Here is a 223,930-nt window from a genome sequence, read left to right as displayed (position 1 = left end):
CGAAAACAGTCGGCTGGACGAGAGCGTCAATACTGCCGATGACGATGCTCCCATCGTCAAGTACATCAACAAAATCCTGATGGATGCCATCAAGCGCGGTGCCTCCGACCTGCACTTCGAGCCCTATGAGTTCAAGTATCGGGTGCGCTTTCGCATCGATGGCATTTTGCATGAAATTGCTACGCCGCCGGTCAACCTCTCCAACCGCTTCTCCGCCCGCCTCAAGGTTATGGCACGACTCGATATTGCCGAACGGCGGCTGCCGCAGGATGGCCGCATCAAGCTGAAGCTGTCGCGCAACAAGTCGATGGATATGCGGGTCAACACCCTGCCCACCATGTGGGGGGAGAAGATCGTTATCCGTCTGCTCGACTCCTCGGCGGCACGCCTCAATATCGAACAACTCGGCTTTGATGACCGGCAGAAGGCGCAGTACCTGCGCGCCCTCTCCAAACCACAGGGGATGATCCTGGTGACCGGCCCCACCGGCTCGGGCAAAACGGTCTCGCTCTATACCGGCCTCAATATTCTCAACACCACCGAGGTAAACATCTCCACCGCCGAAGACCCGGTGGAGATCAACCTGCCCGGCGTCAACCAGGTGCAGGTCAACCCCAAGGCGGGGCTAACCTTCGCCAGCGCCCTGCGCTCCTTCCTGCGGCAAGACCCGGATGTGGTGATGGTGGGGGAAATTCGCGATCTCGAAACCGCCGAGATCGCTATCAAGGCGGCGCAGACCGGTCACCTGGTGCTCTCCACCCTGCATACCAACTCCGCCGCCGAGACCCTGACCCGGATGATGAACATGGGGGTTCCGGCCTTCAACATCGCCTCCTCGGTGACCCTGATCATGGCCCAGCGGTTGGCCCGTAAACTGTGCGACCACTGCAAAGCGCCGGAAGTGGTGCCGGAAGCCGAACTGCTGGAGCTGGGCTTTACGCCGCAGCAGCTGGCAGCCGGGCTGCGACTGTTCAAACCGGTCGGTTGCAAGGAGTGTTCCGGCGGCTACAAGGGACGGGTCGGCATCTACGAAATCATGCTGATGTCAGAGAACATCGCCAAATTGATCATGCAGGGGGCCAACTCCCTGCAAATCGCAGCTATCGCGCAGAAGGAGGGGATGCGCACCCTGCGCACCTCGGGACTGGAGAAGGCCCGGCTCGGGGTCACCAGTCTGGCCGAAGTCAACCGGGTCACCACCAACTGATCCGTGTGCGGGACGACCCGCCGGTTTGGTTGGCAGAGCAAATTCGTCGTTCACGAACACGGAACGGATGATAGTCCGAACGACAGAGTAATCAGATATTCAAGTGACCGGGCAGGCGCCAAGAAGGTACCACCCACCCTATCAGTACCCCGCAGGCATAAAGCCAGTCGGGCACCTTGACCAGGTTGGTGACGTGCAGAGCCAGGCTCTGACAACCAACCCCATTGCAGGATGCAAAGATGGCAACCCTAACGAAAAAGAACAATGCCCCCAAGAAAGTCTTCGCCTTCCGCTGGCACGGGGTTAATCGCAAGGGGCAGAAGGTCTCCGGCGAGCTGCAGGCCGACAGCATCAACACCGTCAAGGCCGAACTGCGCAAGCAAGGGGTCAACGTCACCAAGGTGGCCAAGAAGTCCCAGGGGCTCTTCTCCAAGGGCGGCGCCAAGATCAAACCGATGGATATCGCCATCGTCTCACGCCAGATCACCACAATGCTTTCCGCCGGTGTACCACTGGTGCAGAGCCTGCAGATCATCGCCCGCAGTCACGAGAAAGCCTCGATGCGCGAGCTGATGGGGCAGATTGCCGCCGATGTTGAGACCGGTACCCCCATGTCGGAGGCACTGCGCCGCCATCCCCTCTACTTTGACGATCTCTACTGCGATCTGGTGGAAGCCGGTGAGCAATCCGGTGCGCTGGAAACCATCTACGACCGTATCGCCACCTATCGGGAAAAGTCGGAAGCGCTCAAGTCGAAGATCAAGAAGGCGATGTTCTACCCCACCATGGTCATTCTGGTCGCCATCGTGGTCACCTCCATCCTGCTGCTGTTCGTCATTCCGCAGTTCGAGGATATCTTCAAGAGCTTCGGCGCCGAGCTGCCGGTGTTCACCCAGTTTGTCATCGGTATCTCCCGCTTTATGCAGAACTGGTGGTATGTCTTCTTTGGTGGCACTGCCCTTGGCATCTTCCTCTATGTGCGGGCTTGGCGGGCCTCCCAGAAGGTGAAAGACAATACCGACAAGTTCGTCCTCACCATTCCGGTGGTCGGGATGATCCTGCACAAGGCGGCCATGGCTCGCTTTGCCCGCACCCTGTCGACCACCTTCTCCGCCGGTATCCCGCTGGTGGATGCGCTGATTTCGGCGGCTGGGGCCTCGGGTAACTATGTCTATCGCACCGCGGTCATGGCGATCCGCAACGAGGTGGTGGCCGGTATGCAGATCAACGTGGCAATGCGCACCGTCGATCTCTTCCCCGACATGGTGATCCAGATGGTGATGATCGGTGAGGAGTCCGGCGCCATCGATGATATGCTCTCCAAGGTCGCCACCATCTTCGAACAGGAGGTGGATGATCTGGTCGATGGCCTCACCAGCCTGCTGGAACCCCTCATCATGGTGGTGCTCGGGGTGCTGGTCGGCGGCATGGTTATCGCCATGTACCTGCCCATCTTCAAGCTTGGCGACGTGGTAGGCTGATTCATCAGGGCATGGCACCACAACCATGCCCTCCCCCTCATTCAATAACTGACGGTTGGTTATGACACTTCTTCTCGAGCTGGCTCACAGCTTGCCCTGGCTCTACTTCTCGCTGGTTTTTCTCTTCTCCCTGATGATCGGCAGCTTCCTTAACGTGGTCATCCACCGCTTGCCCATCATGCTGGAACGGGAGTGGCAGGCCGAATATCGCAGCTACTTCGCCACTGATGAGGAGGCCACTGCGCCAGAGTGCTACAACCTGATGGTGCCGCGCTCCGCATGCCCTCACTGTGGCCACGCCATCACTGCGCTGGAGAACATCCCGCTGTTGAGCTGGCTCTGGCTCAAAGGGCGTTGCCGCGACTGTCAGACCCCCATCTCGGCCCGCTATCCGCTGGTAGAGCTGCTGACCGCCCTGCTCTCGGTGGCCGTTGCCATGGTCATAACGCCAGGCTGGGGGACGCTGGCCGCCCTGCTGCTGACCTGGGTACTGGTCGCCCTCACCTTTATCGATCTCGACAAGATGTTGCTGCCCGACCAGCTCACCTTGCCACTGCTGTGGGGCGGGCTGCTGTTCAACCTGGCAGGCGGCTTCGTGCCGCTGGCGGATGCCGTGATCGGTGCCATGGCGGGCTATCTGGTGCTCTGGAGCCTCTACTGGGCCTTCAAGCTGCTCACTGGCAAGGAGGGGATGGGCTATGGCGACTTCAAGCTGCTGGCAGCGCTGGGTGCCTGGCTCGGCTGGCAGGCGCTGCCCATAATTCTGCTGCTCTCATCTCTGGTCGGTGCCGTGATCGGCATCAGTCTGATCGCCTTGCACAAACACCATCAGGGCAAGCCCATTCCCTTCGGCCCCTACCTCGCCATCGCGGGCTGGATCGCCCTGCTATGGGGCGATACCATCACCCGCTGGTATCTCTCTACCCTGCTTTGAGCAAGAGGCCCCCATGTATGTAGTTGCTATCACAGGTGGTATCGGCAGCGGCAAGACCACAATCGCCAATCAGTTTGCCGCGCTGGGTATCGAGGTGGTGGATGCCGATGTGATCGCCCGCGAGGTCGTAGAGCCGGGCACCCCGGCTCTTGCCGCCATCACCGACCATTTTGGCCCGGATGTGATTGATCCTAGCGGTCAACTCGACCGTCGCGCCCTGCGCGAGCGGGTCTTCAGTAACCCACAGGCCAAGGAGTGGCTCAATGCTTTGCTCCACCCGCAGATTCGCAGCGAAATGCAGCGCCAGTGTGCCGCAGCCAGTTCACCTTACTGTCTGCTGGTGGTACCACTGCTGGTGGAGAACAAACTCACCGGCCTCGCCAATCGGGTACTGGTGATCGATGTGGACGAAGCAACCCAGATTGAGCGCACCTGCCGTCGGGATGGGGTATCGGCCGAGCAGGCCCGGGCCATCATCGCCGCTCAGGCGAGTCGGTCGGAGCGTCTCGCTGCGGCGGATGATGTCATCGAAAACCACAATGGCAGCGAAATGGCGATTAAAACGCGGATTTTGGCGCTGCACGAGACATATCTGGCAATTGCCTCTCAACAAGCCCGCCAAGTGTGAGTACACTAGGCCGGTTTATGGCTGGCCAGGATTAGGCATGATTTACGATTTCCCCCTCAATGAAAAAAGCCGGACCTATCTTCGTCTGGAGTCCCTGTTTTCCCAGATCCGTGACAATCTGGAGAGTGAACAATCCTGGGCACATATCGCCTTCTTCAAGGGGCTGTTCGATCTGCAGGAGTTGCTGGAGCGTGGTGACCTGCGCGCCGACCTCATCAAGGATCTGGAGCGTCTCGGCCAGCGTCTGAGCCACTGGGCCAGCCTGCCCGACGTCGATCTGGAGCAGATCAAACTGATGCAGCAAGAGAGCAGCCAGCTCTCCCGCAACCTGCTCAATTCGCCACGCCCGGGTGCCCGCCTGAAAGAGGATCGTCTGCTCGGCTCCATCCGCCAGCGCTTCTCCATCCCGGGTGGTCTGTGTGCCTTCGATGTGCCGCAGCTACACCACTGGCTCGGTACCCCGGCCATCACCCGTCACCAGCAGATGCAAGGCTGGCTGAGCGATATCAACCTGCTGATGAATGCCATCACCCTGCTGCTGCGCCTGTGGCGTGAATCAGGCAGTTTCAGTGAGCAGGTTGCCAACAACGGTTTCTTCCAGGACACCGCCGAGAGCGCCGAGCTGATCCGCATCAAGCTGCCGGGCAATCTGTTCTGCTACCCGACCCTGAGCGGCCACAAGAACCGCTTCGCCTTGCGTTTTCTGCCCACCGCAGAACAGCCGATTGGCGACGTGCCGTTCCAGCTCGCCTGCTGCTAAGGAGGGCTTATGGTCACCAAGGTAAAGTGTCCGACCTGTCAGAGCGAAGTGGAGTGGGGCCCGCAGAGTCCGTTCCGCCCCTTCTGCAGCAAGCGCTGCCAGCTGATCGATCTCGGCGAATGGGCCGATGAAGAGAAGCGGATCCCGGGGGAGATCAACCCGGATCTGCTGCCGGAGCAGGAAGAGGGCGATCAGTGGCTGTAAGCCCCTGGTCACGCACCTCTGCAATATGAAAAAAGGGCCGATTGGCCCTTTTTTCATGCTTGTTGATTGCTACCGGCTCACGCCAGCAGACCCTGTAGCCGCGCTACAATCGGGCCATTGGCATCGGGGAAGTGGTAGTTGTGCAGCTCGGCCACCGGCACCCACAGGCACTCCTGCCCCTCCTTGCCGAACGGCTCGCCGCTGAAACGGGTCACCTTCCAGATATCCAGCAATACCTGCTTCTCGGGGTAGTCGTGCTGCAGCTCCATGAAGGGGGCACAATCCAATACCCGAATGCCGATCTCTTCCCACAGCTCCCGATCCAGTGCGGTTAGCAGATCCTCGCCCGACTCCACCTTGCCACCGGGAAACTCCCAGCGATCCCCCTGATGGCGATCGGAGGAGCGTCGGGCGATGAAGATATCGCCCCGTTCATTCTCGATGACGCCAACCGCCACCCAGATCCGTTTCTTCTGTTCCATCAATTACCTCTGTTCGCTTGTTGCCACCAATAACAAGGCGGGCACTTGGCCCGCCTGTTATGGCATAGCGTCGATCAGGTCAACTGACCGTGGCAGTGCTTGTACTTCTTGCCGGAACCGCACGGGCAGGGATCGTTGCGACCGACCTTCTGCTCGTCACGTACGAAGGTGGTGTGACCCTCTTCACCTGCGGCCTGTTCATCGGCCAGCTGGCTCTCAGCTGCGGCGTGGGTATAGGTGCGGGGAGCGGCTTCCGCCTGCTGGCGCTGCTGCTCTTCCATCGCTTCCACATCGCGCTCCTGCACCTGAACACGGCTCAGGATGCTGACCACGTCGCGCTTGAGGGTTTCCAGCATCTGGGTGAACAGATCGAAGGATTCGCGCTTGTACTCCTGCTTGGGGTTCTTCTGGGCGTAACCGCGCAGATGGATGCCCTGACGCAGGTGATCCATGGCCGCCAGATGCTCTTTCCACAGACCATCCAGAGTTTGCAGCATCACCGCCTTCTCGAAGTTGCGCAGCACCTCTTTGCCGACCAGCTCTTCCTTGTGGGCATAGAGTTTGGTGGCTTCGTCCAGAATGCGCTCGCGCAGCTTCTCTTCATACAGCTTGTCGTCTTCCGCCAGCCACTGCTGCAGCGGCAGATCCAGCGCGAAGTCCGCCTTCAGGCGTGCTTCCAGACCCGGCACATCCCACATCTCTTCCAGAGACTGGGGCGGGATGTACTCGTCGATCACCGCGCCGTAGACGTCGTCACGGATAACGTGGATGGTCTCGGAGATGTCGTTGGTATCCAGCAGCTCATTGCGCTGCTCGTAGACCACCTTGCGCTGATCGTTGGCAACGTCATCAAACTCCAGCAAGCTCTTGCGGATGTCGAAGTTGCGACCTTCCACCTTGCGCTGGGCGTTTTCGATCGCCTTGGTGACCCACGGGTGCTCGATGGCTTCGCCCTCTTCCATGCCCAGTTTCTTCATCATGCCGGTCACGCGATCGGAGGCGAAGATCCGCATCAGGGTATCTTCCATGGAGAGGTAGAAACGGGATGAGCCCGGGTCACCCTGACGACCGGAACGGCCGCGCAGCTGGTTATCGATACGACGGGATTCGTGACGCTCGGTACCGATAATGTGCAGACCACCGGCGGCCAGCACCGCATCGTGACGCACCTGCCAGGCGGCTTTCAGCTCGGCAATCTGCTCGCTGGTCGGGTTCTCCAGCTTGGCAATTTCTGCCTGCCAGTTGCCACCCAACACGATGTCGGTACCACGACCGGCCATGTTGGTGGCGATGGTGACCGCACCTGTCTGACCGGCCTGGGCAACGATCTCCGCCTCCATGGCGTGGAACTTGGCGTTCAGCACCTTGTGCGGGATCTTCTCCTTGGTCAGGATGCCGGAGAGCAGCTCGGAGTTCTCGATAGAGACGGTACCAACCAGTACAGGCTGGCCCTTGGCCACGCACTGACGGATATCTTCGATGATGGCGGCATACTTCTCATTAGCGGTCAGGTAGACCAGATCGCCCATGTCCTTGCGCACCATCGGCTTGTTGGTCGGGATAACCACGGTATCCAGGCCATAAATCTGCTGGAATTCAAAGGCTTCGGTATCCGCAGTACCGGTCATCCCCGCCAGCTTGTTGTAGAGACGGAAGTAGTTCTGGAAGGTGATGGATGCCAGCGTCTGGTTCTCGTTCTGGATCTTCACCCCTTCCTTCGCTTCAACGGCCTGATGCAGACCATCGGACCAGCGACGACCCGGCATGGTACGGCCGGTGTGCTCGTCGACGATGACGATCTCGTCTTTCTGGACGATGTAGTCCACGTTGCGCTCGAACAGGGTGTGAGCGCGCAGACCGGCGTTGACGTGGTGCAGCAGGCTGATGTTGGAGGCGGAGAACAGGGAGTCGTTCTCGTCCAGCAGCCCCTCTTTCTTGAGCAGCTCTTCCACGAAGATCTGACCGTTTTCGGTCAGCAGGGCCTGACGGTTCTTCTCGTCTACTGTGTAGTGACCGTCGCCGGTGTACTCTTCGGTGTCTTCCTTGTCCTGCTTGACCAGCAGCGGGATCAGTTTGTTGACGCGGATATAGAGCTCGGAGCTATCTTCGGCCGGACCGGAGATGATAAGCGGAGTACGGGCCTCATCGATAAGCACCGAGTCCACCTCATCCACCAGCGCGTAGTTGAGCGGACGCTGCACGCGCTGCTCCGGCGAGAACGCCATGTTGTCGCGCAGGTAGTCGAAACCGAATTCATTGTTGGTACCGTAGGTGATGTCGGCGGCGTAGGCGTCACGCTTCTGGGACGCATCCATACCGGGCACGTTGCAATCAACGGTCATGCCGAGGAAGGCAAACAGCGGACGGTTCGCTTCCGCATCACGCTTGGCCAGGTAGTCGTTCACCGTCACCACGTGCACACCACGGCCACTCAGGGCGTTCAGGTAAGCTGGCAAAGTCGCAGTAAGAGTCTTACCTTCACCGGTTTTCATTTCCGCGATGCGGTTGGAGTTCAGCACCATGCCGCCGATCAGCTGCACGTCGAAGTGGCGCATGCCAAACACCCGCTTGGAGGCTTCACGCACGGTCGCGAACGCTTCCGGCAGCAACTGCTCCAGGGTCTCACCCTGCTCGATACGCTGACGATATTCAGCCGTTTTGGCCTGCAACTCGGCATCGGAGAGAGCCTCGAACTGCGGCTCCATGGCATTGATCTGTTTTACAATTTTGCGCAAAGCCTTGAGCGTTCTGTCGTTCCGGCTGCCGATAATCTTGGTAAGCAGTGTGCTAATCATGGGTACCAACTATTTCTGGTTATAAAAGCGTTCCGTCACTGGAACCTGAAGAAAAAAACCTAACCCCGTCTGGCACTGAGAAAGCGTGCGGGGTTGACCTGACGACCATCTTTCAACACTTCGTAATGCAGATGGACCCCGGTCGCGCGACCGGTGCGTCCCATCAAGGCAATCTTCTGACCCTGATCAACCAGGGTGCCCACCTCGACCAGCAACTTGGAGTTGTGGGCATAGCGGGTGACCAGGCCATTGCCGTGATTAATCTCCACCATATTGCCAAATTCCGGATGACGGCCCGCCCAGCTGACAATGCCGGGCCCGGTGGCCAGAATCGGGGTTCCGGGTTTGCCACGGAAATCGACCCCTTTGTGCATCTTGGCACGCCCGTTGAACGGATCGACCCGTCCACCAAACCCGGACGAGACCCAAACTCGCTCCTGTTTGACTGGCGTGCCGGAAATAAAACCGGCATCGGTGATATGGTGATTCATGATGAAAGATTCAAGTACCGACAGCTGCTCTTCACGGCTGCTGAGCTGCTGGCTGAGGTGCTTCATCGAGGCTTGCAGCTCGTTGAGGCTCACTTCCAGCTCTTCATCATAAGAAGGGCCGCCCATGGGGGGCAGCTCTTTGAAATTGAACTCGTCGGGATCGAGATCGGCCTGCTCGGTCAATCGTTCACCGAGGGCATTGAGACGGCCAAGCTGACCCTGCATGGTGCCCACCTGAGCAGCCAGCATCGCCAACTGTTCACGGGCTTCGTCACCACTCTGGTCAACGGACTGTTGCTCGGCAACGGCAAGCGCCACTTCCAGCGCCTCCATTTTCTGGTGCCAGCTCTGCCAGAGCCAACCACCACCAAGGGCCAACAGGGAGAAGAGAATACCGCCGACCCAGGCCAGACGTTGTTTGGGCAGGTGCAACTTGCGTCGCTGCTTGCCGTGGAGGATCAGGGTAATGCTCATAGAAATCAGTCTGCTCGGTCAGGTGCGGCCAGGAGCCTGCACGGGAAATAAAACCGGGAGATAATCGGTATTAAAGGATGGAGTAAACAAATGACGGAACGTCGGTGCGGAGAGAGGACCGACGTTCCGTTGCACAGCTATCAGGCCAGAACCAGACCGTTATCGTAGTAAGCGATAGGCGCTTTGTCGCCCTCACCCTCGAAGGTCACCAGTTCCCAAGCCTCCTGCTCGGCCAGCAAGGCACGCAGCAGCTTGTTGTTCAGGGCATGTCCGGTCTTGTAGGCACGGAACTCACCGATGATGCTGCGGTTACACATATAGAGGTCACCGATCGCGTCCAACATCTTGTGCTTGACGAACTCGTCCTCATAACGCAAACCGTCTTCGTTCAGCACCCGATAGTCGTCCAGTACCACGGCGTTTTCCAAGCTTCCGCCCAGCGCCAGGTTCTGGGAACGCAGGTACTCGATATCACGCATAAACCCGAAGGTACGGGCACGGCTAATCTCTTTCACGAAGGAGGCACCGGAGAAGTCCAGTACGCAACGCTGATTGCGCCCTTCAAAGACCGGATGCTGGAAATCGATCTCGAGATCCATCTTGAAGCCGTTGCGATAGGGGTGGAATTCCGCCCACTTGTCACCGTCTTCAACCCGGATGCTCTTCTTGATCCGCACAAACTGCTTGGCCGCATTCTGCTCACGGATCCCGACTTCCTGCAGCAGGTAGATAAAGGGATGCGCACTGCCGTCCATCACCGGGATCTCGGGCGCGTCAACCTCGACATAGAGGTTATCGATCCCCATCCCAGCCAGCGCGGCAGAGAGGTGCTCAATGGTAGAGACACGGACACCGGCTTCGTTGACCAGAGCAGTACAGAGCACGGTATCGCGCACCTGATCGGCATTGGCTGGCAGCTCCACCACAGGATTCAGGTCGGTACGCAAGTAAACGATCCCTGTGTTCACAGGCGCCGGACGGAACGTCATAGTGACTTTCCGGCCCGAATGCAGGCCGACACCAGTCGCCTGTACACTCGTTTTCAAGGTTCTTTGTCTAATCATGGGTGTACCCTAAACAGCTTAAAATCCGGACCAGATGGTCGTTGGCAGGCCATCTTAGCACATTCCTTGAACAACAAACAAACGAGAGCCATAAGAGGCTTAGTCAGCTTGCTTGCGCAGGAACGCCGGAATATCCAGGTAATCCGGTTCACGACGAGCTTGCGGCTCGGCGTTGACCACCTTGGCCGGGGCTTCGTCCATCACGCGGCCTTGCATCATGTCGCTAACCAGCGGCTGACGCACCGGGCGCTCTTGCACCTGGCTGCTCTTGACCAGCGTGATGTCCGGCTTGCGCTCGGCACCGATACCGGTAGCAACCACAGTCACACGCAGCTCGTCGTGCATTTCCGGATCGATTACGGTACCCACAACTACAGTGGCGTTCTCGGAAGCGAAGGCCTTGACCGCGTTACCCACGGTTTCGAACTCTTCGATGGTCATGTCCATGCCGGCGGTGATGTTGACCAGGATGCCACGGGCACCAGCCAGATCCACATCTTCCAGCAGCGGGCTGGAGATGGCTTTCTCGGCCGCTTCTTCGGCACGGTCATCACCAGAGGCGGAACCGGTACCCATCATGGCGGTACCCATTTCGCGCATAACGGTACGCACGTCCGCGAAGTCGACGTTGATCAAGCCAGGACGGGTGATCAGCTCGGCAATGCCCTGTACCGCGCCAAGCAGTACATCGTTGGCCGCCTTGAAGGCATCCAGCAAGGAGATACCGCGACCCAGCACCTTCAGCAACTTGTCGTTGGGGATGGTGATCAGGGAGTCGACGTTCTTGGAGAGCTCTTCGATACCGTGCGCGGCGAAGCCCATCCGCTTCTTCCCTTCGAAGGAGAACGGCTTGGTCACCACAGCAACGGTCAGGATGCCCATCTCGCGCGCCACTTCGGCCACGATCGGCGCAGCACCGGTACCGGTACCACCACCCATTCCGGCGGCGATGAACACCATGTCGGAACCGGTCAGCAGCTCACGCAGCGCTTCGCGATCTTCCATGGCCGCATCACGACCCACTTCCGGATTGGCTCCGGCACCCAGACCCTTGGTGATGCCACCGCCGATCTGCAGGGTAGTGTTGGCGCTGGAGTTACGCAGTGCCTGGGCGTCGGTGTTGACGGTAATAAACTCAACACCCTCAATATTTTGACGAACCATGTGCTCGACAGCGTTACCGCCGCCGCCACCTACACCGATCACTTTAATGACGGCTTCGTCAGTGTGGCTATCCATAAATTCAAACATGTTGTCTCTCCGCTTTATTTGCCTGACTCAGCAAAATTCTTAGAACTCGCCACGCAGCCAGTTGCTAACCCGTTTGACCAGGCCACCGACGCTTGCCTTGGCGGCATATTCTTTGTTGCTACCTGTGGCTTGATGGGTGCGGCCATATTGCAGCAACCCGACCGCAGTCGAGTACACCGGTGCCTGCACGTAATCACTCAAACCACGTATGTTCATGGGCTCTCCCACCCGGACCTGGCTCTGGAAGATCTGCTCTGCACACTCCACAATGCCTTCAATCTGGGCAGCGCCGCCGGTCAAGACCACACCGGCTGCCAGCTGATGCTTGACCCCCTGCGCTTTCAACTCGCTTTGTACCCGCACCAGCTCATCATTCACCATGGAGAGCAACTCGGTGTAACGGGGCTCAATCACTTCAGCCAGTGTCTGCCGTTGCAGGCTGCGCGCCGGGCGACCGCCGACACTGGGTACTTCAATATTGTCTTCCTTGCTGACCAGACGACCGAGGGCGCAACCGTAGCGCACCTTGATCGCTTCCGCGTCGAGCGGCGGCGTGCCGAAGGCGTAGGCGATGTCGCTGGTCACAGTGCTGCCAGCGTAGGGGATCACCTTGGTGTGGCGCAGGGCACCGCCGGTAAACAGCGACATGTCCATGGTACCGCCACCGATGTCCACCACGCAGACACCCAGCTCTTTCTCGTCTTCGGTCAACACGGCATAGCTGGAGGCCAGCGCGGAGAAGATCAGTTGATCCACGCGCAAGCCGACCTTCTCCACACATTTCTCGATGTTGCGGGCCATGTCGTTGTGGCAGGTGATCAGGTGAACCTTGGCTGCCATCCGCACACCGGAGAGGCCAACCGGATTCTTGATCCCTTCCTGATAATCGATGGCAAACTCCTGAGGCAGCACATGCAGCACGCGCAGCTCGTCGGAGAGGCGAACCGACTTGGCGGTGTGGATCACGTTGTCCACATCCTCCTGGGTCACCTCTTCATCGGAGATGGGCACCATGCCGGTCTCGTTGCGGCAATCAATATGCTTGCCGGACAACCCCAGATAGACCGAGCTGATCTGGCAATCTGCCATCATCTCGGCCTCTTCCACCGCGCGGCGCAGTGACTTGACCACGGAGTCGAGGTCATTGACCCCGCCCTTCTCCATTCCGCGAGAAGCGTGACTGCCCATACCGATGACGTTCAGTTCACCGTCAGGCAATACTTCCCCGACCAGAACCGCCACCTTGGTTGTGCCGATATCCAGTCCGACAATCAAATTCCTATCTGCGGTGTTGGTCATGCACTTTCTCTTCGCTCTTCTTCCAGCCAACTGCCATTCCGGTGTCGTATCGAAGATCCACGTAGGCGACTTGCGCACGGGGTTCGATAACCGGGAAGGCATCGATAAACCGCTGCAACCGGAGCGCAATGTCATTGCGTCCCAGGAACAGCTTGATATTGCCATCCAGGGTCAGTTCCCAGGCATGGCGGGGGGTCAGATTCACCCCCAGCAACTTGTATCCCTTGGCAGCCAGTTGCGACTCGTACTGCCGACTCTCTTTCAGCACCCGGGCAGCCTGGTCATCCGGCCCTGACAGCTGCAACAGCGGCGTCTTGACCCGATCCGGGGCACTGAATACCTTGCCCTTGGTGTTGACGAAGCGGTTGCCATTCCAGCGCGCCGCCACATCTTGTTCCGTGAGGTAGATCTTGATCTTGTTCGGCCACTTCTTTCGTACCGAGACCGAGGCCACCCATGGCAAGGCATTGAGCCTTGCCTGCAATTCGTTGACGTCCAATTCGAAGAAGTTGCGCAGCTCGGCGCCATCCAGCACGGCCATCCGCAGCTCTTCGGTTTGCAAATACTGGTGTTGCCCCTGCAGCAACAGCTCGCTCATGGGCAACCGGTTGGCATCTGTCAGCCAACCTTTAACATCCAGCGCCGTCCGGTAGCAGCCCCATATCACCAGCAGGAAAAACGCTACCCCTGCGATGAAGCCACCCTTGGTGCGCCCCTGTGCCCTTGCCTCCACCCGATCGATCCCCGTGTAACGCGCTAAACCGGCCTTTGACAGACCGGTTCGCCATTATATAGGCCCCGGCTTGGCGGTCAAAATACTCATTGGGCCCTCAGGCGCCAGATTTCATGCTATCTATGCTCAATTTCATCTCTCCGAGACGACGGGCCAGCGCCCCGACGTTCCCGGCGCCTTGAGTCAGCACCAAATCCCCCTCGCCGATCAGGTCGGCCAGCACGGCTGGCACGTCATCCGGTGTAGCGACGAAGATGGGTTCCAGGTTGCCGCGCGAGCGAATGGAGCGGCACAGTGCCCGCCCATCAGCGCCCGGGATCGGCTCCTCACCGGCAGCATAAACCTCCAGCATCACCAGCACGTCTACCTTGGAGAGCACATCGGCGAAGTCCTCGTAGAGGTCGCGGGTGCGGGTATAACGGTGCGGCTGGAACACCATCACCAGACGCTTCTCGGGCCAACCGGCGCGGGCGGCGTTGATGGTGACCTTCACTTCGCTCGGGTGGTGACCGTAATCGTCCACCAGCATCGCCTTGCCGCGACCGGTTTCAAACTCGCCATACTGCTGGAAGCGACGACCGACCCCTTCAAATTTGGCCAGAGCAGAGATGATGGCCTCGTCGCTAACACCGTCCTCTGTCGCGACAGCTATCGCCGCTGCAGCGTTCAATGCGTTGTGAATACCCGGCAAATTGAGGGTCACCTGCAGCTCACCGGCCTCTTTGCGGCGAACACGGAAGCAGCTGTGGTTGGTGGTCTGGACAAAATCCAGCACCTGCACATCGGCATCGTCAGAGAGACCGTAGGTCAGCGTCGGACGGGCAATCTCGGGCAACATGCCACGGATCACCGGATCATCGATGCAGACCACCGCCAGTCCGTAGAAGGGGAGGTTGTGCAGAAACTCGATGAAGGTGGCCTTCAGCTTGGAGAAATCACCGCCGTAGGTATCCATGTGATCCGCTTCGATGTTGGTCACGATAGAGACCATCGGCTGCAGATGCAGGAAAGATGCGTCGCTCTCATCCGCCTCGGCAATCAGGTAGCGGCTGCTGCCCAGTCGGGCATTGGTGCCGGCACTGTTGAGCAGGCCACCGATGACGAAGGTCGGGTCGCGGTCGGCTTCGGCATAGATGCTCGCCACCAGACTGGTGGTGGTGGTCTTGCCGTGGGTACCGGCAATGGCGATACCGTGACGGAAACGCATCAGCTCGGCCAGCATCTCGGCGCGGCGCACCACCGGGATCCGCAGTTCACGGGCAGCCAGCAGCTCCGGGTTGTCCTGCTTGATGGCGGTAGAGACCACCACCACGCTGGCACCCTCAACGTGTTCGGCACTGTGGCCGACAAAGATGTGGGCGCCCAGTCCGGCCAACCGCTCGGTCACGGCGTTGCGAGCCAGATCAGAACCCGTTACCTGATACCCTTCGTTGGCAAGCACTTCGGCGATCCCGCCCATACCGGCACCACCGATGCCGATAAAGTGAATGCGACGCACGCGGCGCATTTCGGGAATCACAGTTCGCAGTTTTGCCAGTTCAACCTTGGTCATAATCGTCTCTTTAGTCTGCCGCAGGCCATGTGCCGTTAAAGCGCAGCTGCACGGCGGCATCAATACATACAGGTACAAGGCTGCACGGTGTCACCGCTGCAACCTTGCTCATCAATCTTTACCACGCTGCCCGGTTGCGAGCTGTTTGCACTCATCTGCAACCCGCTCGGCCGCATCGGTGATGGCGACGCGGCGAGCCGCTTTCGCCATGTTAAACAGGGTCTCCCTGCGACCAGCCAGCCAGGTCAGACGCGCCGCCAGCGATGCGGTATTCAGCTCGGACTGGGGCAGGAACTCGGCCGCTCCGCCGTCGACCAGTGTCAGGGCGTTACGGGTCTGGTGATCATCCACCGCATGGGGCAGTGGCACAAAAATGGCGGCCACACCGGCGGCAGCCACTTCAGAAACAGTCAGCGCACCGGCACGGCAGACTACCAGGTCGGCCCAAGCGTAGGCGCTGGCCATATCCTTGATAAATTCGCTCACCTCGGCATTGATGCCGTGCTGGGCATAGGCAGCAGAGACAGCCTCAGCATTGCCCTTGCCACACTGGTGACGCACTTCAATGGGCACGCCGGATGCTGCCACCGCAGCAGGTACCTGCTCGTTGAGCACCCGCGCTCCTAGACTGCCGCCGACGATCAGCAGATGCAGTGGCTCATCCCCGCTGCGCAGTTGCGGATCCGGCAGGGCGACCACTTCGGGACGCACTGGATTACCGACCACGGCGGTGCGACGGCTCGGCGCGAAGGCGCCCGGAAATGCCATCAAAACCCGCCTGGCGATACGGGCCAGCAACTTGTTGGTCATGCCAGCAGCAGCATTCTGCTCATGGAGCAACAGCGGAATGCCGGAGAACCAGGCCGCCACGCCACCCGGGCCGGAAGCAAAACCGCCCATGCCGAGCACCACATCAGGGCGAACGGTCTTGAGCACCTGACGCGCCTGCAGGATCGATTTGACGATGCGATAGGGTGCCACCAGCAGTCGCTTGATGCCGTTGCCACGCACCCCCTGAATATCGATGAAGGAGATGGGATAACCGTGGGCGGGCACCAGCTCCGCCTCCATCCGGTCGGCAGTGCCGAGCCAGTGGACAGTCCAGCCCTGGGCCTTAAGGCGATCGGCCACGGCCAGACCGGGGAACACATGCCCACCGGTACCACCTGCCATCACCAACAGAGTCTTGCTCACTAAACCTCCCGCACGCGCGCCTGGGCTGTCGCCTGACGCAACTCAAAATCGATTCGAATCAACATGCTCACCGCCACCGACATGATGATGAGACTGGAACCACCGTAACTGACCAGCGGCAGGGTCAAGCCCTTGGTTGGCATCATGCCACTAGCCGCGCCGACGTTAACGAAGGTCTGGAAGCTGAACCAGATGCCAATGCCGATCGCCAGATAACCGTCATAGAGCCGCTCGGCCACCAGCGCGCGATGCCCCAGCTTGAGCGCCTTGACCGCCAGCGCAAAAATCAGGAACAGGGCGCCCAACACCCCGACGTAACCCAGCTCTTCACCGAGGATCGCAAACACGAAGTCGGTGTGCGCTTCCGGCAGGTACTCCATTTTCTGGATAGAGTTGCCAAGCCCTTCGCCAAACCAGCTGCCACGACCAAATGCCATCAGCGACTGGGTCAACTGGTAGCCGCTGCCGAACGGATCGGCCCAAGGGTCCATAAAGGAGGTCACACGCCGCATCCGGTAGGGCTCGACGATGATCAGCATCACCACCGAGCCGAGGCCCGCGCCGATCAGGGTCAAAAACTGTCCCAATCGGGCTCCAGCCAGAAACAGCATGCCGAACGAGGTAACGAACATCACCACGGTGGAACCCAGGTCCGGCTGCAACAGCAGCAAGACCGCCAGCACCCCGAACACCGCCAGCGGTTTCAGGAAGCCGATCCAGGCTTCACGCACTTCGCTCTGGCGCCGCACCAGATAGCCGGCCAGATAGACAAACAGCGCCAGCTTGCCAAACTCGGCAGGCTGCAGGTTGAAGGGGCCGAGCGGCAACCAGCGCACCGCACCGTTGACGTTCCGCCCCACCAGCAGCACCAGCACCAGCATCAAGATCGCCAGCAGCAACATGGGGCCGTTGTGCTGTTGCCAGCGCGCCATCGGCACCTGCAACACAAACCAGGAGATACCGAGCGCCATCACCAGAAACAGGGCGTGACGTTTCACAAACATGAAGGGGTCATCCCCCAGCGCAATCCCTTCGGGGATCGACGCCGAGGCCACGATGACCACCCCGACCGCCATCAGGGAGAGCGCCAGCAGTACCAGCTGCCGATCGTAGAGACCGGCAGGACGCGCCGGTAACAGCCAGCGTTGGAACAGACCTGCTGCTGCGCGAAGGGCGTTCATAGCGCCAGCACCATCTCGGTGAAGCGATCGCCGCGCACCTCGAACGACTTGAACTGATCGAGGCTGGCACAGGCCGGCGCCAGCAGCACCCAGTCACCGGGCTTGGCATCGGCCGCCGCTTTGGCAACCGCAGCGGCCAGGTCGGCCACCCGTTCGGTCTGCTCGCCCAGTGCCAGCAGCACCTCGGCATCCTGACCGAAGCAGTACATGTGATCGATCTGGTTGCCCAGCAGCGCCTGGATCGGGCCAAAATCCTGCCCCTTGCCCTGACCACCGGCCAGCAGCAACAGGCGCCCCTTGACCGACTCGCGCACACCGGCAACGGCAGCCAGCGTGGCCCCCACGTTGGTGGCTTTGGAGTCGTTGATCCAGCGCACCCCGTTCACCTCCCGCACGAAGCGGGCACGATGGGGCAAGCCCTCGAAACGACGCAGCACGGTAAGCTGAGCCGCACGGGGAATACCGACCGCATCGCACAGCGCCATGGCCGCAAGGGCGTTGGCCTGATTGTGGGCACCGACGATCTTCATCTCGTCCACCGCCAGCAGCGGTTCGCCGTGCAGGGTCAACCAGTAGCGACCATCCAGCAGGCAACGGCCATAGCCATTGCAATCGAGACCAAAGCTCTGCCACACCTGACCCACATCGGGCAGGGTCTGGGCATCGTCACGATTGACCAGAATGTGTTTGGAGTGCTGATGGATCTCCATCTTGGCGGCGCGATAGTCGGCCATGCCCTGATAACGATCCATGTGATCTTCTGAGAGGTTCAGCACTACGGAGGCGGCAGCACGCAAACTGTGAGTAGTTTCCAGCTGGAAGCTGGAGAGCTCCAGCACGCAGAGATCCATCGGCTGCTTGAGCAGCTCCAGCGCAGGCGTGCCGATATTGCCGCCCACGCCGACATTGAGACCGGCTTCGGCAATCATCTCGCCCACCAAGGTGGTAACGGTGCTCTTGCCGTTCGAGCCGGTAATGGCGATGACCGGAGTCTGGGTCTCGCGAACAAACAGTTCGATGTCACCGACGATCTGCACACCACACTCGGCAGCTGCTTTCAGTTCGGGGGTCGCCAGCGCGATACCCGGGCTCGCGACGATCATGTGCGCCTGCTTGAGCAGCCCCTCGTCGAGCCCGTGGATCAGCTCCACCTCCGGCGGCAGTTGATCCTTGCCGGGCGGGTTGGCGCGGGTATCCATCACCAGTGGCGTCACGCCACGGCCGAGGAAGTAATCGACACAGGAAAGTCCGGTTTTGCCCAATCCGATGATGATGACCATGGCCTTACCTCACCTTCAGGGTGGCAAGACCCAGCAGCACCAGCACGAGGGTGATAATCCAGAAGCGCACGATGACGCGCGGCTCCGGCCAGCCCTTCTTCTCGTAGTGGTGATGGATCGGCGCCATGCGGAAGATCCGCACGCCGCGCAGCTTGTATGACCCCACCTGCAGGATCACCGAGACAGTCTCCATCACGAAGACGCCGCCCATGATCACCAGCAGGAACTCCTGACGGACCAGCACGGCGATGGTGCCGAGCGCGCCGCCCAGTGCTAGGGAACCAACGTCGCCCATGAAGACCTGGGCCGGATAGGTGTTGAACCAGAGGAAACCCAGACCTGCGCCGACGATGGCAGTACAGACGATCACCAGCTCGGAGGTATAGGGCACGTAGGGAATGTGCAGGTAGTTGGCAAAGTTGACGTTACCGGTAGCCCAGGCGATCAGGGCAAAGCCCCCCGCCACCATCACGGTCGGCATGATGGCCAGGCCGTCGAGACCGTCGGTCAGGTTGACCGCGTTGGAGGTGCCGACGATGACAAAGTAGGTCAGCACGATAAACATCAAGCCAAGCTGCGGCATCACATCCTTGAGGAAAGGCACCACCAGCTGGGTTTGGCCCTCATGGGTTGCGGTCGCATAGAGGAACACAGCCACCGCCAGCGCTACCGCGGATTGCCAGAAATACTTCCAGCGGGCGATCAGACCGTCAGTGTTCTTGCGCACCACCTTGAGGTAGTCGTCGGCAAAGCCGATGGCACCGTAGGCCCCCAGCACAAACAGCACCAGCCAGACATAGGGGTTGTCGAGGCGGCACCAGAGCAACACGGAAGTGAAGATGGCGGCAATGATCATCAGCCCCCCCATGGTCGGGGTACCCCGCTTGCTGAGGTGAGACTCGGGACCATCGTTGCGGATCACCTGACCGAACTTCAGGATCTGCAGGCGACGAATGAGGCGCGGCCCCATCCAGAGCGCGACACCCAGACCGGTAATGATCGACAGGATGGCGCGAAACGTCAGGTAGGAGAAGACGTTGAAAAAGGTGAAGTGCGGGGTGAGCAGTTCCGCCAGCCAGACTAGCATGCGGCTGACTCCTGATGGTCGACGACCATCTTGACGATATCTTCCATGCGGGAGCCACGGGCCCCTTTGACCAGAATCGAAATTTCCTGATGTGTATTAATCATTTGCGCAAGCACTTCAAACAACGACGCCTTGTTATCGAAATGTCGGCCAGCCGCGGCATCTGCGGTGTGGCGACTCTCTTCCCCCACTGTCAGCACGGCATCCAGACCGCACTCGCGGGCATGATGGCCAACCCGGGCATGTTGCTCGGCAGACTCCTCACCCAGTTCCCGCATGTCACCGAACACCAGCACCTTGAAGCCGCTCATGGCGGTCAGGGCATCGATGCCAGCCAACACGGACTCCACGCTGGCGTTGTAGGTATCGTCCACCAGGGTCAGACCGCCCCAGTGCTGAACACAGAAGCGTCCCTTGACCGGAGCCATCAGCTCCAGACCGACTTTGACCGAGGCCAGAGAAGCACCGAGTGCCAAGGTACCGGCAGCAGCAGCCAGCGCATTGGCTACGTTATGGCGGCCGGGGATCGCCAGAGTCAGGCTCACCTCGCCCTGCGGGGTCACCATAACGAACTCGGCACAACCCTGAGTGTTGAGAACTACATCGCGAGCATGGAACGGCTGGCTCTGATCTTCAATGGAGAAGGCGCAGCGAATGCCACGCTCGCGCCATTTCGGCCAGAATTCGTTGTCGGCGTTGACGATGGCGGTGCCGCCTTCGCTCAAGCCCTCAAAAATTTCGCTCTTGGCGTGGTAGATCCCTTCAAGAGAGCCAAAGCCCTCAAGATGAGCAGCAGCAACGTTGTTGATGATGGCGGCATCCGGTTTGGCCAGCGAGGTAGTCCAGGCGATCTCGCCCTTGTGGTTTGCTCCCAGCTCCATCACCGCAAACTTGTGTTGCGGCTCGAGGCGCAGCAGGGTAAGCGGCACGCCCACCTCATTGTTGAAGTTGCCAGCGGTGGCCAGCACCTCTCCTTCATGACGCAGGATGGCGGTTGCCATCTCCTTCACCGTGGTCTTGCCGCAGCTGCCGGTGATAGCCAGCACTTTCGGGTTGATGCGCTCACGCACCAGTTTGCCGAGACGGCCCAGTCCCTTGAGGGTATCGGCTACCACCAGTTGGGGAATTGCCAGCGGCAGCTCACGCTCGACCAGCAGGGCAGAGGCCCCTGCCTGAACGGCCTGCTCGCAAAAATCGTGGGCATCGAAGCGCTCGCCGCGCAGGGCAACGAACAGGGCACCCGCGCCCAGAGTGCGGGTGTCGGTACTGACGACGCTGATCTCGCCGTCGTCACCAATCAGACGGGCATCGAGTACCTGAGCCAGCTCGGCAAGCCTGAGGGTCATCATTTGAATGACTCCAATAATGTGTGCAAGGCGGCCGCAACGGTTTCCCGGTCGCTATAGTGCCGCTTGTCGGTTCCAATGATCTGATAATCCTCGTGACCCTTACCGGCCACCAGGATGATGTCCTGTTTGCTCGCCTGACCGATGGCCAGCGCAATCGCCTTGACCCGGTCGTGCTCCACCTGCACCGCAGCAGGATCGCGAAGACCCGCCACCATGTCGGCCATGATCCGGGCCGGCTCCTCGGTACGGGGATTGTCGTCGGTCAGGATCACGCGATCCGCATACTGCTCGGCCATGGCGGCCATCATGGGGCGCTTGCCGCGATCGCGGTCGCCACCACAGCCGACCAGACACCAGAGCTGGCCTGTGCAGTGCACCCGCAGGGCCTGCAATGCCTTCTCCAGCGCATCCGGGGTGTGGGCGTAATCGACCACCGCCAGCGGCGTATCGCCACCGCCAAAGCACTCCATGCGACCGGTCACCGGCTGCAACTGAGGCGCTGTCGCCAGCAGTTCGTTGAAGTCGTAACCGAGCACCAGCATCACGCCCATCGCGGCCAGCACATTGCTGACGTTGAAGCGCCCGAGCAAGGGGGCGGATAATACACCATTCCCCCAGCTGGAGTTAATCTGCGCGCGAAAACCTTGCTGGTGAAAATCGAGCTGCTGCGCCGTTAATTGACGGCCAGAATGGTGTTCAATCGGGCCATTAACGCTGAACGCCACCGCTGCTGGGTACTTTTCGAGCCACTTGGCACCCAGCTCGTCATCGCGGTTGATCACTGCATTCGACTCATCGACCAGCTGCAACAGCTGCTCTTTGGCCGCGCCATAGGCTTCCATGGTGCCGTGGTAGTCGAGGTGATCCCGGCTCAGGTTGGTGAAAACGGCAGCGGCAAAGGGCAAAGCTGCCACACGGTGCTGTACCAGACCGTGGCTGGAGACCTCCATCGCCACCAGATCCGCCCCCTGCGCTTGCAGCGCAGCCAGATTGGCTTGCACCTGTACGGCGCTGCCGGTGGTATTTTCCGCTTCGATCAGATGGCCAAACAGGCCATTGCCGATGGTGCCCATCACGCCCGCTTTACCGCCCAGCAGGGTGCGCCAGTTAGCGACCAGCAGTGCCGTAGTGCTCTTGCCGTTGGTGCCGGTGATCCCGACCAGATCCAATTTTTGGGCTGGCTGATCGTGGAAATAGCCCGCAAGAGCAGAGAGGTGAGCGGGCAGCTCCCGCATCCCGATACAGGGAACCGGAGTCGATGGTGGGATAAATTCACCATCCTCCTCAAACACAACAGCGGTCGCTCCCTGAGCCACCGCCTGTTCGATAAACCGTCTGCCATCCACCTGATGACCGCGAATGGCCACGAAGAGCGAGCCGGGGCCAACCCGCCGACTATCCAGTTGGATATCGGTCAGGGTGAGCGCCGGCGCCTGGATACCGAAGGGGCGCAGTAATGCATCAAGTGCGCGGGACAAGAGAAGCCTCCGTACGGGCAAGTTTGGTGGGCACCGCTGGCGGCACCGCATCGGGACGAATATTGAAGAGCTGCAGCACCCCGCCCATGGCCTCTGCAAACGGTGGGGTCGCCACGGCGCCGCCATAATAGGCGCTGCCTTTTGGCTCGTTGATCACCACCACCATGACGAAACGGGGATCACTGGCGGGTGCGAAACCGGCAAACCAGGCCATGTAATCCTTGCCATAGCCACCGGCAACGGCGACCTTGGCGGTACCACTCTTGCCGCCAACCCGATAGCCCGGGATCTTGGCTTTTGGAATGGCGTTGTCGACCACGTACTCCAGAGCCTGCAACATGGCAGCGGCGTTGTTGTGATCAATAACTTGCTCACCCTTGGGCGGCGTAGTCACCTTGACGATGGAGAGCGGCACCCGTTTGCCCTTGTTGGCCAGGGTGGCATAGGCGGAAGCCAGTTGCAGCGGGGTGACTCGCAGACCATAACCGAACGAGAGGGTTGCCCGCTCGATATCGGACCAGCGACGACGCTGGGGCAGCATGCCGCTGCTCTCACCCATCAGCCCGCTGCCGGTATCCATGCCGAAACCGAACATGCTGAGGGTATTGATCATCTCCTGCGCCGGCATCCGCAGCGCGATGCGCGACATACCGATGTTGGAGGAGTAACGCAGGATATCGTAGAGGTTAGTCGCCTTGTGGATACTGACGTCCTTGATCTGCTTGGCACCGATAAAGAGCGGACCACCGGGAATGAAATCCTTCCAGCTGGTGACACCTGCCTGCAAGGCACTGAGCAAAATCAATGGCTTGACGGTCGAACCCGGCTCGTAGGTATCGGTCACCACCCGGTTGCGTACCCGGAAGCTTTGATACTGGCCGCGGTTGTTCGGGTTATAGGAGGGGGTGTTGACCATGGCGAGCACTTCACCGGTCTTGATATCCAGCATCACCATGGAGCCGGAGGTCGCCTTGTTCTCGTCGGTTGCCCGCTTGAGGGCACGGTAGGCCAGAGCCTGCACCCGCTGATCGATACTTAGCTGCAGATCGTTGGCGTTCTTGCCCTCTTTGACGATGCCAAGCCGTTCGATGACGCGGCCCTGACGATCCTTGCGCACCCGCATTTCGCCGGGTGTCGCCGTCAGCCACTCGTTGTAGCTGCGCTCGATCCCTTCAATACCGCTGCCATCGATGTTGGTCACCCCCACCAGATGGGCGCTGATCTCACCGGTCGGGTAGAAGCGGCGCGCTTCTGGGCGCAGGTAGACGCCACCCAGCTTGAGCCCCTTGATATATTCCGCCACCGCAGGAGTAACCTGACGCTGCAGATAGACGAAGCGCTTGCTGGGGTTGGCGATGCGGTGTTTGAGGGTATTGATGTCGAGCTTGAGCACGGCAGAAAGTGCCAGCCAGGCTCGCTCATTATTGATGGCACCGGATTCATGTACTGTCTTGGGATCGGCCCAGACCGCCTCGACCGGTACCGAAACCGCCAGCTGCTCGCCGTTGCGATCGGTGATCATGCCGCGCACCGCTTGGGTAGAGGTGGTACGCAGGGAGCGCATGTCCCCTTCCTGACGCAGGCGATCCGGATTGATCACCTGGATCCAGGCCAGACGCAGGATCAGACCCACAAACGCGATGCCGATAAACACCGCAAGCGTGCGAAAGCGCCACGGATAGATCGATGGCGCTTTGACATTCGCTTTGGCAGCTTTGGCTGTAGCCTTGCGTTTCATGGTTGGGTAATTACCTTCTCGGTGGTCACCAGCGGACGACCCATCTGCAACTTGTCCATCGCCAGACTCGCCACCCGGGAGTGTTCAGCCAGGGTGCCCTGCTCCAGCAGCAGGTGGCGCCATTCGATATTGAGGCGATCCTCTTCTGCCATCAGATCGTTCTGCTTGGCCGTCAGACCGCGGGTCATGTTGGTCACCAGGATCACGGCAAACGCGGTCACCAGCACGGCGACCGACAGAAAAATCTGCAGCTTGTGCCGCCAGAGATCGGCAACGATCTCCTTGGCAAGATGAACACGCACTTCGCTCATCGCTTACTCCGCCAGCCGTTCGGCAACCCGCAGCACCGAGCTGCGTGACCGGCTGTTTTCAGATACTTCATGATCAGAAGGCTTGAGCGCCTTGCCGACCGACTTCAATTTGCGACCGCCAGCCAGCTGGGCCTCGGTCAACGGAATGCCGTAAGGCACTTCCGGCCCCTTCTCGTGCTTGCGGATGAAATGCTTTACCAATCGGTCTTCCAGCGAATGGAAGCTAATCACTGACAGACGGCCATGTGGTGCCAGCACTTCCAGCGCACCGTTGAGCGCGGTTTCGATCTCGTCCAGCTCGCTGTTGATATAGATGCGAATGGCCTGGAAACTGCGGGTTGCCGCATGCTTGCCCTTCTCCTTGCTCGGATTGACCCGGGCAATCATCTCCGCCAGTTGGCGGGTACGCACATAAGGCTCGGTCACACGGTCATGCACGATGGCGCGGGCGATCTTCTTGGCAAAACGCTCCTCACCGAAGGTCTTCAGCACCCAGGCGATGTCATCCACATCGGCCTTGGCCAACCACTCGGCGGCGCTCTGGCCGGAAGTGGGGTCCATCCGCATATCGAGCGGACCATCTTTCATAAAGCTGAACCCGCGCTCGGCATCATCCAGCTGGGGGGAAGAGACCCCCAGATCCAACAGGAAGCCATCCACCTTGCCCAGCAAACCGCGCTCATCCAGATAGGAGGCGATGCCGGAGAAGGGGCCGTGCACGATTTCGAAACGGGGATCCTGGATCTTGGCCGCTTCGGCGATAGCCTGGGGATCGCGGTCGATGGCGATCAGGCGGCCATTAGGGCCAAGGTGCTGCAGGATCAGACGAGAATGACCACCACGGCCAAAAGTACCGTCGACGTAGACACCGTCCGGCTTGATGGCCAGACCTTCAACGGCTTCGTGCAGCAGCACTGTGATGTGTTCAGCGGCTTGGGTCATTTATAAAGAGAAATCCTGTAGTCGTGGTGAGTTTGCCCAATCGTCCCCGGGCAGACCCAAGATGTCGTCATTGACCTGTTGTTGCCAGCGGGCTTCATCCCACAACTCAAACTTGTTGAGCTGGCCCACCAGCATGATTTTCTTGTCCAGCCCCGCATGGTTGCGCAGTGGCTGGCTGAGCAGCAGACGGCCATTGCCATCCAGCTCGCATTCGGTTGCATGTCCCAGCAGCAGACGCTGCAAACGGCGCTCTTGCGGATTCATGCTGGAGAGGGTCTTGAGCTTGCGCTCGACCTCTTCCCATTCATTCAGGGGATAGAGCAGCAGACAGGGATGGGCAATATCGATGGTGCAGACCAGCTGGCCGTCGCTTTCATCGCGCAGCCAATCACGGAATTTGGTCGGAATTGCCAGCCGCCCTTTACTGTCCAGGCTGATGGCATGAGCGCCACGCAACAAATTGCAGTCCCTGAAGGTGAGTGAGCAGGCAGATTGCCCCTCTAAAAACCACTTTGATCCACTTTTCCCCACCTTGAAGTTTAAGGACGTGCAGGGGGCTTTTCAAGCAAGGAGATGGGACAGAGGGAACATATTGACGCAGCAATTGCATGCTGCGGATTGAGTAGGTTGATTTTCCAAGAGTTATTGCTGAAAAAACAGAAAGTGATTAATAAGCAGCAAGTCGGTGAGCGGTCACTATCTGGGCGATATGATGAAACGGAACAATACCACTGCACAGAGCAAAATACTGACACATATCACTGGATAGATGATGTAACCATCTTTCGAACGGCGAGCACGCAGAGACACCAACTGACAAAGCAACAGATTGTAAATAATCAGCAGGGATGTCAGCAGAATATTGGTGGCAAATGTCAGCTCTTGAGCGTAACCAATGTACAAGCCCATCAGAATGAAATTGGCGAGTATCAGATACAGCAAAAACTTCTGAATCGCTTTACCCGAATTTGGGCTCTTTTTTACTCGTGTTATCATGCTTGCTACGTCCTGGATTACACATGATCAGACGACCTTAAATTCAAAAAACTGTTGAGATATATCATGTTTTTATTATTGCGCGATCCTTGCTCAACAATTGCCCCATGACCCGGCTCGTTTTTTTGCTAATGAGCGGGATGTTAATGATATCAACATCTTGCCATGCTTATCACAATTATCACTGGCAAGCTGGTTTCCCTGTCCCGATTCAGGGTAAAGGAGTTGACTTGGTCAGCCAGCAGCAGCAATTCTTGCTGAAGCAGCGCCCTTATCTCCAACAACGTCTTGCGGAGACACAGCCCGTTATTCGCTGGGTCGCGGAACAGGTTCACGAACGCAAACTGCCGCCCTTGCTTGCCTTTGTTCCTTTACTGGAAAGCAGTTACCGATTGGATGTGGTCTCTTCTGCTGGCGCCGCAGGCCCTTGGCAGCTGATGCCAGATACCGCCACCCGATTTGCCATTCCCATCACCAGCGAATTTGATGGCCGCTATTCACTGCCATTGTCGACAGAGGCTGCCCTTTCCTATCTGGCATGGCTGTATCGCTTCTTTGGCAATGACTGGCTGCTTGCTTTGGCCGCCTACAACGCAGGAGAAGGGCGGGTACTCAATGCGGTTTTAAAAGCAGGGACACGTAATATATGGGAACTGGAGCTTCCGACTGAAACACGCTTTTATGTCGCGCGCTTTGTTGCGCTGGCAAGACTGCTTGATATGGCTGACAGCTATCAGTTTCAACTTCCGCCATGGCACAGCGGCAATGATTTGCAAATATTCCGTCATCCGAACGGCTGCTCACTGCCCGCGTGGGCTCAGGCAAAGGGCGTGTCAATGAATGACGCCAGCCGCTGGAATCCGGCCTGGCAACTCCCTGTCGCGCAAGGGATAACCAATTGTCCGATCGTCTATAGCAAGGGCAAGGCCCCCACCGCCAACCGGAAGAAAGGGGCGACCGCCATTGTCAAAGCGGTCTCACTGGACAGTCTGCATGACCCCCTGTTGCTGAAAGCTGCCAGGGGGCTTGATATGAGTCGAGGCGAGATCAGGCTGGAACGCTTGCCTGATCCTCTTGGGATTCAGCAGAAGCGGCCGCTGATTGCGGCACCATGAAACAGTGGCGCCAATGGCTCAGTACCGGAGCCAAATCGACCTCTTCCGGATATGACCAGCGAGCACCATAAAAGCAGAGCTGCCGACCAATAGCGCGACGATGAGTGATGTTGCAATCCAGCGCAATTCGCGGCAACAGGGAGAGTGTCACCGTTTCGGGTAATTCAAATCGAGCAGGAGCAAGGAAACCGACCCCGCCCGGACCTATGTCTTTGATCACAGCGCGGCCAATGCTCTTGTCAAACAGCAATCCGGAAATCAGCAATCTGGCCGCAATACCACAACTCTGTGACTCGAAAGGCGTTGTTCCATCATGCAGATACCAGCGCGGTACTTTTCTGCGTGGATCATTGTGCGAGGTATGCAGCGGAAACTCGATCTCAGGGTCGTCCATAGGAAATCATCTCCTTGGCATGGCTGGTTGCCGCTTGCGTTTGGGAGCTGAAAAGTTGCTCCAGATTAGTTTCTGCCTGGGTTGTCATGACCAGCAATTCAATGCGCCGATTACGGCTGCTTTGTGGATTGCGGGTATCTTCCAGCATGGTATCGGCCATCGCGACAACCTGCCCGACCCGTTCAGGTGGCATGCCTCCCGCCAGCAACACCCGTCTTGCCATCATGGCGCGGTCTGACGATAGCTCCCAGTTGCTGTAGTTGTCACCGGCAAACGGTGTGCTGTCGGTATGGCCAGAAATCATGACCCGATTCTCGATACGCTGGAATATGGGGGCCAGCGCCATCAACATATGGCGAAAGAAAGGGCTAATACGGGCACTGCCGCGGCTATACATTTCCCGATCCGCGTCATCACGGATCAGGATCCGCAATCCTTGGGGAACAATTTGAATCTCGAGGTTATTCTTCGCCTGCATCTGCTCAGCAAGATGGTCGATAAAGCTGGCCAGCTGCTTCATCTGGGCTTCCCCCTCAAGCTTGCCTATCAACAGCTTTTCATATCCACCGCCCGGACCGTCAAAAAAAATTCTCTGATTACGGTCCATATGCTTTGGCATCAGCTGACCCTGCTGATCGAACTTGGGGTTCAACTCATCAATCACGGAGGGATTGCCACCGAGATCGACAGGATAGGGGCTGTTGCGAATATCAAACGGGTTGGCCTCACTGTCCATGATGCTGTAGTCCCGCAGGCGGCTGGCAACGACTTCCCGCTCCTCCTGATTGGACACAGCCAGGATCCAGAGCACCATGAAGAAAGCCATCATGGCCAACGTGAAGTCGGCAAATGCCACCTTCCAGGCGCCGCCCCCTTTGGGACCGCTGTTACGACGCTGCTGGCGCTTGACGATAATCTGTTCGTGATTGCGCATTACATCGCCCTGTTGGTCACCCAATCTTCCAGCTCAAGGAAGCTTGGTTTGACTTCAGGTTCCAGGATCTTGCGACCCGAATCGACGGCAAGCAGCGGTGTCTTGCCACGCAACTGGGCAATCAGGATCGACTTGATGCACATCAACAGGCCGATACGGCGCTTGACCATCTCTTCCATGGCATTGCTGATTGGCTCCAGCAAGCAGTAGCAGAGGAAAATACCGATAAAGGTGCCTACCAGCGCCGCCGCCACATGGACACCGATATTGCTCAGGGGGCCGTCCAGTTGCTGCATGGTGATGATGATCCCCATCACCGCAGCAAGAATGCCGAAGCCCGGGCAGGCCTCGCCGGTTTTGTGCAAGGCATGAGCAGGCTTGAGCATGTCCTCTTCAATGGCCATGATCTCCTGCTCCAGCACGGTATCCAGTTCATGGGGTGTGATCTTGCCCATTCCGAGCAGACGCAGGTTATCGATAATGAAACCAAGCAGTTGGGGATCTTCCGAAATCTGGGGATACATCAAGAAAACCGAGCTCTGCTGGGGATTTTCAATATGCTCGTCGAGCGCCTTCATACCCTTGTTGCGTGTCTCTTCAAGCAGTTGATGCATCAGAGTCAACAGCTCACGATAGACCTCTTTCTCTTCTTTATTCGCTTTGAAGCACATCTTTATCTGCCGCCACATTTCATGCATCACCTCTTTCGAGTTGCCCAGAAACATGGAGCCTACCGCTGCGCCGATGATGATGATGAGCTCGGCTGGCTGCCACAAGGCTGCGAGGTTTCCCCCGGCCATCATGAAGCCACCCAGCACGCACACTAATATGACGCCGATGCCAATCTGTTTTTGCATGAATGTTCCCGCACGATACAAGAAGGGTCACCAGTAAAGGTGAAGCACTACTATATGGAGTCGACCAATCGCTGCTTTAGCTGAAGTACACATTGTTTGTGCAGCTGACAAACCCGGGATTCGGTTAATCCAAGCACCAGCGCGATCTCTTTCATATTGAGCTCTTGCTGGTAATAGAGGGAAAGCAATAACTGCTCGCGTTTATCCAGAGTGGCCAACACCTTGCTGATGGTCATCGCCATATCGACATCATCAGACTCTGTGGTCGGAGCTTTGCCGCCATTCTCCAGCCACTCTTCCAGACTCTGCAGCGCTTCAGCCTGGCTGGCGTAGGACAACTGACGCACCTCATCCACCGAACAGTCGAGCGCAGCAGCAAGTTCTTGCTCTGAGGGGGGGCGCCCCAAACGATTGTGCAGTTCACGCTGCGCCTGATTATGGCCGTGTACCTGCTGTCGCAGTTGGCGGGGTCGCCAGTCCAGACGGCGCAACTCATCGAGCATGGCGCCACGAATCCGTTTGAAGGCATAACTTTCAAACTGGGCATCGGGCTCGCTGCCATAACGGCGCCACGCCTCCAGCAATCCCATCATTCCCACCTGCTCCATGTCCTCCTGATCAAAACAGGCACTGACCTGGCTGCGCAGATGGCTGGCGGCTCGCTTCACCAAGGGTAGATAGCGAGCAAGAATAGCAGGCTCTCCCGTGCGAGGAAGTTGCGGAGTATCGGCAAACTCTTGTTGAGCATCCCAAACGGAATCAGTCATATCGTGGCTACTGTACCAGTACCTTGGTGATCAGCACTTCATCAAGATAGGGCTTATAGCCATATCCCTGTACCGTAGTGACCAGCTTGTCGCGCAGAGAGACTTGCAACTTGGAAATATTCTGCAGCTCGACTTTTACGTCATCATGGGTGCGGTGGCTGAAATACTGCACCATGGCATTGCGGATCAGTGGCGTCAGTTCATCCAGCTTGGCAACCTGCGCCGGGTTGTAGGTCACCAGTGCCAGCTCCAGCACCAGATAATGAGACTGTTCACCCCCTTCCAGACTGATAACAAAGCGCTCCATCGGCTTGAACAGCGGAGTGCTGCTCAGCTCGGGCCTTGGCTCTGCCAATCCGAGCCAGACTTCGACCACATCGCGCTTAAGCCATGCGCCATAGGCCAGTATGGCCAACAGACACAGAGCCATGACGAATATCATCAACCACTTCATGACACGACGCATAATGTAAAACCACTCTCGCTGTTACGGGTTAAAAATCAGACCAGTGTATTGAGCCAGTCGTGCACCGTATCCCATTGGGAATCCGGATCATCCTGCCACTGGCGGCGGCCAGCCAGGATCTTCTCCTGTTGCCACCGCTCCTGCTGTCCCTGTTCGCCACCCTGCCCCACATTGACCTCGACCCCGCCGGCATGATGGGGGGCCAGACTCATGCGCAAGCGCTCCATCGACTGGATCATCGCATCGCGCACCGCCGGATTGGTCACGTTCAACTGGACATTGAGCCGGTCACCATCGAGCTTGACGGTCAACTCCAGTCGCCCGAGCTCTGGCGGATCCAGCCGGATGTGGGCCTGTTTCACCTGTTGATTGACCTGCAGTTCAACCTTGTCCTGAAGCAGGCTAACCAGCTGCTGTCCCCACTGGCTCTGGTTGTCTGACAACCGGACAGGTGCCCATTGATAGTCGACCGGACGCAGCGGTGCAGCGGCGAGTTGTCCAACTGCCAGCTGGCGAGCATCTGGCAACCTGTTTTCTACCGCAGCGGTATCAGGCACATTTCCAGCATCGAGACCGGCGGCCATAATCGGCAAGGTGAAGCGGCCGGGCAATACACCGGTTTGCCCATTTGATTTGGCAAGCAACGTAGAAAGCGCCTGTTCTGCAGCAGCAGAGACCGTTTCACGACGCGGCATCACCTCTTGCTCGGGCAGCGTGGTCGCACTCCCCATCAATGCACGAAGAGAGGGCGGCAATTTGTTATCCACCACCACCTGCTGGCCACCGGTGCTACCTTCAGCTCGGGAAAAAGTACGGCTCACACGAAAACCATCAAGATCGGCATCACTCACTCTGACAAAGAGAGGAGGCATATTGGTAAACGCTTGCAGCTGTTCAGCCGGGTCGCCTTCCATCCTTGGCTGTTCGTTCTCTTTTTCCTCTACCGCAACATCGCTGGCAGCCAGCTCGGGCAAGGGCAATGCAACCAGAGGGTCAACCGCCTCATCCAGCGGTTGATATAACTCCCCTTCACTGCCGGCTTGGCCGGACAAACGGTTCAAGGCCGTGACATCCGGCAAATACGCAGCGTCAAAACCGCTAAATTGAATCAATCCCATTGCTCTGTCTCACCGTAGGCGGTCAAGCCTTCACGAATCGAAGAAAGCTGCTGCCACTCCTGTTTACGAACCTGGGTCTCCTGCTCGCAGAGTTGCAATGCCTGTCGATACAAAATTCGGGCTTTATCTCTTGCTGGTTGCAACGCAGCCCAGAGTTGGGGATTCCGGCTAACTTGAGAGACAAATTGTGCAAAACGTCCATCGGTTAGCCTGACTGCATCCCACTGGCCAGCTTGCGCTTGTTGCAGCAAGAGCGTACCCAACCCCAATAACTGACGCTGGCGAGTCTGCAGTTCGGTCTCACGCAACACGGGAGCAATACCTGACATGACGAGCCCCAAAAAGAAGATGAACCAGCCCACAAGCAAGGAGTGGGCCAGACCGAGAACCAAGAAATTTCAATATGTTGGGCGTGAGAAAGAACAGAGAGGAAGGAAGTACTACTTCCGTATTAACGAGGATGACGCGCCATTGCTTCCCAACCCTCTTTCAGCTCTTGCAGGATTTTGCGCACTTCGGCGAACCCCTCAACATTGTTGGAAACGCTGATTTCGAACAATTTTTGACCACAGTAGTCATAAAGACGATGCAGATTAACCGCCAGTTCGCCCCCCTTATTCATATCAAGCGCACTGTCCAGCCCCCCCAGGATCTGCAGACACTTGTTGATGGCCAACCCTTTGCGCTCAAACTGTTTGGCCAAGATATGCCCTTCGGCTCTGGCTATCTCGTCAAGCAAGCCATCCATCAACATCAATACCAACTGATATGGATCGGCACTGGCCGCCTTGGCTTCTGTGGCAGCAAATCGATAGGCGTCGTAGCCATCTTCGGATTCAAACATGGGTCACTCGCTATTGCAGGTTCAAAACCAGTTCATCCAGGGGAAAAGCTTAAAGTGCTCCCATGGTCTGCATCATCTGGTTCATGGTGGTGAATTGATTGAGGTAACGCTTGTAAACAGACTCCATCCGTTTATTCAGCGACTCCATTTTATCATCAAGTCGCTTTTGATTGGCTTCCAATGTGCTCTTGCGAGTGGCCATCACACCATTAGTCTTGGAGAAAGGATCGAGCACCTTGCTCATCCGCTTGAGCAAACCGTCATCCCCCATCAGCGCCTTGCCCAGCAGTTCAGGGTCCTTCTCGAGCGACTTTTTGAAATCCGAGTCACTAAACGCCAACTTGCCCGATTTCTCGGTTTTGATACCAAGCTGAGTCAGGGTCATGCCAGCAGGAAGATTGCGAACCGCGTTGGCCAGCGCACCTTTCAAACCTCGCACCGTGGCATCAGAAGCCAGTACGCCTTTCGCCTTGATATCGGTGGATGTCTCTTTGTTCAACAGATCCAGCAACTCATTGTAACTATCAACAAATTTCTTCAATGAGCCGGTGACGGCTTCATTGTCATAAGCCACTGTCACCTGCATCGGGCCATCGGTTGGCTTTTGCACCTTGGTGAGATCCAGCGTCAGCCCTTCAACTACGTTTTCAATTTTGTTGGTCGGCGATTTGATCTCCAGCGCACCGTCGCCAACCCCCATCTTGATGATGGAGTCCTGACCCGGGGTGATCACCTTGCCATCGATAAAAGCCTTGCCGAAGGCTGAAGCCGGGTCGCCATCATAGGTGGGGGTAAACACCTTGGCTACTCCGCTCTCTTTGCTGGTCAGCACCAGGTTAACCTTGCCATCCGTGCGGATCAGGCTTGCCTTAACCCCTGGGTTATCCGCCGAATCATTTATCGCAGAAACCAGACTCTGGGCTGTCGCCCCCGCAGGCAAGGTCGCCAAGTCGATAGCAAACGCCTTGCCATCAAGGGTGAACGACACTTTGCCGGAGGTTGGCAATGGCGCCTTGTCATCTGCCAGTTGCACCCCGAACTGATGGGCCTGTGCCAGTTGCTTGACCTCAAAGTTATATTGCCCCGGGGTCGCCTTGCCATTGCTGGTGACCGTCATGATCCCCTCTTGCGAGAGGCTGGCTTTCTGGGCCTGCAACGTCGCTGGCTTGTTCATATCTTTCAGCAGAGTCTGAAAGCTGGAGAGCTTGGAGTTAATGGATGACAGCGAACTCTGCTGCGCCTTGACATTGGCCAGCTGCCCCTTGAGCAGCTTGTCCATGTTCTTGCGCTCATTGGTCACCATGTTCATCGCGGCTGAAGCGGGATCGACCTGCATATATCAACTCCTTCGGTATCAGGGCAAGACTTGCTTGTTGAAAAAGGCTGTTACACCAGCACTTTTCAACCGGCAAGGGGAAGAAAAGAGGCCGCCACACAGGTGGCGGCCCTTATAGCGATTAACGCAGCAGACCGGTGACCATACCAGTCATCTGGTTTGCCTGACCCAGCACAGACATGCCAGCTTGCATCAGCATCTGGTTCTTGGTCATGTTGGTGCTTTCGGTGGCGAAATCGGCATCCATGATGCGCCCCTTGGCGATATCGGTGTTCTCTTTCATGTTGGAGAGGTTGTTAACGGTGTGCTCCAGACGGTTGATATTGGCACCGAAAGCGGAACGTACGCTGGTGATATCCTGCATAAAGGATTCCAGCTCACCGATGGCTTTCTGGGCATGCTCTTGGCTTTGCAGACCAAGAGTCAAAGTGCCTGAGTCCAGACCAGAACCTGCGGTCATAGCAGCAGCACTTACATTATTTAGTGCTTTTTGCTTATCTTCGACATCAATTTGTTTAGTAACAACAACTCCGTTTTGAGCATCAGCTGCTTTTTTTGCTGTCTCCCAATCACCTTTTTTGGCTGGGTCAGCATCATAAAGGCGTTTAGCGTCATCTTCTGTTTTCTTGAGAGGAGCATATTTATCTTTTTCTGCCTGTAGCGCCAACTTTGCATCTTCTACAGCTTTTGTAGGAGCGGCAATTGCAGCTAAAGCATCTTGATCAACTTTACTCATTGGGGCTCCACCGACAACTTTCTTCAGTGTTTCACCAATATCTACGGTAAGTGTTTCTTTATCAGTGCCGCCAATCTGGAAAGTCACTTTACCCTTGGCAAATTTGCCATTGGTACTATCCAACAGGTTTTCACCACCAAAGGTGGTATTGCCAGCGATATTTTTCAGCTCTTTGGTCAGCTCACCAAATTCGGCATTCATGGCGGCAATATCTTTATCGCTGCTGGTGCCGTTGGCGGCCTGAGTGGCCAGATCCTTCATGCGCTGAACGATATTGGTCATCTCGTCCATGGCACCTTCGGCAGTCTGCATCATGGAGATGGCATCCTGGGCGTTGCGCATACCGGTCTTCTGGCTGTTGGACTGGGATTGCAGACGGGTGGCGATTTGCAGACCAGCAGCATCGTCAGCAGCAGAGTTGATGCGCATACCGGTACCCAGACGCTGCATGGCAGTGCTGGCCAGCTTGTTGGTTGAAGCCAGCTGATTCTGGGTGACCATGGCGGCAAAGTTGGTGTGGATTGACAGACTCATTTTCGTTTCCTCGAAATAGATGCTGCCACAGGCAGCGTTTGGGTTGACCCCAATGAAGAACGACCACGGCGTCGTGAAAATTAAATCTTATTTTGCTGAACAGCAGTTTCTCTTGGCCCCCCACGTTCGGATGCGAAACAGTGGGCCCGCGAGCAGACAGCGCCGTCACTGGCACAAGAGGGCATCACAGAGATAAAAAAACCGCACAAGTCAGCTTGTGCGGTTTTTTACAAGGAGACAGCTCAGCGCTATCAAGTGAGTAACGCAACCACCCCTTGACGAGTGACATTGGCCTGCGCCAGCAGACCGGACATGGTGCCCATATAACCGCCTTGTGAGAGGCGAGCTGCCAGAGAGGATTGCAACTGTGCCAGCTCCTCCTGTTTCAGGTTCTGACTGCGAGCCTTGACCTTGTCCAGTTGCAGCACCATCTTCTGGCGAAACTGTTTCAACTCCCGAACCGATTGCTCAATCTCGCCAAGTACTTTTTGCAGCCGCTGCCGCTCCTGACGGATCTCCCCTTTGGCAATCCCTTCGGCCATGTGAGTCAGCGCTCCGGCCCTGGGCTTGAACTGCACCGGGATCGGGTTGCCAGCCGGGATACGAATCCCCTCGCCCCGGATCAGTACCGGCTCATCCAGTTTGCGACGATGGGGTTCAGCGACAGAGAGCTCCAGCTTGCCCAACTCATTCAGCCGAGCCCGGATATGCTCTTTACGCAGCGCCCGATCGAGTATGGTTGCGACCTCCCCCTCTCGCGCTCCGGCCGGGATGGTCACCTCCACCGCACTACTGCTTTGGGGGAAAGAAAACACCAGTCGCTCAGTGCTATTTTTGGCGCTTAATAAATCCAGATGCTCGGCACTGAACCGGGTGCGTAGCTCCTGAGGTGACGCAAGAAGTCTGGGCTTGAGATCGTCAGTCAAAGGGCCTCTTGGTTGGGTGACTTTCTCTTCCAGCATTTTTAAGCGGTTGGCAACGTCACTGCTAGCCAGCTCACGCTGACCCAACTGGCGTTCCAGCCGCTTCAATTCACCCCAAACCTGATTGAGTGCCTGTTCCCCACCCTGAGCATGAGCAATGCGTTGTTGCGCTGCGCCGATCAGGGCCCATCTATCCATCCGGATAATATTGGGGTGGCGCTCGTTCTGCTTTCGATTTTCCGGAGTGTGAGCCTGTGCAGTTGCGCGGCCCTGCAACTTGGGCTTTGCCTGCGCCTCGGCAACGCCCCCAAGACGGGTTTGCTGGATCTGCATCATGACTCCTTCACTCGTTACGGCATGTAGTTGAACAGGCTAAGGCCATTAACCTTGGCAAAAGCTTGCTGTTGCACCTGTAATGCCATCAGGACATGGGCCTGTCGGGTCGCGGCCTCGGCATAATCCAGCGACTCTATCTGGTTGCTCACTTCCTTGCTATAGACACCTTTCTCGGCATGGCTCTCGTCAATCTGATCCAGCAGATTGATCCGGGCACCAATCGTGCTCACCGCCTGGCTGATACTATCTTGCAGCGTCTGGCTGCGGCCGAGCATGGCTCGGGCTTGATCGACGGCGTCAGGTGCTGCGTCATTAATTGCCTTCACCATGCTATCGAGTCGTTTGAAAAAATCGTCAGGCTGCAGAAACAGCTGGTCAGCCGTCTGGTTCAAGCCCACAGTGACGCCGTTGGCAATACTGACCTCACGCACCAGATTGTCCCCCTGGTAGCTGTAGTCACCACTAGCCTGCTTTACCAATGCAGTCTGATCAACCTTGCTACCGGTAAAGAGGCTGGAGCCACTCTCGTTACGTGCATTGGCCAGATCCAGCAGACCATCCTTGATAATGGCGACCTCACTGGCCACCGCTTTGCGATCCGCATCCGACAAAGAGCCTGTTGCAGCAGTCTGGGTCAACTCCCGCAACCGCATCAGCATGTTGGTCATGGTTTCAAACTGCAGTTCCCCCTGAGAGAGCTGGCTCTTGGCATTGGCAATATTTTTCTGGTACTGCGCCATCGCCACCTGCTCTTTCTGCAAGCCCAGCAGTTGCACACTGCCAACAGGATCATCAGAGGGCTGAAGGATGCGTTTTTGCGTGGAGATTTGGCGATCGAGCCGGGCATATTCACCGAAGCCATGCTGCAAGTTGTCTAGCATGCTGAGCTGGATCTGGTTGGTACTGATGCGCATGGTCACCCTCCTCAGAACATATTCAGAATGGAATTGAAGAGTTGTTCCGAGGTGCTGATCACCTTGGCATTGGCCTGATAAGCCTTGGTGTAAGCCATGACTTTCACCCCCTCCTCATCGGTATTCACACCGCTGACACTGCTCAGCTTGGCCGCCATCTGTTTTTCCATATTGGCATCGGCCTGCATGCTCGCTTTCGCCTGCCCGCTCTGCACCGCCATCTTGCCAAGCAGGGCACTATAGGCATCGTATTGGCCATTTTTTATCGTCAGCAGGTCCTGCAAGTTGCGGTTATCGCCCTTGCCGCCACCTGCCTTGGCAAAAGCAAGATTGTCTCCGGTAAAACCATCAGCCACCCGCAATGTTCCCAACGCATTGATGTAGTTACCATGGATATCTTTTGTTTCGTCAAAAGCGAATAGCGGTTTCCCGGTTACTCCATGAAGGTCAAAGCCACCGGCCTGTTTGGCATTGAAATCCTCTGCCAGCTTGCCCGCTATCTGATTCAACGCCTCTCTGGTCGGCCGCAATACTGTGGTGCGATAATCCATCACACCCGCCAGCGAACCACCATGCAATTTAGGAACTTCAAACGTCTGACCACCGAAAGCGAGGCTGAGTTTATCGCCAGCAAGCGCGAGAGTACTGCTGCTTCCTCCCAACACCAGCGGCTGTCCTTGCGGCAGGCTGATCGCGAAAGCGCCGTCACTCTGACGATTAACCCGCACTTCCATATAGGTCGACAACTCACGAACAACCTGTTCGCGACTATCTTCCAGCGCTGAGGTATTGACTCCCTTGGCGGCTTGATCGCCAATCTGGACATTCAATTCGGCCAGTTGTGAAAGGTAGCTGTTCACTTGGGAAACAGTGCTGCTCAACTGATCGTCGATCTGTTTTTCCTGGGTGACCAGGCTCTCGCCCAGCTGGGTAAAGCGGTTGGCGAGGGCCCCAGCCGAGCTGACGATCTGGCTGCGCTGTGCCGGGGTTTCTGGACTGTCGAGCGCAGCACTGAGCGAGGCAAAAAAGCTGTCGAGCCCTTTTGCGATATTCATCGACTCACTGCCCAGCAACTGCTCTGTCGTATTGATGTATTGATGAAAGGCATAAGAAGAACCGGTGGCCGAACGGCTACGCCAGTGTTGAGCAACCAGATAGTCATCCGTTACCCTGCGTACCCCTGTCACCTCGACTCCGGCACCATTATCCAACCGCCCGAAACCGGACAGACTGCCCATCATGGCTTCCTGACGGCTATACCCGATGGTATTGACGTTCGCGATATTCTGGGCGGTCAGGTTCAATGCAATCTGGGCTGCATTTAGTCCGCTGGCGCCGATATTGAGCAGTGACATCAGTCAACCTTCTTCATTTTTACCGAGTTGAGAGGCTGGCTGAACGCAGCCAGGGTCTGCTGCTCTGAAGCGACCACCCCGTCCGGATTCTTTAATGACGGAGCCAGCTGGTTGACCATCTGCTCCCGCAGACCTATGCCACCTCGCTTGACCATGCTCATCGCCAACTGGCTGTCATACATATCGCGATAGAGGGATTGCCCCTTGATGATCTTGTCGTCCTCATCCTGCAGGGCATCCGTCGCCGAGCGCATATGTTTGAGCACGGTTTGCAGAAAACTGACTTCAAACTGACCGGCTGCAGCATCCAGCGCGGCACGCTGATCCGGGTTGCTTTTGATTTGCTGCAATTCATTGAGATCCTGATAAAAACCGGGATCAGAGCTAATTCTGGTCATGATAATCCTTAGATAACCACCAGCTCACCCTCAAGGGCGCCAGCCTCATTGAGCGCTTGCAAGATGGCCATGACATCATCGGGGGTTGCCCCGAGTGAATTGACAGCCTTGACGATCACTTCCAAGGAAGTGCCATCCGGCCAGACAAACATGTTGTTACGTTCCCGATCGACCTGGATCTTGGAGTTGGGGGTCGTCGTGGTCTGCCCGTTGGAGAAGGCGTTGGGCTGACTGACCGTCTGACTCTCACCAATCGTCACCGTCAGACTGCCATGACTGACGGCAGCCTTGTGAACCTTGACCCCTTGCCCCATCACCACAGTGCCGGTTCGACTGTTGAAGACCACCTTCGGCCGCTCCTGACCCGGATCCACCTTGATATCCTCCAGCAGGGCCATAAACGCGATGCGCTGGCTCTCGTCCCTGGGGGCTGCAACCTGAACCCGCCCGGCACTCACCGCTCGGGCAACCGGCCCCAGCTGATGGTTGATGGCTCGCTCCACATTGCGCGCGGTCTTGAAGTTGGGTTGATGCAGATTGAGGGTCACTTCCGGCTTTTCGGCAAAATTGCTGACCACCTCTCGTTCGATGGTGGCACCGTTGGGAATAATCCCGGCTGTCGGCACGTTAATCGTGACCGATGAACCTGATTGCCCTTCCGCTTTCACACCTGCGACAACCAGATTGCCCTGCGCCACGGCATAGACTTCACCGTCGATACCACGCAGGGGGGTCAGCAGCAGAGAACCACCGCGCAGACTCTTGGCATCACCAATGGAAGTCACGGTCACATCGAGCAACTGCCCCTTGCCAGCCAGGGCGGGTAGCGTGGCCTGAACCGAAACGGCTGCCACGTTCTTGAGCTTGGGATCGATATCGTCCGGTAACTGCACGCCAAACTGCTTGAGCATGTTGGCCATGGATTGGCCGGTAAATTTGACCTGGCTTTTGTCACCGGTCCCGGAGAGACCGACCACCAGACCATAACCCACCAGCTGGTTGGTTCTCAGCCCCTGCACATCGGCAATATCCAGCAAGGCTCGTTTGGCCGGTGCGGCAGCCTGACTAAACAAGGGCAAGCAGAGGCACAGCAGGGCGATAAACCATCTGTTCATGTGATTCCTCAAAATGGCGCAAACGCCGAGCTAAAGAAGCGGCCCAGCCACCCCATCTGGTTACTGTCGGCGAGGGCACCACGACCGGCATAGGTGATGCGGGCATCGGCAATGCGCTGGGAGGAGATACGGTTACTCTGGTCAATATCTTCAACCCGAACCATGCCGCCCAAGCGGATATATTCATCCCCCTGATTGAGGCGGATCCACTTTTCACCGCGGATCCCCAGCACACCGTTGGGCATCACCTCCGCGACCGTCACAGTGATGGAACCTGCCAGGGTATTTTGCTGACTGGAGGTCGCTCCGCCATCAAAATCCCGATCCGCACTGAGGGCGGCCCCCCAGTCGGGGCGCAGTTTACCGCCAATAGAGGGGGCCGGCACATTCATGCTGCTGTTTTTGCTCATGCTGGTATTGGCTTTCTTGCTCGACTGGGTACGCTCTTCCAGCACCACGGTGAGAATGTCACCAACCCGGTAAGCACGCCGATCCTGAAACAGGGTCATCATGTAGTTGCCCCGATAGAGGCCACCATCTTCGCCCTGCGCAGTCGCGGTCACCTTGGGACGGGATGGTGCCCATTTCTCGTCACCCGGCTCGGGTGCCTGCAGCTCATAGGTGGCACAGCCGCCCAGCAACAATACCAACCAGATATAACGCAGCATCGACTTCATCATTACAGTGCCTGAGTGACAAACTTGAGCATCTGGTCGGCGGAAGAGACCACCTTGGCATTCATCTCGTAAGCCCGCTGGGTCGTGATCATATCGACCATCTCCTCGACCACGTTTACGTTGGAGCTCTCCAGCGTGAATTGCTTGACGGCCCCCATCGCCTCTTCACCCGGTACACCTTCAATGGGCTCACCGGACGCGCCGGTTGCACGGTAGAGGTTGCCACCGAGCGCTTCCAGACCGGCCGGGTTGGCGAAATTGGTCAGGGTTATGCGGCCCAGCTCGACGTTCTCTTGCTGACCGGGCAACGAGGCGCTGACAGTGCCGTCGGTACCAATGGAGATCTTGGTAGCGTTATCGGGGATCTGGATCTGCGGTACCATGGGCAAACCATCGGCGTTAACCAGTTGCCCCTCGGCATTGCGATGCCATTGGCCATTGCGGGTATAGGCCGTCTCGCCATCCGGGCGCTCGACCCCGAAGAAACCGGCACCGACCACCGCCATATCCAGCTCCTGATTGGTGTTCTGGAACTGGCCGGAGGTGAAGACCTTCTGGGTACCCACCACCCGCACACCATTACCCATTTGAATACCGATAGGCGCTAGATTCTGCTGATCTTGCTGAGCACCCGGCTGGCGCTGCACCTGATAAAAGAGATCTTCAAACGCTACTCGATCGCGCTTGAAGCCGACCGTGTTCACGTTAGCCAGGTTGTTGGAGATACTGGACATCTTGGCATCTTGTGCCGACAGACCTGTTTTACTGACCCATAATGCTGCGTGCATTGTTATTCCACCTTGTTCATCAAGCCTCATCCACTGGGATGTGGCAAGGCATCGGGTATCTGCCCGATGCCGTCAAAATCAACCCTGACCGGAAATCAATTTGGCCCCTTGACGAGCCTGATCATCCGCCGCTTTCATCAACTTGACCTGCAGTTCGAAATTGCGGGTCAATGACATACTGCTGACCAGCTCATCCACGGCATTGACGTTGGCCCCTTCCAGAAAACCGGATGCCATCACCACCTGGTCACTGACCTCTGCATCCTCTCCCTGACGCCTCCGGAACAGACCGTCATGACCTTTGACCAATTCGGCTGGCTCTGGATTGACCAGTTTCAGACGCCCCACATCGAGCCGGGCGCCACCACCCGGCGGAGTGATACTCAGGGTGCCATCCTTGCCGAAACTGATGTCACGATAAGCGGGCAGCACCAGCTCGCCCCCCTCCCCCAGCACCGGCCGACCATTGAGGGTCAACAGCCCGTCGGCATCGGCCTCCAGATTACCAGCGCGGGTATAAGCCTCTTTGCCATCAGGCGTCTGCACCGCCAGAAAACCCTCGCCACGAATCGCCACATCCAGCTTGCGACCGGTCTGCATCAGAGGGCCAGCTTTGAAGTTGGTCCCGGCCATCTCTTCTCTGGCCATCACTCGGCTCTGGTAACCATCGCCCGTCAGGGCATAAGCCGAAACCCGCTCAAAGTCAGCCCGAAAACCGGCGGTATTGACGTTGGCCAGGTTATTGGCCCGGATTTGCTGGGCCATCAGGGTATGTTGCGCCCCGGACATGGCGGTGTAGATAAGCTTTTCCACGGGTTACCCTTAGAAGGAGTTGAACAGAACCTGGGTCATCTTGTCAGCGGAACTGATGGTCTTGGCGTTGGCCTGATAGTTACGCTGGGAAGTCATCAGGCTTACCAGTTCACCGGTCAGATCCACGTTGGAGCTCTCATAGGCCCCGGCGGTCAGCTTGCCCATGGTGCCGGTTCCCGGCGCCCCCAGTACCGGCTGGCCGGAACTGAACGACTGTTGCCAGGTGGTGTTGTTGGTCTGCAGCAGACCATTGGGATTGGTGAAGTTCGCCATCACGACCTGCCCCTGCAACAGGCTCTGACCGTTGGTAAAGGTGGCATAGACACCACCATCGGCATCAACCCGCACACCGGTCAGGTCACCTGCGGTATAACCATTGGACTGGTTGCGGGTAGCGTTGAAGTCAGAGGCATACTGGCTCACCTTGCTGATATCCACTGCCAGCGTGATATCTACAGCCCCTGGCGCATTAAGGGTCAACTTGGGCATTTTTTCAGCAGCAGGCGCATTCAATGTGCCGTTTTTGGTGAATTCCAGATCCGTTTTTGCAGCCAGATCACTACCATCGAGGGTGTAATGTACTGTCCACTTGTTCTCATCGGTCTTGACAAAATACTGGGTCAGGCTGTGCTCACTGCCGAGGGAGTCGTACACCTTGCTGGTCTGGGAGTAGTTATAGGTTTCCGAATTATCTTTGTTGAACACCTGGGTAATCTTGCTGGCATCCGCTTTTAGGTTCGCCACAAACTCCAGCTTGTCGGATGCCTTGGCTGGCAGGCTGCCCGCCTTGACCTGAATATCCCCGACCACACCAGATTGCAGTTTGCCCGCGTCATCCGTGGTATAACCCTGCAGACGGGTACCACTCGCCGTGGTCAGGTAGTTACCGCTATCACGCTGGAACATGCCAGCTCTGGTGTAGGAGGTTTGTCCGCTGCCATCTTTCAGCACGAAGAAACCACTGCCAGAAATCGCCAGATCCAACCCGCGCCCGGTGCGCATCACATCACCGTTGCGATCAAAGTTCTGGGAGACGTTGTTCATCTCGACACCGCCAGCCTGACCACCACCATAGATGGCAGCAAACTCGGCACGGCTGGATTTGAAGCCCGCGGTGCTGGCGTTAGCAACGTTGTTACTGATAACGCTCAATTCCTGGTTTACGGCGCGCAGGCCGCTCAATCCGATACTGAAAGACACTGTGTCGCTCCTATCTAATTACGCTGATTTGCCGAACTGGATTGCACTGAACAGCGGGACATCGCCCACACCGGCAACCTGCAGCATGATTTCTCCCGTACCGGGCAAAGCAACACGTTCTACCTTGCTCGCTACATAATTTTTGGTCGCCACCAAGGTCTTGCCCGCCGAGGCCTTGACCTCAAAGTGGTACTCTCCGGCAGGAAGGGGGGGCAGTTCATAATCCAGCCCGCCCGCCTTGCTCTCACCCCAACTCTTGCTGGCCACCAGCACGCCGTGCTGGTCATACACTTTGAGATCCACTTGCTCCGCCGCACCTTGCAGCTCGATTTGACCGCGGACCTTGTGCTCTTGCTGTTGTTTAAGGGTTTTGCTCGGCACCATGACCTCTTTGTCGACCAAAGCGGTACTCTGCAACACCTGCTGGGTATCCATCTTGGTGTTGCTCTGTAGCTGAAGCTTCTTCAGTCCTTCGACGCCCTCTACCATGCTGAACTGGGCCAGCTGGGCAACATACTGGGCTCCATCAAGTGGGTTGGTGGGATCCTGGTTCTGGATCTGCGCCACCATCATCTGCAGGAATTCGTTACGCAGTTGCATCCCGCTATTCTGATTGGCTTGCGTTTCCTGAGCAGCACCGGCGCCATTGCTGACGATCTTGGGGTCAGCAACAGCCTGACCCGTACCACGCGCCGTATCCAGACTGCTTATCTGTGGCAGACTCATGGGCTTAGGCTCCCTGACCAAGACGCAGCAAACCTTGCTGCATACTGTTGATCCGGTTGATCACCTCCACCGAGGTTTCAAAACCGCGAGAGGCGCTCATCATGTCAGCCATCTCTTCCACCACGTTGACGTTGGAGTAGTAGACAAAGCCATCCTGATCGGCCATCGGGTTGGTCGGCTCCAGCCGTTTCTCTACCTGACGGTCGGACTGCACGATACCCGCCACTTGCACCGATGCAGCGCCGAGGCCATCGGCATCCTGAATCTTCTGATAGAGAGTGGAAAAAACCGGCTTGATGGCTCGAAACGCGGCGTCTTCACTGGCGGCCGCGCTATCCACGTTGGCCAGGTTGGAGGCAACGGTATCCAGCCGCACGGTCTGGGCGCGCATGGCACTGCCGGCGATGTCATAAATCTTGTTGAACGACATGGTTAACGGCCCTCGATCGCCTTGGCGATCCCGGTAATCTTCATATTGAGGAAAGTGAGACTGGTCTGAAAATCGGTGGCGTTGTTGGCAAATTTGCCCTGCTCAACCCCCAATTCGGCGGTATTGCCATCCATGGAGACCTGATAAGGAATGCGATAGAGGGGGTGACGCATATCGTCACGCATGGCGCCCTGGCTGATGGCCTGACTCTCCTCGCCCGCAGCAACTTGCTGCGCGACACGGCCCAGAATCGTCTTATAATCGACATCCCGAGCCAGATAGCCCGGTGTATCCACGTTGGCCAGATTTCCCGCCAGAATACGTGCCCGCTCCGCCCTGACATCGAGGGCATAAGGGTGTACGCCGAGGGCGCTGTCAAATGAGATACTCATGCTTCATCCTTTATCGTTCACTCAGACCGGGGTTACCCTTATCAAGACTCATGCCAACCATGAAGATACCTAGTTTCAAGCGGTTACCATGCACCATCCGCCGCAAGCAGATGAGAAATGAGGAAGTGCGACTTCCCGTGTGGAAATGGAGTGGCATCCTCTGGCTACTGCTGAGCGCATTCGCGGACGGTGCCCCGCAGGTGCAAAGCACCATGCTTGAACAGTTGCTTGAACAAGATGCCCGCCAGAGTCTTGATGACTACATCACCCAGCAGGGATGGCCTGTAACCACAGGAGAATTTCGAGTCTGGCTTGCCCCTTCCGCCGAGCACCTTCCTCCCTGTCCCTCACAGTCACTCTCGTTACAAGCAGGTGGCCAGTATCGGCAACCCTGGGGACGACGCCCCTATCTCATCGAATGCACAGATCCCGCCTGGCAAGTGCGCGGGCGGGTAGAGGTCTCGCTACTGTTGCCGGTCTGGGTTGCTGCACGGGATATCGCAAAAGGTCAGGGCATCAGCGCCAGCGATCTGGTGGAGAAAGAGTTGGATGTCAGCCGCATACAGCGCGGGTTCACCCCGAGTAATCACTCCCTGCTGGGCCATAAAAGCAACCGGCATCTGAGAAGCGGGCAACTCATCGGTGAGCTGGACTTACAAAAAAGTTGGGCGGTCAAACAGGGGGAAGGGGTACTAATTCGTGCAGGGAAAGGTGAGTTCTCCGCCACAACCAGAGGGGAGGCCCTCGATAATGGCGGAATAGGCGAGGGGATCAGAGTGAAAAATCTTAGCTCTGGCAAGCAGATACAGGCATGGGTGACTGATATAGGGGAAGTTGAAACCCGTTTTTGAACCAAGATCGCAATTTGATTCAAGTTCGACAAGCCTTGGGTCGCTTGTCATAAACAGACCATCAGGAATTTATGTTATGAAAATTACCCGTACTGACTCGCTCTATATTCAAAACCAGTCTGGCCGCAAACCGGATGTGACGGCCAAACCGGAAACCAAATCTTCACAGTCATCCGAAGCCCGGATCAGCAGCACAGCGCAGTCAGTAGCCAACGCCCGCAGCCAGCTGGCCACCACATCCGACGTCGACATGGACAAGGTCAACGAGATCCGCAAAGCCATCAGTGAAGGCAAACTGGAGATCGATCTGGATGCGCTGGGTCAGGCCATTCTGGATATGCATCGCCGATGAGCGTGGATACCAAGGCCACCGTCAAGGCATTGATCCTCGGGATCCAGCAGGATAACGGCCACTACACCGAGCTTACAGCCTTGTTGCTGCGCCAACATGCACTGCTGGCAAGCCATGATGTCGATGGCCTGCAAGTCCATAACGAGCAGCAGACAGCGCTGATGGCCAAGGTGACACAACAGGCAAAGTTACGCTGCCAGCAGCTGCAGACATTGGGCCTCAAACCCGATGAGAAGGGGATGGCCACCCTGATAGCCAAGCTGCCACTTCCCCTGCGCACCACGGTAACCAATCAATGGCAACAGCTTGAACAGCTGCTGCACCAGTGTCTGCGCCAGAATGATCTCAATGGCCGCCTGCTGGCAGGCCAGATGGAGACGATTCATTCGCTGTTGGGACAAGAGTCAGGTTATCGCGACCCGGACAGCATCACAGATTAACCTTCCGTCTTACTCTTTGCGGGTCAGGTGACGCAAACTCGCCAGCTCATCCAGCTGCAGTTGATCCCGCCTCTCCTGCTGCTGGCGAGCAACATCATCACGTCTTGCCAGCAATAGCTCCAGCCCCTTGACCCGCCCGAACTGCCGGACAAGTTCCCCTTCGTGGCGCTCCAGATCCAGTCTGGCCAGCGCAGATTGCTGCACCTGATGGGAGAGCAAGCGGCGCAACTGGCCATCCATCTGTTGCTTGTTTTGCCATAGCAAAGGGTGAAACTTGTCGGAACCGGGCCGCAGCGAGGAGATCACTTCCTGCAATTTGTGTGCTCGCTGCTCTTCCCGCAACGCCAGCTCCCGCAAACGCTGACGCTCAGCACCAAGATTTTCCAGCTCTTCCTGTTGCAACCCCAGATAAGACTTCAGCATAACGAATCCTTATCCCTGCCCCAGCACCTGCTTGAGACCAACCATCACCTGTTCAAAGGCCATCTCTTCATGCAAGCCTTGCTGCAGGAATGCGGCAATCCCCGGATAACGCTGAACAGCCTCATCCATCTGCGGATCGGCCCCGGGTTGATAACCGCCCAGTGGCAGCAGTTCACGCACCTGCTGATAGCGTCCCCACAGCTGGCGCAAGGTGACCGCCAGCTTTTGCCATTCGGCAGGCACGACTTGTGGCATAACCCGACTGACCGAGGCACCGATATCGATGGCTGGATAGTGGCCCTCTTCCGCAAGACGGCGGGTCAGCACGATATGACCATCGAGAATGGCGCGCGCCGCATCGACCACCGGATCCTGTTGGTCATCCCCTTCCGCCAGCACGGTGTAGAACGCACTCAAACTGCCATCCGGATGCGTGCCGTTACCGGCTCGCTCCACCAGCTGGGTCAGCATGCTGAATACCGAGGGTGGATAACCCCTGGTGGCAGGAGGTTCACCGATGGCCAGCGCGATTTCCCGCTGCGCCTGGGCATAGCGAGTCAGTGAATCCATCAGCAGCAGCACATCCTGCCCCTGCTCACGGAAATACTCGGCAATCCGGTGGCATAGCTGGGCCGCTCGCAGCCGCATCAGGGGAGATTGATCCGCTGGCGCCGCAATGACCACGGCGCGAGCCAGACCATCGGCCCCCAGACTGTGTTCGATGAATTCGCGCACTTCACGGCCCCGCTCACCAATCAGCCCCACCACCACAATCTGGGCTGCAGTATTGCGGGTCATCATGCCCAGCAACATACTCTTGCCGACCCCCGAGCCGGCGAACAGCCCCAAGCGCTGGCCCTTGCCAACCGTCAGCAGGCCATTGATGGCGCGGATACCGACATCCAGCGGTTCACGTACCGGAGTTCGCAATAGCGGATTGGGGGGAAGAGCAAACAGGGGGACACTGTCACCAACATCGGGTAACGGCTGCCCGTCGAGGGGCTGCAGCAGGCCATCGAGTACCCGCCCCAGCAGATGACAACCAAGCCGAACGGTTTCCTCCCCATCGATCGGTTCGACCTGAGCTCCCGCGAAGAGGCCACTCATCGGCTGCAGCGGCATCAGGTAAGAGATATCCCGGTTAAAACCGACCACCTCGGCCAGCAAGGGGGCGCCACTTGCCGTGCTGACACGACAACGCTGCCCCATCACCAGTTGGCAGCCGACTACCTCGAGAGTCAAGCCGGTCACTCGCACCAACCGGCCAAAACGACGAAACACGGGCAGTTCATCAAGATTATCCAGCGCACTGGTCAGTGCCTGCTGCAAGGCTTCATGCATCTTGCGGCACGTCCAGCGAGCTGTTGAGCTGTTCGATGCAGGTTGCCAGACGGGAGCTGGTGCTTACCTCGACGACGGCAGCGCGCGTTTCGATACGGGCATCGCCTACCCCAAGTGCTGCATCAACTTGTAATGGCCACCCTTCGCAGCGAGTCACCCCCTGCTCGGCGAGTCGCTGTCGATCTCCCTCGTTGAGGTAGATCACCAGCTCTTCCGACCCACTCGGCAAGGTAGCCAGCGCCTGCTCGACCTGATTCATCACCTGCTGCGGATTGAGGGTGAACTCGGCCATGATGACCCGCTTGGCCACCTGCGCCACCAGCTGGGCAATCAGCTCTTTCTGCTCGGCCATTCGGGCCCGGCTCAGTGACTCCCACTGCTCTTGCAGCTTGGCAAATGGCACCATTGCCTGTTCGAAGGCAGCGCGTCCCTCCGAAAGGCCCTGAGCAAACCCGCGAGTTTGCCCTTGTTGCAAACCGGTGCTCTCGCCTTCCTGCAGGCCGCTAGTCAGCCCTTGCTGATAGCCGGCCTGATAACCTTCGTCATGACCTTGCTCCAGCCCCTGCTGATAGCCGAATTCAAACTGTTCTTGCTGACTCCGGGCCTCTTCCCCACTCTGACCGAGCGCAGGGAAACGATACAGACGGGTCGCCCCAGGCATCAATTTGCGCACATTGTGACTCATGAATGCCTCCTGTTAACTGACGGTGGGCTCTTCGAACAGCTGGAACTCGATCTCGCCCTGCTCCACCAACTCGCGGACCAGTTGCATGACCTCTTCCCTTGCCTGCTCGACCTTGCGCAAAGAGACACTGCCCTGGTTCTGGATCTGATCGTCCAGCGCCTGAGCCATCCGCTTCGGCATGGCACCCAACACCACCTTGCGGAAGCTGGTTTCTGTGTTCTTGAGAGCCAATGCCAGCAATTCGCTGGGCAGCTCCTGCACCAACCGTTGCAAGGTGTCGTCGCTCTGACGGCGCAACGCCATGAAATCGAACATGTTCTTCTCAATTTCAAGCGCCATGTCACCATCGTGTTCCCGCAACAGGGAGAGCATCTGCTCCTTGTCACCCTGATAACGGTTGAGAATATCGGCTACCTGCCGCACCCCGTTTACCTTGGCACCAGATTGATCCGCCACGTAGGTGAGACAGCGATCCAGTGTCAGCCTGAGTTCGCCCAGCACATGTTCACTGACACTGCTGAGACTGGCGACGCGCACCAGCAAATCGTCATGCACCGAGCCGGGCAAGGCATCAAGCACGGCGGACGCAGTCTGGGGCGGCAGGAAGGCCAGCAGCACAGCCTGCATCTGGGGATGCTCGTTGCGGAAGAAACGTGCAAGCACATCGGCAGGTACCCACTGCAGACGCTGGATATCCTGGCTCATCACATCGCCGTACAGACTGTCGAGCAGACTACGGGAGAGTCGTTGCCCCAAAGCAAGATCGAGCGTCTGTTCCAGATACTCCCGTGAAGCGCTGCCAATTCCGCTCTGCTCACGGTAGTGATTGAAGAACTGCTGCAACGTCCACTTTGCCTCCATCGAACTGACGCCAGAGAGAGAGGCCATCTTGGAAATCAAACGCTGCACCTCGTCGCGGGAGAGCTTTTGCATCACCTTGGCCGCAGATTCGGTCCCCATGCTCAGCAACAAGATGGCGGCCTTCTCAAGGTTGTCGATATCGATATCGACGGCACTCTGATTCAAGTTAACGCTGTTCATTGCCACTCACCCATGCTCTGACAACCTCCGCCACCCGGGCGGTATCTTTTTCAACCAGCAACTGCAAATGCTTGAGCTGAACCTCCAGCTCGGATCCAGGTTCCGGCAACGACTCCATATCGAGTGACGAGAACTGGGGCTCCATCTTGTTGTCAGTACGGATCAGACTATTTGAAAGAGCAGACGTCAGCTGGGGATCATCGTCATCCCTGCGCATGGACAATCCGACTGTGGGCTCCAGCTCTTCTTCCGTCTCACCCATTTCCATATCCGGCTGCTGTTGGGTGCGAACCAGATGTTTCACCAACGGACGAATACCGAAGAAGACCAGTGTCAGGCCAAGCAAACCTCCGACCAGATAGCGCAAGGAGTCTTGCCAGTAGGGGGTCTCCCACCAACTGGATTCGGGAGCGGCTACTTGTACTGCACCATTGAAATCGAAGGCCTGCAGACTAATCTGATCGCCACGCGTCTCATCGAAACCGACAGCACGCTCTACCATCTGACGGATCTGTTCCAGCTGCTCGGCACTCCAGCCACCTTTCGGTGCAATCTGCTGGTTAAGCAGAATTGATACGTTAATTCGTTCCAGACGTCCCTGCTGGTAACGGGTGTGTACTATGGTGCGACTGTTTTCGTACTGCTTGCTGACTTCCTGACGCTCGGTACGAGTGTCGTTCTGTTGTGTAGCGGTATTGGCATTTGCATTGCTTTTGTCAGCACCAGCCTTTTCATCTTTTGCCGCCGTTTCAGGCGGGCGGTTGGATAACGCCCCCGGGATCCCCATCGCCAGCGCATCGATGGTCTTGTCTGACTTGTTGGACTCGCGAGTCACCACACCTTGCGGATCAAGCTGCTGCTGGGTCTCTTCAACAGCGTTGAAGTTAACGTCTGCCGCAATCTGCACCTTGAAATTGGTGCTGCCGAGCATGGGATAGAGCATGTCATTGGCACGCTGACGAATGTATTGTTCCAGCTTGCGGACATACTCCATCTGTTGAACGCTCTGCTTGCCAAAACCGACCTTGTCCCCCAGCTCTGCGCTGAGCAACTGGCCGGATTGATCAACCACAGTGACGGCACCGGGCTTCATTCCGGAGATACTACCTGCTACCAGGTTGGCAATCGCCTCGACCTGACCCGCTTCGATGGATTGGCCCGGTTGCATATCGAGCATTACCGATGCGCTGGGTTTCTCCTCATCGCGCCCCACGAACAACGTGCGTTTCGGAATAGCCAGATGAACGCGGGCACTGCGCACGGCATCGAGGGCTATGATGGTACGGGCCAGCTCCCCTTCCAGGGCATGACGATAACGCGCCCCTTCCATAAATTCGCTGGTACCCAATCCGGTTACGTTGTCCAGCCCTTCCAGACCAGACGGCATGGCTGCACGCACCCCTCGTGCAGCAAGCGCCATCCGGACATGAGCCAGCTGGTTTTCAGGAACCAGTACCTGACCGGTGCTCTTTTCCAGACGGAAAGGCACCTGCTCTTTCTCCAGCATCTCCATGATGTTGGCGGTATCGTATAGCTCCTGTTTGCCATACAGGGGTACATAGTTTTTGCTGGAGGTCCACAGGATAACGACTATGGTGCCTGCCACAATGGCAGCCAGCAGAGCAATGGTCAGGATCGATTTGTTGTCACGGGAGAGGGTACGCCAGTTGCGTAATCCCTCTTGTAGCCTGATTTTGAGCGAATCAGGGGCTGCCCCCTGAGGAGACGTTACCAGTTCAGTCATCTGTTACCTCAGAGCGGCATGCGCATAATGTCGTCAAAACCGGTCATCAGCTTGTTGCGAACCTGCATCAAGGCTGAAAAACTCAAGCCGGCTTTTTGACTCGCCACCATGGCGCCCACCAGATCATCGCTCTGCCCAGCATCGACCGATGCCATTAATTTTGACGCGACATTCTGCTGTTCATTGACACGCCCGACCACATCCCGCATGGCATCGGTAAATGATGCTCCCGACAGATCATTGGATTCGATAGAAGGGGTCTGGCTTGCGACACGCTGCATCTCCTGCATCTGCTGCAGTAGTGTCACTTGTGATGACATCATCTGAATCTTCACTCTTTATCCCTCTGCTTGAATCTGCTGTTCAATATCAATGCCTTGCTCACGCATCGCCGCAAGCTTGTAGCGCAGTGCCCGGGTTGTCATGCCCAGTGCATCGGCTGTGCGGGTACGATGGCCACGAAAGCGGCGCAAGGTCTCTAATACAAATTGGAACTCGGCATGCCGCCGGGTTTCACTCAACCCCTCGGGAGCATGCCACGTGTCTGCTGCGACTGTTTCTTCGGGAAGAATACAATTTGGCAACATCAAATCGACGGACTGTATATGCAAACCACGCGCCATTATTAATGACCGTTGAATGACATTATCCAGCTCTCGTACATTTCCTGGCCATTCATATGACAGCAACAACTGACAGGCACGTTCACTCAGGCGATAGCCCTGTTGGGATGCATAACGCTCAATAAAGTAGTTGGCCAGCGGAATAATATCCTCAGGACGTTCACGTAATGCAGGCCAATTCATTGGCAATACATCAAGACGATAGAAAAGGTCTTCACGAAATAGCCCACATGCAACCAGTTTGCGCAGATCTTTATTGCTGGCGGCAATGATTCGAACATCAAGAGCAATCGTTTGATTGCTGCCAAGTCGCTCAACTTCTTTTTCTTGCAGCACCCGTAATAATTTAGCCTGCAGGTTCAAAGGAAGCTCTGATATTTCATCCAGCAACAGGGTTCCCCCCTGAGCCAACTCAAATTTTCCGGGCTGGGCAGAAACAGCACCGGTAAATGCACCTTTATTGTGGCCAAAAAGAATTGACTCAAGCATTGCCTCAGGAATTGCTGCACAATTAATCGCCAGAAATGGTTTTTCCGCTCTGGCAGACATTTCGTGAATATAACGGGCCAACCGTTCTTTACCGGTTCCTGACTCACCACCGATCAGAATGGTGGCAGAGGTTTTGGCTGCTCGTCGGGCCAGTTGCAAGACCTGCAGGCTCATGGGCGACACAGCGATAAGATTGGGGATCGCCTGACGAAGGCGTAGAGCACCACGGACAACATCGAGCAATTGCTGGGGGCAGAAGGGCTTGATAATATAGTCAACAGCCCCGGCACACATAGCTTCCGCAGCAATGGTGGCCTGGCGCTCATTGACCATGATGACACAATCAAGTCCTTCGAACTCACGCAGAATACGCGGCCCGAGCTCGGTCATAGCATCCATATCGAGCAGGATCAAATTGACATTACCATCAGCAATAATGCCCTTTGATTGTTTAACAGAATTAACGCTTGATACCCTGATGCCTTCCTTTGATAGGACTTTTTCAACCTCATTTTCGGAAACTATTAGCGGCTGAATCAATAATATATGTGGTTCAGCCAAGCTATCGCCACATAACCCGATGATTTTATTTATTGATAATCCCGAAGACATAGACGTCTGACACCTGTGATTGTGGATAGAACAATCAATAGAACTGAAGTATCAGGCACAAAGGAGCAATACAAGATCATACTGGAAAAAACAGCATACCCAATATCTATATGGTAACAATTTTGTATCCAAATTCACCTTGGTAACCCCGCTGTCATTAGCTTTCCTGCTGTTAGACCGGAGGCTTTGCGTCCTGACTTTTCAGTTCAGTTTGCCCTTACAATGTGATAACACACCCGACCTGATGGTCTAAGCGTGTAGCAACACAATTAATATTGTTTTTGTTATTTAACTTTCACACATTGCTGCGTCAATTTTCGCCACATCATATAGTATTCATACGGCAATTCAAGCTGGGGCGGAAAAAACACTTCCCTTCAGGATATTTATCCAACAGTAATTAACCAAGTGTACCAATTACCTCCACCCGTAACTCTTCGGGGATTTCGTTATATGAGAGAACTTTGAGACCCTTTGCAAATGATCGAGCATAACGAGCTATCAACGGCCTTAGCTGCGGCATGACGACCAGAACCGGTGCATGTCCCAACTGCTGCAACTGCTCCTTCACCAACGGCATATTTTGCTGCAATTGGGCCAGCAGTTGCGGATCGACAGGGAAGCTGTCCAGCTGGATTTTGCCCTGCTGTTGTGACTGATTCATTGCAGCCAGCAATGTCTGCTCAAGGCGATCATCCAGCGTAAACGTAGCCAGCACATCGCGATTACCAATGGCCTGCCGCACAATCTGGCGCTTCAAGGCACAGCGCACATCAGATGCCAGCAAGACAGGGTCTTTGGTCAGCTCGCTCGCATCCAGCAGCGTCGTGGCAACGGTTCGTATATCGGTAAGACTGACCTGTTCCTTTAGCAATTGACGAAAAACTCTCAATTGCTGCATCTGGGTCAGCGCCAGATTGAGCTCTTCAGCCAACCGGGGGGACTGACTGGCAAGGTATTGGCCCAGCTTGCCAACTTCATCGTGACCAAACAACGCATCAAGTTGTTCACGCAACAGCTTGCTGGCGTGAGTGGCAATCACGGTGGCCGAATCCACCACCGAGTAACCAAGATTAAGGGCCTTGGCCTTTTGCTCAGGGGAGATCCAGACCGCACTCATGCCGTAGGCCGGGTCCTGGGTCAGCTCGCCATCGAGCGCACCATAAGTCTCACCACTGCTGATGGCCATCAAGCGCTGGCAATCCACATTCCCCATCGCCAACGCGACACCGGACAACTTGATCCGGTACTGATCAGGCTGCAGTTGCAGATTGTCGCGCACCCGGATCTCGGGGAGCAGAAAACCATATTGTTCGGATAGGGTTTTGCGTATCCCGCGCACTCGGGCAAGCAGTTCAGCCCCTTTATCCGTTTCAGCCAAAGGCACCAGACGATAACCAAGCTCGATGGCGACCGTATCGACTGGTGGCAAATCCTGCCACTCCAGTGCCTGCTGTTCAGGCTGAATCATTTGACGAGTCAGCTCTTGCGCAGCATCCAAATCCGGCACATTGACGGCTCGTTTGCTGACACTCCAGCCAGTCCAGGCCAGTACAGCTGCGAAACTGAGGAATGCGAGCATCGGCATCCCGGGCACCAGACCCAGGATCAGCATGATGGTTGCGGAGGTATAGATAACGCGAGGTGATGCCAGGATCTGCTGACCGACCTGATCAGCCATCTCCCCTTCATCGCTGACCCGGGTCACGATAATGGCCGCAGCAGTCGACATCAGCAGGGACGGGATCTGGGCAACCAGACCATCACCAATGGTCAGCAGCGCATAACGCTGGAAAGCTTCGGCAACGGGCAAGGCATGCTGGAAGATACCGATGGCCAACCCACCCACCAGGTTGATGATCAGCACCAACATGCCAGCTATCGCGTCACCACGAACGAACTTGGAAGCACCATCCATTGCACCATAGAAGTCTGCTTCTCGTGCGATCTCCTCACGGCGAGCCCTGGCCTGATGCTGATCCATGGTGCCGGCATTCAAGTCGGCATCGATGGCCATCTGCTTGCCGGGCATAGCATCCAGAGTGAAGCGGGCGGATACTTCCGAAATCCGCTCACCACCCTTGGTGATCACCACAAAGTTGATGATCATCAGGATCACGAAGACCACCAGACCGACGACATAGTTGCCACCGATCACGACTTCACCGAATGCCTGGATGACCTTACCGGCTGCTTCATGCCCTTCGTGACCGTGCAGCAACACCACCCGGGTAGAGGCCACGTTCAGCGACAGTCGCATCAAGGTGGCCACCAGCAACACGGTTGGGAATACCGAGAAATCGAGTGGTCTGCGGGCCGAGACGGATACCAGCAACACCAGAACCGCCAACACGATGTTGAAGGTAAAGAGCGCATCCAGCAGCCAACCGGGCAGAGGCAGGATCATCATGGCCAGAATGGCCAATAACATCAGCGGAATTGCGGTATAGGATTGGGTGAATACACGCCAGTTCACAACTTACCTCTCAGGTTGACGTAACTCGGGCGGTACATATAACGGGGCAAGAGGGGTCGGTTTCCTCCCCTTGCCTGCCTCATACGCCCTTAACTGCAATACATGGTTCAATACATAGGCAACTGCCGTGTACAGCCCTGCGGGGACTTCCTGATCCACCTTGGTCGAGTGATAGATGGCTCGCGTCAACTCGGGCAAGCTCATCACCATTTTGTCATGCTGCTTGGCAACCTGACGGATCCGCTCGGCCATACTGTCGACCCCTTTGGCAATCACGAAAGGGGCATTGGCACGAGTCGCATCATATTTTATGGCCACCGCATAATGGGTCGGGTTAACGATAATCACATCTGCCTGCGGTACCCGCTGCTCAATACGCGCACGAGCAAGCATTCCCTGTACCTGGCGGATTTTGGCCTTGATCTCGGGACGCCCTTCGCTGTTCTTGTGCTCATCCTTGACCTCTTGTTTGGTCATCCTGAGTTGCTTGTTAAGCGACCAGCGCTGATAGGGCACATCCAGCACGGCAATCAGCATCTGTACGCTCCCCAGCAGAATAAATGCCTGGGAGAGGATCCGTAGCGCCTGTTCGAGGGCCGCCTGAGGGGGCATCCGGTTCATCATCAACAAGGAAGGCCATTGATGATTTAACATCAACGCCAGCGTGCCGCCGATCAGCGTCACCTTGAGCAGTGACTTCAGCAACTCCATCAGGCTGTTCTTGGAGAACATCCGCCCCAACCCCTTCAAAGGGTTCATCTTCTCGCCACTGGGTAGCAGCTTTTTCCAGGTCAGCGCCATACCGCCCGGCACTATGCCGAGCAACACCAGCATCAGGGCCAGAAAGCCAAACAGGGGCAGCAGCACCCACAGCATGTTTATGAGCGCTTCACCCAACCAATGGATCATCATCTGCGGGTCACGGGCACCTTGCCAGTCAAAACGCTGCGGACGCTTCATCAACTCGGCAAAGAACTGGCCAAACCCCGGCACCATCCACTGCATCACCAACCCGCCAAGCAGCAGCAAACCGGCAGAACTGAGCTCTTTTGAGCGGGCGATCTGCCCCTCATCTCTCGCTTTCTGGCGTTTCTGGCTGGAGGCCTCTTCGGTTTTGTCATGTCCGCTGTTCTGACTCATGCCGGGGTCAAGCCTCGCAGCTGTTCAAGCACATGGGTAACCAAATCCAGATAACGGGAGGGCACACCACTGATGGAGAGCGCCATGGTGAGCAACCCGAGCAACAGGGTCATGGGAAAACCGAGAGAGAAGATATTGAGCGAAGGGGCGGTCCGGTTCATCACCCCGAAGGTCAGGTTAACCATCAACATGGCGACAACGGCTGGCAACGTCAGCAACAGGGCGGCACCGATAGACCAGCCAAACAACCCGATCACACCTTTCATATCGATCAGATCCAGAGATGAACCCGGCGGCCAGCTACGCAGGCTCTGCACCAGAATATCCAGTACCACCAGGTGGCCATTCAGCCCCAGAAAGAGCAATGCGCAAAACACCATCATGACCTGACTGATGATGGGGGCTGAATCCCCGTTGACCGGATCATTCATCACCGCCATCGCGAGCCCCATCTGCATGGAGAGGATCTGCCCCGCAGTGGTCATCACCATATAGAGCAGCTGGACACACAGACCAAACAACAAACCAAACAGCAGCTGCTCGACCGCTAGGACCAGCGAACCGGCACTGAAAGGATCGACAACCGGCATATCCTTCATCATGGGGGCCAGCAGCAGGCTGATAATAAACGCCAGCATCAGGCGAACTTGCGCAGGCACCCGGGTATCCCCAAAGACCGGCATCACCCAGAATGCCATACCGATCCGGATAAACGGCCACCACCACTGTCCCAACCATGCGGTCAGGTCAGCAGCACTGAGGGACAGCAGCGAATTCATCCGATAAACCCGGGGATTTTAAGAAAAAGATCCTGGAACAAGGTGGTTATCTGCGACAACAGCCAGTTACCCGTAAAGATAAGGGTCATCAGAGTCACGATAAAACGGGGAAGAAAACTGAGCGTCTGCTCCTGGATCTGGGTCGCCGCCTGAAAAATACTGACCACCAGTCCCACAATCAGGCCCGGTACAATCAGCACCGAGACCATGGTCACCACCAGATTGACCGCGCCACCAACCAGGGCAACGCTCTGCTCAGGGGTCATATCAGCCTCCCCCACCAAAGCTGGCAGCCAAAGTGCCGACGGTCATCGACCAACCATCGACCAGCACAAACACCATCAGTTTGAAGGGTAACGAGATGATCAGCGGTGAGAGCATCATCATCCCCATCGCCATCAAGACGCTGGCGACCACCAAATCGATCACCAGAAAGGGGATAAACAGCATAAAGCCAATCTGAAATGCGGTATTCAACTCACTCAATACAAACGCAGGCAACAGTACCCCGAAAGGCACATCCTCTTTGGCGACCGTAGTTGGTTCGCCAGAGATGCGCAGCATCTGCTCCAGGTCCGGTTCACGGGTCTGGGCCAGCATGAATTTGCGCAGGGGTTTTTCTGCCTTGGCGATCCCCTCTGACAGGGTTATTTCATTCTGGTCATAAGGGACAAAGGCATTCTGATACATGTCCGTCCAGACCGGACGCATAATCACCACAGTCAGGATGAGGCTGATGCCGATCAGCACCCGGTTGGGAGGGCTCTGCTGCAAGCCAAGTGCCTGTCTCAATATGGCCAGTACGATGATGATCCGGGTAAAACTGGTCATCATCAGCAACAAGGTCGGGAGCAGACCCAGCAGGGTCATGAAGAAGAGGATCTGTAACTTGATGTTGTAGTCCTCGCCCCCTGAAGCGCCTGGCGATACCGAGAACAGGGTCATGTCCGCCCCCCAGCCGGGCAGCGAAAATAACAGCAGCGTCAGCAGCAGATAGCGCATCAGTCGTCCATGCCGCCCAGCAGGTTGGTATCGATGACATCAACCAGGCGCAGACCATATTTGCCATTCACGACGACGACTTCGCCCTTGGCAAGCAGACGGCCATTCACCCGCACATCCAGCGGTTCACCCGCCAGTTTGTCCAGCTCAATGACAGCCCCCTCCTCGACGCGCATCAAATCGCCGAGCGGCACTTCGGTACTGGCCACTTCCAGCGTCACCTTGACGGGGATCTGGCGAAAGAAGGAGAGATCCCGCTGTTTGCTACTACTGGTGGGGGCCAAGTAGTCTGCAGCGCTAGGCATGCTGATGTCGTCACCAAACAGTTGATCCAGTCCATCCAGATCCAGCGGATCATTCATATTGTGCTCGCTCATGATTCAATTTACTCCTCTACAACCGTCGCAACCTGATAGACCAGGCTGCCTTTGTGTTCTGCGATTCGTCCACTGAAGCAGGGACGGCTGCCAATCAGTGCTGGCACAACTTCAGGCAAGTCCAGTGACAGCACATCACCCACCTTGAGACACTCGAGATCCGCCAGCGTCATGGACAACTGGCCCATCACTACCCGCAGACGAACCGGGACATGAGTCAGAGCCTGTTCCAGCTGACCTGCCGGCAATGAATGACTGACCTGAGAAATGGACTCCTCGGGGGGAAGCAACCACATCTGCCAGTGATGAGTGCAATTACCTGCCTGCAGGGTTGCCTGCGTGGTCCAGAGCTGACGGTGGGCGATGGAATCACGCGGCACGACATGCAACTGCCACTTCAAATCCCCCAACCCCAGACAAGCACACCAGATATCAACCTGATACTGGCAAAGCCGCAATAACAGCCGCTGTTCGGTATCGGTCAGCCCTTTGCCAGACTGAACGGGCTCCTCTTTTTGCTGCAAGGTGCCGCCGAAAAAGAGGACCGCCAGACGATAGATGACCAGAGGTGCGATCGAGAAATAGACGGCGCGCTGAGGTTCAAGCGGACTTCTCGCCTCGACCCAGATATGAGCGTCATCTATCTCTGCCGGACCGGAAAAGGCGAACTCGCCATAATTCAGTTCGCACTCTGCACTATTGAACAGCTGGGCCATACAACTCGCAGCTTGCAGGGAAAATGTGCTCAACTGGCCATTGACCTGCTTCAAGCGGGCGTGATTAAGCCGCTCGACACCCAACAGATCATAATGAGGCAGGGTTCTGCCACGTTCTGCGCTAAGCAGCCGGGAAGGTGTGAGCATTGCGCTGCTTGATGACATTAATAATCCACCTTAACCATTTCATCTCGCCTTATTGCCACAGGGTCGCTCATCAGGCCAGCAGTGTGATAGATACAGACAGTCCAGCCGACGTATATCGACCAAAAAGGGTGAGAACTTTATTACAAATTCCAGAAAGCCGCCATGCGGTGCATCTCGGCGTGAATAATAAAAATCCCGGTGCCGTTAGGCACCGGGATTTTAGCGTGACGGTTCACGCGGAATGAGGTCGGAGTCGGCCTGTAAGCCGGGTTCTGTACCGGGTTGCCCCGGGTAGCAATCATTCCTCTAGGCCAGCAATCGCTCGCTGGCTCAAGCAACCTACCCGCCCCCAACGCGGGCCGCGCCAATAGGGGCCTATTTGGTCTTGCTTCGGGTGGAGTTTACCGTGCCACGAACTGTTGCCAGTCGCGCGGTGCGCTCTTACCGCACCCTTTCACCCTTACCTGATCCCTTGCGGGCCATCGGCGGTCTGCTCTCTGTTGCACTGGTCGTAGGCTCACGCCCCCCAGGCGTTACCTGGCACCCTGCCCTGTGAAGCCCGGACTTTCCTCCCCTCCGCCCGTCTGTCCCGAGGGACACAACGACGAAGCAGCGATTGCCCAGCCAACTCCGAGGCGCGGATTATAGCCTTGCGATACGCACGGGGTAAACCGGCAATTCCCGTTTACAGCCATTTATCGCGCTTTGGCCCCCGTTTACATGCTGAATGCTCGCCGGTTCGGGGGATTGCACAGGTCAAAAAGCAGTCAGCCAGCCTATTTCATCGGCTCAATAGTGCTCGAGACCGTATTTGTAGAGGGCATTCTTCTTCACGCCGTGGATCTCGGCGGTCAGGGCAGCCGCTTTTTTCAGTGGCAGCTCGGTCACCAGCAGACCCAGAGTACGGATCGCCTCGGCTGGCAGATCCTCTTCATCTTTGGAGGCGCCAGCCACGACCAGCACGATCTCGCCGCGGCAGCGGTTGTCATCCTCGCCCAGCCAGGTCAGCATTTCGGAAGCTGGCAAACCGTGGATCGACTCAAAAGTCTTGGTCAGCTCGCGGCACACCACCACCTGACGTTCGCCGAGAATGCGAGCAATCGCTTCCACTGTATCCTGCACACGGCGCGGGGATTCGTAGAACACCAGCGAGCGGGTGTCTTCGATAACGGCTTGCAGGCGATCGTCACGTCCCTTGCTCTTGGCGGGCAGGAAGCCTTCAAAGGCAAATCGATCAGTGGGCAGACCGGCCGCGCTCAGGGCGGTGATGGCGGCACAGGGACCGGGCAGCGGCACCACCTTGACCCCGGCTTCACGACAGCGGGTGACCAAGTGATAACCGGGGTCGCTGATAAGCGGAGTGCCGGCATCGGAGACCAGCGCAACACTCTTGCCCTCTTTGATCCGGCCGATCAGCACATCGGCTTTCTGCTGCTCGTTGTGATCGTGCAGGGCGAAGGTCGGCACCGAGATTTGGTAGTGGCTGAGCAGGATACCGGTATGACGGGTATCTTCAGCTGCCACCAGATCGACACTGCGTAAAATGTCCAATGCACGCTGGGTGATGTCCGCCAGATTGCCGATCGGAGTGGGGACTATATACAGGGTTGGGATGTCACTCATGGGATCTCCGAGTGCCCCGACAATTGTGTCGCCATATTGGCCCGTTTACACTATGGGGAACTTCAACACTGGTCGGGGAATGAACTTGAACCGGGTTACAAAGCAGCTAAGTGTATCACGACTCTTCGGCATCATACTCGCGGCAGTACTGCTCGCCGCCTGTGCGTCGGAGCCCAATCAACCGTCAGGGCAGTCAGGCATGCCCTCTGCGTTCTCCAATCTGACCAAGAATGCCCAGTGGTATCTTGAGCAGGTGGACCCCGCCAAGCCGGCCGAGGCCTTTATCTGGCAGATGCTGGCGGCACGCAGCTATCTGGCGCTGGGCCAGGCCAAACCGGCCTCGGCACTGTTCCAGCAATTGCAGAAGCAGGCCAAGGATCCCGTTCAGAAGGCGCAGTTGCAACTGCTGCAAGCCCATCTGTTGCTGGCGCAAGGCCACGCCAATCAGGCGCTGATCCTGCTGGAAGGCAAACCTGAGGTGGTGCTGGATGCCGATACCCAGAAGGATTGGTATCGCCAGCGCGTAGTGCTGCAGCTCGACATCAACAACAAGTTTGGCGCAGCCAAGTCGTTGATTGCACTGGAGCCCTACCTCAATCAGAGCGAGCAGGCGACCAACCATCAGCAGATCTGGTCGCTGCTCAAGAGCATGACTCCTTCCACCCTGCAAGCGCTGGAAGAGGCTCCGGCCCCTGATGTGACCACCGGCTGGCTACGACTGGCGGCACTGGTCAACGAGTTTGGCGCCCAGCCGAACTTGCTGGCCCGCCAGCTGGCAGGCTGGAAGCGCGACTTCCCCAACCATCCAGCCCAGAAGGATATGCCGGCAGGATTGGGCGATCTGGCGGCCACTGCCAGCACCTCGGTGCAACAGATCGCTGTGCTGCTGCCCCTCTCCGGCAATCTGGAGCCGCAGGGCGCCGCCATCCGTAACGGTATGCTGATGTCTTATAAGGAAAATCAGGGGCAATTCACCCTGAACTTCTACGACACCCAGAGCAAGTCAACCGGCGATCTTTACAAGCAGGCGATTCAGGAAGGGGCGGACATGATCATCGGCCCGCTGCTGAAAGACCGGGTCGAGGAGCTGCTCAAGGCCAATCCGACCGTGCCGGTACTGGCGCTCAACGAGCTGGACAAGCCGGTCGTCAACGACACCACCTACTACTTCTCCCTATCTGCCGCCGCAGATGCCGTCCAGGCAGCCCAGTACCTTTACACCCAAGGCTACCGCAAACCGCTGCTGATCGCCGCCCAGGGACGGATCGGTTACAGCAGTATCAAGGCGTTCGAGCAGAGCTGGGCCACCCTGAGCCAGGACAAGCCGGTCGTCGCCACCTTCGGTGCCCGCAACGAAGTGCAGGGGATGGTCAAGAATGCTCTGAGCGGCCGCTCTACCGCCCGTGCTGGCGAGGTAGTGCAACTCTCTGATGCCGCACCGCGCAGCATCGATGCCGTTTATGTGGTGGCCAACAGCCTGGAAACCCGGATGATCAAGCCCTACGTGGATGTCTCGGTCAATCCGATGGGAAGCCTGCCCATCTACACCAGCTCCCGTGGTTACGACAGCGCAGCCACCGAGGTCGCCTCCGAGCTCAACGGCATGCATATCGCTGATATGCCGCTGCTGCTGGGTGGCTACGAGAAACAGCGCGAGCAGATCGCCCTGCTCTGGCCGCAGACCCAGGGTGACCTGCTGCGTCTATTTGCCATGGGCTACGATGCCGTCAGCCTGGCTGAGAACCTGCAGCAGATGCGCAAGGTGGGTGGCATGCAGCAGGCCGGCATGAGCGGTCAGCTGAGCGTGGATGCCCAGGGCAATATCGTGCGGATGCTGAGCTGGGGTACTTACCAGAACGGCAAACTGGTCGACGAGAACGCCGTGCAGCAACTGGAGGAGCCCTCCAATGAAGGAACTATGGAAACGGATGCGCCAGCAGTTGCCGAGCCTGTTCCCCTCTCCAACGAGCAAGGGACAGCACTTTGAACAAGTCGCTGAACGCTGGTTGCAGGCTCAGGGCCTGCAACCGGTAGCTCGCAACTACCGCTGTCGTGGCGGTGAAATAGATCTCATCATGCACCAGGGCCAGACCCTGGTGTTTGTTGAGGTGCGCTACCGGGCCACCGGCAGCCATGGTGGGGCCGCCAGCTCGGTCACCCGCAGCAAACAGCACAAGATCATGCTGGCAGCGCGCCACTATTTGAAGCAACATGCCATCAACGAGGCCAATCAGGCCTGCCGATTCGATGTGATTGCGTTCGAGGGCGACCAGCCAGCCTGGATCCAGAACGCATTTTAAGAGGACCCTATGACTGACCGCATCAAAGAGAACTACACCGAAAGCATCCAGACCAAGATAGCCGCCGCCGAGGCGCTGCCGGATGCCATCCATACTGCAGCCCAGATGATCACCATCTGCCTGCTCAATGGCCACAAGGTGCTGGCATGCGGTAACGGTCCTTCTGCCGCACTGGCGCAGCTGTTTATCTCCGAGCTGGTCAACTGCTACGAGACCCAGCGCCCCTCCCTGCCCGGCATGGCCCTGACCCCGGACATGGCAACCATCAGCGCCATCGCCACCGACCACGGTTTTGAAGAGGTCTACGCCAAGCAGATCCGCGCGCTGGGCCAGCCTGGCGACATTCTGGTGGTCATCACCACCTCCGGCCACAGCCGCAGCCTGATCAAGGCCGCCGAGGCTGCCCTCTCCCGCGACATGACCATAGTGGTGCTGAGCGGGGGTGACGGTGGCGAAATGGCAGGTCTGCTCGGCCCGAACGATGTGGAGATCCGTGTTCCCTCCGCCCGTCGCCCTCGCATTCTGGAAGTGAACCTGTTGACCCTACACTGCCTGTGTGATCTCATCGACCAGACTCTTTTCCCGCAACAGGAAGATTGAAACCATGAAAAAGCACACTATCCTGCTCGGTCTGCTGGTTAGCACCCTGCTGCTGCAAGGCTGCGCAGCCCTGGTTGTTGGCGGCGCCGCAGGGACTGCCAAGGCCTCTGGCGATCGCCGAACGCTGGGCGCGCAATGGGATGACCAGACCATCGAGCTGAAAGCGGCCAATCTGCTGGCCGACAACAAGCCGCTCAGCGCAGCCAGCAAGATCAGCGTCTACAGCAACAATGGCCGCGTCCTGCTGGTCGGCCAGACACCTTCTGACGTTTACAAGATTGAAGCTGGCAAAATTGTCAGTCGCATCGAAGGGGTGCGCCACGTCTACAACGAATTGCGCATCGGCCAACCTGCCAGTTTCACCACTCGCAGCAATGACTCCTGGATCACCTCCAAGGTGAAAGCCGACATGTTCGGCACCAAGAACTTCGACAGCACCAAGGTCAAGGTGGTCACCGAGAACGGCGAGGTATTCCTGATTGGTCTGGTGACTCGCCAGGAGGGAGAGCAGGCAGTCAACATCGCCCGCCATGTCACCGGCGTGAAGCGTGTGATCAAGGCCTTCGAATTCGCCCAGAACTAAGCTCGACCGCACATAAAAAAACGCAGCCAATCGGCTGCGTTTTTTTATTTGATCACCTTCAGGGTCGGACGACCGCTTGGACGCGGCGGTTCCGGCTCAGGCTCCACCGGTGCTTCAGCCTGTTCCAGCCATATGTCGTAACCCGGCTCGGGCGGGAACATGGTGCCCACGCCGTTCTCCCGGGCATGAATAGCCAGTACGGCCGCCATCGGGATATAAACCTGCTGGGAGACCCCGCCAAAACGGGCACTGAAGCTGATAGCCTCGTTATCCATGTGAAATTGCATCACGGCGCGTGGCGCTATGTTCAACACAATCTGCCCATCCTGAGCGAACTGCATCGGCACCATCACATGGGGGATGTTGACGTTGACCACCAGATGGGGGGTCAGATCGTTGTCCAGCAACCAGTCAAAGAACGCCCGTAACAAGTACGGGCGGCTCGGTGTCATTGTCGGTTCCATGCTCATACGCCAGCACGGATCTCGCGTTCGGCTTCGGTCAGGGAAGCCTGGAAGGACTCACGCTCGAACAGACGAACCATGTAAGCCTTCAGCTCTTTGGCACCACGACCGGTCAGGTCGATGCCAAGGCTCGGCAGACGCCACAGCAGCGGTGCCATGTAGCAATCCACCAGACCGAACTCTTCGCTCATGAAATAGGGCATTTCACCGAAGATCGGCGCGATGGCCAGCAGGTTGTCACGCAGTTCGTTGCGTGCTGCTTCAGCATCGGTACCGGCCATGATCTTGTCAGCCAGTGAGTACCAGTCCAGCTCGATGCGGTGCATCATCAGACGGCTGTTACCACGGGCAACCGGGTAAACAGGCATCAGGGGCGGATGCGGGAAGCGCTCGTCCAGATACTCCATGATGATGCGCGAGGTGTAGAGTGCCAGCTCACGATCAACCAGGGTCGGTACAGAGTTGTACGGGTTCAGCTCGGCCAGCTCATCCGGCAGATTGGCTGGATCAACCTGGCAGATATCTACGCTAACACCCTTCTCCGCCAGGACAATACGCACCTGATGGCTGAACATATCGTTGGCACCGGAAAACAGCGTCATTACCGAACGCTTATTGGCAGCTACAGCCATTGAACCCTCCCGTCATTAAAAAGCAGAAACGGCAATGAAGCATCTTGGTCTTCATTGCCGTGCATTATATTACCCGTATCTGGTCGCTTAGTGAACGTCGCGCCAGAATTCCTTCTTCAACAGCACAGTGAAGATGAAGAAGATCACGATGAAACCAAGCACCCAGAAGCCCATGCGTTCACGCTCCTGTTGTACCGGTTCAGCCGAGTAGACCAAGAAGTTTACCAGATCCAGTACCGTCTGATCATACTCTTCGTCATCCATTTCACCATTACCGTCAGATTTGATGCTGACAACCTGCTGGGTTTCCACTCCGTCGACCGTGTGAGTAGCGAACTCGGCACGGGGGGTTCCCTGCAATGGCTCCAGCACATGGGGCATGCCCACGGACGGGAACACGGCGTTGTTCACCCCGAACGGACGGGTCTCATCCACGTAGAAGGAGCGCAGATAGGTGTAGATCCAGTCTGCACCGCGCACCCGGGCAACCAGAGTCAGATCAGGGGGCGGTGCACCAAACCACTTGGCGGCATCCTTCTCTGACATGGCGCTCTTCATCAGATCACCGACCTTTGCACCGGTGAAAATCAGGTTCTCTTTCATCAAATCTTCGGGGATCCCGAGATCTTCTGCGACCCGGTTATAACGCTGATACTGGGTGGAGTGGCATCCGGCGCAATAGTTCATGAAGGTGGCCGCGCCGCGTTGCAGCGATGCCTTGTCACTCAGATCGTAATTGGCTTTGTCCAGATGAACAGCTCCGCCACTTGCAAATACCAGAGATGGCAGCAGGGTCAGCACTGCAAATATTATTCTTTTCATTTAAATGTCACCCTCTCCGGCAGCGGCTTGGTGCTTTCATTCTTGCTATAGAAGAACAGCAGGACGAAGAACCCGAAATATCCCAGTGAACAGATCTGGGCAACCAGCGTCAACGTCGGCGTCGATGGCAACACCCCCAACACCCCCAGGATGATAAAGCAGACCACAAACTGGGCAATGTTCAGCTTGTGCAGCATGCTGCGATAACGCACCGAGCGCACCTTGCAGCGATCCAGCCACGGCAGCAGGAACAGTACCACGATGGAGAGACCCATCATGATGACGCCAAGCAGCTTGTCCGGCACCGCCCGCAAAATGGCGTAAAACGGCGTGAAGTACCACACAGGCGCAATGTGCTCCGGAGTTTTCAGACCGTTGGCCACTTCAAAGTTCGGTTTCTCGAGGAAGTAACCCCACATATCCGGCTTGAAGAAGATGATGGCGCAGAAGAAGAACAGGAAGCCAGCGACACCGATCATATCCTTGACGGTGAAGTAAGGGTGGAACGCCACCGCATCCAGCGGCCAGCCGTTCTCGTCCTTGTGCTTCTTGATGTCGATACCGTCCGGGTTGTTGGACCCCACTTCGTGCAGCGCCAGAATGTGCATGGCAACCAGCATCACCAGCACCAGCGGCAACGCGATGACATGCAGCGCGAAGAAGCGGTTCAGGGTCGCACCTGAGATCACGTAGTCACCGCGGATCCACAGGGTCAGATCGTCACCGATGACCGGAATGGCGCCAAACAGCGAGATGATGACCTGGGCACCCCAGAATGACATCTGGCCCCAGGGCAACAAGTAGCCCATAAAGGCTTCCGCCATCAGCACCAGGAAGATCAGCATGCCGAAGATCCACAGCAGTTCACGAGGCTTCTGATAAGAGCCATAGATCATGCCGCGGAACATGTGCATGTAGACCACGATGAAGAATGCAGACGCACCGGTTGAGTGCATGTAACGCAGCAACCAGCCGTACTCCACATCGCGCATGATGTACTCCACGGAGGCAAACGCACCTTCCGCGGAGGGGTTGTAGTTCATGGTCAGCCAGATACCGGTGATGATCTGGTTAACCAGCACCAGCATGGCCAGCGAGCCGAAGAAGTACCAGAAGTTCAGGTTCTTCGGTGCCGGATACTTGGCCATGTGGTCGTTGTACATGGCCGTGAGCGGGAATCGATAATCGATCCAGCCCATCAGTTTACTCAACATGGTCAGGCCTCCTTGCCATCGGCACCGACCTGTATGGTGGTGTCATTAATGAATTGATAGGGCGGAATGACCAGGTTCAGCGGTGCAGGCACCCCCTGGAACACACGGCCGGCCATGTCGAACTTGGAGCCATGGCACGGGCAGAAGAAGCCGGACGTAACGCCCTGCACCTGCTCGCCAAAGCTGTCAGGCAAATAGGAAGGTGAACACCCCAAGTGGGTGCAAATACCGACCGCGACAAAAATTTCGGGCTTGATCGATCTGTACCCGTTATGGGCATAGTCAGGCTGCTGCGGCTCTTCAGATGAGGGATCCCGCAGCTTGTCATCATGCGCGGCCAAGGCATCCAGCGTCTGTTTGGTGCGTTTCACCACCCAGACAGGCTTGCCTCGCCACTCGACACGGATGAGCTGACCCGGTTCCAACTTGCTGATATCGACTTCAACCGGCGCACCGGCTGCTTTGGCCTTGGCGCTCGGATTCCATGACTTTATAAACGGCACTGCGGTAAACGCAGCTCCTACCCCACCAACGGCAACCGTTGACCAGGTAAGAAATCTGCGGCGACCGGTATCAACTGGCGCATTGCTCATCCAAAAACTCTCCCATGTGGACTCCGCACATTCTTATAGTGTCCCTGTTCCCCATTTTTCCCGTGACAACAGCGGCGGAAGCTGGATTTACAATTGCCACAGAAAACAGGGGAAATTTTAAAGAAAAGATAACAACTTGACAAGAAAGAGCGGTGAGCAATGAAAACAATAAAGAAACAATTTTTTGTCTTTTGTGACGCGTGGTTAGCATTGATGTCGGTAATATTACCAATAAAAAAAGCCTGGCAGTTGCCAGGCTTTTTTGACACTCGAAAGAGTGAGTACCAAAAGCGAATTAACGCTTGGAGTACTGCGGACGCTTACGAGCTTTGTGCAGACCAACTTTCTTACGCTCAACCTTACGGGCATCACGAGTAACAAAGCCAGCTTTACGCAGTTCGGAACGCAGGGTTTCGTCGTACTGCATCAGAGCACGAGTGATACCGTGGCGGATCGCACCAGCTTGACCAGAGATGCCACCACCGTTAACGGTGATGTACAGGTCCAGTTTCTCGGTCATCTCAACCAGTTCCAGCGGCTGACGAACTACCATGCGGGCAGTCGGACGGCCGAAGTACTGCTCCAGGGAGCGCTGGTTGATTACGATCTTGCCGCTACCCGCTTTGATAAATACGCGAGCAGTGGAGCTTTTGCGACGGCCGGTACCGTAGTATTGATTTTCTGCCATGTTGCCAGTTCCCGATTAGATATCCAGTACTTGAGGTTGCTGAGCAGCATGAGCATGCTCGGCGCCTGCGTAAACTTTCAGTTTACGGAACATGGCACGGCCCAGAGGACCTTTCGGCAGCATGCCTTTGACGGCTGCTTCGATTACCATTTCCGGTTTACGCTGAATCAGCTTGTCGAAGCTGATTGACTTGATACCACCCGGGAAACCGGAGTGAGCGTGGTACATTTTGTCGGTAAATTTCTTACCGGTTACGTGTACCTTCTCAGCGTTTACAACGATGATGTAATCACCGGTGTCAACGTGCGGAGTGTACTCAGCTTTGTGCTTACCACGCAGACGAGCAGCGATCTCGGTTGCGATACGACCCAGAGTTTTACCTTCTGCGTCCACAATGTACCAGTCACGTTTTACGGTTTCTGGCTTGGCAACGAAAGTTTTCATTAAGTTAAACCCAATTACCTGTTACAGACCCAATTGCTTATGGGGGCTCTCCCACAAACAACAAACGATGGCCTACCTGTACCCCTTCGAATACAAGTAAAGCTTAAAGTGTTGCTGTCTTATCGACAGCTGTAACGTGGGCCGGGCGATTATAAGTGAAGTTGCCTTAAATATCACCTGCTAATTTCACTGCCATGAAACCAGCAAATGTCGCCCGGCCCTACCTGCCGCAGATGCCCATCCGACTGGCAGGCGCGGTATTGTGACTAAGGAAGGTGCACTCTGGCAAGGTATTCGTGCGATTGCATTTCCTGAAGCCGTGAAAGACAGCGTTGGAATTCGAAATTCAGCAGCCCTTCGCCGTAGAGTTCTGCCATGGGAACCGCCGCCGACATGATGAGCTTGACGTGCCGTTCATAAAACTCATCGACCATGGCAATGAAGCGGCGAGCCGCGTCATCCGTGCCTGTGCCCATTGGTTGCACATTGGCCAGCAGAACAGTATGGAACAGCCTGGCCAGCTCGATATAGTCGTTCTGGGAGCGGGGAGTACAACAAAGTTGCTCAAATTCCATATAGAGCACCCCTTCCCCCATCCCGAGCGACCTCAGCTGACGATGATTGACCTCGAACGCCCCCTCGCAAGCCGTGTGCCCACCGGTTAATTGCTGAAAATAGTGGTCAAGATTGGCTTTTGCCTGCAAATCCAGCGGGCAGTGATAAATCTCCGCTTGTTCCAGCGTACGCAGGCGATAGTCGATACCTCCATCCACGTTAAGTACCTCGCAATGGCGCTCGATAAGCTCGATAGCAGGCAGAAAACGGGCTCGCTGCAGCCCGTTACGATAAAGATCCTGCGGCGGAATATTTGAAGTGGCGACCAGCACAACACCGTGACCAAACAGCTCCTGGAACAGCGTGCCCAGCAGCATGGCGTCGGTGATGTCGGAGACAAAAAATTCGTCGAAACAGATGATGTCTGTCTCGCTGGCAAGCTTGCTGGCCACCAGCTTGAGGGGATCGGACTGCCCGCTCAGCCCCTGCAGTTCATCGTGAATGCGGTGCATGAAGCGGTGGAAATGGCTGCGCATCTTACGCGTCCCAGGCAGGCTGTCGAAAAAAGTATCCATCAGCCAGGTCTTGCCTCGGCCCACTCCGCCCCACATATAGATACCGAGGACAGGCTCCGGCGGCTTGGGCTTTTGCAGCCAACCCAGCAGCCCTCGAGATCTGGTCGGAGTCGGGCGCCGTAGCAAATCCTGATACAGTCGCTCCAGCCTGCTAATGGCCATCCCCTGCGCGGGGTCGGCCACAAAGCCGGGGCGCAGCAGATCCTGCTGGTATTTTTGCTGCGGTGTCATCCTTGAGCGCCTCTCCAAGTCCCTGAATCGAGGACAAAATGGTATCACGGCCTCAGGACGCACGGTATAGTGCCATCAAGGCATGGCGGTTATGACGACCGCATAAACCCACTCTGTTTTAGCTGTAACAAGGAGCATCTATGAGTCTGTTAACTGGGATCCTGCTGGCTGTCGCGGCCTTGATTATCGGTGTCGTTCTCGGCCGTTTTTCGGTGCGTAGCCGCGATGCTGGCCGTCTCGAACAGGAACTGAAGAAGGCCCACAAGGAGCTCGAGAGTTATCAGGGCCAGATCAACACCCACTTCGCCGACAGTGCCGCCCTGATGGAGCAACTGGCCGAGCAGTATCAGACCCTCTATCGCCACATGGCCGAGCAGAGCAAATTCCTGGCCAAGGCGCAGGAACCGCTGTTCCGCGAATCATTGGTAGAAGATGCCCCTGCCAATGTGGCAGAAGAGCCGGGCGTTCCGCCTCGCGACTATGCTGGCGCCTCTTCCGGACTGCTCAAGCAACCAAACTAGTTCCTCGCGGAACTAATTGGCCAGTCCCGTGGTCTGACCTTGACGATTGCAATGCAACTTTTTCTGGGAGCTGTTTTTCATATGCGTAAACCTCTTTCCATGCTCAGTGTGCTAGCCCTCAGTGTCGGTATCGCCATGTCTGCGGCCCCTGCTCAGGCTGCACTGCCTTCCCTGTTAGGTTCAAATCAGGAGATGCCAAGCCTGGCGCCTGTTCTCGAACAGGTCACCCCGGCGGTGGTCAATATCTCGGTTTCTGGCAAAAAAATTACCCGTCAGCGTCTGCCGGAACAGTTCAAGTTCTTCTTCGGCCCCAACATGCCCGATGAACAGGTGAGCGAGCAGCCGTTCCAGGCGCTCGGCTCCGGTGTCATCGTCGATGCCAAGAAGGGTTACGTGATCACCAACGCCCACGTGGTGCACGAGGCGGACGAGATCAAGGTCAACCTGAAGGATGGTCGTGAGTATGCGGCCAAGAAGATCGGTGAAGACAAGCAGTCCGACATCGCCCTGCTGCAAATCAAGGCCGAGGATCTGGTACAGATCAAGTTCGCCGACTCCGACGAGCTACGGGTAGGTGACTATGCGCTGGCCATCGGCAACCCGTTTGGTCTGGGCCAGACCGTCACCTCCGGTATTGTCAGTGCGCTGGGTCGCAGCGGCCTCAACATCGAGAATCTGGAGAACTTCATACAGACCGATGCGGCCATCAACTCCGGTAACTCCGGCGGAGCCCTGCTCAACCTGCGTGGCGAGCTGATCGGTATCAACACCGCGATTCTGGGCCCGAACGGCGGCAACATTGGCATCGGCTTTGCCATCCCTTCCAACATGGTGCGGGATCTGACCGAGCAGATCGTCAAGTACGGTGAAGTGCGTCGCGGCCAGCTGGGTATTACCGGCACCGAGCTCACCTCCGACATCGCCAAAACCTTCGGCTACAACAAGAAGGATGGTGCCTTCGTCAATCAGGTCATGCCTGATTCGGCGGCCGACAAGGCGGGCATCAAGGCTGGCGATATCATCGTCAGCATCGATGGCAAACCGGTTCGCTCCTTCGGCGAGCTGCGTGCCAAGATCGCTACCATGGGCGCTGGCAAGCAGGTCGAGCTGGGACTGATCCGCGATGGCAAATCACAAACTGCCAAGGTGACCCTAAAGCAGGCCGATGACAGCGAAGTACGCGCTAGTGCGCTGCATCCGGCACTGGAAGGGGCCAAGCTGAGCACCACTACCGACCCGGTCTCCGGTGTCGCGGTGGCCGATATTGATCCTCGCTCTCCGGCAGCCGCTTCCGGCCTGCAGAAGGGTGACATCATCATCGGGGTCAACCGCCTGCGCATCAACACCCTGGGCGAGCTGACCAAGGCGCTCAAGAACAAACCTGACGTGCTGGCGCTCAACATCCAGCGTGGCGACTCCTCGCTCTATCTGGTGATCCGCTAACACTCAAGTTGTTCGCCAACCCCTCTATCACCCGCGGCCTTCACCGCGGGTGATTTTTATCCATCGATAGTGTTATTCTCTGCGCGCAGCCTGTACGGATGAGAATGACATGAAAATCCCCCCTTTAGTCAGTTACTTGGGCAAGTCTGTCGGTTTTGGATTGACCGTCGCGGCGCTGCTGTTGCTGCTGTTTCCCCATTTTCGCGGTGGTGCCCAACTGCCCGGCATCATCACCAATGCCCGTGAACTGAGTTTCTCCTATGCCGCCCATCGGGCAGGCCCTGCCGTCGTCAACATCTACACCCGCAGCTTTGCCCCCAATCAGGGCAATCAGGGGGAACTGCGCCCGCAAGGGCTGGGTTCTGGCGTCATCATGAACCAGCGCGGCTATGTACTAACCAACTACCACGTCATCGCCGATGCCGACCAGATCATCGTCGCGTTGCAGGATGGCCGGGTCTTCAGCGCCGAACTGGTCGGCACCGATCAGCTCACCGACCTCGCCGTGCTCTATATCGAGTCAGACAACCTGCCGGTGATCCCGCAGGATCCCGAACGACTGCCAGAAGTGGGAGATGTGGTGCTCGCCATCGGCAACCCCTACAACGTCGGCCAGACCATCACCCAGGGCATCATCAGTGCAACCGGCCGCACCGGCCTCTCCAGCATGGGGCCCGACAGCAATGGCCGTCAGGATCTGCTGCAGACCGATGCCGCCATCAACGAGGGCAACTCTGGTGGCGCGCTGGTCAACGGCCGTGGCGATCTGGTGGGTATCAACACCGCTACCTATCACCTCAACGGCAATCAGGAGAGCTACGGCATCAGCTTCGCCATCCCCTACCGGCTGGCAAAACGGATCATGGATGAGCTGATCGCCAACGGCCGGGTGATCCGAGGCTACCTCGGGATCTCCAGTGTCGAGATCAACCCCATAGTCGCGCGGATGATGAACCTCGGCGACCTGCGTGGTCTGGTGGTGGAGAGTCTGGACCCCAACGGCCCGGCGGCCAAAGGCGGCCTGCAGCGAGGGGATGTGCTGCTCAAGATCAACGGAGAGGCCATCAGTGGCGTACGCAGCGCCATGGACAAGATTGTCGAGAGCCGCCCCGGCACCAAGCTGACCATCTCGGTATTCCGCTCCGGCAAGCCACTGGAAGTGGTGGTCACCATAGAGGAAGACCTGCGCTATCAGCAGAGAACGGCCAGCTCTAGCGCCGCATCAGCCAGCTAGCGTCACTGCTTTTTATAAGAAGGGCGGGAAACCGCCCTTTTCCATATCTGCCCTCTCGGCTACATCTCTTACCGTGAGATGACTCACAGTTTCCCGCAACGCTTGCCCTGCCCCCGCCCCCCCCGATTTGTGCGCTACCGATCACACAAAACCGGCCCCAATAAGCACTCTTTTTGTCTTTTCAGTATCCAAACGCTCACTTTGGGGCCATTTCCTCAGGAATTTCCGCTTCGAATCGGAAAAACGCTGCCTCCTCCACATCGACGCGCAGGCTTAGGGTAACGCCATACCTTCTGCCAGCCTTGGAGAGCAGACATTGCAAACAGAGACTCACGACCAGACCCTGACCCCGAACAGCCCGGAGTTGCTGCGCCAGACCGATCATATCCTCGCGCGCATTTATCCCCTGCTGGCCGAACAGGGCATCATCCCCAACGAGGTGCAACGGCAGATGCTGGCCTCCCATGTCAAAGCCATGGTGTGGCGCTCCCACAGCGGCGAGCCCCTGCCAGAAGTTGACCTCAGCCTGTTTGAAGAGATCTCCCCCCTCTCACTGCGTCTCGCCGAACAGGTCGTCAGCTGGCTGGATCAGCTTGCTTATGAGGAGGCACACCTCCTGTCCGTCCATTTTGAAGTCGCCAAAGAAAACGAACTCAGCTCGGTGCAGAACCCGTAACTCAAGGAGAAATCGATATGACAGCCATCAAACTCGTAATCGGAGATCGTCTCGGCAAGGGTCAGAAAGTGGGCGCAGGCGCGGAAGCTGCCGGGGCCAACGTGACCATCATCCCCGGCATGGCCGCTGACATGAAGCTCGGCGATGTGATGAACAAGGAGCAGGCGGATCTCGGCATCTCCTTCTGCGGCAGCGGCGGCGCCGGGGCGATCACCGCCCAGACCAAATACGGCTACAAGTGCCGCTACGGCATGCGCTCTGTTGAAGAGGGCGTCACCGCCATCAACGAAGGGTGCGTGGTGCTGGGCTTCGGTTTCATGGACAAGGAAGAGCTGGGCCAGAAGCTGGTCGAAGCCTTCGCCAAGAAGCACGGACGCGCCTGATGAAAGAGAACTTCACCACCCAGGTCATCGTCAACGGCAAGGGGACGACCCGCCAGCAGGCGTTTGCCTCCGCCCTCAGCCAGGTGCAACCCACACTGCTCAAGGACAACCAACAGGTACTGCTGCGTATTGAGCCGGTCGATGTACAGGTGCTCAAAGCCGAGGAGTCGGTCCGGGTGGAGAAGTTCCTGTTCTTCTTCCTGCCGCGCCAGCGCCGCGAATACCGCGTCCAGCTGGAGATCAAGGTTCAGGTCACCAGTCTGGATGTCGCCAAGGTGACATTCACCCAGGTGTGATGCCTGCGCAGGCACAACCCCACAAGAAGGATACGTTGGATGTTTCTAATCATTTTTATCAAGTCACTCATCATTGGCGGCCTGGTTGGCGTCGGGGTGGGGGCCGGCGCGGCGCGGATGTTCCACGCCCCGACCGTACAGGGCATGGGTGCCTTCCGCACCCTGGGCGAACTCAACTCCTGCGAGGGGGATCCCGCTTCCCACTTCTCGTTTGGTCTGGGCTTCTTCTTCAACGCCTGGGCCTCGACCGTGGCGGCAGGCGCCTTCACCCAGGATGTGGATCACCGCATCATCCCGCACTGGGCCACGGCGGCACTGCTGTTCAAAAATCGGGATCTCGCCACCACTCTGCACGACCCGAAAAAGATGGCCATCGCCGGCGGCATCATAGGTGCCATCGTGGTCGCCTTCCTCAACAGTACGGCGGCTGCCGTCCCGGCCGCCCTGCAGGTCACTGCGGTCAAGGTGCTGGTACCGGCCGCCAACCTGCTGGTCAACACCGTCATGCCGGTGATCTTCTGGCTAGCTGCCATCGAGGCGGGCAAGAAATCCGGTTTCTGGGCCACCATCTTCGGCGGTCTGGCACAGCTCATCATGGGCAACGCGGTACCGGGCCTGGTGCTCGGCATCCTGATCGGCAAGGGCGTGGAAGAGAGCGGCTGGAACCATGTCACCAAGGTGATGATGGCTGCCATCGTCCTGCTGTTCGTGCTGAGCGGCTTCTTCCGCGGCTTTGACATGAAACTGATTGAATCCTTCCATATGGGTGTCCCCCTCTGGCTGGAAAACGTCCATAACCTGCTGAGCGGCAAATAAGGGGTCACACCATGGATGAGAAACTGAAAAACAACTTCTGGTACGCCGACTGGTCATTCCCCATCTTCGTCGGCCTGCTCTCGGCCGGGGTCTTTGCCGGTACCCATATGTTCTATCTGTACGGGGTTGGTGCCTTCAACGAGGTAGCCTTCGTCGCCATGCTGAAAGCCGGAATGGACACGGGTGCCTACGGCGCGGTAGCCGCGTTCGGTGCCAGCTTCCTGTTCGCCCGCATCATCGAGGGATCCCTGGTGGGGATTCTGGATATCGGCGGAGCAATCCAGACCGGGGTCGGCCTCGGTGTGCCAGCCCTGCTGCTGGGAGCCGGCATCCTCTATCCGGTGGAGAACTTCGGCGCCTCGCTGGCAACCGGCATGGGGATTGGTCTGGCTATCGGCTACGTCATCATTCTGGCGCGCAAGTTCACCATCAACCAGAGCAACTCCACTTACGGTGCTGACGTGATGATGGGTGCTGGCAACAGCTCTGGCCGCTTCCTCGGCCCCCTCATCATCCTCTCCGCCATGGGCGCCTCCATCCCCATCGGTATCGGTTCCCTGCTGGGTGCGCTGCTGTTCTACGTGTGGGGCAAGCCCATCACTGGCGGTGCCATTCTGGGGGCAATGCTGCTGGGTACCTTCTTCCCGGTCGCCCTTGTGTAAGTATCAGCCGCCCTGCAGGGCGGCTCGCCAGAGGTTATCAGCATGTACGACATGATCATCAGAGCTGGGCGCCAGGGAGATGGCCGGCTCGTCGATATCGCCATCAGGGAGGGCAAAATCGCCGCCATCGGCTCCCTGCCGGGGACGGCAACGGCGCGGCAGATACTGGATCTCGGCGGCCGGGTGCATGTGAGCGCAGGCTGGATCGACGGCCACACCCACTGCTACCCCGCCTCCCCCATCTATCACGATGAGCCGGACAAGGTAGGCGTAGAGTCCGGCGTCACCACCGTCATCGACGCGGGCAGCACCGGAGCCGACGACGTGGATGACTTCCAGCGGATCGCCGCTGGCTGCAAGACCCGGGTGCATGCCCTACTCAACATCTCCCGCATCGGTCTGCTGCGCCAGAACGAGCTGGCGGATAGCCGGGACCTCGATATGGATCTCGCCTCGGCAGCCATTCGCCGCCACCCCGACTTTATCGTCGGCATCAAGGCGCGGATGAGCGGTAGCGTGGTAGGCGAGAACGGTCTGCAACCGCTGCGCATGGCCAAGGCGCTGCAACAGGCTCACGGCCAGCTGCCGCTGATGGTACACGTGGGCAACACGCCGCCGGATCTGGACGAGATCGCCGCTCTGCTGGGGGATGGCGATCTGCTGACCCACTGCTTCAACGGCAAACCGAACCGCATTCTGACCCCGGCTGGCGAGCTGCGGGTCGCGGTGCGCGAGGCGATGAAACGGGGCCTGTTGCTCGACATCGGCCACGGCGGCGCCAGCTTCAGCTTCGAGGTGGCGGAACTGGCTATTCGACAGGGGATCCTGCCCCGCACCATCAGCTCCGACATCTACTGCAAGAACCGCATCAAGGGGCCGGTCTACAGTCTGGCCCATGTGATGTCGAAGTTTCTCGCCATCGGCATGACGCTGGAGCAGGTGATCGCCTGCGTCACCCATCAGGCCGCCGATGCCCTGCGCCTGTCCGGCAAGGGGCGGCTCGAGGTAGGCGCCGATGCCGATCTGACCCTGTTCGAGGTCACCAGCGGCCCGACCCTGTTTATGGATACCGAAGCCCAGTCCCGCAGCGGTGACCAACAACTGCAGCCTCTCGCCGCCCTGGTCGGTGGCGAACTGGTTCTGACTCACTATGGGAAATCACACCATGCCTTCTGTTTATGAGAAATATCAGCTCAAACCGGTGATCAACGCCTCCGGGCGCATGACCATTCTCGGCGTCTCCACCCCCGAGCAGGAGGTGGTCGATGTGGTCAATTTTGGCCTGGGCCACTACTTCGAGGTCAAGGATCTGGTCAACAAGACCGGCGCCTATCTGGCTGGTTTGCTGAATGTGGAAGATGCGGTGGTGGTCTCCTGCGCCAGCGCCGGCATCGCCCAGTCAGTCGCCGCCATGATAGTACGCGGCGATCCCTACCGCCTCGAGCACCTGCATGCCCATCCCCATGAGGTGCCGAGTGAAATCGTGCTGCCCAAGGGGCATAACGTCAACTTCGGCGCCCCGGTCGGTACCATGGTCAATCTGGGTGGCGGCAAAGTAGTGGAAGCCGGTTACGCCAACGAGTGCTCCCCTTCCCAGCTGGCAGCCGCCATCAATGCCAACACCGCTGCGATCCTCTATATCAAGTCCCACCACTGCGTGCAGAAGAGCATTCTGTCGGTGGCAGAGGCCGCCGAGGTCGCCAAGACCCACGGGCTCCCGCTCATCGTCGATGCGGCTGCCGAAGAGGATCTGCGCCTCTACTACAACCAGGGTGCTGACCTGGTCATCTACAGCGGTGCCAAGGCCATTGAAGGGCCCACCAGCGGGCTGGTGCTCGGCAAGCGTCAGTACGTGGAGTGGGTCAAACAGCAGGCCAATGGCATCGGTCGCGCCATGAAGGTGGGCAAGGAGGGGATCCTCGGCCTGACCCACGCTATCGAGCGCTATCTGGCCAAAGAGAAAGAGAGCGGCGCCGCCATGGTCGCCAAGATGAGCCCCTTCATCGAGCGCCTCAACCAGCTGCCCGGCGTCACCGCCAAGGTGGTATGGGACAGCGCAGGACGCGACATCGCCCGCACCGATATCGCTTTTGACCACCAAAAGATCGGCATGACCACAGTGCAGGTCGTCAGCCGTCTGCAACAGGGCTCGCCTGCCATCTACTGCCGCGGCTACAAGGCCAACGAGGGGCACATCGAGATCGATGTGCGCAGCGTCACCGTGCCCCAGCTCGACCAAATCCACTCTGCCATTGCCAACCTCGTTCAGGAGAATCGCTGATGTCCCTTACCCCCAACTACTACCGTGATCGGGTCTGTCTCAACGTGCTGGCAGGTTCCAAGGAGAATGCCGTCGAGGTATACGACGCAGCCGAAGGCCACGTGCTGGTCGGCGTGCTCTCCAAAAACTACCCGGATATTCCCTCCGCAGTTGCCGATATGAAGGAGTACGCCAAGCTTATCGATAACGCCCTCTCCATCGGTCTGGGGGCCGGTGATCCGCGTCAATCCGCCATGGTGGCCGAACTGGCCTGCCAGCTGCAGCCCCAGCACGTCAATCAGGTGTTCACCGGTGTCGGTGCCAGCCGGGCGCTGCTCGGCCAATCACAAACTCTGGTGAATGGTCTGATCTCCCCTACCGGCATGCCGGGCATGGTAAAGATCTCCACCGGTCCACTCAGCGCCGGGCAGCCGGATGGCATCGTGCCCATCGATACCGCCATTGCCTTGCTCAAGGACATGGGCGGCAGCTCGGTCAAGTTCTTCCCCATGGGTGGGCTGGCCTGCCGCGACGAGTATCAGGCAGTTGCCGAGGCTTGTGCCCGCCACGGCTTCTGGCTGGAGCCCACCGGCGGCATCGATCTGGAGAACTTCGAGGAGATAGTGCGGATTGCGTTGGATGCCGGAGTCGAGAAGGTGATCCCGCACGTCTACAGCTCCATCATCGACAGCGCGAGCGGGCACACTCGCCCCGAGGATGTTCGCACTCTGCTGGCCATAGTGAAACGACTGTTGGCCTGATGGCAGTCACGGGCGCCGGTTTAATCACTGACCGGTGCCTGGCTTGTTGATGACCCACTTGTTAACATCGACCCTTTATCTCGCAACAGGAGTCTTGCATACCCCCTATGATCAAGCTGCCACACCCCAGGCTCCATCAACTGCTGATCCAGCTCCATGCCGAACCACTGCCACAGGAGGAGCTGGCTCGCCGCCTCAATGTCTCCACCCGCACGGTGCGCACCGATGTGGCGACCCTCAACGAACTGATTGCCACGCACGGCGCTCACCTGATCCACCAACGTGGCAGCGGCTACCAGCTCAAGATCTACAATCAGGGACTGTTCGAGGCTCTGCTGGCGGCCCAGGGTCAGGATAGCGGCCTGCCACGCACCAGCCGCGAGCGGGTGCTGCACCTGCAGATCCTGCTATTGACGGCAGAGCAGGGGATCAAGCTCGATGAGCTGGCTGATACATGGTATCTGAGCCGGGCGGCACTGCAGGGGGATATGGCGGAAGTCCGTGAGCAGCTCAGCCACTTCAGGCTCAGCGTCGAGAGCAAACCCCGCCTGGGGATGCGCATTCAGGGGGAGGAGACGGCGATCCGGGCCTGCCTGACCCAGCTGCTCTATCAGGAGTTGCTGCACAACAACCAGTTGCAAACCCTGCTACCCAACCTCTGCCCCAGCAAGACGATGGAGGTAGTGGGCAATCACATCCATGCCCAGCTTGCCCGACATCAGCTGCGTCTCGCTGACGAGAGCCTGCAGCAGCTCACCATCTACTGCGCCGTTGCCCTGCTGCGTCAGGCATCCGGTCACGAGTTGCGCCACTTCGCCAGCGAGGATCTGACTCTGCCGCTGCTGGCAGTATCTCGCGATATATATGCGGTATTGCCCACCCTGACGCCCCCCGTAGAGGACGAGATCGCCGGTCTCGCTATCCAAATCCAGGCGCGCCTGATTGCCGATACTCCCCAGCTCAGCCCTGCCATGGCCGCCGAGAGCGAACAGCTGGTGGAACATCTGCTGACCTACATTCATCAACACTACCCTTACGACCTGCGAGGCGACCAACAGCTGCGGGCCGACCTGCAAACCCATATCAGCGCCATGCTGCTACGGGTCAAATACCAGATTGGCAACCACAACCCGCTGGCCGATCACATCAAGCAGTACTACCCCCTCGCCTACGACATCACGCTGGCGGCCATTTCGGAGTGGATCAAGCAGACCCCCTACCGATTGACCCACCACGAGATCGGCTATCTGGTGATCCATATCGGGGTCGGGCTGGAGCGCCATTACGATATCGGCTATACCCGCCGCCCGCAGGCGCTATTGCTTTGCGATGCGGGCAACGCCACCTTCCGGGTGCTGGAAGCACGCATCAAGCGGGAGTATCCCCAGTTGCAGCTGACCACGCTGGAGTCGGTGCGGGATTACGAAGGTCTGGCGCAGATCGCGCAGGACTTTGTCATCAGTACCGTCAAGGTGAACGAAAAAAACGCCCCCGTGGTACTCGTTGCCCCCTTCCCGACCCAATACCAGCTGGAGCAGCTTGGCAAGCTGGTGCTGATCGACCGCTCCCGCCCCTACATGCTCGACAAATATTTCGATGCCGACCACTTCATGGTGGTCAAAGAACCCCTTACCCAGGCCGAACTGTTTGCCCGTATCTGTGATCAGCTGGAGGCGGAAGATCTGGTGGAGAGCGGCTTCAGAGCCTCACTGCAGGAGCGGGAGCGGATCGTCTCCACCATGTTGGGAGAAGGGATCGCCCTGCCCCACTCCCTCGGTCTGCTGGCACGCCGCACCCTGGTTTACACCGTGCTGGCCCCGCAGGGGATTGACTGGGGGAATGGTGAAATCGCGACGCTCATCTTCGTGCTGGCCATCAGCAAGGCCGACTACGAGGAGGCGATGGGTCTCTACGACCTGTTTCTGGCACTGATGAACGAAAAAGCCAGCAGGAATCTGCTGGCTTGTCGGGATTTTGCCAGCTTCAAAGCGCTGGCGCGTACCGGTTCATAACATATAACGAGGAGTGACTACTCCTCATTGAAGCCGGAGGTGAACAGCTCCACCACGGCGGCCAGGGCCTCGACCTCTTCAGGGCCCTCAACCTGTACTTCCACCTGCCGCCCTTGCGCGGAATCCAGCATCAGCAGGCCGATGATACTGTCAGCATCGGCCTCCACACCATCTTCATTACGCAGCAACACGTGGGCATCGAAACCCTGCACCAGCTCGAACAGCATCATGGCCGGTCTGGCATGAATACCCAGCTTGTTTTTCACTTCAACCGAGGCGGAAACAGTCATCGGGTCGTCCTATTGGTCCGTCAAGATTGGGGGGCACTCTTGTCGAGAGTGCGGTGGCGGATCTGCACGTTCTTGCCAAGCAAACGGAATGCACTGGCCAGCCGCTCTGCAATAAAGACCGAGCGGTGCTGGCCGCCGGTGCAACCGATGCCGACCGTGAGGTAGCTGCGATTGTTGCGCTCCAGATGGGGCAACCAGGTCACCAGCATGTTCTCGATCTGCTGGGTAAACAGCATCACGTCAGCCTGCGCCGAGAGGTAGTTGGCGACCGGCTCATCCTTGCCGGTGAAGGGCTTGAGCTCGGGGATCCAGTGCGGGTTGGGCAGGAAGCGGGCATCGAACACGAAGTCGGCATCCTTGGGGATGCCGTACTTGAAACCGAACGACTCGAACACCAGCACCAGCTCGTTCTCTTTCTTGCCGAGTACCCGGGTCTTGATAAGCTCGCTCAGGTCATGAATGCTGAGACTGGTGGTGTCGATGCGCAGGTCAGCGGTCGAAGAGAGTGGCGCCAGCAGGTGGGTCTCCTCCCGAATCGCCTCATCCAGCGACAGCTTGTTGCGTGAGAGGGGGTGCAAACGGCGGCTCTCGCCATAGCGCTTGAGCAGGGTGCCGTTGTCAGCGTCGAAGAAAAAGCTGGAGAACTCAACCCGCCCCTCATTGCGCACTTGAGCCAGCAGATTTTCCAGTTTCTCCGGATCGCTCGGCAGGTTGCGCACATCAATACTGACCGCCAGCTTGTCGTACTGGCTCTCCACCGAAACTATCAGCTGGGGCAACAGATTGACCGGCAGGTTGTCCACACAGTAGTAACCCAGATCTTCCAGCACTCGCAGGGCTACCGTTTTACCGGAGCCCGAACGTCCACTTACCACGATTAACTGCATCTTGTTCCCTCACGCCAAAACGGGTGTCTCATCCTTGGCCTGCTGTCAGGCCGAGGTCATGATCTGATAGAGCTCTTCGTCGCTGGTTGCCTGACGCAACTGGCGGCAAACCGCCTTGTCACCCAGCTTGGAAGCCATCAGAGAAAGGGTCTTGAGATGCTGCTTGCACTCGCTTTCCGGCACCAGCAAGGCAAACAGCAGGTCAACCGGTTGATTGTCGATGGAGTCGAAAGGAATAGGGTCGGCAAAGGTCATCAGGATCGCGGTTGGCGGGAACTCATCGTCAATACGACCGTGGGGGATCGCAATACCGGCACCGATCCCGGTACTACCCATTTTTTCGCGGGCCAGCAAGCATTCGAACAGTGCCTGACGGGAGGTGCCAAGGCGTTCGGCGGCCAGCTCGCTGATGATTTCGAGGGCGCGTTTCTTGCTGGTACAAGGGACTGCACTCTTGGTGCAGTCCCGACTCAGTATGTGTTCAAGTTGCATGGTTATTTTTTATTTAACTTATCTTTGTGCTTGATGATCTGCCTGTCCAGCTTGTCGAGCAAGGTGTCTATCGCAGCATACATATCGGCATGTTCAGAGTTGGCAAACACTTCGCCACCGCTGACGTGCAATTTGGCTTCCGCTATCTGGTTCAGTTTTTCCACGCTAAGCACCACATGAACATTGTTGATGTGGTCGAAGTGACGCTCGAGTTTGGCAAATTTGTTATTCACATAATCACGCAGAGCTTCGGTGATCTCGACATGGTGTCCGGTCAGGTTAATTTGCATAACATCATCCTTTTGTTTGCCTAAACCAGGCGTTTGCGCTGATTGGAAGGTGGGATAAACAAGGATTCGCGATACTTAGCGATCGTGCGTCTCGCCACCATAATACCCTGTTCGGCCAGCAAATCCGCGATCTTGCTATCACTTAACGGCTTGGCAGGATTCTCTGCCGTGACCAGCTTCTTGATGAGCGCGCGAATTGCGGTCGATGAGCACTCTCCTCCTCCTTCGGTGTTCACATGGCTGGAGAAAAAAAACTTCAATTCGAAGATACCACGGGGGGTATGCATGTACTTCTGGGTCGTCACCCGGGAGATGGTCGACTCATGCATCTCTACCGCTTCGGCGATGTCATTGAGCACCATCGGCTTCATCGCCTCTTCACCATACTCGAAAAAGCCCTGTTGCTGCTCGACAATGCAACTAGCCACTTTCAGCAGGGTGTCATTGCGACTTTCCAGGCTCTTGATGAACCACTTGGCTTCCTGCAAATGGGAGCGGATAAACTGGGTGTCGGTGCTGCTGCGGGCGTTGCGGGCCATGGCGGCATAGGTCTCGTTGACCCGGATGCGGGGGGCGGAGTCGGGATTGAGCTCGACCACCCACTTGCTGCCCTTCTTGACCACGGAGACGTCGGGGATCACGTACTGGGAGTCGCTCTGGATGATGCCGTTGCCGGGGCGCGGCTCCAGCAGCTGGATCAGATCCAGCACCTCCTTGAGGTCGCTCTCCTTGAGTTTTGTCTTGCGGGCGAGGGTGCGGTAATCCCGATTGCCGAGCAGCTCCATGTGCTCGAGGATCACCTCCTTGGCCTCGTTGAGCCAGGGGGTCTGCGGGTCATATTGATCCAGCTGGATCAGCAAACACTCCTGCACCGAACGGGCAGCAATGCCGACCGGATCGAAGTGCTGCACCCGCTTGAGTACCGCCTCGACCTCATCGAGTTCCACCTCTACGTCATCGCTAGTGACTGCAGCCTGGATATCCTCCAGCGCAACGGTCAGATAACCGGATTCGTCGATGGCATCGATGATGGCGAGCGCGATGGCGGCATCCACATCGCTGAACGGTGTGAGCCGCATCTGCCACAACAGATAATCCTGCAGGTTTTCGGTGGTCTCTCCCTGATAGACGCTATCTTCCCCATCGTGGATGGGGCCCGCGCTCTGGGCGGTGCCGGCAGAGTAAACCTCGTCCCAGGTGGTATCCACCGGCAACTCATCCGGCATCTGCTCTTGGGCCATGGCATCGCTGGAATCCAGCTGGCTGGCATCGACCGGCGCTTCCGGACTGGTCTCTTGCGCCTCGCTCTCTTCCTGCTCCAGCAGAGGGTTGTTTTCGAGCGCTTGCTGAATTTCCTGCTGAAGTTCCAGAGTGGAGAGCTGGAGCAGACGAATCGCTTGTTGTAATTGCGGCGTCATGGTCAGGGACTGACCGAGACGCAACTGTAATGTCGGCTTCATCTACGTCGGGATATCCTTATGTTCAGCGAGGCACTCGTCAAAGGAAATGAAGGCATGCCCCCTTACTATAGACTGAATTGATCGCCCAAATAGACGCGCTTGACCTGCTCATCGGCAAGGATGTCAGCCGGTGCACCTTCGGCAATCATCTTGCCGTGGCTGACGATATAGGCCTTCTCACATACGTCCAGAGTCTCTCTGACGTTGTGGTCGGTAATCAAGACGCCAAGGCCCCTATCTTTCAGATGCTGAATGATCTTCTTGATGTCTATCACAGAAATCGGGTCAACCCCTGCAAAGGGTTCATCCAGCAGAATAAAACGCGGCTCGGCCGCCAGCGCACGGGCGATCTCGACCCGGCGACGCTCACCACCGGAGAGGCTCTGACCCAGGTTGTCGCGAATGTGGGTGATATTGAACTCTTCCAGCAGTTGCTGAACCTTGTCCTCGCGCTCCTCACGGCTCAACCCCTTGCGGGTCTGCATCACCCCCATCAGGTTGTCGAACACCGACAGGCGACGGAAGATGGAGGCCTCCTGCGGCAGGTAACCGATGCCGTTACGCGCCCGCACATGCATGGGCTGCAGGCTGATGTCCTGATCGTCGATGGTGATGAGACCGGCATCGCGCTGCACCAGCCCCACGATCATGTAGAAGGAGGTGGTCTTGCCCGCCCCGTTGGGGCCGAGCAGGCCGACAATCTGGCCGGTGCCCACTTCAAGGCTGACGTCACTCACCACCATGCGGCGCTTGTAGCTCTTCTGCAGGCCCACTGCTTTTAACACTGCCATGGCTTATTTTCCCTGCTTCTTCTGGTCGGCGGGCTTGTCGAAATTCTCTACCTGATCCGGCAGGAACACGGTTTTGACCCGCTGGCTCGGGCTCTTGCTCTCGGCAATCATCTTCTGTTTGACGATGTCGTAGCGGATCAGATCGCCATTGACCTGGCTATCTTCCTGCTTGAGCTGACCGTTGCCGGTGATGGTCACCAGACGGTTCTTCAGCTCGTAGCGGATGGTATTGCCGTGGGCATTGACCGGCTTGCCGTTATCCAGGATCTGGAAGAATGTGGCGGGCTTGCCGTAGGCAGTCATCACCTCGGCCCCTTTCTCGCCGGAACGGGTCACTACCACCTTGTCAGCTTTGATCCGGATGGTGCCCTGATTGATGGTCACATCCTCTTCGAAAGTGATGCGGTTGTCCTGCATCTCGGCCACCTGTTTGACGGCATCGACGTAGACCTTCTCGGCAAAGTCGGACTCTTTGGCGGTCACCGCACCACACAACAACAGGGCTGCGAGGGCCAGATTAGCGTTTTTCATTGAAATAGATGGCATGGCCTTGATCCAGTAACTCAAAATATTTGCGGTCCAGATGGCCCTTGAGGCCAACCCCTTGGGTCTGGAAATCCCGACCCAGAATGTTCACTTCCCGGTTGCTGCGCACATCCTGTGTCACCAGATCCAGCTCCAGATAGGATGTATCCAGTGTGGAGATGAAAGAGGTAGGTAGCAGACCATCCAGATGCACCTTGTCCCGCAGGATGACGTTGTCGCCGGTGTTGAGCACGCCGGTTTCGGCGGTCACCTTCCACTCGGCGGCACCCTGATCGTCATACATGTAGACCACCGGCTTGTCGAAGGTGGCCTGCTCGAGGATTTGATAATACTCGGCGTAGGTCGACTCCAGCCGCTCGGTGCGCTTGCCGTTGATATCAAAACGGGTGGTCACCAGATCTTTGGCGACAAAATCCGGCTGATAGTTTTCGATTTTGACGGCGCTCTCAGGCACCAGCTCAACCTTGCCCAACTGCCAGGCAACCAGCGCGACCAGAAACAGCAGGGCAAACAACAGGGTTTGTCTGCTCATACCGAGGCCTCGGGCTGATAATCGTCGTGGCCCTGCGCCTGCAAAATGAGGTCACACACCTCACGCACCGCGCCCATGCCACCGCCAAGCCGGGTCACCATATCGGCACGACTCAGCACCAGCGGATGGGCATCGGCCACCGCGATACCCAGGCCGCAGGCGGCCATCACCGGCAGATCGATGGTGTCATCGCCCATATAGGCGGCCTGTTCCGGGGTCAGCCCCAGCTTAGCCAGCAGCGCTTCGAAGTGAGGCAGCTTTTTATCAGCCCCCTGCACCACATGGGCCACACCCAGACTTTTCATCCGATCACTGACGATTCGGGAGTTGCGCCCGGTGATGATGGCGATCTCGATCCCGGCATTGAGCAGTGCTCGCATGCCCGCACCATCACGGGTGCAGAAGGTTTTCAGCTCTTCGCCGTTGTTTCCCATGTAGATGAGGCCGTTGGAGAGCACCCCGTCCACATCGCACACCAGCAGGCGGATTTGCGCCGCCTTGTCGAACTGGCTGCGCGTCACCGGACCATAGAGGGTCGGTACGTTTTGCATCAAATGACTCCGGCTTTCAGCAGGTCGTGCATGTTGAAGGCGCCGAGCGGGCGTTTCTCTTCATCCACGACCAGTAATCCGTTGATTTTTCTCGTTTCCATCAGCTTGACGGCTTCTGCAGCCATCATCTCTGGACCTACGGTAACACAGTTGGCCGTCATCACACGGCTGATGGGGGTGTGATGGATATCGATCTGCTGGTCAAGAATGCGGCGCAGGTCGCCATCGGTAAAGAGCCCGGCCAGCAGGCCATTGCCATCGACCACAGCCGTCATACCGAGCCCCTTGCGGCTCACTTCCAGCAGCGCCTGGCTGATGGTGGCATCTATCCCCACCCGGGGCAACAGCTCGCCGCTGTGCATCAGGTCGCCGACCCGCAGCAACAGACGCTTGCCAAGGGAACCGCCCGGGTGAGAGAGGGCGAAGTCATCGGCGGTAAAACCGCGCGCTTCCAGCAGGGCGACCGCCAGGGCATCGCCCATGACTAAGGTTGCCGTGGTGCTGGAAGTGGGTGCCAGACCCAGCGGGCAGGCCTCTTTCTCCACCTTAATGCACAGATGCACGTTGGCCTCTTTGGCCATGGTGGAGGCGGGATTACCGGTCATGCAGATGAGCGGAATGCCGCGGCGCTTGAGTACCGGCAGCAAGGCCAGGATTTCGTCGCTCTCGCCGGAGTTGGAGATAGCGATGATAAGGTCACCGCTGGAGATCATCCCCAGATCACCGTGACTCGCTTCTCCCGGGTGAAGGAAGAAGGCCGGGGTGCCGGTGCTGGCGAGGGTGGCGGCGATCTTGCTGCCGATATGGCCCGATTTGCCCATGCCGGTGACCACTATCTTGCCACCGCAGCGCAGCACCATTTCGCACGCCTTGTCGAAGGCGTCGTTCAGATACTGATAGAGTCCATCAATGGCTTGCTTTTCTGTGTCCAGCACCGCGCGGGCACTGCGACGAAAATCGAACAGTTCAGACACTTTCTCAGGCTTTACAGACATAAAGACACAGCTCCGGGCCGAAATTAGCTGCGGGATTATAAAAAAGTCTGCCCGGATAAGCGAATCGGATGGCAAGTCCCGCTCTCGATGACGCACTTTGTTACAGAAAACTGTCGTGCAAATGGGCTTGCAGCCTGTTCAATAGTTGTTCCTTGCTGTTGCTTAGACCTAGACTACCCCATAAAATTCGCACCTCATTTACACCGGATGGACAATTATTTGAACAATGACCTGATCACCATCTCCGACCTGACCTTCAGTCACGGAGATCGGCTGTTGTATGACGGGATCAACCTGACCATTCCTCGTGGCAAGGTGACCGCCGTCATGGGCCCGAGCGGCATCGGTAAAACCACCCTGCTGCGGCTGATCGGTGGCCAGCTCAAGCCGGAGTCCGGTCACATTCTGTTTGACGGGGAAGATATCCCCACCCTCTCCCGTTCGCGCCTCTATGAAGTGCGCAAACGGATGAGCATGCTGTTCCAGAGCGGCGCCCTGTTTACCGGCATGACGGTCTACGACAACGTGGCCTTCCCGCTGCGGGAGCACTCCGGCCTGCCGGAAGAGCTGATCCACACCATCGTCATGATGAAGCTGCAGGCGGTGGGCTTGCGCGGCGCGGCGAAACTGATGCCCTCCGAGCTCTCCGGCGGCATGGCGCGCCGGGCGGCGCTGGCTCGGGCCATCGCCCTTGACCCTGACCTCATCATGTATGACGAGCCGTTCGTCGGGCAGGACCCCATCACCATGGCGGTGCTGGTCAAGCTGATCAAGGAGCTGAACGATGCCCTCGGTATCACCTCCGTCATCGTCACCCACGATGTGAAAGAGGTGCTGAGCATCGCCGATTACGCCTACATCATCGCCAATCGCAAGGTGGTGGCGCACGGTACGCCGGATCAGCTGCGCGAGGAGCACAATCCCGAAGTCGAGCAGTTCCTCAAAGGATTGCCCGATGGTCCTGTTCCGTTTCATTTTCCGGCAGGCGATCTGCTACAGGATCTCTGATGTTGATAAGTCAAATAAGCAAGCTGGGGCGGGTCGGAGTGCGGTTTATCAGCTCCGTCGGTCGCGCCACCATCATGTTGTTCCATGCGCTGGCGGGCAAACCCGAGCCGCGCAAGCACTTCCCGCTGCTTGTCCAGCAGCTCTATGTGGTGGGCGTGCAGTCGGTGGCCATCATTCTGGTCTCCGGCCTGTTCATCGGCATGGTGCTCTCGCTGCAGGGTTACAACGTATTGAAGGATTTCGGCGCCGAGCAGAGTCTGGGACCGCTGGTCTCCCTCTCCCTGCTGCGGGAGCTGGGTCCTGTGGTCACGGCACTGCTGTTTGCCGGCCGAGCCGGTTCGGCCCTGACCGCTGAAATTGGCCTGATGAAGGCCACCGAGCAGCTTTCAAGCCTCGAGATGATGGCGGTCGACCCACTGCGCCGGGTGGTGGCCCCCCGCTTCTGGGCTGGCGTCATCAGCATGCCGCTGCTGGCCTTTATGTTCAGCCTGATCGGCATCTTCGGCGGCAAGCTGGTCGGTGTGGACTGGCTCGGCGTGGACGAAGGGGGCTTCTGGTCTGCCATGCAGGCCTCCGTCGACTGGCATGAAGACATCATGCAGGGCGCCATCAAGAGCCTGATCTTCGCCCTAGTGGTCACCTGGATTGCGCTCTTTAACGGCTATGATGCCAAGCCGACCTCGGCCGGGATCAGTCAGGCCACGACCCGTACCGTGGTCCACTCATCCCTCGCCGTGCTCGGCCTGGATTTTATACTCACTGCAGTCATGTTTGGATAAGGTAAAGATGAAGTTCAGCAAAGTAGAATTCCTGGTCGGCACCTTCATGCTGGCTGGCATCGGTGCCATTCTGGCACTGGCCCTGCAAGTGGCCGGTTTGAGCTTCAAACCGGAAGGAGAAACCTATACCCTGCGCGCGCATTTCGATAATATCGGCGGCCTGAAAGTCCGTTCGCCGGTCAAGGTTGGCGGCGTGGTGGTTGGTCGGGTCAGCGACATCGTACTGGACCCGAAAACCCAGGTGCCCGAAGTGACCCTGATGATGCAAAAGAGCGCTGGCGAGTTCGCCGATACCAGCTCCCTCTCCATCCTCACCTCCGGTCTGCTCGGCGAGCAGTACATCGGTCTGGCCCCCGGCTTCAGCGATGAGGAGATGGGCACCGAGATGCTCAAGGATGGCGACCTGATTGAAGACACCAAATCCGCCATCGTACTGGAAGATCTGATTGGCAAGTTCCTCTACAGCCAATCCTCCGACAGCAAATCAGACGGCAAGAAGGAGTAATCATGTTCAAGAAAATCGCCCTGCTGCTGGGCCTGATGACCAGCATGCTCTTTTCCCTGTCTGCCCAGGCCGCAGTCGATGCCACCGACCCCAACGCGCTGGTGGATCAGGCTGCCAAGCAGACCTTTGCCCGCCTGAAAGCCGATCAGGCCCAGGTGAAGAGCAATCCGGATCACCTGCGGGTGATCATCCGCGAAGAGCTGCTGCCCTATGTGGACAACCGCTTCGCCGCCTACAAGGTGCTTGGCAACCAGATTAAAGAGACTACCGAAGCGCAGCGCAATGCCTTCGTCGAGGTGTTCACCGAGTACATGGTGAGCTCCTACGCCGATGCGCTGGCCCATTTTGACAAGCAGACCGTCAAGGTCGAGCCGGGCAAAGCTCCCAGCGGCAATATCACCGCCGTCAACGTCAGCGTGAAAGAGGCCGGCAAGCCGGACATCTTCCTAGAGTTCAAGCTGCGCAAGAACAACAAGACCGGAGAGTGGAAAGCCTTCGACATGGTGGCAGAGGGGATCAGCCTGCTCTCCGCCAAGCAGAGCGAGCTGGGCGGTTTGATCCGCCAGAACGGCATCGATGCGGTGATCGCCCAGTTGCGCGAACACAACGCCAAGCCGCTGGTACTCAAACCATGACCCTCAGCGGTGATCTGCAGGCGCCACAGGTCAATGACCTGTGGCAACGCCGCGCCGAATGGTGGCAGGACGACCAGCTCGAGCTCGGCGGCGTCACCACCCTCGACTCTGCCGGACTGGCCCTGCTGGTCAAATGGGCCAAAGCCGTATTAGCGCGAGGCGCCACACCGCAGCTGGTGGGCGCCTCCAGTGATTTCTATACCCTGGCCAACCTCTACGGGGTGGCCGGGCTGTTTCAGTCAACCCCGCTCACAACTGAGGACGCATAATGCAAGTCTCTGAAATTGAAGCGATACTCCTTGAGGCTCTGCCATTGTCCGAAGTCCATGTCAAAGGGGACGGTAGTCACTACCAAGTGATCGCCGTCGGTGACATGTTTGACGGCATGAGCCGGGTCAAGAAGCAGCAGGCCATCTATGCCCCGCTGATGGACAAGATCGCCAGCAACGCCATTCACGCCCTCTCCATCAAGGCGTTCACCGACGCCGAGTGGAAACGCGAACGTAAATTCCTATTGCCCTCCTGATTTGGTAACGAAGTAAAAATGGACAAATTCAAAATCGATGGTCGTTGTACTCTCAACGGCGAAGTGACCATCTCCGGCGCCAAAAACGCCGCGCTGCCGATCCTGTTCGCGACCCTGCTCTGTGATGAAGAGGTACACCTCTCCAACGTGCCGCGCCTGAAAGATGTGGGCACCACCATCAAGCTGCTGGAGATGCTGGGCGCGACCACCAAGGTCAACGGCAACGTCACCGTGCTGACAGGTGCGGTGAACAACCACGTCGCTCCCTACGAACTGGTGAAGACCATGCGCGCCTCCATTCTGGCGCTGGGTCCGCTGGCCGCCCGTTTCGGCGCGGCTGACGTCTCCCTGCCAGGCGGTTGCGCTATCGGTGCCCGTCCGGTCAACCTGCACGTCCACGGCCTGGAGCTGATGGGTGCCAAGATCACCATCGAAGATGGTTACATCAAGGCCCGTGTCGATGGTCGCCTGAAAGGCGCCCACATCCTGATGGACATGGTCTCCGTGACCGGTACCGAAAACCTGATGATGGCCGCCACCCTGGCTGATGGCCGCACCGTGATCGAAAACGCCGCGCGCGAGCCGGAAGTAGTCGATCTGGCCAACTTCCTCAATACTCTGGGCGCCAAGATCCAGGGCGCGGGCACCGATACCCTGACCATCGACGGTGTCGAGCGTCTGCACGGCGGCAACTACAGTGTGCAGCCTGACCGCATCGAAACCGGAACCTTCCTGGTGGGCGCAGCGGTCACCGGCGGCAAGATCACCTGCCGCAAGACCGACCCGACCCTGCTGGAAGCGGTACTGGTCAAGCTGGAAGAGGCTGGCGCCCTGATTGAGAAGGGTGAAGACTGGATCACCCTCGACATGACTGGCCGCACCCTCAAGCCGGTCACCATCAAGACCGCCCCCTACCCGGCCTTCCCGACCGATATGCAGGCCCAGTTCACCGTGCTGAACGCCGTCGCCAAAGGTACCGGCATGGTCACCGAGACCATCTTCGAGAACCGCTTCATGCACGTTCCCGAGCTGGTACGGATGGGCGCAGACATCGAACTGCAGGGCAATGTGGCCATCTGCCGTGACACCGAGCAACTCAAGGGTGCCCAGGTGATGGCGACCGATCTGCGCGCCTCCGCCAGTCTGGTGCTGGCCGGCTTCGTGGCCGAAGGCTCCACCATCGTCGACCGTATCTATCACATCGACCGTGGCTACGAAGACATCGAGCAGAAGCTGCAGGGTCTGGGTGGCCGCATCGAGCGCATCAAGGGCTGATAGCCCCCTGATCGCAGGCCGATAAAAAGGCCCCCTCGCGTTGGCGAGGGGGCCTTTTTCATGGTTTCGGTTCTGTTGAAACCGGGATCAGTGACCCGCCAGCTTCATATTCTCTACCAGCACCGAACCAGTCTTGAGACTGGAGCGCTCATCCTCGTCACGACCTACCGCCACGATATGGCTGAACATCTCGGCCAGATTGCCGGCGATGGTGATCTCCTCGACCGGATAGGCTATCTCGCCATTCTCGACCCAGAAACCGGCAGCGCCACGGGAGTAGTCGCCATTGACGATGTTGACCCCCTGCCCCATCAGCTCGGTCACCAGCAGGCCGGTGCCCATCTCTTTGAGCATGCCCTGAAAATCCTGGCCGGTATTGGAGACCTGCCAGTTGTGGATGCCACCGGCATGACCCGTGGTGGTCAGCCCCAGCTTGCGCGCAGAGTAGGAGGTAAGCAGCCAGCTCATCAGCTCGCCATTGCGCACTATGTCCATATCTCGCGTGCGCACCCCTTCCCCATCGAACGGCGTACTGGCAAGCCCGCCCAGCAGGTGGGGGAACTCCTGAATGGTGAGCCACTCGGGCAGGATCTGCTTGCCCAATTTGTCGAGCAGGAAGCTCGACTTGCGATAGAGGTTGCCGCCGCTGATGGCCATCACCAGGTGGCCCCACAGACCGGAGGCTGTGTCAGGGTGGAACAGCACAGGCGCATGGCGGGTGGAGATCTTGCGGGCACCGAGGCGGGAGACAGTACGCTCCACCGCCTCGTCGGCGATGCGCTGCGGGCTCCAGAGCCCGTCGAGGGTACGGCTGGAGGAGTAGCCATAATCCCGCTGCATGTCGCCATCCTGCTCACCGATCAGCACGCAGCTCAGGGAGTTGCGCGAGGCTGCGTAGCCTTTGACGAAGCCATGGCTGTTGCCATAGACCTTGATGCCGAGGTGGCTGGAGAAACCGGCGCCGTCGGAGTGTTTGATACGGGCATCGCGACCCAGAGCGAGTCGCTCGCACTCGATGGCAAGCTCAATCCCGCGCTGGGGATCCAGTTCGATTTGGTGGCACAGTTGCAGATCGGGGGCATCCCAGGCCAGCAGCTCGGCGTCTGCCAGACCGGCGCAATCGTCCGCCGAGGTGTGGCGGGCAATCTCGATGGCCGCTTCAACAGCAGCGCGAATGGCGGGTTTGCTCAGATCGGTGGTCGAGGATGATCCCTTGCAACCATCGCGATAAACGGCGATGCCTAGAGCACCATCCTTATTGAATTCAATGCTTTCCAGTTCACAACCCCGGGTGTTCACCGACAACCCGGTCTGCTTGCTGATGGAGACTTCGGCCAGCGAGGCGCCCAGTCCTTTGGCTATCTCCAGGGCTTCGGCAACCACGGCCTCGAGATGGGCTTGATCCTGGCGGATTTGGTCTTGCTGATCCATAACTCACATCTGTATGAAGGAAGGAAAGGGGGTAAGCATATCAGACCCCTGCGCCCAGCGGGAGAAGCTGGTAACATATCCGCCAAACGTGAATGACAGGAATCAAGAGACCGATGAGTCAATATCAAGACGACAACGAGTTCGAAGACTGGGGCCCCAGCAAGAGCCAGCTCAAGCGCGATGCCGAAGCATTGCAGAAAATGGGGGAAGAGATCGTCTCCCTCAGCCACAGCGAGCTGGAAAAAATCCCGCTGGATGAAGAGCTGGCCGAAGCGGTAGAGCTGGGGCGCAAACTCAAGCCGAAGAAGGATGAGTCCTTCCGTCGCCATCTGCAGTTCATCGGCCGCCTGATGCGCAGCCGCGATATCGAGCCGATTGCCGAAGCGCTCTCCATCATCAAGAACCGTCACTCCACCGTGAATGCCCGCTTGCATCGCCTGGAGCAGTGGCGCGAGCGCCTGATCACCGAAGGTGACAGCGCCCTCAACGAGCTGATGTCCCAGTTCCACGAGCTGGATCGCCAGAAGCTGCGCCAGCTGATCCGCTCCGCCAACAAGGAGCGGGAGCTGAACAAGCCGCCGGTCGCCTACCGCGAGATGTACCAGTATCTGCGCGGCGAGATCGAAGACCTGCTGTGATCCCCGAAACACGCCTCCCCTCGCGGAGGCGTGCTTCTATTGATGCCTTTTCCTCTCCACATCCCCCGCCATCCCTGCGCGTTTAATATATCCACCATTTTGCAGCCCCAGCCATAACGGCCCATCTCAACAGCCCCGTTAAATCGCCGCTTCAGAGCATTTCAAGACAAACTTGTTAACAACCTGGTATCATTTTGTTTGACATATTGAACGGCCTTGGCAGACTGAAGAGAGGATCCAGGCTGTCGCTGCCCAGGCTGACCAACGATTCTGCCACCCGGCCCGACGCGGGATCCCATGACCATGCCTTGAGGCATGCCCTTGCCCTAGCGGTTTGCAAGGGCCTGCCCAAGGCGCAGGATGAGACTTCAACGCCAAGGATAATCAAGGTGCCCTATGCCAAATCCCCAGCCTCCAGCCACCCGTAAACCTGTCGTGCTGATGACCATGGGGGCCCAGCCCCGCAACGGCCACGCCTATCAGGTGATGACCCACAAATACATCATGCCGCTGGTGGAGATAAGCGGCTGCGTCCCGCTGCTGGTGCCCACCTGCTGCGGCACCACCGATCTGGAGCAGTATCTGGATCTCGCCGATGGGGTCTATCTGAGTGGTGCAGGTTCCAATATCGATCCGGCCCTCTACGGCCAGGAGAACCTCACGCCGGAAAAACAGCAAGACAGGGATCGCGATTTGTTCGACCTGCCCCTCATCAAGGGAGCGCTCGCCCGTGGTTTGCCGATCCTCGGGATCTGCCGCGGCATGCAGGAGATCAACGTGGCGCTGGGGGGAGACATTCATCAGAAGGTCTATAACGAGCCGGGCTATGACGATCACCGGGAGGATGCCGACGATCCGGTCGACGAACAGTATGGGCCGAGCCATCAGATCAAACTGCTGCCGGGCAGCTGGTTTGCCGAACTGATGGGGGAAGAACAGATTCCGGTCAACTCCCTGCATGGACAGGGCATTAACCGGTTGGGGAAGGGTCTGGAGCCGTTGGCGCACGCAGAAGATGGGCTGATCGAGGCACTTCATGCTCCCGCACTGTCACCCTTTTTGCTGGCAGTGCAGTGGCATCCGGAGTGGAAAGCCAATGAAAACCCCCACTCCATCAAGATCTTTCAAGCCTTTGGCGATGCTTGCCGCCAGCGTTGTGCATTGATGGCAGCGAGTTAATCCCTCATCGATTCAGTCGCCAAACCCGCGCGCCTTGAGCTTGGGCAGTCCACCTCGCTCGGGGCGCAAGGTGCGACAGATATCCATCCCCTTGAGCCCGCGCTGGATATGGTCAGGCGAATGGCCAAACACCATACCGCTGCTGCGGTAGAGGTTGTTGTCATCCAGCTCGAACTTCTCACCACCGATCAGCAACTGCTCACGACCATTGACCGTGTCACCCCGCTTGATGGGCACCTTCATATCACTCAGCACCTCGCCGGTGGCACACCCCTCGCGCCAGCGCGCCTCGCTGGAGAAGGGGGTAATGGCTATTTCACGCCAGGAGCCATCCCGGAATTCGACCCGATACTTCTCGGCCAGCAGGTCGCAGCCAGCCAATGGCAACAGGGCCATCAAACAGATGATTTTCTTTGAAAAGTTCACTCAATCGCACTCCTTTGCCCGGTTCTACACAGGATAAATAAATTGCCGCCCCAACGCACCATTTCCCCGCGCCGCAGCAGCTATGCTGGAAATAAAACCACAATAAGGTACTGCTATGGCTGGCGAAAACCTCACCGCGCTACCGACGCTGATCTGGATTGGCGAACACCCGTTCTGGACCCTGCTCACCCTCTCCCTGATGCTGCTCCACTTCTGGCGCCGTCCGGGACAGCGACGGGAGCTGCTCTCCGAGCTCAGTTTCGTGATGATTAGCGCGGTGGTGATCCTGCTGATCCAGCTGGAAGGGGGCTGGTTCAAACTGCCGCTGCCCCATCAATTGCTGATCGAGATCTCCACCCTGCTGGCTGGCCTGATACTGGTCAAGATATGGGGGATCCTGCTGTTCGAGTTTCTGCTCCCCCTCTGCCATGTGCGGATCCCGCGGATCATCGCCGATATCGTCATCACCATCGGCTATATCGGCTGGGGTCTGTTTCGCCTCTACGACTCCGGCATGGCGCTCGGGGAGATAGTCACTACCTCGGCGGTGATCACCGCGGTCATCGCCTTCGCCATGCAGGACACCCTGGGCAACCTGCTGGCCGGGGTCTCCATTCAGCTCGACAACTCCATCGCCATCGGTGACTGGCTGCAAGTGGATACCACCCAGGGCCGGGTGGTGGAGATCAACTGGCGTGCCACCACCATCGAGACCCGCAACTGGGAGACAGTCGTCATCCCCAACAGCCACCTGCTCAAACAGCGCTTCACCGTGCTTGGCCGCCGTCGTGGCGAACCCTTGCAGTGGCGGCGCTGGGTCTGGTTCGATCTGACCCTGGATACCCTGCCGACCCAGATCATCGCGCTGATCGAGAAATCTCTGCGGGAGACCAAGCTCCCCTGCGTCGCCAAGCATCCGCAACCGGACTGCCTGCTGATGAACGTCGAAGGAGGGATTGCCCGCTATGCTGTGCGCTACTGGCTCACTGACCTGGCTCGCGACGATCCGACCGACTCCATGGTGCGCAGCCTGATCGATGCCGCCCTGCGCCGCAACGATCGTCGCCTCACCCCGCCGATCTTCAACGTCTTTATGGCCAAGGAGAAGCAGCATCTGGATGCCCGCCACAAGCGCCACACCGCCGAACGAACCGATACCCTGCGCAAGCTGCCGCTGTTTGCCATGTTGCAGGAGAACGAGCTGCTCCAGCTGGCCGATCAGGTGAAGTTCGCCCCCTTCGTCAGCGGCGACATCATGCTGGAGCAGGGGGATGTCTCCAGCTGGCTGTTCGTGCTGGTCAAAGGGGAGGCCGAGATGGTGGTCAATGTCGAAGGGCGAGAGCTGAAACTCGGTACGCTCAACGCGGGAGACTTTTTTGGCGAACTGAGCCTGCTCACCGGCGAGCCCAGCTCCTTCACGGTACGGGCGGTGGCCACCGTCGAAACCTATCGCATCAATCAGGCAATGTTTCAGGAGTTGGTGATGCAGCGCGAGGCGCTGGTCGAGCCCCTCTACCGGGTGCTGAGCAACCGCCAGCAGGAGCAGCAGGCGCTGTTGGAGCGGGAAGCGGAAGCCATGAAACAGCCACCACAACAGCTTGATCTGCTTGATAAACTGATGAAGCTGTTCGGCGGAAGATGACGTAGCATGGCATCGTATTGAGGACATGAAGAGAGAACCGCAGCCATGTTACTGACCACCCTAGCCCTTGCCGCCAGCCTGCAATTTGATTGTCCCGCCACCATCGAGACTCGCCAGCAGCTGCTGACTCCGCAGCAGGGCTGGCAGGCGTTCACTCGCAATGACGATGGCAAACCGGACGAAACCCTCAGTCACCGGCTCGATAATCTGGCCCTGTTCGACGGAGATCCTGCCGAACTGGCCCAACTCAAACCGGATAATGGCGACAGCGACGAGATCCACTACTGGAGTCAGCTCGATAGCAGCCTGCGCCCGCTCTATCTGGTCTGCCGCTATCAGAACAGCGCCATCACCCTGCAGCAGGCGCTGCCCGTCGGCATCAGTTACTGCCGCGTCAACCAGCGCGATCGCTACACCCTGCTCGGGTTGGTTTGTCGCAAATAGCGGGCGTAACCCCTTGCCATATATCGCTATTCGCTGACAGCCATTCCCGCCTGAGCGTGGCTATCCGCCAGCGCCATCAGAGCAGCAGCTCAGCCAGCTCCTCCAGTGCCGTCAGCTCAACGTCCGGCAACAGTTGCAGCTGTAGCCACGGTTGCTGCCGCTCGTTGAGCCAGGCAGCGCGAAAGCCGTGCAAGCGGGCCCCCAGCACATCGGTCTCGGGATGATCCCCGACATGGAGGATCCGCTCTGCTGGCAGCTTGAGGGCACTGCGGGTCTGCTCAAACATATCCGGCGCCGGTTTCATCCTGGCGCCCGCCCCCGCCTTGCAGACCAGCGTGAAGTAGCGATCCAGCCCGGCCTGAACCAGATCCAGATTACCGTTGGTGATCACCACCAGCGGATAGCGTTCGGCCAGGCTGGCCAGCAGCTGATGAGTGGACTCGCTCACCTCGATCTTCGAGCGCTCTGCCAGAAACGCAGCAAACACCTGCTCCGCCTCGCGGCTGGCCTGCTGGTCGGCCATCCCCCCCTCGACCATGGCGGCGCGGATGGTCTGCTGGCGCGCCAGACTGATATCGTGGCGCAGCTCGGGGGAACCGTTCAGCACACTGCGCTTGAGTTCCAGCCAGCGTGGCTTGTCGAGCATGGCGGTGGCCAGATATTCGCTGCGCAGATGGCTCAGCATCCACTGCTCGGCGCGCACGATGGCGGGGCCGTTGTCATAGAGGGTGTCATCGAGGTCAAACGAGATGGCAGCAACCGGCAGCCAGCGGCGATAGAAGTGCATGGACTCTCCTCTGCAACGGGGCTCAGGGCCCGTTATTCATCGTCCTGCGCATCCGGGTCACGCTTGGCCCTGGGGTGGGCGCTGTCGTAAACCTTGGCCAGATGCTGGAAGTCGAGGTGGGTATAGATCTGGGTGGTAGAGAGGTCGGCATGTCCCAGCAGCTCCTGCACCGCCCGCAGATCGCCGGAGGACTCCAGCATATGGGTAGCGAAGCTGTGGCGCAGCTTGTGGGGATGGACATGGGCGTTGAGCGCCTGCTTGTTGCCCCAGCCATCGAGGCGGGCCTGCACCGAGCGGGCCGACAGCCGCTGCTTGCGGCTGGAGACAAACAGCGCCTCGCTCTCATCCCCGGCCAGCAGCGGGCGCACCTTGAGCCACTTCTGCAGCCACTCGACCGCCATCCGGCCGATGGGCAGCACCCGCTCCCGCGAGCCCTTGCCGGTCACCTTGAGCTGGCGGTCGTCGAGCTTCAGATCCACCAGATTGATCCCCACCAGCTCGGCCAGACGCAGCCCTGAGGAGTACATCAGCTCCATGATGGCGCGATCCCGCACCGCAAGCGGATCCTGCTCGTCGGTGATGTTGAGCAGCTGGTGCATCTCGTCCACATCGAGGTTTTTCGGCAGCGGCCGCCCCTGTTTGGGGGTGACGATACCGCGAGCCGGATTGGCGGTCAGCCGCCCCTGCCGCACCTGCCAGTCGCAAAAGCTGCGCAGGGCAGAAACCTTGGTGGAAAGGGAACGAGGAGCAAGGCCCCCCTTGTGCATCCGGGTCACCAGAGTGCGCACCTGACTCGCCTCGAGCCGACCCCAGTCAGTGAGCCCGAGGGCCACCAACTCGGCGGTCATCGCCTCCAGATGGGCTTGATAGTTATTGCGGGTATGAGGGCTGAGCTGACGCTCGACCCTCAGGTATTCGATAAAGGCCGCCAGCTCGTCTGCCAAGGCAGCGGGCAGTGGCGGTGCGACGACGGGAGCTTTGGCGGGCGCCCTGGCCGGTGTTCTAGCCATGAGTCAACTCGGGCAGACGCAGTTGCAGCAGGCGCCCCAGTTGGCCCAGCAGCAGGGTGTCGTTGTGGGGAGTAAAGTGGCCGGGATCCGAGCTGGCGAAGGCCAGCACGCCGAGATCGCCGAGCCGCATCAGGGCCACCGAGTTGACCAGCACATCGTGGCCAAACAGTGCCTGCTTCTCGCTCTGGCTCAGGCGGCCAAAGTAGTAATCCTGCCCCGGCAGACGCTGACCCAGCAGGGATTCAAGCTGCTTGCCCTGCGCCAGAAAACGCTGCTCTGGCCCGCTCAGGGCAAACTTCTTGGGATTGAGCCAGAGCCGCAGCCCGGTCAGGCGCAGCCGCTGGACAAAGGCCTTGCCCATCACGGCACTCACCTCGAACAGGGTCTGGCAACCGTACAGCTCGCCGTAGAGATCGGCATAGACCCGAAAGATCCGCTCGTTCTCGCTGGCGATCCCCATCAATTCGGTGATCTCCTGCTCCAGCTGTTCGATCCGCTCGCGCTGACGCTCCAGCTGGCGCTCGACCAGCGAGACCGACCCTTTGCGTTCATGGGGAATGCGGATCCTGTCCAGCACGGCGGCATGGCGTTGGAAAAACTCGGGATAACGGGCCAGGTACTCCAGCACAGTGGCTTCATCCACCGATTGCTCCTGCCGTTTGAGTTCGCTCATAAATTGGTTGATCCATCAGAGAAATGGGGCTCGCTGCCCCGACATCATGGGCAAAGGGGGACAGCGCCCCCCGTACCTGAACCTTTATCGGCTAAACCTCTATCTGGCCGTCAAATACATGCTCGGCGGGGCCTGTCATATAGACCGGCTGGCCCGGCCCCTTCCAGGCGATGGTCAGCTTGCCGCCCGGCAGACTGACGGTGACCCGCTCCTTGAGCTTGCCCTGACTGATGCCAATCACCGCCGCCGCACAGGCACCGGTGCCGCAGGCCAGGGTCTCGCCACAGCCCCGCTCGAATACACGCAGTTTGATCTCGGTAGCATTAACCATCTCCATGAAGCCGACGTTGACCCGCTCGGGAAAACGCTCGTGGCGCTCCATGATGGCACCCAGCGTTTCGACCGGCGCATCGGCGACCGAAGGCACCTCGATGACGCAGTGGGGATTGCCCATGGAGACCACGCCACACATCACGGTATGCTCCTGCGCCCGCAGCAGATAGGTTTTCTCTGCCTTCTGGGCCCGGAACGGGATCTTGCCCGGCTCAAACTGGGGAACACCCATATTGACCGTGACCTGATTCTCCCCCTCCAGCTGCAACACGATGCGACCCCGGGCGGTACTGACCGCGATGCGATCCCGGTTGATCAGTCCCTTGAGACGCACGAAACGGGCAAAACAGCGGGCACCGTTGCCACACTGCTCCACCTCGCTGCCATCGGCATTGAAAATGCGATAGTGAAAGTCGAGTTCAGGGTCATAGGGCGGCTCCACCAGCAGCAGCTGGTCAAAGCCGATCCCGAAGTGGCGATCTGCCAGCTTCTTGATGACGTCATTGCTGAAAAATACCTTCTGGGTGACGCCATCCACCACCATGAAGTCGTTGCCCAAGCCATGCATCTTGGAAAAATCTATCAACATCGTGCATTCCTGTGCTGTTAGGGCTGTAAAAATTCACCGAACCAAGGGTCGCCAAGCGCCATGAAGTCGTTGTCCAAAGCCCCATGCATCCTGGAACAATCTATCCACATCGTGCATTCCTGTGCTGTTAGGGCTGTAAATACTCGCCATCAACCACTATGAAGTCATTGGCCACAGCCCCATGCATCCTGGAACAATCTGTCCACATCGCGCACTCCTGTGCTGTCAGGGCTGTAAAATTCTGTCGTCTCTATCTACTGCATCAGGGCAGCAGGTGCTCACCGCGCCAGAGATCGGCCAACTGCTCACGCTCGCGGATCAGGTGCGCCTCGGCACCATCCACCAGCACTTCGGCTGCCCGCGGACGGGTGTTGTAGTTGGATGACATGGTAAAGCCGTAGGCTCCGGCCGAACGCACTGCCAGCAGGGAGCCCTCGGCAATGGCCAGGGTGCGCTCCTTGCCGAGGAAGTCGCCGGTCTCGCACACAGGGCCCACCACGTCATAGATCGCGGGAGCATGGCCGGCACGGCTATCCACCTCGATGATGTTCATCCAGGCGCCGTAGAGCGAGGGGCGCAGCATGTCGTTCATGCCGGCATCGATCAGCGCGAAGTTGCGGGTCTCGCCCGGTTTCAGATACTCAACCCGAGTCAGCAGCACGCCGGCATTGGCGACGATGGCGCGGCCCGGCTCGAACAGCAGGGTCAGATCCCGGCCCGCCAGCTTCTGCTTGAGCGCTTCGGCATACTCGGTCGGATGGGGGGGCTGCTCGGAACCGTAGTTGACCCCAAGGCCGCCACCCACGTCCAGATGGTGGATATGAATGCCTTCCGCCGCCAGACCATCGATCAGCCGCAGCAACTTGTCAGCCGCTTCCATAAAGGGATTCAATTCAGTGAGTTGCGAGCCGATATGGCAATCCACCCCGACAATCTCGATGTTCGCCATCGCGGCCGCCTTGCGATAGATGGCGGGCGCCAGCTCGATGGGAATGCCGAACTTGTTCTGCTTGAGGCCAGTGGAGATATAGGGGTGAGTACCGGCATCGATATCCGGATTGACCCGCACCGAGACGCGAGCCTTCTTGCCCATGCTGCCCGCCACCCGATTGAGGCGCTCCAGCTCGGCTTCCGACTCCAGATTGAAGCAGAGGATCTCTTTATCCAGCGCGAGGCGCATCTCCGCTTCACTCTTGGCCACCCCGGAGAAGACCACCTTGGCCGGATCACCGCCCGCCGCCAGTACCCGCGACAGCTCGCCACCGGAGACGATGTCAAACCCCGAGCCCAGACGGGCCAGCAGGTTGAGCAGCGCCAGGTTGGAGTTGGCCTTCACCGCATAGCAGATCAGATGGGGAATATCGCCAGCGGCCTTGTCGAAGGCGTGCCAGTGGCGCTCGAGAGTCGCACGGGAGTAGACGTAAAGCGGGGTACCGTACTGCTCGGCAAGCTGTTGCAGCGAGGTTTGCTCGGCCTGAAGCTGGCCGGCGGCGTCGTAGTTAAAGTGATCCAAGGGGGCGGTTCCTTCCTAGAATGGGTGCGGCATTAGTGCGGCGCGGCCTCGATGGCAGCCTCGGAGGTCGCAGACGGTGCTGCTTGCGGTGTACTCTGGCTCTGTGGCTGCTCGGGGGGCGGCATATAGAGCGGCCCCTTCAGACCGCACGCGGCCAACCCGAGGGACAGAAGAGTGGCAAGCAGACACTTGGTGAACTGAGTGATCATAATGGTTCGCTGCGAAAAAATTTTTGGCCCTCTATAATCGCACTCACATTGTTAAAAGCAACAGGATAAACCGATGAAGGATCACGAGTATCACGCCCTGACCGACGCCTTTTTCCAATATGTGGAAGACACGCTCGACGAGGGGTATCCGGATATCGACTGCGAACGCAACGGCGGCGTATTGACCCTCTCTTTCGAGAACAAGACCAAGGTCATCATCAACAAGCAGGAGCCACTGCACCAGATTTGGGTCGCCACCCGCGAGAACGGCTTCCACTTCGAACTGCAGGGTGACACCTGGATCGACAACCGCTTCGGCCACGAGCTCAAGGCGCTGCTGAGCCAATCCTGCACCGCCCAGGCAGGCGAAGAGGTGGTATTCCCATGATCGACCTGCACCCGCAGGGCGCCCGTCATGCGGTGATCTGGCTACACGGGCTGGGTGATTCCGGCGCCGGTCTCGCCCCGCTGGTGGATGCGCTGGATCTGCCCGCCGAGCTACCGGTGCGTCACCTGCTGCCGGATGCCCCCGAGCGCCCCATCACTATCAACATGGGCTACAAGATGCGCGGCTGGTACGACATAAAGAGCTTCGAGGATCCCGCCGAGCGGGCCGTGGAGTCCCATGTCCGTGACTCGGCCGACCAGATTGCCGCATTGCTCGATCAGCTGGTGGCCGACGGGTTTGCCCCCGAGCATATCGTGCTGGCAGGTTTCTCTCAGGGCGGGGTGATTGCCTCCTTCACCGCGCTGCGCTATCAGGCAACGCTGGCGGGCCTGCTCTGCATGTCCACCTATCTGGCCGCCCCCGACAAGCTGCTCGGCGAGATGAGCGAGGCTGCTCGCACCCTGCCCATCTGCTACATGCACGGCATCTACGACGATGTGGTGAGCCTGTCGCTCGGTTGGGATGCCAAGAACCGGCTGGAAAGCGCCGGACTCGCCCCCGAGTGGCACGAGTACCCGATGCGTCACGAGATCTGCCGTCCGCAGCTCGGCGACATTCGCAGCTGGCTGCTGGCACGCCTCGGCGCCTGAGCCCTTCCGGCAAAGCAAACGGCCTGCATCTGCAGGCCGTTTTTTATGGCGATTCCAACTGACGGGTCAGCCCACTTCTCGAGCGGGCGGCACCTGTTCACGCAGAGTGCCCTGACTGCGATAGGGGATCACATCCAGCTCGCCATTCACTTGTACTATCTCGTAGTACTGGGGCAGGTTGAAGTTGATGAACTGCCCATCATCGCTGAACCGCTCGTGATTGGAGGTGTAGAAGCGGTTGACCCCCGCCACCAGCTCATCCTTGTTGCCGGCAAAGTGCTGGTAGATCTCCACCCGGTTCGCCTCATCGAGGATATAGATGTTGGTGCCCGCATCCCGGGTATCGAAGAAGAACTGCACCAACCCTTCGCTGGCGTAGGCATCGACGATGCTCGGCAGATGCTGGCTGTGGGTCTTGTCGAGCCGCAGCGGCAGGTGATCCAGCTTGTTGTGGGAGATGTGACGGTAAAAATCGATGGCGTTTTCCAGCTTCTTCACCGACACACCGCGCCGCTCGAAGAAGATGCCGTACTTCTCGCGGCCAAGGGCCATGGTCTTGACCAGCTGTTGCTTGTCGCGTGCAAGGCGCAGGTCGATACACTCCGCTACCAGCGTCTGGAAGCGGGAGCGCACCAGAGAGCGGAAGTGCTGGCTGTAGCAGAACACCTCGATCATCTCGGGGGCGGCGGCATCCTGATGCATCTTGCCGAGGATGGTGGTGAGGGCATCGACCACAGCTTCATCCCCCTGAAAGTGCAGGGTACGGATCTCGCTCCAGGAGTTGCGATAGACCAGATCCACCGAGCCGACCAGACACTCCTGATTGCGACCAAACGAGAAGACATCCACGGTGTTGGCGTCAAATTCGATCACCTGACCGACCCAGTGACTGGTCGGGTCCATCTCCAGATTGAGGAAGATGGAGAGCTGACGGATCTCGCACGGCCGACTGAGGGCCAGGTTGGTGGCCAGCGGGTACTTCTCGGGGAAGCAGCCGGAGAGATCGCGGCAGAACTGGTGCAGATTGTCGATGTGCAGATCCGAACCCTGATTGAACAGGTGCACCCGCGACTGGGGCGTCAACAGATCGTTGAAGTAGGCCCAGGAGACCAGCTTGCTGATGTAGCCGTTGAACTCCAGCGGCGCGCGGCCAATGATGTCCACCGGCTCCAGCGAATGTTTGTAGAGGTACCAGCCGGCGCGGTTGAGGCGACCATGCGGCACCTGCACGAAGCTGAGATCCGGCTCGCTCAGATCCGGCGCGATCTTGAGGTTGATACGCTGCACCTTGCCCGGCAGGCTCTCGAACGCGGCGTAGAGTTTGCGCGACAGAATGCCGATATCTTCCGGGTTGATCGACTCGCTGATGTTGTTGCGGCGGGCGAACTGGATCAGGTTGCGGTAGCTCTGCATCAGGGCTTCCAGCAGCTCGGCGTGAGCGATCTTCACCTCTTCGATCTTCCACTCATGGCGATGATCGAGTTGATAAAGTTTGTCCTGACTCCAGCCCCAGTAGGAGACCAGCTGGCTCATCTGCTCGCGACGCCACTCGGGGGAGTGATCATCCTTGGGATGGCTGAGACCGTCGCACACCTTGAGGTAGAAGCAGCGGCGCACCAGATCGAGCCGCGCCATATCGCCGATGGACTTGAGGTAGTTGGTCACCTTGTCCAGCATCAGACAGTAGTTGTCGAGCCGGTAGTGCATCCCCTCGTTGTGCTGGAACCAGTCGCGACCAATCATCGACAGCAGGCGGGTGTTGGGATACTCGTGGGAGTAGGCCTCCATCAGCACCGACTTGAGCACCGCCTTGTAGGGGGAGTCGATCCCCTTGTAGAGCTGCCACAGGGCGGAGCCGAAATACTCTTCGGCCGGAATACGGTCAAAACTGCCGAGATCGAGCCAGTCTTCCTGCTTGAGCTTGCCGCTCTCGAACAGCTCGTTCACATACGCATCGTAGTGATCATCACACTCGGTGGGCACCAGATACCAGATCAAGCGTTTGCCCGCGATACGCATGGCACTGCGGTAGAACTCGTCGAGCAACAGCAGGTGCTGGGCACTGCCGCAGCTCTCCCCCTGCATCTGGGCATCGTTGGTCTGGCGGAACTTGTCTTCCGGGATCAGGAAGAAGTTGAGATCGACCCCGCGCTGTTCGGCCCACTTGGAGAGTTGCTGGCACTTCAGCTCCAGCAGATCGAGCCGCTCCTGCGACAAACCGGCCACGTGGCAGACCCAGATATCGAGATCGGAGTGACAGCACTGGCCGATGGAGGAGGTGCTGCCCATGGAGTAGAGCCCCTGAATGGCTCGATCATGGGTTGCCAGACCGCTCTGACAGTTGGCGTTGCGGCAGAGGTCATCGATAAAGGCTTGCTGCTCGGCGCTGGCGCTGAAGCTCCAGATGCCATGAGGGACATCACCGGAGACATAACCGGGCAGCAGGGGATGATTGAAGTGCAGCATGACAGGCAGCAGTTGGAATACCTGCTGCCCATAGCGACTCATGAGGCCTAACGCCCGTTGCGTCTTGAGACGGGTAATGTCGTCATAACGCGCAACCAGCGTATCGATGTGTTCCTGCAATGCCCTGCCTATCACCTAAGTGAAAATGACGCACCAAAAGGGGGATACGTCAAAAAAGTGTGATCATGTTAACAATGCAAACAGCGGTGGTAAACAAGCCTTCAGCTAAACGTCAGATTATTTCTGGTATGACCACATCAAGTATCAGGGGAAATCATTAAACTCCAATACATTCAATGAATTAATCAACACCGCTTGCTTAATGAAAATCATTTTCAGCATGCATTTTTGAGCTTGGCCCCGCTTTTGCCGGCTCCGCCATGAAAGCCCGGGCAAAGGGTGGTAATATCGATTTCCTTCTAAAAATGAAACAACTGATTGATATGGCAGCCCGAACCCTGAAAATTGCCACTCGCAAGAGCCCGCTGGCCCTGTGGCAGGCCAACTTTGTCAAAGACCGGCTCGAAGCCCTGCACCCGCAGTTGCAGGTCGAACTGGTGCCCATGAGCACTCAGGGTGACAAGATCCTCGATACCCCGCTGGCCAAAGTGGGCGGCAAGGGATTGTTCGTCAAGGAGCTGGAGACCGCCATGCTGGAAGGACGGGCCGATATCGCCGTTCACTCCATGAAAGACGTGCCGGTGGAGTTCCCCGAGGGGCTCGGTCTGCACACCATCTGCGAACGGGAAGATCCCCGCGATGCTTTCGTCTCCAATCGTTTCAAGGCCATTGCCGAACTGCCGCAAGGGGCCGTGGTCGGCACCTCCAGTCTCCGTCGTCAGTGCCAGCTGCGCGCCGCGCGCCCGGATCTGGTGATCCGCGACCTGCGTGGCAACGTCAACACTCGCCTCGCCAAGCTGGATGCCGGTGAGTACGACGCCATCATCCTCGCCGCCGCCGGTCTGAAACGACTGGAGATGGCGCACCGCATCACCGCCTTTATCGAACCGGAGCAGAGTCTGCCCGCCAACGGTCAGGGGGCTGTCGGCATCGAATGCCGCCTCGACGACGTTGAGCTGCACGCTCTGCTGGCGCCGCTGGAGCACGCCGAGACCCGCGCCAGGGTGTTGACCGAGCGAGCCATGAACCGCGCTCTGCAAGGGGGATGTCAGGTGCCTATCGGTGCCTACGCACTGGTCGAAGGCGAGCAGATCTGGCTGCGCGGTCTGGTGGGCAGCCCGGATGGCAGCCAGGTAATCCGTGACGAGATCCGCGGCCCGCTGGCCGATGGTGAGGCCCTCGGCGAGCAGTTGGCCCAGCGCCTGCTGGCCGCCGGTGCCGACGAGATCCTGGCCGAGGTCTACCGCGCATGACCCCGCTGGTGGTGCGTCCGGCCATTCAGGCCGCCGATCTGGTGCAGTTGTTGCGCCAGCACGGCCATGCACCACTCTGCTGCCCGCTGCTGGAAACCGTGGCGGGCAGCGAACTCCCTCTCCTGCCCGACCTGCTGCGCAGTGCTGACGCGGTTATTGCCGTCAGCATTCATGCCGTTCATTTTGCACACGATTTTCTGTTGCAAACTGGTCAGACCTGGCCACATATTGAGTTCTTTGCGGTGGGTCAGGCCAGCGCAGATGCGTTTGCAGCCATAGGCATCACGGCAAGCTGCCCGGATGACCCGCGCAGCGAAGGGCTGCTGGCCCTGCCCGCCCTGCAGCAGGTAGCAGGCAAACGGGTGCTGATCCTGCGCGGCAATGGCGGGCGGGATCTCATCGCCAGCACACTGGCCTCACGCGGTGCTCTGGTGCACTATTGTGCGGCCTATGAGCGCCACTACCCCGAGCTGGACGGGGAGACATTAACCCGCCACTGGCAGGCAGCCGGGCTGGACAGCCTGCTCATTACCAGTGGTGAACTGCTGCAACGGCTGCTGGAGCTGGTTCCCGACCACCAGCGGCCCTGGCTTTTTGACCGCCTGCTGGTGGTCCCCAGCCCGCGCGTGGCCGAGATGGCCAGCGCAGCGGGCTTTATCCATATCACGATTGCCCAAGGTGCATCCAACCAGGCCCTGACGGCCGCACTGGAACTGAGGAAGATGGAATGACAGAACAACAAGAATCCCAGGTCAAACCCCAGCCGACCGCTGCGGTCAATGGCAACAAGAGCCGCTCCGGTGCCGTACTGGGAGGGGTCGCCATCCTGCTGGCCCTTGGCCTGACCGGCGGTCTCTATCTGCACGGTCACAAGAATGCCGTGGCCCAGCAGGCCGAACTGGCCCAGCTCAAGCAACAGCTGGCGAGCGCCCTGAGCAAGATCGACCAGACCAGCAGCAAGGATGCCGAGCAGCTGGCCGCGCTGGATCAAACCCAGCAACGGCTGCAGGGGGAGATGCAGGGTCTGCAGAACCGGGTACTGGACCTGAATGACAAGCGCCCCAACGACTGGATGCTGGCCGAATCCGAGTATCTGGTACGGATGGCGGGCCGCAAACTGTGGCTGGAGCATGACCTCGTCTCCGCCATCACCCTGCTCGGCAATGCCGACGAGCGGATCGCCGCCCTCAACGACCCCAGCCTGATGCCGATCCGCAAGGCGCTGGCCGAGGATATCGCCAAGCTCAAGGGGATGCCGCGCATCGACCGCGAGGGGCTGACCCTCAAGCTGGCCGCGCTGTCCGACCAGATCGAGCTGCTGCCCCTCTCCACCGTCAGCATGCCGGAAGCCAAGGCCGAGCCGGATCAGGCGGTCAGCGCCAATCCCGACGAGTGGGAGAGCAACCTGAAGAAGAACTGGGTCAAGTTCACCGAGAACTTCGTCACCATCCGTCGCCGCGATGGCGCGGTCGAGGCCCTGCTCTCGCCGCAGCAGGAGATCTTCCTGCGTGAAAACCTCAAAACCAAGCTGTTGCAGGCCCAGCTCTCCGTCTATCGCGAGCAGCAGGCGCTCTACGAAGACAGCCTGGACAAGGCCCAACGCTGGCTGACCCAGTATTTCGACACCGACAACAGCGCCACCCGCTACATGCAGGGCGAGATCGACAAGCTCAAGGGTGAGCAGATCCAGATCGACTATCCGGCCCAGTTCAAGACCCAGGCCATGCTGGAGCAGGTGCTGACCGAACGCCTGCAACGCATTCTGGCCAGCAGCTGAGGAGGGCACCATGATCCGTATAATCATTCTGGTTGCCGTGATGGTCGCAGGGCTGATCTTTGGCCCGCAAGCCTCCGGTAACAAGGGCTATGTGCTGATTGCCCTTGGCAATTACACCATCGAATCCTCCGTCACCAGCGCGGTGATCCTGGCCGTGCTGTTCTACGGCGCCCTGCTGATCGTCGAGTGGCTGCTGGGTCGGGTATTCGGCCTGCGCCGCAAGACCCTCGGCTGGTACGGCTCGCGCCGCCGCCGCAAGGCCAATCAACAGACCGTCGCCGCCACCCTGGCAATGGCCGAAGGGCACTACAGTCAGGCTGAAAAGCTGATGATCAAGGGGGCCAGCAACAGCGACACCCCGCTGCTCAACTACCTGAGCGCCGCCAAGGCGGCACAGGCCCGTGGTGACGACGCCCGCCGGGATCAATACCTGCAAAAAGCGCAGGAAGAGAATCCCAAAGCCGAGCTGGCGCTCACCCTGACCCAGACCCAGCTGCAGATCGAGCAGGGCCAGTACGATACCGCACTGGCGATGCTGGAGTCGGTCTACGCCCTCAACCCGCGCCACCCCATGGTGCTGGATCAGCTGCGTCAGGTACATCTGGCCCGTCAGGACTGGAGCGCCCTATGCGACCTGATCCCGGCGCTGCACAAGGTGGGCAAGCTGACCCCGAAACAGGAAGAAGATCTGCTGCAACAAGCCTGGTGTGGTCGCCTGCAACAGGCTGCCGGCAGCCTCGAGACCCTCCAGGCGGTATGGCAGGATCTGCCGCGCAAACTGCGCCTCGAGCCAGAACTGCTGGCCTGCTACGGCGATCTGCTGCGCCAGCTGGGCGCCGACGGCGAGGCTGCCACCCTGTGGCAGGAGGCGCTGCGCAAACAGCCGATGCCCCAGTTGCTGGCTCGCCTGCCCAAGCTGAAACTCGACAGTTACCAGCCGCTGCTGGCACTGCTGCAAAAACAGCAGGGGCAACCGGAGGTGGACACCGCACTGGCCCAGCTCTATCTGCTGGCAGGTCAACTGGACGATGCCCAGAAGCTGCTGGAACAGGAGGTGGAGCGAGCGCCGAGCGCCGCCGCCTATCACGCTCTCGGCCAGCTGATGGACAAGCGCCGCCTTACCAACAAGGCCAACGAGTACTATCGTCAGGCACTGGAACTGGCGGGGATCTGATCCCCGGCAAACAGAAACGCGAGAGGCCGCATGATGCGGCCTCTTTTTTTATCTCTTCGCCCTACCCTCGTCAGGTGGTGAGCCGCTCCAGCTCGCCGATCAGCCAGATGGCCTCGGCGCGATGGCTGCCGCACACATCCATCATGGGGCGAAAACCGCCGCACACCGCCGGCCGCTCCGGTTGACCGAAGATCTTGCAGCCAAGGGCGCTATCGAGCTGGATACAGGGGACGCCAGCCGGTTTGCCATCTGGCATACCGGGAATGGCACTGCTGATACTGGGGGCGATGCAACAGGCAGCGCAGCCGCTACGACACTCCATAGACTCCACTCCTTTGGGACGGTCTGAGCCACCATAGCCGAAGCGGCGGCACAAACGTAGCTGGCACACAACAAAAAGCCCGACCGCACGGGCGATCGGGCTTCAAACAACACAGCCGGTTCAGCGAGCCATCATCACAGGATGATATCGCGTACCACGCTGTCTTTGCGCTCAAGGTAATGGATCGACTTGATACGACGAATGGTGCGGGATTTACCACGGATCAACAGAGTCTCGGTGGTCGCCATCACGCCATCGCTGGTGATGCCGTCCAGCAGATCACCCTTGGTGATGCCGGTGGCGGAGAAGATGACGTTGTCATTCTTCGCCATGTCTTCCAGCTTGAGCACCTTGTTGACATCGATGCCCAGCGCTTCGCAGCGGGCAATTTCCTGCTCGCCCAGCGCACGCACTTCCGGGCTGTCGCCCTTGACGCGGTGACGCGGCACCAGACGGGCCTGCATGTCGCCATCCAGCGCGCGGATCACCGCCGCGGAGATCACCCCTTCCGGTGCGCCGCCGATGCCATACAGCATGTCGACTTCGCTGTCCGGCAGACAGGTGAGGATGGAGGCGGCAACGTCACCATCAGGAATGGCGAACACCCGCACACCCAGACCCTGCATCTCCTTGATTGCCTTGTCATGACGCGGCTTGGCCAGGGTAATGACGGTCAGACGGGAGAGCGGCTTGCCCAGCGCCTTGGCCACGGACTTCAGGTTCAGCTCGAGAGCCTGATCCAGGTCGATGGCGCCTTTGGCCTTGGGCCCGACGATCAGCTTTTCCATGTACATATCAGGCGCTTTCAGGAAAGAACCCTTGTCGCCCACCGCCAGCACGGCCAGCGCGTTAGCCTGACCCATGGCAGTCATGCGGGTACCCTCGATGGGATCGACCGCGATATCCACCGCGTCGCCGTGTCCGGTACCAACCTTCTCGCCAATATAGAGCATCGGCGCTTCATCAATTTCACCTTCGCCGATCACAATCTCACCATCGATCTCGATCTGGTTGAGAATGTGGCGCATGGCCGCTACGGCCGCCCCATCAGCGATATTCTTGTCACCACGTCCGAGCCACTTGTAGCCAGCCAGTGCAGCCGCTTCCGTCACTCGGGAAAACTCGATTGCCAGTTCACGTCTCATCGCATATCCAACCTATGGAGCTCGAAAACGGGCGGCATTCTACCACAAGGGCAAACCTTTGCGCACAAAAGTAGCCGCTGCGAGCAAGAATGTAGCCAATTCATCCAATTGCAACCCAACTGCCATCGACTCTTCATCCAACTGTCACCCCGCTGTCATCCCCGCTGCCTAGCATGACCCCGTTTTCAAAACAAAAGCTTGCAACACCACAAGGGATTAAGATGAAAAAGCTGACTGTAGTGGCACTGGCTCTCACCGCAGCCTTCCAGGCTCAAGCCGTTGAAGTGTACAAAAATGACACCTCCATGCTGGATCTCTATGGCCGTATCTACGCTGGCCACTTCTTTGGTGACAAGAAGGAACTGGATGCCAGCGGCAAACCGAAAAGCGAATACAGCGACAAACAGGGTGCCAACCAGTTTGTCCGTTTCGGCGCCAAGGCCGAGACCCAGATCCAGAGCGGCCTGAAGGCTCTGGCTCAGTACGAAGTACAGATGTATATCAATGACAGCGAGAAGACCATCAGCGAGAACTCCGACAACCTGCGCACCCGTCTGGCGTTCGCCGGTGTCGGCGCTGACTGGGGCACCGTGACCTTCGGTCGCCAGAAAGGGGCCCCGGGTTTCCTGGCCGACTGGACTGATGTTTCCCTCTCCGACGGCTACGGCAACGAAGCGCTGGGCGCCAAGACCGACACCTTCGCCACCAACCGCGCCGGTTCCGTGCTGAAATACTCCGGCCTGTTCAATGGCTTCCAGCTCGACACCAGCTACAAGTTCGACGGTGGTGACACCGAAGAGACCACCAGCAAGGATAGCGACGCCGCCTACGGTGCTGCCGTGGCCTACACCTTCCCGTTCAACCTGTCTCTGGGTACCGCTTACAACGTCGGTATCCGTGACAAGAGCGGTGAAGAAGATGCCAAGCTGTGGCTGATCTCCGCCAAGTTCGACAACAAGGCCGCCTACGCTGCCCTGAGCTATGCCGATGGCAGCGACTTCCTGGCGACCGGCACCGATCACACCGGTTGGGAAGCCGCGCTGGGCTACAACTTCGAGAACGGCTTCGGTCTGATGGCCCTGTGGAACAAACAGGAGCAGGACAAGGCTGGTATCAAGAAAGACAACGTGGATTACTACACCCTGGGTGCCCAGTACAAATTCAACAAGAACCTGCGGGTGATTGGCGAGTACCGTATCAACAATCTGGACAGCAAGGAGAGCGGCAAGCTCAACGTCAAGGATGACTTCCAGCTGGCTGCCCGCTACGACTTCTAATCGAGGTTTTGCGGATCCCCAAAGCGCGATGGCTTGCCATCGCGCTTTTTGCTGGGCATCGCTCACGACCGGAGAAAGTGGCCTAGGCTCAACAGTAGATGTATCGCCGGAGAGATGATCATGGTCAGGCTGCCTTTCGTCCTGCTGTTGCTGCTGGCTCTTCCCGCTCACGCCCTCTCTATCGCCATGGTGCTGTGGCGCGGTGAAACCGCAGCCGAAGCGGGCTTTCGGGCAGAGCTGACCCGTCTTGGCTATCAGGCCACCATCACCACCTATAACGCCGATCAGGATCGTACGGCGCTGGCAACCATGCTGCGCCAGCAGATGCTGCCGAAACTGGCCGAATACGACTACATCTACACCTTTGGCACCACCGCCACCACCATGACCAAGAGTCTGGTGGCCAACCGCAAACCTCTGATTTTCAATGTGGTCTCCGATCCGGTCGGGGCAGACATCCTCTCGGAAGACAAAGCCCAGAACAGCATGGTGGCCGGGGTAAGCAACATGGTGCCGATGGCACTGCAACTGGCCAACGCCAGCGAGCATCTGGCCACCGGCAAACGGCTGCTGCTACCCTTCAACCCCCGTGAGCAGAACACCCTGCTGGTGGCCGATATGCTGCTCAATGAAGCGAAACGCTATCAGTGGCAGATGGTCACCTGGCGAATGGCCCCTGACCCACGGCGGCTGGACAACGAACTGAAGCGGCTGCAACAGGATGCCAAAAACGACATCGTCTTTCTGGCCGCAGACAGCTATCTGCTCTCCATCGCCCCCCGCCTGCTGAATGCGCTCAACGCAGCTGCCATCCCTACCATCTGCAGTGCCGAGCTGTTCGTCGAACACGGCTGCAGCGTTGGCACCATCAGCAGCTACGAGGCGCTGGGCAAGATGGCCGCCGGGATCATCCATCGCCATCAGCAGGGAACAGAGTTGCAGGATATTCCGCTGCAGACCGACCCCCATCCCAAACTGGTGCTGGGGCAGCTGGGTAACGCCACCACGCAGGAGGCTAGCCCCGAAAAGCCGAAGCCTTGATAAAGATCTCGGCCAATCAGGCTCCGGGCGGGTATGCTGTTGACCCCCATCGCCCGAGAGCCCTTTCCCATGAGCACCACCGTCTTTTTTGCCGTTCTGCTGGCAGCCCTGCTTCACGCCAGCTGGAATGCGCTGGTCAAAATTGGCGAAGAGCGGCTGGTGGGGGTGTCACTGGTGGCGATCTTCTCAGGGCTTATCGCCGCCGTGGCGCTGCTGCCCATGGGGCTTCCCTCTGCTGCCGAGCTGCCCTGGCTCGGCCTCTCAGTCCTGCTCCATATCGGTTACTGCCTGTTTCTCAGTCATGCCTACAATCAGGGCGATTTTGGCCAGATCTATCCGTTGGCCCGTGGCAGTGCCCCGCTGCTCGCCATGGCGTTAAGTGCCATATTGCTGGGGGACTACCCCGGTTACGGCGGCCTCATCGGCGCCTGCATGCTGATCATGGGGGTCTTGCTGATGGCCTGGCGAGGTGGGCAGCAGCGCCTTGACAGCAAAGCGGTTCGGGCAGCACTGATCACGGCCATGTTCACGGCGACCTATACCCTCTCGGATGGAGCCGGCGCCCGCGCAGGGGGTGAACCGGTACGCTACACCCTCTGGCTCTTTGCCTGTACCGGGCTGGCGATGCTGCTGGTGCTGCTCGTCCACCAGAGACGTAACGCCTGGCGCCAGATCCGTCGCCATGCGATGGCGGGAATGGCAGGAGGAGCCATGTCACTGCTCGCCTACGGGATTGTTATCTGGGCCATGACCCAAGCCCCCATTGGCGTGGTCGCGGCTCTGCGCGAAAGCAGTGTGCTGTTTGCCATGCTGCTCTCGGTCTGGCTGCTGAAAGAGCCGCTCGGGCGCATACGGCTGACGGCGGCGGCCATTATTACCGGCGGCGTGCTGCTGACCCGGCTGGGAGGATAAGCGCTGTCGCCATTGGGGCGCATTTATCAGGCAGGATGGCGTAATTCACTCCGCCAAATATGCCGAATACGAATAATGGAAATAAGTGTCGGCCCGGGCGTAAATGTTTACATCCGCAACGTATCAATTAACTGGCAGGTCTGTTTATTTCAACCACAGCTTCATTCGGGAAACTTACCTGCCCAGCAGCATTAATGATAAAATCATTCACAGTTAATTTTCGGCAACGCTGACCAATACCGCGCATGGCATAGACCATGCCGCTCCGCCCATACATTCATTGACCGCCTGACGGGTAAGCCAGCCCGGTCAGAGATGACCCGATCGCGCCCGCCACAACAAGATGGCATGGCGCTACCGCGTTATTAATGGGTCCGGTTTCGTCCGTTTAATTTTTGATTATTTTAAATCCAGCACTATCAGGGAGTTTTTAATATGTCAGCAAAAAAGCTGAAGTTAGGCGCCTTTATATTGATGATATTAACATCGGTATTTGGCGTCACTAATATCGGGATCGGTTTTTACCGAATGGGATATGCCGCCATTCCGATGTTCGTGATCGGCGGTCTGTTTTTCTTCATCCCGTTCATTTTGATGATGATCGAATTCGGCACCGGCTTTCGCAAAGAGGCGGGCGGTATCTTTACCTGGATGCGCCACTCGGTCTCGACCCGATTCGCCTTTATCGGTCTGACCATGTGGTTCGCCTCCTACGTCATCTGGATGTTTGGCAAGGCGCTCTCCATGTGGGTGCCCCTCTCCTTCATGCTGTTTGGCCGCGACATCACCGTCATCCCGGTCACCCTGGGCACCGGCATCGACTTCGGCCCCTTTATTCTGGGCGTGGTCGCCATCGGGCTGGTTGCCACCGTCACCAAGCTCATCACCCTGGGTAGCGCCCGCTTCGCCAAAGTGGCGGCTATCGGCGGCCTCTCCGTGGTGGCACTCAACGTGTTGCTGCTGGTCGGCGGCGTCTTCACCTTCGCGGTGAGCGGCATGACTCTGCAGGAGCCCTTCACCCAGGCATCGCTGACGGCGTCTCCCAATGCCGCTTTCAACGATATCATCCCCTTCCTCGGCTTTATGGTGTTCGCCATCTTCGCCTACGGCGGGGTCGAGGCGATGGCCGGGGTGGCTGACGAGCTGGAAGATCCCGAGCGCGACCTCAAGCGCGGCATCTTCCTCTCCGGCGCCTTCATCGTGCTCTGCTACATCATCGGCTTTCTGGCGGTTGGCTCCATCATGCGCTGGAGCGACTTCCCGGCCGAGGGAATCACCTCTCTCTCCGCCCTTTTCATCATCATGCTGGAGCTGGGGCGCCATCTCGGTGGCGAGTGGCTGGGACAGGTGTTCATGCGCTTTGCCGGATTGGGCATGTTCCTGAGCTATCTGGGTGCCTTTATCGCCCTCTCCTACGCACCGCTGCGCCAGTTCATCACCGGCACCCCGAGCTACTTCTGGCCGGAGCGTTTCCAGCGCGAAAACGAGAATGGCGTGCGGATTGAAGCCCTCAAAGTGCAAGCTTGGGTGGTCTGTCTGTTCATTGCCGCCAAGTCCATCTTTACCCTGATCAACCCGGAAGGGGCCGCCGCCCTCTATGAGCTGATCATCACCATGACCAACGTCGGCATGACCCTGCCCTACATGTTCCTCATCTACGCCTGGTATCGCTATCGCAACAACCCGGCGCTGGACAAGGATCTGATCTTCTTCAAGAGCGCGGGCTCGGTACTGCTGGCCACCATCATCAGCCTGATCCTGGTCGCCTTCGGCAACGTCTTTACCGTGGTCGCCCCCTTTATCTCCGGCGATATCTCCACCGGCGTCTGGACCATCATTGGCCCGCTGCTCTTCGTGGTGATCGCCATGCGCTTCAAGATCAAGCAGGAAGATGCCCACTAACCGGCAGGCAATGCTCCATGCCAATCGGGACCGTTCTGGTCCCGATTTTTTTAGCGCTGGCTTCCGCTCATCATCACGGCCAGCCCATAGTTTCAATGCAAAAAAAAGACTCCATGGAGACCTCTTTTACGCACTCCTCGCCGTCAAAGCACGCCCAGCGCCGTAAATTATCAATATCAAGGTGAGAATGATTGTGAAGCGCCAGTTCACGACATATAACTTAGCGAGATATCCCTGTATTTCGTCCGGTAGAGCTGATCATGATGATGCGTTCCCTCCTTCCCCTGTTGCTTGGCGCAGTAATGTTGCCGGCCACTATGGACAGTGCCCATGCCAACCCCTTTTCCGCCAGCAGCAAGAGCAGCAGCGGCTTTCTCGAGCGACGGGATGTGCCCAACCTCAGCTCGGCCGCTTTCGTGGTGGCCAACCACAGAACCGGCGAGGTGATCTCCGAGCGCAACGGCAACCGGGTCATGCCCATCGCCTCACTCACCAAGCTGATGACGGCGCTGGTGGTGCTGGATGCCAACCTGCGCCTCAACGAAATGCTCACCGTGACCAATGCCGACATCGACCGCATCAAGGGAACCGGCTCGCGCTTGGCCATCGGTTCCAGGCTCAGTCGCGCCGAAATGCTCCATATCGCCCTGATGTCCTCTGAAAACCGCGCCGCCTCGGCGCTGGCCCGCCACTATCCCGGCGGCCAGCGTGCCTTTGTCGAGGCGATGAATGCCAAGGCCCGCATGCTGGGGATGTGGAATACCCGCTACGCCGACAGCACAGGGCTCAACCCGCGCAATGTCTCCACCGCGCAGGATCTCGCCAAACTCGCCGCCGCAGCGGCCTCCTATCCGCTGATCCGCCAGTACTCCACCGACGAGCAGAGTTATGTGCGCACCAACAAGCGTCAGCTGCACTACCTCAACTCCAACCGGTTGATCCGCGAAGGGCAATGGGAGTTCACCCTCTCCAAGACCGGCTATATCCGCGAAGCGGGCCGCTGTCTGGTGCTGGGCACCAAGGTCAATCGCGAGCCGGTGATCATGGTGCTGCTCAATGCCGAGACCACCAACGATAGGGTCGCCGATGCCAAGCGGATCAAAACCTGGCTGGAGAGCTCGGGCAGAACCACCCTGGCCGCCAACCAGAGCAGCATGCTGACTCACCAGTAAGCTCGAGATCCCCAACCAAGCGAGGCGCCCGCCTCGCTTTTTTTATCTGCATGAGCGCGCCCAAAAAACGGGAGCTTGCTCCCGCTACAGGTAACACCTTCCGCCATCCCGTTACAAAACGTAACTACTCAACAGCGTGAATCACACTAATAGAATCAATTGGTTGTAACCTGGCAGCGAGAATTTTAGCGTGCCATCACAACCCCTGTAACGACGAGCCACCATGCGTATTTCCAGTATCGAGTGCGGGCGGGTACTGGCCATTCTGGCCGTGATGACCATTCACGTATCCCCCTTCGCCAATCCCTTCAATCCCGCCCTGTGGGGAAGCGGATCCTGGTTCTGGCTGAGCGGCACCATCAACCAGCTATGCCGCTTTGCCGTGCCGCTGTTTTTCCTCTGTGCCGGTTACTTTCAGCAGCCGAAACTGAGCCGCGAAGCGCCGCTGACTGTTGCCTGGCACTACTGCCGCCCCTTGCTGTTGCTCTGGCTGGTGTGGAGTCTGGTCTACCTGCTAGTGCCGTTCAATCCGCTGGATGCCGTGCAACAGGGCTATCTGGCCTCCCTGCGCGGGCAATGGCAATTCCAGCTCGGCGACCCCCTCAACAGCTGGCTGGTGGGCGGCATGATCCACCTCTGGTTCCTGCCAGCCCTCGTCATGGCGGTGGCCCTGCTGGCACTCTGCTACCGGCTTGGCAGACCAGCGCTCGCCCTCTGGCTGGGTCTTGGCCTCTACCTGCTGGCGCTGCTGGGGGGCTCCTATGCCAAGCCGCTACTGGGCGCCGAGTGGCCACTGCTCACCCGTAACGGCCCCTTCTTCTCCCTGCTGTTTGTGGCGCTTGGCGCCCTGCTGCGCCAGCGTCAGTGGCAGCCCGATGCCCGCACCGGCTGGCAACTGCTGCTGGCGGGCGTGGCGATCTATGGCTGTGAAGCCTGGGCGCTGCAGCACTTCGCCGCAGTGCCGCTCACCCGCCACGACTTCCTGCTCGGCTCTCTTCCCTGGGCTATCGGCCTGTTTGGACTGCTGCTGGCCAACCCCGACTGGGGCAAGGGCAGCTGGCTTGAACGCCAGGCCCCCAAAGTGCTAGGGATCTACTGCCTGCACATGATGCTGGTGGTCTGGCTCTTCGTGTTCGGCCCGCAGGGCGCATCCATCCTGTGGGAGATCGCCAAGGTGCCGCTGCTGCTGGGATCGTCTCTGCTGGCCTATCGCCTGCTGGCGGCCCTGCCACTCGCCCATCGACTGCTGCGTACTCGCTGAGTCCGATATCCGGCCCGTCCTATCGGGCCGGATACCTCTTCACGTTTCGTCTCTTTCTCTTCCGCTACACCCTTTTTCCCTCGCTTCGTTCCCGCGGTTTGCTGCAATGGCTCTGCTTTTCAGCCGAGCTCCCCCGACCGCACAACCCGCCTCCAATGCCACCCTCCATTTTCACCTTGCCAGACAAATGAAAATCAATATCATTGGCATCCCGCTTTGGCGGGTCAGGCTAATTATAATTAAATCAATATGTTCGAGCCGTCAGGTCGACATCCAAAGAGTCAATATTGAATATGCAGCACCCTCACTTTCGCAGAACGCTGGTCTCGCTGGCACTGCTGGGCACCGGTTTCACTGCCCAGGCCGCCGATGAAACCATGACAGTGGTTGGCAAACGCTCCCAGCATCAGGAAGTTGCCACCGCAACCCGTACCAATACGCCAGCCAAGCTGGTTCCCCAGACCATCGACAGCGTCAAGGTCAGCGAGCTGACCGCCTTCGGCCAACCTACGCTGAGTGAAGCCCTGAGCGGTATTCCCGGGGTCAACGCCAGCGGTGATACCCGCTTCGACGGGGTCAATATCCGCGGCTTCAGCGCCAGCAACGACTTCTATCTCGACGGGTTCCGCGACGACATGCAGTACACCCGGGATCTCGGCAACATCGAGCGGGTGGAAGTGCTCAAGGGCCCGGCCGCCGTGCTCTACGGCCGCGGCAGCACGGGGGGCATCGTCAACCGGGTCAGCAAGAAGCCGCAGAAAGGGCAGGAGTCCAGCGTCACCGCCCGGGTCGGCAGCTTTGACAGCCAGCGGCTGGCCGCCGACCTCAATGGCGAGGCGAGTGAGCAGGTGCAACTGCGCCTCAACATGGCGCAAGAGGACAAAGATAGCTTCCGCAACGGCGTGAAGAGCAAGCGCACTCTGCTGGCCCCTTCCGCCAACTGGGAGATCAGCGACAACCTCAACTGGCTGGTGCAGTACGAGCGCAACGAACATGACCGCACCCCGGATCGCGGCATTCCCGGGGTCAATGGCCGTCCGGCCGATGTGCCGCGAGAGTATGTCTACAGCGATACCAGCCGCGACTTCATCGATGACGTGGCACAATCCACCCGCTCACGCCTCTCCTGGGATATCAACGATCAGTGGCAGTTGCGCCAGCAGCTCGGTTACTCCACCCTCGACAGCCAGTTTGACAACACCTATGTCACCAGCGTCAAAGGGGATCAGGTGACCCGCTCCCGCTGGCAGCAGGATCTGAAAGCGAAGAACCTGATCAGCAACACCGAGGCCGAAGGTCTGTTCCAGACCGGCCCGGTGGAACATCGCCTGCTGGTTGGCTTCGAGCAGAACTGGCAGGAGCGCACACCCAAGCTCTACCAGAACGCCACCGCCATCCCGTCTGGCAATCTCTACGATCCGGGCTCGCTGCCTACTTACAATGGAGCCATGAAGCTCTCCAGCGACGCCAAACACAAGGTGCGCGGCAATGGCCTCTATCTGCAGGATCAGCTCAGCCTGGGTGACTGGCATCTGGTTGGCGGGCTGCGCCGTGACGACTTCACCGTCACCAGTCGCCGCTACGACCTCAACAAGGAGGAGAGCGTCTCGGTCAACAGCCTGAGCCCGCGCCTCGGTCTGGTGTGGAATCCCCTCGAGGATCACGCCTTCTACACCTCCTACAGCAAGACCTTCACTCCGGTGGGCGGCGAGCTGATCGGCATCACCCCGGGTGACAAGAACAACGGGCTGGAACCCCAGCACACCCGCCTCTACGAAGGTGGTGTGAAGAGTGACTGGCTGAACGGCAAGCTGGCGACCACTCTCTCCCTCTATCGACTGGAGATGTACAACAAGCGCACCAAGGATCCGCTGGATCCCACCAAGGTGATCCTCACCGGCCTGCAGCGTACCGAAGGGGTCGAACTGAGCGCCCGCGCCGAGCTGACCGACGAGATCTACCTGCGTGGCGGCTTCGCCATTCAGGATGCGGAGCAGGTCAAGGCGGATGCGGATCTGCAGGGCAAGCGCCCGATGAACGTCTCCCGCCAGAATGGCCAGTTCTATCTCGGCTACAAGAGTGGTGAGCAGGGCTGGTTCGGTGAAACCGGCGTGACGGCGGTGGGCGATCGCTTTGCCGACAACGCCAACACCACCACACTGCCCGGTTACGCTCGCTTCGATGCGCGCGCCGGTTATCGCTGGCAGCAGTGGGAAGCCGAGCTGAGCGCCGAAAACCTGACCGATCACGAGTACTTCGTCAGCGCCACCAGTGCCACCCAGATCATGCCGGGCACGCCCCGCCAGCTGAGTCTGACCGGTACCTACCGTTTCTGATCTCTGTGACAACCACCCCGACTGGCCAGCCCTTGCTGGCCAGTTTTTTATGAAGCAACCACGATGAAACGCAGAAGAGTTCCCCTTCACAACAACAAATGGGTACGCCGCCTCCATGCCTGGGCCGGTTTTTTTACCCTCGCCCTGATGCTGATGTACGGCATCACCGGTCTCTGGCTGCAACACCGTGCCGTGTTGCCCATCCCCGGCCCCCACACCGACAAATCGAGTGAAGAGATAGTGCTCAAGGCACCACTCACCAGCCCGGAGCAGCTGAAAAGCCTGCTGCAACAGCGCTATCCCGATACCTTTGCCGACGGGCGAACCATGATCACCCCGGCCCAGACCCTGCCCACCCCGAACGGCCCGCTCACCCTGCCCGCCAAGTGGGAGATGCGCGGCGTCACCCTCAGCCAGAGCGTGGCCGCCAGCTATGTTGAGGGTACCCTGCTGGTACGTACCGACCTGCAGCAAGCTAACTTTGCCGCCAGCCTAAACCGGCTGCACCGCGGCATGGGTACCGGCCTCGGCTGGCAGCTGTTTGGCGATATCGCCGCCCTGGCCCTGCTGCTGCTCGCCCTCACCAGCCTGTTTATGTGGACCAAGCTACACGGCACACCCAGAGCCATCATCGCGCTGACACTCGCTGGCAGCCTCGGCACCCTGCTGTTTGCCCTGCTGGGGTAACGCAGCAATCATGACCTGATGCAGCAAGGTTTGGAAAGAAAACCGCAATAGAAACAGGCCGCTGGCGGTGATGCCGTCAGCGGCCACATCAAGAAAAGGAAATAACGGAGAGCGGAAAAAGAGAAGGGATACCAAGAGGTAACGGGAAGTACTGCCTGCTCAGCAGCAACGCTGCCAATGCGCAGGAACGCCAAAAAACAAAAGGCCATCATTGCTGATGGCCTTTTGTCATGAATTTGATGGTGCCCGGGGTCGGACTCGAACCGACACGGTTATTCACCGGCGGATTTTGAAACCATCGCAAGCCGCAGTGAATCAATGAGTTGCCGTGTTTTCGCGGGTTTGCTTGGGGATGGATGGGGGTTATTGGGTGTCGCTGGTGAGCGCTGCCGCCACTTTGCCGCCATTTTTCATCGCAGTGATCGGGTTGAGTTTGACCGCGTCTTCGAGGTGGTCAGGGGCGAAGTGGGCATAGCGCATGGTCATCTTGATGTCGGTGTGGCCGAGGATGCGCTGCAGCACCAGGATGTTGCCACCGCCCATCATGAAGTGGGAGGCAAAGCTGTGTCTAAGCACGTGGGTTCGCTGGCCGGCCGGCAGGGTGATCCCAGCGCGGCGCAGCGCCTTCTCAAACTCGGCGTAGCAATCACCGAACAGGCGGCCGGTGCGCTTGGGCAGCAAGGCCAACAGCCAGCCGGCCACCGGCACGGTGCGGTTCTTCTTGCCCTTGGTGCGGGTGAAGGTCAGCCGGCCGATGCCGACCTGTGAACGGGTCAGTTTTTCAATCTCGGACCAACGGGCACCGGTCGAGAGACACAGCATCACGATCAGCCACAAATCGTTCAGCCCCGCGCACGCTGCCAGCAACTGCTCGATTTCATCCTGATTGAGAAACGCCAGCTCGGATTCTTGAACCTTGTACTGGCGCAGCACCTCCAGCGGGTTGCCGTGGGCCCACTCCCCCAGACGGCCGAGCTCATTGAACACCGCCTGCAGGTAGAGCAGCTCTCGGTTGATGGTGGTCGGGGAGACTTGTTTGCGCTGACCGGGCACATAAAGCTCGCCGGCCAGTCGCCGCTCACGATAGGCCGCAAACTGCTGGGCAGTGAACTCTGTGGCCAGCGGGTTACCCAGCGCCTCCGCCAACCAGACCAGCTTGTCGCGGCGCCGGTCGCCATCGGTCAGGGTTTGGCCGTGGCGGCCATACCAGAGTGCCACCAGATCGCTCAGCCGCCGCTCATCCGCATGGCCAGCCTCTGGTTGTTGCCAGGGCTGGGCCAGCATGTGTTTTTCCCATGCCAAGGCTTCGCCCTTGGTGGCGAAGCGCTTGCGTTTGCGGGGACCGTCACGGCCTTGGGGATAGACCTCGGCAAGCCAGAGCTTGGGCTTGCCATCATCGAGTTTACGGACTGTCACTTGAGGGAATTACCCATTAACCCTGGGCATGGTCAGTTTTTTTCCGCCATCGAACAGGTAAGTGTCAGGCATCCACTCAAACGTGAGCTTGCTGCGGTCTGTGTTACGCAGCTTGGTATCTTCATTCATGAATTGGTTGTAATCGAAAGTGCCGTTGTAAATCACAGTCTGCCCAGCAGGGATATCGGCATCGTTGGACAGGTTTATCTGTTTGATGATCTCACCAAACACATCCTTGAAGACAACGGTTCCACGAACGCCGATCATCTTTTCGCTGGTGTTATTTTTAAACGCGATCTGGATTTCAAACAGATCTTCTATGCGTTGGGCTTGGAAATCTGAAGGGATGTATTTGAGTGACATCAGGCTCGTAGTCAGCGCTGAATTCATCTCTTTCAGGCTTTCCAGTTGCTTCTGTTTTACTTCGGCCTCCAGTGCAGCTTGCTGGGCTTGCGCCTGGCGCTGTGCTTCTTCCCAGGCTTTCTGAGTCTCGATGGCCGAGCCGATGGTGGTACCCTGTGGAATGCCTTCACCACCGAAGGCTTGGCCAAGACCAGCCCTCATCGAGTAAGCCACCAATAGACGCTTATCCTCTTCGCCCAGTTTTTTAACGGCGCCCTCCAACTTGGTGTCAGCCTTCCAGGTGGAAATATCTGAAGGTAAAACCGTAGTCTTCGGGTCCGTGGGGCCACAGCCGAATAGCACAGCGGATAAAGCGAGCGCGAGCACAGCCTTGGAGTTCATATGCAATCCCTTATTTCTTTGTTATTTGATTGAGGGCGGTCAAGGCGCCCTATTTATCCCTGATGCACTAAGCCGTATTCAGCGACAAGCGCTTCCCACTGCTCGCCGTCCATTTCATCGCCCATCGCGGAGAAGTCATCCTTGCTGGCTTCATCAATCACATTGACGAGATAGAAGTCATCACCTTCTTCTGCAAAGACATCCTCAACCACCAACCTCATGCCTTCGACTTTCTTGGTAGAAAGATACAACCCGGTCTTCGGTACACTTTTCATCGGTTGCTCCTGGAAGCGGAATAGGGCCCATCGGATACTACGCCATCGTGCGCTGATGTGCTCATTGAGTCTCGGTATACGACTCGGGCAGTTCGCCGGTCTCGACTAGCAGTCGGATTTGCTCATGGCGCACTAATGGCACTCCGAGCTCATTGGCCTTTTTCATCTTCGACCAGCCAGCATTGTCACCGCAGCAGAGGAAATCGAGTGACTCCGATACGCTGGTAACGACCTTCATCCCAGCCGCCTCAGCCAGCTCGGTTAACTCGGCTTTGTCGGCCTTGGCGAACCCGGTGAAGCAGACCTTGAAGGAGTAGTCTTTCGGGGGCAACTTGCGACCGTGATAGCCAGGGTCAGATTTGATTTGCAGGATCCGGTCAGCATAAAGCGTCTCGGCCTTCTCAAATGCTTGAACGGCCTCTTCATGTGTATCGAACACATCGATCACTCGGTCGGTACGCAGAGAGATAAAGGTCGGGAACTCACCGGATAATGGTTCAATGTCTGCGGCAATAGTGACCTGATGACCGTAGGCAAGATTGCGATCTTGATTGATATGGTAAACCGCCACTCTCTTTGCTGAGAGCGCGCCTTTATTGCTCATGTAGAGGATATTGAAAACAGGCACCTCTGTGCCGTGATACCTGATTGATTCGGAAGAGTGAATATCAAGCACTGTTAGCCTCCTGCTATATCAGAATCTGTTACATGAACAATTAGCCGGTGGTTTGGCCGCGTTAATCGACCGTGTTATCCCCGTTTCAAAATACGACGGTGTTCGACCACCACGCCGATAATGGCGATGGAGGTTTGGTCGGTGCTGAGGGTTTCGTGGTCGTCATTGAGGGGGACCAGCTCGAAACGCGGGCTGCCATCTTCGTATTCACCCCGGGAACGGTATTTTTTGAAGGTGGCCTCTTCGCTGCCGTTCTTGGCAATCACAAAGTCACCCGCCTTGGGGGCTTCGTCGGCATCCACGATAAGCAGATCGCCTTCCTTGAAATCGGGTTCCATCGAGTTGCCGCGCACCCACAGACCAAACGCGCAGCTGCCGACGCTGACGCCTGCCGTGACATATTCCAGGCTGCCATCGAAGGCGGTGGCCTGTTCACACATTTCACGCCACTGCCCGGCCTGCACATAGCTGAGGATGGGGACCCGAACCCCTTGTGGGATGTCGGCGGGCTCGACGTTGCGATAGCCAGGGGGAGAAGGCTCCATCACGCCAGCGGCCCCGTCCTCTTTGCCGGTCAGCAGCCAATCGACAGACACGCCAAGCGCAGCCGCTAAGTCGTTGAGGTAGCGGCCTTTTGGCTGGTTCAGCCCTGATTCCCACTTATTAACAGACGCGTGAGTAATCCCAACGCGCCTAGCTAACTCGTTTTTGCTGATCTTGAGTGCCTGGCGGCGCTCTGAAATGCGGTCATTGATCGTTTCCATGAAACCTAAGTTACCACCCGCAATTGATACTTTGGGATCAAAAATCGTTGACCACCTATAATACCTAGGTTACAGTTTTCGCATTGTTGATACTTAAGGACACGGTGAGGGGCAATGCGAAAACATGACGCCATAACACACTTCGGTGGTGTGACTGCCACTGCAAAAGCGCTCGGCATATCACACGCCGCAGTAGTTAAGTGGGGCGACACCATCCCACAGGGCCGCGCCTACCAGATCGAGGTGTTGACCGGCGGTGCACTGAAAGCCGACCCCGCAGCCCCGTCTGGCCAACAGCGCCCCTATCAGCGCGTCGCGCCGGGCACCCCGCTGGAGGAGATCCCCAGCGTCCAGCGGGCGACTGCTGCCGCCAAGGCTGACCCCACCAACGCACAACCAGGGAAGGCGTAACCACCATGCCACCTCGTCATGTCAATCCAGCCGCCAGGCCGACCCAGGCTCCCGCCGTCAGCGCGATCAATCTGGTGATCTCGGCAGACATTCCGCCGCTGATGCCCATCGCCAGGTTTGCCGAGTGGATCGGGGTGTCTGTCGATACCGCCCGCCACTGGGTCAAAACGGGCCGCCTCGATGTCATGGAAAAAACGCGCGCCAATGAGCTGGTGATGGTCAAGGTGCATGTGTTTATCGCCAAACAGATGGCGGGACACTCGTCATCCCTGTTCACACTCGCCAGCTAACCATAGCGACCTTTGGAGGGAAATCAGAGTGTCAAACCAGTCCTGTTTTTCACACAACCACTTTGCGGCCGCCTGCGACATCTTCAAGGGGCGTTACAACCTCAGCGAGCTGGGGCGCGAGCTCGGCATGCCGCGAGGAGTACTGAACAACAAGTTCAACCCGGCCAATGAAAAGCACAAGCTCACCGCCCTCGACCTGATCGCCCTTTATCGCGCCACCGGCGACGACACCCTGTTTGACGGCCTGCTGTTTGACTGCGGTCTGACCGCCTCCAAGCTGCCCGCCGCCACAACAGCAACCCCGGAGGCCCGCGCCCAGCAGACGCTGACCGCCAGCGCCCAACTGCTGGGCGTCACCGCCCAAGCCACCACCCTGCTCAACGGCCACCGCGTCACCAAGGCCCATCGCAATGCGGTTATCAGCGGGCTGTGGGCGGGCATCGAGCACCTGGTGCTGATTGCCACCGAGGTGGAAGACAAATTCCACGCCGTACCCAGCCTTGCCTGCGCCGCCGACATGGCCCGCGTGGCGATGGGCGCATAGGAGACCCCATGTCCAAGTTTTTCCCCTGCCCTCACTGTGGGTCTTACAGCACCGTCAGAACCTCACAGCGCATGAGCGATCTCACCGTGCAGGCGCGCTATCGCTGCAGCAACGATTTCTGTGGGTACGTCTTCCAGGTGATGTCCACGGTGACCGGTTACTACGTGCCCAGCGCCCTGCCCAACCCCGCCATCCTGGTGCCACGGCTCAAGGGGAGCCGCAGCCACCAAGAGGAACCGGCCAGCACCGCCACCCCGCCACAGCCCACCAAGCCGCGCCCGTTCCGCGCCATTGAGGAACTCAAGCAGGCACAGGCCGGGGCAACCGAAACAACCGCAGAACAGGAAGGGGCCTAGGCCCCCTACAGGAAGGAGAACCCCATGCAAACGCAACGCATCGACCATGAACAGCGCAACTTGGCGGGGCTGACCCCCGATGAGCAGGTGGCCATGAACACCGCCGGCTGCCAGATCCTGCGGGAGTTGTTCGGCAAAACGCGCTCCAGTCTGGACACCGACTGGCTGGCCTTGAGCCAGGCCAAGAAAGCGGCCATCTGTGCCATCGCCCGCCAGCCACGGGGCGAGCTGATGACCGCCACCTTGTCAGCCCTGCCCCATGCACAGCGCGAGGCGGTCAGGCTGGCGGTGATCGCACTGGAGTACCAGGGGGAGTTTCGCGGCGGCTGTGACGCCAAGGTGTGGCACCCGGCGCCAGTGACCAGACCTATCGGAGATATCGAGAGAGAGAAGAAGGAACGCGCCGCCAAGCTGCGCATGAAACGCGCCGTGCTGGCGGGCAGTGAGATGTGCCAGTCAGGCCCCAGGGCCATCGGGCAATAAAAAACCCGCTATCGGTGCGACAACACCAGCGGGCTTTCCATCGTCAACAAGGAAAATCGACATGCCAACTTTAGCCATTCGTGACCAATTGCGCAACCTGCGCCTGCAAAACCGCAAGCTGGCCTGCCGCGGTCAGCGTTACAGCACCAGCCCAGACCTGATCCATGCCGTAGAACGCCCTGCCGCCATGGCGTGGCGTGCGGTCTGGTCGTGCGTCAACCGCCGTGGGGGGATCTGAACATGGCCGCCGTTATCACTCGTCACACCGAACCGACCATCAAAGCGGCATTCGCCTATCTGGTCCGACGCGGTTACATCAACTGCGGCACCACCTGGCTGCGCGGCCTGAACGGCTACGCCCGCATGGAGCGCCTGACCTCTGGCGCTATTCGCATCATCGAGGGGGTGGCATGAACAAGCTGTTGCAGCCGGTCAACCGGCAAACCGCCATTGCCGCCGTGCACGCGCTGCCGGCGCGGCTTCGCGCCAGCACCGATTACTCCTACCTCTACCGTGGCTCGGAGGGCAAGTCCCTGATGGCCCAGGCCAGACAGAACCAGCGCTGGTACCAGCTGTTCCACACCATGAACCGGAGGGCTCAACCATGAGCATCGACGCCATTCATATCGCCAAGCGGGCAGAGCGGGCTGTGCTGCCGCTGCTGACCGAGCTGCTGGCCACTGGCGAGCAGGAAAACCGCATCGCCCTGGGCGAGCTCTACTCCGGTGATGAGTACATCCAGGTGCAGCTGGTCGTGACCAGCCGCCCCGCGGATCTGCTCGATGACGACTCTGTGATGGGGGATGAGGCATGAGCGACATCTATGTAAACCCGATGGCAATGCGGGCCAGGCTGGCCGCCGAGCTGGCTGTGCTGGATTTGTATGGGGTGGTCAAAACCACCGCCGCCAGCCTGAGCGACTGGGTCGGTGTTAACGGCGATTCGCTCCCAGAGCCGCTTGTCGGTGCGGTAAACACCAGCATGGTCGCCATGTCGGCCGCCGCTCATTGCATTGGCTACAGGTCAGCCGACGAGCTGAGCAAGCGGTTGGCTGCCTTCGAGGACACCGGCGAGATGGTCGTGCAACTGCTGGCAGAGCTGAACCAGGGTGATGGCCTGCGGCGTGAGGATCTGGTTGTCACTCGCTCAGCAGTGCTGCTGCTGGCGATGTATGGGCTGCTGGCGCTGGCCTGCAGCGAGGCTAATGCAGACCGCGACGACAAGGAGACGCTGGTATGACCGACCTGTTTGAACTGGAGGCCCCGCTGGATGACCAGGGCACCACAGAGGCGGGCCCCGCCCACATGCGGCCATCCGCACCGCTCAGCCAGTTGGCCAGGCATTGGGAGGCCGCTCGCGGCGAGTTTGATTGTGCAAACATGTTTGCCGGCCATCCCGACATTGAGTCTCACATTGCCGAGCTGCTGGCCCTTGGCGCCATCCGCGCCGTGTACTGGTTGGCGCTGGGTAGCGGTGAGGTGGCGCTGGCCAGAGAAATCGCCGAGTGGTGGGCAGACTGCGAACCGCTCCATGGACTGGGGGAGACCATCAAATGAGCCACCGCCTGATCACCGACCTGCAAACCCGTGTGGATAGATGGTTCGACACCATGATGGGCGACGAGGCCCGCCTGCGCAGCTACCAGCGCGACCTGCTGGCCATGCGCCAGCTCTCCCCTCGCCCCCGCTGCACGGTCTCCCTCACCCTGCGCCAGTGTGTCGCAGCCAGAAAGATGGCGAGGCATGCCCGCCATGCGCTGGCCTCCTGCCGGAACAACATCAAAGAGCTGTCGGGTAACAATAACCAATGACCAACCAACAGAAAACAGGGCCAGCCGCCGAGGCTGGCCATCTTGGTTTTGCCATCAGCCGCCTGCCGACGCCAAAACGCAACCAGCTGCCGCTATCCAAGAAGACCCTCAAGGCCCGTATCGATGCCCTCGCCAACTCCATGCCGGGCACCAAGCTGGAGGCCGCCTTTGTGGGCGCCCCTGGTGAATACGATCTGGTCTGGGCGGTGCAACTGCTCGATGGCCTCTCCATGCAGTTCACCCAGGTGCTGTTCAAGCAGTACGTGCGCCGCCGCAAAGATGGCACCACCCGCAACTGCCGCAGCGCAAACATCTGGCTGCGGGAACGGGTGAAGTGGGTCAGGTCTCTGGTGATGGCGCTGCCAGTCGATGCTCAGCACCTGCGCGACGACGAAGGCCGCCGGCGAGTGGCCCACCAGTTCGCCAACCAGACCGCAGCCATCTGGAAAAACATCGAGCAGAACAGCACCGCCGGCGAACTGGACCTGATGGAAACATGGGAAGCCATCAAGCAACCTGCCGACCAGTGGGGATTCGTCGGCAAGATGCCGGACTTCAAAACCAGAGGGGCGCGGGAAAACTGGATCCTGAGCGTCATGGTGCGCCTGCTCTCCGCCAAGTGGTGGGAGAAGCGAGTGAACCGCTGCTGGGATCGGCTGCAAGAGCACATCGCCATCCTGCTGGGCAAGGTACGCAAGGGCGTCTCCGCCTACGTCTCGAACGCCACCATGAAGGTGGTGCGCGAGCGCAAGCAGGCCATGATGCGCTGGTTGGCTGAGTCGGAAGTGATGAACGGCCAGCATGACCTGGTGATCTCGATGAAGGATTGCTGGGAGGCCAGCATCTCCAACCCGGTCAACCGCCGCAACGAGATGATGACCCGCATGCGGGGGTTCGAGGACTACGCAGAGCAACAGGGCCATGTGGGGGTGTTCTTCACCTGGACGGCCCCCAGCCGATTTCACGCCTGGAAGACCGGCCGCAACGGCAAGACCATCGAGAACGACAAGTACCAGGGCGCCACCCCACGCGAAACCTGCGCCTATCTGGCCAAGCTCTGGAGCCTGACCCGCGCCTCACTCAAGCGCAATGATTCACCTGTCTACGGCTTTCGGGTGTGCGAGCCACACCATGACGGCACCCCGCACTGGCACATGCTGCTGTTTATGCGCCCGAGCGATCGCAACAAGGTGATCAGCACCCTGCAACACTACGCGCTGACAGACGACAAGGACGAGCTGGTGCGGGTACCCATGGCTGCCCCCACCTTTACCGATTTCACGCCACGGTTCGACTGGAAGATGATCGACCCAGCCAAGGGCGATGCAACCGGCTATCTCGCCAAGTACATCGCCAAGAACATCGATGGCGCCTATGTCGGTGACGACGAAGAGGCTAACACCCCAGCAGACCAGGGCGCTCTGCATGCGTGCGCTTGGGCCAGTTGGTGGGGGATCCGCACCTTCCAGCAGATCGGTGGCGCACCGGTCGGGGTCTGGCGCGAGCTGCGCCGTATCAGCAACGCCAAGAAGAATGGCGAACTCGTGGGGCCACCCAAGCCGGTGTTGCAAGACCCACGCTTTGAGGCCGCCCGCTATGCCGCTGATAACGCCATCTTTCGTTGCTACCTGGAAGCCATGGGTGGCGCACTGGCTACCCGTGCCGAGCACCCCATCAAGCTGGCCCACCTCATCGAGGAGCAGGCCAACAGATACGGCGAAGACATCAAGCGCCTGATGGGGTTGCACACAGCCCGCCTGGGTATCAAGACCCGCCTGCAAGGGTGGGAAGTGGTGCCAGCAGGCACCTATGAGGCCGCCAAGGCCGCCAGAGTTTCGGCTGGGGGTGTTGGGGTTAAGACGGGCGACAGCCCGGCACCTTGGAGCTCTGACAATAACTGTACGCAGCCGGATCCTGAGGCGTTCGCGGATCAGTTGATGGCAGAGCAATGGGGTTTATCTCCCTTCTCCATCGGGCGTTTACGGGCAGGCGCCAGCGTCAGCGCGGACGGCTTCACCCTCTGGCTGGAGAACGGCCAGGTGCAGTCGAGCCGGGCGATCCCGAGCGAGCCGGATTGGCAGCCAGAAGGCCAGGCGCCAGCCGAACAGGGCCAGCCGGATGAGTACGCGGTACCGGAAGGCGATCAGGACTGGCCGATGCTGGTTGAGCTGTGCGGCAAGGTCTACCAGGCACAGGGCCACGCCGGGGCGCACCGCTGGATAGAGATGCTGCCGGAGCCCTATCAGTCCGAGATGTGGCGCGTGCTGGAAGGGCTGGATGCACCGGAGTGGATGCAGGAACAGGACGACTACAGCGAGGAGTGGGTATGAACATGAACAACAAACAGACCGTCAGCCGCGAAGAGTACCGTCGCCTGGATAATCGGGTGACCTGCATCCTGCAGCAGCGCTGGCCAGCCAACGAGATCAGCCAATGGGTGGGGATGCTCCAGGGCAAACAGCAGGCCGTGGCCTGCGCCATCCTGCGCCGCCGGCACCCTAGCCCCGCGCTGCTGGCCCTGCCGGCCATCGCCCCCGATGTGCCAAACCCGTTTCAGGCCAGCGCCAACCGCCCCACCGTGCCGGTGCGCTCAGCCGATGGCCGCTCGGTTGGCCGCCGCCATATCGTGGACGGACTGACCCCCGTGGCCATCGACCAGAGCGGCACCATCCGGTGCGCCGTCACCGGTCGCACCCTCTTTATTGCCCCGGGCAGCGCCATCGACCGCGCCAACCCGGGGGCCGCCGCACAGCTCAACCCAACATACCGGCCGGCACTGCACCAGGTAGTGGCTGACCACCGTCAAATCGAGACAGGAGCTCAATCATGAGAGACCCCCGCAAACATCCGGTACCGGGTGATGTGATCACCCGCTTCGGTAGTACCAGGGAAGTGACAGCCATCAAGCAGAACGACCGCGGCACGGTGACCCATGTGCTATACGAACACCCTGGTCAGACGCATCTCGAGCAGGCGAAGGAGGCAACCATCTCCAGCTGGCGGGCATGGGCAAAGGAGGATGCCATGGTGGTAAGGGAGGGCGCAGCATGAAGCACGACAATGACCACCTGAAATTCCCATCGGGTAATACTGTTGAATTTTGCCGCAAAAGAGCCAAAAAACTGGTGAAGGAACAGAAAGCGGAAGGTAAGGAGTTGAAGCTATCCAGAGCGCTGGACATGGTAGCCATTACCAACGGGATTCCTGGCGGCTGGGCCGAGGCTATGAGCCAGATTGAGAAGAGGCAAGCATGAACTCCGCCACCAAACGCAAGCAGGACCAGCGGGCCAGACGGGCGGCCCTTGGCATCAAGCGGGTGGAGGTGGCGCTCTCAGAACGGGAGCGCCAGCAGCTGGACCACCTGCGCATCGCCAGGGCTGGCAGCGGTGAGCCATATTCCGCAGACGAGTACATCAGCACCCTGATCCGGCGAGATTGGGAACGCTGGCTGGAGCAGGAAGCCGAGCTGAAACTGCAGATCTGCCCGAACTGCGACTGCGCATTGCCGGAAGGATGCGGCGGCACCTTCAAGGGTCAAGCAGAGTGCTGGCACACCCAGGGCGACAAAGTAATCGCCCTGTAGTGGCAGAAATAGGGAATTGTGTCCGGTCACGCTTGCCGCGTCGTGACCGGACACATTTTTTTCGCCTGGATTTTGTGACCGTGAGAGCAAGCTGATGTTGGAGAGCCCGAAAATGAAAGGATCTGACGGAAAGTGAAGGATCGCGAAAAGGATCCGTTATCACCCGCGCGGCCAGCGCTGGCGCGGGGAACCGTTTCCCGACCCCAGTCGTTCACCTGCATGATTTTCCACACATAAAGCGGGCAGGCGAGGCGGGGTCCCGATTGCGCGCCAGCGGTGCTGGCAGGGGGCAGCAGGCTGCGCCAGCCGCTCAGGATGCGCGTGAAAGGATCTGCGAGGGTGCAAGGATAGCCCGCATCGGTGATGCAGCAGCGGGCCGCTGATGCGGCCATGTGAGGGGCAAAAGAAAACCCCGCCAGGTGGCGGGGTGGTCGGGATGCACAGGCCGGGTCAGCGCAGCATGTCGCCTTGGCTGGCCTGCTCGATCCCGGCAGCCAGCTTGTAGGGGTTGAACCGGATCACCTCCTCCCCTGCCCAGTCATTGAGCGCCAGCAGGCTGGCCTTGATGCTGTCGATCTCGTTGATGTCGAACACCTGGGCGGCCTTGGTCACATCGCCGAACCCGCCCGTGCTGTTCGGCATCACTCCCATCAGCTGGGGCGGTACCCGGTGGGTGGCCAACTGGTCGTCGCGGCTGACGTTCTTGATGGAGAGAAAATCATCCTTGGCCGCCACCTCGGCCACCGGGATCAGCTTCACCCCGTCCTTGCTGCCGTTCGGGGTGTAGAGCAAGAGGTTGCGGAAGTTGCCGGGCCCCTTGCTCTGGCGCAGCGCCTCACGCAGGGCCGCAATGTCGCCCTCGTTCTGCACTGCGTCGGTGATGTGCATGATGAACCCAGCGTGGGATCCATTCTCGTAATACTTGCGGCGGAACAGGGTGGCCGACTCGTTGAGCAGGGTAGAGTTTAGCCCGCCGACATAGTCGGGGATGCCGTAGATCTCCTGGTTGATGTCGCTCTCCATCACATGGCCAACCCGCCCGGCCGGCAGCGCCTGCTCCTGGCCGGGCTGGGCAATCCACCAATAGGTGTCCAAGTCCAGGGCGCGCCGGGTGTACTTGGCCCGCAGGTGGTCATAGCGCAGCACCCCGCCGAGTCGGTTCTGCACCGCCTGCAGATAGCCGTTGCCGAAGATCAGATAGTCCAGCGCCAACCCGGTGAAGGCGGCCAGGCTCAGTTTCGGATGCGGGATGAAACAGGAACGCAGGATGTTGCGCTTCACCTGGATGGCCGAGGCGTGATGCACCCCGGCCCGATAGACCCGAGACAGCCCATTGAGGGAGAGGGGCGGCTCGTACCAGCGGCCGTTGTGCATGGCCTCCAGGTAGTCGAACACCTCCCGTTGCGATAAGACGGGCACCGGCTCGCCAAAGCTGAACGCCTCGATGGCCGCGCCGGGTTTCTGGGTCGCCGTCATCGGCGAGGTATGGCGCTGTGGGCGGCGCTTTCTCATGCGAAAATCTCCATCATGCTGGTATTGGCACCGGTGGCACCTGCCAGCGGTTCGTGTAACAGGGCCTGCATCGTTGCCCAGGCAATATCGGCGTGGCTGGTTTCCTCTGACCGGCTGGCCTCAAAGGTCGGCAGCTTGCCGCCCGCGGTCACGGCGCGGCGGATGCTCATGAACGCCTGGGCGAGGTCGGTCCAACCGCTGTCAAACTCCAGCCGCCCCTTGTTCATCACATCCTGCGCCTTCATCACCATCTGGATTTTCACGCTCGGGTTGTACTGGATAGGGGTCGCCACAGGGTAGAACTGCTTCACCAACTGGTAGACCCCCTCCCCGATCCCGGTCGTATCGATGCCGATGTAGCACACGTTGTAGCGCTCGCACATGGCCTTGATGGCTCGCGCCTGGGCGTCGAAGTCCATCCCGCTCCAGCGGTGGCGCTCCAGCACCCGGAACTTGCCGCCGGGCACCGCCGGCGGAGCCAGCACGGCGCAACCTGCGCTATCCCCCTGCCCACCCTTGGCCGGGTCATAGCCGATCCACACCGGCCGGCTACCCAGCGGACGCAGGGCAAAGGGCTTGTAGTCGTCCCACAGTTCCCAGCTGTCGACCATGCAGCGCTGCAGGGTGACGAGCGGGAACACGCTCGAGGTGTCATCCATGAAGATGCACATCAGCAGGTTGAGGTATTCCTCCTCGGAGTACTCGCTGCGCAGCTGATCCAGGTCGAACAGGTCGCAGCCACCGCGCACCGCGTCTTCGACCGTGACAATCTGCCGCCACTGACCATCGGCGCACAGCTTACCGCTGGCAAGATTGGCGTGGCTCAGGTCAATCTCGACCCGGTCTGCCTTCGCCTTGCCACGGTTGAAGTTGGCGCCGGACCAGAACGCATAGGCGGGATGGGAAAGGCTGGATGGGGTGGAAATGTAGGTCTGGCGCCACTTCTTGTGCATCGCCATGCCGGAAGCCACCTTGCGGAACTCCAGGAAGCCATGGATCCAGAAGTACTCATCCATGTAGATGTTGCCGTGGTAGCTCTGGGCGGTGCGGGCGTTGGTGCCGAGGAAGTAGAGGTGCGCTCCGTTCGGTAGCACCATGGGGTCGCCCTTGAGCTCCACCCCCTCCTCCTTGGCAAACTGGATGATGTACTGCTTGAACACATGAGCCTGCGCCTTGCTGGCCGACAGGAAAATCTGGTTGCGCCCGGTGACCACGGCATCGATGAAGGCCTCGAAGGCAAAGAAGTAGGTCGCCCCAATCTGGCGAGACTTGAGCAGGTTGCGGATCCTGTGCTGGTTGCCAGCCTCGTACCAGGTGCGCTGGTAGCCAAACATGGTGGACTCGAAGCGCTCGATCAGCCGCTCTTGCTGTTCGGGCTCCACCACATTGCGCTCGGGTGCCTTCTTCGGCCCCTTGTTGCGGTTCGCCACCTTGGGGTTGAGGTCGACCTCGTTGCCTCCGTTGCTGTACTTGTTGACCCGGGCGATCCGCTCCAACTGCCTGCCCAGCAGGTCAATCTCCTTGAAGTCGCCGCCGGTTTTCACCTCCTTGGCGATCAGCTGGCACATCCGCGCCTCGATGGCGAAGTCGACCCGGTCAATGGGTTTGATGTCATCCCAGCCGCCGCGCTTCTTCCATGTCGAGACTGTCCCCTCCGGCGTCTGCAGCAATTCAGCAATGGCGCGGAGCGGATAGCCCTGGAAGAACAGGTGCATGGCCTGCCGTCTGGGTTCGATATGGGGGAAAAGTAAGGGTGCTGTCGTCATGGCGCCAGTCTACCCAGCCACAACCCATCCAAACGCCACCCCGCCAGTGTGCCAGCGCCGTACACACTGGCCGCCGATTGCACGAGCCAGCCTGTCACCCAGACCATAACCGCGACATCACCACCCAATCACCAAAGGGATCCCAGCTCATGCCTAAGTCCAAATTTTTCCGCGTCGCCGTCGAGGGGGGCACGACCGACGGGCGCACCATCACCCGCGAGTGGATTGAACAGATGGCCAAGCGCTACAACCAGTCCACCTACGGCGCGCGGGTCAATATGGAGCACATCCGGGGCTATGACCCGAACGGTCAGTTCAAGATGTACGGCGACATCACCGCAGCCAAGACCGAAGAGGTCGACATGGAAGGTGAAAAGCGCCTGGCCCTGTACGTGCAGATCGACCCCACCCCCGAGCTGGTCGAACTGAACAAGAAACGCCAGAAGGTTTACACCTCCGTCGAAATCCACCCCAACCTGAACGAAAAGGGCGCCTACCTGATGGGGCTGGCCGTCACCGACAGCCCGGCCAGCCTTGGCACTGAAATGTTGGAGTTCTGCAGCAAGGCGAAGGTCAACCCGCTGGCCGAGCGCAAGTATCACCATGACTGCCTGTTCACAGAAGCGCTGGAAACCGTCATCGAATTTGAAGACGACAGCGACAAAGGTCCCGGCCTGCTGGAGCGGGTTACCGCCCTGTTTTCCACCCACAAGAAACAATCCACCGCCGATTTCAGCGACGTGCACCAGGCCGTCGAAACGGTGGCAAAAGAGGTCACCAGCCTCGATGCCGGCATGCAGAAGAAGTTCACCGAGCAGGCCCAGACCATCACCGAGCTGACCGGCAAGCTGGACGCCACCGCCAAGGCACTGGCCGATCTCACCGCCACCCTGGAAGACCAGGAAGATTTCAGCCACAAGCGCCAGCCGGCCACCGGTAGCGATGGCGCCACCATTCAAACCGACTGCTAAGGACCATGCCCAATGCGTAACGAAACCCGCCAGAAGTTCAACGAGTTCACCGGCCAGGTGGCCAAACTCAACGCCATCTCCAACGCCATGGTGCAGTTCAACGTGCAGCCCAGCGTCCAGCAGACCCTGGAAACCAAGATGCAGGAGTCGGTCGAATTCCTGCAAATGATCAACGTCATCCCGGTACCGGATATGAAGGGGCAAAAGGTGGGTATCGGTATCGGCAGCACCATCGCAGGCCGCACCAATACCAGCGACAAAGACCGCGAGCCCAATGACCCGAGCGCCCTCTATCCGCATGACTACGAGTGCGCAAAGACCAACTACGACACAAGCCTGGGTTACAACAAGTTGGATATCTGGGCCAAGTTCCCCGACTTCCAGACCCGTATCCGCGACGCCATCCTCAAACGCCAGGGGCTGGACCGCATCATGATCGGCTGGCACGGCACCAGCGTGGCGCCGGACACCAACCGCACCACCCACCCCATGCTGGAGGACGTCAACATCGGCTGGCTGCAGCACATCCGTGTGGATGCACCGGCCAAAGTGATGGATGAAGGTACCGAAGGCTCCGGCAAGATCTACATCTACCAACCGAAGAACGACGCAGACACCAAAGAAGGCGACTATCACAACCTCGACGCCCTGGTGTTCGATGCCGTCAACGAGGCAATCGCCCCATGGTATCAGGACGATACCGACTTGGTGGTCATCTGCGGTCGCAAGCTGTTGGCCGACAAATACTTCCCCATCATCAACAACGCTGACAACAACCAGGACAAGCTGGCCGGTCAGGTGCTGGTGAGCCAGAAGCAGATCGGCGGCCTCAAAGCCGTGCGCGTCCCCTTCTTCCCGGATGATGCCATGCTCATCACCACGCTGGAAAACCTGTCCATCTACTGGCAGGAAGGCGCCCGCCGCCGTCACATTGAGGAAGAGCCAAAGCGCGACCGCATCGTCAACTACGAAAGCTCCAACGATGCCTACGTGGTCGAGGATTACGACTGCGTCGCCCTGATCGAAAACATCGTCATCGGGCCGAAACCGGCCGCCGGCGGTTAAGGGGGCGATATGACACCTGCCCGTCGCAACCGCGAACGCAAACTGGCCGCCCTGCAAGGGGCGGCCAATCCTCAGTTCGACCAACAACGCGCCAACGCCTACGAGCTGCAGCTGATGCAGCTGGCCGAACACCGCCGCACCCTCAAAGGCATCCAGAGCATCGAACGCAAGATCGACGCCAAGCGCCCCATGCTGGTCGTCTATCAGCCGTGGATTGATGGCGTGCTGGCCGCCGACCGGGGCGGACAAGATGACGTCCTGGTCACCGTCATGCTCTGGCACCTCGACACCGGCGATCTGGAAGGAGCCCTACCCATGGCCTCCTACGTGATCCGCCATGGCCTGAGCACCCCCGATCGCTACGAACGCACCGCCGCCACCATGATCGCCGAAGAGGTCGCCGACACCGCCATCAAGCAGCAAGAAGCCGGCGCGGGACCCTCCCTGCCCCTGCTCAATCGCTATCTGGCCATGTTGGCCGACTGCGACATCTTCGACCAGGTGCGCGCCAAGCTGCACAAGGCGGTAGGCCGTGCCTGCCTCGCCGATGGGCTCAAGCAGCAGGCCGCCGAGCACTACCGACGCGCCATCGAGCTGCATGACAAGGTCGGCATCAAGAAAGAGCTCGAAGTGCTCGAGCGCGAACTGAAAAAAGAACAGCAGCCCGACGCCACCGGCGGCGGCAGCTAACCGAGCGAACCCCGCACCCTGGGCGGCTCGGGCCTGACGAATGCGTTTCGCATACCAGACGGCCCGACCACCGCCCAACAAACGGGCTACCACCAGAACCAGGAGCACCATGAGCACCGGATTCATCGCCACCGCACCGACCGCACCGGATGAAGGGCAAGTCACCAGCGATCCATTCTGGCCAGCAATATCACTGGCCGACCTGCGCGACACCGTCCGGCTCGATGGCACCGTCACCACGGCCCGCCTCAAGCATGCCGTGATCGACGCCATCACCAGCGTCAACCGGGATCTGGCTGACTGGCGCCGCGCCCGTGAGGCAGAAGGGGTCGCCACCCTGGCCGCCGTACCGGGCGAGGTCATCAATGGCGAATCGGCGCACCTGCACAGCTATCGGCGCGCCGTCTATGCCATGACCCGCGCCAACCTGCTGGAGCGTTACACCGACTACAGCGCCACCGGTGATGGCGTCAAAGGGGCCGATGCCAAAATCATCAGCTCTGACGACCTCTACCGCGACGCCCGCTTTGCCATTCGCGACATCCTCGGTACCACCCACATCACCGTGGCGCTCATCTGATGGAACTGCGCAGCCAACAGGGTGACACCCTCGACCTCATCCTGTTCCGGCACTACGGCTACACCGCAGGCATCACCGAGCAGGTGCTCGCACTCAACCCCGGTTTGGCCGCGCTCGGCCCCATCATCCCGACCGGAACCCTCATCACAATGCCAGCGGCCCCCACCCAGGCCGAGCAGCCGCTGATCCAGCTATGGGAATGACCATGAGCCGCCTCGACGACGAACTCGAACGACTGGCCGACATCAGCGAGCAGCAACTCGCTGCCCGCATCCACGCCGCCCGCATCAGTGGCACCGGCCCGCACTACTGCATCGACTGCGACAACACCATCCCGCAGGCGCGCCGTGAAGCGATCCGGGGCTGCGAACGCTGCGCCGAATGCCAGACCATCCACGAATTTCAAACCGCTCGCCACTACGGCAGCAAACGATAAAAACAGGAGAGCACGATGCCAGAACCCATTTCATCCAGTGCAGCAACCAGCACCCTGAGCGCCTTGGCGTTGCTGTCCCTCTTCCCGGGCGTAGACCCCGGCGTCCTGCTCGGTGCATTCGCCGGGGCGCTGGTGTTCATCGCCACCACCGCCGAGCTGGGCAACCTGCGCAAAGCGGGCCTGTTCGTTGCCGCCTTCGTGGCGGGGGCACTGGCGGCACCGCTGGTTGCCGCCATGCTGGCCAGCGTGCTGCCGCTCAGCGTCGAGGTCCCCAGGGCTGTCGGCGCAATGCTCGCCTCGGCGCTGGCCGTCCACCTGTTGCAGTGGATCCTGCGCAAAACGCCGGAAGACCTGCTCAAACTCCGCAAAGGGGGCTGACATGCTAACCATCCTCTACGCCATGATCTGCGCCGCCATCGCGCTGCGTATCGCCACCTTCAACCGCAACGGGGGCGACTATCGTCCCCTCCCTGCCGTGCTGGCCTGGCTGCTCACCTTCGCCGCCGGTTCCGTGCCCCTGCGAGCCATGATCGGGGCACTGCCCGCTCCTGACCCCGCCGCCGTCCTGCTGGCCTCTGTCGTACTCACCGCCCTGATCGGTTCCCGCGGATCCGTCATGCGCCTGCTGCCACTGCGGCGCCAGCAACCGACTACCGCCAGCCATCTGAACGGGAGGTTTCAACCATGAGCCTGAAAAAAGGGGATACCGGCGCCGCCGTCGCCGACCTGCAGCGTCGCCTGGCCAAAGCCGGTTATCCGCTCGATCCGGATGGCTGGTTTGGCGATGCCACCGAGCGCGCCCTGCTCGCCTTTCAGCGGGACTACATGATCACCGCCATCGGCCAGGCTGGCCCCCGCACCATGGCCGCCCTGCTCGGCAGCGAGCGCGGCAACCAGCTCACCATCAACCATATGCAGAGCGGGGCCGACCTGCTGGGCCTGCCGCTCGCCACCATGGCCACCGTTGCCCAGGTCGAAAGCATCGGCGAGGGCTTCACCGACGCCATGCGCCCAGTAGTGCTGTTCGAGCGGCATGTGTTCTACAAGCAGCTCACCAAGCACCTGAGCAAGGCCACCGCCGACCAGATGGCGGCCCGTTACCCCAACCTGGTCAACCCCAAGCGCGGCGGCTATGCCGGTGGGCCCGCCGAGTGGGAGAGGCTGCAACTCGCCATCAGCCTGCACCGGGATGCCGCCATCGAGTCGGCCAGTTGGGGCATGTTCCAGATCATGGGCTTCCACTGGCAGGCGCTGGGCTTTACCTCGGCCAGCGACTGGCAGACCGCCATGCAGCGCAGCGAAGTGGACCACCTCACCGCCCTGTGCCGCTTCATCCAGCAAGATCCCGCCATGCACAAGGCCATACAGGGTCGCAAGTGGGCCGACTTCGCCCGCCGCTACAACGGCCCGGCCTACAAGGACAATGACTACGACACCAAGCTGGCCAAGGCATATGACCACTTTGCCAAGGTCTATCCGGTGAAGGAGGTGGCAGATGCCTCGGCCTAAGTGCGGTCACTTGGTAGGGAAAACCTGCACCAAGCTGGATGCGAAGTGTCTGGAATTGCGCTGGCTTGGTGGCTGCGTGGTCTGCCCGTTCAGAGGATGTAACCAGAATAATCCGCAGCCCACCCCACCACCGAGGAAACCGTAATGGCATTAGTACGCTCCCCCCTCACCTGGTTGCTGCTGGCCCTGGCCGTTGCCTTGGCTGGCTGGGGCTGGTCGGCCACCTCGGCAGCGACCGCCAGGGGCAAAGTCTCCACCCTGCAAAGCGACCTCAAGGCCGCCAACGACAAGGCCGTCGAGGCCGAGCGACGGGAGAAGACCAAAGACGGGGTCATCGATACCCTCACCGGCGAGCTGGACGCCCAGGCAAACGCCGCCGCCACGCTGCAACGCCAGCTTGGCGATCTGACCATCACGGCCGCCACCCGGGCCGACACCATCAAGAGGCTCAAACGTGAAAATGCTGAACTCAAGGAGTGGGCTGATCGCCCTCTGCCTGATCCTGTTGTCAGGCTGCTCCAGCGCCCCCCCCTCACCGGCGCAGCAGATTATCAGGCTCACCTGTCCAGCCACGGCGCCCTGCCAACTGCCGGCAGCCAGCCCGGTCAATAACGGCGACCTGCTCGACCAACTGACCCAGACCGAGGCGGCATGGGCCACCTGCGCCGCCCAAGTCGACAGCCTTATCGCCTGCCAGCAACGCCACCAGAACGGGAGGGAGCATGGAAAAACCAAAACAGATCCGTGAGGTACTGACCCGCTGCGTGCCCCACCTCAAGACAAACCCCGACAAGCTGCACATCTTCATCGCCCCGGGCAATGTCGAAAGCACCGGCGCCAGCTCGCTCTCGTTCGAGTGGCAATACCCCCTCACCATCGGCATCGAGGACTTTGCCGGCCACCCGGACCAGATCATGGTGCCGCTGCTGGCCTGGCTGCGCCAACACCAGCCCGAGCTGATGACCAACGACGAGCAGCGCAAGGAGGGCATCACCTTCGAGGCGGAATACCTCGCCAACGACCTGATGGACCTCATCATCACCGTCAAGCTGACAGAGCGGGTCAGGGTGTGGCAAAACGAACAGGGTATAGGCTGGGAACACCTGCCAGAGCCGCCGGAAGACCCCTATGACGGCATCACCTGGGAACTCTTCACCGACGAAGGGCATCAGCCATGATCACCGACGACCTGAACCGCCTGACCAGCTGGGCCAACGGTCTGCTGGCCAGCATGGAGCCCGCCGCCCGCCGTCAGTTGGCAGGCGAGATGGCCCGCACCTTGCGCGCCAGCCAGGCCCAGCGGATCCGCGCCAACCGCCAGCCAGATGGCACCCCCATGGCCCCGCGCAAGCCGCAGCCCAAGCTGAAGACAAACCGGGGGCGCCTACGCCGCAAGATGTTCTTCAAAATCAGTAGCCCAGCCTGGCTCAAAGCCCGTGCCAATGAACATCAAGCCCTGGTCGAGTTTGCCGGCACCGCCAACCGGCTCGCCACCATTCACCAGTACGGTCTCAAAGACCGCATCAAGGGGCGCGAGATCTCATACCCGGCGCGGGAACTGCTCGGCATCACAGAACAAGAACTTGACCAGCTAGAAACCACCCTGATCGCCCACCTCACCAAAGGACTATAACCACCGCCGCCAGTGTGCCAGCGCCGTACACACTGGCCGCCCCTCGCCTTACTCGCCATTGCCCAAAACAATGGCCCCATGCAACCGACCCCGACTGAACTCCAACGCCTGATCGACAACCTGATCCGCATCGGCACCGTGACCGCCGTGCGATCCGGCGAATGTCGCGTCAAAACCGGCGACCTCATCACCAACTGGCGGCCCTACGCAGCAGAGCGGGCCGGGAAGAACCGCACCCGTCATCGCCTCTCCATCGGAGAGCAGGTGCTGTTGCTGTCGGTCAGCGGCGATCTACGCAATGCCTACATCGTCGGCCCCATCAACTGCGCCGCCTTCCCCGAACCGCTGGCGGACGATGACAACCCGGATCTCGACCGCACCGAATACAGCGATGGCGCCGTCATCGAATACAACCCGACCACCGGCGCGCTCAACGCCACCGGCATCAAGTCTGCCAACATCGAGGCGTCCGTCACCGTCAAGCTGATCACCCCCATGGTGGAGTGCACTCAGGCCCTCAAGGTCGGTTCGACCATTGAAGCGGGCGGCAAGATAACCGCCCCCACCGCCAAGATAGGCAACGTCGAAGTCACCACCCACAAACACAGCGGCGTCAGCACTGGCGGCGGCCAAACAGGGGGCCCGGCATGAACTGGCTCGGCATGAATGCTGCCACCGGCCGCGCCATCAGCGCCACCGACCACATCATCCAGTCGGTGCGCGACATCCTCATCACCCCGGTCGGTTCGCGCGTCATGCGCCGCGACTACGGTAGCGAGCTGTTTTACCTCATCGACCAGCCACAGCATCAGGCCACCCGCCTGCGCCTGATGGCCGCCACCGTGCAGGCCCTCATCAACTGGGAACCGCGCATCACCATCACCCGGGTCGATGTGCTGGGCGGCGGCATGGATGGTGCCCTCACCGTCGAGCTCACCTGGCAGCGCAAGGACGGCGGCGCGCCGGGTACCGGAACAGAGAGCGCCACTATTGCCATCCCCACAGGAGCCGCCAATTGAGCACCATCACCCTCTCCCAACTGCCGCAGCCCGATGTGATCGAACTGCTGGACTTCGAGACCATCCTCGCCGAGCGCAAGGCCTATTTTGTCAGCCTCTATCCGGCTGACCAGCAGGCGGCCATCGCCGCCACCCTGGCGCTCGAATCCGAGCCCATCACCAAGCTGCTGCAAGAGAATGCCTATCGGGAGCTGATCCTGCGCCAACGCATCAACGATGCCGCCGTCGCCAACATGTTGGCCTGGGCCAAGGGGAGCGACCTCGACAACCTGGTGGCCAACTGGAAGGTGCAGCGACTCATCATCCAGCCGGGGGATGACACCGCCAACCCGCCGGTGCCGGAAGTCAAAGAGAATGACGAGGCCCTGATCCTGCGAGCCCTGATGGCGTGGGATGGCTTGAGTGTGGCGGGCCCCACCGGGGCCTATGAGTATTTCGCCCTCTCGGCGGATGGCAAGGTCGCCGATGCCAAAGGATCGAGCCCGACCCCAGCCGAGGCGCTGGTCACCATCCTCAGCACCGAGGGGGACGGCACCGCCGATGCGGCGCTGATTGCCAAGGTAGACGCTGCCCTGAGCCACGAAGACAAGCGGCCGGTGGCCGACCGGCTCACCGTGCAGGCAGCCGGCATCCTCCCCTACACCATCACCGCCAAGCTGCACATCGACAGCCAGGGGGCAGAGGCGGACGTGATCCTGCAGGCCGCTCGCGACAGCCTCGCAGCCTTCATCAACCCACGCCGCCGCATCGGTGTCGAGGTGCCCCGCTCCGCCATCGATGCGGCCATCCATGTGCAGGGGGTGCGCAAGGTCGACCTGATCGGCTGGGCAGACATCACCCCCAGTGCAACCCAGGCCGCCTACTGCACCGGCTTCACCGTGGAGCGGGCGGCATGAATACCCTGCTGCCACCCAACACCAGCCGCACCGAGCGCAACCTGGCCGCCGTGGGTGCCAATGCCCAGGCCTTGCCGATCCCGTTTCGCTCGCTCTGGTCCCCCTGGACCTGCCCCGCCCACCTGCTGCCCTATCTGGCCGCAAGTTGGAGTGTCGACCGCTGGGATGACAAATGGCCTGAGGCCACCAAGCGCCAGGTCATCGCCAATAGCTACTTCGTCCACAGCCGCAAGGGCACCGTGGGTGCAATCAGGCGAGTCATTGAGCCAATGGGGTTTCTGGTTGACGTGGTGGAATGGTGGCAAACGGAACATGACAACCCCCCTGGCACATTCAGTATCGATCTGAGGCTAAACGGCTCTGGTATCTCGGAAGAACTACACGAAGAAATAGAGAACCTGATCTACAACGCCAAGCCAATGACCCGGCATATCACGGGCATCAACATGAGTATGCAGTCAAATGGAGGGTCATCGATCGGGGCGGAAGTCATGGCAGGCGACAAAATATCAATCCATCCAGAGCTAAAAACCGTTGCGACCAGCGGCGGTGCAAATTATGGCTGCGCAACGGTCATCAATGAGTCTCTGCGCATTTTACCGACACAGGAGTAACCATGCAGATTTACAAAACCATATTGACTCAGACAGGCATCAACAAGCTGGCCATGGCTGCGGGCGCCACTCCTCTGCGCATTACTCACATGGCGGTGGGTGATGGGAACGGTGCTGAAACCACACCGAACGAGGAACAGACCACCCTCGTCAATGAAGTCTACCGGACAGATATCAATTCATGGGAAGTCGATCCCAACAACCCGAATCAACGCATCGCCGAGATGTTCTTGTCCGAAACAGTAGGGGGGTGGTGGGTCTATGAATTGGGATTGTTCGATGCAGATGGCGACCTGATCGCGGTCGCCAATACTCCCGCAAGCTACAAGTCAGTGATGGCACAGGGTTCAGGCAGAACAATGACACTGGAAATGGTCATTGCCATCGGTAACTCGGCAAGTGTGGAAGTAATAGTCGACCCGTCACAGGCAATGGTGTCACGGGCATACCTGAGCCAAACCATTGATAAAGAGAAAGAAAAAACGGCTCTCAGAAACTTCAAAGATTTGCACTCTTGCCTGCAACTGATCAAGGCGTCCTACGGCTCTGTGAACGTACTGGGTGACAGCATCACAGAGGGCGTTGGCGCATCCAGTTTTCCCCAGTCCTGGTACTCGATGTTTTACCAAATGATCATGGACATGGAGCAGGGACAGGATGCCGAGATCATCTCCAATTTTGAGATTTCCGGCAAATATGGCGTCGAGATAAGTGGCCCTGCATCCATCACCGATGCCGGGCCAATAGGCAAAGCACTCTTGATGGAAAACCTGTCATCTCTGTATTTCTACGGCGACTTCGAGTTTGTCGAGGTCTACTTCAACCGCACCCCTTCGGCAGGCAAGCTCCAGTTCATGAAGGATGGCGTGGTTTATAAAACCATCGACTGTGCAGGGGAGAACATAGTGGATGCCCTGACATTCCCATCACTCTCTGCCAGTCGAGGTTACGGCCGCCATACTATCAAGGCCGTTGATGGTGATGTGACGCTGACAGGCCTAATCAGGTTGAACCATGCAGATGAGCGGATCCACATCAACAGAATGGCCTTCTCGGGCGCATCAAGTACGGATTTCAATACACCGGAACGGCTGGCATCAATCAAAAGACAGGGGGCATTTTTCGAATCAAAAAAGAACCTGTTCATCATTGCTCTGGGCACCAACGATATCTACAACAGTGGTAAAGCCACCACGCCAGACCAGCTGAAAGCCAACATCAAAAATATCGCGGTCACCCTCAATCATGGCGACAATGTCGTCGCCATCATGATCCCACCGATCGCAGATGAACATATCTGGCCAGCCGCAAAAGCCCGCCACATTCAATACGCTGCATCCATTAGGCTGCTTGCCGCAGAGCTGGGGGTGATGGTGATCGATTGCTCATCGCTCGACCTGCTTGAAAACAATATGTATATCGATGGGGTACACCCCAATGATGCCGGTCATCAGGCCATCTTCGAACATGTCGTCAGGCAACTCAATGGACTGCTGGGAGTCTCTGAAGCAGCACTGGAACCGGGGGTTCATGGCACATGGCTACCATCAATTGCTGGGTACAGCCACTCAGGCCAGAATGAATATGAATATCGCCATGGCCACTATGTGAAGATGGGACGGTTGGTTATTGCTCAGGTAGCCATGGGAGTAAAAAATATAGACCCTGCGATGGATGGGTACATAGGCGTAAACCTGCCCTTCCCGACATCATCCAGCATCATGGAACAATCAGGGGCGATAGGCATGATTGTTGGTGTCAACCTCCCTGATACATCCCGCCAATTTGTGATCGACTGCATTAAAGGTGAACCATTCGCCATCATTCGAGGTGTGGCGCCAGGACAACCTTATGCCGATGTCGTGAGCGTGTCGGACAATGCCAGGCTGGCATTTACCATCAGCTACTTCACCGACTGATTCACCGCCAACCACCCCGCCTGTGCGGGGTGTTTCGTGACTCCCGTCATCCGTCACCTTGTCACCGCTTCGCCAGTGTGTGCGGCCCCCACACACTGGCCGCCGCTCGCCTGTCATCCCCCGCCCCTGCATCCTGACCCTGCTCGCATCACATGCATTACCTACGCACAGAATGCTCCGTCCGGACAACAGGAGAACCTATGGCACTGGACCAATTTCACCACGGCGTGCGCGTCGTGGAAGTCAACGAGGGCACGCGCACCATCCGCACCGTCGCCACGGCGGTGATCGGCATCATCTGCACCGGCAGCGATGCGGATGCCGCTTACTTCCCCCTCAACAAACCCGTGCTGATTGCCAACCTGCCGGCGGCCATCGCCAAGGCGGGCAGCACCGGAAACCTCAAACGCTCGCTGCAAACCATCTATGACACCGTCAACACCATCGTCATCGCCGTGCGCGTGGCCGATGGCGCCGACGCCGCCGAGCTGACCAGCAACATCATCGGCACCATCCTGCCGGATGGCAGCTATACCGGCCTCAAAGCACTGGAGCGGGCCGCCCCGGTCACGGGCGTCAAGCCGCGCATCCTCTGCGTGCCGGACAACTGCACCTTAGCCGTAGCCACCGCCCTGGCGGGCGCAGCCAAAAAGCTGCGCGCCTTCGCCTATGTGCCGACCATCGCCGACACCGTCGAGGCAGCGCTCGCCTACCGCGAGAACTTCTCCAGCCGCGAACTGATGCCGATCCACGGCGACTGGACCGCCTGGGACACCGCCGCCAATGCCAGCATCAAGCTCGATGCCTGCCTCAAGGCGGCCGCCATGCGGGCATTCATCGACAAGGAGATCGGCTGGCACAAGACCCTGTCGAACATCGGCGTGACCGGGGTCGACGGCATGACAAAGGCCCTGTTCTGGGATCTGCAAGACCCCGATACCGAGGTCGGCCTGCTCAACGCCAACGAAATCACCGCCCTCATCCGGGCCGATGGTTTCCGTTACTGGGGTAACCGCACCTGTTCCGATGACCCGCTGTTCGCCTTCGAGAACTACACCCGTACCGCCCAGATCCTGGCCGACACCATGGCCGAGGCGCACATGTGGGCCAACGACAAGCCGCTCACCCCCACCCTGGTGAAAGACATCATCGAGGGCATCAAGGCCAAGGGCCGCGAACTGGTGGCGGGCGGTTACCTGCTCGGCTTTGACTGCTGGTACAACGAGGAGCTCAACGACAAAGACACCCTCAAGGCCGGCAAGCTGCGCATCGATTACAACTACACCCCGGTACCGCCGCTCGAAGACCTCGGCTTCATCCAGCGCATCACCGACACCTACCTCATCGACTTCGGCGCCCGCGTCGCGGCCGCCGCATAAGGAGCCACCATGGCACTGCCACGCAAACTGAAACACGGCAACATCTTCATGGATGGCGAGAACTGGATTGGCGTCGCCGAAGACTTCACCCCGGCCAAGCTGAGCCAGAAATTCGAAGCCTATCGCGGCGGCGGCATGATGGGCGCCGCCAACATCCACATGGGGCTGGAAGATGGTGCCCTCGACACCTCCTTCACCTTCGGTGGCGCAGAGGCCGCGCTCGTCAAACGCATGGGGCTAGCCAAGATTGACGGCGTCGCCCTGCGCTTTGCCGGTTCTTTCCAGCGTGACGACACCGGCGAAATCGTCTCGGTCGAAATCGTGCAGCGCGGCCGCTTCAAAGAGCTCGACCGGGGCACCTTAAAGAGCGGCGACAACACCCAGAGCAAAGTCAGCATGGTCAACACCTACTACAAGGAGACCATGAACGGCGTCGTCCTGTGCGAAATCGACCTGCTCAACATGATCTGGATCGTCGACGGCGTCGACCTGATGGCCGAGCACCGCAAAGCCATCGGGCTCTAACCCACCCAACAACCCAACGGGCGGCCCTTATCCAAACAGAAAGTGCCGCCCTCACCACATCACCAGGACGCAACACCATGGAACACAAGACAGTGACTCTCGACCAAGCCATCCAACGCGGCGACACCACCATCACAGAGGTCCAACTGCGCAAGCCCAAGGCGGGCGAAATGCGCGGACTCAACATGGCCGATGTGCTGCAGATGGACGTCAACGCCCTCACCAAACTGCTGCCCCGCATCACCACCCCGATCCTGACCGAGCTCGAAATTGGCAATATGGACCCGGCTGACCTGCTGCAACTGGGTAGCGAGGTGGCCAGTTTTTTGATGCCGAAGAAAATGGGCTACCTGGCTGCGTAGATGACCTGATGGCCGACATCGCCATCATCGCCCACTGGCCGCCCTCCGAGATGGCGGCCATGGAGATCAGCGAGCTGATGGGCTGGCACCAACGCCTCGTTGAAACCCACAACCGCATTAACGGGGCAGACGAACAATGAACCCTCTCAAACTGCAAATCCTCCTCGGGGCGGTCGACAAGCTCACCGCCCCCCTCAAGGCCGCCAGCGGCCAGAGCAGAACCACGGCCAAAGACCTCGCCGAGACGAAAAAGCGCATCAAGGAGCTCGAGACCCAGAGCGGCCAGATTGACGGCTATCGCACCCTGGGAAGCCAAATTGGCGCTACCCGCGCCCAGCTCACAGCAGCCCAACGCGATGCCCAGCAGATGGCCCAGCAACTTGCCAAGGTCGAGCAACCAACCAAGGCCATGACCCGCGCCATGGAGCAGGCCAAACAGAAGGTGCGCGACCTCTCCCAACAGGAGCGGGACATGGTCGCCCGTCACGGCAGCCTGAAACGGGCCCTGGGCGAGGCAGGCATCAACACCAAGCAGCTCGGCGAACACCAGCGCCGCCTCAAGACCGATCTGGCTTCCGCCAATGCCCAGCTCGACCAGCAGCGCGCCAAGCTGGGCCAACTGGCCGACCAGCAAAAGCGCCTCAACCAGGTCAAGGCCAGCTATGACAAGACCATGTCGATGCGCGGCACCATGGCGGGCTATGGCGCCGCAGGCATGGCAACCGGTGCCGCGGCCATCTACAAGGGCACCAACATCGCCAACAAGGCCATGGGCTTTGATGTCGACATGTCCAAGGTGCAGGCGATCACCAGGCTGGACAAAGGCAGCAGCGAACTGGCCGCCTTGCGGGCTCAGGCCCGGGAGCTAGGCGCCAATACCGCCTTTACGGCGGGCGAAGCGGCGCAGGGCCAGGGCTTCCTCGCCATGGCTGGCTTCACACCCAAGGCGATCCGTGACGCCATGCCTGGGGTGCTCGACATCGCCAAGGCCGGGGGCGTCGAAATTGCCGCCGCAGCGGATATCGGCTCCAACATCCTGACCGGCTTCAAGCTGCCGGCAAACCAGATGACCCGACTCGGGGATGTGATGGTCGGCACCTTCACCCGCGCCAACGTCGACTTGCAGATGCTGGGGGAAACCATGAAGTACGTGGGCCCGGTAGCGGCGGGCCTTGGCGTGGACCTTGAAACTGCCTCAGCCATGGCGGGAAAGCTGGGGGATGCCGGTATCCAGGGCAGCATGGGCGGTACCGCCATGCGGGCCATTCTCGGCCGCCTCGCGGCGCCCCCCAAGGCCGCGCACGACGCGCTCGCCGCCCTGAACGTGAAGACCGCCGATGCCGCCGGTAACCTGCGCGCCCTGCCCGATATTCTCGACGAGCTCTACAAGAAGACCAGCAAGATGGGGGACACCACCCGATCGGGCTACTTCAAGGCCATCGCCGGTGAGGAAGCCTTCGCCGCCCTGGCCGTACTGACCGAACAGGCGGGATCCGGCAAGCTGCAGGAGCTCATCGCCACCTTGAAGCAATCCCAGGGCGAGGCGGGCAAGGTCGCCAAGGTCATGGCTGATAACGCCATCGGTGATCTGGATAACCTCACCTCCGCGTGGGATGACGTGGGCATCCAGATGATGGAGACCGAGAACGGCCCGATGCGCGGGATCATCCAGCGCATCACCGAGATAATCCAGGTCACCGGCAACTGGATGCGGGCCAACCCTGAACTCACTTCCACCCTGACCCGCATCGCAGCCGTGACAGCCGTGGCCGCCGCCGCTGGCGGTTCACTGCTGCTGATTGTTGCTGGCCTGCTGGGGCCTCTGGCGGCCATCAAGATGGGGATGTCGATGCTGCTGGTCTATGGAAGCCCCTTGCTGACCTTCATCAAGGCACTGACCATGGGCATGGTCAGGCTCGGCATCGCCATGCTCACCAACCCCATTGGCTGGTTCATCATGGGCATTGTGGCCATCGCCGCCGGGGCTTACCTGCTCTACAAGAACTGGGATGGCGTCGCCGCATGGTTCAGCGGATTGTGGGCGCAGTGTCAGGCCCCTGCGCTCGCCTTCTGGGAGCTCCTGAAAGAACTCTTCTCATGGACCCCCCTCGGCATGCTGACTATGCACTGGGGCGAGATCTGGGCCTTCTTCGACACCTTGCCAGCGGGGGCGGCCAACAAGGGCAAGGCCATCGTCGACGGTCTGATTGGTGGCATCACCGCGAAGTGGGAGAGCCTGAAAGCCAAGATAAAGGCCCTCACCGACCTGCTGCCGGACTGGATGAAAGGGGGTGGCTCGGTCACGGCCAACGTCAACCCGTCAGGCTACCTCACCGGCAACTACAACACTCCCGCCATGGCCGGGGGATCCGGCTACGGTCCGCGTATCGTGACGCCGCCGCGCCCAGTCGCCAGAGGCAGCACCACCACCGAGATCAACGCCCCTATCCACATCGTCCAGCAACCGGGGCAATCCGGCGCGGATGTGGCGCAAGAGGTGCGCCGCGAACTGGACAGACGCGAACGGCAGGCCGCTGCCAATGGCCGCGCCTCCCTGACCGACCGCAATTAAGGAGCCACCACCATGATGATGACCCTGGGCTGGTTCGTGTTTATGCGCTCGACCGTCGCCCCCCTCTCACAACAAGACGAACGGGCATGGCGCCATCCGGGCAATAACCGGATCGGTGCTCGCCCGGCATACCAGTACCTCGGCCCCGATGATGAAACCACCACCCTGAGCGGGGTGCTGCTGCCCGAAGTGACCGGCGGCCCCGTCTCCCTCGACTTGCTCAACAATATGGCTGACAGCGGTCAGGCTTTCCCCCTGATCCAGGGGGATGGCGTCATGCGTGGGTCATTCGTGATCGAGGGCATCAGCACCACCCGCAGCGAGTTTTTCAGCGATGGCACCGCCCGCAAAATCGAGTTCACCATCAAGCTCAAGCGGGTCGATGACAACGACAGCTCCCTTGTCCAAACCCTGCTGGGCCGCACCGCGGGCAACCTCTTTGGCCGCCTGGGTCTGGGCAAGCTGGTCGGCAGTATCGGCAACAAGCTCGGGGGGCTTCTCTGATGGGGGCATTCGACCAGTTCGGCACGCGATTGGCCGAAAACTTGGGGCTGACCAATCCGCTCGACGCCTTGCGCCAAGGCCACCCGGTACCAGCTTACCAGGCGCTGGTCGACGGCAAAGACATCTCGGCCGCCATCAGGCCGCGCCTGATGTCGATGACCATCACCGACAACCGGGGCTTCACCGCCGACACCATCGAGATCACCCTCGATGACAGCGACGGCCAGCTCGATATGCCACGCCGGGGCGCCACCCTGCGCGCCCTCATTGGCTGGCAAGGCCAGGCCTTGGTCGACAAGGGCACCTACAAAATCGACGAGGTGGAACACGGCGGGGCCCCGGATGTGCTCACCATACGGGGCAAGTCAGCCGACTTGCGCGGAGGCATGAACAAGCTGCGTGAGCAAAGTTGGCACCAGACCACCGTCAGCGGCATCGTCAGCCAGATCGCCGCCCGCTACCAGCTTACCCCTTGCGTGAGTGACTCACTCAAGGGCCAGCTGATCGACCACATCGACCAGGCCAACGAGAGCGATCTCGCCTTCCTCACCCGCCTGGCTGGTCAGTGCGATGGCATCGCCACCGTCAAGAATGGCCGCCTGCTGTTTATCAAAGCTGGCCAGGGCACCACCGCGAGTGGCCGGCCCCTGCCCGCCATCACCATCACCCGCAGGGATGGCGATCAGCACCGCTTCTCAGTGGCTGACCGGGATGCCTACACCGGCGTGACCGCCTACTGGCAAGACAACAAGGAGGCGGAAAAGAAGAGAGTCGAGGTGAAGCGCAAGAAGAAGAGCAAGCCATCGCCGGAACGGCCCTTGCCCCCGGGGGTCATGGTCAACAAGAAAGAGAATGAACTGCTGGTCGGCAGCAGCGAGAACGTCAAAGAGCTGCGGCATGTCTATGCCAGCCAGGCTAATGCCATGCGGGCCGCCCGGGCTGAATGGGAGAAGCTGCAACGCGGCGTGGCCGACTTCCAGATCACCCTAGCGCTGGGGCGCCCTGAACTCTACCCGGAGCAACCCACCACCGTCAGAGGGTTCAAGCCCCAGATTGACGAGGCCGACTGGCTGCTCACCCAGGTAGTGCACGACCTCACCAATCAGGGATACACCAACCGCCTGCAGCTCGAAGTGAAACTCGACGAGCTGCCAGAGTAACTGGCCAGATGCGAGAAGGGCCCCACATGTGGGGCCCTTCTCATTCTGCCTGACGACACGCTGAAACATGGCCAGGGAATGGCACTGCATGAGGTGCGCCATCAGGCAGACGCGGCATCATACAAGAAGGTGCTATCAGCACCAAAAACAAGAGTGTGGCCTATGCCGCCAAAAAATCTGCCGCCACTTTGCCGCCACCAAACGCCAGAAAGACTTAAGGCCATCCGCTTGGATGGCCTTAAGTCATTGAATTCTAAATGGTGCCCGGGGTCGGACTCGAACCGACACGTATTGCTACGGCGGATTTTGAATCCGCTGCGTCTACCGATTTCGCCACCCGGGCAACTGCGAGGGATTATACGAATGGCACGATGCCATGCAAGGTGTTTTTCGATTGAACACTCCCGTTTGTTCATTTATTCAACGCCTTGCCGATGCGGGGCCAGTTACATAGAATGCCGCCATCATCTTAATGGAATAAAAACGATGGCCAAGCCTAAAAAAGTCCAACAAAAATCCCCCTCTCCCGCCACTCAGCCATACCCGTCAGCGGGTCTGCTGCGTCGCCTCGGCGCCCTCATCTATGATGCGCTGGTGGTGACTTCGCTGCTGATCATCGCCGGCTTTATCGGCATGGGTGTCGCCAAGCTGTTGCTGGTCACCGGCATGGCCAGCGTACCGGCGGGTGAAGATACCGTCTGGTTGCTGACTCGCCACCACCTGAGCCTGATCTACACCCTGTGGCTCGCCTTCGTCATCTGTGGTTTCTACACCTGGTTCTGGACCCGCGCTGGCCAGACCGTCGGCATGCGCGCCTGGCGGCTGCGCATTCAGAACGAGGATGGCAGCCACATCCGCGTTACCCAGGCGCTGATCCGTCTCGCTACCGCCGCCTTTGGTCTAGGCAACCTGATGTGCCTGTTCAACCGCCAGCGTCCGCGGGCGTTTCAGGATATCTGGGCCGAGTGCGAAGTGATCGTGCTGAGCAAGCAGGAAAATCTGGAGTTGCTTAACAAGTAATCCCGGATCAATGCAGCAACGAAAGAGGGCACCAACAGGTGCCCTCTTTGCATTTCCTCATAATCTCGTGCGGATTACTGCTTGCGGCTGAGGATGTAGAAGGAGATGCCGCCAAACAGCAGGCTGGGCGCGATAGCCGCCAGAATCGGCGGTACCGCATAGACCAGACTGATGGGGCCAAACACCCGATCACTCACATAGACGGCAAAGCCGGTCATGATCCCCATCAGCATCCGTGCCCCCATGCTCACCGAACGCAACGGGCCGAAGATGAAGGAGGAGGCCAGCAGGATCATCGCCACCACCGAGAGCGGTGACAGCAGTTTGCGCCACATCTCCAGCTTGTAGCGACCGGCATCCTGCTTGTTGGCATCGAGATAGCCGATGTAATCGAGCAGACCGGAGACCGAGAGGTTCTCGGGGTCGATACTCACCACCCCCAGCTGCTTGGGCGTCAGCTCCGAGCTCCACTCCATCTTGTCATGCTGTTCGCTGCGGATCTGCGCCGGGTCGTCGAAGCGGGTAACCTGGGTCTGCTTGAGCAGCCAGTGGTGACGCTCGAACACCCCCTCCTGCGCCTGCACCACGTCGATCAGCTTGCGCTCGGGGGTGAAGCGATAGAGGGTGATGCCGGTGAGGGCGCCATCGTTACGCACCCCGTTGATATTGACGAAGTTGTTGCCATCGCGAGCCCACACCCCGTAGGCGGAAACAGTCAGACGACCTTCGGAGAGCGCGCCCGCCTTGATGTCATCTGCCATCCGCTTGGCGATGGGGGCCACATATTCCCCCATTAGCCCCACCATGATCATCAGCGGGATCGCCGTCTTGAGCGCCGCCATCACGATACTGATCTTGGAGCGACCCGCCGCCTGCATCACCACCAGCTCGGAGCTGGTCGCCAGCTGACCCAGACCAATCAGGCCACCCAGCAGCGCGGCCAGCGGGAAGAAGAGCACCGCCTCCTTGGGCATGGAGAGCAGCACATAGTAGAGGGCGTTGATCATGTCGTAGTTGCCGTCACCGACCGACTTGAGCTGCTCCACATATTTGATGAGCCCCGCCAGACCAACCAGCGTGATTTCACACAGCAGGATCGACATAAAGATGACCCGACCGATATATCTATCGAGAATGCCAAACATCAGCAGAAGTTCCTATGTTGCAGCATCATGCTGATTTTCTGTTGAAATAGCGCCCTTTCACCCCGTTCCACCAGCTGGTGCCCTGCAGATTGAGGGGCAGGCCGATAAACAGCAGGTAACCGAGCGGCACCAGGAACATCCCCGGCCAGTAGGGCAGCCGACCGCTGTCGATGGCCGAACGGGCGGCGCTGAGCAGCAGGAAGTAGGAGAGATAGAGCATGATGGCCGGCAGCAGCTTGGCGTAGCGCCCCTGACGGGGATTGACCCGCGCCAGCGGTACCACCAGCAGGGTCAGCACCGGAATGGAGAGGGGCAGCGAGATACGCCACTGCAATTCCGCCATCATGGCGTTGTCCTGGGTACCGAACAGTTCCATGGTCGGCTTGGCCGCCGCCTTGCGGTTGGAACGCTCCATCTCCTGCTGACGGATCACCAGACCATATTCGCGAAAATCGGAGATCTGGAACTGCTTGCCGGAGAAGTTCCCTTCGTAGCGGGAGCCATCCATCAGGGTCAGCCACTGCAGACCGTTCTCATCGACCGTCACCACCCCTTCGGTCGCCACCACCACCGAGGGAGGATTGTTCCCCTCCGCCCGCTGCAACACGAAGATCTTTTGCAGTTTTGAGCCGTTGTCGTTCAAATCCTGGATATAGGCAACCAGACGCCCCTTGTCGAGCTCCATAAAGCGGCCCGCCTGCAGGAAGGAGATACCCGGGTCCGACTTGAACTCGTCGATCACCTGATACTCGCGCTCCTTGGCCTGCGGGGCGATCCAGCCGGTGTTGAACGCCGCAACCACCGCCGTCAGCAAGGCCAGCAACATGGCGCTGCGCATCACGAAACGGTGGCTGAAGCCGACCGCATGCATCACCGTCATCTCGCTTTCGGCGTAGAGGCGACCATGGGCAAACAAAATGGCTAAAAAGAGACTGATAGGCAGCATCAACAACGCCATATTGGGCAAGTTGAGCAGCAGCAGGGTGGAGACCAGACGTGTCGGCACCTCGCCATCGGCAGCGTCGCCGATGATCTTGATAAATTGTTGGCTGACAAAGATAAGCAGCAATACGAATAACACTGCCAGCTGGGTTTTCAGGGTTTCCCTGAACAAATATCGGAAAACGATCACAGTCATTCCCAAGTAAACTTGTGTTTTTAGTCGAATGCCTGAAAAATAGGGCCGTATATTGGATTTTTACCAGTTTGAACTGCGGAGCCTGTGGCTGTTCGCTCCGCCTCTGATACCCCAACAAGCACCGCATTATTCAATAAAAGGTGCCTTTTGTCTTTAGGATGTAGGAGATTCCATGGAGTTCAGTGTAAAGAGTGGCAGTCCAGAGAAGCAACGGAGCGCCTGCGTCGTAGTCGGCGTATTTGAGCCTCGTCGCCTCTCTCCGGTTGCCGAACAACTGGACAAGATCAGCGATGGCTATATCAGTTCGCTGCTGCGCCGTGGCGACCTGGAAGGGAAACCAGGCCAGATGCTGCTGCTGCATCAAGTACCGGGCGTGCTCAGCGAGCGCGTACTGCTGGTCGGATGCGGCAAGGAGCGGGAACTCGACGAACGCCAGTACAAGCAGATCATCAACAAGACCATCACCACCCTGAACGAAACCGGCTCCATGGAAGCGGTCTGCTTCCTCACCGAGCTGCACGTCAAGGGTCGGGATACCTATTGGAAGGTGCGCCAGGCGGTAGAAACCACCAAGGCGGGCCTCTACAGCTTTGATCAGTTCAAGACCAACAAGGCCGAGCCACGTCGCCCGCTGCGCAAGCTGGTATTCAACGTGCCGACGCGTCGGGAACTGACCATTGGTGAAAAAGCCATCGCTCACGGTCTGGCCGTGGCCAAGGGTGTGCGGGTCTGCCGCGACGTGGCGAACATGCCGCCCAACGTCTGCAACCCGGCCTATCTGGCCTCCCAGGCCCGTCGTCTGGCCGATGCCTACGACAACATCACCACCAAGGTGGTGGGCGAGCAGGAGATGGCCGAGCTCGGCATGAACTCCTATCTGGCGGTGGCCCGCGGCTCCGACAATGAAGCCATGATGGCCATCATCGAATACAAGGGTCATCCGGATGCCAAGCCCATCGTGCTGGTCGGCAAGGGTCTGACCTTTGACTCCGGCGGCATCTCCATCAAGCCGGCTGACGGCATGGACGAGATGAAGTACGACATGGGTGGCGCTGCCTCCGTGCTCGGTACCATGCATGCGCTGGCCCAGCTGCAACTGCCGATCAACGTCATCGGCGTGCTGGCAGGCTGCGAGAACATGCCGGGTGGCAACGCCTATCGCCCGGGTGACATCCTCACCTCCATGTCAGGCCAGACCATCGAAGTGCTCAACACCGATGCGGAAGGTCGCCTGGTGCTGTGTGATGCACTGACCTATGTGGACCGCTTCGATCCGGAAACCGTGATCGACGTGGCGACCCTGACCGGTGCCTGCGTCATCGCGCTGGGTCACCACACCTCGGGTCTGCTGGCCAACCACAACCCGCTGGCCCACGAGCTGCTCAACGCCTCCGAACAGGCGGGTGATCGCGCATGGCGTCTGCCGTTGTTCGACGAGTATCAGGAGCAGATCGACAGCCCGTTCGCCGACATGGCCAACATCGGTGGTCGTCCGGCCGGCACCATCACCGCGGCCGCCTTCCTGTCACGCTTCACCAAGAAGTACAACTGGGCCCACCTGGATATCGCCGGGACCGCCTGGAAGAGTGGCAAGGATAAAGGCTCCACCGGTCGTCCGGTACCCCTGCTGACCCAGTTCCTGCTGAACCGGGCTGGCGTGGATATCGAAGAGAAAGAGTAACTCTCCGGCCCCTGCCGATGGCTGCATCGGAAGGGTTGGCGTTACCCTGAACCACAAGGAAGAGGCCCGCCTCTTCCTTGTTTCATTCTTGAATCAGTGAGCTGCGGACGGGAAACGCCCCGTCAGCCTCATTAGGCGGTCAACAGTCCGTCACCGCAAAACGGGATCAACCTGATGAGCCAAGTGACCTTTTACCTGATGAGCGAACAGGATGACGCGCAGGCCTCTGCGGTCGAGCGACTGGCATGCACTCTTGCGGCCGAGTCGTGGGGCGCGGGCCATATCTACCTGTTCTGCGACGATGAGGCCCAAGCCCTGCGTCTGGACGAGCTGTTGTGGCAACTGCCGCCGGAGCGCTTTGTGCCGCACCAGCTGCAGGGCGAAAGCGGCATGGCCCCGGTGGAGATCGGCTATCAGCCACCGAAACGGCGCTACGCCCGCCTCATCAATCTGGCCACTGCGACACCTTTGTTTGCAGGACACTTCGCTCAAGTGGTAGATTTTGTCCCCACTGACGAAACACAAAAGCAGCAAGCCCGCGAGCGCTACAAGCACTATCGCCAGGCAGGCCATACCCTCGAAATGAGGGATCAGCCCGTCCTTGCCGCACCGGATCCGGCGCAGCCCTGGCTGCAACCAATTGATCCATAAAGAATCAACACCAGACTCCATCCATCCAGATTACGGCGAGACCATGGAAAAGACTTTTAATCACAACGCCATCGAACAGGCGCTCTATCAGCACTGGGAAACCCAGGGTTACTTCAAGCCCCACGGCGACACCAGCAAAGACTCCTTCTGTATCATGATCCCGCCGCCGAACGTCACCGGCAGCCTGCACATGGGTCACGCCTTCCAGCAAACCCTGATGGATACCCTGATCCGCTACAACCGCATGCAGGGCAAAAACACCCTGTGGCAGGCAGGTACCGACCACGCCGGTATCGCCACCCAGATGGTGGTTGAGCGCAAGATCGCCGCAGAAGAGGGCAAAACTCGCCACGATTATGGCCGTGATGCCTTCATCGACAAGATTTGGCAGTGGAAGGAAGAGTCCGGTGGCACCATCACCCGCCAGATGCGTCGTCTGGGCGACTCCGTGGATTGGGAGCGCGAGCGCTTTACCATGGATGAGGGTCTCTCCGCCGCCGTGCAGGAAGTGTTTGTCCGTCTCTACGAAGATGGCCTGATGTACCGCGGCAAGCGTCTGGTGAACTGGGATCCGAAACTCAACACCGCCATCTCCGATCTGGAAGTGGAAAACCGCGAGATCAAGGGCCACATGTGGCACCTGCGCTATCCGCTTGCCAACGGAGCCAAGACTGCCGAAGGCAAGGATTACCTGATCGTCGCCACCACCCGTCCGGAGACCATGCTGGGCGATACCGCCGTGGCCGTGAACCCGGAAGACCCGCGTTACAAGGCGCTGATCGGCCAGCACATCCTGCTGCCGCTGGTGAACCGTCTGATCCCCATCGTCGCCGACGAACACGCCGACATGGAGAAGGGCACAGGTTGCGTGAAGATCACCCCGGCCCACGACTTCAACGATAACGAAGTGGGCAAGCGCCACAGCCTGCCGATGATCAACATCTTCACCCTGGACGCCCATGTGCGTGCCGAGGCCGAAGTGGTCGACACCAACGGCAACCCGAGCACTGCCTACGATGCAGCCCTGCCGGCCGAGTTCGCCGGTCTGGAGCGCTTCGCTGCCCGCAAGGCGATTCTGGCCAAGCTCGAAGAGCTGGGTCTGCTGGACGAGATCAAGGATCACATACTGCAACAGCCTTACGGCGATCGCGGTGGCGTGCCCATCGAGCCAATGCTGACCGACCAGTGGTACGTGCGCGTGGCGCCGATGGCCAAGACTGCCATCGAAGCGGTGGAAGATGGCCGCATTCAGTTCGTGCCGAAACAGTACGAAAACATGTACTTCTCCTGGATGCGCGACATTCAGGACTGGTGCGTCTCCCGTCAACTGTGGTGGGGTCACCGTATCCCGGCATGGTATGACGACGCCGGCAACGTCTACGTTGGCCGCAGCGAAGATGAAGTGCGCGCCAAGCACAGCATCCCGGCCGTAACCGTACTGCGTCAGGACGAAGACGTGCTCGACACCTGGTTCAGCTCCGCCCTGTGGACCTTCTCCACCTTGGGCTGGCCGAACAACACCGAGGCACTCAAGACCTTCCACCCGACCGACGTACTGATGAGCGGCTTCGACATCATCTTCTTCTGGATTGCCCGGATGATCATGATGACCATGCACTTCATCAAGGACGAAAACGGCCAGCCGCAAGTCCCGTTCAAGACCGTCTACATCACTGGTCTGATCCGTGACGAAGAGGGCCAGAAGATGTCCAAGTCCAAGGGCAACGTGCTGGACCCCCTCGACATGATCGATGGCATCTCGCTGGAAGATCTGCTGGAGAAGCGCACCGGCAACATGATGCAGCCGCAGATGGCCGAGAAGATCGCCAAGCGTACCGCCAAGCAGTTCCCGGAAGGGATCGATGCCCACGGTACCGACGCCCTGCGCTTCACGCTGGCCGCGCTGGCCTCTACCGGTCGTGACATCAACTGGGACATGAAGCGCCTGGACGGCTACAACAACTTCTGCAACAAGTTGTGGAACGCCTCCCGCTATGTGCTTATGAACACCGAAGATCAGGACTGCGGTTTTGCCGGTGGCGAAATGCAGTTCAGTCTGGCGGATCGCTGGATCCAGTCCCAGCTGCAAGTGGCCATCCGTGACTTCCGTACCGCCCTCGATACCTACCGCTTCGACATCGCGGCTGGCGTGCTGTACGAATTTATCTGGAACCAGTTCTGTGACTGGTATCTGGAGCTGACCAAGCCGGTGCTGACCAAGGGTTCCGAGGCCGAGCAGCGCGCTGCCCGCCACACCCTGGTGACCGTGCTGGAAACCCTGCTGCGTCTGGCACACCCGATCATCCCGTTCATCACCGAGACCATCTGGAAATCGGTCGCTCCGCTGGCCGGTGTACACGCCGACACCATCATGATCCAGGCCTTCCCGGAGTTCGACGCCGCCAAGGTGGACGAAGCCGCGATGGCGGATCAGGAGTGGGTGAAGGAGTTCATCGTCAGTATCCGCAACATCCGTGCCGAGATGAACGTGGCGCCGAGCGTGCCCCTCAACGTGCTGCTCCAGTGCGATGCCAAGGATGCCCAGCGTGCTGCTGACAACGAGGCCTTCCTCAAGTCGCTGGCCCGTCTGGAATCCATCCGCGTACTGGCGGACGGTGAAACCGCCCCGCTGTCAGTGAAGAAGCTGATCGGTGCCACCGAGCTGATGATCCCGATGGCTGGTCTCATCGACAAGGATGCCGAGCTGGCCCGTCTGGCCAAAGAGGTTGCCCGTCTGGTGGGCGAGTGCGGCCGTATCGAAGGCAAGCTTGGCAACGAAGCCTTCGTCGCCAAGGCGCCGGAAGCGGTCATCGCCAAAGAGCGCGAGAAGCTGGAAGATTACCGTCTCCAGCTGACCAAGCTGGAAGCCCAGCAGGCCGAGATCGCCGCACTGTAAGCACAGCCCCAACCGATACAACAAAGCCCCCTGCCAAGGGGGCTTTTTCATATCCGCGCTTCCCGCTTCAGCTCACCAGCAACCAGCCGCAAAAACCGAGATAGAGCAGACCGACCAGCCCCAGCCGCTCGGCGGTCATGGTTCCCTTTCTGAACCCCCACCAGAGCAACCCGACCGCCAACAGCGTCACCAGCGAGGAGGCCATCATGGCGCCATCCAGCAGCCATGGGGTAAAGAGCAGACAGAACGCCTTGGGGATGGTGCCCTGGATCATCATGGCCCCGGAGATATTGGCCAGCGCCAGCCGGTTCTTGCCCTGCCGCACCCAGATCAGCACGTTCATCAGCTCCGGCATCTCGGTCGCCACCGGGCTCAGCAGCAGGGCCGCCAGCACCGGCGAGAGACCAAACAGCTCGCCCATGCTCTCCAGCTGATGGACAAACAGCTGAGCCGCCAGCGCCACCACCACCAACGCACCCAGCGTCTGCAGCAGCACCTTGCCAAGGGGCGGGATCCCGGCATCGGGGGCCAGCTTGAGGGGCTCTGGAAGCTCGACTTCGTGGCTGTCAGTTTGTTTCAGCTCGCGTCGCACATAGACGAGATAGACCAGCACGAACAGCGGGGCCAGCCAGCTCTTGCCGGTAAAGGCGACCAGTCCCAGCGCAGTCGCCACCAGAAAGATGCCCATAAACCAGCGCTGATCCCAGCCAATTTCCCGCTGCACCTCGCCATTGATGGCGCGCTCGGTACGCCCCATACAAAGCAGCAGGGTGAGACCGACCGCCCCATAGCCGATGGTCGCCAGCACCAGCGGCCCGCCGAGGGCGGCGCCAATGCCGATCTCCTGCTGGGCGGTCGTGTTGCCCATCAGCAGGGCGGTCAGGGTCACGATGCTCTCGGGCAGGGCCGTACCGAGCGCAGCCAGCAGCGAACCGGTGGCGCTTTGGGAGAGTTTGAAGTGGTGGCCGGTCCACTCGATGCCGTTGACGAAGTATTCGCAGGCAAGGTAGATGGTGACCGCAGAGACGAGAAATAACAGCAGGGTAATCAACATAATAGATACCGCCAGGCGAGCAGAATAACCGATGGACCCGACATGGCTCGCCCGGCTGACGTGCATATCGAGGCCAAAGGTCTTGCAGAGCGATAGTGCCTATCGCCGCCCATGCCATGGATACGAGGATCCAAGAGTGTTGACATGGGCCCGGCCCGGAATGCGGGCGGGTTGCTACTCCCCAATGACTGAGGGGACGTTTTAGCAACTCGCCCCCCGCCTCACAAGGCAAATTAATGACAACTCATTCAATAAGTTGTAAGGGAATGTAACCTCGCCAGACCCTCCTCCCCGCCGCTGTTGCGCTGTTGGCACACCGATTGCTGTAGGTAGTTCACTATCCACAACAGTTTGGGAAGGATGAACAATGAAACGGTGGATCCAACATTTCTATCAACTGAACCGCCTCAATTGGCTGATGGTCTGGTTGTTGCTCTGCTGCAGCATCATTCTGCTGTTTCCGGCCGGGCTGATGAAAGGGGCCGTCAGCCAGTGGGCTGCGGATCATGCGGCCTGGCTGGGGGTCGGTATGCTGATCGCCATCTCCTACTTCTGCAGTCAGGGCTTCCTGATCGCCTGGGAGTGGGCATGCGAAGAGTGGCAGGCGCGCCGTCAGCAGGACCAGTTGGCCCAGATGATCGGCTTCCTCGACTTCAACGAGAAAGCGGTGCTGCGCGAGTTCGTGCTGCAGCGTAAAAGCGTCATAAACTTGCCGATCACCGAACCCGCCGTCAAAAACCTGATGGATGCCGGCGTCCTCACCTACGCCTACGGCAAGCCGACCCGGGAGAAGGATGACGAGAACCAGATCCGCGCCCTGATGATCGCCCTGCCCGCCCGACCGCTGCTCACCTACAAGGTGCTGGGGCTGTCGCGCGGCAAGATGAGCGACGAGCAGGTGGAGCAGATCATGAACGCCCGTCCCAAGTTCGCCCAGAAGGGGTTCCAGCGCTAAACGCCCCCAACCGCCAGATGCAAAAGAGCCGGACACTGTCCGGCTCTCTCGTTGCTGCATGCTCCCGCTGGTTTTTGGCTAGCCCTTCAGACTGGAGCAGAAGCTGACATCGGCCACCTTGGTCACCGGATCGAAGCTGTGATAGAGCTCGAAGCAGGGGCGATCGTCAAATTCCCAACCGGCCGCCACCACCTCGCCAATATGTTGCTGCCAGAGTGCGGGGTACTGGGCCGGATCGGTGACCGTCATGCGTGACAGGCCATAGCGGCCACCCGCCAGCTGCTGGATCTCCACATTGCCACTTCCCCTGGTACCCGCCGGCACGGTGACGCAGATATCGGTGCGACACTGCTGGGGAGCCGTCACTTCGGGGTTGTCGTGGTAGATGAAGATCCACTCCCCTTCGGCCAAACCCAACCCGGCAGCCCACTGATAGAGCTGGTCACACACCGGCTCATAGCCTGCGCCGTAAGGGCCGGTGACCCGGATATAGGCCAGAGTGCGTGCAGCCATCTGTTCGGTTTTCATCTGTAGCCTCCTTTCACTGGAACGGCCTTCAGCATAATCAGAGACCCGGGCAGCCGCGTGTCCATTCTTGCTCAGTTGCAAGAGTGACGGCTGGCGGCGCAACATCCCCGGCGCCATGGCAAACTGCTTGCGAAACGCCTTGGCAAAGGCCTGTGAGCTGGCAAAACCGGCCGAGAAGGCAATCTCGGTGATCGGGTCGCGACTGTAGCAGAGAGAGCGAGCAGCCCGCTCCAACCGCAAGCGACGCTGCATCTCGGCCGGGGTTTCACCGGTGACGGCGGTAAAAACCCGATGAAAGTGATAGCTGGAGAGTGAGGCGAGGCTGGCCGCCTCGCTGAGACAGAGCTCGGGATTATGCTCCAGCGCCCGGATCACCGGGCGCAATCTGTCCTGATAATCGACCATACCGTTAGCGACTGGCGCCCCCCGCGACTCTGGCCATATAGAGCGCATCCACATAACGCCCTTGGCGGAAGGCATAGTCACGGGCTCGCCCCTCCTCGGTAAAACCGAACTTGCGATAAAGCGCCTGTGCGGCCTCATTGTCGGTATAGACGGTCAGCTCAATCCGGTGCAGGTTGAGCCAGTTATCGGCCAGATCCAGCGCCGCGGCCATCAGGGCAGAGCCAGCCCCCTTGCCAGCCCAGTCATCCCGCACTCCCATGCCAATCCCGGCCACATGCTTGCGTCTCGGATTGGACTCAACCAGCAGCGAGAGCTGGCCTACCAGCAGGCCGTCAACCTCGGCCACCAAGGCGATCACATCACTGCTCTCCAACCGCTTCTGCCACTGGCTAAGGGGAGGTGTGGGGAGGTGTGGGCAGGTGCAGAGTGCCCGCCTGGGCATTAGGCATGGCGTAGAGATCCCGTAAGGCGGGGGCATCGGTGGGTTCGGCATGACGGATAGTAATCTGCATATGAGGCTCCTTCTCGAAACCTCCATCATGCAATATCCGGCGCGGTTACACATCCCCTACCCGCACCCATTTGTCTTACCTATCAAAGGGCGAGGAAAGGCCCATTGGCCGAGCACGGCGCAGATCCGTAGGCTGACCCCATATCAACAAGGAGAGAAGCCATGACTGACAAGACCCTGCACAGCGCCAACGGCGCCCCCGTCGTCGACAACAACAACAGCCTCACCGCCGGCCCGCGCGGCCCCATCCTGATGCAAGATATCTGGTTGATGGAGAAACTCGCCCACTTCGACCGCGAGCGCATTCCCGAGCGGGTGGTTCACGCTAAGGGCTCGGGCGCCTACGGCACCTTTACCGTGACCCACGACATCAGCCAGTTCAGCAAGGCCGATCTGTTCAGCGCCATCGGCAAGCAGACCCCGGTCTTCCTGCGCTTCTCCACCGTGGCCGGTGAGAAGGGCGCCGCCGATGCCGAACGCGATGTGCGCGGCTTCGCCCTCAAGTTCTATACCGAGCAGGGCAACTGGGATCTGGTGGGTAACAACACCCCGGTCTTTTTCATCCGCGATCCGCTGAAATTCCCTGACTTCATCCACACCCAGAAGCGGGATCCGCGCACCAACCTGCGCAGCGCCACCGCCGCCTGGGACTTCTGGTCACGCCATCCGGAATCCCTGCATCAGGTCACCATACTGTTCAGCGATCGCGGCATCCCCAAGAGCCTGCGGGAGATGAACGGCTACGGCAGCCACACCTTCAGCTTTATCAACGATGCCAGCGAGCGCTTCTGGGTCAAGTTCCACTTCAAGACCGAGCAGGGCCACAGCTTCTACACCGATGAAGAGGCCGCCACCGCCGTCGGGCAGGATCGGGAGACCAGTCAGGCGGATCTGTTCAATGCCATCGAGCGGGGCGACTTCCCGCGCTGGAAGGTCTATGTGCAGGTGATGCCGGAGGCCGAAGCCCAGACTTACAACATCCACCCGTTCGACCTGACCAAGGTGTGGCCGCACAGCGACTACCCGCTGATCCCGGTGGGCGTGCTGGAGCTCAACCAGAACCCGGACAACTACTTCGCCCATGTGGAGCAGGCCGCCTTTACCCCGGCCAACGTGGTGCCCGGTATCGGCTTCTCGCCGGATCGCATGTTGCAAGGGCGACTCTTCTCCTACGGCGACACCCAGCGCTATCGCCTCGGCGTCAACCACGGTCTGCTGCCGGTCAACGCCCCGCGCTGCCCGTTCCATCACGGCGCCCATCGTGACGGTGCCATGCGGGCGGACAGCAATGGCGGCGCCAGCCCCAACTATCAGCCGAACCGTTTCGGTACCCAGCAGCCGAGCGAACAGCACGAACCGGCGCTGAGTCTGGAAGGGGCCGCCCTGCACTACGACTTCCGTGACTACGACAGCGACTACTACAGCCAGCCGGGTAACCTGTTCCGCATCATGGACGAGGGGCAGCGCTCGCGGCTCGCCGCCAACCTGGCCCGCTCCCTTATCAATGTGGAAGATGACGCCATCGTCGCAGCCCAGCTCAAACACTTCGAGCAAGCCGACCCCGAGTATGCCAAACGGGTCGAACTGGCACTGGCCGCCTTGCAGCGCTAAGCCGCAAGCAGGCAACATCTGCAAAAACAAAACGGGGGCCTGATGGCCCCCGTTGTTATTCTGCTAAGAGTAACAAACGCAAAAACGGAGCCAGAGGCTCCGTTTTTTAATGCAGTATCAATCCCTTACGGAACGCGCTTCGCGCTCTTCGCGCTCCCTTGCCAACAAGCGTTTGTACCACCAGCTACTGCGACGACGTTGTGCATTGGAAGAGCGACGAGCCATTTCTTAGGTTCCAGCCAAGAGAAGAAAGGAGCTGCATTATGCGACAGGGATCACGTCCATGTCTTTAGCTGGATCAAGAAAAGCCTCACTGACCCACGGAAATCGTCTTCTGATCTTTTGCCTCCCGGGTGGCAGGCAACACCACCGCAGGAGAGCGCCAGGCCAGCGCGCCATTGCTCTCGAGGTCGTTCAGCGGGCCGCACTCCAGCCAGATATCGCCCTGCAGAATGCGGGCCCCTTCGGAGTATTTCTGATCCGCAAACCAGCAGACTCGCTCGGGCAATGAGCCCAGCGGCAACACCAGCTCGGGACTGGCAGACTCGCCCACCACAGTGGTTTTGGACGCAGCCAGAGCGGGGGTGAGCCAGAGGGAGGCCAGCAGGCAGAGCAGTACATTTTTCATGAGGGGGATCCTGTTGCGATGGGAGGCACTCTCGAAGAATCGACCAGCCCCGTAGTTTACTTGACTGACAATCATACTGCCTGCTGGCATTGTGGAACCAATATGGTAGCCTGCCAGCGCCTGCGGGCAGTATCTCGCTGCCACGCGCAAACTTCCGGTGAATTTGTCACGTCCTGACAAAATATAACCTTATTTATAAAATCGTTATTTGGATATTATCCCAATGCGTATCATGCCGTTGCTTCAGGCGGCCTGCCTGAGCCTGATGTTGTCCGCCTGCGTTGCACCATTGCTGATGATGAGCCCCACCAGCCAGCTGATGTGGGCCCTGCTCAAGCCGCTGGTCGGCTTTGACCCGAACGAGGTCAATCTGTTCGAACAACCCCTGATCAAGGATCGGATGACCGCCATCCTTGGCCCCAACTACGACAGCACCATGCAGTTGCTCAAGACTGCCGACAAGTTACAGCAGGAGGGGCCGCTTTTCTATGTGGTCTCCGAGTATGCGCCGGTGCCGGATATCGCCAAGCAGGCGGGGATGGTGTGGAACTCGCAAACCAACCAGATGTCGGTATTGCTGCAAAAAGGGGATGGCACCACCCTGACCTTCGGCGAAAATCTGGCGGGCACGGCACCGACCTGGCCAACCGCCATGCAGGGCTGGCAGACTCCCACCAGCCAGCTCACCCCGGCGACCAATGCCTTGACCGGCGCGGCAACCAGTCAGAGTGGCGCCTCCCCCTTCTCCCTTGGCAGCGCGCTGGGCACAGTGACCCGCGGCGTCACCGGCTCGCTGACCAACAGCGCCAGCCAGGCCATCAGCGGCGCAGCCGCCAACGCCACAGGACAGGCCACCCAAGCGGTGAGCCAAAGCACGACCGCTCTTACCCGCACTGCAACCACCGCTGTCACTACGCCAGCCAAGCAAGCGGTGAGCAGTGCCGCTGCGACTGCAACTCAAGAAGCGACCAAGGCTGTTGCCGTTCCTGCCAAGCAAGCAGTCAGCAGCGCCACTGCGACCGCGGCGCAAGAAGCTACCAAGGCCGTTGCTGCTCCTGCCAAGCAAACCGTCAACAGCGCCGCTGCGACCGCGACCCAAGAAGCCGCCAAGGCTGTTACCGCTCCGGCCAAACAGGCCGTCAGCAGCGCCACTGCAACCGCGGCCCAAGAAGCCACCAAGGCTGTTGCCGCTCCGGCCAAACAGGCCATCAGCAGCGCCGCTGCGACCGTGACCCAAGAAGCCACCAAGGCTGTTACCGCTCCTGCCAAACAGGCCGTCAGCAGCGCCGCTGCGACCGCGACGCAAGAAGCCACCAAAGCCCTTGCCGCGCCTGCCAAACAGGCTGTCAACAGCGCCGCTGCAACCGCGACGCAAGAGGCCACCAAGGCTGTTACAGCTCCTGCCAAACAGGCCGTCAGCAGCGCCGCTGCGCCCGCGGCGCAAGAAGCTACCAAGGCCGTTGCAGAACCAGCCCGGCAGGCCGTCAGTACCGCATCCCATACGGCCGGAGAGAGCGTCGCCGATGCCGCCAGAGCGGCGGAGGCCAAGGCTCGCGCCAAGGCAGAGGCGGAGATGGAAGCCCTGCTGAAATAAACCGACAGGCCACCGCAAGGTGGCCTTTTTTTTATCCCGCGACCGGATCATGACGTTATGGAAAAGGCCACATAGACTGTTAGGTAACTACCCGCACAAGGAGTGCATCATGCGTCGTCTGCTCCCTGCTCTCGCTTCTCTCGCCCTGTTTATCGCGCTCCCGGCTCCGGCACTTATCTACTATTCGGAGCAGAACATGCCGCTCAATGGCCAGGATAAAAATGGTCAGCCTGTGGGGTTGGCGGTCGAGTTGCTGCGCCTGATGTGGCGTGAAATGGGAGAGCCGGAGCAACCCATCCACTTTCTGCCTTGGGCCCGCGGCTGGTATCTGCTGACCCAGCAGCAAGAGGCCGTGCTCTTTACCACGGCACATACCAAGGAGCGGGATCCCCACTTCCTCTGGGTCTGCCCCATCAGCCACTCCAGGGTCGCGCTGGTCGGCCGCAAGCAGGATGCCCCCAAAGTGGCCAGCAAAGCGGATCTCGCCAAGCTGCAGATTGGTGTGATGCAGGCAGATGTCGGGGAGCAGTTGCTGCTCAACCGCGGGATCAGCCCGGGCAATATGATGTCGGTGGAGCGCATGGATCAGGTGGTGCGCCAGCTCATCATGGCGCGCACCGATCTGGTGGCGGGCAACGAGGTGATGTTGCGCCATCAGGCCAAAGAGCTGGGTTTCCCCAGCGAGGATTTTGTCACCGTCGCGATCATTGAAGAGCAGGACAACTGCTTCGCCTTCAACCTGAGGGCAGACAAGCAACAGGTTGCCCGCCTGCAACAGGCGCTGGACAAGGTCAGACAGGGGGATGAATACAAGCAGCTGATGAAGCGCTACCAGTTGCTCAGTATCCTGCCCGAAACCACTCCCACCATCCCGCGCCTCGAGTAACCCCGGCCCACCCTATGGCGGGCTCTCTCTATCTCCCGCCGATGACGCCTGCGATGCCTCCACCGGCGCCGTAATGAGGTGGTTCAGAAAGAGATTGAACAGCTCGGCCCGCGAGCCGAGCCGCAGCTTGCCATAGAGATGCTTGCGGTGATTCTTCACCGTGCCGCTGCCAATCCCGAGCGCTGCGGCAATCGCCTCCGTATCCAGTCCCTGCAGCAGCAACTCCGCCACCTGCCGCTCGCGCCGGGTGAGCCGATCGCCCCCCACGCTCGCCATCGCCTGCTCCACCGCGCTCTTGAGGCTGGCGCTATCTGGCAGCGCCGTGCTCTGGGCCAGCAGCGGCTGGCTCTGCCGCCACTGCTGACGACAGAGCGAATGCACCAGCGGGAACAGCTGCTCCAGCCTCGCCAGCTCGTCACGGCTGAGAGTACTGCGCTTGTCGAGTCGCCCCAGAAACAGCATCAGCGTCAGCCCGTCCCGCACCGGCAGGATCAGCCCCACCTCCTCCTGCCAGCCGGTGGCCTGATAGAAGTGGTGGCGATATTCGGGATCGAGCCGCCCTTGGGAGACCTGCGCCAGCGTCCAGACGCCGGCAGGCAAGCCCTGCTCCAGCGCCTGCATAAAGGGATCCTGACTGAAGTGGCTGGTGAGGTAGCGGTCAAACAACAGAGCCCGCTGATGATTGAGGTTGTCGTAGAGGTAGACGGGGCGCGGCCCCACCCCGAGCAGCAGGGCGCAATCAAACGCCACCTGTTGCTGGATCAGCCGCACCAGCGCCGCCGGAAAGGCGCTGCTGTGCAGGGCATCGACCACCTCGGTCATGCTGCGGGTCAAGGCATCTGTGGTGAATGGCTGGGTCATGGTGGCACGTTTCCGGTGACGGGGAGCGATTCCCCGCTATGGCTGAATGCTAGCACGAGAGTGGCAAAACTGTCCCTCAGGGGACATATCCGCCACCGGCCAGAACGGCGAGGATGACGGCTTTTCCCCTGTTGTTGGAGCACCCATGATCAACCCCCACCTGCTCGATGAGCTGACCGAGCGCGGCCTTGTGGCCCAGAATTCCGACCCGGCGGCCCTGGCCGATCATCTTGCCACCCCGCGCACCGTCTATTGCGGGTTCGATCCCACCGCCGGCAGCCTGCATATCGGTCATCTGGTGCCGCTCTTGATGCTGCGCCGCTTCCAGCTGGCGGGCCACACCCCGGTGGCACTGGTGGGCGGGGCAACCGGCCTTATTGGCGATCCCAGCTTCAAGGCGACCGAGCGCAGCCTCAACAGTGCCGATACCGTGCAGGGTTGGGTCGCCAGCCTGTCGGCCCAAATCAGGGCGCTGCTGCCCGCCGATGAGGGCCTGTCGGCCCCGCAACTGGTCAACAATGGCGACTGGATGGGGCAGATGTCCGCCCTCGATTTTCTGCGGGATATCGGCAAGCACTTCTCGGTCAATGCCATGCTGGCGCGGGAATCGGTGCGCCAGCGGCTGGCCCGTCCGGATCAGGGCATCTCGTTCACCGAGTTCTCCTACGCTCTGCTGCAATCCTACGACTTTGCGGTGCTGCACCAGCGGCTCGGTTGCACCCTGCAGATTGGCGGCAACGACCAGTGGGGCAATATCACCAGCGGCATGGATCTGACCCGTCGCCTCCATCAGGCGCAGGTGCACGGCATGACCCTGCCCCTTATCACCAAGGCAGACGGCACCAAGTTCGGCAAGACCGAAGGGGGCGCGGTCTGGCTCGATCCGGCGCTCACCTCCCCTTACGCCTTCTACCAGTTCTGGCTCGGCACCGCGGATGAAGATGTCTACCGCTTCCTGCGCTACTACAGCTTTATGCCGCTGAGCGAGATTGATGCACTGGAGGCGGAAGACGCGAAGCGGCAGGGGCGCAAGCAGGCCCAGCAGGTGCTGGCCGATGATCTGATCGAGCTGGTACACGGCAAGGCGGCGCTGGCGGCGGTGCAGCGCATCAGCGAGTTGCTGTTTAGCGGCGACGTGGCCCGCCTCGGCGAGAGCGATCTGGCCCAGCTGGCGCAGGATGGCATGCCGAGCAGCACCGTCAGCGGCGAGACCGATCTGGTCAGCCTGCTGGTCAGCTGCGGTCTGGCTAACTCCAGGCGCATCGCCCGCGAACTGCTGGCGGCGGGCGCCATCAGCCTCAATGGTGTGCTCAAGCAAGATGATCAGCTGAGTGCCAATGATCGGCTGTTTGGTCGCTACCTGCTGCTGCGCCGGGGCAAGAAGCAGTATCACCTAGTGGAGTGGCAATAAGCCGCAGGGCGGAGAGCACAGCCTCCCCGCCCGCACCCTGAACCCCTTTTGAATCCCGAGTTGCGATCCCCCTCACAGCCTCTCCCGTCAGCAGCCACCATACTGGCACCGGCGAACATGGAGTACGCCACACAATCTGTTCCTCACGAATCAACAAGGATGCTGATGATGAAGAGATGGCTTCTGGTGCTGCTCTGCACCCTGCCCATGCTGGCACACGCCAGCGGATACACCCAGACCCGCTACCCCATAGTGCTGGTGCACGGCCTGTTCGGCTTCGACAAGCTGCTCGGGGTCGATTACTTCTACGGCATTCCCCAGGCCCTGAGCCGGGATGGTGCCAAAGTCTACGTGGCCCAAGTGTCAGCCACCGCCTGTTCGGAACAACGGGGGGAGCAGCTGCTCGCCCAGGTTGAGCTGCTGCTGGCTGCCACCGGCGCCGAGAAGGTCAACCTGATCGGCCACTCCCACGGCGGCCCCACCATCCGCTATGTCGCCTCGGTCGCCCCCGAGCTGGTCGCCTCCGCCACCAGCGTCGGCGGGGTCAACTATGGCTCCGAGATTGCCGATCTGGTGCGGACCAATGCCGCCCCCGGCAGCGCCGCCGAGAAGCTTGCTGCCGCCGCGGCCCACGCCCTCTCCGGCATGATTTCACTGCTCTCGGGCGGGAGCCAACTGCCGCAAGATCCGGTCGCCGCCCTCGATGCCCTCACCAGCAAGGGTGCCAGCCAGTTCAACCAGCGCTACCCGGAGGGGCTGCCCAGCCGCTATTGCGGCGAGGGGCCGATGCAAGCAACCAACGGCGTCTACTACTTCTCCTGGAGCGGACGCGGCAACCTGACCAATCTGCTGGATCCGGTGGATCCTGCGCTGGCGCTGACCGGCGCCTTCTTCAAGGAGCCCAATGACGGGCTGGTCGGGGTCTGCAGCAGCCACCTCGGCAAGGTGATCGGCACCGACTACCGGATGAACCATCTGGACGAAGTGAACCAGTCCTTCGGTATCCACCATCTGTTCGAGACCGATCCGGTCACCCTCTATCGCCAGCATGCCAACCGTCTCAAGGAGCTGGGACTATGAAGATCGCCACCCTGCTCGTCGTACCCTGCGCCATCACCCTGCTGCTTGGCGGGGTGTTGCTCTGGCCCACGGCACCGACGGCAGACTCATCCCTCGCTCAAGCCAGCCAGCATGCACAGAGCCACCCGCACGATCCCGAGCAGGAGGCCGCCGATGCCCTGCAGGCGCGCTATCGCACCTTTGTCTCCGCCCAGAGCAGCCTGACGGTGCCCACCGAGATCTCCCTCGCCAGCTTGCAGATCCTGTTTGACGAGCGGGAGCAACTGCGCCAGCAGAGCTTTACCCCGGCCGAGCAGGCCCAGCTGTTTGCCGAGGATCGACTGATGGAGCAGCTGACCCTGCGCCGCAGGGCGCTGGCGGAGGCAAGAGACAGCGACAAGTCGCAGCTGGCCAGCGAGCTGGATCTCTGGCTGGCGGAGCAACCGGGCTGGTTTCGCGAGGCGGAGGCCAACAGCCGCCTGCTTGAGGAGTTGCAAGGGCTGGCGCAGATGGACCCGGCCAAACGGGAGGCTCTGCTGCTGGAGACGGGGGGGCCGGAAGCGGTGGATCGGATGCGCCAGCTGGAGCAGAACCGGCAAGGGTTCGAGGAGCAGCTCAGCGGCTTTCTGGCCGAGCTCAGGCAACTGCCGAACGAGGCCCGGGCCGAACAGCAGCAGGAGCTGCTGGCCCGCTGGTTCGAGCCAGGACAGTGGCGCCGGGTCGAGGCGCTCACCCGGCTCAAGCTGGGGGAGCCACAAGCCGAATGAGAAGGGGGCCCGTGATGGGCCCCCTTGCTATTGCGCTTATTGCGGCTTGTTGGCCCCCGGCAGCGGCTGCCAGGTGAGGCGGGTCACTTGGGTGCCCTGCACCTCGCACTTGAGGCTCAGCTCCTGCCACCCCTTCTCCTGACGCAGGGAGACCTCCCCCTCGATCCCCTGCTCGCCAATCTTCAGCTTATCCTGCTCGAAGATCACCTTGTCGCCGTGAGCGAGATCCATCAGTTTGCCGTTGCAGAGCCAGTGAGCGAGATCCGCCCCCTTCAGCTTGACGCCCCCCTTGGCCGCCTTCTGTTCGGCCGCGCTCACCACAAACAGCTTGCTCAGCTCGGCGGCCCGCTTGGTGAGCCACTCCTGACGCTGCTGCATGCTCATTTTGCTGACGAACTCGGCGGGCTGGCCCTTCTCGTCCAGCCACTGGGTCAGCTTGCCGCTGTCGTCAAAGGCGAACTGGGCGGCGGGCTCTTTGACCCCGAACAGCTTGCCGCCCTTGAAGTAGTAGCGGCTCTCCCCTTCCAGCTTGCCCAGCTCGTTCATGATGGGCACGGCGATGATGACAGGGGCGCCATCGATCCAGGCCTTGATATCGACGCCGTCATGGCTGAATTGACGGGTATCGAGGGCGCTCTCGGCCCCCTTCTCCATCAGGGTAAACTGCTCGGCGAGAGAAGCGGCCAGAGAAGGGAGGGAGCAGAATCCCAGGGTCAGCGCGATCGCTGTGTTGCGCATTGAGTTGTACATAACACTCCTGTGATGGGCCATCCGGCCCGTGGTTAACTCTCAGTCAGCCAGGCCCGCAGCCCTTCCCGGTGAGCATCGCTCAGGGGCAGGGATTGGCGGGCCCGGTAGTCAAAATGGATCAGGGTCGTTTCGGCGGTGACGGCCAGTTCGCCGCCCTGCCAGGCCTCCTGCCAGACCGTAAATGAGCTGGTGCCGATGCGGCGCACGCCGGTCTTGATGGTGACCGGCTGGCCGTAGAACAGCTCCCGTTTGAACTGCACCGTATAGCCCGCGATGATCAGGTGCCAGTTATGCACATCCAGATCGGGGGAGAAGATCCGGAACAGGGGATCTCGCGCCGATTCGAACCAGACCGCCGGCACCGTATTGTTGATATGGCCGAGGGCATCCGTCTCCTGAAAGCGGGGTTGGATCTGCATTTCCAGCATGGGTTGACTCCTTGTCTCTTTGTTTCTGTCCTTGTCCGTTCATGGGACATCAGTGGCCAATGGGTGGCCGCCGGGCATCATCAGCGGATCAGCATGTTACATGATACTGCTGGCCCAAGGACAGGGATGCCAGCGGCCCTGCGATACCGGCCAGCAGGTGTCGCAGCGCGGCGGATTGTAGGGCTGCACAGAAAAGCGGGCAGTAAAAAGCCCCGCACATCTTGGCTGTGCGGGGCGGGTGCAGATAACCAAACGGCTTGGGGACTAGCCGAGCAGATCGAAGCGATCCGCATTCATCACCTTGTTCCAGGCAGTGATGAAGTCACAGACAAACTTCTCCTTGTTGTCATCCTGGGCATAGACCTCGGCATAGGCGCGCAGCACCGAGTTGGAGCCGAACACCAGATCCACCCGGGTGGCCGTCCACTTCAGGGCGCCGCTGCGGCGATCGCGGATCTCGTAGAGATTGCTCGCTTTCGGCAGCCACTGGTAGCCCATGTCGGTCAGGTTGACGAAGAAGTCGTTGCTGAGCACCCCGACCCGGTCGGTAAAGACCCCGTGCCCGGTAGCGCCATGGTTGGTGCCGAGCACCCGCATCCCGCCGACCAGCGCCGTCATCTCGCAGGCGGTGAGCCCCATCAGCTGGGCGCGATCCAGCAGCAGCTCCTCCGCCGTCACCACATAGTCCTGCTTGAGCCAGTTGCGGAAGCCATCGGCCAGCGGTTCCAGCACCTCGAACGAGGCCACATCGGTCTGGGCCTGAGTGGCATCGCCCCGGCCCGGTGCGAACGGCACGCTCACCGTCACTCCGGCGGCCTGGGCAGCCTGCTCGATGGCGAGGTTGCCCCCCAGCACAATGAGATCCGCGACGCTGACGCCACACTCGGCCGCCAGCTTGTCATAGACCGCCAGCACCTTCGCCAGCCTCGCCGGTTCGTTGCCCGGCCAATCCTTCTGCGGCGCCAGCCGGATGCGGGCGCCGTTGGCACCGCCCCGTTTGTCGGAGCCACGGAAGGTACGGGCACTATCCCAGGCGGTAGTGACCCGCTCGCTGATGGAGAGGCCGCTGGCGGCAATCCTGGCCTTGACCGCCGCCACGTCATAATCGGCACGTCCGGCAGGCACCGGATCCTGCCAGATCAGATCTTCTGTCGGCACATAGGGGCCGACATAGCGGCTCTTCGGCCCCATATCCCTGTGGGTCAGCTTGAACCAGGCGCGGGCAAAGGCGTCGGAGAAGGCCGCCGGGTCATCGCGGAAGCGCTCGGCAATCTTGCGATACTCGGGATCGAATTTGAGCGCCATATCGGCATCCGTCATCATGGGTTTACAGCGGATCGACGGATCCTCCACATCCACCGGCATATCCTCTTCGGAGATATTGATCGGTTCCCACTGATGGGCCCCCGCCGGTGATTTTTGCAACCACCAGTCGTACTTGAACAGCAGCTCGAAGTAGCCGTTGTCCCATTGGGTCGGGTGGGTGGTCCAGGCCCCCTCGATGCCGCTGGTCACTGTGTTGCGGCCGATGCCGCGGCTGTGGTGATTGATCCAGCCGAGCCCCTGCTCCTCGAGGCTGGCCCCTTCCGGCTCGGGGCCAAGCTGTTTGGCATCGCCGTTGCCGTGAGCCTTGCCGACGGTGTGGCCACCGGCGGTCAGCGCCACCGTCTCTTCATCATCCATCGCCATTCGGGCGAAGGTGACTCGCATATCCTGCGCGGTTTTCAGCGGATCGGGCTGGCCATCCACCCCTTCCGGGTTGACGTAGATAAGCCCCATCATCACCGCCGCCAGCGGGTTTTCCAGATCCCGCTCGCCGGAGTAACGACCACCCGGCTTGCCGCTGGGCGCCAGCCACTCTTTCTCCGAACCCCAGTAGATATCCTTCTCCGGGTGCCAGATATCCTCGCGGCCAAAGGCGAAGCCGAAGGTCTTGAGCCCCATGGACTCATAGGCCACGGTGCCCGCCAGAATGATCAAATCGGCCCAGCTGATCTTGTTGCCGTACTTCTTCTTGATGGGCCACAGCAGGCGACGGGCCTTGTCGAGGTTGGCGTTGTCCGGCCAGGAGTTGAGGGGGGCGAAACGCTGGTTGCCGCTGCCACCGCCGCCCCGGCCATCGGCGATGCGGTAAGTCCCGGCCGAATGCCAGGCCATGCGGATCATCAGGCCGCCGTAGTGGCCCCAGTCGGCGGGCCACCACTCCTGACTGTCGGTCATCAGGGCAGTCACATCCTGCTTGAGGGCCGCCATATCGAGCCCCTTCAAGGCTTCCCGATAGTTGAAACCGGCCCCCAGCGGATTGGTCTTGGTATCGTGTTGGTGAAGAATGTCGAGGTTGAGGCTCTTCGGCCACCACTCCATTCTGGACGTCTCGACGGAGGTGGTTCCCCCGTGCATGACCGGGCATTTTCCTGCGGAACTGTCTGAATTATTGCTCATCATTTTCCTCATTTGCTCTGCTGTCCATAACCTGAAACAGCATGGCACAGAGGCGTGACACAAACTGTGCAGCAGCGGCCGATTTACGGATCTTTCACGCAAGCGGCCACGGAACGCCCGTCAGCCGCGACAGAAATTGGACGAACTATGGCGCCTCTGCGGGCTGATGGGGCGGCTCGGGCCGCAGCCAGGCGCTGCGAAAATCGAACCAGCCGAGCGCCGTCATCCGCACCCCGTGCACGCCGACCCGGCTCTCCAGCTCCAGCCAGTGGTGAAACAGCGGCACAAACCAGCTCTGCTGCTGCACCCTTGCCAGCAGGGCGCGGGGGCCAGGTTCCTCACCGCTGGCGCGCCACTGCATCAACCCTTGCCACAGCTCATGCTGACTGCCCCACACCTTGCGCAGCAACGGGGTGCCCTGCAACCAGGCGTAAGGGGCAAAGGGACCGGCATGTTCGAGGTTGAGGGTACCGAGCCAGAGATCCACATCCTCATCCTCGCCGTTTACCCAGCGGCCGTAATCGAGGGTGCGCACCTCGAGCCGGATCCCCTGTTCGGCCAGCAGGCTACTCATGGCGTTGGCGCACTCGTTGAATTCCAGATGCTGGTTGAAGCAGGCGAGCACCAAGGTCGTCGGCAACTGCGCCGGTGTGGGCAAGGGCGCGGGCAGCGCTTCGCGCCAGTGGGGCAGCAGGCCGAGGGCGCTGGTCCAGCCCCGTTGCAACTCGGGGGCGACCCGCCCCATCAGGGCCACCGGATTGAGCAACTGGCCGAGCCACTGCCGCAGAGCGGGATCCTGCAAGGATCCGGAACGATCGTCCTGCAGCAGGAAGTAGCAGCCCGACTCCAGCTCCGATTCGCCGCGCATGGTGCCGAGCTCAGGGCTGTCGCGCCCAAGCTGCAGATGGGTCTCCAGCCGCTCAGCAAGCTCCGGCAGCATCCAAATGTCGATCTCGTCGAGCAGGGCGCGCAGGCCGAAGTAGTCGTCAAACGCCGCAAGGCAAAGATGCAGGGGATCGTTGGCGGCCACCCGGTAAGGGCCGGTACCCACAGGTTGCAGGGCAAAGCCCGCCTTCCCCTTGAGCTCCCGCGGCAAAATGGTCGCCACCGGCTCCGCCAGCAGGTGGGGCAGCCAGGGATCCGGGCTGTCGAGATAGAGATCCAGGGTGCGCGGCCAGGGGCTCTCCAGCCGGTCCAGATGGGCGAACAGCGGGCGATCCCGCAGGGCCAGCAGACTCTCCATTACATCCTCCACCACCAGCTCGCGACCGTGGTGAAAACGCACCGCCGGGCGCAGATAGAAGCGCCAGTGGCAGGGGCCCAGACATTCCCAGTGGTGGGCCAGATCCCCTTCGATTTCCCCATTTTCCTCATTTCGCCGGGTGAGGCCGTTGAAGATCTGGCGGCTCAGGTGGATTTCGGAGCGGCGCATCGGGCCGGTGGGCAGCAACTGCGGCAACGGCCGGTAGTATGGCACCCGCAGGATCTGGCGCCCCTCGCGGGTGGCCTGACCGAGCTGTTCGATCAACAGCGGAGTGAGCAGATCGAGGCGATCTTCGGCCAGCCGCACCGCCTGCGCCAACTGGCCCTGACTGAGCAGATCCCGCAAGCGGCGCCGGGTCAGGCTCTCCTGACTGTCGAGCAGGGTGAGTCGGGAGCGCCGCCCCCGCCCCGCTTCCGCCGACCAGCTGAGCCAGCCCTGATCCTGCATCCGGCGCAGCAGCAGGCGAGCGTTGCGCGGGGTGCAGCAGAGCAGATCCGCCACCTCGGCGAGGCTGATCTCCCGCTCGTCGCTGCCAAGCAGCTGGGCGAGTCGTTGAAATTGCTGGTAGAGGCGACCGGTCGGCATAAAAGAGGAAATCCTGTTGCTATAAGTCATCAGTTTTTACTTCCGCATTTTAGCTCAATACTGCTGATGAACGTGAGAACCACAGCAGAGGAGCACCATCATGAGCCACGCCAACCCCCTCAAACCGAACCGGATCCAGCAGACCTTGCGCCGTTACTTCAAGCGGATCCTGCCGCGCCCGCTGCCACTTATCGAAGATCCCATGCAGCAGCTCAACCGCCTGATGCAGTGGGATATGAACCAGATCGATGACAAGGAGTATCGCCGTCGTCTCTGAGTACGGGCCATGCCAACCACTCGGGACACGCGTCCCCTGCGGGCGACACTGCTTTGCCGGAACTTGCTGTTTACATCGGCCACGGGCCTGATAGATTGGACGTCTATCCATCTATAACTGCCATAAGCAACATCCAACAAGGAGTGTGTGATGAAAGATGCGACCCTGGCCCTGCACCACGGCTTTTCCAACGACCCCACCACCAAGGCGGTCGCCGTGCCCATCTACCAGACGGTGGCCTACGAGTTCGAGAGCGCCCAGCACGGGGCGGATCTGTTCAATCTGGCGGTGCCGGGCAATATCTACACCCGCATCATGAACCCCACCAACGATGTGCTGGAGCAGCGGATGGCCGCACTGGAAGGGGGGATCGCCGCGCTGGTGGTCTCGGCAGGTTCCGCCGCCATCACCTACGCCATTCAGGCACTGACCGCAACCGGTGACAACATTGTCTCCACACCCCAGCTCTATGGTGGCACCTACACCTTGTTCGCCCACATGCTGCCGAGCTTCGGGGTCGAGGTGCGCTTCGCCAAGGATGACAGCGCCGAAGCCATCGCCGCCCTGATCGACGACAAGACCAAGGCAGTCTACTGCGAGAGCATCGGCAACCCGGCGGGCAACATCGTCGATCTGGCCGCCTTCGCCAAGGTGGCCCACGCCCGTGGCGTGCCGCTCATCGTCGACAACACGGTCGCTACCCCAGTGCTGTGCAAACCCATCGAACACGGCGCCGATATCGTGGTTCACAGCCTGACCAAATATGTCGGCGGCCACGGCAACTCGCTGGGCGGCGTGGTGGTCGACTCGGGCAAGTTCCCCTGGGCGGATCACGCTGAGCGCTTCCCACAGCTCACCAAACCCGAGCCCTCCTACCACGGGGTGGTCTACACCGAGGCCTTTGGCCCGGCCGCCTTTATCGGGCGAGTGCGTACCGTGCCGCTGCGCAATACCGGCGCGGCGCTGGCGCCGATGAACGCCTTCCTGCTGCTGCAAGGGCTGGAGACCCTGAGCCTGCGCATGGAGCGCCACGTGGATAACGCTCTGCGGGTCGCCCACCACCTCAAGCATCACCCCAAGGTGGCCTGGGTCAGCTACGCCGGTCTGCCGGGCCACCCGCACTATCTGCTGGCGGAGAAGTACATGGCCGGTCGCCCCTCGGCCATCCTCTCGTTCGGTCTGAAGGATGGTTACGAGGCGGGCGTGCGCTTCTACGATGCGCTCAAGATCTTCAAGCGGCTGGTCAACATCGGCGATGCCAAGTCGCTGGCCTGCCACCCGGCCTCCACCACCCATCGCCAGTTGAGCGAGGAGGAGCAGGCCAAAGCTGGCGTGAAACCCGAGATGATCCGGCTGTCGGTGGGGATCGAAGCGATCGAGGACATTCTGGCGGATCTGGATCAGGCGCTGGAGGCCTGAGTCAGTCATCGAGGGAGCGGGCATCAGCCCGCTCTTTTTTAGCCATCGGTGAACCGCCTCCCTCGTCCGCTCGTATACACCATCCTGTCACCGAATCGAGGTCGTTATGATAGTCCTGCACCACCTGAACAAATCCCGCTCCCAACGCATCATCTGGCTGCTCGAAGAGCTGGGCCAGCCCTATGAGATCAAGGCGTATCAGCGCGATGCCACCACCTTTCTGGCACCGCCCGAGCTCAAAGCCATTCACCCTCTCGGCAAGTCGCCGGTCATCGAGTTCGACGGCCGGGTGCTGGCGGAATCGGGCGCCATCACCGAGTACCTGATTGCCCGCTACGCCGCCGATCGGCTGGCACCGGCACCGGATAGCCCGGAGTATCCCGAATATCTGCAGTGGCTCCACTTTGCCGAGAGCTCGGGCATTCTGCCGCTGCTGCTCGACATGTTCGTGCGCAAGGATGGCAGCCCGATGCGCTTCCTGCCGGACTACGCCAAGGCGGAGTGTGCCAAGGTGCTGGGCTACCTCAACGAGGTACTGGCGAATCGCCACTATCTGGTGGGGGATCGCCTCTCCGGCGCCGACATCATGAACTCCTTCCTGGTGGATCTGCTGGCGCAAAACGGTCAGCTGGCCCACTTCCCGCACCTGCAAGCCTACTGGCAGCGCCTCAATACCCATCCGGCCCGTCAGAAGGCGGTAGAGCTGGAGCGCGAGCTGGAGCAGCGCCCCTGACCCGAATCGCCATCATGCAAAACGCCCCGACTGTCGGGGCGTTTTTGTTATGCAGCGGGCTGCGGTTTACTTGGTCGCGGGCACCTTGTCCCGGCGCGACTTCCACCACCACCTCAAGCGGATCTGGGAGATCAGCATCCCCGCCAGCATCAGGGCACAACCGGCAATGGCGCGCTCATCCAGCGTCTCACCCAACAGCAACACGCCCCCCACGGCGGCAAAGACGGTCTCCAGACTGAGGATGATGGCGGCGTGGGCCGGATGAGCACCCCGCTGCCCTACCACCTGCAGGGTATAACCCACCCCGACCGACACCAGCCCGGCATAGAGCAGCGCCTGCCAACCGGCCACAGCGCCGCTAACAGTCGGGGTTTCGATGACAAAGGCGGTGGCGAGGCTGAGCAGGCCGCAGACCACGAACTGCACTCCAGCCAGCTTGATGGGGGCAACCCGGTTGGAGTAGTGATCCACCAGCAGCAGATGCACAGCCCAGAACAGGGCACCGACCACCTGCAACAGATCGCCAAAGCCGATGGTGAACTCGTCGGTGACGCTCAACACATAGAGACCGGCCAGTGCGATGATGGCGCCGATCCAGGTATTGAGGCCGCTCTTGTGGCGCAGCAGCAGCCCCAGTACCGGCACCAGAATGATGTAGAGCCCGGTGATGAAACCGGCCTTGGCGGCAGTGGTATAGAGCAGCCCCACCTGCTGCAGGGAGGCGGCACAGAACAGCACCAGCCCGGCCAGCACACCACCGATCAGCAGTTGGCGATGGTCGCCCGCGACGGCAACAGGTTGTCGGGATTTGAGCCACCAGAGCAGCGGCAACAGGGAGAGGGCGCCGAGCAGAAAGCGCAGGCCATTGAAGGTATAGGGCCCCATGTGATCCATCCCGAGGCGCTGGGCGACAAAGCCCATACCCCAGATGGTGGCAGCCATCAGCAACATCAGATTGGAGCGCATGGCGATTCTTCCTTAAATCGGCGCGTGACGGGTTATCCGATCCAAGATACCCGCCTCCCTATCCTCTTGTCTCCACTCTTTGTCTTCGCTCTCGCTCTCCACGTCTGCATCGCACTGCTTTTGAGCACCGCGAGTGTTACAGCAACGAAGGCTTGGTGAACACGGCCAACAGGGCAATCAGTAGCAGATTGCCCCGCAGGATCCACACCACCCGGAAGTGCTGCTGAATGGAGATCATCGGCGCCTTGCCCAGACGCAGGGCGCGACGCCAGCGATAGAAGAGGCGGCTGGGATAAACGAGGGAGCCGACAATCAGCAGAAACAGCCCCATCTTGAGGCCGTGGGCAGGATGGGCAAAGATCTCTGCCACCGAGCTGGCATGCTCGAGGGCCAGCAGACACCCGGTGGCAAAGATGGAGAAGAGCGCCAGCGCAGCCACCCCATCTGCCAGCAGCAGGCGGCGCACTCGCAGCATGTTCAGGCCGCGCCGGAAGATCAGATACTCGACACAGAGGGCAAGGATTAGCACCGCTATGCTGCCATAATGAATCATTGAGAGCAGAGTGTGGTTCAACATCGGAAACATCTCATTTTCTGCCTTTAGACGAGCCGCACAGCATCATATATGCTGGTGTCACCCGAGACGAAAAGGATCTGTTCATGTCCCCCGCCAAGCCCAAGAACACTTGGTCTTTGATCACCCGCATGCGGCTGGGCCTCCTCTTGCTTTTTATCCCTGTGTTGCTGCTCGGCAGCATCTACTACCTGCATATGGAGCGCACCCTGCGCCACGAGCAGCAACAATATCTGATTGCTCGCAACACCCAGTATTTCCATACCCTGATCGAACCCTATCTGGCGACCCTCAAACGCCAGTTTACGCTCATTTATCAGCAGGTAAATTATCGGGATTTCAGCGGCCCGGAGATCCGCAACGGCGAGCGCTACCTGCAACAGTGGCAGGCCTATCACAAGGTGATGGAGCTCGATTACGTCTACGTGGGCACCGAGCATCGCAAGATGCTGATCCACCCCTCCTGGCAGGCCGACGAGAAGTTCGATCCCAGAACCCGCCCCTGGTATCTGCTGGCATCCAGCCATCCCGGACAGATTGTCTGGACTGATCCTTATTACGACTACACCTTGGGCACTCTCACCATGGCGCTGGCTAGGGTGATTGAAGAGCCTGACGGCAAGCGGGTTGGCGTACTCTCGCTGGATACCCAGCTCACCCCCCTCGCCAACTGGCTCAACAGTCGGCATGATCAGAGTCACCATCTGGGCAATGGCTATCAGATCCTGCTCAACCATGACGGGCTGGTGCTGGCCCATCCGGATCGCGAACGGGTATTCAAACCCCTCGCCCACCCCGACTGGCTGGCCCGGATGCAACAGCCGCAGGGCTTTTTCCTCGATGATGCCAGCGGCCTGATGGTCTCCTACTACCGCATCCCCGAGCAGCGCTGGATCCTGCTCAGCGTCGAGCCGACTGCCAGCATGCAGCAGGTGATCGACAGCGTCTCCATCAACGTGCAGCTGATGATAGCCGTCGCCTGCATCCTCTATCTGCTGCTGGCACTGCTCTGGTCCCGCTACTTCCGCCGCATGCTGGGGGAGATCACCCTGCTGATCCGCGCCAGCCGCTCCGGCGGTATCGCTTACAACGGCCGCCGTATGCTGGAGCTGGCCAAGGTCTATGAAGAGATGGATGCCGCCAGTCAGGACTTTGCCCAGATCCGCCTGCAAGCCCATCAGGACAAGCTCACCGGGCTCTACAATCGTCGCTTCTTCGACGAGTGCCTGCAAAAGCAGCTCAACAGTGGCGCTCCCTTCGGGGTGGTGATGTTCGATCTGGATGATTTCAAGCGGGTCAACGATACCCATGGCCATCAGGCAGGGGATGTGGTGCTCAAGCGGGTGAGCAAGCTGGGCATGAATCTGTTCCACGAGTGGGGCTGGTTCTGCCGCTATGGCGGCGAGGAGCTGGTGCTGATCTTCCGTTACGGCGAAGAGCAGCCGATGCTCCCCTCCCTGCTGGAAGCGTTCCGGCTCGGGGTGGAACAACTGGAGTGGCGCGAACCCGATCTCACCATCACCATAAGCGGCGGGGTGGCTTTCAGCCGCTCCGGGCTCTCGGCCAAAGAGCTGGTGGAGCTGGCCGACAAGGGGGTCTATCAGGCCAAGCGGGAGGGGAAAAACCGTATCTGCTTCCCGCTGCGCCACACCCCTCACCAGAGGGCCGAGGAGGACATTCCCGCCTTTGGCGAGCCTCAGCAACAAACCAACGAGGGGTAGCCCCAGCGGCCAGCACCAACCACAACGCCGTCAGCAAAAACAAAGAGAGAGGCTCCAGCCTCTCTCTTTGTTTATCGTGCTTCTTGCCGCACGTTAAGCCAGTGTGGCGCGCGACTCAGCGCTGCCACTCCCACACCGGCCAGCCCAGCTCCTCGGCCTGCTGGCGCAGCGCAGGGGCCGGATTGACCGCATGGGGATGGCTCACCGCCCGCAGCATGGGCAGATCGTTGTGGGAGTCGCTGTAGCCAAAGCTCCCCTGCCAGAGGTGGTCCCTGCCTGCAAACAGCTGGTTGATGCGGGCCACCTTGCCCTCGCGAAAGCTGAGGGTGCCGCGAGTCTGGCCGGTCAGCATCCCCTCCTCCTCATCGAGCAAAATGGCGACGCAGTGATCCATCCCCAGCATCTTTGCCATGGGGGCGACCAGATGCTCGCCGGAGGCGGAGATGAGCACCAGGTCGTCGCCCCGCTCCCGATGCCATTCGATACGCGCCAACCCCTCGGGGTAGAGGCGCTCGCGCAGCACCCGCTCGGCAAAGCGGGTGCAGAGCGAGTCGAGCCACTGGCGCGTCTTGCCCGCCAGCGGTTGCAGGGTGAAGGCCATGTACTGGTGCATATCCATCTTGCCCTGATGGTAGAGGGACATCATGGCCTGCTCCTCCGCGATCATGCTGGCGGGCGCCAGCTCCTCGGCCACCATGTACTCCAGCCAGAGGCTGGCGGAATCCCCCGCAATCAGGGTCTCGTCCAGATCAAACAGTGCCAGTGCCATGGGCGCTCCTCGCAGTGAAAATAGAAATGAAATGCGGCCTCATGCTACCTCACAGAGTTGATCCCGGGCCACCGCCAGGGTCACGGCACTGCCGGTGGCCAGCAGATCGCCAGCCGAGCGGTTGAGGCAATCCACCGTCAACAGCCCCGCCTCGCACTCCACCTGATAGCGGATCACGTTGCCGAGCAGCTGTTGCTGGCGAATGATGCCGGGCAGGCTGGGCTCGCTGCTGGTCGCTCCGGCGGGCAGCAGGGTGATGGACTCTGGCCGCAGCGCCAGCTTGCCCTGAAAACGGGGGCCGAACAGCGACTTGCCCTGCTCGGCGCCAAGCAGGTTGTAGTTGCCGATAAAGCTCGCCACAAACTCGCTGGCGGGGCGGGTATAGATCTCCTCCGGCGTGCCGCTCTGGACGATGGAGCCCTTGTTCATCAGGAAGATCCTATCCGACATGGTGAGCGCCTCCTCCTGATCGTGGGTCACGAAGATGGTGGTGAGTTCGAGCCGCTGCTGGATCTCGCGGATCTGCTGGCGCAGGCTGCGGCGGATGCGGGCATCCAGCGCCGAGAGCGGCTCGTCCAGCAGCAGGATCCGCGGCTGCACCACCAGCGCCCGGGCCAGCGCCACCCGCTGGCGCTGACCGCCGGAGAGCTCGGCCGGATAGCGGCGCTCGAAGCCGGTCAGCTCCACCAGCGCCAGCGCCTCCTGCACGCTGGCGGCGAGATCCCGTCCCGGCTGGGGTTTCATCTTGAGGCCGAAGGCAACGTTGTCCCACACCGTCATGTTGGGGAACAGCGCATAACTCTGGAACACCATGCCGATGCCGCGCTTCTGGGGCGCCTGCCAGGTGATCTCTTCACCGGCCACCCGCACCTGGCCGCCATCCACCGGAGTGAGCCCGGCCAGCGCCCGCAGCAGGGTGGACTTGCCGCAGCCGGAGGGGCCGAGCAGGGTCACCAGCTCCCCCTTGCGAATGCCGAATTCGATCCCCTCGAACACCGGCGTATCGCCGTAGGATTTGTGCAACTGATTGACTTCTAAATGAAACATCTTGGATCACCGATGAAATCTGTTGGCCGCCCAGGTGAGCAGCAGGGTCAGCAGGAAGTAGCTCATCACCAGCGCACTGGTGAAGTGGCCCGAGGTGGCGCGCATGTTGTAGAGGTAGACCTGCAGGGTCTCGTAACGGGTGCCCACCAGCATGTTGGCAAACACGAACTCGCCGAGCAGGAAGGAGAGGGAGAGAAACAGCGCCGCCAGCAATCCCTTGCGCAGACAGGGGATCACCACCAGCAGAAAGGCTCGGCTGCTGCTCGCCCCCAGCAGGTGGGCGGCATCCATCAGATCTTTCAGCGGCACCCCCTGCAGGCTGTTGGCCAGCGCTCGGTACATAAAGGGGAGCACCACGGTGAACCAGGTGCCGATCAGGATCCACGGCGTGCCGATAATCGGCAGCACGCCGTCAGCGTAGATCTGTAGCAGCCCGACTGAAGAGACCACCGGCGGCACCGCGAAGGGGAGCAGGATCAACAGGTTCATCCAGGGATCCAGCTTGGGGAAGTAATAGGCCACCACCAGCACGGTGGGTACCAGCACCAGGGTGCCCAGCAGCAGGGTGGCGAAGCAGACCAGGAGGCTTCGGCCAAACGCCGCCAGAAAACGCGGATCGCCCCACAGCTTGAGATACCAGTCGAGGGTAAAACCGTCCGGCAGCAGGGTCGCCCCCCAACGGGTGGAGATGGAGTAGAGAAACGTGGCCAGCAGCGGTAGCAGCAGGGTGGCGACCAGCCCACCCAGCACCCACTTGGGCCAGCGCGGCGTCAAATCATGCATGGGATTGCCCCTTGTTCACATAGCTCTTTTTCAGCAGCCACTGGTTGGCGGCCGTCACTACCCCCAGCAGCACCATCAGGATCACCGCCAGCGCCGCCGCCATATTGGGTTCGAGGAAGATGTCGCCGGAGACCAGACTGGCCACCCGGATGGTCACCAGATTGAAGTTGCCGGTGGTGAGGGCGTAGGCGGAGGCATAAGCCCCCACCGCGTTGGCAAACAGGATGATCAGGGTGCCGAGCAGCGCAGGCGTCAGCACCGGCAGTGCCACGTGCCACACATACTGCCCCTTGCTCGCCCCCAGCAGCGCGGCCGCTTGCGGCCACTCATCCTGCAGCGCATCGAAGGCCGGGTAGAGCAGCAGCAGGGCAAGCGGGATCTGGAAGTAGGTGTAGATGAGGATAAGGCCGCTACCCGAGTAGAGGTTGAAGCCGTCGATCAATCCCCAGGATTTCAGCAGCAGGGTCACCGCACCGTTAATGCCGAGAATGATGATAAAGGCGAATGCCAGCGGCACCCCGCTGAAGTTGCCGGTCATGGTGACGAAGGCCAGCAGCAGCCGTTTGACCCGCTCACCGCTGTGACGCAGCGCCGCCGCCCCCAGAGTGCCGATGGCAAGCCCCGCCAAACTGGCGATACCGGCAATGCGCAACGAGTTGCCGAACGATTGCAGGTAGAAGGGGGAGCTCAAAATCTCCCGGTAGTAGGCGAGGCCCCAGCCATCGGGGGTCTGAAAGCTGCCTACCAATACCCACACCATGGGGGCGAGCTGGAACAGGATCATCAGCAGGACAAACGGCAGCAGCACCAGGGCGGGCAGCCAGTGGCGGCGCACCTTCTGCTTGGTTGCCACGGGTTGATCCACCAGGATCTCGGTGGTTGCAGGCATCATCAGTGCACCTCGCGCATAAAGGCCGCCTTGAGCAGCGGTGGCGCTGCCGGCTTGTCGTGGGAAATGCCCAGCAGATCCGCCATCAGGGCGCAGAGCTGGGTCTGGGCAATCGCCACCCCATCCGGCCAGCGCTCGACGAAGGCATCGCCAAACAGCCAGAGCGGCACGGTGCGCTCTTCCGGCAGGGAGCCGCCGTGGCTCAGGTCGTTGTTCATGCCGTGATCCGAGGTGACTACCACCTGATACCCCTCCGCCAGCCACTGGGGCAGCAGATCGGCCAGCAGGCTGTCCATCCGGCGCGCCTGATTGCGGTACTGGCGGGAATCGAGGCCAAACTTGTGGCCCGCATCATCCACCCCCATCGGGTGGATCAGCAGAAAATCGGGGTCATGTTGGGTTCTGAGCCATTCTCCATCCATCAGCAGATGGCTGTCGGGATAGTTGTCATCCCAGTAGAAGCAGCCGTGCTGAATGGGCAACAGCTCATCGTGGGTAAAGCGATCGCGGGCCGCCAGCCAGGGGCTGCGGTTGTAGAGTTCGCTCACCCAATGGTAGGCCGCAGCTGCGGTGCGTTTGCCCGCAGCGCGGGCCAGATGGAAGATGGAGTCATGCAGACTGAGGCGACTCACCCCGTTGTGGGTGATGCCGCTCACCACCGGCGGCACGCCGGTCAGGATGCACTCGTAGAGGGGTCGGGAGAGAGACGGCAGGGCAGCATTCAGGGTCGTATGCAGGCCCCGCCCTGCCTCCACCATGCCACCGAGGTAGCCCATGGTGTGGGCTACCTCGGCTGCCAGACCATCCACAAGTACCACTATCACCTTGTGTTGCACTGGATTCCCTTACTGCATGTTGATCATGACGGTTTCTTGCCACTGACGCGGCAGGGCTTTGGAGCTCTGCTCCCAGGCAGCGTGATCCTGCACCGGCTTGGCATTGGCGTACTGCTCGGCCGGCAGCAGCTTGGCCTTCACGTCATCCGGCAGGGTCACGTTGCTGCGGATCGGGCGGGCGTAGCCGCGAGCCAGGTTGATTTGACCGGCATCGGAGAGGATGTATTCACGGGCCAGTTTGGCGGCGTTGGGGTTCTTGGCCCACTTGTTGATGATGGTGGTGTAACCGGCGATGACGGAGCCGTCGCTCGGGATCACCACATCAAACTTCTTGGGGTCGATCTGGTCGCGGTAGTTGAGGGCGTTGAAGTCCCACAGCACACCCACTTCCACCTCGCCCTTCTCGATGTTGGCGATGGTCGGATCGTTCAGGGAGAGACGACCCTGCTTGGCCAGCTGACCGAACAGCTCCAGTGCAGGTTTCAGATTCTTCTCGCTGCCGCCGGTGGCATAGGCCGCTGCCAGCACGCCGTTGTTGGCCTGGGAGGCAACGCCCACATCACCCAAGGTCACCTTATAGTCACCACCCAGCAGGGATTGCCAGCTGGTGGGGGCTGCCTTGACCAGATCCTTGTTGATCAGGAAGGCGATGGTGCCGGTATAGGCCAGCATCCAGTGACCGTCCGCATCCTTGGCCCAGTTGGGAATATCAGCCCAGGTGGAGGGCTTGTAGGGCTGGGTAACACCCTGCTTGACCGCAACCGGACCGAAGGCGCCGCCCACATCGCCGATATCGGCGGTGGCATTGGCCTTCTCGGCGGCGAACTTGGCGATCTCCTGCGCCGAGCTCATGTCGGTATCCTGATGCTTGATGCCGTAGATGCTGCCCAGCTGCTGCCAGGTATCCTTCCAGTTGGCCCAGCTGTCGGGCATGCCGATGCTGTGGAGCTGGCCTTCACCGCGGGCGGCCTTTTCGAGATCCGCGATATTTTCGGCTGCATAGCTATTTGTGGCAAACAACGGTTGGCTGATGGCCACCATGGCCAGTGCACTTGCGATCACGCTTTTCATCATCCCATCCCTCTGGACTAGGTCAGTTAAGGTTCGAGAGGGATGCTAGAGGGGAATTGTGACGGTGGCGGGGCGCTTTGATGGCAGTTTGATGACAATCGCCCTGTCATGGCGCTGTCATCCACAGCGGTTACAACTCTAAACCCGAGTGAAGCTGGACTATTCCAGTAAGGGATTGGCCAGCCACCCGCCTTCTGAATAAGCAACAGGGACAAGAGTGTGACCGAGCCGAGATTGAGCGAGCAGAGAGTGAACGAACAGAGCATGGCCGATGGCCGCTCCTCCTCCAAGTGCGAACAGATTTGCCAGACCCTGCGCCGCTATATCGGCAGCGGCCAATTGGGGGCCGGGCAGCAGCTGCCCGCCGAACGGGCCCTGAGCGAGCGCTTCGCTACCACCCGCATCACCATCAAGGAGGCGCTCTCCAGCCTCGAAGCAGACGGCCTTATCTACCGTGCCGAGCGGCGCGGCTGGTTTGTGGCGCCACCCCGCCTCACCTACGATCCCGCCATCCACACCCACTTTCATCAGTGGATTGGCGAGCAGCAACGCACCGCCGAAACCCGGGTGCTGGCCCACGGCAGCGAACTTGCCAGCAGCGAACTGTGCCGCTGGATGGGGCTGGAACCCTTCACTCCACTTTATGAGATCCGCCGCCAGCGGCTGATCGACGGCCGCCCGGTGCTGCATGTCAGCCACCACCTGCTGGCGAGTCGCTTTCCCGATATCGCCAGCGCGCCGCTGGCCAGCTCCCTCACCGAGCTCTATCAGCAGCGCTATGGCATAGGCCAGGGTGGGGCTAGTCTCGAGATCACCCCCTCGGCGGCGCGCGGCGCCATCGCCCGCGCCCTCAATCTGGCGGAGGGGAGCGCGGTGCTGCGGCTGGTGCGGGTCAATTACGACGAGCGGGGCGCTCTGGTGGATTGTGATATCGAACACTGGCGGCCGGATGCGATCCGCATCTGTCTGGATACGCGAGCATTGCAGCCGCTCGCAGGCAAGCTGCAACAAACCCGGGTCGCCGATTAGACTCCCGCCAACAGAGCGGATCCCGCAGGATCCACCGGGATCAGTTGTCGATATTGGGGATCATGTCGTCGAAGCTCTGGTAGCCGCAGTCAGCCAGTTGCAGCGACATGGTGTAGGTCTTGGCGTGCTCCTGCTGGCCGATGGCGGGGCGGTTGAGCTTGATCTCCTGATGCCAGTACTCCTTCATCCGGTCGATCAGCGCCATCGCCTCCCCCTCGTTGAGGTGCAACTGGCAGAGCGCCATATAGTTGTTCGACTTGTGCATGTTCTCCACCAGATACTCCCCCAGCACCGACATTGCCTGCCGTGCCTGCTGGCGGGCGAAACGGCTGTGCTGCTCGAAGCTGATCCGCTCGCTGATCAGGAAGTGGTAACTGTTGTCGATACCGAGCTGCAAAATGCCGAGCTTCTCCAGCTTGCGCAGATAGAGGTAGCAGGAGGCATCGGTCAGGCCGTACTCCCGCTTGAGATCGATCAGCGTCTTGTCGCGCCAGAAGATATTGGCGAGAAAGGCGTAGAGCCCCGGCTCGTTGTGAAACGCCTCGTCCTGCTCTTGGGTAAAGACGGCACGGCGGCTCTGGGCGTCCTGGGTACGATCCAGCAGCTCCTCGAACGAGAGCCCTACCAGATGGCAGATCTCCAGCAGGGTATCGAACGGCAGCGAGGGCTTGTTCATCATCCGCTTCACGGTCGCGATGGAGACACCCATGGCTTCTGCCAGGGTCTGATAACGGATCCCCTTGTCGGTCAGGGTCTTCTTCAGGGTGTCGAGAATATTGTTGGCCAGGGTCTGGCTGTAGGTCATGCCGCTCTTCCTTGTTATCGCACTTTCATTGCATGGTTATGCCGAGTCAGCTTCTGACCTGTTTTTACCTTCAAGGCTCAGATATTGACACCGAAAAAACAGCCTAGAGAAAAAATCGCCTACAACGCCCATCAGGACAGACCAGTTAAGCAGCAAGGTCGCAAAATCTGACACCAGACAGTGCATATCTTTCAACCCGCAAACATTTTGCTAGTGCTGCATAGAACATCGCGCATAATCGAAACGTATCGAATTCAAGACCCTTCCTGGTTGAGAAATCGATTGTTTGCTTCCAAATTTTTATCTTTTAAACCGTAAGGTTTTTTCTCTTTCCTGGCATTGGGCGGCGCTGATAGCACCGCCCTTTTCTTTTCCCTGAATTCGCAGGTCAGGTCAAGGGCCCCGGCAAGGGGAAGTGTCACAGGCCACCCGCCGCCAACCGATGCGCCAGCCACTACGACCGTTCTGGCAAGGTATCCTAAACGATCATCAATACCGTGTTATTGCCATTCAATATATTTAAATGGCTTGCTTGGAAAGCTTCGAAAAATATAAAAACGAATATAACAAAGTTATTTAAAACTCCAAAAACCTGTCTTTAAAATGGCTTGTGCATATAAGCAAACAAAATTAATCAGGCCGCACGCCCCATATCTGCTTATCACACCCCATGCCCACCCCAACAACTGCTACCGGGTAAAGAGAAAAGCCACCCATAAGAACCCACCCACTCATCTGGTGGGCAACATAGCCCACGCAAAAACAGCCTCAAAAGACCACCAAAACCCTCGATGGGAACAATCCCAAACCTCAAAAAGTGCAAAAAACAGGCAAAAAGATAGATTTTTTTCTCACGGTTTCACCTTGTGAGGCGTTCAAAAAATCATCGAAAAGAGCCTGACGCCTGTGAGTGACATCTGAGATGCCAATTTTTAGACAACTCATCACGGCTACGCTCGAATGAAAATTTAATGCCGATAAAAATCAATCACATAGAATCAAAACCGAACTCTCAGTCTGTCATTTGCCCCACAGCTTAATTATTTAAGACTCAATAAAGCTAAAACTCTAATAACACCATTTATTAAACAAAATGCCCCTCCTTGCAGCCAGTCATATTTAGAAGAATGGGAAAATCACTCTCTTGTTATTCAGAAATACGCTGACTATACTGCGGCCCCTCTGTGAAAGCAGAGCAATGACGGAAATATAAAAAGCATCATGGATTGAGCAATATAAATCACACGCAGTTCACGCAACACAAGGTTATTTATCCATGAACAAGTTTAATAAAATTGCCGCTTTCTCCCTGCTTGCTCTGACCATGAATGGCGGCGCCCATGCCGAAGGCTGGTATGCAGGTCTGGATCTGACCACCTCCAAGATGGATCTCGATGGTGCTGCCAAAGACGCCTATGACGCCAAAGTGATCGACGACCAGCTCGACGGCGGCAGCCTGATCGTGGGTTACAGCTTCAAACCCTGGCTGGCGGTTGAAGGTGGCCTGCACGCCCAACAGATGGATCAGCTGACCTGGGTAACCTCCCCGATTGCAACCGGCTTTGCCGACACCACCATCGAAACCCGCAGCATCAGCCTGGCCGCCAAGCTGAGCCAGCCGCTGGCCTGGGGCTTCAGCGCCTATGCCAAACAGGGTATCGCCTACACCCGCACCGAAGTGGAAGTTGTCGGCAACGCCACTCTCCTCGGTTTCAGCGGTCAGGTAAACGAGAGCGCAACCAAGAGCAAGGTACACCCCAATCTGGAAGTAGGTCTGGACTACGCCTTCAACGACCACTTCTCTGCCGGTATCGGTTACGAGCGCCAGTTCGACGCCCTGAGCCTGGGTGACGAGCACTACTCTCTGGATACCTTCAAGCTGGGTCTGCGCTACCACTTCTAAGTCGCGCCGCGTCAGTCACAATACAAAAGGGCCGCAGGTTTCAAACCTGCGGCCCTTTTTACTGCTCTTTTTCCGTGCCCTGCGCGTTAGCAGATCTGGTCTTTACCCAGCTGCTTGGCCTGATAGAGCGCCCGATCGGCGCGCACCATCAGGCTCTCCTTCTGCTCATCCTGCTGATACTCCGCCAGCCCGAAGCTCATGGTAGCGGGCGCGTGCGGGCAGATGGGCTCGCTCGCCATCAATGCCTGAAACTTGCTCGCCACCACCAGCGCATCCTCGCGGCCGGTGTTGGGCAACAACACCATAAACTCGTCACCGCCCCAGCGGGCCAGCAGATCGATCTCGCGGATATGGCGGCGCACCAGCGCCACTATGTTGATCAGGGTCTGATCCCCGGCGTTGTGGCCATAGCTGTCGTTGATCTGCTTGAAGTTGTCCACATCCATGGCGATCACCGTAAACGGCTGATGGAAGCGGCGCGCCCGCTCGCACTCCAGCTGCAACGCCCGCTCCAGCCGATAGCGGCTGGCGGCGCCAGTCAGGGCATCGGTCTCTGCCAGCAGACGGTTCTCCTCGGCTTTCTGTTGCAGCGCCTCGTTGAGTCGCACCAGCTCGGCGGTACGCTCGGCAACCTGCTGCTCCAGCGAGTGATTGCGCCGCTCCAGCTGCTCCAGCAACAGCTTGCTGGCGTGGATATCGCGATGGGCGCCGATCATCCGCGCCACAGACCCGTCGGGATTGCGCTCAATGATGCGGCCGCAATCCTCAATCCAGAGGTAACTGCCATCGCGGCAGCGGCAACGGTACTCGGCACGATACTCATGGGCGCTGCCGCTCAGACAGAGATCGAACTTCGCCATCACAGCCGCCAGATCGTCGGGGTGGATCACGTTCTCCCAGGTGAAGACGGTATTGCCGAGGGAGTGAGGCTCGTAACCCAGCATCCGGTACCAGCCAGGGTTGCGATAGACAAAACCGGTATTGGCATGCCAATCCCAGATGCCATCGCTGATCACCTCCAGAATGCCATGCACCACGGCCTCGCTGACATCCGAGATCCTGATCGTGTCACTGTCCTGCACCATAGCAGTTATCCTTGTTCTTCCGCCCCGCGCCACCACGGGGAATCGCGCTGTTGTCGTGAGGCGCTACCTTGGCATATTGCAACAGATCTGTCAGCCAGAACCCCACCGCACCTGCGTTTCCCCGGTTATCGGCCACTCACGGCGCAGGCTGAGTCAGGGTGGCCATAAGTGTGGCTCAAGTGCGCCCCATTTACCGGATTTAACTCACGATTCAGTCATTTGGGGGATGGAATAATCGGGCGGAGCAAGAGGGGTGACCAAGTGCAGCATATTGTGCCAACCCTCTCCCAGAGGGAGAGGGGATAAAACGGTACCGGAAATATGATCGCCAGCCACGTAGGTTCGATTAGCAAAGCGTAATCGGACAGCGGTAACGGCATTGTTCCCTTCTCCCGTTTATTAAAAAAGGAGGAGAAGGGTCGGGGATGAGGGGAAGGAAAAAAGAGATTTCGCGGTAAACGTTGGACTTCGCTACGCTCAACCACAACCTACACAATCGGTCGGTTGGTGCTGTGCCTGCGAAGCCCAACATATAAGATTGATGAGAAATGGCATTCATAAATTATTGAATGTAAGTAGCAGCCATAGCATCTCATAATAACAAATTACCACAATATATTTAAGACTCGAACATCCTCATAAAGTTAAACCTAGACTTTCCTTTGACTGGTCTCAAATCAACAACACTTCTATATAAAAGACTATTCTCAACCCCAATAGCATGTACGCTTTCATCATCAACAAAATAATTATACTGGGCTATCCCCTGATTACTGAATACTTCAGGAGACAAAGGATATGTCGCATATGGATTGTGAAATACATATAGCCCATCAACAATTTTTTCATGATACTCCCTCAGGTCTTGTGACCTCTTCTCCGGAGAACCATATTGATCTATAGACCAAACGGTGTCGACCTTACAGCCACTAAAAAAATTATGCTTCATAGCGCTTAACTTTCCCCATGTTGCAGTACAGGAGAAAATTACAGCACTAACATCTTTCATCCGATCATTAGTGAATAATCCCAGCTGAATCTCAGCACCATTCTCCTTCTCTATAAAACCAAGTTTTTTAACAGGAGGTCCTTTTGGGTAGTTACCTGGATTATCTAAATATTCATCCTCATCAACATAATGATCATACAGAACAGAGCATATTGGTCTCGTATATTGCAAGTTAAACCAAGGCTGCTCAAATGGAGCAGCAGCTATTACAAATGGCTTCCCTTTTACATGTTCGAGATTTTTATATTTATTAACATACAGTCGATATTTAGATAATATTGAGTTAGACAGTCTAACCATTGCTTCGTGATTTATTTTCTTGAACCTCTTGATGGACTCCATAGATTCTTTTGTAAAAGTTTTTTCCCACTCTTTTGCCTTGCCATCTGCAGAGTTAGAAACAACAGCTTCTACTATAAATTCACAATATCCTTTAGCTAAGTGGAAATCAGGAGATGGATTCTGCCACTTGATAGAGAACCCTAACTCCTTAAAAACTCTATATAAATATACTTCCCAAAATGTTGAGTTAAATGTTGTCTGGAACTCTTTAACTATTTTTCCATCTCGGTCTATAAATCCATCAGCCCATTGAGAGAATATTTGTCTCTCTAAATGATAAGCATCATGTAAAACTGACTTAAAATTAACATGCTGTTTTTCATCAGGAACAATTATCTTGAAAAAATCCATTTTTCCCTTCTCCATAAAAAACACACGGTAAAATCTAAAATTCCTAACTATAAACTGAAATCAATTATTCACCCCCAACCTCTCCGCCAATCCGGAATAACGCTCGGTCTTTTTCCGTACCGCTTGGGCCAGCAGGGCGCGATCGCCGTAGAGATCGAGCCGTGCCTTGGCGCGGGTAATGCCGGTATAGACCAGCTCGCGGGTCAGCAGCGGGCTGGGGCTGTCGGGCAGCACCAGCACGGTATGGGCAAACTCCGAACCCTGGGATTTGTGGATGGTCATGGCATAGACGGTCTCGTGGGGCGGCAGCCGACTGGGCAACAGGGCGCGCAAGGTGCCGTCCGGCTGCTCAAACCATACCTTCAACCGGCCAGTTTCATCGGGCAGGCAGAGCCCCATATCGCCGTTGTAGAGGCCGACGCCATGGTCGTTGCGCACCACCATCACCGGACGACCGGCATACCAGTCGCCATCGCGGGCAATCAGGCCAGCCCGTGACAGGGCCAGTTCGAGCCGCTCGTTAAGCCCCAGCACCCCGAACGGGCCGTCGCGCAGTGCGCAGAGGATCTGGAAGCTGTTGAATGCCTTGAATACGGCGGCAGGCGCTTCCCCCGTGCGGGCCGCCTTCAGATAGCTGCCGTAACCGGCTACCCCCTGGGCAATCAGGGCGTCGTAGGCCTCCCCCGCCCATGGGTGCAGGCTGATATCGGCGAATCCTGCGCCCCAGACTGATTCCACCGCCGTGGCATCGCCGCTATTGCAGGCGCGCGCCAGCTGGCCGATGCCGGAGTGCTGATCAAAGCGCCAGCTCTTGGCCAGCAAACAGAGGCTGTCGCGCACCGGTGCCCCCGCGGGCGAGCCCTGCAAGCGGTAGCCAGTCTGGCGGGAGAGCCAGTCCGCCTGCGCGGGGCTGATGCCCTGTTCGATAAAGCTGCAGATATCGCCGAGTACGGCCCCCGCCTCCACCGAGGCGAGCTGATCCTTGTCGCCGAGCAGGATCAGGCGGGCGTGACTTGGCAGTGCATCGAGCAGACGCGCCATCATCGGCAAATCGACCATGGAGGCCTCATCCACCACCAGCAAGTCGAGGTGCAGCGGGTTGCCCGCATGGTGGCGGAACTGACTGCGCCCCGGAATGACCCCGAGCAGCCGATGCAGAGTGCCCGCCTCGGTGGGGATCGCCTCGACCCACTCGGGGGGCAGATCGAGGGCCTGCAGGGCAGAGCCGATACTCTCGGTCAGGCGCGCCGCCGCCTTGCCGGTGGGGGCCACCAGCCGGATCGCCGGGGCCTTGCCCGCTTGCAGGCCGGTCTCCACCAGAATGGCGAGCAGTTTGGCGACCGTGGTGGTCTTGCCGGTGCCGGGGCCGCCGGAGATCACCGCAAAGGGGCGCGCTGCCGCGGTGGCAGCAGCCAGTTTCTGGCCGTTGCAGCAGAGCGCCTCGGGCACCAGCGTATCCAGCTTGCTCAAGTCGCTCGCCGCCTGGGCACTGGCCAGCAGCGCCTCGATGGCGGGCCAATCCACCTCGCTCGGGAACACCAGATCCAGATACTTCTCGATAAAGTGGCGGGTAGAGAAGTCGGGGGCGAGGCGGGCCTTGAGCAGCGCCGCGAACACCAGCCCGTAGTCGCGGGCAAACAGCCGCGACAGGGCGGGAGCAATCTCCGGCCATTCGGCTCGTTCACTCAAAGCGCGCAGATGGCGGGCTACCCCCAGTTCAAAATCGTGGTAACGGGTGAGATAGAGCCGACCGTGCCACAGCCGCAGCGGCCAGCGCGGGGCGAGCCCCTCATCCTGCTCGGTTCCAACCAAGGGACTAGCCGCAAACAGAGCGGGCCAGCGGGCAGGATCCGCCAGATCAGCCAACAGATCCCGGCTCTGCTGGGGATCCAGCCCGAACGGGCGCAGGGATCCGGCGATGAGCATCTCCAGCGGCAAACAGACATGGCCACGCCCCAGCTCGAAGCAGGCGAGCGCCGCCCCCAGCACCAGCTCGGGGCTGCCGCCAAGGTCGGCCACCAGCCGGGCAAATTGCAGATCCAGCTGGCGGATGCGGCCAGCCAGCGCCAGTGTTTTCAACCGTTCAACCATCATTGCGCTGGTCGCGGTGCTGATCATGGTGCCGCTCATGCCTCTACCTCGTTAAATGCTTGGGATCCCGCTGCTGGCAGCTCACTGCCTTCGCGAAACAACTTATCCAGCCCCAGCACCAGTTCACGGCTCGGGCGGGTATGGAAAATGCCCCCCTGCGGCATGCCGCGCAGGAACAGATAGAAAACGCCGCCAAAATGCTGCTCGAAGTCGTAGCCCGGCAGGCGCAGGGTGAGCAGCCGGTGCAGCGCCAACGAGTAGAGCTGGTATTGCAGGTCGTAGCGGTGCTCGGCCATCGCCCGCTCCAGCGCCGGACGGCTGTAATCGGCGGGGCTCATGCCGAGGTGGTTCGATTTGTAGTCGAGCAGATACCAGCGCCCCTGCCACTCGAACACCAGATCGATAAAGCCCTTGAGCATCCCCTGCACAGTGGCAAAGCTGAGCGGCTTGTTGCTCCGCGACAACGGGTCGTGCTGCTGGCATAGCGCAGTCAGCGCCGGGGCCGTCACCCGCCCCATGGGCAGGAAGAACTCCAGCTCCACCTGTTTGCGCTCGGGGGCCAGATCCCGCAGCCGCACCGGTTCGCCAAAGCCGGTATCGAGCGGGGTATTCAGCACCGCCTCCACCTGCTGTTGCAGCACGGGGGCCCAACTCTCGTCGAAGCCGTCTTGCAGCAACAAGCTGGCGATATGCTCTGCCAGCGGCTCGCCAGCGGCACTTTGAAAGTCGATGGTCTCGAACAGGCTGTGCAGCAGGGTGCCGGGGCGCGCCCCTTTCGGGAAGGTGAAGATGGAGGGTTGTAGCTCGTCCTCTTCGTGTACAACAGCCGCCTCGGCAACGACCTCCACATCGAAGCCGGGATTGGCAAGCACGCCCTTGCTGTGACCGTGGCCCTGCGCAGCCAGCCCGGAGTAGGAGCTGATCCACCAATCCCGTTCAAGGGAACCTGTAAAATGGCGCACCTGCGGCTCGCCCAACTGCTCCTCCTCTGGCGGCAGCGGGGCCGGACGGGTGAGCGAGGGCTCACCGACGGCCACTCCGGGCAGCGCCTGCGCCAGCTCGGTCAGCGCGGTCGCCAGCGTCTGTGCATCCCCCTCTTCGCCCTTTTGCAGCAGGTAGCCGATGGCGGTGTGGTGCAGGTCGGTCTTCTCCGACTTGCCCGCCCCCGCCCGCACCGGTGCCAACCCCAGCCAGGTGGCGTAGACGCCCCGGGTCAGCGCCACATAGAGCAGTCGCAAATCTTCGGCAAGGCGCTCCCTGTCCGCTTCGGCGAGCGACGAGTCGGCGCCGGTCAGATCGAGAATGGTGCGATTGCCCGCCTCATCCGCCTCGTGATAGAGCGGGGTCTCGGCGGTTCTGTGGCTGCAGATAAAGGGCAGGAACACCAGCGGGTACTCCAGCCCCTTGGATTTGTGGATGGTGACGATCTGCACCAGCTTGCGCTCGGATTCGAGGCGCAGTACCTGCTCCGCATCCTGCCCGTTGGGGCGGCTCACCGCCTCCCCCAACCAGCGCAGCAGGGCATATTCGCCATCCAGCTCGCTGCTCACCTGTTGCAGCAGCTCGCCAAGATGGAGGAAGTTGGTCAGCCGCCGCTCGCCATAGGGGCTCGCCAAAAGCGAAGAGGCGAGATTGCGCCGGTGCAGCAGGGCCCGCAGCATGGCCAGCACGCCACGGCGGTGCCAGATCTTGCGGTACTCCATAAACTCCTGCACCGCGCTCTCCCACGCCCGCTCGTCGCTGGCCAACCCATCGAGCGCCTTGGCATCGAGATCAAACAACCCGGTGGCGAGCGCCGCCCGCAGGCTGCGCTCCTCGCTCGGGTTCTGGCAGGCGTGCAAAATCAGCAAAATCTCCCGCGCCTCCACCTGTTCCAGCACGCTCTCGCGGTTTGACAGATAGACGGAGGCGATGGCGAGGCGCGCCAGCTCCTGCTGCACCAGCTTGCCCTCGGCGCCGGTGCGCACCAGCACGGCGATATCCCCGGCCTTCACCGCTTTGTCGCCGATCAGCGCCTTGCCCTCGCGGGCCAGGGTCAGCAGGCGGTGGATCTCGGCGGCGGTGGCGCGCGCCATCTTGCTCTGGTAATCCCCCCGATTGAAGGTGGGCTGGCCGCTCAGCTGCCAGCAGTGAAGCACAGGGGCAGTGGCGCCATCGAGCAGCAGCGCCTTGCTCTTGCCCTGTGCCTCCACCGGCAGGAAGGGGATATCCGCTTCGTAGATAAAGGGATCCTTGGCCCGCTCGAACAGGCCGTTGACCGCCCCCACCAACGCACTGCTGGAGCGCCAGTTGCGCCCGAGGGTGTAGTGGGCGCTCACATTTCGCCGCGCCTGAATGTAGGTAAAGATGTCGGCGCCGCGAAAGCCGTAGATGGCCTGCTTGGGGTCACCGATCATCAACAGCGCCGTGTCTGTGTGGCCGCCGTAAAGCCGATGGAAGATGCGGTACTGCTGGGGATCGGTATCCTGAAATTCATCGATCATCGCCACCCGGTAGGTGGCGCGAATCCGCTCGCAGAGCCGCTCGCCAAGGCTTGAGCCGAGCGCCCCGTCGAGATCTTTGAGCAGGTCATCGAACGAGAGCTGATGGGCCTGCCGCTTGCTGGCCTGCATCCGGCTACGCACTACTTTGGCCGCCCGTTGCAGGATGAGATCCCGAATACCGGGGCGGCTGGCCAGAAGCTCGTCGATCTGGCTGAACAGCGGCAGGGTCGGCACCGCTCCCCCCTTCTTGAGGTTCTCCTCCAGCACCGTCTGGCCAAAGCGCTCCAGCTCCTTGGGGATGGCGTAGCCACTGGCCTCGTCCTGCGCCCAGTCGGCTATCTTGGCAAGCCACCCTTCGTAGTTCTTGCCGGTGTAGCGGCTGATCTGGCCGTCGGTCTGGCGGCGGATCTCGTCCGTCTGCGCCAGCCACTCGCTCTTCACTGCCGCGATGCGGCTCATGGCCGCCTGATGGCGGGCGGCAAGGGTCTCATCCCCCAGCGCGGGGTGGATCTCCAGCTCGCTGTTGTCGAGCCAGCTGCCCATCTCCCGCAGCAGGGCGGCGGGGCTCGGCCAGAGCGCGCGCACCGCGCTGGCGAGGGCTTTATCCACCGGATAGAACTCGGATCGCCAGTAGTCGCTCACCGCCTGCAGCCTGAGCTGGCTGTCGTCGGTGAGAAATTCGGTTTCAAAGAGGGCACCCGACTCGAAGGCGTTCTGTTTCAGCATCCGCTGGCAGAAGCCGTGGATGGTAAAGACCGCCGCCTCGTCCATCTGCCGCTCGGCGGCCAGCAGGCGGCGGGCCGCCAGTTCGTGATCCGCCACCTCTGCCAGCAGTTGGGCCAGCAGGGCATCATTGCTATGGCCGCGCATAAAGGCGAGGCGCGCCTCGTGGATGCGACCGCGGATCCGCCCGCGCAGCTCGGCGGTGGCCGCTTCGGTAAAGGTCACCACCAAAATTTCGGTCACTGACAACGGCCGCTCGTGGGCGCTCGGCTGACCGGCATCGGCCCCCTCTTCAATGAGCGGGCCGTGGCCCAGCAGCAGGCGCAGGTAGAGGCCAGCGATGGTGTAGGTCTTGCCGGTACCGGCGGAGGCTTCGATCAGTCGTTCACCATGGAGGGGAAAACGCAGGGTATTGAGCGGGTTAGCCATTATTTCAGCTCCTCCAGGGTCTTGAGCAGCGGGGTCAGGTGTTCGCGGGCCAGCGCCTGCAACTGACCCAGCACCTCGTCATCGAGTTCGGGGAAGCAGCGGGCGACGTAAACGTCTTGCCCCTCCCCATTGATCATCCAGCCGCCGTTGAAACGGGTGAGGGCCGCCTTGTCGGCCGCCTCCGGCTTGTCGGGATCCTTCTCGATCGCCTTGAGCCAATCCCAGGCAGTGTTGGGGAAAAACGGCAGCGGCCGCTTCATCCCCTGCGCCCAACAGGCCACCAGCGCCGCCAGCTTGGGCCGCGCCTCGTCGGCAGAGAGCTTGGGCAGTCGCAGACTCTGTTTGGCATCGAACAGCAGGGTGTCGCCGGGGGCGCCACTCAATGAGAGGCAGAGGTGCTGGATCCAGCCCAGCAGCAGATCCTTGCCGTTGAAGCTGCCGGGTTTGACCACCAGCAAGCGCCCCTTCTGAGTGTCGATCCACCCTTGCAGCTGGCCCTGAGTGAGGGAGATATCGATCTCCACCGCCTGCTTTTCTGACTCATTGGCAGCAACCCATGGCCGCAGCCGATCCGCAAGCTTGCCCATCTCGGCATCCAGATCGTCCAGCAGCAGGCTGCCGAACCACCCTTGCGGCAGCAGGCCGGTGAGCTGCAACCGCTCGCGCCGCTCGGTACTTTCACCTTCCGCCAGATGGGCATCGAGCAGCAGATCTTTCAGCTGATAATGTTGCAGGCCATCCAGCTCGAACGGCTCGCTGTCCTCGATATTGGCTTCGTTCAGCTCAAACCACACCTTGAGACGGCGGTTGAGGAAATATTTGGTGGGCTGGCGATAGAAGCGCAGCAGCTCCGCCAGCTCCAGCCCCTGCTCCTTGCCCCATTCAGGTGGGAGAGGCAGCTCGCCGCTCTGGAAGTTGGCCGCGCCACGCACCGGATTGAGAGCGGGCAGCCAGTCGGCGGCATAGGTAAAGAGGCGTGAACCCGCCTCCGGGTAGAAGTAGTTGCGGCTGTAGGGGGTGAGCGGATGCGCCACCATCAGGTGGTTGAGCAGCCGCTTGCCGGAGGTTTCGTCGTCGAGATCCTCATCCCCCGCCAGCACAAAGCCCTGCCGCACATAGTCGATCAGCTCCGCCAGCAGCACCGACGGCACCTTGTCGCTGTTGTCCTGCGCGCTGAAGCCCTGATAGCTGATATAGAGCCCCTGCTGGGCACTCAGCAGCGCCTCGAGGAAGAGGTAGCGGTCATCATCGCGTCGGGAGCGATCCCCGCGCCGTGATGCTACCGCCATCAGGTCGAATCCCATGGGGGCCAGGGTACGCGGGTAGACGCCGTCGTTCATGCCGAGCAGGCAGACCTGCTTGAAGGGGATGGAGCGCATCGGCATCAGGGTGCAGAAGTTGACCTGACCGGCGAGGAAGCGCTGGCTGGATCGGGACTCCCCCAGCACGCTGCCGAGGTAATCCTGCAGCAGGTCGGCGGTAATGGGCTGCTCGAAGCGAGCCTCGCCGAGCCGGGTCTGCCACTCGACCAGCTGGCTGCGAATAAGCTGAAGCTGACGCTCTTCATCCTCGTCAGCCAGATAGAAGCGCTCCAGCAGCGCCAGCAGGCAGGCGTTCCAATCGGCCAGCGGCTGTGCCTGTTGCAGGCGGGGCAGGAATTCGGCCAGCGAATCGACGAACCAGGCGAGCTTGCCGAGCGCCAGCCCCTGCTGCCCCTCGATATCGGCATAGGGCAAAATGCCCGCCACCGGCTCGCCATCCCCCATGGCAAAGCCGAGCAGCATGCGGCGCAGGCCGAACAGCCAGCTGTTGCCGGACATGGGCGGCAGATCGAACCGGACAGGGTAACCGTCATCCAGCCCCCAGCGGATGCCGGTCTCCTGCACCCAGACCCGCAGCTGGTTGAACTCGTCGTCATCCAGCTCGAAACGGCGCAGCACGGCGGGCACCTCGAGAATGGCGAGCAGCTCCCCTGCCCCGAAGCGAGCGTTGGGCAGCCTGAGCAGGGCGAGGAAGCTTTGCAGCAGCGGGCTCTCCTGACTCGCCGCCCGATCCGATACCGCAAACGGGATCTGGCCCCGTGCACCAAACACCGCCTGAATATAGGGGCCGTAGCTGTTCACATCCGGCATCATCACCACCACATCTTTCGGGGTGAGGGCGGGATCCTGCTCGAACAGCGCCAGCAGCCGGTCGTGCAGCACCTCGAGTTCACGCATCGGGCCGTGGCAGGCGTGGATCTGCAGTGACCCATCCGCCGGATCGATGGGGCTCTTGTGGTGGCTGCTGTCGAGATCGAACTGACCGGCGCCCCGTTCGGCCAGCTCCAGCACATCCTTCTGGATGGCGCGCAGCAGGCTGACATTGCCCCTGGCGTCTACCTCGTCGATATCGACGAAGGCCTCGATTTGCGGCACCTCCAGCTCCATCAGCTGATGCAGGTAGTCGCGCCCCAGCTTGCCCATGGAGGCGAGCAGCGGGTTGGCGGGGCCCTGCAATGTCTCGATATCGGTGCCGGGTTTGAGCTTGTTCTCCAGCCGAGCCAGGGTCTTGCGATCCAGCAGATCCCCCCAGTAGTAGCGGCAGGGGTTGGTGACGAACAGGTGCACCTCCACCTCCGGCCGACTGCCGAGGGCCAGCAGCGCCTCCACATAGCGCGGCGGCAGCGCCGAAATGCCGAACACGAAGACCCGCTGCGGCAGCTTGCCCGGCAGATCGGCAGTACGCGCCAGCTCGTGGATAAACTCCTCGTAGAGGTTGGCGCGGTGGTAACCGCTCGGAGAGAGCGCCAGGGTGCGGGCCACCAGCTCGCGCCACAGCTCCGGCTGCCAATCCTGACCACTCACCCCGGCCAGCTCCTGACTCAATCCTTCCCCCTCTTCCCAGCGGGCGATCCAGTCCGGCCGGTAGACCAGATACTGGTCAAAGAGATCCGCCACCTTCTGGCAGAGCTGCCACAGCCGCACCTGCTCGGGATCCTTGGCAGGATCCTCCTCATCTCCCCCGCCCAGATAGGCGGCGAGCGGGGCAAAGGCGGGGCGATCCAGCAAGGCGGGCAGAATGGTCATCAGCTGCCAGCTCATGGAGCCCTTGTTGTAGGGGCTCTGGCGCGGTACATCCGCCAGCACCCGGGTGAACATCTCCCAGATAAAGCTGGCAGGCAGCGGAAAGTCGATATTGGCGGCGATGCCGAACGCTTTGGCCAGCTCCAGCTTGAGCCACTGGGCCATGCCCGGACTCTGCACCAGGATCTGCTCCCGATCGAAGGGGTGAGAGAGGGGGGCCTGCCGGATGCGGCTCACCAGCAGTTCTTTGAGCAGATCCAGCTGATTGGAGTGGTAGAGGGTAAACATGAGCAATTCCCGCCTGTGGATGAGAGGGGGCGAGGGAAAAGGCGAGCCATTTCCGTCACTTCACAAGAGAGGGAATTGTCGGGGATCGAGGGGGAAGATGCAAAAGGCTCTTGTGGCCAGCAGGCGGGCAAACCGCTGAATCATGAGGGGCGCCGCAGATTTGTGCCGTCACCTCACCTACCCGGAAAACGCAGACAGAAAAAAGCCGGTGCAGTTGCACCGGCCAAAAGGCATTGGAAAACTTTACTCTTCAAGGCATTACCAGTTTTTGCCGAGACGGGCATCCAGACTGAAAGCCCCTGCTCCGGCCGCCGCCAGCGCCAGGAAACCACCGGCAACGGAGACGTTCTTCATAAACATCAGCATCTGCATCTGTTCGGCAGGCTGATAGTGGAAAATAAAGGCAGCCATCAGGGTGAAACCGGCCAGCAGCACGGAGAGGCTGCGGGTAAAGAGACCCAGCACGACGGCAAGGCCACCGCCCAGCTCAAGCAGGATCACCAACGGCAACATAAAGCCGGGTACACCCATCGCTTCCATATAGCCCTGAGTACCGGCATAGCCGCCGATCTTGCTCCAGCCCGCCATTACGAACATCAGCGCCAGCAGTACACGACCCGCCAGCAGCGCTACATCTTTCATCTTGTCCATTTCATATTCCTCGTTTGTGTCACATCACCGCTGACTGCTTCAGGGTAGGTCAAATAACAGAGCTTGGCTGGCACTGGTCGCAACCAGCTCCCACCGGTATTCATCACGACTGAGTACCCCGTCGCCGGGTCGGGCAGCCAGACCGTTTGCGGTCAACTCCCCTGAAATCATCTGCAGGTAACCGTGTCGGCCAGCCAGTGCCCATTCGAGCGTCTCGCCCGGGGCCAGTTCCAGCCGCCATACGCGGGCCTGTTGGCGGATCCGCAGCGATCCCGCCTCGCCATCCGGTGACGCCACCAGCGTCATGCCCGGTCTGGACTCGATCTTTTTCTGCTGATATCCGGGTGGCGTGCCGAACTCGTTCGGCTCGATCCAGATCTGCAACAGGGAGAGAGGATCCGTCTGCGAGGGGTTGTACTCACTGTGGCGGATCCCGCTGCCTGCGCTCATCAGCTGGAAATCCCCTGCCGGGATCTGCTCGGCATGGCCGAGGCTGTCCTTGTGCTCTATGGTGCCTTGCAACACGCAGGTGAGGATCTCCATATTGGCGTGAGGGTGGGTGGCGAATCCGCCACCCGGCGCAACCAGATCCTGATTGATCACCCGCAGTACCGAGTGTCCCATCCACTCCGGGTCATAGTAGTGACCGAAGGAGAAACTGTGGCGCGCGTCCAGCCAGCCAAAGTTGGCCTTGCCCCGCGCTTCTGCGGCTCTCAATTGCATCATGGTCTGTTCCTCACCTACCGGGACGGTTGATTAACGCTGTTTGCCGCTACCGATACCGAACGGAATACGGTATTCGCTGCTCTGGTCAGCCAGGCTGACGGTCAGGTTGCCCTGGGTACGGCTCGGGATCCGCACCTGCTGGGTGCCTGTCAGATTGGCGTGGACTGATGCCAGCAGATCGCCAGACTCGTCACGCACTTCCAGCATCGGATTGGCTTTGCCATCCATTGCGGCAGTGGCGTTCCAGTTCACAAACAGCACGCCGGGCATGGCATTGAAGTCAGCCGGTACGGAAGCTTGGGCGAAACCAGTGGTCATCAGGCCTGCAACAGCCAGCATCTTGATTACGTTTTTCATGTTCATTCACTCTCTTGTTTTATATGTCATTGCCAAGGCCTTTTCGGCCAGAATCAATGCATCCATGCAAGAGGTTATTCAAATAGTGTGTTGTTCTTTCACCGACGTCAGACAGACCGATTTGGTGTGTCACAGTGCGGAACTACCCGCATATTTGGCCGCTCGACGTTCCTGCCTAAGCGTTGATTGAATATTAAAGTGACATGACCTAACTTGTTAGCGAGATAAACTGGCAAACATATTCAAAAAAATTGAAGGTGAGGAATGGCCAAGGAATCGAACAAGGAACGGGCGCTGACCCTGGAGGCAATCCGGGTGCTGGACGCCATCGACCGCCGTGGCAGCTTCGCGGCGGCGGCCGACGAGCTGGGCAAGGTGCCCTCGGCATTGAGCTATACGGTGCAAAAGCTGGAAGACGAACTGGATGCCATGCTGTTTGACCGCAGCGGCCACCGCACCAAATTTACCCCGGCGGGACGCATGCTGCTGGAGCGCGGCCGGGTGCTACTGGAGGCAGCCGAACATCTGGTGGGCGAGACCCGGGCGCTAGCCCGTGGCTGGGAGACCGACATCACCATCGCCGTTGATGCGCTGGTCCCGGTGCAGGCCCTCTACCCATTGGTGGAGAAGCTGGCCGAGCAGACCGATACCCGACTGCGGCTGCGGGCCGAGGTGCTGGCGGGTAGCTGGGAGTGTCTGGAAGATGGTCGCGCCGACCTGCTTATCTCCTCCATCAACCCGGACATCATGATGACCGGCATCAAGCATCAGGTGATCAAGGACGAGGTGATGCTCTACGTCGCCCATCCCGATCATCCGCTGCATCAGGAACCCGAACCCTTGGCCGACGAGACCCTGCGCCGCTACCGCGCCATCGCGGTCGCTGATACCGCCCTGCGCAAACCGGTACTTACCTACCGCCTGCTGGACAAGCAGCCGCGCCTCACTGTCAGCACCATGACGGAGAAACGGGATGCCCTGCTGGCAGGAATCGGGGTCGGCACCATGCCACAGAGCTGGATTGAGGAGGACATCCGGGCCGGACAGCTCAAGGTGATCAGCCCCGAATATCGCCATCAGTTGCAAGTAGTGCTGGCCTGGCGGCGAGACACCATGGGCAAGGCCAAAAGCTGGCTGGTGCGGGAGATACCAAAACTGTTTGCAGCTGGTGAGAAATGAGACCCAGTTAACAGAAATGTTAATTGCGTGCCTCACTTGACACCCAATATCTTTGCTGATTTCATAGCCGCCTCATTGAACCCATGGAAGCTGTAGAAAATGAAAAAGAGTTTGCTGGTAGCCCTCACCACCCTGCCCCTGTTTGCCAATGCCGGCCTGATGGATTCGCTGACCGACAGCGTCACCAGCAGCGTCAAGGATGCAGCTAATACCGCCGTATCAGGTGCAGTGGACAGCGCATCCAACGAAGCCATCAAGAAGGCACTGGATATCAAGGAAGGCGGCTCCAACAAGCAGGCTATTAAAGAGAAGCTGGGCGCTCCTGCCACCACCAAGACCGAATCCGGTCTGGAAGTGTGGACCTATGATCTGGATGCCCTGAACAAGGCCTCTCCGCTGCTGGCAGAAACCACCAAAACCCTGCTGAAAGATACCGACGCAGCCAAGAAAAACGTGGTCATCAAGTTCGAAGGCGAAACCGTCAAGAAAGTAGAGCTGACCGACAAGGCTCAGGGCTAAGTTCGCTCGTCCGGTGGAGTGGGCTGAACACCCGCATCGGCACAGATAGCAAGAGGGGGAGCACCGGGCTCCCCCTCTTTCATTATCGGTTTGTTACACCTTGAAGCGATGCACCAACGCCACCAACTGGCGATTGGACTCCAGCAGGGTGGCCGAACTCTGTTCGGTATTCTGACCGTTATCCACCAGCAGATTGACCATGTCGCGGATAGTGACCATGTTGCGGTTGATCTCTTCGGTCACTCGACTCTGCTCCTCTGCCGCAGTCGCAATCTGGGTACCCAGATCGTTGATCTGCACCACGGCATCCGCCATCTTGTCGAGCCCGCCGGTCACCTGCTCGGTATTCTCGGTCGCCGCCTGACAGCTCTGCTTGGTGTGCTCCATGGCCACCACGGCTTCGGCCACCCCCTGCGTCAACCGGGAGAGCATGCTCCCCACCTCGGCAGTGCTATTCTGGGTTCTCGCCGCCAGTGCGCGCACCTCATCAGCAACCACGGCAAAACCACGGCCCTGCTCACCGGCCCGCGCCGCCTCGATGGCCGCGTTGAGTGCCAACAGGTTGGTCTGGGCAGCAATATCGCCGATCACGCTGAGTACACTGCTGATCTGACGAGCATCTTCCTGCATCCCCAATACCTTGGTCGCAGCAAGATCCACTTCATCGATCAGCGCCGCCACACTGGCAGAGGCCTGACCCACTACCTGACGGGACTGAATCGCCTGACCATTGGCAGACTCGGTAAAGCTGGCGGAATCGCTCGCGTGGTGCGCCACACTGTCGGCAGTGGAGCTGAGCTCGGTCAGGGCTGTCACTATCTGATCGGTCTCGGCAGCATGCTCACCTAGAATACGTCTGGCCTGCCCCGTCTGCTGATCCAGCTGGGCCAATTCACGGGTAATCAACTCTGTGGTCTCGGTCACCTGCACCATCATTTGCTGCAGATAGGCGATAAAGCGGTTCACCGATTGGGCGATATGGTCCAACTCATCGCGCCCCTTGACCCGGATCCGGGCAGTCAGATCAGCATCTCCGGCCGAGAGCGCATCGATGTTCTGCTTGAGGGTGTCGAGTCGACTGCCCAGCTGCTTGATGGCCATCAACATCAGCGCAAACAGCAGCACCACTAGCGGTAGCTGGATCGCTGCCAGCGTCTTGAGCACCTCCTGACTGTCGTGGGTCAGGGTGCTGGTCGGCAGCGCCGCCGCCAACAGCCAGGGGGTTCCTTCGATGGGTTGCATCAGCAATGTCTGCTCTTCACCCAGATCCTGAAAGGTAGTGCGCTGCAACGCTGCGCCATTACCCGGCCCCAGCAGGCTGGCGATGGCGCTGGCAAAGGGATAGTCCCCGTGAGATGAGAGGTTGCCCAGCACCACATCCCCGCTCAAACGACCATTCTTGCTGAGGATCTTGCCGTCGGCCTCGACGATCATCACCTGACCACCGATCTCCTGCTCTTTTTTGGCGACCAGATCATTGAAGAAACCCAGCGTCACATCGATGGTGGACACCCCGTAGAGGGAGCCATCACGGTAGATCCCCATGGCGCAGTTGGTTCGCGGTTGCTGACTGGCACCGTCCTTGTAAGCCGCCGCCCAGACACACATGCCTTTCGCCGCCTGCTGCCCGGCTCTGTGCCAGGGCTGCTCGAAATAGTTGGGTGCCTCGGCCGAGTTCCAGTAGGTGTTGGGGATCAGCTGGTTGGCACCATCCCGATGAAAGAAGGTACTGAACTTGATGCGACCAGCTTCCCGCTGATCCGGCATCGGCCAGATGCCGCCACCAAACACCATGGCATTGCCATATTGATCGATCAGAGCAGGGAGAACAGCATCGATTTGCTCACTCGGCAGTTGGGCAACCAGCTGAGTGATACTGCGTGACTGGCTCTGCACCCCGTTGAGCTGATCGCGAATGTCGGTCGCAATCTCGCTGACCCGCAGCACCAGATTCTGCTCACCCGCCCGTTGCAGCTCGGGTTTGACCCATAACTGGATGCCGATTATGGTCAGCACACAGACCGCTACCATGAATCCCAGAAAAACGGCGGTATATCGCCCCTTGATTGTCCCCAGATCCCAACCCATACCCTCTCCTGTTTTCGGCCACTGCTAACTGCAGCTTGTTATATGAGCGGGCATTATCTTGCAATTCGCTCACGGCGCGTTTGCCATCGCTCACATAAGCGACAGTAAGATAAGGATTCGAGCGAAAATGGATCGATACGATCACAAAAAGGGTGGCCTCGGCCACCCTTGGGTTGATAACAGCTGGCGTTGTTACTGGTTCGCTTCGGCGAACTGCTTCATCGCTTCGGCGTGCTTGGTCATGCTGGCGGCACGCTCGTTGAGCTTCTTGATAAACTCCGCCTTCTTGGCAGGATCCTCGATGCGATCATAACGTTGCTGCAAGTTGGCCTGGATCTGCTCCGGGGTCATGTTCTGCATGCGGGCCATCTTGTCGTGGCGACCACCGTGGTGTTTGCCACCCATCATGCCGCCGCCGTCCATCGGGCAATCCACCATGGCACCGGGCTGGCCAGTGGGGGCTGCTTCACTGGCTGCATAGGCACCCAGCGGCAGGCCAAGGATCAGGGTAGCGGTCAGCAGGGTTTTGGTCAGCTTTTTCATGGTCTATCTCCTGTAGGGATGATTCTGGTTCGGCGCTCTTGCCTTGCCCTCAAGTAAACACCCTATCGGTGTCTGAACTTTGCCAGCATCGCCCTTTTTTGTAGCAGAGTGTGGCATCGTGCGGATCTGGCACACTTTGACACAAACCGCCGGGCGGATTTTCGTATACTCGTGCCAACGCCAAGCAGGGGAGGTATTCATGAACCAGGGCAACACCCACATTCTGGTGGTCGACGATCACAGCGAGATCCGCGATCTCTTGAAGCGCTTTCTGGAACAGCACGGCCTGCGGGTCAGCTGCGCCCGGGATGGCAAGGAGATGAAGCGGCTGCTGGAGGAGCGGGAGTTCGACCTGCTGGTGCTGGATCTGATGATGCCGGGTGAAGATGGCCTGACCCTCTGCCGCGAGCTGCGGGTCAAATCGAACCTGCCCATCATCATGCTGACTGCCATGGGGGAAGAGACCGACCGCATCATAGGGCTGGAGATGGGCGCCGATGACTATCTGGCCAAGCCCTTCAACCCGCGCGAGCTGCTGGCGCGCATCAAGGCGGTGATGCGCCGCACCCAGGCCGAGACCCAACCCGCCGCCGAAACCCTGACCCGGGATCTGCGCTTCGATCGCTGGTTGCTCGACGTCAATCGCCGGGAGCTGGTCGATGAGGATGGGGTGGGCCTGAGCCTCTCCACCGCCGAGTTCGATCTGCTCAAGGTGTTTCTGGAACGCCCGCAGCGAGTGCTGAGCCGGGATCAACTGCTGGACCTGGCCCGTGGCCGCGAGGCGGTAGCATTCGATCGCGCCATCGATACTCTGGTGAGCCGGCTGCGCCGCAAGCTGGAGCGGGATCCCAAGAATCCGGAGCTGATCAAGACCATCTGGGGTGGCGGCTATATGTTCTCCGCCGACGTGACGCAGGTTTAAGCAGTGGGCACCTTGCGACGACTGTGGGCGCGGATGTGGCCCAAGGGGCTGACCGGCCAGATCATTCTGGTGGCGCTGGCAGGGTTGATCCTGATCCAGCTGCTCAGCATCCAGATCTACCGCACGGATCGGGAGGAGGCGCTCGGCTTCGTCAACAGCCGCAACGCCATGCAGCGGATCATCTCTGTGGTCAGACTGCTCTCCCTCTCTCCCCCGTCCCTCTATGACGAGATCCTCAAAGCGAGCCGCAGCGAGACCCTGCTGCTGCGCCTCTCCGACGAACCGCTGCAACCGGATAACCGCAGCCCCCGCTTCGAGCAGCTGGTGCGCTCGCGCCTCAACTACCCCCCCGGCCTCACCGTCGAGATCAGTGCCGAGCTGAAAGAGGATACTCAGCGCAGCAAGGCGTGGGAACATCATGCCCGCATGATGCGGGATCGCAAGGGCCCTCCGCCGCCGCGGGATATGCGGCTCTATGGCTCCATCGAACTGCCGCAGGGGGGCTGGCTGCAGTTCAGCTCGCTGGTCGACAAGGAGGCTGGCAGCTGGTCGTGGCAGACCACCCTCAACCTGATGCTGGTCGCCAGTCTGGTGATCGGGCTGATGGTGCTGCTGTTTCGCCGTGCCACCCGCCCGCTCAAGCAGCTGGCAGGCAATGCGGAGCGGCTAGGACGGGGCGAGGATATCGAACCCTTGAAAGAGGAGGGGCCGACCGAGATCCGCGAATCGATTCAGGCCTTCAACCGGATGCACACCCGGCTCGACCGCTTCGTGCAGGACAGAACCCGGATGCTGGCGGCCATCTCCCACGATCTGCGCACCCCCATCACCAGCCTGCGGCTGCGCACCGAGTTTCTGGCCGATGGCGAGGACAAGGAGCGCATCCAGCAGACCCTGCAACAGATGGAGCAGATGCTGGCGGCCACCCTCAGCTTTGCCCGTGAGGAGGGGCAGCAGGAGGCCACTCGCGAGCTGGATCTGGTCAGCCTGCTGGTCAGCCTGTGCGATGACTATGCCGATACCGGCCAGCCGGTCACCTGTCTGGCGGAGGGCAAAGAGGTCTACGCCTGTCGGGCCAACACCCTGCGCCGGGTGCTGCAGAATCTGATCGGCAATGCCATCAAATATGCCGGCAGCGCCGAAGTGTCGCTTGAGCGGCGCAAGGAGGAGCTGTTGATCCGGGTCTGTGATAACGGGCCGGGGATCGATCCGGCGCGGCTCGAGGATGTGTTCAAGCCATTCGTGCGGCTCGATGAAGCGCGAAACACCGAGTCCGGCAGTGTCGGGTTGGGGCTCTCCATCGCCCGCACCCTGGTCCATCAGCACGGCGGCGAGCTGACCCTGCTCAATCGGCCACAGGGGGGACTGGAGGCGCGGATCAGCCTGCCGCTGTAAGTAGTTACTCTATCCGCCAGCCTTGTCATGGCGCCGTTTGCATCATGCAAACTTCATCATTTGAGCGCTTGTTCTTCGATCAGAAAGACGGTGATAATCGGTGACCACGGGACAGTATACGACAACGGATTGGAGCAAGGATGGCCTCTTCCAGGACAGGAGTCATAGTCAGTATCGGGTGGGGGCTCCTGCTGCTCGCCCTTGCCCTACCGGTCTGGGCCAAAGCCCCGGAAGAGCCGATCATCATTACCAACTCCAAAGCCTGGCAGCCCTTCTCCTATATCAATGAGTCGGGCCAGCCGGATGGCCTGCTGATAGATTTGTGGCGTGAATATGCCAGGGTCACCGGCCAGAAGATCGAGTTCAGGCTGGTCGACTGGCAAGGCTCCCTCGACCTGCTCCATGAGGGGAAAGCGGACGTTCACGCCGGACTGCTCTGGTCACCGGAGCGGGACAAACTGTTCGACTATGGCCGGCCTCTCGCCCAGCTCGACTCCCAACTCTTCTTCTCGAGCGAATTGCGCGGCACCGATGTACATTACTACCTGCTCCATGAAACGGTCGGAGTGGTAGCCGGTGGCTACGAGGAGTATTACGCCAGACGCTACTTCCCTGGTACCAGACTGCAAACCTTCGACGACAATGACACCCTGCTGGCGGCGGCCTTTCGGGGCGACATAAAGGCCTTTATCGCCGATCTGCAGGTCGCCAACTTCTACATCTATACCTCCGACGATCCCACCCGCTTTATTCCGGTTCGCCACCTCTATACCGACCAGATCCGCTTTGCAGTGAGAAAGGGCGACCTTGCCCTGTTAAACCGGCTGGAAGAGGGATTCGCCAAGTTAAAAGAGAGCGATCGGGAGCGGATCATCCGCAAATGGATGCATGTCGAAACCGTCTACCCCATCCATCTCGGTCCTTGGCTACTGTTTGCCGGAGTGTTAATCATGGTGGCCTACATAGTACAACTGCGCCGCGCCGTTGCCAGCCGCACCACCGAGTTGAGCCGCGCCAACGCCAGACTGGAGAAACAAGCCAGTACCGACCCCCTGACCGGCCTGCTCAACCGACGGGCATTCATGCCCGCCATGGAGCAACGACTGGCAAGCGGGGCTCCCTGTGCTCTGCTGCTGTTCGATGTGGATCACTTCAAGGAGACCAATGACCGCTTTGGTCATGGCATCGGGGATCTGTTGCTGGAAAAGCTGGCCACGACTGTGATCAACCTGTTGCCCGAAGAGGCTCTGCTGGCCCGCATCGGCGGCGAAGAGTTCTGCCTGCTGCTACCGCTGGCCACATTGGCAGAGACAGAAGAGTGGGCCGAGCGTATCTGCCTGGAGATCAACCGGCAAACCCTGCACACCAGCAGCGGCGAGATGACCCTCTCCATCAGCACCGGGGCAGTCTGGGTCGCCGCAGATAGGCAGGCTGATGCCGACCAGCTACTACGGCAGGCTGACGCCCTCATGTATCAGGCCAAGGGACGGGGGCGCAATACCTGGCAAGCCGCCCCCTATCAGGCATAGTCCCCTGACGGACGCGCAATAAAAACGGCCGCCATCGGAAGATGGCGGCCGCATGACTGGTTCCCTATCAGAAGTTGTAGGTCACGCCCAGGTTGTAGCGGCGACCATCCAGCACAGTGCCATAGCTGCTGTAATCCACCGTCTTGTCGAACAGGTTGTAGACCCCTGCGGTCAGATCCAGATGCTTGTTGGCCTTGTAGACCAGGCCCATGTCAAAGAAGGTATAGGAAGGGGTCCCCTCTGCCATCTTGACCCGGCTCAGGTACTCGGAGGTCTCGCCACGGAAGTTGACCCGTGACCAGAGGCTCAGCTGCTCGGTGGTCTGCCACTCTACGCTGCCGTTGAACATGTGGCGGGGCATCTGGTTGAGGGCATGACCCGCCAGCGGACCGCTCTTCTGTTCGGACTGGGTAAAGGTGTAGCTGGAGCTGACCGACCAATCCTCATTGATGGCCCAATCCATCATCCCCTCGACACCGCGCATGTTCGCCTTGTCGACGTTGACCCGATCACTGATGAAGTCATAGCTGTGACCATTGAGGGTACAGGCGGGATCGCTCTTGCTGGTGCAACGACGCACTTCGGATATCTTGTTCTTGAAGTCGGTGTTGAACAGGGTAACCCCGGCGTTGAAGCCCTGATGACCGTTCCACAGCAGGCCGATCTCTTCACTCACGCTGGTCTCGGGTTTGAGGTCCGGGTTACCGACCAGCATGCCATCCAGGCTGCCACCACCGGTGACCTGACCCCAGTTGGCCGCCGACATTCGCAAGTCAGGAGAGCGGTAACCGGTCGATACGCCTCCTTTCAGGGTCCAGCTATCATCCAGATGCCAAACGCCGTAGAGGCGCGGGCTCCAGTGAGAGCCGTAATTCTGATCCCGATCCATGCGGGCGCCACCGGTCAGGGCAAAGCTGTCAGTGAGTGACCACTCATCCTCGACAAACATCGCCCAACTCCAGCGGGTCAGCTGCTCGGCAGGGTTGGCCACTTTCAGGGTATTGCCCTGATCGTGCAGATCCTCATAGCGATACTGACCACCGACGCTCAGGTAGTGATCACCCAGAATAAACTGGGTATGGGTATCGGCGATGGTGTTGGTGAGCTCCATCTTGCGGCCGGGGTTGGTGTTGGTCTCCTGCTGCAGATAGCTGCTGGAAGAGCCGAAATCATACTGACCATCATGGGTCAGCGCATAGTTGGTGCGCTCGTAGCGGTTAAGGCTATCTTTCGCCTTGGCAGCCAGCGAATTGCCGGCCGTGCGATCCCGATCCTGCAGACTACGACTGGCTTCCAGATCGAAGCGGTTATGATCATCAGGCTTGAAGCTAAGCACCGCCGTGCCACTGCGAGTCTCCTGCTCGGCAAAACCCTGGATAAATTTGTCTTCACCACGATGGGCGAGCTGACCATTGAAACGCAGGCCCAACACGCCATCGATCAGTGAACCTGCGGTATAGGCATCGGTCTGGAAGCTGTTGCCGGCATCCTTGTTCTCCTGGAAGGTCGAATCCGCATGAACCGAGCCCTGCCAGGCCAGGCCGGTGGTCTTGCGGGTAATCACGTTAATCACGCCCCCCATGGCATCGGAACCATAACGGGATGACATGGGGCCACGGACGACCTCAATGCGCTCAATCGCCTGCAGTGGCGGCAACCAGCCCTGCTCGATACCCGGACCATCGCTGTTCGGGCGAGTGCCACGGCTATCCACCTTCTTGCCATCAACAAGCATCAGAGTGTATTTCGACCCCATACCGCGAATGCTGATATCACTGCTGCTGCCACCGCCAGTCACCACAACACCGGGCACATCCTTCAGGGCATCGGTCACATCGCGATATGCCCGCTTTTCCAGCTGCTCACGGGTAATCACGGAGATGGAGGCGGCAGAGTCTTCAATCTTCTGCTGGAAGCCGGAAGCGGTGACGACCATCACCTCTTGTTCGGCAGCATAGGCCTGGGTCGCAAGAAGGGAGCAGATCAACAAGGCAAGCTTGTTCGGTTTCACTGTTGTCATGTTTTAGCCTGAACGTTTTTAGTAGGAAGGTGGCGTATTCCCTTACTTCATTCGTTACAACGCCCTGGCATCCGGCCAGACGCAGTATTAGAAAAGGCTCATTTGAAAAGCACTTTATTAATCAGCCCGCATTGTAACGACCCCGCCTCGATCATTCAAACAACAATCATTATCATTTGATTCGTGTGGTATTCCTGCCGCAGAATCGCTAATTCTTGATAAGAGACTGTTTTAATGGAATAAATCCATAAGCAAAAAAGGGGATTACACAAACAAGTGGAAGCGATGGCGTACCGTTGCAAGATGGCCTGATTTAATCCTCAAGCTCTATCAGCTCGCAGCGGAACATCATCGCGGTGGGACGTCGGCAGCTCACCAGCAGACTAAAAGCACCATAGCCCAGTCGTCAGACTGGGCTATGTGTTGGTTCTGGTGTGCAAATATAGGGGAGGCTCTGGGCAAATCGCCCATAGCAAAAAGGCCTTCCCAATCGGGAAGGCCTTCAAATTAGTGGCGGAGCGGACGGGACTCGAACCCGCGACCCCCGGCGTGACA

Annotated in this window: 236 protein-coding genes, 1 tRNA gene, 1 other RNA gene, 1 pseudogene and 2 riboswitches (1 of these 241 cut by a window edge); of the genes and pseudogenes, 115 read left to right on the top strand and 124 right to left on the bottom strand. The window is 59.6% G+C overall.

The features are described 5' to 3' along the window. The 6 genes from tapB to yacG all read left to right on the top strand — a co-directional run. Window positions 1-1,207, top strand: partial view of a PilB family type IVa pilus assembly ATPase TapB gene (tapB, locus tag AB5Z05_RS01340; RefSeq protein WP_005336134.1) — the 3' portion only. The gene continues 500 nt to the left of window position 1, outside the view; the window shows 1,207 of its 1,707 coding nt (coding positions 501-1,707); the start codon falls outside the window, past its left edge; the stop codon is at window positions 1,205-1,207. A 239-nt stretch (window positions 1,208-1,446) separates the two neighbouring features. Beyond that, the gene (locus AB5Z05_RS01335; protein ID WP_111806478.1) at window positions 1,447-2,688 is read left to right on the top strand and encodes a type II secretion system F family protein; all 1,242 of its coding nucleotides are present in this window, start codon (window positions 1,447-1,449) and stop codon (window positions 2,686-2,688) included. Between the two features lie 61 nt (window positions 2,689-2,749). Then, entirely contained in the window at window positions 2,750-3,622 is an 873-nt protein-coding gene (locus tag AB5Z05_RS01330) for an A24 family peptidase (RefSeq protein ID WP_368149922.1), read from the top strand. 13 nt (window positions 3,623-3,635) lie between these two features. Continuing rightward, window positions 3,636-4,250: a dephospho-CoA kinase gene (gene coaE, locus AB5Z05_RS01325; RefSeq protein ID WP_368149921.1), complete on the top strand. Its 615-nt coding sequence runs from the start codon at window positions 3,636-3,638 to the stop codon at window positions 4,248-4,250. 37 nt (window positions 4,251-4,287) lie between these two features. Continuing rightward, window positions 4,288-5,010 (top strand): cell division protein ZapD, encoded by a 723-nt coding sequence (zapD, locus tag AB5Z05_RS01320; protein ID WP_021231281.1) that lies wholly within the window; start codon window positions 4,288-4,290, stop codon window positions 5,008-5,010. Window positions 5,011-5,019: 9 nt separating this feature from the next. Further along, a complete protein-coding gene (gene yacG / locus AB5Z05_RS01315; RefSeq protein WP_021231282.1) occupies window positions 5,020-5,214 on the top strand; it encodes a DNA gyrase inhibitor YacG in 195 nt (64 codons plus the stop codon). A 77-nt stretch (window positions 5,215-5,291) separates the two neighbouring features. Here the strand turns inward: yacG and mutT are convergent, their stop codons facing one another. From mutT to mraZ, 18 genes are all read right to left on the bottom strand, one after another. Further along, window positions 5,292-5,696 carry an 8-oxo-dGTP diphosphatase MutT gene (gene mutT / locus AB5Z05_RS01310; RefSeq protein WP_019444787.1) on the bottom strand — a complete coding sequence of 135 codons (405 nt, stop codon included), beginning with the start codon at window positions 5,694-5,696 and terminating at the stop codon, window positions 5,292-5,294. Between the two features lie 74 nt (window positions 5,697-5,770). Further along, complete coding sequence (gene secA / locus AB5Z05_RS01305) at window positions 5,771-8,491, bottom strand: preprotein translocase subunit SecA (protein ID WP_005336144.1); 2,721 nt, start codon at window positions 8,489-8,491, stop codon at window positions 5,771-5,773. A 59-nt stretch (window positions 8,492-8,550) separates the two neighbouring features. Then, a complete protein-coding gene (locus AB5Z05_RS01300; RefSeq protein ID WP_005355107.1) occupies window positions 8,551-9,456 on the bottom strand; it encodes a M23 family metallopeptidase in 906 nt (301 codons plus the stop codon). Window positions 9,457-9,596: 140 nt separating this feature from the next. Then, on the bottom strand, window positions 9,597-10,520 hold the full coding sequence (lpxC, locus tag AB5Z05_RS01295) for a UDP-3-O-acyl-N-acetylglucosamine deacetylase (RefSeq protein WP_005336146.1): 924 nt from the start codon (window positions 10,518-10,520) through the stop codon (window positions 9,597-9,599). A 99-nt stretch (window positions 10,521-10,619) separates the two neighbouring features. Next, window positions 10,620-11,771 (bottom strand): cell division protein FtsZ, encoded by a 1,152-nt coding sequence (gene ftsZ, locus AB5Z05_RS01290; RefSeq protein ID WP_005336147.1) that lies wholly within the window; start codon window positions 11,769-11,771, stop codon window positions 10,620-10,622. Between the two features lie 39 nt (window positions 11,772-11,810). Further along, window positions 11,811-13,070: a cell division protein FtsA gene (ftsA, locus tag AB5Z05_RS01285; RefSeq protein WP_005336148.1), complete on the bottom strand. Its 1,260-nt coding sequence runs from the start codon at window positions 13,068-13,070 to the stop codon at window positions 11,811-11,813. Then, entirely contained in the window at window positions 13,051-13,803 is a 753-nt protein-coding gene (locus AB5Z05_RS01280) for a cell division protein FtsQ/DivIB (protein WP_005336149.1), read from the bottom strand. The genes ftsA and AB5Z05_RS01280 overlap by 20 nt, the downstream gene beginning before the upstream one ends. A 97-nt stretch (window positions 13,804-13,900) precedes the next feature. Continuing rightward, window positions 13,901-15,355: a UDP-N-acetylmuramate--L-alanine ligase gene (gene murC, locus AB5Z05_RS01275; protein ID WP_005336150.1), complete on the bottom strand. Its 1,455-nt coding sequence runs from the start codon at window positions 15,353-15,355 to the stop codon at window positions 13,901-13,903. 111 nt (window positions 15,356-15,466) lie between these two features. After that, the gene (gene murG / locus AB5Z05_RS01270) at window positions 15,467-16,549 is read right to left on the bottom strand and encodes an undecaprenyldiphospho-muramoylpentapeptide beta-N-acetylglucosaminyltransferase (RefSeq protein WP_005355117.1); all 1,083 of its coding nucleotides are present in this window, start codon (window positions 16,547-16,549) and stop codon (window positions 15,467-15,469) included. After that, window positions 16,549-17,730 (bottom strand): cell division protein FtsW, encoded by a 1,182-nt coding sequence (gene ftsW, locus AB5Z05_RS01265; RefSeq protein ID WP_005336154.1) that lies wholly within the window; start codon window positions 17,728-17,730, stop codon window positions 16,549-16,551. The genes murG and ftsW overlap by 1 nt, the downstream gene beginning before the upstream one ends. Next, on the bottom strand, window positions 17,727-19,010 hold the full coding sequence (gene murD / locus AB5Z05_RS01260) for a UDP-N-acetylmuramoyl-L-alanine--D-glutamate ligase (RefSeq protein ID WP_139474341.1): 1,284 nt from the start codon (window positions 19,008-19,010) through the stop codon (window positions 17,727-17,729). The genes ftsW and murD overlap by 4 nt, the downstream gene beginning before the upstream one ends. A 4-nt stretch (window positions 19,011-19,014) precedes the next feature. Next, on the bottom strand, window positions 19,015-20,097 hold the full coding sequence (mraY, locus tag AB5Z05_RS01255; RefSeq protein WP_005355120.1) for a phospho-N-acetylmuramoyl-pentapeptide-transferase: 1,083 nt from the start codon (window positions 20,095-20,097) through the stop codon (window positions 19,015-19,017). After that, window positions 20,091-21,446 carry a UDP-N-acetylmuramoyl-tripeptide--D-alanyl-D-alanine ligase gene (gene murF / locus AB5Z05_RS01250; protein WP_368149920.1) on the bottom strand — a complete coding sequence of 452 codons (1,356 nt, stop codon included), beginning with the start codon at window positions 21,444-21,446 and terminating at the stop codon, window positions 20,091-20,093. Before murF ends, mraY begins: the two co-directional genes overlap by 7 nt. Next, window positions 21,443-22,975: a UDP-N-acetylmuramoyl-L-alanyl-D-glutamate--2,6-diaminopimelate ligase gene (gene murE, locus AB5Z05_RS01245; RefSeq protein WP_368149919.1), complete on the bottom strand. Its 1,533-nt coding sequence runs from the start codon at window positions 22,973-22,975 to the stop codon at window positions 21,443-21,445. Before murE ends, murF begins: the two co-directional genes overlap by 4 nt. Next, window positions 22,908-24,662, bottom strand: coding sequence for a peptidoglycan glycosyltransferase FtsI (locus AB5Z05_RS01240; RefSeq protein WP_005336163.1), 1,755 nt, complete (start codon window positions 24,660-24,662; stop codon window positions 22,908-22,910). The genes murE and AB5Z05_RS01240 overlap by 68 nt, the downstream gene beginning before the upstream one ends. Continuing rightward, the gene (gene ftsL, locus AB5Z05_RS01235) at window positions 24,659-24,973 is read right to left on the bottom strand and encodes a cell division protein FtsL (RefSeq protein ID WP_005336166.1); all 315 of its coding nucleotides are present in this window, start codon (window positions 24,971-24,973) and stop codon (window positions 24,659-24,661) included. Before ftsL ends, AB5Z05_RS01240 begins: the two co-directional genes overlap by 4 nt. 3 nt (window positions 24,974-24,976) lie before the next feature. Continuing rightward, window positions 24,977-25,915 (bottom strand): 16S rRNA (cytosine(1402)-N(4))-methyltransferase RsmH, encoded by a 939-nt coding sequence (gene rsmH / locus AB5Z05_RS01230; protein WP_005336168.1) that lies wholly within the window; start codon window positions 25,913-25,915, stop codon window positions 24,977-24,979. After that, window positions 25,916-26,374, bottom strand: coding sequence for a division/cell wall cluster transcriptional repressor MraZ (gene mraZ / locus AB5Z05_RS01225; RefSeq protein WP_043821948.1), 459 nt, complete (start codon window positions 26,372-26,374; stop codon window positions 25,916-25,918). 677 nt (window positions 26,375-27,051) lie between these two features. Between mraZ and AB5Z05_RS01220 the strand changes: the two genes are divergently transcribed. Next, on the top strand, window positions 27,052-28,026 hold the full coding sequence (locus AB5Z05_RS01220; RefSeq protein WP_236553511.1) for a lytic transglycosylase domain-containing protein: 975 nt from the start codon (window positions 27,052-27,054) through the stop codon (window positions 28,024-28,026). On the opposite strand, the gene AB5Z05_RS01215 is transcribed toward AB5Z05_RS01220, so the two are convergent. From AB5Z05_RS01215 to lfgB, 22 genes are all read right to left on the bottom strand, one after another. Then, window positions 27,959-28,420, bottom strand: a complete 462-nt coding sequence (locus AB5Z05_RS01215; RefSeq protein WP_115521595.1) for a hypothetical protein — start codon at window positions 28,418-28,420, stop codon at window positions 27,959-27,961. The genes AB5Z05_RS01220 and AB5Z05_RS01215 overlap by 68 nt on opposite strands. Then, window positions 28,407-29,354 (bottom strand): lateral flagellar motor protein LafU, encoded by a 948-nt coding sequence (lafU, locus tag AB5Z05_RS01210; protein WP_368149918.1) that lies wholly within the window; start codon window positions 29,352-29,354, stop codon window positions 28,407-28,409. Before lafU ends, AB5Z05_RS01215 begins: the two co-directional genes overlap by 14 nt. Next, window positions 29,354-30,211: a lateral flagellar motor stator protein LafT gene (lafT, locus tag AB5Z05_RS01205; protein ID WP_019444796.1), complete on the bottom strand. Its 858-nt coding sequence runs from the start codon at window positions 30,209-30,211 to the stop codon at window positions 29,354-29,356. Before lafT ends, lafU begins: the two co-directional genes overlap by 1 nt. A 50-nt stretch (window positions 30,212-30,261) precedes the next feature. Continuing rightward, window positions 30,262-30,978 (bottom strand): lateral flagellar system RNA polymerase sigma factor LafS, encoded by a 717-nt coding sequence (lafS, locus tag AB5Z05_RS01200; protein WP_047438672.1) that lies wholly within the window; start codon window positions 30,976-30,978, stop codon window positions 30,262-30,264. Window positions 30,979-30,985: 7 nt separating this feature from the next. Next, window positions 30,986-31,408: a lateral flagellar basal body-associated protein LafF gene (gene lafF, locus AB5Z05_RS01195; protein ID WP_368149917.1), complete on the bottom strand. Its 423-nt coding sequence runs from the start codon at window positions 31,406-31,408 to the stop codon at window positions 30,986-30,988. 71 nt (window positions 31,409-31,479) lie between these two features. Continuing rightward, a complete protein-coding gene (locus AB5Z05_RS01190; RefSeq protein WP_368149916.1) occupies window positions 31,480-32,505 on the bottom strand; it encodes a flagellar hook-length control protein FliK in 1,026 nt (341 codons plus the stop codon). A gap of 47 nt (window positions 32,506-32,552) precedes the next feature. Beyond that, the gene (locus AB5Z05_RS01185) at window positions 32,553-32,954 is read right to left on the bottom strand and encodes a LafX (protein ID WP_234921483.1); all 402 of its coding nucleotides are present in this window, start codon (window positions 32,952-32,954) and stop codon (window positions 32,553-32,555) included. Window positions 32,955-33,013: 59 nt separating this feature from the next. Beyond that, window positions 33,014-33,406, bottom strand: coding sequence for a lateral flagellar export chaperone LafC (lafC, locus tag AB5Z05_RS01180; RefSeq protein ID WP_005336195.1), 393 nt, complete (start codon window positions 33,404-33,406; stop codon window positions 33,014-33,016). A 49-nt stretch (window positions 33,407-33,455) separates the two neighbouring features. Continuing rightward, window positions 33,456-34,742 carry a lateral flagellar capping protein LafB gene (gene lafB, locus AB5Z05_RS01175; RefSeq protein WP_368149915.1) on the bottom strand — a complete coding sequence of 429 codons (1,287 nt, stop codon included), beginning with the start codon at window positions 34,740-34,742 and terminating at the stop codon, window positions 33,456-33,458. A 121-nt stretch (window positions 34,743-34,863) separates the two neighbouring features. Next, complete coding sequence (locus AB5Z05_RS01170; protein ID WP_362775096.1) at window positions 34,864-36,012, bottom strand: flagellin; 1,149 nt, start codon at window positions 36,010-36,012, stop codon at window positions 34,864-34,866. A 251-nt stretch (window positions 36,013-36,263) separates the two neighbouring features. After that, window positions 36,264-37,271, bottom strand: coding sequence for a hypothetical protein (locus AB5Z05_RS01165; RefSeq protein ID WP_368149914.1), 1,008 nt, complete (start codon window positions 37,269-37,271; stop codon window positions 36,264-36,266). Window positions 37,272-37,285: 14 nt separating this feature from the next. Further along, complete coding sequence (lfgL, locus tag AB5Z05_RS01160) at window positions 37,286-38,185, bottom strand: lateral flagellar hook-associated protein LfgL (protein ID WP_368149913.1); 900 nt, start codon at window positions 38,183-38,185, stop codon at window positions 37,286-37,288. Window positions 38,186-38,196: 11 nt separating this feature from the next. Continuing rightward, window positions 38,197-39,540 (bottom strand): lateral flagellar hook-associated protein LfgK, encoded by a 1,344-nt coding sequence (gene lfgK / locus AB5Z05_RS01155; RefSeq protein ID WP_368149912.1) that lies wholly within the window; start codon window positions 39,538-39,540, stop codon window positions 38,197-38,199. Further along, window positions 39,540-39,938, bottom strand: a complete 399-nt coding sequence (locus AB5Z05_RS01150) for a rod-binding protein (protein ID WP_019444809.1) — start codon at window positions 39,936-39,938, stop codon at window positions 39,540-39,542. Before AB5Z05_RS01150 ends, lfgK begins: the two co-directional genes overlap by 1 nt. Window positions 39,939-39,946: 8 nt before the next feature. After that, complete coding sequence (gene fgIL, locus AB5Z05_RS01145; protein ID WP_236768669.1) at window positions 39,947-41,053, bottom strand: lateral flagellar basal body P-ring FlgIL; 1,107 nt, start codon at window positions 41,051-41,053, stop codon at window positions 39,947-39,949. Window positions 41,054-41,061: 8 nt separating this feature from the next. Further along, window positions 41,062-41,733, bottom strand: a complete 672-nt coding sequence (gene flgH, locus AB5Z05_RS01140) for a flagellar basal body L-ring protein FlgH (protein WP_040068881.1) — start codon at window positions 41,731-41,733, stop codon at window positions 41,062-41,064. Further along, window positions 41,733-42,518 (bottom strand): lateral flagellar basal-body rod protein LfgG, encoded by a 786-nt coding sequence (gene lfgG, locus AB5Z05_RS01135; RefSeq protein WP_005336212.1) that lies wholly within the window; start codon window positions 42,516-42,518, stop codon window positions 41,733-41,735. The genes flgH and lfgG overlap by 1 nt, the downstream gene beginning before the upstream one ends. A 78-nt stretch (window positions 42,519-42,596) precedes the next feature. After that, the gene (gene lfgF / locus AB5Z05_RS01130) at window positions 42,597-43,331 is read right to left on the bottom strand and encodes a lateral flagellar basal-body rod protein LfgF (protein WP_368149911.1); all 735 of its coding nucleotides are present in this window, start codon (window positions 43,329-43,331) and stop codon (window positions 42,597-42,599) included. A gap of 9 nt (window positions 43,332-43,340) precedes the next feature. Next, window positions 43,341-44,531, bottom strand: coding sequence for a lateral flagellar hook protein FlgEL (flgEL, locus tag AB5Z05_RS01125; RefSeq protein WP_368149910.1), 1,191 nt, complete (start codon window positions 44,529-44,531; stop codon window positions 43,341-43,343). Window positions 44,532-44,549: 18 nt separating this feature from the next. Next, window positions 44,550-45,257, bottom strand: coding sequence for a flagellar hook assembly protein FlgD (locus tag AB5Z05_RS01120; RefSeq protein ID WP_368149909.1), 708 nt, complete (start codon window positions 45,255-45,257; stop codon window positions 44,550-44,552). Window positions 45,258-45,261: 4 nt separating this feature from the next. Further along, complete coding sequence (gene flgCL / locus AB5Z05_RS01115; protein WP_019444815.1) at window positions 45,262-45,687, bottom strand: lateral flagellar basal body rod protein FlgCL; 426 nt, start codon at window positions 45,685-45,687, stop codon at window positions 45,262-45,264. 2 nt (window positions 45,688-45,689) lie between these two features. After that, window positions 45,690-46,079, bottom strand: coding sequence for a lateral flagellar basal body rod protein LfgB (gene lfgB, locus AB5Z05_RS01110; RefSeq protein ID WP_019444816.1), 390 nt, complete (start codon window positions 46,077-46,079; stop codon window positions 45,690-45,692). A gap of 212 nt (window positions 46,080-46,291) precedes the next feature. Here lfgB and flgA point away from each other — a divergent pair, with 212 nt between their 5' ends. The 3 genes from flgA to AB5Z05_RS01095 all read left to right on the top strand — a co-directional run bounded on the left by flgA (window position 46,292) and on the right by AB5Z05_RS01095 (window position 47,722). Then, window positions 46,292-46,930, top strand: coding sequence for a flagellar basal body P-ring formation chaperone FlgA (flgA, locus tag AB5Z05_RS01105; RefSeq protein WP_368149908.1), 639 nt, complete (start codon window positions 46,292-46,294; stop codon window positions 46,928-46,930). 76 nt (window positions 46,931-47,006) lie between these two features. After that, entirely contained in the window at window positions 47,007-47,282 is a 276-nt protein-coding gene (gene flgM, locus AB5Z05_RS01100) for a flagellar biosynthesis anti-sigma factor FlgM (RefSeq protein ID WP_236341175.1), read from the top strand. Continuing rightward, the gene (locus AB5Z05_RS01095) at window positions 47,279-47,722 is read left to right on the top strand and encodes a flagellar protein FlgN (protein WP_021231854.1); all 444 of its coding nucleotides are present in this window, start codon (window positions 47,279-47,281) and stop codon (window positions 47,720-47,722) included. The genes flgM and AB5Z05_RS01095 overlap by 4 nt, the downstream gene beginning before the upstream one ends. A gap of 9 nt (window positions 47,723-47,731) precedes the next feature. On the opposite strand, the gene lfiJ is transcribed toward AB5Z05_RS01095, so the two are convergent. The 16 genes from lfiJ to rsmI all read right to left on the bottom strand — a co-directional run bounded on the left by lfiJ (window position 47,732) and on the right by rsmI (window position 62,940). Beyond that, window positions 47,732-48,145: a lateral flagellar protein LfiJ gene (gene lfiJ / locus AB5Z05_RS01090; protein ID WP_019444820.1), complete on the bottom strand. Its 414-nt coding sequence runs from the start codon at window positions 48,143-48,145 to the stop codon at window positions 47,732-47,734. 9 nt (window positions 48,146-48,154) lie between these two features. Beyond that, the gene (lfiI, locus tag AB5Z05_RS01085) at window positions 48,155-49,486 is read right to left on the bottom strand and encodes a lateral flagellar FliI-like assembly ATPase LfiI (RefSeq protein ID WP_368149907.1); all 1,332 of its coding nucleotides are present in this window, start codon (window positions 49,484-49,486) and stop codon (window positions 48,155-48,157) included. Continuing rightward, on the bottom strand, window positions 49,479-50,171 hold the full coding sequence (gene lfiH / locus AB5Z05_RS01080; protein WP_118854511.1) for a lateral flagellar assembly protein FliH: 693 nt from the start codon (window positions 50,169-50,171) through the stop codon (window positions 49,479-49,481). The genes lfiI and lfiH overlap by 8 nt, the downstream gene beginning before the upstream one ends. A gap of 12 nt (window positions 50,172-50,183) precedes the next feature. Then, the gene (gene fliGL, locus AB5Z05_RS01075; protein ID WP_005336238.1) at window positions 50,184-51,212 is read right to left on the bottom strand and encodes a lateral flagellar motor switch protein FliGL; all 1,029 of its coding nucleotides are present in this window, start codon (window positions 51,210-51,212) and stop codon (window positions 50,184-50,186) included. Beyond that, entirely contained in the window at window positions 51,199-52,947 is a 1,749-nt protein-coding gene (gene fliFL / locus AB5Z05_RS01070) for a lateral flagellar M-ring protein FliFL (protein WP_279460514.1), read from the bottom strand. The genes fliGL and fliFL overlap by 14 nt, the downstream gene beginning before the upstream one ends. A gap of 17 nt (window positions 52,948-52,964) precedes the next feature. Continuing rightward, window positions 52,965-53,291, bottom strand: a complete 327-nt coding sequence (gene lfiE / locus AB5Z05_RS01065; RefSeq protein ID WP_005336241.1) for a lateral flagellar hook-basal body complex protein LfiE — start codon at window positions 53,289-53,291, stop codon at window positions 52,965-52,967. Window positions 53,292-53,294: 3 nt separating this feature from the next. Further along, window positions 53,295-54,680: a lateral flagellar response regulator transcription factor LafK gene (lafK, locus tag AB5Z05_RS01060; RefSeq protein WP_160881735.1), complete on the bottom strand. Its 1,386-nt coding sequence runs from the start codon at window positions 54,678-54,680 to the stop codon at window positions 53,295-53,297. 138 nt (window positions 54,681-54,818) lie between these two features. Continuing rightward, window positions 54,819-54,906: riboswitch (cyclic di-GMP riboswitch) on the bottom strand. Between the two features lie 174 nt (window positions 54,907-55,080). Beyond that, on the bottom strand, window positions 55,081-57,156 hold the full coding sequence (gene lfhA, locus AB5Z05_RS01055) for a lateral flagellar biosynthesis protein LfhA (RefSeq protein WP_127006228.1): 2,076 nt from the start codon (window positions 57,154-57,156) through the stop codon (window positions 55,081-55,083). Between the two features lie 3 nt (window positions 57,157-57,159). Beyond that, window positions 57,160-58,296, bottom strand: a complete 1,137-nt coding sequence (gene flhB, locus AB5Z05_RS01050; protein ID WP_368149906.1) for a flagellar biosynthesis protein FlhB — start codon at window positions 58,294-58,296, stop codon at window positions 57,160-57,162. Beyond that, window positions 58,293-59,075: a lateral flagellar biosynthetic protein LfiR gene (lfiR, locus tag AB5Z05_RS01045; protein ID WP_368149905.1), complete on the bottom strand. Its 783-nt coding sequence runs from the start codon at window positions 59,073-59,075 to the stop codon at window positions 58,293-58,295. The genes flhB and lfiR overlap by 4 nt, the downstream gene beginning before the upstream one ends. Then, entirely contained in the window at window positions 59,072-59,341 is a 270-nt protein-coding gene (gene fliQ, locus AB5Z05_RS01040; RefSeq protein ID WP_005336246.1) for a flagellar biosynthesis protein FliQ, read from the bottom strand. The genes lfiR and fliQ overlap by 4 nt, the downstream gene beginning before the upstream one ends. Window position 59,342: 1 nt before the next feature. Beyond that, entirely contained in the window at window positions 59,343-60,077 is a 735-nt protein-coding gene (gene fliP / locus AB5Z05_RS01035) for a flagellar type III secretion system pore protein FliP (RefSeq protein ID WP_005336248.1), read from the bottom strand. Then, entirely contained in the window at window positions 60,077-60,454 is a 378-nt protein-coding gene (gene lfiN / locus AB5Z05_RS01030; protein ID WP_019444828.1) for a lateral flagellar motor switch protein LfiN, read from the bottom strand. The genes fliP and lfiN overlap by 1 nt, the downstream gene beginning before the upstream one ends. 8 nt (window positions 60,455-60,462) lie before the next feature. Beyond that, window positions 60,463-61,335: a lateral flagellar motor switch protein LfiM gene (gene lfiM, locus AB5Z05_RS01025; protein ID WP_193559147.1), complete on the bottom strand. Its 873-nt coding sequence runs from the start codon at window positions 61,333-61,335 to the stop codon at window positions 60,463-60,465. A gap of 227 nt (window positions 61,336-61,562) precedes the next feature. Next, an RNA gene (rnpB, locus tag AB5Z05_RS01020) (RNase P RNA component class A) lies at window positions 61,563-61,949 on the bottom strand. A 157-nt stretch (window positions 61,950-62,106) separates the two neighbouring features. Next, the gene (rsmI, locus tag AB5Z05_RS01015; RefSeq protein WP_019444830.1) at window positions 62,107-62,940 is read right to left on the bottom strand and encodes a 16S rRNA (cytidine(1402)-2'-O)-methyltransferase; all 834 of its coding nucleotides are present in this window, start codon (window positions 62,938-62,940) and stop codon (window positions 62,107-62,109) included. A 199-nt stretch (window positions 62,941-63,139) separates the two neighbouring features. Here rsmI and AB5Z05_RS01010 point away from each other — a divergent pair, with 199 nt between their 5' ends. Genes AB5Z05_RS01010 through dolP form a run of 4 tightly spaced genes read left to right on the top strand, consistent with a single transcriptional unit; the run spans window position 63,140 to window position 66,423 of the window. Continuing rightward, entirely contained in the window at window positions 63,140-64,927 is a 1,788-nt protein-coding gene (locus AB5Z05_RS01010) for a penicillin-binding protein activator (protein WP_368149904.1), read from the top strand. After that, the gene (locus tag AB5Z05_RS01005) at window positions 64,869-65,240 is read left to right on the top strand and encodes a YraN family protein (RefSeq protein ID WP_005341723.1); all 372 of its coding nucleotides are present in this window, start codon (window positions 64,869-64,871) and stop codon (window positions 65,238-65,240) included. Before AB5Z05_RS01010 ends, AB5Z05_RS01005 begins: the two co-directional genes overlap by 59 nt. Window positions 65,241-65,249: 9 nt before the next feature. Continuing rightward, on the top strand, window positions 65,250-65,840 hold the full coding sequence (locus AB5Z05_RS01000; protein WP_005336275.1) for an SIS domain-containing protein: 591 nt from the start codon (window positions 65,250-65,252) through the stop codon (window positions 65,838-65,840). Between the two features lie 4 nt (window positions 65,841-65,844). Further along, window positions 65,845-66,423 carry a division/outer membrane stress-associated lipid-binding lipoprotein gene (gene dolP, locus AB5Z05_RS00995; RefSeq protein ID WP_005336277.1) on the top strand — a complete coding sequence of 193 codons (579 nt, stop codon included), beginning with the start codon at window positions 65,845-65,847 and terminating at the stop codon, window positions 66,421-66,423. A gap of 44 nt (window positions 66,424-66,467) precedes the next feature. On the opposite strand, the gene AB5Z05_RS00990 is transcribed toward dolP, so the two are convergent. The 8 genes from AB5Z05_RS00990 to zapE form a co-directional block, all read right to left on the bottom strand. Beyond that, window positions 66,468-66,893, bottom strand: coding sequence for a ClpXP protease specificity-enhancing factor (locus AB5Z05_RS00990; protein WP_005336278.1), 426 nt, complete (start codon window positions 66,891-66,893; stop codon window positions 66,468-66,470). Further along, a complete protein-coding gene (gene sspA, locus AB5Z05_RS00985) occupies window positions 66,890-67,519 on the bottom strand; it encodes a stringent starvation protein SspA (protein ID WP_005336279.1) in 630 nt (209 codons plus the stop codon). Before sspA ends, AB5Z05_RS00990 begins: the two co-directional genes overlap by 4 nt. Window positions 67,520-67,606: 87 nt before the next feature. Continuing rightward, window positions 67,607-68,341: a cytochrome c1 gene (locus tag AB5Z05_RS00980; protein WP_005336280.1), complete on the bottom strand. Its 735-nt coding sequence runs from the start codon at window positions 68,339-68,341 to the stop codon at window positions 67,607-67,609. Next, window positions 68,338-69,555: a cytochrome bc complex cytochrome b subunit gene (locus AB5Z05_RS00975; RefSeq protein WP_005336282.1), complete on the bottom strand. Its 1,218-nt coding sequence runs from the start codon at window positions 69,553-69,555 to the stop codon at window positions 68,338-68,340. The genes AB5Z05_RS00980 and AB5Z05_RS00975 overlap by 4 nt, the downstream gene beginning before the upstream one ends. Window positions 69,556-69,557: 2 nt before the next feature. Continuing rightward, a complete protein-coding gene (gene petA / locus AB5Z05_RS00970) occupies window positions 69,558-70,148 on the bottom strand; it encodes a ubiquinol-cytochrome c reductase iron-sulfur subunit (protein WP_005336284.1) in 591 nt (196 codons plus the stop codon). 295 nt (window positions 70,149-70,443) lie between these two features. Further along, window positions 70,444-70,836 (bottom strand): 30S ribosomal protein S9, encoded by a 393-nt coding sequence (gene rpsI / locus AB5Z05_RS00965; RefSeq protein ID WP_005336286.1) that lies wholly within the window; start codon window positions 70,834-70,836, stop codon window positions 70,444-70,446. 15 nt (window positions 70,837-70,851) lie between these two features. Further along, window positions 70,852-71,280 carry a 50S ribosomal protein L13 gene (gene rplM / locus AB5Z05_RS00960; protein WP_005336289.1) on the bottom strand — a complete coding sequence of 143 codons (429 nt, stop codon included), beginning with the start codon at window positions 71,278-71,280 and terminating at the stop codon, window positions 70,852-70,854. Between the two features lie 266 nt (window positions 71,281-71,546). Beyond that, window positions 71,547-72,641, bottom strand: a complete 1,095-nt coding sequence (zapE, locus tag AB5Z05_RS00955) for a cell division protein ZapE (RefSeq protein ID WP_244774573.1) — start codon at window positions 72,639-72,641, stop codon at window positions 71,547-71,549. A 140-nt stretch (window positions 72,642-72,781) separates the two neighbouring features. Between zapE and AB5Z05_RS00950 the strand changes: the two genes are divergently transcribed. From AB5Z05_RS00950 to AB5Z05_RS00895, 12 genes are all read left to right on the top strand, one after another. Further along, complete coding sequence (locus tag AB5Z05_RS00950) at window positions 72,782-73,162, top strand: YhcB family protein (RefSeq protein WP_368149903.1); 381 nt, start codon at window positions 72,782-72,784, stop codon at window positions 73,160-73,162. 81 nt (window positions 73,163-73,243) lie between these two features. Further along, window positions 73,244-74,605 carry a Do family serine endopeptidase gene (locus AB5Z05_RS00945; protein WP_005336295.1) on the top strand — a complete coding sequence of 454 codons (1,362 nt, stop codon included), beginning with the start codon at window positions 73,244-73,246 and terminating at the stop codon, window positions 74,603-74,605. 109 nt (window positions 74,606-74,714) lie between these two features. Further along, window positions 74,715-75,839, top strand: coding sequence for an outer membrane-stress sensor serine endopeptidase DegS (gene degS, locus AB5Z05_RS00940; RefSeq protein WP_005336297.1), 1,125 nt, complete (start codon window positions 74,715-74,717; stop codon window positions 75,837-75,839). A 316-nt stretch (window positions 75,840-76,155) separates the two neighbouring features. Next, window positions 76,156-76,515 carry a transcriptional regulator gene (locus tag AB5Z05_RS00935; RefSeq protein WP_005355140.1) on the top strand — a complete coding sequence of 120 codons (360 nt, stop codon included), beginning with the start codon at window positions 76,156-76,158 and terminating at the stop codon, window positions 76,513-76,515. A gap of 17 nt (window positions 76,516-76,532) precedes the next feature. Then, window positions 76,533-76,898, top strand: coding sequence for an SFCGS family glycine-rich protein (locus AB5Z05_RS00930; protein ID WP_005355141.1), 366 nt, complete (start codon window positions 76,533-76,535; stop codon window positions 76,896-76,898). Next, a complete protein-coding gene (locus tag AB5Z05_RS00925) occupies window positions 76,898-77,194 on the top strand; it encodes a DUF4312 family protein (RefSeq protein WP_019444839.1) in 297 nt (98 codons plus the stop codon). The genes AB5Z05_RS00930 and AB5Z05_RS00925 overlap by 1 nt, the downstream gene beginning before the upstream one ends. Window positions 77,195-77,233: 39 nt before the next feature. Then, window positions 77,234-78,010, top strand: coding sequence for a DUF4311 domain-containing protein (locus AB5Z05_RS00920; RefSeq protein ID WP_005341754.1), 777 nt, complete (start codon window positions 77,234-77,236; stop codon window positions 78,008-78,010). Window positions 78,011-78,021: 11 nt separating this feature from the next. After that, complete coding sequence (locus tag AB5Z05_RS00915) at window positions 78,022-78,672, top strand: DUF4310 family protein (protein ID WP_368149902.1); 651 nt, start codon at window positions 78,022-78,024, stop codon at window positions 78,670-78,672. Between the two features lie 42 nt (window positions 78,673-78,714). Further along, the gene (locus AB5Z05_RS00910) at window positions 78,715-79,854 is read left to right on the top strand and encodes an amidohydrolase/deacetylase family metallohydrolase (protein WP_368149901.1); all 1,140 of its coding nucleotides are present in this window, start codon (window positions 78,715-78,717) and stop codon (window positions 79,852-79,854) included. Continuing rightward, a complete protein-coding gene (locus AB5Z05_RS00905; RefSeq protein ID WP_368149900.1) occupies window positions 79,838-80,953 on the top strand; it encodes a DgaE family pyridoxal phosphate-dependent ammonia lyase in 1,116 nt (371 codons plus the stop codon). Before AB5Z05_RS00910 ends, AB5Z05_RS00905 begins: the two co-directional genes overlap by 17 nt. Continuing rightward, window positions 80,953-81,693 (top strand): KDGP aldolase family protein, encoded by a 741-nt coding sequence (locus AB5Z05_RS00900; RefSeq protein ID WP_181269563.1) that lies wholly within the window; start codon window positions 80,953-80,955, stop codon window positions 81,691-81,693. Before AB5Z05_RS00905 ends, AB5Z05_RS00900 begins: the two co-directional genes overlap by 1 nt. 107 nt (window positions 81,694-81,800) lie before the next feature. Continuing rightward, a complete protein-coding gene (locus tag AB5Z05_RS00895) occupies window positions 81,801-83,705 on the top strand; it encodes a transcription antiterminator (RefSeq protein WP_368149899.1) in 1,905 nt (634 codons plus the stop codon). A gap of 17 nt (window positions 83,706-83,722) precedes the next feature. Here AB5Z05_RS00895 and npr read toward each other — a convergent pair whose 3' ends face one another. The 10 genes from npr to AB5Z05_RS00845 all read right to left on the bottom strand — a co-directional run bounded on the left by npr (window position 83,723) and on the right by AB5Z05_RS00845 (window position 90,539). Next, a complete protein-coding gene (gene npr / locus AB5Z05_RS00890; RefSeq protein ID WP_005336318.1) occupies window positions 83,723-83,995 on the bottom strand; it encodes a PTS phosphocarrier protein NPr in 273 nt (90 codons plus the stop codon). Window positions 83,996-84,015: 20 nt separating this feature from the next. After that, window positions 84,016-84,882, bottom strand: coding sequence for an RNase adapter RapZ (rapZ, locus tag AB5Z05_RS00885; RefSeq protein WP_258721542.1), 867 nt, complete (start codon window positions 84,880-84,882; stop codon window positions 84,016-84,018). Between the two features lie 45 nt (window positions 84,883-84,927). Next, on the bottom strand, window positions 84,928-85,374 hold the full coding sequence (gene ptsN, locus AB5Z05_RS00880) for a PTS IIA-like nitrogen regulatory protein PtsN (protein ID WP_005336322.1): 447 nt from the start codon (window positions 85,372-85,374) through the stop codon (window positions 84,928-84,930). A 2-nt stretch (window positions 85,375-85,376) separates the two neighbouring features. Next, on the bottom strand, window positions 85,377-85,664 hold the full coding sequence (gene hpf, locus AB5Z05_RS00875; protein WP_005336323.1) for a ribosome hibernation promoting factor: 288 nt from the start codon (window positions 85,662-85,664) through the stop codon (window positions 85,377-85,379). 20 nt (window positions 85,665-85,684) lie between these two features. Further along, window positions 85,685-87,124 (bottom strand): RNA polymerase factor sigma-54, encoded by a 1,440-nt coding sequence (locus AB5Z05_RS00870; RefSeq protein ID WP_005336331.1) that lies wholly within the window; start codon window positions 87,122-87,124, stop codon window positions 85,685-85,687. Between the two features lie 65 nt (window positions 87,125-87,189). Next, window positions 87,190-87,915, bottom strand: coding sequence for an LPS export ABC transporter ATP-binding protein (gene lptB, locus AB5Z05_RS00865; RefSeq protein WP_005336333.1), 726 nt, complete (start codon window positions 87,913-87,915; stop codon window positions 87,190-87,192). A gap of 3 nt (window positions 87,916-87,918) precedes the next feature. After that, on the bottom strand, window positions 87,919-88,446 hold the full coding sequence (lptA, locus tag AB5Z05_RS00860) for a lipopolysaccharide transport periplasmic protein LptA (RefSeq protein WP_040068817.1): 528 nt from the start codon (window positions 88,444-88,446) through the stop codon (window positions 87,919-87,921). Then, a complete protein-coding gene (gene lptC / locus AB5Z05_RS00855; RefSeq protein WP_047438732.1) occupies window positions 88,433-88,993 on the bottom strand; it encodes an LPS export ABC transporter periplasmic protein LptC in 561 nt (186 codons plus the stop codon). Before lptC ends, lptA begins: the two co-directional genes overlap by 14 nt. Beyond that, complete coding sequence (gene kdsC, locus AB5Z05_RS00850; RefSeq protein ID WP_088868289.1) at window positions 88,990-89,544, bottom strand: 3-deoxy-manno-octulosonate-8-phosphatase KdsC; 555 nt, start codon at window positions 89,542-89,544, stop codon at window positions 88,990-88,992. Before kdsC ends, lptC begins: the two co-directional genes overlap by 4 nt. Beyond that, window positions 89,544-90,539 carry a KpsF/GutQ family sugar-phosphate isomerase gene (locus AB5Z05_RS00845; protein WP_058057518.1) on the bottom strand — a complete coding sequence of 332 codons (996 nt, stop codon included), beginning with the start codon at window positions 90,537-90,539 and terminating at the stop codon, window positions 89,544-89,546. Before AB5Z05_RS00845 ends, kdsC begins: the two co-directional genes overlap by 1 nt. Window positions 90,540-90,746: 207 nt before the next feature. Between AB5Z05_RS00845 and mlaF the strand changes: the two genes are divergently transcribed. Genes mlaF through murA form a run of 7 tightly spaced genes read left to right on the top strand, consistent with a single transcriptional unit; the run spans window position 90,747 to window position 95,267 of the window. Beyond that, entirely contained in the window at window positions 90,747-91,547 is an 801-nt protein-coding gene (mlaF, locus tag AB5Z05_RS00840; protein ID WP_302246188.1) for a phospholipid ABC transporter ATP-binding protein MlaF, read from the top strand. Beyond that, a complete protein-coding gene (gene mlaE, locus AB5Z05_RS00835; RefSeq protein WP_005336345.1) occupies window positions 91,547-92,326 on the top strand; it encodes a lipid asymmetry maintenance ABC transporter permease subunit MlaE in 780 nt (259 codons plus the stop codon). Before mlaF ends, mlaE begins: the two co-directional genes overlap by 1 nt. A 7-nt stretch (window positions 92,327-92,333) precedes the next feature. Next, window positions 92,334-92,831: an outer membrane lipid asymmetry maintenance protein MlaD gene (mlaD, locus tag AB5Z05_RS00830; RefSeq protein WP_368149898.1), complete on the top strand. Its 498-nt coding sequence runs from the start codon at window positions 92,334-92,336 to the stop codon at window positions 92,829-92,831. 2 nt (window positions 92,832-92,833) lie between these two features. Then, complete coding sequence (locus tag AB5Z05_RS00825; RefSeq protein ID WP_005336350.1) at window positions 92,834-93,466, top strand: phospholipid-binding protein MlaC; 633 nt, start codon at window positions 92,834-92,836, stop codon at window positions 93,464-93,466. Continuing rightward, window positions 93,463-93,735 carry a lipid asymmetry maintenance protein MlaB gene (locus AB5Z05_RS00820; protein WP_194495606.1) on the top strand — a complete coding sequence of 91 codons (273 nt, stop codon included), beginning with the start codon at window positions 93,463-93,465 and terminating at the stop codon, window positions 93,733-93,735. The genes AB5Z05_RS00825 and AB5Z05_RS00820 overlap by 4 nt, the downstream gene beginning before the upstream one ends. Then, window positions 93,735-93,992, top strand: coding sequence for a BolA family iron metabolism protein IbaG (gene ibaG, locus AB5Z05_RS00815; RefSeq protein ID WP_005306001.1), 258 nt, complete (start codon window positions 93,735-93,737; stop codon window positions 93,990-93,992). The genes AB5Z05_RS00820 and ibaG overlap by 1 nt, the downstream gene beginning before the upstream one ends. An 18-nt stretch (window positions 93,993-94,010) precedes the next feature. Continuing rightward, complete coding sequence (gene murA / locus AB5Z05_RS00810) at window positions 94,011-95,267, top strand: UDP-N-acetylglucosamine 1-carboxyvinyltransferase (RefSeq protein ID WP_005336355.1); 1,257 nt, start codon at window positions 94,011-94,013, stop codon at window positions 95,265-95,267. 87 nt (window positions 95,268-95,354) lie between these two features. Here murA and pmbA read toward each other — a convergent pair whose 3' ends face one another. Then, window positions 95,355-96,698, bottom strand: a complete 1,344-nt coding sequence (pmbA, locus tag AB5Z05_RS00805) for a metalloprotease PmbA (RefSeq protein ID WP_058057516.1) — start codon at window positions 96,696-96,698, stop codon at window positions 95,355-95,357. A gap of 113 nt (window positions 96,699-96,811) precedes the next feature. On the opposite strand from pmbA, the gene yjgA reads away from it, so the two are divergent. Beyond that, window positions 96,812-97,336, top strand: coding sequence for a ribosome biogenesis factor YjgA (gene yjgA / locus AB5Z05_RS00800; protein ID WP_005336359.1), 525 nt, complete (start codon window positions 96,812-96,814; stop codon window positions 97,334-97,336). A gap of 396 nt (window positions 97,337-97,732) precedes the next feature. After that, complete coding sequence (locus AB5Z05_RS00795; RefSeq protein ID WP_368149897.1) at window positions 97,733-98,515, top strand: gamma-glutamyl-gamma-aminobutyrate hydrolase family protein; 783 nt, start codon at window positions 97,733-97,735, stop codon at window positions 98,513-98,515. Between the two features lie 12 nt (window positions 98,516-98,527). On the opposite strand, the gene AB5Z05_RS00790 is transcribed toward AB5Z05_RS00795, so the two are convergent. Continuing rightward, window positions 98,528-98,911, bottom strand: coding sequence for a hypothetical protein (locus tag AB5Z05_RS00790; RefSeq protein ID WP_368149944.1), 384 nt, complete (start codon window positions 98,909-98,911; stop codon window positions 98,528-98,530). Window positions 98,912-99,056: 145 nt separating this feature from the next. On the opposite strand from AB5Z05_RS00790, the gene AB5Z05_RS00785 reads away from it, so the two are divergent. Continuing rightward, window positions 99,057-100,583: a mechanosensitive ion channel domain-containing protein gene (locus AB5Z05_RS00785; RefSeq protein ID WP_368149896.1), complete on the top strand. Its 1,527-nt coding sequence runs from the start codon at window positions 99,057-99,059 to the stop codon at window positions 100,581-100,583. Window positions 100,584-100,628: 45 nt separating this feature from the next. Next, window positions 100,629-101,027 carry an STY0301 family protein gene (locus tag AB5Z05_RS00780; RefSeq protein ID WP_005336367.1) on the top strand — a complete coding sequence of 133 codons (399 nt, stop codon included), beginning with the start codon at window positions 100,629-100,631 and terminating at the stop codon, window positions 101,025-101,027. A gap of 76 nt (window positions 101,028-101,103) precedes the next feature. Here the strand turns inward: AB5Z05_RS00780 and AB5Z05_RS00775 are convergent, their stop codons facing one another. From AB5Z05_RS00775 to AB5Z05_RS00750, 6 genes are all read right to left on the bottom strand, one after another. Further along, window positions 101,104-101,814 (bottom strand): HAD-IA family hydrolase, encoded by a 711-nt coding sequence (locus AB5Z05_RS00775; protein WP_368149895.1) that lies wholly within the window; start codon window positions 101,812-101,814, stop codon window positions 101,104-101,106. A 32-nt stretch (window positions 101,815-101,846) separates the two neighbouring features. Further along, complete coding sequence (gene xerC / locus AB5Z05_RS00770; RefSeq protein ID WP_043821861.1) at window positions 101,847-102,824, bottom strand: tyrosine recombinase XerC; 978 nt, start codon at window positions 102,822-102,824, stop codon at window positions 101,847-101,849. Next, window positions 102,817-103,497, bottom strand: coding sequence for a DUF484 family protein (locus AB5Z05_RS00765; RefSeq protein WP_005336370.1), 681 nt, complete (start codon window positions 103,495-103,497; stop codon window positions 102,817-102,819). Before AB5Z05_RS00765 ends, xerC begins: the two co-directional genes overlap by 8 nt. Before the next feature lie 91 nt (window positions 103,498-103,588). Beyond that, window positions 103,589-104,419 carry a diaminopimelate epimerase gene (gene dapF / locus AB5Z05_RS00760; protein ID WP_005336371.1) on the bottom strand — a complete coding sequence of 277 codons (831 nt, stop codon included), beginning with the start codon at window positions 104,417-104,419 and terminating at the stop codon, window positions 103,589-103,591. Window positions 104,420-104,681: 262 nt separating this feature from the next. Further along, a complete protein-coding gene (gene lysA, locus AB5Z05_RS00755) occupies window positions 104,682-105,932 on the bottom strand; it encodes a diaminopimelate decarboxylase (RefSeq protein WP_123172212.1) in 1,251 nt (416 codons plus the stop codon). 32 nt (window positions 105,933-105,964) lie between these two features. Further along, the gene (locus tag AB5Z05_RS00750) at window positions 105,965-106,141 is read right to left on the bottom strand and encodes a lipoprotein (RefSeq protein WP_368149894.1); all 177 of its coding nucleotides are present in this window, start codon (window positions 106,139-106,141) and stop codon (window positions 105,965-105,967) included. A 73-nt stretch (window positions 106,142-106,214) separates the two neighbouring features. Between AB5Z05_RS00750 and cyaY the strand changes: the two genes are divergently transcribed. Together cyaY and AB5Z05_RS00740 are read left to right on the top strand one after the other, a co-directional pair. Next, window positions 106,215-106,529, top strand: coding sequence for an iron donor protein CyaY (gene cyaY / locus AB5Z05_RS00745; RefSeq protein ID WP_069554181.1), 315 nt, complete (start codon window positions 106,215-106,217; stop codon window positions 106,527-106,529). Next, complete coding sequence (locus AB5Z05_RS00740; RefSeq protein ID WP_042079648.1) at window positions 106,526-107,179, top strand: alpha/beta hydrolase; 654 nt, start codon at window positions 106,526-106,528, stop codon at window positions 107,177-107,179. The genes cyaY and AB5Z05_RS00740 overlap by 4 nt, the downstream gene beginning before the upstream one ends. Window positions 107,180-107,245: 66 nt before the next feature. Here the strand turns inward: AB5Z05_RS00740 and AB5Z05_RS00735 are convergent, their stop codons facing one another. Next, the gene (locus AB5Z05_RS00735) at window positions 107,246-109,765 is read right to left on the bottom strand and encodes a class I adenylate cyclase (protein ID WP_330124694.1); all 2,520 of its coding nucleotides are present in this window, start codon (window positions 109,763-109,765) and stop codon (window positions 107,246-107,248) included. A gap of 323 nt (window positions 109,766-110,088) precedes the next feature. On the opposite strand from AB5Z05_RS00735, the gene hemC reads away from it, so the two are divergent. From hemC to AB5Z05_RS00715, 4 genes are read left to right on the top strand one after another with little or no spacing between them, the layout of a single operon-like run. Next, complete coding sequence (gene hemC / locus AB5Z05_RS00730; protein WP_139740585.1) at window positions 110,089-111,018, top strand: hydroxymethylbilane synthase; 930 nt, start codon at window positions 110,089-110,091, stop codon at window positions 111,016-111,018. Further along, window positions 111,015-111,749 carry a uroporphyrinogen-III synthase gene (locus tag AB5Z05_RS00725; protein ID WP_236341208.1) on the top strand — a complete coding sequence of 245 codons (735 nt, stop codon included), beginning with the start codon at window positions 111,015-111,017 and terminating at the stop codon, window positions 111,747-111,749. The genes hemC and AB5Z05_RS00725 overlap by 4 nt, the downstream gene beginning before the upstream one ends. Further along, window positions 111,746-112,795: a uroporphyrinogen-III C-methyltransferase gene (locus AB5Z05_RS00720; RefSeq protein WP_236341209.1), complete on the top strand. Its 1,050-nt coding sequence runs from the start codon at window positions 111,746-111,748 to the stop codon at window positions 112,793-112,795. The genes AB5Z05_RS00725 and AB5Z05_RS00720 overlap by 4 nt, the downstream gene beginning before the upstream one ends. Window positions 112,796-112,805: 10 nt before the next feature. Further along, window positions 112,806-113,969, top strand: coding sequence for a heme biosynthesis HemY N-terminal domain-containing protein (locus AB5Z05_RS00715; protein WP_368149893.1), 1,164 nt, complete (start codon window positions 112,806-112,808; stop codon window positions 113,967-113,969). A gap of 70 nt (window positions 113,970-114,039) precedes the next feature. Here the strand turns inward: AB5Z05_RS00715 and AB5Z05_RS00710 are convergent, their stop codons facing one another. Both AB5Z05_RS00710 and glpX read right to left on the bottom strand, forming a co-directional pair. Continuing rightward, window positions 114,040-114,291 (bottom strand): YkgJ family cysteine cluster protein, encoded by a 252-nt coding sequence (locus tag AB5Z05_RS00710; protein WP_005336384.1) that lies wholly within the window; start codon window positions 114,289-114,291, stop codon window positions 114,040-114,042. A gap of 134 nt (window positions 114,292-114,425) precedes the next feature. Continuing rightward, window positions 114,426-115,436: a class II fructose-bisphosphatase gene (gene glpX, locus AB5Z05_RS00705; protein ID WP_005336386.1), complete on the bottom strand. Its 1,011-nt coding sequence runs from the start codon at window positions 115,434-115,436 to the stop codon at window positions 114,426-114,428. A gap of 221 nt (window positions 115,437-115,657) precedes the next feature. Here glpX and AB5Z05_RS00700 point away from each other — a divergent pair, with 221 nt between their 5' ends. The 8 genes from AB5Z05_RS00700 to AB5Z05_RS00665 all read left to right on the top strand — a co-directional run bounded on the left by AB5Z05_RS00700 (window position 115,658) and on the right by AB5Z05_RS00665 (window position 126,024). Next, window positions 115,658-116,713, top strand: a complete 1,056-nt coding sequence (locus AB5Z05_RS00700) for a porin (protein ID WP_019444867.1) — start codon at window positions 115,658-115,660, stop codon at window positions 116,711-116,713. Window positions 116,714-116,833: 120 nt separating this feature from the next. Further along, window positions 116,834-117,754, top strand: a complete 921-nt coding sequence (locus AB5Z05_RS00695; RefSeq protein WP_100654741.1) for an ABC transporter substrate-binding protein — start codon at window positions 116,834-116,836, stop codon at window positions 117,752-117,754. Window positions 117,755-117,787: 33 nt separating this feature from the next. Further along, complete coding sequence (locus AB5Z05_RS00690; RefSeq protein ID WP_368149892.1) at window positions 117,788-118,666, top strand: EamA family transporter; 879 nt, start codon at window positions 117,788-117,790, stop codon at window positions 118,664-118,666. A 435-nt stretch (window positions 118,667-119,101) separates the two neighbouring features. Then, window positions 119,102-120,568, top strand: a complete 1,467-nt coding sequence (gene yjeM / locus AB5Z05_RS00685; protein WP_368149891.1) for a glutamate/gamma-aminobutyrate family transporter YjeM — start codon at window positions 119,102-119,104, stop codon at window positions 120,566-120,568. 260 nt (window positions 120,569-120,828) lie between these two features. Next, on the top strand, window positions 120,829-121,740 hold the full coding sequence (gene pbpG / locus AB5Z05_RS00680; protein ID WP_005336410.1) for a D-alanyl-D-alanine endopeptidase: 912 nt from the start codon (window positions 120,829-120,831) through the stop codon (window positions 121,738-121,740). Window positions 121,741-121,963: 223 nt separating this feature from the next. Next, complete coding sequence (locus tag AB5Z05_RS00675; protein ID WP_368149889.1) at window positions 121,964-123,001, top strand: acyltransferase; 1,038 nt, start codon at window positions 121,964-121,966, stop codon at window positions 122,999-123,001. A 293-nt stretch (window positions 123,002-123,294) separates the two neighbouring features. Continuing rightward, on the top strand, window positions 123,295-125,337 hold the full coding sequence (locus AB5Z05_RS00670; protein ID WP_111899793.1) for a TonB-dependent siderophore receptor: 2,043 nt from the start codon (window positions 123,295-123,297) through the stop codon (window positions 125,335-125,337). A gap of 21 nt (window positions 125,338-125,358) precedes the next feature. Beyond that, complete coding sequence (locus AB5Z05_RS00665) at window positions 125,359-126,024, top strand: PepSY-associated TM helix domain-containing protein (RefSeq protein WP_368149943.1); 666 nt, start codon at window positions 125,359-125,361, stop codon at window positions 126,022-126,024. Between the two features lie 363 nt (window positions 126,025-126,387). Here the strand turns inward: AB5Z05_RS00665 and AB5Z05_RS00660 are convergent, their stop codons facing one another. The 5 genes from AB5Z05_RS00660 to AB5Z05_RS00640 all read right to left on the bottom strand — a co-directional run bounded on the left by AB5Z05_RS00660 (window position 126,388) and on the right by AB5Z05_RS00640 (window position 129,899). After that, complete coding sequence (locus AB5Z05_RS00660) at window positions 126,388-127,440, bottom strand: site-specific integrase (protein ID WP_323583902.1); 1,053 nt, start codon at window positions 127,438-127,440, stop codon at window positions 126,388-126,390. A 9-nt stretch (window positions 127,441-127,449) separates the two neighbouring features. Then, window positions 127,450-128,184 carry a hypothetical protein gene (locus tag AB5Z05_RS00655; protein ID WP_203764106.1) on the bottom strand — a complete coding sequence of 245 codons (735 nt, stop codon included), beginning with the start codon at window positions 128,182-128,184 and terminating at the stop codon, window positions 127,450-127,452. A 53-nt stretch (window positions 128,185-128,237) separates the two neighbouring features. Beyond that, on the bottom strand, window positions 128,238-128,459 hold the full coding sequence (locus AB5Z05_RS00650; protein WP_223920086.1) for a hypothetical protein: 222 nt from the start codon (window positions 128,457-128,459) through the stop codon (window positions 128,238-128,240). Between the two features lie 61 nt (window positions 128,460-128,520). After that, window positions 128,521-129,135 carry a BRCT domain-containing protein gene (locus AB5Z05_RS00645; protein WP_368149887.1) on the bottom strand — a complete coding sequence of 205 codons (615 nt, stop codon included), beginning with the start codon at window positions 129,133-129,135 and terminating at the stop codon, window positions 128,521-128,523. Window positions 129,136-129,209: 74 nt separating this feature from the next. After that, window positions 129,210-129,899, bottom strand: coding sequence for a LexA family protein (locus AB5Z05_RS00640; RefSeq protein WP_368149886.1), 690 nt, complete (start codon window positions 129,897-129,899; stop codon window positions 129,210-129,212). Window positions 129,900-130,013: 114 nt separating this feature from the next. On the opposite strand from AB5Z05_RS00640, the gene AB5Z05_RS00635 reads away from it, so the two are divergent. From AB5Z05_RS00635 to AB5Z05_RS00555, 17 genes are all read left to right on the top strand, one after another. After that, complete coding sequence (locus AB5Z05_RS00635) at window positions 130,014-130,310, top strand: Cro/CI family transcriptional regulator (RefSeq protein ID WP_368149885.1); 297 nt, start codon at window positions 130,014-130,016, stop codon at window positions 130,308-130,310. A gap of 5 nt (window positions 130,311-130,315) precedes the next feature. After that, entirely contained in the window at window positions 130,316-130,600 is a 285-nt protein-coding gene (locus AB5Z05_RS00630) for a hypothetical protein (RefSeq protein WP_270809067.1), read from the top strand. A gap of 28 nt (window positions 130,601-130,628) precedes the next feature. Continuing rightward, complete coding sequence (locus AB5Z05_RS00625; RefSeq protein WP_368149883.1) at window positions 130,629-131,144, top strand: phage regulatory CII family protein; 516 nt, start codon at window positions 130,629-130,631, stop codon at window positions 131,142-131,144. A gap of 8 nt (window positions 131,145-131,152) precedes the next feature. Beyond that, window positions 131,153-131,500: an ogr/Delta-like zinc finger family protein gene (locus AB5Z05_RS00620; protein ID WP_368149882.1), complete on the top strand. Its 348-nt coding sequence runs from the start codon at window positions 131,153-131,155 to the stop codon at window positions 131,498-131,500. A gap of 24 nt (window positions 131,501-131,524) precedes the next feature. After that, window positions 131,525-131,983, top strand: a complete 459-nt coding sequence (locus tag AB5Z05_RS00615; RefSeq protein WP_368149881.1) for a hypothetical protein — start codon at window positions 131,525-131,527, stop codon at window positions 131,981-131,983. A 61-nt stretch (window positions 131,984-132,044) separates the two neighbouring features. Further along, window positions 132,045-132,221: a hypothetical protein gene (locus AB5Z05_RS00610; protein WP_171272690.1), complete on the top strand. Its 177-nt coding sequence runs from the start codon at window positions 132,045-132,047 to the stop codon at window positions 132,219-132,221. Between the two features lie 2 nt (window positions 132,222-132,223). After that, window positions 132,224-132,397 (top strand): hypothetical protein, encoded by a 174-nt coding sequence (locus tag AB5Z05_RS00605; RefSeq protein ID WP_368149880.1) that lies wholly within the window; start codon window positions 132,224-132,226, stop codon window positions 132,395-132,397. Continuing rightward, window positions 132,394-132,591, top strand: a complete 198-nt coding sequence (locus AB5Z05_RS00600; protein ID WP_223933174.1) for a hypothetical protein — start codon at window positions 132,394-132,396, stop codon at window positions 132,589-132,591. The genes AB5Z05_RS00605 and AB5Z05_RS00600 overlap by 4 nt, the downstream gene beginning before the upstream one ends. Next, window positions 132,588-132,797 (top strand): hypothetical protein, encoded by a 210-nt coding sequence (locus tag AB5Z05_RS00595; protein WP_039040893.1) that lies wholly within the window; start codon window positions 132,588-132,590, stop codon window positions 132,795-132,797. Before AB5Z05_RS00600 ends, AB5Z05_RS00595 begins: the two co-directional genes overlap by 4 nt. Continuing rightward, window positions 132,794-133,222, top strand: coding sequence for a hypothetical protein (locus AB5Z05_RS00590; protein ID WP_223924821.1), 429 nt, complete (start codon window positions 132,794-132,796; stop codon window positions 133,220-133,222). Before AB5Z05_RS00595 ends, AB5Z05_RS00590 begins: the two co-directional genes overlap by 4 nt. Beyond that, window positions 133,219-133,539: a hypothetical protein gene (locus AB5Z05_RS00585; protein WP_128296135.1), complete on the top strand. Its 321-nt coding sequence runs from the start codon at window positions 133,219-133,221 to the stop codon at window positions 133,537-133,539. Before AB5Z05_RS00590 ends, AB5Z05_RS00585 begins: the two co-directional genes overlap by 4 nt. Beyond that, window positions 133,536-133,793 (top strand): hypothetical protein, encoded by a 258-nt coding sequence (locus AB5Z05_RS00580; RefSeq protein WP_216993513.1) that lies wholly within the window; start codon window positions 133,536-133,538, stop codon window positions 133,791-133,793. The genes AB5Z05_RS00585 and AB5Z05_RS00580 overlap by 4 nt, the downstream gene beginning before the upstream one ends. A 140-nt stretch (window positions 133,794-133,933) precedes the next feature. Further along, complete coding sequence (locus tag AB5Z05_RS00575) at window positions 133,934-136,123, top strand: replication endonuclease (RefSeq protein ID WP_368149942.1); 2,190 nt, start codon at window positions 133,934-133,936, stop codon at window positions 136,121-136,123. Between the two features lie 2 nt (window positions 136,124-136,125). Then, on the top strand, window positions 136,126-136,623 hold the full coding sequence (locus tag AB5Z05_RS00570; protein ID WP_368149877.1) for a hypothetical protein: 498 nt from the start codon (window positions 136,126-136,128) through the stop codon (window positions 136,621-136,623). Next, window positions 136,620-136,844, top strand: coding sequence for a hypothetical protein (locus AB5Z05_RS00565; protein ID WP_095591450.1), 225 nt, complete (start codon window positions 136,620-136,622; stop codon window positions 136,842-136,844). The genes AB5Z05_RS00570 and AB5Z05_RS00565 overlap by 4 nt, the downstream gene beginning before the upstream one ends. Further along, window positions 136,841-137,047 (top strand): hypothetical protein, encoded by a 207-nt coding sequence (locus AB5Z05_RS00560; RefSeq protein WP_319874062.1) that lies wholly within the window; start codon window positions 136,841-136,843, stop codon window positions 137,045-137,047. The genes AB5Z05_RS00565 and AB5Z05_RS00560 overlap by 4 nt, the downstream gene beginning before the upstream one ends. Next, window positions 137,044-137,376: a hypothetical protein gene (locus tag AB5Z05_RS00555; RefSeq protein WP_368149875.1), complete on the top strand. Its 333-nt coding sequence runs from the start codon at window positions 137,044-137,046 to the stop codon at window positions 137,374-137,376. Before AB5Z05_RS00560 ends, AB5Z05_RS00555 begins: the two co-directional genes overlap by 4 nt. Window positions 137,377-137,826: 450 nt before the next feature. Here the strand turns inward: AB5Z05_RS00555 and AB5Z05_RS00550 are convergent, their stop codons facing one another. Together AB5Z05_RS00550 and AB5Z05_RS00545 are read right to left on the bottom strand one after the other, a co-directional pair. Then, window positions 137,827-138,888: a phage portal protein gene (locus tag AB5Z05_RS00550; protein ID WP_323957467.1), complete on the bottom strand. Its 1,062-nt coding sequence runs from the start codon at window positions 138,886-138,888 to the stop codon at window positions 137,827-137,829. Beyond that, on the bottom strand, window positions 138,885-140,654 hold the full coding sequence (locus AB5Z05_RS00545; RefSeq protein ID WP_368149873.1) for a terminase ATPase subunit family protein: 1,770 nt from the start codon (window positions 140,652-140,654) through the stop codon (window positions 138,885-138,887). The genes AB5Z05_RS00550 and AB5Z05_RS00545 overlap by 4 nt, the downstream gene beginning before the upstream one ends. Before the next feature lie 149 nt (window positions 140,655-140,803). Here AB5Z05_RS00545 and AB5Z05_RS00540 point away from each other — a divergent pair, with 149 nt between their 5' ends. The 25 genes from AB5Z05_RS00540 (at window position 140,804) to AB5Z05_RS00420 (ending at window position 158,488) form a co-directional block, all read left to right on the top strand. Beyond that, on the top strand, window positions 140,804-141,625 hold the full coding sequence (locus tag AB5Z05_RS00540) for a GPO family capsid scaffolding protein (protein ID WP_323947188.1): 822 nt from the start codon (window positions 140,804-140,806) through the stop codon (window positions 141,623-141,625). 12 nt (window positions 141,626-141,637) lie between these two features. Continuing rightward, window positions 141,638-142,690 carry a phage major capsid protein, P2 family gene (locus AB5Z05_RS00535; RefSeq protein WP_368149871.1) on the top strand — a complete coding sequence of 351 codons (1,053 nt, stop codon included), beginning with the start codon at window positions 141,638-141,640 and terminating at the stop codon, window positions 142,688-142,690. Window positions 142,691-142,699: 9 nt separating this feature from the next. Continuing rightward, window positions 142,700-143,380 (top strand): phage terminase small subunit, encoded by a 681-nt coding sequence (gpM, locus tag AB5Z05_RS00530; RefSeq protein ID WP_368149870.1) that lies wholly within the window; start codon window positions 142,700-142,702, stop codon window positions 143,378-143,380. Window positions 143,381-143,489: 109 nt separating this feature from the next. Then, a complete protein-coding gene (locus tag AB5Z05_RS00525) occupies window positions 143,490-143,960 on the top strand; it encodes a head completion/stabilization protein (protein WP_324032539.1) in 471 nt (156 codons plus the stop codon). Then, window positions 143,960-144,163, top strand: a complete 204-nt coding sequence (locus AB5Z05_RS00520; RefSeq protein ID WP_368149869.1) for a tail protein X — start codon at window positions 143,960-143,962, stop codon at window positions 144,161-144,163. The genes AB5Z05_RS00525 and AB5Z05_RS00520 overlap by 1 nt, the downstream gene beginning before the upstream one ends. Before the next feature lie 2 nt (window positions 144,164-144,165). Beyond that, window positions 144,166-144,396: a TraR/DksA C4-type zinc finger protein gene (locus AB5Z05_RS00515; RefSeq protein WP_180344887.1), complete on the top strand. Its 231-nt coding sequence runs from the start codon at window positions 144,166-144,168 to the stop codon at window positions 144,394-144,396. A 15-nt stretch (window positions 144,397-144,411) separates the two neighbouring features. Next, window positions 144,412-144,774, top strand: coding sequence for a putative holin (locus AB5Z05_RS00510; RefSeq protein WP_041214915.1), 363 nt, complete (start codon window positions 144,412-144,414; stop codon window positions 144,772-144,774). A 1-nt stretch (window position 144,775) separates the two neighbouring features. Then, window positions 144,776-145,084: a phage holin family protein gene (locus AB5Z05_RS00505; RefSeq protein ID WP_368149867.1), complete on the top strand. Its 309-nt coding sequence runs from the start codon at window positions 144,776-144,778 to the stop codon at window positions 145,082-145,084. Continuing rightward, complete coding sequence (locus tag AB5Z05_RS00500) at window positions 145,081-145,905, top strand: N-acetylmuramidase domain-containing protein (RefSeq protein ID WP_368149865.1); 825 nt, start codon at window positions 145,081-145,083, stop codon at window positions 145,903-145,905. Before AB5Z05_RS00505 ends, AB5Z05_RS00500 begins: the two co-directional genes overlap by 4 nt. Before the next feature lie 144 nt (window positions 145,906-146,049). Next, window positions 146,050-146,517 carry an Rz-like lysis system protein LysB gene (lysB, locus tag AB5Z05_RS00495; RefSeq protein ID WP_368149863.1) on the top strand — a complete coding sequence of 156 codons (468 nt, stop codon included), beginning with the start codon at window positions 146,050-146,052 and terminating at the stop codon, window positions 146,515-146,517. Further along, entirely contained in the window at window positions 146,411-146,653 is a 243-nt protein-coding gene (gene lysC, locus AB5Z05_RS00490) for an Rz1-like lysis system protein LysC (protein ID WP_368149862.1), read from the top strand. The genes lysB and lysC overlap by 107 nt, the downstream gene beginning before the upstream one ends. Further along, window positions 146,628-147,083, top strand: coding sequence for a phage tail protein (locus AB5Z05_RS00485; protein ID WP_368149861.1), 456 nt, complete (start codon window positions 146,628-146,630; stop codon window positions 147,081-147,083). Before lysC ends, AB5Z05_RS00485 begins: the two co-directional genes overlap by 26 nt. Beyond that, complete coding sequence (locus AB5Z05_RS00480) at window positions 147,080-147,538, top strand: phage virion morphogenesis protein (protein ID WP_368149860.1); 459 nt, start codon at window positions 147,080-147,082, stop codon at window positions 147,536-147,538. Before AB5Z05_RS00485 ends, AB5Z05_RS00480 begins: the two co-directional genes overlap by 4 nt. A gap of 78 nt (window positions 147,539-147,616) precedes the next feature. Next, window positions 147,617-148,189: a phage baseplate assembly protein V gene (locus tag AB5Z05_RS00475; protein WP_368149858.1), complete on the top strand. Its 573-nt coding sequence runs from the start codon at window positions 147,617-147,619 to the stop codon at window positions 148,187-148,189. Next, window positions 148,186-148,557: a GPW/gp25 family protein gene (locus AB5Z05_RS00470; protein ID WP_368149857.1), complete on the top strand. Its 372-nt coding sequence runs from the start codon at window positions 148,186-148,188 to the stop codon at window positions 148,555-148,557. Before AB5Z05_RS00475 ends, AB5Z05_RS00470 begins: the two co-directional genes overlap by 4 nt. Then, on the top strand, window positions 148,554-149,453 hold the full coding sequence (locus AB5Z05_RS00465) for a baseplate J/gp47 family protein (RefSeq protein WP_368149855.1): 900 nt from the start codon (window positions 148,554-148,556) through the stop codon (window positions 149,451-149,453). Before AB5Z05_RS00470 ends, AB5Z05_RS00465 begins: the two co-directional genes overlap by 4 nt. Next, the gene (locus tag AB5Z05_RS00460; RefSeq protein ID WP_368149854.1) at window positions 149,450-150,067 is read left to right on the top strand and encodes a phage tail protein I; all 618 of its coding nucleotides are present in this window, start codon (window positions 149,450-149,452) and stop codon (window positions 150,065-150,067) included. Before AB5Z05_RS00465 ends, AB5Z05_RS00460 begins: the two co-directional genes overlap by 4 nt. A gap of 2 nt (window positions 150,068-150,069) precedes the next feature. Beyond that, window positions 150,070-151,986: a phage tail protein gene (locus AB5Z05_RS00455; RefSeq protein ID WP_368149853.1), complete on the top strand. Its 1,917-nt coding sequence runs from the start codon at window positions 150,070-150,072 to the stop codon at window positions 151,984-151,986. Window positions 151,987-152,192: 206 nt separating this feature from the next. Then, window positions 152,193-153,365, top strand: coding sequence for a phage tail sheath protein (locus AB5Z05_RS00450; protein ID WP_368149941.1), 1,173 nt, complete (start codon window positions 152,193-152,195; stop codon window positions 153,363-153,365). A gap of 9 nt (window positions 153,366-153,374) precedes the next feature. Further along, window positions 153,375-153,890, top strand: coding sequence for a phage major tail tube protein (locus AB5Z05_RS00445; RefSeq protein ID WP_324026089.1), 516 nt, complete (start codon window positions 153,375-153,377; stop codon window positions 153,888-153,890). 77 nt (window positions 153,891-153,967) lie between these two features. Then, window positions 153,968-154,252 (top strand): phage tail assembly protein, encoded by a 285-nt coding sequence (locus tag AB5Z05_RS00440; RefSeq protein WP_048209085.1) that lies wholly within the window; start codon window positions 153,968-153,970, stop codon window positions 154,250-154,252. An 8-nt stretch (window positions 154,253-154,260) separates the two neighbouring features. Continuing rightward, a complete protein-coding gene (locus AB5Z05_RS00435; protein WP_041214901.1) occupies window positions 154,261-154,392 on the top strand; it encodes a GpE family phage tail protein in 132 nt (43 codons plus the stop codon). After that, entirely contained in the window at window positions 154,389-156,824 is a 2,436-nt protein-coding gene (locus AB5Z05_RS00430) for a phage tail tape measure protein (protein ID WP_368149851.1), read from the top strand. Before AB5Z05_RS00435 ends, AB5Z05_RS00430 begins: the two co-directional genes overlap by 4 nt. A 12-nt stretch (window positions 156,825-156,836) precedes the next feature. After that, complete coding sequence (locus AB5Z05_RS00425) at window positions 156,837-157,328, top strand: phage tail protein (RefSeq protein WP_323951131.1); 492 nt, start codon at window positions 156,837-156,839, stop codon at window positions 157,326-157,328. Next, window positions 157,328-158,488, top strand: a complete 1,161-nt coding sequence (locus AB5Z05_RS00420; protein WP_368149850.1) for a phage late control D family protein — start codon at window positions 157,328-157,330, stop codon at window positions 158,486-158,488. The genes AB5Z05_RS00425 and AB5Z05_RS00420 overlap by 1 nt, the downstream gene beginning before the upstream one ends. A gap of 258 nt (window positions 158,489-158,746) precedes the next feature. Here the strand turns inward: AB5Z05_RS00420 and AB5Z05_RS00415 are convergent. Then, window positions 158,747-158,831 (bottom strand) — tRNA-Leu (locus AB5Z05_RS00415). 143 nt (window positions 158,832-158,974) lie between these two features. On the opposite strand from AB5Z05_RS00415, the gene AB5Z05_RS00410 reads away from it, so the two are divergent. After that, window positions 158,975-159,508 (top strand): RDD family protein, encoded by a 534-nt coding sequence (locus tag AB5Z05_RS00410; RefSeq protein ID WP_005336420.1) that lies wholly within the window; start codon window positions 158,975-158,977, stop codon window positions 159,506-159,508. 74 nt (window positions 159,509-159,582) lie between these two features. Here AB5Z05_RS00410 and lptG read toward each other — a convergent pair whose 3' ends face one another. Together lptG and lptF are read right to left on the bottom strand one after the other, a co-directional pair. Beyond that, window positions 159,583-160,653 (bottom strand): LPS export ABC transporter permease LptG, encoded by a 1,071-nt coding sequence (gene lptG / locus AB5Z05_RS00405; protein WP_005355217.1) that lies wholly within the window; start codon window positions 160,651-160,653, stop codon window positions 159,583-159,585. Window positions 160,654-160,678: 25 nt separating this feature from the next. Next, a complete protein-coding gene (gene lptF, locus AB5Z05_RS00400) occupies window positions 160,679-161,791 on the bottom strand; it encodes an LPS export ABC transporter permease LptF (protein ID WP_005356742.1) in 1,113 nt (370 codons plus the stop codon). A gap of 172 nt (window positions 161,792-161,963) precedes the next feature. On the opposite strand from lptF, the gene pepA reads away from it, so the two are divergent. From pepA to AB5Z05_RS00385, 3 genes are all read left to right on the top strand, one after another. Next, entirely contained in the window at window positions 161,964-163,472 is a 1,509-nt protein-coding gene (pepA, locus tag AB5Z05_RS00395; RefSeq protein ID WP_005336423.1) for a leucyl aminopeptidase, read from the top strand. A gap of 174 nt (window positions 163,473-163,646) precedes the next feature. Then, window positions 163,647-164,123 carry a DNA polymerase III subunit chi gene (locus AB5Z05_RS00390; protein WP_368149848.1) on the top strand — a complete coding sequence of 159 codons (477 nt, stop codon included), beginning with the start codon at window positions 163,647-163,649 and terminating at the stop codon, window positions 164,121-164,123. A 43-nt stretch (window positions 164,124-164,166) separates the two neighbouring features. Next, the gene (locus AB5Z05_RS00385) at window positions 164,167-167,019 is read left to right on the top strand and encodes a valine--tRNA ligase (protein ID WP_368149847.1); all 2,853 of its coding nucleotides are present in this window, start codon (window positions 164,167-164,169) and stop codon (window positions 167,017-167,019) included. 67 nt (window positions 167,020-167,086) lie between these two features. On the opposite strand, the gene AB5Z05_RS00380 is transcribed toward AB5Z05_RS00385, so the two are convergent. Next, a complete protein-coding gene (locus tag AB5Z05_RS00380; protein ID WP_368149846.1) occupies window positions 167,087-168,073 on the bottom strand; it encodes a sodium:calcium antiporter in 987 nt (328 codons plus the stop codon). Between the two features lie 88 nt (window positions 168,074-168,161). Further along, window positions 168,162-168,268, bottom strand: a riboswitch (yybP-ykoY riboswitch). 172 nt (window positions 168,269-168,440) lie between these two features. Here AB5Z05_RS00380 and AB5Z05_RS00375 point away from each other — a divergent pair. Then, the gene (locus AB5Z05_RS00375; RefSeq protein WP_005336432.1) at window positions 168,441-169,028 is read left to right on the top strand and encodes a superinfection exclusion B family protein; all 588 of its coding nucleotides are present in this window, start codon (window positions 168,441-168,443) and stop codon (window positions 169,026-169,028) included. A 78-nt stretch (window positions 169,029-169,106) separates the two neighbouring features. Here the strand turns inward: AB5Z05_RS00375 and AB5Z05_RS00370 are convergent, their stop codons facing one another. Beyond that, the gene (locus tag AB5Z05_RS00370) at window positions 169,107-169,961 is read right to left on the bottom strand and encodes a GyrI-like domain-containing protein (protein ID WP_201943838.1); all 855 of its coding nucleotides are present in this window, start codon (window positions 169,959-169,961) and stop codon (window positions 169,107-169,109) included. Between the two features lie 4 nt (window positions 169,962-169,965). After that, a pseudogene (locus tag AB5Z05_RS00365) lies at window positions 169,966-170,473 on the bottom strand (GNAT family N-acetyltransferase). 161 nt (window positions 170,474-170,634) lie between these two features. Here AB5Z05_RS00365 and AB5Z05_RS00360 point away from each other — a divergent pair. Beyond that, window positions 170,635-172,083, top strand: a complete 1,449-nt coding sequence (locus AB5Z05_RS00360) for a catalase (protein ID WP_368149845.1) — start codon at window positions 170,635-170,637, stop codon at window positions 172,081-172,083. A gap of 310 nt (window positions 172,084-172,393) precedes the next feature. Here the strand turns inward: AB5Z05_RS00360 and AB5Z05_RS00355 are convergent, their stop codons facing one another. After that, complete coding sequence (locus AB5Z05_RS00355; RefSeq protein WP_368149844.1) at window positions 172,394-172,711, bottom strand: DUF1496 domain-containing protein; 318 nt, start codon at window positions 172,709-172,711, stop codon at window positions 172,394-172,396. A gap of 223 nt (window positions 172,712-172,934) precedes the next feature. On the opposite strand from AB5Z05_RS00355, the gene AB5Z05_RS00350 reads away from it, so the two are divergent. Both AB5Z05_RS00350 and AB5Z05_RS00345 read left to right on the top strand, forming a co-directional pair. Further along, the gene (locus AB5Z05_RS00350) at window positions 172,935-174,305 is read left to right on the top strand and encodes a hypothetical protein (RefSeq protein ID WP_368149842.1); all 1,371 of its coding nucleotides are present in this window, start codon (window positions 172,935-172,937) and stop codon (window positions 174,303-174,305) included. Between the two features lie 109 nt (window positions 174,306-174,414). Further along, window positions 174,415-175,191: an ABC transporter substrate-binding protein gene (locus AB5Z05_RS00345; RefSeq protein ID WP_216950011.1), complete on the top strand. Its 777-nt coding sequence runs from the start codon at window positions 174,415-174,417 to the stop codon at window positions 175,189-175,191. A 12-nt stretch (window positions 175,192-175,203) separates the two neighbouring features. On the opposite strand, the gene AB5Z05_RS00340 is transcribed toward AB5Z05_RS00345, so the two are convergent. Further along, window positions 175,204-176,052, bottom strand: a complete 849-nt coding sequence (locus AB5Z05_RS00340) for a LuxR C-terminal-related transcriptional regulator (RefSeq protein WP_368149840.1) — start codon at window positions 176,050-176,052, stop codon at window positions 175,204-175,206. Between the two features lie 145 nt (window positions 176,053-176,197). On the opposite strand from AB5Z05_RS00340, the gene tyrS reads away from it, so the two are divergent. From tyrS to AB5Z05_RS00325, 3 genes are all read left to right on the top strand, one after another. Further along, the gene (tyrS, locus tag AB5Z05_RS00335; protein WP_368149839.1) at window positions 176,198-177,463 is read left to right on the top strand and encodes a tyrosine--tRNA ligase; all 1,266 of its coding nucleotides are present in this window, start codon (window positions 176,198-176,200) and stop codon (window positions 177,461-177,463) included. Between the two features lie 168 nt (window positions 177,464-177,631). Beyond that, window positions 177,632-178,543, top strand: a complete 912-nt coding sequence (locus AB5Z05_RS00330) for a lipase family alpha/beta hydrolase (RefSeq protein WP_368149838.1) — start codon at window positions 177,632-177,634, stop codon at window positions 178,541-178,543. Beyond that, a complete protein-coding gene (locus AB5Z05_RS00325; RefSeq protein ID WP_368149837.1) occupies window positions 178,540-179,289 on the top strand; it encodes a lipase secretion chaperone in 750 nt (249 codons plus the stop codon). Before AB5Z05_RS00330 ends, AB5Z05_RS00325 begins: the two co-directional genes overlap by 4 nt. Before the next feature lie 36 nt (window positions 179,290-179,325). On the opposite strand, the gene AB5Z05_RS00320 is transcribed toward AB5Z05_RS00325, so the two are convergent. From AB5Z05_RS00320 to sgrR, 4 genes are all read right to left on the bottom strand, one after another. Then, the gene (locus AB5Z05_RS00320) at window positions 179,326-180,027 is read right to left on the bottom strand and encodes a hypothetical protein (protein ID WP_042081272.1); all 702 of its coding nucleotides are present in this window, start codon (window positions 180,025-180,027) and stop codon (window positions 179,326-179,328) included. A 44-nt stretch (window positions 180,028-180,071) separates the two neighbouring features. After that, a complete protein-coding gene (locus AB5Z05_RS00315) occupies window positions 180,072-180,467 on the bottom strand; it encodes a thioesterase family protein (protein ID WP_005336457.1) in 396 nt (131 codons plus the stop codon). 264 nt (window positions 180,468-180,731) lie between these two features. Then, complete coding sequence (katG, locus tag AB5Z05_RS00310; RefSeq protein WP_368149940.1) at window positions 180,732-182,909, bottom strand: catalase/peroxidase HPI; 2,178 nt, start codon at window positions 182,907-182,909, stop codon at window positions 180,732-180,734. Window positions 182,910-183,054: 145 nt separating this feature from the next. Next, entirely contained in the window at window positions 183,055-184,758 is a 1,704-nt protein-coding gene (gene sgrR, locus AB5Z05_RS00305) for an HTH-type transcriptional regulator SgrR (protein WP_368149835.1), read from the bottom strand. A 100-nt stretch (window positions 184,759-184,858) separates the two neighbouring features. Between sgrR and AB5Z05_RS00300 the strand changes: the two genes are divergently transcribed. The 3 genes from AB5Z05_RS00300 (at window position 184,859) to AB5Z05_RS00290 (ending at window position 187,187) form a co-directional block, all read left to right on the top strand. Continuing rightward, window positions 184,859-185,035, top strand: coding sequence for a hypothetical protein (locus tag AB5Z05_RS00300; RefSeq protein WP_005336463.1), 177 nt, complete (start codon window positions 184,859-184,861; stop codon window positions 185,033-185,035). Between the two features lie 150 nt (window positions 185,036-185,185). Beyond that, window positions 185,186-186,454: an O-acetylhomoserine aminocarboxypropyltransferase/cysteine synthase family protein gene (locus AB5Z05_RS00295; protein ID WP_368149834.1), complete on the top strand. Its 1,269-nt coding sequence runs from the start codon at window positions 185,186-185,188 to the stop codon at window positions 186,452-186,454. 106 nt (window positions 186,455-186,560) lie between these two features. Further along, a complete protein-coding gene (locus AB5Z05_RS00290; protein WP_368149833.1) occupies window positions 186,561-187,187 on the top strand; it encodes a glutathione S-transferase family protein in 627 nt (208 codons plus the stop codon). A gap of 66 nt (window positions 187,188-187,253) precedes the next feature. Here AB5Z05_RS00290 and AB5Z05_RS00285 read toward each other — a convergent pair whose 3' ends face one another. Both AB5Z05_RS00285 and AB5Z05_RS00280 read right to left on the bottom strand, forming a co-directional pair. Then, complete coding sequence (locus AB5Z05_RS00285; protein ID WP_005336466.1) at window positions 187,254-188,153, bottom strand: DMT family transporter; 900 nt, start codon at window positions 188,151-188,153, stop codon at window positions 187,254-187,256. A 136-nt stretch (window positions 188,154-188,289) separates the two neighbouring features. Further along, window positions 188,290-188,730 (bottom strand): DUF2214 family protein, encoded by a 441-nt coding sequence (locus AB5Z05_RS00280; RefSeq protein ID WP_005355246.1) that lies wholly within the window; start codon window positions 188,728-188,730, stop codon window positions 188,290-188,292. Window positions 188,731-188,813: 83 nt separating this feature from the next. Between AB5Z05_RS00280 and AB5Z05_RS00275 the strand changes: the two genes are divergently transcribed. Then, on the top strand, window positions 188,814-190,448 hold the full coding sequence (locus AB5Z05_RS00275) for a diguanylate cyclase (RefSeq protein ID WP_368149832.1): 1,635 nt from the start codon (window positions 188,814-188,816) through the stop codon (window positions 190,446-190,448). Between the two features lie 115 nt (window positions 190,449-190,563). Here the strand turns inward: AB5Z05_RS00275 and AB5Z05_RS00270 are convergent, their stop codons facing one another. The 6 genes from AB5Z05_RS00270 to AB5Z05_RS00245 are packed head-to-tail and all read right to left on the bottom strand — an operon-like array spanning window position 190,564 to window position 195,843. Next, window positions 190,564-191,217, bottom strand: coding sequence for an HAD family hydrolase (locus AB5Z05_RS00270; RefSeq protein WP_368149831.1), 654 nt, complete (start codon window positions 191,215-191,217; stop codon window positions 190,564-190,566). Window positions 191,218-191,256: 39 nt separating this feature from the next. Continuing rightward, complete coding sequence (locus AB5Z05_RS00265; protein ID WP_123172180.1) at window positions 191,257-192,264, bottom strand: ABC transporter ATP-binding protein; 1,008 nt, start codon at window positions 192,262-192,264, stop codon at window positions 191,257-191,259. Window positions 192,265-192,270: 6 nt separating this feature from the next. Next, on the bottom strand, window positions 192,271-193,047 hold the full coding sequence (locus tag AB5Z05_RS00260) for an ABC transporter permease (RefSeq protein WP_019445454.1): 777 nt from the start codon (window positions 193,045-193,047) through the stop codon (window positions 192,271-192,273). After that, complete coding sequence (locus AB5Z05_RS00255; protein WP_368149830.1) at window positions 193,040-193,939, bottom strand: ABC transporter permease; 900 nt, start codon at window positions 193,937-193,939, stop codon at window positions 193,040-193,042. The genes AB5Z05_RS00260 and AB5Z05_RS00255 overlap by 8 nt, the downstream gene beginning before the upstream one ends. Then, window positions 193,939-194,772 (bottom strand): alkaline phosphatase family protein, encoded by an 834-nt coding sequence (locus AB5Z05_RS00250; RefSeq protein WP_368149829.1) that lies wholly within the window; start codon window positions 194,770-194,772, stop codon window positions 193,939-193,941. The genes AB5Z05_RS00255 and AB5Z05_RS00250 overlap by 1 nt, the downstream gene beginning before the upstream one ends. A 9-nt stretch (window positions 194,773-194,781) precedes the next feature. Then, window positions 194,782-195,843, bottom strand: a complete 1,062-nt coding sequence (locus AB5Z05_RS00245) for an ABC transporter substrate-binding protein (RefSeq protein WP_005355254.1) — start codon at window positions 195,841-195,843, stop codon at window positions 194,782-194,784. A gap of 198 nt (window positions 195,844-196,041) precedes the next feature. Between AB5Z05_RS00245 and AB5Z05_RS00240 the strand changes: the two genes are divergently transcribed. Next, window positions 196,042-196,872, top strand: a complete 831-nt coding sequence (locus AB5Z05_RS00240; RefSeq protein ID WP_227274335.1) for a UTRA domain-containing protein — start codon at window positions 196,042-196,044, stop codon at window positions 196,870-196,872. Window positions 196,873-196,912: 40 nt separating this feature from the next. Here AB5Z05_RS00240 and AB5Z05_RS00235 read toward each other — a convergent pair whose 3' ends face one another. Beyond that, a complete protein-coding gene (locus AB5Z05_RS00235) occupies window positions 196,913-197,677 on the bottom strand; it encodes a helix-turn-helix transcriptional regulator (RefSeq protein WP_005336490.1) in 765 nt (254 codons plus the stop codon). Window positions 197,678-198,953: 1,276 nt separating this feature from the next. Here AB5Z05_RS00235 and AB5Z05_RS00230 point away from each other — a divergent pair. Further along, window positions 198,954-199,580, top strand: a complete 627-nt coding sequence (locus AB5Z05_RS00230; protein WP_368149828.1) for a porin family protein — start codon at window positions 198,954-198,956, stop codon at window positions 199,578-199,580. An 86-nt stretch (window positions 199,581-199,666) separates the two neighbouring features. On the opposite strand, the gene AB5Z05_RS00225 is transcribed toward AB5Z05_RS00230, so the two are convergent. The 8 genes from AB5Z05_RS00225 to AB5Z05_RS00190 all read right to left on the bottom strand — a co-directional run bounded on the left by AB5Z05_RS00225 (window position 199,667) and on the right by AB5Z05_RS00190 (window position 213,186). Next, window positions 199,667-200,665: a diguanylate cyclase gene (locus tag AB5Z05_RS00225; RefSeq protein WP_368149827.1), complete on the bottom strand. Its 999-nt coding sequence runs from the start codon at window positions 200,663-200,665 to the stop codon at window positions 199,667-199,669. Window positions 200,666-201,284: 619 nt separating this feature from the next. Continuing rightward, window positions 201,285-202,382: a hypothetical protein gene (locus tag AB5Z05_RS00220; RefSeq protein ID WP_368149826.1), complete on the bottom strand. Its 1,098-nt coding sequence runs from the start codon at window positions 202,380-202,382 to the stop codon at window positions 201,285-201,287. Between the two features lie 45 nt (window positions 202,383-202,427). Beyond that, window positions 202,428-204,497, bottom strand: a complete 2,070-nt coding sequence (gene recD, locus AB5Z05_RS00215) for an exodeoxyribonuclease V subunit alpha (protein WP_368149825.1) — start codon at window positions 204,495-204,497, stop codon at window positions 202,428-202,430. Next, on the bottom strand, window positions 204,494-208,093 hold the full coding sequence (gene recB / locus AB5Z05_RS00210) for an exodeoxyribonuclease V subunit beta (RefSeq protein WP_368149824.1): 3,600 nt from the start codon (window positions 208,091-208,093) through the stop codon (window positions 204,494-204,496). Before recB ends, recD begins: the two co-directional genes overlap by 4 nt. Further along, window positions 208,093-211,446 (bottom strand): exodeoxyribonuclease V subunit gamma, encoded by a 3,354-nt coding sequence (gene recC, locus AB5Z05_RS00205; protein ID WP_368149823.1) that lies wholly within the window; start codon window positions 211,444-211,446, stop codon window positions 208,093-208,095. The genes recB and recC overlap by 1 nt, the downstream gene beginning before the upstream one ends. Before the next feature lie 258 nt (window positions 211,447-211,704). Beyond that, window positions 211,705-212,097: a DoxX family protein gene (locus AB5Z05_RS00200; protein WP_005342720.1), complete on the bottom strand. Its 393-nt coding sequence runs from the start codon at window positions 212,095-212,097 to the stop codon at window positions 211,705-211,707. A 39-nt stretch (window positions 212,098-212,136) separates the two neighbouring features. Beyond that, window positions 212,137-212,823, bottom strand: a complete 687-nt coding sequence (locus tag AB5Z05_RS00195; RefSeq protein ID WP_005336514.1) for a pirin family protein — start codon at window positions 212,821-212,823, stop codon at window positions 212,137-212,139. A gap of 30 nt (window positions 212,824-212,853) precedes the next feature. Then, window positions 212,854-213,186, bottom strand: a complete 333-nt coding sequence (locus AB5Z05_RS00190; RefSeq protein WP_013723379.1) for a hypothetical protein — start codon at window positions 213,184-213,186, stop codon at window positions 212,854-212,856. Between the two features lie 258 nt (window positions 213,187-213,444). Here AB5Z05_RS00190 and AB5Z05_RS00185 point away from each other — a divergent pair, with 258 nt between their 5' ends. Both AB5Z05_RS00185 and AB5Z05_RS00180 read left to right on the top strand, forming a co-directional pair. After that, window positions 213,445-214,359, top strand: a complete 915-nt coding sequence (locus tag AB5Z05_RS00185; RefSeq protein ID WP_231720059.1) for a LysR family transcriptional regulator — start codon at window positions 213,445-213,447, stop codon at window positions 214,357-214,359. Window positions 214,360-214,458: 99 nt separating this feature from the next. Continuing rightward, entirely contained in the window at window positions 214,459-214,878 is a 420-nt protein-coding gene (locus AB5Z05_RS00180) for a hypothetical protein (protein ID WP_005355310.1), read from the top strand. 93 nt (window positions 214,879-214,971) lie between these two features. On the opposite strand, the gene AB5Z05_RS00175 is transcribed toward AB5Z05_RS00180, so the two are convergent. Together AB5Z05_RS00175 and AB5Z05_RS00170 are read right to left on the bottom strand one after the other, a co-directional pair. Next, window positions 214,972-216,966 carry a methyl-accepting chemotaxis protein gene (locus AB5Z05_RS00175; RefSeq protein WP_368149822.1) on the bottom strand — a complete coding sequence of 665 codons (1,995 nt, stop codon included), beginning with the start codon at window positions 216,964-216,966 and terminating at the stop codon, window positions 214,972-214,974. A gap of 192 nt (window positions 216,967-217,158) precedes the next feature. Further along, window positions 217,159-217,509, bottom strand: a complete 351-nt coding sequence (locus tag AB5Z05_RS00170) for a hypothetical protein (RefSeq protein WP_368149821.1) — start codon at window positions 217,507-217,509, stop codon at window positions 217,159-217,161. 199 nt (window positions 217,510-217,708) lie between these two features. Here AB5Z05_RS00170 and AB5Z05_RS00165 point away from each other — a divergent pair, with 199 nt between their 5' ends. The 3 genes from AB5Z05_RS00165 to AB5Z05_RS00155 all read left to right on the top strand — a co-directional run bounded on the left by AB5Z05_RS00165 (window position 217,709) and on the right by AB5Z05_RS00155 (window position 221,355). Then, on the top strand, window positions 217,709-218,431 hold the full coding sequence (locus tag AB5Z05_RS00165; protein ID WP_005336534.1) for a response regulator: 723 nt from the start codon (window positions 217,709-217,711) through the stop codon (window positions 218,429-218,431). A gap of 33 nt (window positions 218,432-218,464) precedes the next feature. After that, the gene (locus AB5Z05_RS00160) at window positions 218,465-219,826 is read left to right on the top strand and encodes an ATP-binding protein (protein ID WP_021231762.1); all 1,362 of its coding nucleotides are present in this window, start codon (window positions 218,465-218,467) and stop codon (window positions 219,824-219,826) included. Between the two features lie 140 nt (window positions 219,827-219,966). Continuing rightward, on the top strand, window positions 219,967-221,355 hold the full coding sequence (locus tag AB5Z05_RS00155; RefSeq protein ID WP_368149820.1) for a transporter substrate-binding domain-containing protein: 1,389 nt from the start codon (window positions 219,967-219,969) through the stop codon (window positions 221,353-221,355). Between the two features lie 67 nt (window positions 221,356-221,422). On the opposite strand, the gene AB5Z05_RS00150 is transcribed toward AB5Z05_RS00155, so the two are convergent. Continuing rightward, window positions 221,423-223,375 carry a ligand-gated channel protein gene (locus AB5Z05_RS00150; RefSeq protein ID WP_368149819.1) on the bottom strand — a complete coding sequence of 651 codons (1,953 nt, stop codon included), beginning with the start codon at window positions 223,373-223,375 and terminating at the stop codon, window positions 221,423-221,425. Window positions 223,376-223,930: the final 555 nt, after the last annotated feature.

Source organism: Aeromonas sp. R2-4 (genome assembly GCF_040908365.1).
GTDB classification, from domain to species: Bacteria; Pseudomonadota; Gammaproteobacteria; order Enterobacterales; family Aeromonadaceae; genus Aeromonas; species Aeromonas veronii.
The sequence above is the reverse complement of the archived record's forward strand: the minus strand, read 5'-3'. Positions and strand labels throughout refer to the sequence as shown.

Bases quoted from the DNA above. Each gene is read 5' to 3' on its own strand.
- AB5Z05_RS00550 (WP_323957467.1), bottom strand. From the start codon at position 138,888: ATGAGAAAGCGCCGCCCACAGCGCCATACCTCGCCGATGACGGCGACC.
- lfiJ (WP_019444820.1), bottom strand. From the start codon at position 48,145: ATGCTGAAGTCTTATCTGGGGTTGCAACAGGAAGAGCTGGAAAATCTT.
- sgrR (WP_368149835.1), bottom strand. From the start codon at position 184,758: ATGCCGACCGGTCGCCTCTACCAGCAATTTCAACGACTCGCCCAGCTG.
- AB5Z05_RS00740 (WP_042079648.1), top strand. From the start codon at position 106,526: ATGATCGACCTGCACCCGCAGGGCGCCCGTCATGCGGTGATCTGGCTA.
- AB5Z05_RS00975 (WP_005336282.1), bottom strand. From the start codon at position 69,555: ATGTTGAGTAAACTGATGGGCTGGATCGATTATCGATTCCCGCTCACG.
- AB5Z05_RS01220 (WP_236553511.1), top strand. From the start codon at position 27,052: ATGTTAATGATATCAACATCTTGCCATGCTTATCACAATTATCACTGG.
- lptB (WP_005336333.1), bottom strand. From the start codon at position 87,915: ATGGCAGTGTTAAAAGCAGTGGGCCTGCAGAAGAGCTACAAGCGCCGC.
- AB5Z05_RS00200 (WP_005342720.1), bottom strand. From the start codon at position 212,097: ATGGACAAGATGAAAGATGTAGCGCTGCTGGCGGGTCGTGTACTGCTG.
- pepA (WP_005336423.1), top strand. From the start codon at position 161,964: ATGGAGTTCAGTGTAAAGAGTGGCAGTCCAGAGAAGCAACGGAGCGCC.
- AB5Z05_RS00485 (WP_368149861.1), top strand. From the start codon at position 146,628: ATGGAAAAACCAAAACAGATCCGTGAGGTACTGACCCGCTGCGTGCCC.
- yacG (WP_021231282.1), top strand. From the start codon at position 5,020: ATGGTCACCAAGGTAAAGTGTCCGACCTGTCAGAGCGAAGTGGAGTGG.
- AB5Z05_RS00635 (WP_368149885.1), top strand. From the start codon at position 130,014: ATGCGAAAACATGACGCCATAACACACTTCGGTGGTGTGACTGCCACT.
- AB5Z05_RS00510 (WP_041214915.1), top strand. From the start codon at position 144,412: ATGCCAGAACCCATTTCATCCAGTGCAGCAACCAGCACCCTGAGCGCC.
- lafF (WP_368149917.1), bottom strand. From the start codon at position 31,408: ATGGCTCTGTGTCTGTTGGCCATACTGGCCTATGGCGCATGGCTTAAG.
- AB5Z05_RS00330 (WP_368149838.1), top strand. From the start codon at position 177,632: ATGAAGAGATGGCTTCTGGTGCTGCTCTGCACCCTGCCCATGCTGGCA.
- AB5Z05_RS00580 (WP_216993513.1), top strand. From the start codon at position 133,536: ATGAGCCACCGCCTGATCACCGACCTGCAAACCCGTGTGGATAGATGG.
- AB5Z05_RS00175 (WP_368149822.1), bottom strand. From the start codon at position 216,966: ATGGGTTGGGATCTGGGGACAATCAAGGGGCGATATACCGCCGTTTTT.
- AB5Z05_RS00650 (WP_223920086.1), bottom strand. From the start codon at position 128,459: ATGAAAAGTGTACCGAAGACCGGGTTGTATCTTTCTACCAAGAAAGTC.
- AB5Z05_RS00190 (WP_013723379.1), bottom strand. From the start codon at position 213,186: ATGAACATGAAAAACGTAATCAAGATGCTGGCTGTTGCAGGCCTGATG.
- AB5Z05_RS00795 (WP_368149897.1), top strand. From the start codon at position 97,733: ATGCCAAATCCCCAGCCTCCAGCCACCCGTAAACCTGTCGTGCTGATG.
- AB5Z05_RS01165 (WP_368149914.1), bottom strand. From the start codon at position 37,271: ATGATGCAGATCCAGCAAACCCGTCTTGGGGGCGTTGCCGAGGCGCAG.
- cyaY (WP_069554181.1), top strand. From the start codon at position 106,215: ATGAAGGATCACGAGTATCACGCCCTGACCGACGCCTTTTTCCAATAT.
- AB5Z05_RS00570 (WP_368149877.1), top strand. From the start codon at position 136,126: ATGAACAACAAACAGACCGTCAGCCGCGAAGAGTACCGTCGCCTGGAT.
- murF (WP_368149920.1), bottom strand. From the start codon at position 21,446: ATGATGACCCTCAGGCTTGCCGAGCTGGCTCAGGTACTCGATGCCCGT.
- yjeM (WP_368149891.1), top strand. From the start codon at position 119,102: ATGTCAGCAAAAAAGCTGAAGTTAGGCGCCTTTATATTGATGATATTA.
- AB5Z05_RS00605 (WP_368149880.1), top strand. From the start codon at position 132,224: ATGGCCGCCGTTATCACTCGTCACACCGAACCGACCATCAAAGCGGCA.
- AB5Z05_RS00245 (WP_005355254.1), bottom strand. From the start codon at position 195,843: ATGAAAAGCGTGATCGCAAGTGCACTGGCCATGGTGGCCATCAGCCAA.
- ftsZ (WP_005336147.1), bottom strand. From the start codon at position 11,771: ATGTTTGAATTTATGGATAGCCACACTGACGAAGCCGTCATTAAAGTG.
- recC (WP_368149823.1), bottom strand. From the start codon at position 211,446: ATGTTTACCCTCTACCACTCCAATCAGCTGGATCTGCTCAAAGAACTG.
- AB5Z05_RS00195 (WP_005336514.1), bottom strand. From the start codon at position 212,823: ATGATGCAATTGAGAGCCGCAGAAGCGCGGGGCAAGGCCAACTTTGGC.
- zapE (WP_244774573.1), bottom strand. From the start codon at position 72,641: ATGACACCGCAGCAAAAATACCAGCAGGATCTGCTGCGCCCCGGCTTT.
- recB (WP_368149824.1), bottom strand. From the start codon at position 208,093: ATGGCTAACCCGCTCAATACCCTGCGTTTTCCCCTCCATGGTGAACGA.
- AB5Z05_RS00670 (WP_111899793.1), top strand. From the start codon at position 123,295: ATGCAGCACCCTCACTTTCGCAGAACGCTGGTCTCGCTGGCACTGCTG.
- AB5Z05_RS00430 (WP_368149851.1), top strand. From the start codon at position 154,389: ATGAACCCTCTCAAACTGCAAATCCTCCTCGGGGCGGTCGACAAGCTC.
- AB5Z05_RS00170 (WP_368149821.1), bottom strand. From the start codon at position 217,509: ATGAAAAAGCTGACCAAAACCCTGCTGACCGCTACCCTGATCCTTGGC.
- AB5Z05_RS00590 (WP_223924821.1), top strand. From the start codon at position 132,794: ATGAGCGACATCTATGTAAACCCGATGGCAATGCGGGCCAGGCTGGCC.
- AB5Z05_RS00900 (WP_181269563.1), top strand. From the start codon at position 80,953: ATGTCCCTTACCCCCAACTACTACCGTGATCGGGTCTGTCTCAACGTG.
- AB5Z05_RS00230 (WP_368149828.1), top strand. From the start codon at position 198,954: ATGAACAAGTTTAATAAAATTGCCGCTTTCTCCCTGCTTGCTCTGACC.
- lfgL (WP_368149913.1), bottom strand. From the start codon at position 38,185: ATGCGCATCAGTACCAACCAGATCCAGCTCAGCATGCTAGACAACTTG.
- lfiM (WP_193559147.1), bottom strand. From the start codon at position 61,335: ATGTCATCAAGCAGCGCAATGCTCACACCTTCCCGGCTGCTTAGCGCA.
- AB5Z05_RS00290 (WP_368149833.1), top strand. From the start codon at position 186,561: ATGATAGTCCTGCACCACCTGAACAAATCCCGCTCCCAACGCATCATC.
- hemC (WP_139740585.1), top strand. From the start codon at position 110,089: ATGGCAGCCCGAACCCTGAAAATTGCCACTCGCAAGAGCCCGCTGGCC.
- mlaF (WP_302246188.1), top strand. From the start codon at position 90,747: ATGGACAATTATTTGAACAATGACCTGATCACCATCTCCGACCTGACC.
- AB5Z05_RS00285 (WP_005336466.1), bottom strand. From the start codon at position 188,153: ATGCGCTCCAATCTGATGTTGCTGATGGCTGCCACCATCTGGGGTATG.
- katG (WP_368149940.1), bottom strand. From the start codon at position 182,909: ATGAGCAATAATTCAGACAGTTCCGCAGGAAAATGCCCGGTCATGCAC.
- AB5Z05_RS00980 (WP_005336280.1), bottom strand. From the start codon at position 68,341: ATGAAAAGAATAATATTTGCAGTGCTGACCCTGCTGCCATCTCTGGTA.
- AB5Z05_RS00500 (WP_368149865.1), top strand. From the start codon at position 145,081: ATGAGCCTGAAAAAAGGGGATACCGGCGCCGCCGTCGCCGACCTGCAG.
- dolP (WP_005336277.1), top strand. From the start codon at position 65,845: ATGAAAAAGCACACTATCCTGCTCGGTCTGCTGGTTAGCACCCTGCTG.
- AB5Z05_RS00640 (WP_368149886.1), bottom strand. From the start codon at position 129,899: ATGGAAACGATCAATGACCGCATTTCAGAGCGCCGCCAGGCACTCAAG.
- AB5Z05_RS00780 (WP_005336367.1), top strand. From the start codon at position 100,629: ATGTTACTGACCACCCTAGCCCTTGCCGCCAGCCTGCAATTTGATTGT.
- AB5Z05_RS01240 (WP_005336163.1), bottom strand. From the start codon at position 24,662: ATGAAACGCAAGGCTACAGCCAAAGCTGCCAAAGCGAATGTCAAAGCG.
- lfgG (WP_005336212.1), bottom strand. From the start codon at position 42,518: ATGCACGCAGCATTATGGGTCAGTAAAACAGGTCTGTCGGCACAAGAT.
- pmbA (WP_058057516.1), bottom strand. From the start codon at position 96,698: ATGGATCAGCAAGACCAAATCCGCCAGGATCAAGCCCATCTCGAGGCC.
- mutT (WP_019444787.1), bottom strand. From the start codon at position 5,696: ATGGAACAGAAGAAACGGATCTGGGTGGCGGTTGGCGTCATCGAGAAT.
- AB5Z05_RS00265 (WP_123172180.1), bottom strand. From the start codon at position 192,264: ATGTTTCATTTAGAAGTCAATCAGTTGCACAAATCCTACGGCGATACG.
- flgM (WP_236341175.1), top strand. From the start codon at position 47,007: ATGAAAATTACCCGTACTGACTCGCTCTATATTCAAAACCAGTCTGGC.
- AB5Z05_RS00480 (WP_368149860.1), top strand. From the start codon at position 147,080: ATGATCACCGACGACCTGAACCGCCTGACCAGCTGGGCCAACGGTCTG.
- AB5Z05_RS00455 (WP_368149853.1), top strand. From the start codon at position 150,070: ATGCAGATTTACAAAACCATATTGACTCAGACAGGCATCAACAAGCTG.
- secA (WP_005336144.1), bottom strand. From the start codon at position 8,491: ATGATTAGCACACTGCTTACCAAGATTATCGGCAGCCGGAACGACAGA.
- AB5Z05_RS00725 (WP_236341208.1), top strand. From the start codon at position 111,015: ATGACCCCGCTGGTGGTGCGTCCGGCCATTCAGGCCGCCGATCTGGTG.
- kdsC (WP_088868289.1), bottom strand. From the start codon at position 89,544: ATGCAAAACGTACCGACCCTCTATGGTCCGGTGACGCGCAGCCAGTTC.
- rplM (WP_005336289.1), bottom strand. From the start codon at position 71,280: ATGAAAACTTTCGTTGCCAAGCCAGAAACCGTAAAACGTGACTGGTAC.
- AB5Z05_RS00785 (WP_368149896.1), top strand. From the start codon at position 99,057: ATGGCTGGCGAAAACCTCACCGCGCTACCGACGCTGATCTGGATTGGC.
- sspA (WP_005336279.1), bottom strand. From the start codon at position 67,519: ATGGCTGTAGCTGCCAATAAGCGTTCGGTAATGACGCTGTTTTCCGGT.
- lfiR (WP_368149905.1), bottom strand. From the start codon at position 59,075: ATGAATTCGCTGCTGTCCCTCAGTGCTGCTGACCTGACCGCATGGTTG.
- AB5Z05_RS00475 (WP_368149858.1), top strand. From the start codon at position 147,617: ATGCAACCGACCCCGACTGAACTCCAACGCCTGATCGACAACCTGATC.
- AB5Z05_RS00630 (WP_270809067.1), top strand. From the start codon at position 130,316: ATGCCACCTCGTCATGTCAATCCAGCCGCCAGGCCGACCCAGGCTCCC.
- AB5Z05_RS00165 (WP_005336534.1), top strand. From the start codon at position 217,709: ATGAACCAGGGCAACACCCACATTCTGGTGGTCGACGATCACAGCGAG.
- lysB (WP_368149863.1), top strand. From the start codon at position 146,050: ATGGCATTAGTACGCTCCCCCCTCACCTGGTTGCTGCTGGCCCTGGCC.
- AB5Z05_RS00690 (WP_368149892.1), top strand. From the start codon at position 117,788: ATGCTGTTGACCCCCATCGCCCGAGAGCCCTTTCCCATGAGCACCACC.
- mlaD (WP_368149898.1), top strand. From the start codon at position 92,334: ATGAAGTTCAGCAAAGTAGAATTCCTGGTCGGCACCTTCATGCTGGCT.
- AB5Z05_RS00600 (WP_223933174.1), top strand. From the start codon at position 132,394: ATGAACAAGCTGTTGCAGCCGGTCAACCGGCAAACCGCCATTGCCGCC.
- fliGL (WP_005336238.1), bottom strand. From the start codon at position 51,212: ATGAACAGCGTTAACTTGAATCAGAGTGCCGTCGATATCGATATCGAC.
- AB5Z05_RS00990 (WP_005336278.1), bottom strand. From the start codon at position 66,893: ATGAGCATGGAACCGACAATGACACCGAGCCGCCCGTACTTGTTACGG.
- AB5Z05_RS00260 (WP_019445454.1), bottom strand. From the start codon at position 193,047: ATGCATGATTTGACGCCGCGCTGGCCCAAGTGGGTGCTGGGTGGGCTG.
- AB5Z05_RS01095 (WP_021231854.1), top strand. From the start codon at position 47,279: ATGAGCGTGGATACCAAGGCCACCGTCAAGGCATTGATCCTCGGGATC.
- flgH (WP_040068881.1), bottom strand. From the start codon at position 41,733: ATGATGAAGTCGATGCTGCGTTATATCTGGTTGGTATTGTTGCTGGGC.
- AB5Z05_RS00560 (WP_319874062.1), top strand. From the start codon at position 136,841: ATGAAGCACGACAATGACCACCTGAAATTCCCATCGGGTAATACTGTT.
- ptsN (WP_005336322.1), bottom strand. From the start codon at position 85,374: ATGCAACTTGAACACATACTGAGTCGGGACTGCACCAAGAGTGCAGTC.
- AB5Z05_RS00575 (WP_368149942.1), top strand. From the start codon at position 133,934: ATGCCGGGCACCAAGCTGGAGGCCGCCTTTGTGGGCGCCCCTGGTGAA.
- lfiN (WP_019444828.1), bottom strand. From the start codon at position 60,454: ATGAGCGAGCACAATATGAATGATCCGCTGGATCTGGATGGACTGGAT.
- ibaG (WP_005306001.1), top strand. From the start codon at position 93,735: ATGCAAGTCTCTGAAATTGAAGCGATACTCCTTGAGGCTCTGCCATTG.
- AB5Z05_RS00790 (WP_368149944.1), bottom strand. From the start codon at position 98,911: ATGGCCCTGTTGCCATTGGCTGGCTGCGACCTGCTGGCCGAGAAGTAT.
- lfiI (WP_368149907.1), bottom strand. From the start codon at position 49,486: ATGCATGAAGCCTTGCAGCAGGCACTGACCAGTGCGCTGGATAATCTT.
- AB5Z05_RS00470 (WP_368149857.1), top strand. From the start codon at position 148,186: ATGAACTGGCTCGGCATGAATGCTGCCACCGGCCGCGCCATCAGCGCC.
- dapF (WP_005336371.1), bottom strand. From the start codon at position 104,419: ATGTTGATAGATTTTTCCAAGATGCATGGCTTGGGCAACGACTTCATG.
- AB5Z05_RS00895 (WP_368149899.1), top strand. From the start codon at position 81,801: ATGATCAAGCTGCCACACCCCAGGCTCCATCAACTGCTGATCCAGCTC.
- AB5Z05_RS00155 (WP_368149820.1), top strand. From the start codon at position 219,967: ATGGCCTCTTCCAGGACAGGAGTCATAGTCAGTATCGGGTGGGGGCTC.
- degS (WP_005336297.1), top strand. From the start codon at position 74,715: ATGAAAATCCCCCCTTTAGTCAGTTACTTGGGCAAGTCTGTCGGTTTT.
- lfiH (WP_118854511.1), bottom strand. From the start codon at position 50,171: ATGAGTCACAATGTGCGCAAATTGATGCCTGGGGCGACCCGTCTGTAT.
- AB5Z05_RS00915 (WP_368149902.1), top strand. From the start codon at position 78,022: ATGGATGAGAAACTGAAAAACAACTTCTGGTACGCCGACTGGTCATTC.
- lpxC (WP_005336146.1), bottom strand. From the start codon at position 10,520: ATGATTAGACAAAGAACCTTGAAAACGAGTGTACAGGCGACTGGTGTC.
- lafS (WP_047438672.1), bottom strand. From the start codon at position 30,978: ATGACTGATTCCGTTTGGGATGCTCAACAAGAGTTTGCCGATACTCCG.
- AB5Z05_RS00360 (WP_368149845.1), top strand. From the start codon at position 170,635: ATGACTGACAAGACCCTGCACAGCGCCAACGGCGCCCCCGTCGTCGAC.
- lptF (WP_005356742.1), bottom strand. From the start codon at position 161,791: ATGACTGTGATCGTTTTCCGATATTTGTTCAGGGAAACCCTGAAAACC.
- lafK (WP_160881735.1), bottom strand. From the start codon at position 54,680: ATGTCTTCGGGATTATCAATAAATAAAATCATCGGGTTATGTGGCGAT.
- AB5Z05_RS00820 (WP_194495606.1), top strand. From the start codon at position 93,463: ATGACCCTCAGCGGTGATCTGCAGGCGCCACAGGTCAATGACCTGTGG.
- lptC (WP_047438732.1), bottom strand. From the start codon at position 88,993: ATGAGCAGACAAACCCTGTTGTTTGCCCTGCTGTTTCTGGTCGCGCTG.
- AB5Z05_RS01010 (WP_368149904.1), top strand. From the start codon at position 63,140: ATGCCCTCTGCGTTCTCCAATCTGACCAAGAATGCCCAGTGGTATCTT.
- AB5Z05_RS01335 (WP_111806478.1), top strand. From the start codon at position 1,447: ATGGCAACCCTAACGAAAAAGAACAATGCCCCCAAGAAAGTCTTCGCC.
- AB5Z05_RS01170 (WP_362775096.1), bottom strand. From the start codon at position 36,012: ATGAGTCTGTCAATCCACACCAACTTTGCCGCCATGGTCACCCAGAAT.
- ftsA (WP_005336148.1), bottom strand. From the start codon at position 13,070: ATGACCAACACCGCAGATAGGAATTTGATTGTCGGACTGGATATCGGC.
- AB5Z05_RS00540 (WP_323947188.1), top strand. From the start codon at position 140,804: ATGCCTAAGTCCAAATTTTTCCGCGTCGCCGTCGAGGGGGGCACGACC.
- pbpG (WP_005336410.1), top strand. From the start codon at position 120,829: ATGATGATGCGTTCCCTCCTTCCCCTGTTGCTTGGCGCAGTAATGTTG.
- rpsI (WP_005336286.1), bottom strand. From the start codon at position 70,836: ATGGCAGAAAATCAATACTACGGTACCGGCCGTCGCAAAAGCTCCACT.
- AB5Z05_RS00695 (WP_100654741.1), top strand. From the start codon at position 116,834: ATGGTCAGGCTGCCTTTCGTCCTGCTGTTGCTGCTGGCTCTTCCCGCT.
- ftsL (WP_005336166.1), bottom strand. From the start codon at position 24,973: ATGAGCGAAGTGCGTGTTCATCTTGCCAAGGAGATCGTTGCCGATCTC.
- recD (WP_368149825.1), bottom strand. From the start codon at position 204,497: ATGAGCGGCACCATGATCAGCACCGCGACCAGCGCAATGATGGTTGAA.
- AB5Z05_RS00520 (WP_368149869.1), top strand. From the start codon at position 143,960: ATGGAACTGCGCAGCCAACAGGGTGACACCCTCGACCTCATCCTGTTC.
- AB5Z05_RS00425 (WP_323951131.1), top strand. From the start codon at position 156,837: ATGATGATGACCCTGGGCTGGTTCGTGTTTATGCGCTCGACCGTCGCC.
- fgIL (WP_236768669.1), bottom strand. From the start codon at position 41,053: ATGAACAGATGGTTTATCGCCCTGCTGTGCCTCTGCTTGCCCTTGTTT.
- AB5Z05_RS00445 (WP_324026089.1), top strand. From the start codon at position 153,375: ATGGCACTGCCACGCAAACTGAAACACGGCAACATCTTCATGGATGGC.
- AB5Z05_RS00620 (WP_368149882.1), top strand. From the start codon at position 131,153: ATGTCCAAGTTTTTCCCCTGCCCTCACTGTGGGTCTTACAGCACCGTC.
- AB5Z05_RS00715 (WP_368149893.1), top strand. From the start codon at position 112,806: ATGATCCGTATAATCATTCTGGTTGCCGTGATGGTCGCAGGGCTGATC.
- AB5Z05_RS00870 (WP_005336331.1), bottom strand. From the start codon at position 87,124: ATGAAGCCGACATTACAGTTGCGTCTCGGTCAGTCCCTGACCATGACG.
- AB5Z05_RS00435 (WP_041214901.1), top strand. From the start codon at position 154,261: ATGGCCGACATCGCCATCATCGCCCACTGGCCGCCCTCCGAGATGGCG.
- AB5Z05_RS00565 (WP_095591450.1), top strand. From the start codon at position 136,620: ATGAGAGACCCCCGCAAACATCCGGTACCGGGTGATGTGATCACCCGC.
- AB5Z05_RS00440 (WP_048209085.1), top strand. From the start codon at position 153,968: ATGGAACACAAGACAGTGACTCTCGACCAAGCCATCCAACGCGGCGAC.
- AB5Z05_RS00610 (WP_171272690.1), top strand. From the start codon at position 132,045: ATGCCAACTTTAGCCATTCGTGACCAATTGCGCAACCTGCGCCTGCAA.
- AB5Z05_RS00370 (WP_201943838.1), bottom strand. From the start codon at position 169,961: ATGGTCGATTATCAGGACAGATTGCGCCCGGTGATCCGGGCGCTGGAG.
- AB5Z05_RS00325 (WP_368149837.1), top strand. From the start codon at position 178,540: ATGAAGATCGCCACCCTGCTCGTCGTACCCTGCGCCATCACCCTGCTG.
- lafB (WP_368149915.1), bottom strand. From the start codon at position 34,742: ATGCAGGTCGATCCCGCTTCAGCCGCGATGAACATGGTGACCAATGAG.
- AB5Z05_RS00185 (WP_231720059.1), top strand. From the start codon at position 213,445: ATGGCCAAGGAATCGAACAAGGAACGGGCGCTGACCCTGGAGGCAATC.
- AB5Z05_RS00595 (WP_039040893.1), top strand. From the start codon at position 132,588: ATGAGCATCGACGCCATTCATATCGCCAAGCGGGCAGAGCGGGCTGTG.
- AB5Z05_RS01120 (WP_368149909.1), bottom strand. From the start codon at position 45,257: ATGAGTCTGCCACAGATAAGCAGTCTGGATACGGCGCGTGGTACGGGT.
- AB5Z05_RS00555 (WP_368149875.1), top strand. From the start codon at position 137,044: ATGAACTCCGCCACCAAACGCAAGCAGGACCAGCGGGCCAGACGGGCG.
- AB5Z05_RS00350 (WP_368149842.1), top strand. From the start codon at position 172,935: ATGCGTATCATGCCGTTGCTTCAGGCGGCCTGCCTGAGCCTGATGTTG.
- AB5Z05_RS00950 (WP_368149903.1), top strand. From the start codon at position 72,782: ATGAGTCTGTTAACTGGGATCCTGCTGGCTGTCGCGGCCTTGATTATC.
- flhB (WP_368149906.1), bottom strand. From the start codon at position 58,296: ATGAGTCAGAACAGCGGACATGACAAAACCGAAGAGGCCTCCAGCCAG.
- AB5Z05_RS00150 (WP_368149819.1), bottom strand. From the start codon at position 223,375: ATGACAACAGTGAAACCGAACAAGCTTGCCTTGTTGATCTGCTCCCTT.
- rapZ (WP_258721542.1), bottom strand. From the start codon at position 84,882: ATGCAGTTAATCGTGGTAAGTGGACGTTCGGGCTCCGGTAAAACGGTA.
- mraY (WP_005355120.1), bottom strand. From the start codon at position 20,097: ATGCTAGTCTGGCTGGCGGAACTGCTCACCCCGCACTTCACCTTTTTC.
- npr (WP_005336318.1), bottom strand. From the start codon at position 83,995: ATGACTGTTTCCGCCTCGGTTGAAGTGAAAAACAAGCTGGGTATTCAT.
- AB5Z05_RS00345 (WP_216950011.1), top strand. From the start codon at position 174,415: ATGCGTCGTCTGCTCCCTGCTCTCGCTTCTCTCGCCCTGTTTATCGCG.
- AB5Z05_RS00385 (WP_368149847.1), top strand. From the start codon at position 164,167: ATGGAAAAGACTTTTAATCACAACGCCATCGAACAGGCGCTCTATCAG.
- AB5Z05_RS00340 (WP_368149840.1), bottom strand. From the start codon at position 176,052: ATGACCCAGCCATTCACCACAGATGCCTTGACCCGCAGCATGACCGAG.
- lafT (WP_019444796.1), bottom strand. From the start codon at position 30,211: ATGCAAAAACAGATTGGCATCGGCGTCATATTAGTGTGCGTGCTGGGT.
- AB5Z05_RS00825 (WP_005336350.1), top strand. From the start codon at position 92,834: ATGTTCAAGAAAATCGCCCTGCTGCTGGGCCTGATGACCAGCATGCTC.
- AB5Z05_RS00255 (WP_368149830.1), bottom strand. From the start codon at position 193,939: ATGATGCCTGCAACCACCGAGATCCTGGTGGATCAACCCGTGGCAACC.
- AB5Z05_RS00775 (WP_368149895.1), bottom strand. From the start codon at position 101,814: ATGCACTTCTATCGCCGCTGGCTGCCGGTTGCTGCCATCTCGTTTGAC.
- AB5Z05_RS00545 (WP_368149873.1), bottom strand. From the start codon at position 140,654: ATGACGACAGCACCCTTACTTTTCCCCCATATCGAACCCAGACGGCAG.
- AB5Z05_RS00920 (WP_005341754.1), top strand. From the start codon at position 77,234: ATGTTTCTAATCATTTTTATCAAGTCACTCATCATTGGCGGCCTGGTT.
- AB5Z05_RS00270 (WP_368149831.1), bottom strand. From the start codon at position 191,217: ATGGCACTGGCACTGTTTGATCTGGACGAGACCCTGATTGCGGGGGAT.
- AB5Z05_RS00720 (WP_236341209.1), top strand. From the start codon at position 111,746: ATGACAGAACAACAAGAATCCCAGGTCAAACCCCAGCCGACCGCTGCG.
- AB5Z05_RS00675 (WP_368149889.1), top strand. From the start codon at position 121,964: ATGCGTATTTCCAGTATCGAGTGCGGGCGGGTACTGGCCATTCTGGCC.
- AB5Z05_RS00295 (WP_368149834.1), top strand. From the start codon at position 185,186: ATGAAAGATGCGACCCTGGCCCTGCACCACGGCTTTTCCAACGACCCC.
- gpM (WP_368149870.1), top strand. From the start codon at position 142,700: ATGACACCTGCCCGTCGCAACCGCGAACGCAAACTGGCCGCCCTGCAA.
- AB5Z05_RS01005 (WP_005341723.1), top strand. From the start codon at position 64,869: ATGCGCCAGCAGTTGCCGAGCCTGTTCCCCTCTCCAACGAGCAAGGGA.
- lptA (WP_040068817.1), bottom strand. From the start codon at position 88,446: ATGAAAAACGCTAATCTGGCCCTCGCAGCCCTGTTGTTGTGTGGTGCG.
- hpf (WP_005336323.1), bottom strand. From the start codon at position 85,664: ATGCAAATTAACCTGACCGGACACCATGTCGAGATCACCGAAGCTCTG.
- murC (WP_005336150.1), bottom strand. From the start codon at position 15,355: ATGACCAAGGTTGAACTGGCAAAACTGCGAACTGTGATTCCCGAAATG.
- AB5Z05_RS00845 (WP_058057518.1), bottom strand. From the start codon at position 90,539: ATGTCTGTAAAGCCTGAGAAAGTGTCTGAACTGTTCGATTTTCGTCGC.
- lafC (WP_005336195.1), bottom strand. From the start codon at position 33,406: ATGTTTGAATCCGAAGATGGCTACGACGCCTATCGATTTGCTGCCACA.
- AB5Z05_RS00930 (WP_005355141.1), top strand. From the start codon at position 76,533: ATGACAGCCATCAAACTCGTAATCGGAGATCGTCTCGGCAAGGGTCAG.
- AB5Z05_RS00460 (WP_368149854.1), top strand. From the start codon at position 149,450: ATGAATACCCTGCTGCCACCCAACACCAGCCGCACCGAGCGCAACCTG.
- ftsW (WP_005336154.1), bottom strand. From the start codon at position 17,730: ATGAACGCCCTTCGCGCAGCAGCAGGTCTGTTCCAACGCTGGCTGTTA.
- AB5Z05_RS00535 (WP_368149871.1), top strand. From the start codon at position 141,638: ATGCGTAACGAAACCCGCCAGAAGTTCAACGAGTTCACCGGCCAGGTG.
- flgCL (WP_019444815.1), bottom strand. From the start codon at position 45,687: ATGTCGTTCAACAAGATTTATGACATCGCCGGCAGTGCCATGCGCGCC.
- AB5Z05_RS00320 (WP_042081272.1), bottom strand. From the start codon at position 180,027: ATGCGCAACACAGCGATCGCGCTGACCCTGGGATTCTGCTCCCTCCCT.
- murE (WP_368149919.1), bottom strand. From the start codon at position 22,975: ATGCGGTGCCGCCAGCGGTGCCCACCAAACTTGCCCGTACGGAGGCTT.
- glpX (WP_005336386.1), bottom strand. From the start codon at position 115,436: ATGAGACGTGAACTGGCAATCGAGTTTTCCCGAGTGACGGAAGCGGCT.
- murD (WP_139474341.1), bottom strand. From the start codon at position 19,010: ATGGTCATCATCATCGGATTGGGCAAAACCGGACTTTCCTGTGTCGAT.
- AB5Z05_RS00280 (WP_005355246.1), bottom strand. From the start codon at position 188,730: ATGTTGAACCACACTCTGCTCTCAATGATTCATTATGGCAGCATAGCG.
- AB5Z05_RS00750 (WP_368149894.1), bottom strand. From the start codon at position 106,141: ATGATCACTCAGTTCACCAAGTGTCTGCTTGCCACTCTTCTGTCCCTC.
- AB5Z05_RS01330 (WP_368149922.1), top strand. From the start codon at position 2,750: ATGACACTTCTTCTCGAGCTGGCTCACAGCTTGCCCTGGCTCTACTTC.
- AB5Z05_RS00700 (WP_019444867.1), top strand. From the start codon at position 115,658: ATGAAAAAGCTGACTGTAGTGGCACTGGCTCTCACCGCAGCCTTCCAG.
- AB5Z05_RS00505 (WP_368149867.1), top strand. From the start codon at position 144,776: ATGCTAACCATCCTCTACGCCATGATCTGCGCCGCCATCGCGCTGCGT.
- lafU (WP_368149918.1), bottom strand. From the start codon at position 29,354: ATGCGCAATCACGAACAGATTATCGTCAAGCGCCAGCAGCGTCGTAAC.
- AB5Z05_RS00180 (WP_005355310.1), top strand. From the start codon at position 214,459: ATGAAAAAGAGTTTGCTGGTAGCCCTCACCACCCTGCCCCTGTTTGCC.
- AB5Z05_RS00160 (WP_021231762.1), top strand. From the start codon at position 218,465: ATGTGGCCCAAGGGGCTGACCGGCCAGATCATTCTGGTGGCGCTGGCA.
- AB5Z05_RS00655 (WP_203764106.1), bottom strand. From the start codon at position 128,184: ATGAACTCCAAGGCTGTGCTCGCGCTCGCTTTATCCGCTGTGCTATTC.
- AB5Z05_RS00410 (WP_005336420.1), top strand. From the start codon at position 158,975: ATGGCCAAGCCTAAAAAAGTCCAACAAAAATCCCCCTCTCCCGCCACT.
- AB5Z05_RS00275 (WP_368149832.1), top strand. From the start codon at position 188,814: ATGTCCCCCGCCAAGCCCAAGAACACTTGGTCTTTGATCACCCGCATG.
- mlaE (WP_005336345.1), top strand. From the start codon at position 91,547: ATGTTGATAAGTCAAATAAGCAAGCTGGGGCGGGTCGGAGTGCGGTTT.
- yjgA (WP_005336359.1), top strand. From the start codon at position 96,812: ATGAGTCAATATCAAGACGACAACGAGTTCGAAGACTGGGGCCCCAGC.
- AB5Z05_RS00225 (WP_368149827.1), bottom strand. From the start codon at position 200,665: ATGGTGCAGGACAGTGACACGATCAGGATCTCGGATGTCAGCGAGGCC.
- murA (WP_005336355.1), top strand. From the start codon at position 94,011: ATGGACAAATTCAAAATCGATGGTCGTTGTACTCTCAACGGCGAAGTG.
- AB5Z05_RS00375 (WP_005336432.1), top strand. From the start codon at position 168,441: ATGAAACGGTGGATCCAACATTTCTATCAACTGAACCGCCTCAATTGG.
- petA (WP_005336284.1), bottom strand. From the start codon at position 70,148: ATGAGCAATGCGCCAGTTGATACCGGTCGCCGCAGATTTCTTACCTGG.
- AB5Z05_RS00390 (WP_368149848.1), top strand. From the start codon at position 163,647: ATGAGCCAAGTGACCTTTTACCTGATGAGCGAACAGGATGACGCGCAG.
- AB5Z05_RS00515 (WP_180344887.1), top strand. From the start codon at position 144,166: ATGAGCCGCCTCGACGACGAACTCGAACGACTGGCCGACATCAGCGAG.
- rsmH (WP_005336168.1), bottom strand. From the start codon at position 25,915: ATGACCCAAGCCGCTGAACACATCACAGTGCTGCTGCACGAAGCCGTT.
- AB5Z05_RS01300 (WP_005355107.1), bottom strand. From the start codon at position 9,456: ATGAGCATTACCCTGATCCTCCACGGCAAGCAGCGACGCAAGTTGCAC.
- xerC (WP_043821861.1), bottom strand. From the start codon at position 102,824: ATGGCTAGAACACCGGCCAGGGCGCCCGCCAAAGCTCCCGTCGTCGCA.
- lfgB (WP_019444816.1), bottom strand. From the start codon at position 46,079: ATGAGTATCTCATTTGACAGCGCCCTCGGCGTACACCCTTATGCCCTC.
- AB5Z05_RS01215 (WP_115521595.1), bottom strand. From the start codon at position 28,420: ATGGACGACCCTGAGATCGAGTTTCCGCTGCATACCTCGCACAATGAT.
- fliQ (WP_005336246.1), bottom strand. From the start codon at position 59,341: ATGACCCCTGAGCAGAGCGTTGCCCTGGTTGGTGGCGCGGTCAATCTG.
- AB5Z05_RS00525 (WP_324032539.1), top strand. From the start codon at position 143,490: ATGAGCACCGGATTCATCGCCACCGCACCGACCGCACCGGATGAAGGG.
- lfgK (WP_368149912.1), bottom strand. From the start codon at position 39,540: ATGTCACTGCTCAATATCGGCGCCAGCGGACTAAATGCAGCCCAGATT.
- AB5Z05_RS00300 (WP_005336463.1), top strand. From the start codon at position 184,859: ATGAGCCACGCCAACCCCCTCAAACCGAACCGGATCCAGCAGACCTTG.
- lptG (WP_005355217.1), bottom strand. From the start codon at position 160,653: ATGTTTGGCATTCTCGATAGATATATCGGTCGGGTCATCTTTATGTCG.
- AB5Z05_RS01000 (WP_005336275.1), top strand. From the start codon at position 65,250: ATGACTGACCGCATCAAAGAGAACTACACCGAAAGCATCCAGACCAAG.
- coaE (WP_368149921.1), top strand. From the start codon at position 3,636: ATGTATGTAGTTGCTATCACAGGTGGTATCGGCAGCGGCAAGACCACA.
- AB5Z05_RS00765 (WP_005336370.1), bottom strand. From the start codon at position 103,497: ATGAGCGAACTCAAACGGCAGGAGCAATCGGTGGATGAAGCCACTGTG.
- AB5Z05_RS00220 (WP_368149826.1), bottom strand. From the start codon at position 202,382: ATGGAGAAGGGAAAAATGGATTTTTTCAAGATAATTGTTCCTGATGAA.
- AB5Z05_RS00910 (WP_368149901.1), top strand. From the start codon at position 78,715: ATGTACGACATGATCATCAGAGCTGGGCGCCAGGGAGATGGCCGGCTC.
- AB5Z05_RS00615 (WP_368149881.1), top strand. From the start codon at position 131,525: ATGCAAACGCAACGCATCGACCATGAACAGCGCAACTTGGCGGGGCTG.
- rsmI (WP_019444830.1), bottom strand. From the start codon at position 62,940: ATGAGTGACATCCCAACCCTGTATATAGTCCCCACTCCGATCGGCAAT.
- AB5Z05_RS00355 (WP_368149844.1), bottom strand. From the start codon at position 172,711: ATGAAAAATGTACTGCTCTGCCTGCTGGCCTCCCTCTGGCTCACCCCC.
- fliP (WP_005336248.1), bottom strand. From the start codon at position 60,077: ATGCGCTATCTGCTGCTGACGCTGCTGTTATTTTCGCTGCCCGGCTGG.
- AB5Z05_RS00235 (WP_005336490.1), bottom strand. From the start codon at position 197,677: ATGACCTACAGCCAGACCCTGGCCAACAATATTCTCGACACCCTGAAG.
- AB5Z05_RS00945 (WP_005336295.1), top strand. From the start codon at position 73,244: ATGCGTAAACCTCTTTCCATGCTCAGTGTGCTAGCCCTCAGTGTCGGT.
- AB5Z05_RS00420 (WP_368149850.1), top strand. From the start codon at position 157,328: ATGGGGGCATTCGACCAGTTCGGCACGCGATTGGCCGAAAACTTGGGG.
- AB5Z05_RS00315 (WP_005336457.1), bottom strand. From the start codon at position 180,467: ATGCTGGAAATGCAGATCCAACCCCGCTTTCAGGAGACGGATGCCCTC.
- AB5Z05_RS00925 (WP_019444839.1), top strand. From the start codon at position 76,898: ATGAAAGAGAACTTCACCACCCAGGTCATCGTCAACGGCAAGGGGACG.
- AB5Z05_RS00905 (WP_368149900.1), top strand. From the start codon at position 79,838: ATGCCTTCTGTTTATGAGAAATATCAGCTCAAACCGGTGATCAACGCC.
- zapD (WP_021231281.1), top strand. From the start codon at position 4,288: ATGATTTACGATTTCCCCCTCAATGAAAAAAGCCGGACCTATCTTCGT.
- AB5Z05_RS00585 (WP_128296135.1), top strand. From the start codon at position 133,219: ATGACCGACCTGTTTGAACTGGAGGCCCCGCTGGATGACCAGGGCACC.
- AB5Z05_RS01150 (WP_019444809.1), bottom strand. From the start codon at position 39,938: ATGACCAGAATTAGCTCTGATCCCGGTTTTTATCAGGATCTCAATGAA.
- tyrS (WP_368149839.1), top strand. From the start codon at position 176,198: ATGATCAACCCCCACCTGCTCGATGAGCTGACCGAGCGCGGCCTTGTG.
- AB5Z05_RS00710 (WP_005336384.1), bottom strand. From the start codon at position 114,291: ATGGAGTGTCGTAGCGGCTGCGCTGCCTGTTGCATCGCCCCCAGTATC.
- AB5Z05_RS00380 (WP_368149846.1), bottom strand. From the start codon at position 168,073: ATGTTGATTACCCTGCTGTTATTTCTCGTCTCTGCGGTCACCATCTAC.
- flgA (WP_368149908.1), top strand. From the start codon at position 46,292: ATGCTTGAACAGTTGCTTGAACAAGATGCCCGCCAGAGTCTTGATGAC.